This window comes from Paenibacillus sp. YIM B09110 (assembly GCF_037167145.1).
GTDB lineage: Bacteria > Bacillota > Bacilli > Paenibacillales > Paenibacillaceae > Pristimantibacillus.
Genome location: NZ_JBANSP010000014.1, coordinates 1 through 170,574, shown reverse-complemented (window position 1 = coordinate 170,574; position 170,574 = coordinate 1). Strand labels below are relative to the sequence as shown.

General features: G+C 48.5%; 116 protein-coding genes, 2 pseudogenes and 1 riboswitch. Of the genes and pseudogenes, 92 read left to right on the top strand and 26 right to left on the bottom strand.

Features of this window, described 5'->3' with window-relative positions; translation table 11 throughout:
- A partial coding sequence (locus V8F51_RS20230) for a glycosylhydrolase-like jelly roll fold domain-containing protein (RefSeq protein ID WP_337102227.1) occupies nucleotides 1-1,903 on the top strand: 1,903 nt, incomplete at its 5' end.
- 29 nt (nucleotides 1,904-1,932) lie between these two features.
- On the opposite strand, the gene V8F51_RS20225 is transcribed toward V8F51_RS20230, so the two are convergent.
- The gene (locus V8F51_RS20225) at nucleotides 1,933-2,790 is read right to left on the bottom strand and encodes an AraC family transcriptional regulator (protein ID WP_337102226.1); all 858 of its coding nucleotides are present in this window, start codon (nucleotides 2,788-2,790) and stop codon (nucleotides 1,933-1,935) included.
- Nucleotides 2,791-2,955: 165 nt separating this feature from the next.
- Here V8F51_RS20225 and V8F51_RS20220 point away from each other — a divergent pair, with 165 nt between their 5' ends.
- From V8F51_RS20220 to V8F51_RS20200, 5 genes are all read left to right on the top strand, one after another.
- On the top strand, nucleotides 2,956-5,658 hold the full coding sequence (locus V8F51_RS20220; RefSeq protein ID WP_337102225.1) for a glycosyl hydrolase family 95 catalytic domain-containing protein: 2,703 nt from the start codon (nucleotides 2,956-2,958) through the stop codon (nucleotides 5,656-5,658).
- Nucleotides 5,659-5,911: 253 nt separating this feature from the next.
- The gene (locus V8F51_RS20215) at nucleotides 5,912-6,811 is read left to right on the top strand and encodes an ABC transporter permease (RefSeq protein WP_337102224.1); all 900 of its coding nucleotides are present in this window, start codon (nucleotides 5,912-5,914) and stop codon (nucleotides 6,809-6,811) included.
- Nucleotides 6,812-6,823: 12 nt separating this feature from the next.
- The gene (locus V8F51_RS20210; protein ID WP_337102223.1) at nucleotides 6,824-7,732 is read left to right on the top strand and encodes a carbohydrate ABC transporter permease; all 909 of its coding nucleotides are present in this window, start codon (nucleotides 6,824-6,826) and stop codon (nucleotides 7,730-7,732) included.
- Between the two features lie 90 nt (nucleotides 7,733-7,822).
- Complete coding sequence (locus V8F51_RS20205) at nucleotides 7,823-9,376, top strand: extracellular solute-binding protein (RefSeq protein ID WP_337102235.1); 1,554 nt, start codon at nucleotides 7,823-7,825, stop codon at nucleotides 9,374-9,376.
- 93 nt (nucleotides 9,377-9,469) lie between these two features.
- Entirely contained in the window at nucleotides 9,470-10,522 is a 1,053-nt protein-coding gene (locus tag V8F51_RS20200) for a zinc-binding alcohol dehydrogenase (RefSeq protein ID WP_337102221.1), read from the top strand.
- A 67-nt stretch (nucleotides 10,523-10,589) separates the two neighbouring features.
- Here the strand turns inward: V8F51_RS20200 and V8F51_RS20195 are convergent, their stop codons facing one another.
- Complete coding sequence (locus tag V8F51_RS20195) at nucleotides 10,590-12,176, bottom strand: glycoside hydrolase family 3 protein (protein ID WP_337102219.1); 1,587 nt, start codon at nucleotides 12,174-12,176, stop codon at nucleotides 10,590-10,592.
- Nucleotides 12,177-12,193: 17 nt separating this feature from the next.
- Nucleotides 12,194-14,575 (bottom strand): AraC family transcriptional regulator, encoded by a 2,382-nt coding sequence (locus tag V8F51_RS20190; protein WP_337102234.1) that lies wholly within the window; start codon nucleotides 14,573-14,575, stop codon nucleotides 12,194-12,196.
- Nucleotides 14,576-14,866: 291 nt separating this feature from the next.
- Between V8F51_RS20190 and V8F51_RS20185 the strand changes: the two genes are divergently transcribed.
- From V8F51_RS20185 to V8F51_RS20170, 4 genes are read left to right on the top strand one after another with little or no spacing between them, the layout of a single operon-like run.
- Nucleotides 14,867-15,967 carry a GDSL-type esterase/lipase family protein gene (locus V8F51_RS20185; RefSeq protein ID WP_337102218.1) on the top strand — a complete coding sequence of 367 codons (1,101 nt, stop codon included), beginning with the start codon at nucleotides 14,867-14,869 and terminating at the stop codon, nucleotides 15,965-15,967.
- A gap of 26 nt (nucleotides 15,968-15,993) precedes the next feature.
- Nucleotides 15,994-17,436, top strand: coding sequence for an L-fucose/L-arabinose isomerase family protein (locus tag V8F51_RS20180; protein ID WP_337102217.1), 1,443 nt, complete (start codon nucleotides 15,994-15,996; stop codon nucleotides 17,434-17,436).
- Nucleotides 17,433-19,898: a hypothetical protein gene (locus V8F51_RS20175; RefSeq protein WP_337102216.1), complete on the top strand. Its 2,466-nt coding sequence runs from the start codon at nucleotides 17,433-17,435 to the stop codon at nucleotides 19,896-19,898. Before V8F51_RS20180 ends, V8F51_RS20175 begins: the two co-directional genes overlap by 4 nt.
- A gap of 14 nt (nucleotides 19,899-19,912) precedes the next feature.
- Nucleotides 19,913-20,953 carry an SGNH/GDSL hydrolase family protein gene (locus V8F51_RS20170; RefSeq protein ID WP_337102215.1) on the top strand — a complete coding sequence of 347 codons (1,041 nt, stop codon included), beginning with the start codon at nucleotides 19,913-19,915 and terminating at the stop codon, nucleotides 20,951-20,953.
- Here V8F51_RS20170 and V8F51_RS31615 read toward each other — a convergent pair.
- The 4 genes and pseudogenes from V8F51_RS31615 to V8F51_RS20155 all read right to left on the bottom strand — a co-directional run.
- A pseudogene (locus V8F51_RS31615) lies at nucleotides 20,928-21,143 on the bottom strand (AraC family transcriptional regulator); the annotation flags it as partial. The gene V8F51_RS20170 and the pseudogene V8F51_RS31615 overlap by 26 nt on opposite strands.
- 164 nt (nucleotides 21,144-21,307) lie before the next feature.
- A complete protein-coding gene (locus V8F51_RS20165) occupies nucleotides 21,308-22,126 on the bottom strand; it encodes an alkaline phosphatase family protein (RefSeq protein WP_337102214.1) in 819 nt (272 codons plus the stop codon).
- A gap of 26 nt (nucleotides 22,127-22,152) precedes the next feature.
- Nucleotides 22,153-23,013, bottom strand: a complete 861-nt coding sequence (locus tag V8F51_RS20160) for a DMT family transporter (RefSeq protein WP_337102213.1) — start codon at nucleotides 23,011-23,013, stop codon at nucleotides 22,153-22,155.
- Between the two features lie 24 nt (nucleotides 23,014-23,037).
- Nucleotides 23,038-23,991: a metallophosphoesterase family protein gene (locus V8F51_RS20155; protein ID WP_337102212.1), complete on the bottom strand. Its 954-nt coding sequence runs from the start codon at nucleotides 23,989-23,991 to the stop codon at nucleotides 23,038-23,040.
- Between the two features lie 206 nt (nucleotides 23,992-24,197).
- On the opposite strand from V8F51_RS20155, the gene V8F51_RS20150 reads away from it, so the two are divergent.
- Entirely contained in the window at nucleotides 24,198-24,968 is a 771-nt protein-coding gene (locus V8F51_RS20150; protein ID WP_337102211.1) for a DeoR/GlpR family DNA-binding transcription regulator, read from the top strand.
- A 77-nt stretch (nucleotides 24,969-25,045) separates the two neighbouring features.
- On the opposite strand, the gene V8F51_RS20145 is transcribed toward V8F51_RS20150, so the two are convergent.
- A complete protein-coding gene (locus V8F51_RS20145) occupies nucleotides 25,046-25,507 on the bottom strand; it encodes a VOC family protein (RefSeq protein WP_337102210.1) in 462 nt (153 codons plus the stop codon).
- Between the two features lie 118 nt (nucleotides 25,508-25,625).
- Here V8F51_RS20145 and V8F51_RS20140 point away from each other — a divergent pair, with 118 nt between their 5' ends.
- From V8F51_RS20140 to V8F51_RS20100, 9 genes are all read left to right on the top strand, one after another.
- Nucleotides 25,626-26,537 (top strand): helix-turn-helix transcriptional regulator, encoded by a 912-nt coding sequence (locus V8F51_RS20140; RefSeq protein ID WP_337102208.1) that lies wholly within the window; start codon nucleotides 25,626-25,628, stop codon nucleotides 26,535-26,537.
- Between the two features lie 287 nt (nucleotides 26,538-26,824).
- A complete protein-coding gene (locus V8F51_RS20135; protein ID WP_337102207.1) occupies nucleotides 26,825-31,501 on the top strand; it encodes a glycoside hydrolase family 3 C-terminal domain-containing protein in 4,677 nt (1,558 codons plus the stop codon).
- A gap of 129 nt (nucleotides 31,502-31,630) precedes the next feature.
- Nucleotides 31,631-32,902 carry an ABC transporter substrate-binding protein gene (locus V8F51_RS20130; RefSeq protein WP_337102206.1) on the top strand — a complete coding sequence of 424 codons (1,272 nt, stop codon included), beginning with the start codon at nucleotides 31,631-31,633 and terminating at the stop codon, nucleotides 32,900-32,902.
- A gap of 363 nt (nucleotides 32,903-33,265) precedes the next feature.
- On the top strand, nucleotides 33,266-34,882 hold the full coding sequence (locus V8F51_RS20125) for a sensor histidine kinase (RefSeq protein WP_337102205.1): 1,617 nt from the start codon (nucleotides 33,266-33,268) through the stop codon (nucleotides 34,880-34,882).
- Between the two features lie 3 nt (nucleotides 34,883-34,885).
- Nucleotides 34,886-36,364, top strand: a complete 1,479-nt coding sequence (locus V8F51_RS20120) for a response regulator transcription factor (protein ID WP_337102204.1) — start codon at nucleotides 34,886-34,888, stop codon at nucleotides 36,362-36,364.
- Nucleotides 36,361-37,668: an ABC transporter substrate-binding protein gene (locus V8F51_RS20115; RefSeq protein ID WP_337102203.1), complete on the top strand. Its 1,308-nt coding sequence runs from the start codon at nucleotides 36,361-36,363 to the stop codon at nucleotides 37,666-37,668. The genes V8F51_RS20120 and V8F51_RS20115 overlap by 4 nt, the downstream gene beginning before the upstream one ends.
- 161 nt (nucleotides 37,669-37,829) lie before the next feature.
- Entirely contained in the window at nucleotides 37,830-39,182 is a 1,353-nt protein-coding gene (locus V8F51_RS20110; protein WP_337102202.1) for an ABC transporter substrate-binding protein, read from the top strand.
- An 84-nt stretch (nucleotides 39,183-39,266) separates the two neighbouring features.
- Nucleotides 39,267-40,133 (top strand): carbohydrate ABC transporter permease, encoded by an 867-nt coding sequence (locus V8F51_RS20105; RefSeq protein ID WP_337102201.1) that lies wholly within the window; start codon nucleotides 39,267-39,269, stop codon nucleotides 40,131-40,133.
- Nucleotides 40,130-40,966, top strand: coding sequence for a carbohydrate ABC transporter permease (locus V8F51_RS20100; RefSeq protein WP_337102200.1), 837 nt, complete (start codon nucleotides 40,130-40,132; stop codon nucleotides 40,964-40,966). Before V8F51_RS20105 ends, V8F51_RS20100 begins: the two co-directional genes overlap by 4 nt.
- Before the next feature lie 371 nt (nucleotides 40,967-41,337).
- Here the strand turns inward: V8F51_RS20100 and V8F51_RS20095 are convergent, their stop codons facing one another.
- A complete protein-coding gene (locus V8F51_RS20095; RefSeq protein ID WP_337102199.1) occupies nucleotides 41,338-42,912 on the bottom strand; it encodes an alpha-L-rhamnosidase-related protein in 1,575 nt (524 codons plus the stop codon).
- A gap of 234 nt (nucleotides 42,913-43,146) precedes the next feature.
- On the opposite strand from V8F51_RS20095, the gene V8F51_RS20090 reads away from it, so the two are divergent.
- The 17 genes from V8F51_RS20090 (at nucleotide 43,147) to V8F51_RS20010 (ending at nucleotide 64,900) form a co-directional block, all read left to right on the top strand.
- On the top strand, nucleotides 43,147-44,106 hold the full coding sequence (locus V8F51_RS20090; RefSeq protein WP_442956465.1) for an ABC transporter permease: 960 nt from the start codon (nucleotides 43,147-43,149) through the stop codon (nucleotides 44,104-44,106).
- A 16-nt stretch (nucleotides 44,107-44,122) separates the two neighbouring features.
- Complete coding sequence (locus V8F51_RS20085) at nucleotides 44,123-45,007, top strand: carbohydrate ABC transporter permease (RefSeq protein ID WP_337102195.1); 885 nt, start codon at nucleotides 44,123-44,125, stop codon at nucleotides 45,005-45,007.
- 77 nt (nucleotides 45,008-45,084) lie between these two features.
- Nucleotides 45,085-46,746 carry an extracellular solute-binding protein gene (locus V8F51_RS20080; RefSeq protein ID WP_337102194.1) on the top strand — a complete coding sequence of 554 codons (1,662 nt, stop codon included), beginning with the start codon at nucleotides 45,085-45,087 and terminating at the stop codon, nucleotides 46,744-46,746.
- Nucleotides 46,747-46,830: 84 nt separating this feature from the next.
- On the top strand, nucleotides 46,831-48,693 hold the full coding sequence (locus V8F51_RS20075) for a sensor histidine kinase (protein WP_337102193.1): 1,863 nt from the start codon (nucleotides 46,831-46,833) through the stop codon (nucleotides 48,691-48,693).
- 25 nt (nucleotides 48,694-48,718) lie between these two features.
- Nucleotides 48,719-50,290, top strand: coding sequence for a response regulator transcription factor (locus V8F51_RS20070; protein ID WP_337102192.1), 1,572 nt, complete (start codon nucleotides 48,719-48,721; stop codon nucleotides 50,288-50,290).
- A gap of 22 nt (nucleotides 50,291-50,312) precedes the next feature.
- Complete coding sequence (locus V8F51_RS20065) at nucleotides 50,313-51,302, top strand: AraC family transcriptional regulator (RefSeq protein ID WP_337102191.1); 990 nt, start codon at nucleotides 50,313-50,315, stop codon at nucleotides 51,300-51,302.
- 165 nt (nucleotides 51,303-51,467) lie between these two features.
- Nucleotides 51,468-53,219: a sensor histidine kinase gene (locus tag V8F51_RS20060; protein ID WP_337102190.1), complete on the top strand. Its 1,752-nt coding sequence runs from the start codon at nucleotides 51,468-51,470 to the stop codon at nucleotides 53,217-53,219.
- A complete protein-coding gene (locus V8F51_RS20055) occupies nucleotides 53,216-54,826 on the top strand; it encodes a response regulator transcription factor (protein WP_337102189.1) in 1,611 nt (536 codons plus the stop codon). Before V8F51_RS20060 ends, V8F51_RS20055 begins: the two co-directional genes overlap by 4 nt.
- 35 nt (nucleotides 54,827-54,861) lie before the next feature.
- Nucleotides 54,862-56,571 carry an extracellular solute-binding protein gene (locus V8F51_RS20050; RefSeq protein WP_337102187.1) on the top strand — a complete coding sequence of 570 codons (1,710 nt, stop codon included), beginning with the start codon at nucleotides 54,862-54,864 and terminating at the stop codon, nucleotides 56,569-56,571.
- Nucleotides 56,572-56,854: 283 nt separating this feature from the next.
- Entirely contained in the window at nucleotides 56,855-58,543 is a 1,689-nt protein-coding gene (locus tag V8F51_RS20045) for an extracellular solute-binding protein (protein WP_337102185.1), read from the top strand.
- Between the two features lie 134 nt (nucleotides 58,544-58,677).
- Nucleotides 58,678-59,601, top strand: a complete 924-nt coding sequence (locus V8F51_RS20040; RefSeq protein ID WP_337102233.1) for an ABC transporter permease — start codon at nucleotides 58,678-58,680, stop codon at nucleotides 59,599-59,601.
- An 18-nt stretch (nucleotides 59,602-59,619) separates the two neighbouring features.
- Nucleotides 59,620-60,504, top strand: a complete 885-nt coding sequence (locus tag V8F51_RS20035) for a carbohydrate ABC transporter permease (protein ID WP_337102184.1) — start codon at nucleotides 59,620-59,622, stop codon at nucleotides 60,502-60,504.
- Between the two features lie 19 nt (nucleotides 60,505-60,523).
- On the top strand, nucleotides 60,524-61,633 hold the full coding sequence (locus V8F51_RS20030; protein WP_337102183.1) for a Gfo/Idh/MocA family protein: 1,110 nt from the start codon (nucleotides 60,524-60,526) through the stop codon (nucleotides 61,631-61,633).
- A 36-nt stretch (nucleotides 61,634-61,669) separates the two neighbouring features.
- Entirely contained in the window at nucleotides 61,670-62,425 is a 756-nt protein-coding gene (locus V8F51_RS20025; protein ID WP_337102182.1) for a sugar phosphate isomerase/epimerase family protein, read from the top strand.
- Nucleotides 62,422-63,480, top strand: a complete 1,059-nt coding sequence (locus tag V8F51_RS20020) for a Gfo/Idh/MocA family oxidoreductase (RefSeq protein ID WP_337102181.1) — start codon at nucleotides 62,422-62,424, stop codon at nucleotides 63,478-63,480. Before V8F51_RS20025 ends, V8F51_RS20020 begins: the two co-directional genes overlap by 4 nt.
- 27 nt (nucleotides 63,481-63,507) lie before the next feature.
- Nucleotides 63,508-64,371, top strand: a complete 864-nt coding sequence (locus V8F51_RS20015; protein WP_337102180.1) for a sugar phosphate isomerase/epimerase family protein — start codon at nucleotides 63,508-63,510, stop codon at nucleotides 64,369-64,371.
- 193 nt (nucleotides 64,372-64,564) lie between these two features.
- On the top strand, nucleotides 64,565-64,900 hold the full coding sequence (locus V8F51_RS20010; protein ID WP_337102179.1) for a DUF1801 domain-containing protein: 336 nt from the start codon (nucleotides 64,565-64,567) through the stop codon (nucleotides 64,898-64,900).
- 116 nt (nucleotides 64,901-65,016) lie between these two features.
- Here V8F51_RS20010 and V8F51_RS20005 read toward each other — a convergent pair whose 3' ends face one another.
- Complete coding sequence (locus V8F51_RS20005; protein WP_337102232.1) at nucleotides 65,017-66,177, bottom strand: ROK family protein; 1,161 nt, start codon at nucleotides 66,175-66,177, stop codon at nucleotides 65,017-65,019.
- 240 nt (nucleotides 66,178-66,417) lie between these two features.
- Between V8F51_RS20005 and V8F51_RS20000 the strand changes: the two genes are divergently transcribed.
- The 9 genes from V8F51_RS20000 to uxaC are packed head-to-tail and all read left to right on the top strand — an operon-like array spanning nucleotide 66,418 to nucleotide 75,119.
- On the top strand, nucleotides 66,418-67,686 hold the full coding sequence (locus V8F51_RS20000; protein WP_337102178.1) for a lactate racemase domain-containing protein: 1,269 nt from the start codon (nucleotides 66,418-66,420) through the stop codon (nucleotides 67,684-67,686).
- A 21-nt stretch (nucleotides 67,687-67,707) separates the two neighbouring features.
- Nucleotides 67,708-68,478 carry an SDR family oxidoreductase gene (locus V8F51_RS19995; protein ID WP_337102177.1) on the top strand — a complete coding sequence of 257 codons (771 nt, stop codon included), beginning with the start codon at nucleotides 67,708-67,710 and terminating at the stop codon, nucleotides 68,476-68,478.
- A gap of 18 nt (nucleotides 68,479-68,496) precedes the next feature.
- The gene (larE, locus tag V8F51_RS19990) at nucleotides 68,497-69,297 is read left to right on the top strand and encodes an ATP-dependent sacrificial sulfur transferase LarE (protein WP_337102175.1); all 801 of its coding nucleotides are present in this window, start codon (nucleotides 68,497-68,499) and stop codon (nucleotides 69,295-69,297) included.
- Between the two features lie 42 nt (nucleotides 69,298-69,339).
- A complete protein-coding gene (locus V8F51_RS19985; RefSeq protein WP_337102174.1) occupies nucleotides 69,340-70,809 on the top strand; it encodes a gluconokinase in 1,470 nt (489 codons plus the stop codon).
- 29 nt (nucleotides 70,810-70,838) lie between these two features.
- Nucleotides 70,839-71,597 (top strand): nickel pincer cofactor biosynthesis protein LarB, encoded by a 759-nt coding sequence (gene larB / locus V8F51_RS19980; RefSeq protein ID WP_337102173.1) that lies wholly within the window; start codon nucleotides 70,839-70,841, stop codon nucleotides 71,595-71,597.
- Nucleotides 71,594-72,484, top strand: coding sequence for a LarC family nickel insertion protein (locus tag V8F51_RS19975; RefSeq protein WP_337102172.1), 891 nt, complete (start codon nucleotides 71,594-71,596; stop codon nucleotides 72,482-72,484). Before larB ends, V8F51_RS19975 begins: the two co-directional genes overlap by 4 nt.
- Before the next feature lie 34 nt (nucleotides 72,485-72,518).
- On the top strand, nucleotides 72,519-72,986 hold the full coding sequence (gene larC, locus V8F51_RS19970) for a nickel insertion protein (protein ID WP_337102171.1): 468 nt from the start codon (nucleotides 72,519-72,521) through the stop codon (nucleotides 72,984-72,986).
- A 27-nt stretch (nucleotides 72,987-73,013) separates the two neighbouring features.
- On the top strand, nucleotides 73,014-73,661 hold the full coding sequence (locus tag V8F51_RS19965; RefSeq protein WP_337102170.1) for an urease accessory protein UreH: 648 nt from the start codon (nucleotides 73,014-73,016) through the stop codon (nucleotides 73,659-73,661).
- Between the two features lie 51 nt (nucleotides 73,662-73,712).
- Nucleotides 73,713-75,119, top strand: coding sequence for a glucuronate isomerase (gene uxaC / locus V8F51_RS19960; protein WP_337102169.1), 1,407 nt, complete (start codon nucleotides 73,713-73,715; stop codon nucleotides 75,117-75,119).
- Nucleotides 75,120-75,195: 76 nt separating this feature from the next.
- Here uxaC and spoVB read toward each other — a convergent pair whose 3' ends face one another.
- On the bottom strand, nucleotides 75,196-76,746 hold the full coding sequence (gene spoVB / locus V8F51_RS19955) for a stage V sporulation protein B (protein WP_337102168.1): 1,551 nt from the start codon (nucleotides 76,744-76,746) through the stop codon (nucleotides 75,196-75,198).
- Nucleotides 76,747-76,913: 167 nt separating this feature from the next.
- Here spoVB and V8F51_RS19950 point away from each other — a divergent pair, with 167 nt between their 5' ends.
- From V8F51_RS19950 to V8F51_RS19930, 5 genes are all read left to right on the top strand, one after another.
- Nucleotides 76,914-78,695, top strand: a complete 1,782-nt coding sequence (locus V8F51_RS19950) for a sensor histidine kinase (protein ID WP_337102231.1) — start codon at nucleotides 76,914-76,916, stop codon at nucleotides 78,693-78,695.
- A complete protein-coding gene (locus tag V8F51_RS19945) occupies nucleotides 78,685-80,310 on the top strand; it encodes a response regulator (protein WP_337102167.1) in 1,626 nt (541 codons plus the stop codon). The genes V8F51_RS19950 and V8F51_RS19945 overlap by 11 nt, the downstream gene beginning before the upstream one ends.
- 195 nt (nucleotides 80,311-80,505) lie before the next feature.
- Nucleotides 80,506-81,846 (top strand): ABC transporter substrate-binding protein, encoded by a 1,341-nt coding sequence (locus V8F51_RS19940; protein WP_337102165.1) that lies wholly within the window; start codon nucleotides 80,506-80,508, stop codon nucleotides 81,844-81,846.
- Between the two features lie 96 nt (nucleotides 81,847-81,942).
- Entirely contained in the window at nucleotides 81,943-82,839 is an 897-nt protein-coding gene (locus V8F51_RS19935) for a carbohydrate ABC transporter permease (RefSeq protein WP_337102164.1), read from the top strand.
- A gap of 50 nt (nucleotides 82,840-82,889) precedes the next feature.
- Nucleotides 82,890-83,675: a carbohydrate ABC transporter permease gene (locus V8F51_RS19930; RefSeq protein ID WP_337102163.1), complete on the top strand. Its 786-nt coding sequence runs from the start codon at nucleotides 82,890-82,892 to the stop codon at nucleotides 83,673-83,675.
- Nucleotides 83,676-83,725: 50 nt separating this feature from the next.
- Here the strand turns inward: V8F51_RS19930 and V8F51_RS19925 are convergent, their stop codons facing one another.
- Entirely contained in the window at nucleotides 83,726-84,586 is an 861-nt protein-coding gene (locus V8F51_RS19925; protein WP_337102162.1) for an AraC family transcriptional regulator, read from the bottom strand.
- Between the two features lie 133 nt (nucleotides 84,587-84,719).
- Between V8F51_RS19925 and V8F51_RS19920 the strand changes: the two genes are divergently transcribed.
- Nucleotides 84,720-86,621 carry a beta-L-arabinofuranosidase domain-containing protein gene (locus V8F51_RS19920; RefSeq protein WP_337102161.1) on the top strand — a complete coding sequence of 634 codons (1,902 nt, stop codon included), beginning with the start codon at nucleotides 84,720-84,722 and terminating at the stop codon, nucleotides 86,619-86,621.
- 126 nt (nucleotides 86,622-86,747) lie between these two features.
- Here V8F51_RS19920 and V8F51_RS19915 read toward each other — a convergent pair whose 3' ends face one another.
- Nucleotides 86,748-87,656: a MerR family transcriptional regulator gene (locus V8F51_RS19915; protein ID WP_337102160.1), complete on the bottom strand. Its 909-nt coding sequence runs from the start codon at nucleotides 87,654-87,656 to the stop codon at nucleotides 86,748-86,750.
- A 199-nt stretch (nucleotides 87,657-87,855) separates the two neighbouring features.
- Here V8F51_RS19915 and V8F51_RS19910 point away from each other — a divergent pair, with 199 nt between their 5' ends.
- The 23 genes from V8F51_RS19910 to V8F51_RS19800 all read left to right on the top strand — a co-directional run bounded on the left by V8F51_RS19910 (nucleotide 87,856) and on the right by V8F51_RS19800 (nucleotide 126,600).
- The gene (locus V8F51_RS19910; RefSeq protein ID WP_337102159.1) at nucleotides 87,856-89,403 is read left to right on the top strand and encodes a phytoene desaturase family protein; all 1,548 of its coding nucleotides are present in this window, start codon (nucleotides 87,856-87,858) and stop codon (nucleotides 89,401-89,403) included.
- Nucleotides 89,372-90,316 carry a phytoene/squalene synthase family protein gene (locus tag V8F51_RS19905; RefSeq protein ID WP_337102158.1) on the top strand — a complete coding sequence of 315 codons (945 nt, stop codon included), beginning with the start codon at nucleotides 89,372-89,374 and terminating at the stop codon, nucleotides 90,314-90,316. The genes V8F51_RS19910 and V8F51_RS19905 overlap by 32 nt, the downstream gene beginning before the upstream one ends.
- Complete coding sequence (locus V8F51_RS19900; RefSeq protein WP_337102157.1) at nucleotides 90,306-91,811, top strand: phytoene desaturase family protein; 1,506 nt, start codon at nucleotides 90,306-90,308, stop codon at nucleotides 91,809-91,811. Before V8F51_RS19905 ends, V8F51_RS19900 begins: the two co-directional genes overlap by 11 nt.
- An 86-nt stretch (nucleotides 91,812-91,897) precedes the next feature.
- A complete protein-coding gene (locus V8F51_RS19895) occupies nucleotides 91,898-92,953 on the top strand; it encodes a glycosyltransferase (RefSeq protein ID WP_337102156.1) in 1,056 nt (351 codons plus the stop codon).
- Nucleotides 92,954-92,967: 14 nt separating this feature from the next.
- Entirely contained in the window at nucleotides 92,968-93,459 is a 492-nt protein-coding gene (locus V8F51_RS19890) for a glycosyl-4,4'-diaponeurosporenoate acyltransferase (protein ID WP_337102155.1), read from the top strand.
- A 155-nt stretch (nucleotides 93,460-93,614) separates the two neighbouring features.
- Nucleotides 93,615-94,889, top strand: coding sequence for a methyl-accepting chemotaxis protein (locus V8F51_RS19885; RefSeq protein WP_337102154.1), 1,275 nt, complete (start codon nucleotides 93,615-93,617; stop codon nucleotides 94,887-94,889).
- 838 nt (nucleotides 94,890-95,727) lie between these two features.
- On the top strand, nucleotides 95,728-96,597 hold the full coding sequence (locus V8F51_RS19880) for an ABC transporter permease (RefSeq protein ID WP_337102230.1): 870 nt from the start codon (nucleotides 95,728-95,730) through the stop codon (nucleotides 96,595-96,597).
- 18 nt (nucleotides 96,598-96,615) lie between these two features.
- Nucleotides 96,616-97,506 (top strand): carbohydrate ABC transporter permease, encoded by an 891-nt coding sequence (locus V8F51_RS19875; RefSeq protein WP_337102153.1) that lies wholly within the window; start codon nucleotides 96,616-96,618, stop codon nucleotides 97,504-97,506.
- Nucleotides 97,507-97,600: 94 nt separating this feature from the next.
- On the top strand, nucleotides 97,601-99,346 hold the full coding sequence (locus tag V8F51_RS19870) for a sensor histidine kinase (RefSeq protein ID WP_337102152.1): 1,746 nt from the start codon (nucleotides 97,601-97,603) through the stop codon (nucleotides 99,344-99,346).
- A gap of 17 nt (nucleotides 99,347-99,363) precedes the next feature.
- Nucleotides 99,364-100,980 carry a response regulator gene (locus V8F51_RS19865; protein ID WP_337102151.1) on the top strand — a complete coding sequence of 539 codons (1,617 nt, stop codon included), beginning with the start codon at nucleotides 99,364-99,366 and terminating at the stop codon, nucleotides 100,978-100,980.
- A 92-nt stretch (nucleotides 100,981-101,072) separates the two neighbouring features.
- Nucleotides 101,073-102,629, top strand: a complete 1,557-nt coding sequence (locus V8F51_RS19860) for an ABC transporter substrate-binding protein (RefSeq protein WP_337102150.1) — start codon at nucleotides 101,073-101,075, stop codon at nucleotides 102,627-102,629.
- A 91-nt stretch (nucleotides 102,630-102,720) separates the two neighbouring features.
- On the top strand, nucleotides 102,721-104,271 hold the full coding sequence (locus V8F51_RS19855; protein WP_337102148.1) for a glycoside hydrolase family 43 protein: 1,551 nt from the start codon (nucleotides 102,721-102,723) through the stop codon (nucleotides 104,269-104,271).
- A 49-nt stretch (nucleotides 104,272-104,320) separates the two neighbouring features.
- Complete coding sequence (locus V8F51_RS19850; RefSeq protein WP_337102146.1) at nucleotides 104,321-106,459, top strand: glycoside hydrolase family 52 protein; 2,139 nt, start codon at nucleotides 104,321-104,323, stop codon at nucleotides 106,457-106,459.
- Nucleotides 106,456-108,747 (top strand): glycoside hydrolase family 3 C-terminal domain-containing protein, encoded by a 2,292-nt coding sequence (locus tag V8F51_RS19845; RefSeq protein ID WP_337102145.1) that lies wholly within the window; start codon nucleotides 106,456-106,458, stop codon nucleotides 108,745-108,747. The genes V8F51_RS19850 and V8F51_RS19845 overlap by 4 nt, the downstream gene beginning before the upstream one ends.
- A gap of 32 nt (nucleotides 108,748-108,779) precedes the next feature.
- Nucleotides 108,780-109,523 carry a hypothetical protein gene (locus V8F51_RS19840; protein ID WP_337102144.1) on the top strand — a complete coding sequence of 248 codons (744 nt, stop codon included), beginning with the start codon at nucleotides 108,780-108,782 and terminating at the stop codon, nucleotides 109,521-109,523.
- Nucleotides 109,507-110,946, top strand: a complete 1,440-nt coding sequence (locus V8F51_RS19835; RefSeq protein ID WP_337102143.1) for a family 43 glycosylhydrolase — start codon at nucleotides 109,507-109,509, stop codon at nucleotides 110,944-110,946. Before V8F51_RS19840 ends, V8F51_RS19835 begins: the two co-directional genes overlap by 17 nt.
- A 179-nt stretch (nucleotides 110,947-111,125) precedes the next feature.
- A complete protein-coding gene (locus V8F51_RS19830) occupies nucleotides 111,126-112,862 on the top strand; it encodes a sensor histidine kinase (RefSeq protein WP_337102142.1) in 1,737 nt (578 codons plus the stop codon).
- Nucleotides 112,859-113,932, top strand: coding sequence for a response regulator transcription factor (locus tag V8F51_RS19825; protein WP_337102141.1), 1,074 nt, complete (start codon nucleotides 112,859-112,861; stop codon nucleotides 113,930-113,932). Before V8F51_RS19830 ends, V8F51_RS19825 begins: the two co-directional genes overlap by 4 nt.
- Nucleotides 113,933-114,098: 166 nt before the next feature.
- The gene (locus V8F51_RS19820) at nucleotides 114,099-115,808 is read left to right on the top strand and encodes an extracellular solute-binding protein (protein ID WP_337102140.1); all 1,710 of its coding nucleotides are present in this window, start codon (nucleotides 114,099-114,101) and stop codon (nucleotides 115,806-115,808) included.
- An 86-nt stretch (nucleotides 115,809-115,894) separates the two neighbouring features.
- The gene (locus tag V8F51_RS19815; protein WP_442051666.1) at nucleotides 115,895-116,785 is read left to right on the top strand and encodes an ABC transporter permease; all 891 of its coding nucleotides are present in this window, start codon (nucleotides 115,895-115,897) and stop codon (nucleotides 116,783-116,785) included.
- 14 nt (nucleotides 116,786-116,799) lie between these two features.
- Nucleotides 116,800-117,687 carry a carbohydrate ABC transporter permease gene (locus V8F51_RS19810; protein WP_337102139.1) on the top strand — a complete coding sequence of 296 codons (888 nt, stop codon included), beginning with the start codon at nucleotides 116,800-116,802 and terminating at the stop codon, nucleotides 117,685-117,687.
- 268 nt (nucleotides 117,688-117,955) lie between these two features.
- Nucleotides 117,956-118,140, top strand: a riboswitch (cobalamin riboswitch).
- Between the two features lie 151 nt (nucleotides 118,141-118,291).
- On the top strand, nucleotides 118,292-124,087 hold the full coding sequence (locus tag V8F51_RS19805; RefSeq protein ID WP_337102137.1) for an S-layer homology domain-containing protein: 5,796 nt from the start codon (nucleotides 118,292-118,294) through the stop codon (nucleotides 124,085-124,087).
- Between the two features lie 455 nt (nucleotides 124,088-124,542).
- Nucleotides 124,543-126,600: an AraC family transcriptional regulator gene (locus tag V8F51_RS19800; protein WP_337102135.1), complete on the top strand. Its 2,058-nt coding sequence runs from the start codon at nucleotides 124,543-124,545 to the stop codon at nucleotides 126,598-126,600.
- A 64-nt stretch (nucleotides 126,601-126,664) separates the two neighbouring features.
- On the opposite strand, the gene V8F51_RS19795 is transcribed toward V8F51_RS19800, so the two are convergent.
- From V8F51_RS19795 to V8F51_RS19780, 4 genes are all read right to left on the bottom strand, one after another.
- A complete protein-coding gene (locus tag V8F51_RS19795; RefSeq protein WP_337102134.1) occupies nucleotides 126,665-127,030 on the bottom strand; it encodes a GntR family transcriptional regulator in 366 nt (121 codons plus the stop codon).
- Nucleotides 127,030-127,683: an ABC-2 transporter permease gene (locus V8F51_RS19790; protein ID WP_337102133.1), complete on the bottom strand. Its 654-nt coding sequence runs from the start codon at nucleotides 127,681-127,683 to the stop codon at nucleotides 127,030-127,032. Before V8F51_RS19790 ends, V8F51_RS19795 begins: the two co-directional genes overlap by 1 nt.
- On the bottom strand, nucleotides 127,676-128,530 hold the full coding sequence (locus V8F51_RS19785) for an ABC transporter ATP-binding protein (RefSeq protein WP_337102132.1): 855 nt from the start codon (nucleotides 128,528-128,530) through the stop codon (nucleotides 127,676-127,678). Before V8F51_RS19785 ends, V8F51_RS19790 begins: the two co-directional genes overlap by 8 nt.
- A 114-nt stretch (nucleotides 128,531-128,644) precedes the next feature.
- A complete protein-coding gene (locus V8F51_RS19780) occupies nucleotides 128,645-129,505 on the bottom strand; it encodes a helix-turn-helix transcriptional regulator (protein ID WP_337102131.1) in 861 nt (286 codons plus the stop codon).
- Between the two features lie 168 nt (nucleotides 129,506-129,673).
- On the opposite strand from V8F51_RS19780, the gene V8F51_RS19775 reads away from it, so the two are divergent.
- Complete coding sequence (locus tag V8F51_RS19775; protein WP_337102130.1) at nucleotides 129,674-130,711, top strand: glycoside hydrolase family 88/105 protein; 1,038 nt, start codon at nucleotides 129,674-129,676, stop codon at nucleotides 130,709-130,711.
- 66 nt (nucleotides 130,712-130,777) lie between these two features.
- Here the strand turns inward: V8F51_RS19775 and V8F51_RS19770 are convergent, their stop codons facing one another.
- Complete coding sequence (locus V8F51_RS19770; protein ID WP_337102128.1) at nucleotides 130,778-131,005, bottom strand: hypothetical protein; 228 nt, start codon at nucleotides 131,003-131,005, stop codon at nucleotides 130,778-130,780.
- Between the two features lie 189 nt (nucleotides 131,006-131,194).
- On the opposite strand from V8F51_RS19770, the gene V8F51_RS19765 reads away from it, so the two are divergent.
- From V8F51_RS19765 to V8F51_RS19735, 7 genes are all read left to right on the top strand, one after another.
- On the top strand, nucleotides 131,195-133,831 hold the full coding sequence (locus tag V8F51_RS19765) for a glycosylhydrolase-like jelly roll fold domain-containing protein (protein ID WP_337102127.1): 2,637 nt from the start codon (nucleotides 131,195-131,197) through the stop codon (nucleotides 133,829-133,831).
- A 209-nt stretch (nucleotides 133,832-134,040) separates the two neighbouring features.
- Nucleotides 134,041-135,594: an ABC transporter substrate-binding protein gene (locus V8F51_RS19760; RefSeq protein WP_337102126.1), complete on the top strand. Its 1,554-nt coding sequence runs from the start codon at nucleotides 134,041-134,043 to the stop codon at nucleotides 135,592-135,594.
- 200 nt (nucleotides 135,595-135,794) lie between these two features.
- A complete protein-coding gene (locus V8F51_RS19755; RefSeq protein WP_442956464.1) occupies nucleotides 135,795-136,757 on the top strand; it encodes an ABC transporter permease in 963 nt (320 codons plus the stop codon).
- 12 nt (nucleotides 136,758-136,769) lie between these two features.
- Nucleotides 136,770-137,654: a carbohydrate ABC transporter permease gene (locus tag V8F51_RS19750; RefSeq protein ID WP_337102125.1), complete on the top strand. Its 885-nt coding sequence runs from the start codon at nucleotides 136,770-136,772 to the stop codon at nucleotides 137,652-137,654.
- Between the two features lie 114 nt (nucleotides 137,655-137,768).
- Nucleotides 137,769-139,514: a sensor histidine kinase gene (locus V8F51_RS19745; protein ID WP_337102124.1), complete on the top strand. Its 1,746-nt coding sequence runs from the start codon at nucleotides 137,769-137,771 to the stop codon at nucleotides 139,512-139,514.
- A 23-nt stretch (nucleotides 139,515-139,537) separates the two neighbouring features.
- A complete protein-coding gene (locus tag V8F51_RS19740) occupies nucleotides 139,538-141,130 on the top strand; it encodes a response regulator (RefSeq protein ID WP_337102123.1) in 1,593 nt (530 codons plus the stop codon).
- Between the two features lie 132 nt (nucleotides 141,131-141,262).
- Complete coding sequence (locus V8F51_RS19735) at nucleotides 141,263-143,725, top strand: glycoside hydrolase family 2 TIM barrel-domain containing protein (protein ID WP_337102122.1); 2,463 nt, start codon at nucleotides 141,263-141,265, stop codon at nucleotides 143,723-143,725.
- A 278-nt stretch (nucleotides 143,726-144,003) separates the two neighbouring features.
- Here the strand turns inward: V8F51_RS19735 and V8F51_RS19730 are convergent, their stop codons facing one another.
- From V8F51_RS19730 to V8F51_RS19715, 4 genes are read right to left on the bottom strand one after another with little or no spacing between them, the layout of a single operon-like run.
- A complete protein-coding gene (locus V8F51_RS19730; RefSeq protein WP_337102121.1) occupies nucleotides 144,004-144,909 on the bottom strand; it encodes an RraA family protein in 906 nt (301 codons plus the stop codon).
- 46 nt (nucleotides 144,910-144,955) lie between these two features.
- Entirely contained in the window at nucleotides 144,956-146,341 is a 1,386-nt protein-coding gene (locus V8F51_RS19725; protein ID WP_337102120.1) for a mandelate racemase/muconate lactonizing enzyme family protein, read from the bottom strand.
- A gap of 47 nt (nucleotides 146,342-146,388) precedes the next feature.
- A complete protein-coding gene (locus V8F51_RS19720) occupies nucleotides 146,389-147,129 on the bottom strand; it encodes an SDR family NAD(P)-dependent oxidoreductase (protein WP_337102119.1) in 741 nt (246 codons plus the stop codon).
- On the bottom strand, nucleotides 147,126-147,923 hold the full coding sequence (locus tag V8F51_RS19715) for an SDR family NAD(P)-dependent oxidoreductase (RefSeq protein WP_337102118.1): 798 nt from the start codon (nucleotides 147,921-147,923) through the stop codon (nucleotides 147,126-147,128). Before V8F51_RS19715 ends, V8F51_RS19720 begins: the two co-directional genes overlap by 4 nt.
- A gap of 250 nt (nucleotides 147,924-148,173) precedes the next feature.
- Here V8F51_RS19715 and V8F51_RS19710 point away from each other — a divergent pair, with 250 nt between their 5' ends.
- The 7 genes from V8F51_RS19710 to V8F51_RS19680 all read left to right on the top strand — a co-directional run bounded on the left by V8F51_RS19710 (nucleotide 148,174) and on the right by V8F51_RS19680 (nucleotide 158,336).
- Nucleotides 148,174-148,827, top strand: coding sequence for a GntR family transcriptional regulator (locus V8F51_RS19710; protein WP_337102117.1), 654 nt, complete (start codon nucleotides 148,174-148,176; stop codon nucleotides 148,825-148,827).
- A 52-nt stretch (nucleotides 148,828-148,879) separates the two neighbouring features.
- Nucleotides 148,880-150,031 (top strand): helix-turn-helix domain-containing protein, encoded by a 1,152-nt coding sequence (locus V8F51_RS19705; protein ID WP_337102116.1) that lies wholly within the window; start codon nucleotides 148,880-148,882, stop codon nucleotides 150,029-150,031.
- A gap of 304 nt (nucleotides 150,032-150,335) precedes the next feature.
- Nucleotides 150,336-151,106: a hypothetical protein gene (locus tag V8F51_RS19700; protein ID WP_337102115.1), complete on the top strand. Its 771-nt coding sequence runs from the start codon at nucleotides 150,336-150,338 to the stop codon at nucleotides 151,104-151,106.
- The gene (locus V8F51_RS19695) at nucleotides 151,103-154,000 is read left to right on the top strand and encodes a hypothetical protein (RefSeq protein WP_337102114.1); all 2,898 of its coding nucleotides are present in this window, start codon (nucleotides 151,103-151,105) and stop codon (nucleotides 153,998-154,000) included. The genes V8F51_RS19700 and V8F51_RS19695 overlap by 4 nt, the downstream gene beginning before the upstream one ends.
- Before the next feature lie 38 nt (nucleotides 154,001-154,038).
- Nucleotides 154,039-157,059, top strand: a complete 3,021-nt coding sequence (locus tag V8F51_RS19690; RefSeq protein WP_337102113.1) for an ATP-binding protein — start codon at nucleotides 154,039-154,041, stop codon at nucleotides 157,057-157,059.
- Nucleotides 157,060-157,084: 25 nt separating this feature from the next.
- A complete protein-coding gene (locus V8F51_RS19685) occupies nucleotides 157,085-157,759 on the top strand; it encodes a hypothetical protein (protein WP_337102112.1) in 675 nt (224 codons plus the stop codon).
- Between the two features lie 7 nt (nucleotides 157,760-157,766).
- Nucleotides 157,767-158,336, top strand: a complete 570-nt coding sequence (locus V8F51_RS19680; RefSeq protein WP_337102111.1) for a hypothetical protein — start codon at nucleotides 157,767-157,769, stop codon at nucleotides 158,334-158,336.
- A 67-nt stretch (nucleotides 158,337-158,403) separates the two neighbouring features.
- Here the strand turns inward: V8F51_RS19680 and V8F51_RS19675 are convergent.
- From V8F51_RS19675 to V8F51_RS19660, 4 genes and pseudogenes are all read right to left on the bottom strand, one after another.
- Nucleotides 158,404-158,637: pseudogene (locus tag V8F51_RS19675) on the bottom strand (IS3 family transposase); the annotation flags it as partial.
- A 163-nt stretch (nucleotides 158,638-158,800) separates the two neighbouring features.
- Nucleotides 158,801-160,117 (bottom strand): DUF11 domain-containing protein, encoded by a 1,317-nt coding sequence (locus V8F51_RS19670; protein ID WP_337102110.1) that lies wholly within the window; start codon nucleotides 160,115-160,117, stop codon nucleotides 158,801-158,803.
- The gene (locus V8F51_RS19665) at nucleotides 160,114-166,815 is read right to left on the bottom strand and encodes a DUF7507 domain-containing protein (protein ID WP_337102109.1); all 6,702 of its coding nucleotides are present in this window, start codon (nucleotides 166,813-166,815) and stop codon (nucleotides 160,114-160,116) included. The genes V8F51_RS19670 and V8F51_RS19665 overlap by 4 nt, the downstream gene beginning before the upstream one ends.
- 123 nt (nucleotides 166,816-166,938) lie before the next feature.
- Nucleotides 166,939-167,727 carry a class I SAM-dependent methyltransferase gene (locus V8F51_RS19660; RefSeq protein ID WP_337102108.1) on the bottom strand — a complete coding sequence of 263 codons (789 nt, stop codon included), beginning with the start codon at nucleotides 167,725-167,727 and terminating at the stop codon, nucleotides 166,939-166,941.
- A gap of 524 nt (nucleotides 167,728-168,251) precedes the next feature.
- Between V8F51_RS19660 and V8F51_RS19655 the strand changes: the two genes are divergently transcribed.
- Together V8F51_RS19655 and V8F51_RS19650 are read left to right on the top strand one after the other, a co-directional pair.
- On the top strand, nucleotides 168,252-169,478 hold the full coding sequence (locus tag V8F51_RS19655; RefSeq protein WP_337102107.1) for a sensor domain-containing diguanylate cyclase: 1,227 nt from the start codon (nucleotides 168,252-168,254) through the stop codon (nucleotides 169,476-169,478).
- 121 nt (nucleotides 169,479-169,599) lie between these two features.
- The gene (locus V8F51_RS19650) at nucleotides 169,600-170,481 is read left to right on the top strand and encodes a nicotianamine synthase family protein (RefSeq protein ID WP_337102106.1); all 882 of its coding nucleotides are present in this window, start codon (nucleotides 169,600-169,602) and stop codon (nucleotides 170,479-170,481) included.
- The last annotated feature ends 93 nt before the right edge of the window (nucleotides 170,482-170,574 follow it).

Genomic DNA, 170,574 nt, shown 5'->3' with positions numbered 1-170,574 from the left:
GTCGGCAGCAGAGGCTGCCGACCAAGGGGGAAGCCTGACACAGTTGAGCCTGTCAGGCGGGATCGCCTATACGTTGCATTCATACGAGGAAGCGGAGGAGGCCATTAACCAAGCTTTCCCGCGTGATTTTGCTTGTCTCATGGAAGAGGATGAATCGCCAGTACCTTATGTAATGCATCGCAGAATCGGCTTTCGGGATATATATGCCGTATATGGAGGATCGAGTGGGATCGAATGCTTCTTCCGTTGTCACGGCGCAATTGAGCTGTGGAATCCGTGGGATGGATCGGCTTCTAGCCTTCAAGCGGAACGGGTTACGGCTGAGGGCACGTATATCAAGCTGCCGCTGGGCAGGACGGAAATCCAATTAATTGTGTTTGCAGACGACAAGCGGGTTCAAGCATCTGAGAGAAAGCATTCGGAGCAGGGGGGAATACGGTCCCGCGCAGTGCTGCAATCGCTGAGCATGGATGGAAAATGGGCGTTCGAACTAAGGCCGACGATGGACAATCGGTTCGGGGATTTCCGACAGCCGCCCGAGGAAAGGGTTATCGGAGCGGAAGCACGCCAGTTCCGGTTCGCTTATGAGATGGGTAGTGGATCGCCACATGAGAATGAGAGACATCAGCCTGAATTTGATGATTCCTCCTGGGAGAAGGCGACCTGCGGGTACGGACCTTTTATGTGGCAATTGGGACCGCTTCCTGTCGCTGCTTGCAGTGATGAATTAGAAAGCAGACTCGTTCATATGACGAAAGCGCCCGGAGAACATTTGGTTGAGGCGAGCGGTAAGGTTTACGAATGGAATTCATATGCGTATTCGACGCGGTACGGTATAGAAGGAGACCCGGGTCATCAGGGCTACCATGGACTGAAAGGCGAGATAACGGATCACTTTATCGCCATTGGCCGTTCAAGATTCGATTTAACGGGGACAAGGTATGAAATAGAAGAAGGCAGCCTTACTTACATGTGGACATCGTTTTATGGTGATGGCAGAACAGGCGTGCGAATGCGAGCCGGAGGCGTTACTCCTGAGAAAATATGGCTGAACGGCGAGTTGATCGAAGGAGCGCAAGAGCAGCTTAAGGTTAAGGAAGGCGTCAATACGGTGCTGCTTCGTTATGGTCGCGCCGGTCGAGGGGATGTCGTATTCGAGCGCGCGGATGCTCCCGGCGATTGGAAGCAGGAGCTGCCGCTTGCTATGTCCTGGCATAACAACCCTGCCGTCTTGGCTTATGACGCTTATCCCGGCGCAAGCAAGCCGGCTGCAGGCTGGTATCGCTTCACGGCTCCTCCCGGGCTTGAAGCGATGCAGATTGTCTCCGCGCATGGGGATATTCGCGTGTGGGTGAACGGGAAGGAATGGTCGGTTGACCGTGACCCCGCCCAAGTGGGCGGCTGCTGCTCGTTCCGAGCGTCATCCACAGTAAAAGAAAACGGGGTGAGTCTCGTGGCCGTTCGTATCGGGTACGATAATCCTTATTATGGAGGGGCGGCGTTGCCGGAGCCCATACGATTGCAGTGCGGAGCGGGATTCATCGAGCTTGGCGATTGGTCGGCAATCGACGGCCTAACCTGTTACTCCGGCGGAGCCGTGTATCGGCGCGACATCGAATGGCCGACTGGCGATGAACTGCAGGGCAGCATGGCCATGATCGATCTAGGGGCCGTGTCATCAACCGCCGAGATCCGCGTGAACGGTCAGCATGTCCGAACAATTGTACAGGCGCCATGGACCGCAAATATTGCCCCGTGGCTTAATCTCGGCGTCAACACGCTGGAAGTGCTGGTGTACAACACGCTCGCCAATCATTATGTGACGATTCCGACTCGCTATCGGGGCGATCTGACCTCGGGGCTGCTGGGTCCGGTCAGACTGGACATCCTTGGAAAGTTATAACGTCGAATGCGACTTTGCACGAAACCATGTTATTTTTTTCGGGACCTGTATTGGGTAGCCGTCATTCCATAATATTGTTTGAACGAATGACTGAATTGTTCCAAGGTTGCAAATCCGATTCTTGCAGCAATGGCACTAATAGACAAGTCGGTTTCTGCAAGTAACTGGACTGCAGCGCTCATTCGAGATTGCTGTTTTTTATCCTTAAAGGAAACGCCGTATTGCTTTTGTACGGTCCTCTCCGTCTGGCGGGTACTCAGACCCAGCTTGTCCGCAAGCTGCTTTAGCGTAATGGAAGAGTACTCATATAAGAAGCAGTTCTCGATGGTGAGCAGTCTGCTGTCATCCAACGTTTTCACCGGAACGTCCATGAGAGAGGAGCGGCGCTCCGTATACTGCCTAACCATTCGGGTAACGATCATTTCTAATATATTCGTTGCCATGTGATGAAAGCCGAGGCGCTTCGATGACAGCTCGTCTGCAAGCATTTGGAACAACGGCATCATATTTTCGTTGTCCGGACCGATCCAGAACGGCGTGTTGACCAGCAATTCCGACAGGAGATTATCCTTATGGGTGCTGTTTTTATTTGCGGTTAGCTGGGAATCACCGGAGAGAACCTCGAAGAAGATACAGTATTCAGCCATAGGATCGCTCTGATCCGGAATCTGCTCATGCGCGACATCAGGTCCGGTCATAAACAACGTTCCAGGCATTAGGGGATAACGCTCCCCATCCGCCACCAGTATACCTTGACCGCTAGGGATGTAATGAAGCTCATAGCTGCCGTGGCTATGACTGTGTTCGCGCATCGAGCTATGGAAATAGCCGAACTTCACATACAAGACATTGAGCGCAAATCCGCCAAGCGCAAGCTTAATATCCATATTTCCGATGTTAATGGGGGGGAGGTTCATATCCTTGTTCTCCTCTGCCAAAATGCGACACCTCGAGGATGCCTTTGGTCGTCTCAATCGATAACGTTTTCATGCTTGTATCGATATAATTATAGCGAAATGCTATGAGCTTAGGGAAGCGGGGAAAATAAGACGATGACAACTTCGACTGCGCGTTTGTTCAGAAAAGGAAATTATACTTGCACCTATACGGATGTGCCGGTTACCAACCCCGGATACGCTTGGCGGGACGGTATGGTTAGCGGCAACGGAGAGAACGGTTATATTACATCAGGTTCGCCTTACTCTGACAGTTTTATTTTTCAGTATATGTGGTTCAACTATCCGTCGAGAGATCCGAGATTCATTCCTAATGAATTAACGGAGCAGCTTGACGATGCGAGATGGAATGTGTTTAACCTAAACGATCAATGGAAGATTAAGGACGAGAGAGGTTCGACGCGAATCAGAACGTTCTTCTACAGCTATCATCCCGGGCATCAGCTTAGGTTGAATGCAACAAATAGAGGAAGCGTATCCGGCTATGAGCGCTGGACGAATTATGAGACGGCGGAGACGGGCGTGCGTTACACCGATGAGTTCGGCAGGTGGACGAGAGCCTCGTTCACTTCCAGAGCAGACAATGTTTCGATTACGAAGATCGAGCAATCCGTGAGCGGCACCAAAATTAATATGACGATCTCCATCGATGATATTTCGAATATGAGCCGTGCCCGAAACGGTACCTCTGAGGTAACGGCACTTCAGTATAAGAAGCTGGTAGATCCGCAGGCGGAATATATTGCACAAGTCGTGCATTACCCGTCTTATGCGGGCAGCGAGCTTAGTCATGCAGGGTATGCGGGGTTAACGCAGGTGCTCGTGGTGAACGGCACGAAGAAAAGAGTGCTGCTCGCTGAAACGAATGAAACGATGAACGTTGGCAGCGAACAGAATCCGGCGATTCAAATTATAGATGCCGATGCCGTGTATCTCATTACGCAATCCAATCGAACTTATGAGATGGGCGGTATCGAAGATTTTGCTGGACAGACGGAATACGCTCTCGTAGAGCAGTTGTTCCGGCATACGAACACCGTCGCGCAGAAGTATAGAGATGTTAAAGGCTGTTTTGAGTATTACGCTGCCCTTGCTCCCCATGCCGAGCAGCATGCTGCTGAATTTAATGCCGTCCGTTTCTCGTTAGCTGGCGATGAGATGGACAAGCATGCGGATAATCTAGCGTTGATTCATAACCAACAAGCAACGGTAACGAGAATCAACCATGCCTTTATGGAGCAGGTATACAACCAGGGGCGCTATGCGATGATATGCTGCGGCGGCTCAAGCGCGCCTCGCTTGTACGGCATGTGGACCGGCGAATGGAATCCGGGTTGGCGCGGCATCTACACCCTGGACGCAAATGTGAATTTGCAAGTTGCGGCCATGAATACGGGGCATCTGACGCAGGCGCAGTTGGGATATATCGCATTTTTCCTGCGAAACGTACCGGACTTCGCATACAATGCCCGCGTGGCTTACGGGATGCATGATGCGCTACAGGTATCCGTCAACTCTGACGGCGACCGCGGCATGCATGCGGAATACGACAACGATTATCCGTTTGAATATTGGAATGCCGGAGCAAGCTGGTGTCTGCTGCCGATCTATGAATACTGGCAATGCTACGGCAATAGGCAAATCCCGATTGTTGATGCGATGAGAATCCATGAGCTGCAGCCGCTGCTCAGCGTCCATGACGGGGGACTTTCCGCTGAGGAATTCGCTGATCTATTGCGAAAGGGATATCTGGAATTGGAGAAAGATATTTTGCTTCCTCTCCTGACGAAGCAGGCTAACTTCTGGGAACAGATATGTACGACGGAATATTACACGGATAAGAACGGCAATGCTTGCCATCAAAGCGGCAAAGAAACGTTAAATTCAGGCGAGAAGTATATGATTATCCCGACCTATTCGCCGGAAAATAATCCGATTGGCTATAACAGCACGATTACGGCTAATGCTACCATGGACATTTCGGCTGCTCGTGATGGATTGCTAATGGTAATAACGATGGAGAAAGCCGTCAAGCGCGAAGGCTATGAAGCCGCCGTTGCCAAATGGGAAGCGCTCTTGAATCTGTTGCCTGATTATAAATACGATGCGGACGGCGCTTTGCGTGAATGGGCGATGAATGAATACACGGAAAATAATAACCACCGCCATCTGAGCCATCTATACGTTGCTTGGCCTGCCTATGAAACGCAAAACAATAAAGCTCTCGCTACAGCAGCGAAGATCGCGCTTGCGAACAGAGACAAGTACAATACGAAGGACGCGACGGCGGGGCATGGCTGGATGCACAAGGCGCTAGTTAGCGCTCGGCTCAAACAAGGCGAAGGCGTATTATCTTCGCTGCTGCCCATGATGACGGAAGCCGGTTATTACCCGTCTTTAATGACAGACCATGATACGAATCGCAGAAATCATTGCTATTGCACCGATACGTCATTTGGCGTCGTTGCTTCAATAAACGAGACGTTGCTATTCTCGAACACGGGTGAAATCGAGCTGCTTCCGGCTTTGCCTTCTGATTGGCAATCGGGATCTATGGATGGACTTATGGCAAGGACTCAAGTAGAGGTGAAACAGCTATCTTGGGATCTATCGACCGGAACTGCCAAAGCTATATTGCATTCAAGTGTTGACGATAATACCATCCGCTTAAGCGCAGGCGTTCCTTGGACGAGAGTCATCGTTGAGGGAGAGGAAACTCAGGTGCATGAAGGGGAAATAAGCAAATATGTTAGGCTAACGTTGAGTAAAGGAAAAGACGTCACAGTTGAATTTAGTTAGAAGCCTCTCCTTATATAGAAGCAACCCGGCTGCCAAACGCAGCCGGGTTGTTTGTTTTAACGGGGATATATTTGTTATGAACGATTATCGAATAGAACGTCATGAATCGCAGTCCGTTCCCCGGCAAGTTAGTCATTTTTCCAAGTAAAATGCAATTTTCATAATATACATCGAGGGCTTAATTATCTACAGTTAGGTTATCGCAAAAGCAATCGCAATCGTTACAGGCATTCCAACAAGAAGGGGCAGGTACATGAGAACATTTAAAAAGAATTTCGGTTTAACCTTATTGGCACTTCCGGGCATTGCGCTTTTGTTCTTATTTGATTATGTACCGCTTTACGGGTTATTGCTTCCTTTCAAAGATTACAAATATGATCTTGGGATCTGGAACAGCCCCTGGATAGGCTTTGACAATTTTCAGTTTCTATTTAAAGGCGATGTCCTGCAACGCGTGCTGAGAAACACACTGCTCTACAATATGGCGTTCATTGCGTTAGGCACGATGATTTCAGTCGCCTTTGCGCTGATGCTTCGGGAGATTGGCAAGCGATTCGTAAAGGCCTACCAGACCGTGTTGTTCATTCCTTATTTCATCTCATGGGTAGTAGCGGGGTTTGCCTTCCGAGCGCTGCTGGATATGGAATACGGCGTTCTTAACAAGGGATTGGAGCTGCTGGGAATAGGGCCGGTCATGTGGTATAACGAGCCGAAATATTGGCCCTTTATTCTTATTATCGTAGCGGTATGGAAAGGACTTGGGTATGGCGCGGTCATCTATTATGCGGCGCTGATGAGCGTGGATGCAGAGTATTACGAAGCGGCCAAAATAGACGGCGCAGGCAAGCTGCGGCAGGCGATATCAATTTCGATTCCGATGATTAAACCGATTATCATTATGATGGTCATTCTTCAAATCGGTAAGATTTTCTATAGCGATTTCGGATTGTTTTATAATGTAACGCTGAATTCAACTTCACTGTATCCGACGACTGACGTCATCGACACCTTCGTTTATCGGTCGCTGGTCGATATGGGCGATATCGGCATGGCCGGGGCTGCTGGTTTCTTCCAATCTACGGTCGGTTTCACCTTGGTTATATTGACGAATTATATCGTAAGGAAAATCAATCGCGAAAATTCATTATTTTAAGGAGAATGCCACATGACGACACCGCGGATATCAAACTCCCGTTCACCCTTTATGCTCAGCAAATGGATTATTCATGCTATCTTCATTGTTGTATGTATCGCTTGCTTGTATCCCTTTCTAGTCATTATAGGAACCTCCTTCCAAAATGAAACGGATATCCTCATCTCGGGCTATTCCATTGTGCCGAAGCAGTTCGATTTATCGGCGTATCGCGTCATTCTCCATAATCCTGCCGTCTTGCTCAATTCGTATATGGTGACGATCTATACAACGCTAATTGGGACTGCGGCAGGGCTGTGGATTACGACAAGCTTCGCCTTCACGATTTCCAGGAAAGATTATGCCTATCGCAAGCAGCTCTCCTTTTATGTATTTTTTACGATGCTGTTTCAGGGCGGGTTGGTTCCTTCCTATATTTTGATGGTCAGCTGGCTGGATTTGAAAAATAACTTGTTGGTGCTTATTCTCCCTTTCCTCATCACAGGCTGGCATGTGTTGTTAATGAGAGGTTTCTTGCAAACGCTGCCTGACGCCTTATTCGAATCAGCCAAAATAGACGGCGCGGGCGAGTTTACCATTTTCACGCGAATCGTGCTTCCCCTTAGTAAACCGGCATTGGCGACACTCGGCTTATTTCTGGTGTTGCAATACTGGAATGATTGGTGGCTGACCTTGTTGTACATTGATCATGAAAATAAGATGAAGCTGCAATATTTGCTCATTCGAGTGCTGCGCAACATGGAGTTCTTGAATAGCGCGGAAGCGATTCAATACGGTCTGGTTAAGCCAGGGCAGCAAGTACCGAGCTTAAGCGCGCGGATGGCGATGTGTATTCTTGCCGCAGGACCGATGCTGGTCATCTTTCCTTTCTTTCAGCGGTATTTCGTGCAAGGCCTGACGGTCGGATCCGTAAAAGGGTAGCGAAAATGGGTTTTCCAGCGCATGGATCCTCTATCATGTGTCTGTTTTATAGATAACATTATAATATTTTAGGGAGGTATGTTTGTGAGAATGGGTAATAAAAAGACAAAGAAAACCGTAAGCAGCATGATTGCGATGGGAATGGTTGTTTCCGTGGTTCTTGGCGGATGCAGCTCGGGTAACAACAATGAAGCACCGAATGCCACGAATACGAGTACAGCAGCACCGGAGCCGACCGAGACAGCCGAGCCAACGAAAGAGTTTGTGGATATTAGTTGGTATATGCGGAAGCCGATCGATACGATGAACGATCAAGAAGCTATTGAAGCGGAAGCGAATAAAGCGATTAAAGAAGCCGTGAACGCGAATCTGCACTTTACCTTTATCGACGCGGCAAGCTGGGAAGACAAGATGAAATTGATGTCTGCCTCCGGCGAAAAATACGATCTTGTCTTTACTTCCAACTGGACGAATCCGATCGATACGAACGTGCAGAAAGGCGCATTCCTTCCGCTCGATGATCTCTTGAAGGAATATGGACAGGATATCCTCGCCAAGGTGGATGAACGCGCTTGGAAAGCGGTCACGTATAATGGGAAAATCATGGCGGTTCCCTCCCAGTCGCCGTTTACGACGCCGCAAGGCATTGTATTCAAAAAAGATTTGGTGGAGAAGTACAATGTGGATTACAAGCAAATAAAAAATCTCAAAGATCTTGAGCCTTATTTAGAGACGATCAAGAAGAATGAGCCTACGATAACGCCATTGCTGGTCACGAAAACCGTTTCGGCAGCGGGTGATTTTATTGCCGACCATACCATCGTAACGAAAGGGATTCGTTATGATGAAATTGGTAACAAACTCGTGTTCGAAACCGACATTCCTCAATACGTCGACAATTACCGCACGATGCATGACTATTATTTGAAAGGTTACGTAGCCAAAGATGCCGCCGTCAAAACGGACTTCACTGCTGAAGCTAAATCAGGCAAATATGCGGTCATGCGCGATTCGGGCGGTTATACGGAGGATGGCTCGAAATCGACGGCGCTGTTTGGTTTCCCGACCGTGGAATCGCTTGTCTATTATCCGATCATCTCAACAAGCAATATGGTCGGAGCGGCAACGGCCATCAGCAAGACGTCGAAAAATCCGGAAAGAGCTATGGAACTGCTCAATGCCGTCTGGAAGGATAAGCAGCTTTCCAACACGCTCGCATTCGGGCTGGAAGGAAAGAACTATACCGTCAAATCGGGTGCCGGGACGGACGCCATATCCATCGAGGCGAAAAGCGGAGCGGAACAAACTTGGGCGATATGGCATAACTGGCTCGGGCCTCTCTGGGATCAGTGGGATTCCAGCTGGAACTCCAAGGCATCTCTGGAGTTGATGCAAAAAAATAACGATGAAGCAAAAACATCGGCAATTCTCGGATTCTTGTTCAATGGCGAAAACGTCAAATCGGAAATCGTGCAAGTAAATGCGGTATACGCGGAATTGCTTCCGATTCTAATCACGGGCGCAATGACGGATTATGATGCATTCTTGGCAGACATGAAGAAACGTTTGGCAGATGCCGGCTTGGACAAAATTAAAGCCGAAGCTCAGACGCAGCTCGACGCGTGGAAATCGCAAAACCAGTAATTGAAAATGGGGTCGGGTTATTCGTTACTCGGCGGGACAACGAAACGAAGGTCTACGGATCTTCGTTTTGTTGCTAAAGGGAGGAAAACGGCTATGACGACTGTTCATGCAATCGTATTCGAAGGGATTAACAAGGTGGGCTTCGGTACCTTTACGCTGCCTGAGATGAATGACAATCAAATGCTTGTAAAAACGCGCTATACCTTTGTTTCAAGCGGAACGGAAACCCGCGTCCTAGGCGGTCATTATGGCGCTTCCGATAAATTTCCTTTAATCCCCGGGTATGCGGCTGTCGGCGAGGTGGTTCGAATAGGCGCGAATGTAAAGGGTTACCGCGTTGGCGACCTTCTGAGCTACAATCCGCAATCAGGTCCGAAGGACATTTATTCGTGGTGGGGAGGGCAGGCTAGTATGCATCTGGTTGGAGCGGATGATAAGCCCATTCTGTTGCCAAAAGGATCCGATCCCTTGGACTACGTCGTTAGTCAAGTGGCGGCTATCAGCTTGCGAGGCGTTACGGCGGCGCAGCCGCAGCGCGATGAATGTGCGGTGGTTATCGGGCAAGGGATAATTGGAGCTTTCTCCGCCGGTCTTCTCGTCAGTCAGGGTTGTCGGGTAATTGTTGTTGATTTATCGGAGTCTAGACTTACCCGTTCCTTGAGTTACGGCGTGCATGCTTGCGTTCAGGCCTCTGATCCGGATGCGTTGGAGCGTATACTCGCTTATTGTGACGGCGGTGCTAACCTTATTATTGAAGCTTCAGGCTCCGCGCAGGGCGTAACGCTTGCTCACAAGCTGATTCGCAAAACGCCAAATGTGTATCGGGATCCGAAAACGTATTATGTGAACCCGATTTCGGGTATTGTCGGTCATTGGCCGCGCATTGTGTATCAAGGCACTTACATAGAGAAACTAAGCCTTGATCCAAGGACAGATTTGAATTCGGAAGGGGTTCTTCTTCTCATGCCCGGCGACCGGGGGAACGAGGATCGGTTGAATGCCGTGGAGGCCATTCGGAGTAAATCGATTGATCCCCGGCTTTATATCGATCGCGTTGTCCCTTATACGGAAGCAGCATCCGCATACGAACAGTTGCGTTTAAATCCTAATGATATTTTCTCCGTCGTATTTGATTGGACTCTATAATTGTTAGAGGAAAAAGGCCGAACAGCTAACAGATTGATCTGTTAAGATGTTCGGCCTTTTAATTGGATTAATCGTGGGCAACCAGCTCTCTATTGATCGGTATTTTCCCTGTGATGGCCTGCAGAAGGTATTCGGCTGTGCAGTCGATGTCTCCGTAGGTGTTCACGATTGTGTCGATCGAAGCTTCGTATTCCTTATGAACGAAAGCATGGAAGTGGGAAACGAAAATAATCGGGGTATCGAACTTTGTCCAGCCGCCCATCATGTTTCTTGCTACTTCGTCGTGCAGCCGAACGACATTCAGCCCGTAGCTAAGGCGGCTGCCGATGGAGCAAATGATGACATCGTACGATTTGTCGGCAACGGCCTTGAACAAGGCGTCGGGACCCGGATCGATCCATTGATCCACCGAATCGGAATAGCGGCCGATCTCCCGTTTCATCCTTTCACATAGCTCCCCATAACGCTCGTGATTGTTCATAATGACGGCATGCAATACTTTCGTGTCCGGCAGCAGGGGGTAGGGGAGCAAGCTTGCCCGATCTCTAACGAGCGTAATGCTTTGTTTCGTGATGGTTTCTGCTAATGCCGCGTGCAATGCCTTATCCGGTGACAGCTTATTGGGAGCGGATCGCGAGTCTTGGAAAAGGCCGAATTGCTCCTTGAGCGACACGATCCGGGATGCCCGATCTCGGAGCGTCTCTAGAGACAAGCTGCCGCTAAGGAATCGATTCTCCATCTCGACGTAGAAACGCTCGTCCATTCTTGGAAACAGCAGCATGTCGCAGCCATTGGTAAGTGCCGCCGCGCAAGCATCATAGTAGTTCATGAAGCCGACAACGCCGCCCATTTCAATCGCGTCCGACACGACCAGCCCCTCAAAGCCCATCTCCTTTCTCAGCAAATCAATCAGCAGCTTTTTCGATACGGTAGCAGGCGGATACAGCCCGCGATCATCCGGTTCGTCAAAGGCGGGAAACGCAATATGCCCAGGCATTAGCGTCATCGCGCCTTGATTGATCAGGGTTTGGAATACGCGTCCTGGCCCGTTTCTCCACGCATCCGCGTCCAGCGGAAGGACAGGCGTCGTCAGATGTTGATCCCAGGAGGAGTAACCGTCGCCCGGGAAGTGCTTAATCGTAGCCATCATTCCATGATCCTGCAGTCCGGTCATATAAGCCCCGGCTATCTTGATCGCTTGTTCGGGGTTCTTGCCTGCGCTTCGTATGCTTACGACCGGACTGTCGGGATCTGCAGCCAAGTCGGCGACCGGCGAGAACGTCCAGTTGTAGCCAAGCTCTCCGGCTTCTATCGCGGTACTGCAGCCGACTTCATAAGCGAGCTCCGACGAATCGGTCTGGCTGAGCCCCATCATATAAGGGAATTTCGTCGCGCCTACGATCATATTGCCGGGACCGCATTCGAGATCGCTAACGATAAAAGGAGGGATGCTGCAGAAGTTTCGGAAACGCTCGATGATTTGCTGCAATTCTGCCCGTTCCATGGGATGAAAGAACATCGCCCCGAACTCTTCTAGCCGCTCCTTGCCGACCATGCCATAGGTCGGGCAGCATACTTGGTTCAATAATTGCCGGAATGAAAAGGTTTCTACCAAGCTCTTTGCGGTTTCCGATTGATTTATTTTGTACTTCATGGATAAGTCCCCTTTGTTTAGGATTCTAACTCGCCTTTTGGCATTTTTAATTGTTTGGCATTGTTTTTTAATGCGTATTCTTTGGGGGTTATGCCAAAATGCTTTTTAAACAAGCTGAAGAAATAGGTTTCGTTTAGAACCCCTACCTTTTCTACAATTTCACGGACGCTATTTTCATTTTCGGATAAGTACTCAGCTGCTTTGGCCAGCCTTGTTTCATTTATATAGTCAGCAATGGATACATGCATGGCGTCTTTAAAGAGATTTGCTAGACGTCTTTGGGATATTTTCATAATGGATGCAATGGATGCCAAACAGAGAGAAGGATCTTGGAAATGGGTCTCGATATACTCGGTTACCGTTACTACGACGTAATGATTGACTTTATTGGTTGTACCTTCCGGCTTCGAATGCAAAGATTGTTTAATCGCGCCAAAGATCGTTTCATGGATGCTGTTCAATGTCTCTTTCTCCATGATCTGAAGGGAAAAGCTCGATAAATCAATAAGAAGAGAGGACGTTGCCGCATCCGGGCTGGCTTCCAACGTCTTCTTGGTCGTTTCCAATAGCCGGAACGTCGATGCAAGCGCATTATAATAACTGAGCTTACTCATATCGTCGAACAGCCGTTTCATAGCGTCCTCTATGTCATCTAAGCTACGTTTGCGAAGAGCATCCTGTAAGTGGGTTTCAAGATTTTTGGCATATCCCGTTTTTGGATTGTTTTCATTGAGGAGCAATTGCTTGGTATCGAGAATGCAATTATGGCCATACATAAAGCGGTATACGGTTTGATCAAGCGCTTTAATATAGAGAGTCTGCAACGAGTCAATCGTATTCGATATCGGACTGATCGAAGCGGTAAACGTAATTTTATAGTACTGGTGAACAAATTGTTGGGCTTCTTGAATGAATGAAGTCACGTGGGTTTCGAAGTGCTCATGCTCTTGAGGAATACTAAGGATCAGAACGACGTGATCATCCTTTAAATCAAGCCCTTCATTAATATAGGCTCGTGAAATCCATTCCGATGCGATGTTGATCATCGCGTAGCGAATCGTTTCCTTATCTTTGGAAGAAAAGCTTCTCTGGAAGTCTTTATAGTTGTCTATTTTCAAAAGCAGAACCGCATAGGACTGGTCCAAGGGCAAGTTGATTTTCATTTCATGAAAAATACTTTCCAGCTCGGCGTGATCCCATTTCAAATTTTCTGTCAGTATGCGGTTCAACCAGTAGTGCTTCATCACATCCCCGTATTGGTAAATTTGTTTGTCATAAAGCTTCAATTTCTCCATGGACTGCTTATATACATCATCCAAATAGGATATTTCGTCGCCTTTTCCTCTTTGCTCGAATTTATGAAGGCGTCCGGATGATATGGTTTGCACTAAATTGCCAATAGGGCTATAAATTTTACGGGAAATACTGACGGAAATGACAACAGCCATTACAAGGAAAATGAGCGTAATAAAGATAATGCTCGTCTTAAATCCTTGGATATAGCCGTACACTTCCAGGGTCGGCTGAATCTTCAATAACGTCATGTCGATGCTCTCGAGATACAGGTAGGTGATTAAATACTGCGTGTCCATGTACTTGCTTTTAAACGAGCTTTCGGTTTCCGAAGATGAAGCTTTTTTGGCGTGACTTTCAACCTCGGCCTTCAACCAGTTTAACTTCTCCGTATGTTCTTGGCTTTCGTCCACATCGATATAGTCGCCCTGCTGATCCAGGAGATAGATATTGTTTCCTTGCTGCCGATCCACCATATTAATCTGCTTAATGTTGCCAAGCAGCCATTCCGGCCGGACATTGATAACGAGAGCGCCGTTCGGATTTTCATCGTTCGTTGAGGTTTCATACATGAAATAGGAAAGAACGCGTTCGCTCTTGTTCGTTTCATTTACGACTTTGTGAATATCGCGATAAATGGGCTTTAATTTCGGCAGCAGCTCATTGGATTGGAATAACGCCAACAATTGCGGATCATCGAAAAAAATGGGGGAACCTGCATTGTAAAATTGATCAAGGCTTCGATTATATACACTGATGGAATGAATGTAGGGATAAGAGGAAGTTAACGCGTTGACGACATTGTTAAGGCGTATGATGACGTCGACCATATTTTCCTGCTCCGCGTACATGATGGAAGTAATGTCGTTATTGATATAGAGAGACTGCGTAAGCCGACTCATCGTTTCATTCATCAAATTCGTATTGTATTTGACTTGAAGCAGCAGTTTTTTACTGTTGTCCGATTCCTTCTTAATCATTAAGTTTTGCGCATTCAAATAAATGATGACGGACAGAATCCCGACGATGAATAGAACGGATGCGCTGATCCACAAGACGATTTTCAAAAGAAAGCTTTTGGAGGCAAATAAGCGGTTTAGTTTCATCAAAGATCTTTGCTCCTTCCAGGTCTTGTAGAAGTGAGAATAGCTTATATAAAAGTAAATGTAAATATGAATGGCGAAACTCATAGTTACGAACATAAATCAAAGAGTTGCCGGGCGAATAGGATCATGATTTGAACCGGATCTACACGGTAGCATCGCTACATTTATTAGAGGTTTCGACGTATTTAGCAGTATACATTCCAGCGTGCGTTGGCTAATTTTAAACTAACGATTTGGCTGCCGGCACAGTGGGCTCGTCATAGTCGAAATTCACGCGGAGATGAATGCAAAATGGACACCATACAGCATCGAAAACGTTTAACGCAAGTAAGAAGCAAGCTGCAAGCGGGGCAATTGACGTTGGGTTTCATTGGCGGATCGATTACGGAAGACGGCAGTATGATGCCGAATTGGCCGGAGCCGGTCGCGCGTTGGTTTGTGGAATCGTTTCCTCGCGCACGCATCAAAGTAGAGAATGCGGCGATAGGCGCGACGGGCAGCGACTTGGCTGTGTTCCGCGCGGAGCGGGACTTGATCAATCATCGATGCGATCTGATTTTCATTGAGTTTGCCGTCAATGACTACATGACGCCATCCGAGCATCGAATGAGAGCGAGAGAGGGATTAATCCGCAAGCTGCTGGCGGACGGACGAAGCGAGCTCGTATTCGTCTATACCTACTGTCAGAAAATGTACGAGGACATGACTCGGGGGAAGGTTCCTGCCAGCATCGCCGAGTACGAAGAGTTAGCGGAGCATTATGGCATCAGCGCGGTTTGGGTCGGACAGCATGCCTGGCAGGAAGTGAGGCTGGGCCGGATGACTTGGGACGAGTGGCTGCCTGATGGACTTCATCCTAAACATCGAGGCAGTTTGAGTTATGGTCAGTGTGTCATTGCTTATCTGGAAGAGGAATTGCTAACGGATCTCGATATGGAGCGCGGCGCAATCGATAACACGCTCGGGGCTCCGCTTAACGTTAATCATTGGGGGCAAGCGGATACGCTCTCCTTCGACGAGGTTCAGCTGGAAGGACCATGGATGATTAGACGCGCCAGGGCTCACATGCCTTGGGTGGATCACCTTCTGAGCACTTCTGCGGTCGGCGCGAAGCTATCCTTTTCGTTTACTGGAAGCGGGCTTGCGTTAGCCTTCGATTTTGGCAAAAAGTCAGCGGAATTCACCTATAAGCTGGACGGCGGCCCAGCGGTCGCTTCTTGCCGCGATCGGCCTGATTGGTGCAAAGACGGAGGCTGGTTCCATATTTATTGGATCGCGAACGACCTGGAGGAAAAGCAGCATCATGTTGAACTGGAAGTCGTCCACGGCAATAGAGCGGACTGCACAGGGACGAATTTTCATTTGGCGCTAATCGGAATCGTGAGATCTTAAAATTCAAGTATGGGGGATGAAGGGGAATGAGTCATATATTCCAAAAGGCAAAAGCGCGCGTCGGCGTAATAACAGTGGGGCATGAGCCGTATTGGGCGCAATTCCCGGGATTAAAAGAGGAGCTCGAGGGCTACGGCCGCGATTTCGAGGAAATGCTTCGGGGGCAAGACGTCGAGGTGGTGTCGGCGGGCTTTGTCGATGGCGTAGACAAGTCTTTCGCTGCCTCGTCTTATTTGAAGAGCCAGAACGTTGATTTCCTGTTCTGCTTTCTTAGCACCTACGTGACGTCATCGACGGCGGCTACTCCGATCCTGAACTTGTCCGTTCCAACGGTGCTTGTCGCCTTGCAGCCGAGAAAGCGTCTCGATTATCGCAATACGACGACCTATATGCAGTTGGTTAACGATAATATTTGTTCCCTTCCCGAAATAGGCGGCGTGCTCGTGCGAGCGGGAAAACCAGCGGCGGGGATGATCGTAGGAACGCTCTATGACGATGAACGCGCGAAGAAGGAATTAAAGGACTGGTGCCTGGTCGCCAATGCGCAAAAAGCATTCAAATACGCAAAGATCGGCTATTTGGGCCATACCTACGAGGGTATGTATGATATGAACTCCGATCCGACGGCTTTTACGGCTTCCTTCGGTTCGCATGTGCAAATGCTCGAAATGTGCGATTTGGCCAAGCTGGTCAGCGGTGTGACGGCCAAAGAAACGGCTGATAAATTAGATGAAATCAAAAGCGTATTCAAAATATCCGATCCTTTCATCGATCCGGTGACAAGACCGATCAAGCAAGAGGATCTCGATTGGTCGGCTAAGGTTGCGGTCGGGCTGGATAAGCTGATCGTAGAATACGGGTTAACGGGCCTGGCCTATTATTACCGGGGGCTCGACAATAATGAATATGAACGGATCGGATCGAATATGGTGCTCGGCAACTCGCTGTTGACAGGCAAAGGCGTACCGCTTGCCGGCGAAGCCGATCTGAAGACATGCGCAGCGATGTTGATTATGGATCGTCTGGACGCAGGGGGTTCGTTCGCGGAGCTGCACCCTTGCGACTTCGTCGACGATATTGTACTCGTCGGGCATGACGGCCCTCATAATATCAAGATTAGCGACGGTCAGCCGATCATTCGCGGATTGGATTTGTTCCATGGCAAAAGCGGATCAGGCATCGGCGTAGAGTTCAGCATCAAATCAGGACCCGTTACGTTGCTCAGCATTTCGCAAACGGCTAACGGCAAATACAAAATGATCGCCGCGGAAGGCGAATCCATCAAAGGCGAAATTCCGCAAACCGGCAATACGAATACTCGCTGTAAATTTAATTACAGCGTTTCGGAATTCGTGGAAAAATGGTGCTCGGCAGGTCCTACGCATCACTTTGCGCTTGGCGTGGGGCATGTGAGCTCCAAGATCCGCAATGTTGCCAAGGTGCTCGGCATTGAGGTGGAAGTCATATGACAACGCCTGCCTTGCAAAGAGTCACGCTGGAAATGAGCCTGAAGCCTTTCAAGAGTATGGCGCCAGAAGCCATCGAAGCGGTATGTGCGGAGGCCATCCGTCAGTGGCTTCCTCTGATCGGCATGGCGGAGGGCTGCTCCATGCTGTTATGGGTCGCCGACGGAAGCGAGATTCTAGTCTGGGATGGCGACATGCAGCGCGAGATTGAATGGGCTCGCTATATCGGATACGCCAATGAGCAATTTTTCGCCCAGCTTAAGGAGGACACCGATCCGCGAATCGGCCAGCCATACCTCAGCGAAACAGCAATGATCACTTACGGCGATTTGCAATTCATAATCGCCTCTTTCAAAAGAATTGCAGCTGAGCGTTACGGCATTCGCATGGAGGTAGGAGCGACTTTTGACGCAGGACCTGAATTTGCCTACTCCGATTTCAAATATAAGCTGCATCCGGAAATCAACCTCGCTGAAGTGAACGGGCAATTCATCTCGTTGAAAGCGGATTATACGGTCGTATGCGGTTGGTCGAAACTGAAAGAAGATAACGTGGCTTACGCGGCTTATCCTGGCGGCATTCCCGAAGACACGCCCTTTGGCGAGTTTCTGGGGCGGCAGTGCGCAAGCTTTCTGCCGGCGCTAGGATTCGATTATATTTGGTTTTCCAACGGATTCGCGCTGTCGTACTTTCCCTGGACGTATCTGGGCGCTAATTACGATGGCAAGCAGCTTGCGAAGGTAGCGTACGGGGAGCTATCGTCCAAGATGCTGTCGTTCTGGGAAATATTCAAGCAAGAGTGCCCGGATTATCGGACGGAGATCAGAGGGACCAACTACGGTACAGGCATGGATCTGGCCAAAGACTGTATTCCTTTGCTGGATCTGTATGAGCGAAACTATGTTGAAATTCCGCCGCCAAACTCGCCTTGGGGAGCCCTTAACTATGATTTCGGATTGGAGCTCACGGGCTATATGTCGCGTATAGCCATGCTCCCGAGTCAGACCTACCTGTTCCGCTTTTACGCCAATGATCCATGGTTCTGGCAAAATCCGTGGTGGGATTTGTACGATCGGGAGCCGCATGATATTTATTGCCCTCTCACCGTTGCTCGGGTTAATAAGGAGGGGGGATTAGAGAGCCCAGGAATTGTACAAATATTGACCATCGACTCGGAAAAAGGCGAGCTGGATGAAGATATTCCGATGGAGGTTATTCCTCATATTAAGAGGGCTTTCAAATACGCACCCGATCAGCCGGGGATTTTAACGTGGTTGTACCCGTTTCGAGAGCTGCATGAAGCAATGGCCGAGACAGACGAGCATTCGAGCGACGCTTTCTTCCATGATTGGTTTGTGCGCAATGCGATTAATCAAGGCTTGCCGCTCAATACGGTTGTCAGCACGGATGACTTTTTCGCGATGAACGACGATGCCGTCCTTAAGCTTCAAGATACGATCTTATTTACGTCGGCTTTTTGGATCAAAGGGGAGAAGGCGCAGCGAATCATCGAGTATGTCCGTAACGGAGGAAAGATCGTTTTTTACGGTGCTGTCGAAGATCCGGAGCTGCGCAATCTGTTGAATCTCGGATACGAGCAGGAGCTTGAAGGTGCTTTTTCCGTTAGCCTTGCCTTGCCAAGAGATTCGATCAAGAACGAGGAGCATGCAAGCGGAGACGGTCAATATAAATTGTTCCATCACTCGCACATTTCAAGCGGTGGGTTAGGCGAAGTCGTGGACGATCTAGCGGATCGCAATACGCTCGTGCACGCAAGCGCGAATCAGTCGGGACTAGAGCGCGTATTTGCGCTAACTAGAGCTTTACCTGAATGGGACGGCGGCAAAGTCGGGTGGGTGCGCGGCTCGCTGCCGTTCCAAATCGCGGGTGTAACGCATTTACCGGTTCGACAGGAAAAGGAATTTGTGGATTCATCCCAATTCGTGCGCTATCTCCTGCAACAATTTGATTATTCTTTGTACCAGTCGAAGGAAGATGCGGCCTCCGAATCGGCATTGCTGTTCATCACAAGGCATGACAACGCGTTTATCCTAACCGGCTGCAAGCAGGATACGTCAGTCGGGCTTCGGCTTCAGTTTCCCGATGGCGCTCCGCTTATCGTCGGACAGACCGCTATGATCGGCGAAGGTACGGCTGCTTATGCACTGGATCGAACGTTTCATGATGAATGCCGCCTGTTTGTTCAGCAAAAGCAAACATCCCGCATCACATGCAGGGAAAATCAGCCTGTTCCAACACCAAAGAAGCGCAACCGCACATTCCGTACGATCAGCGTTTACAATCTGATCGAGGCCGATTTGACCATTTATCCGCCTCTTGCACAGCTGCAAGCGGGCAACGTGGAAGTGAAGCTCGGCGAACAAGATTTGGATTTAACCGGTAAAGTAATAGGAGATCGTATACGATTAACTCAAATTAGCGGGAACATTGATATTTCATGGTAGGGGTGAATATAGACGTGGATACGGGAAACGGCTGGAAATGGTACTCGCCTCGCAACGAACCCTTTAGGATAACGGGGCTACCTTGGCTTGAACAAGACGGGGTATATCGAAGATTGCCGGTCGAGCCAAGTCATCCGATTCGATCGGAGGTAGACCGGCTTGCGAATTATACGGCTGGCGTTCAAATTCGTTTCCAGACAGACTCGCCCAAGCTTTCCGTAAGGGTCGTTCTGGCTGACAGAGCCACCATGTACCAAATGCCCGCGACGGGTCAATGCGGCGTTGATTGCTACTTCGGCGCAACCGGCAATCAACAATATGTCAATACGACTCGCTTTGATCATTCGAAAGATGAATACGAATCTATTCTCTTTGAATCCTTACCTAGTGAAATGCGGGATATCACGCTTAATCTTCCGCTCTATCAAGGGGTGAAGGAGCTTTGGATAGGTCTTGATCCTTCTTCATCGATAACTGGATTTCCGGGGTTCTTAAGCGACAAGAAGGTGCTTATTTACGGAACCTCGATCACCCATGGAGCCTGTGCCTCTAGGCCGGGTATGGCCTATCCCAACATTTTAAGTCGGAAATTCCCGATTGAAATGGTGAATCTCGGTTTCTCCGGCAATGCGCAAGGAGAGCCGGAGCTTGCCCATTTGATCAGCCAGATCGAAGAACCGGCGTTGCTCGTTCTGGATTATGAAGTGAATACGCCTAGTACGGAACGGCTTAAGGAATCATTGCCCGAATTTATTCGAATATATCGTTCACGCCATCCCGAAGTACCCATTCTCGTCTTATCGCAGATCCGATTAGCGATCGAAACCTTTGACGATAACAGGCTTAGCGTTCGCGAAGAACGCAAACAGCTTCAAATGGCAATCATTGAGCAATTGCAGCAGGAAGGGGATGCGAATCTCCACTTCTTCGATGGTGCGGAGTTGTTGGGCGCGGATTATCAGGAATGCACCACGGATGGCATTCATCCTTCTGATTTAGGTTATTTCCGTATAGCGGAAACGCTTAGCCCTATTGTTGGTAAACTGATTTTATAACAGCGTTTGTTTTGTGAAGTCCATGCCTCTTGTTCAGGGGTGTGGGCTTTTTTTTTGACTCCAATTCTAATCTATATGCTGTTGGGGTAACGCCTACAAGCTTTTCGAACTTGCCGCTAAAATAGGCAGGATCGTTGTAGCCAACCTTTTTGGCGACTTGAGCTATTTTCAAATCGGTTCGGCTCAGAAGACGTTTAGCCTCAACGCTATTTCGTTAAAGGCTTGACCCTAGGCAGCGTGAAAGGATAGATTTCTTACTCGCATGAATAGGAATAAAGGAGGAGCAATAGAGAAATCCAAATAAACCCCGACTTTGTCTTGTAGACGAAGTCAGGGTTTCTTTGTTTGGCATGATTACAAGCTGTGGAACAATCCAACCGGCAGCTTGCCCTCCCAAGAAGCAGGGGCTTCCAGTCCGAGTGCATGCGCCGCAACTGCGGCCGTGTCGGCGATTTCGACATGTCCAAGCTTGGTTCCGGGTGCGATGCCAGGGCCCGTGCAGCCCCAGAAGATGGTTTTATCCATGGGATGATCACTTCCGTGATCAAAAGCATTCTCGCCACCGCCGCCGTGATCGGTGACAGCAATAATGAGGCTATCTTTTAGCAGATCAGCATCCTCAAGTGCTTCTAGAATGACGCCTGTGTGCTGGTCAGTCTCTTCGATAACTCGATGTTGCCCAGGCGTGTTGTACCCATGCTTATGACCTGCAGCGTCTGGCAAATCCAATTGCACATAAAGCAGCTTGAAATCAAGGTTTTCATTGATGTAAGCAGCTATGGCTTGCACAAGTTCGCCATCAGGCATCGATACTTTATGGACCCCGATCGATGGTTCAATGATGCCGGAATTAATGGGCTTCCAAGCACTATAAGCAGCTAGTTTGGCATAGGGGAAAGCTTCTCTAGCAACACGAAAAATAGATGGATAAGGTGAGTTGACAGGAAATTGTTCCTTATCGGCCTTCGTATTGGTGAGACCATGCTTTGCAGGTGAAACCCCATGAAGCAGTGATCCCCAACATTCGGCGCTGATGGTAGGCGATGCGGTTTGCGCTTCGAGCGTGGAAGCTCCTGAGGCAAACAAACGGTCTAAATTCGGTGTATATGCCTCGCGGACAAAATCGCCGGCGCCATCCCACCCAATGATAATGACACGGTTACAAGTAGTCATCGATGTACCTGCCTTTTAAAGTTGTTCTAGCCCCAAAAGCTAATCGTGAGAATTCCTATTAAAATGAGAACCGAACACCATATGCGTAAAGTGCCTTGCTTCTCCTTGAGGACGACAATGCCTAGAATCGTTGCAAATACGGTGCCAATTTCACGCACGGGGGAGATATGGGCAACGGGTGCGTACTTCATAGCGAATAGGAACAATAAATAAGAGCCTGGATTGAGAATCGCTCCGAGTAAAATGATTCTGCTGTTCAATTTCCATTCCATGCGCAGTTGTTTAGAGGCGATAACGGTAGGCGTCAAGGCCGCGACGAACCCGATATTGGTCACCTCAAGCAAAGAAATCGCTGAGATATGTTCAAGATTGAGCTTATCGACGAAGACGTAGCAAGTCGTGCATAAGCCAACGCTAAGCGCCATAAGGAAAGGTTTAACAGATCCGATGGAAGCTGATCTTGATCTTGCGCGGGTGAAAAAGCCGCTGAGTGTAACGAAACCAATCACCATGCAAAGCAGCCCCATCCATCCGTATATCGTTAAGGATTCACGAAGGAACAGGACTCCAATAATAGGAATGAATAAGGTACTGGCGCCTCTCATAATCGGATAGATTTGCGATAGATCCCCCATATTGTAGGTACGTGCTAATAAGAGCGCATAAACGGCCTGCAAGCAGGCGGATAACAGCAGGAGGCCGTAGGACGATAAGGATAAGGGATGAAGCCATAATTCTCTTATTAAGTAAGGAAAAAGGACGATGGTGGTTACCATGAGTATGGACCATAAAAAGACGCTTTTGTTATGACTGCGTTTCGTGAATAAACTCCAAACGGCATGCGCCAAGCCGGAAGCGATGACTAGCAGCGTTGCGACGATAATCAAACAATGACCCCCAAGCTTCCTGGATTAAGTACCGGGTTGGTGTTCAGGTTGCTGAGTAATGACGGTGCCGTCAGCAAGTCGCAGCCATGTCTCGAAGCTGCGCTCGCCTTCTATGAGTCGAATCATTCTTGCGCCACGTGGAAAGCCCTCTTTGCCATACGTGTTATAGCCGCTGGCTCTGCCGTAACATAGACGAATCCCGTGCAGCTCACCCCAATAATCGTTGATATGATCATGGCCAACGAAGGTTCCTACGATATCGCCCATCTCCAGCATGCCTGCAAATAGCCCGGAGTTCACGCGGCTGCTGCAGACGCTAGCCTCATAAAAGTTCCCGTAACAGGTCTTGCTGTCCCACACCTCTTGATATTCGGGTAAAGGGATATGGAAGAAAGCGAGAGCAGGCAAAGGCTGTTCGGCAAAAGGATCTCGAATCTGAAGGGATTCTTTCTTGTACCATTCGATTTGATCGCTGCGAATCCAATCATACCCATCAATATGGGGAACGGTTGAATAAGCGCCTGAATCAAAGAAGTAAAGGTTGAATCTGCTTTGCCCGGCAGCATCTCGAATAGACAATCGGTAATTCCCTTCTCCGTTAACTTCTACCGGACCGCGCTGGGCAACCGTATGCGGATACTCCAGCACCGCATGGATGAGGTCTTCTCTTGAAATGATCGATTCCGTGTCATGATTGCCGAACACGATCGCCCATGGAATCCCGCGACTTTCCACGGATTGAACAGCTTCTCGCAATGCTCCTGTTGGATCCTCGCAAGGGGGATCGCCTGGAGCTACCTCGCCGGTATAGATGACATCACCCGTGAAAACAACAAGATCCGGCTGTTCAGCGTCGAGGATATCTTCCATGAGACGGCGTGTCATCTGATCCAGAGCACCGTTATCTTTCCAATGTAAATCAGTGAATTGCGCGATCGTAAAGGTGTGATCCTCGCGAAAGACGAGTGAATGTGGCATGATAAGCCCTCCATTTTTGCATGAATGTTGTATTCTTGTGGTTTCATAACGTCATCGTGTTGTTTATTGACAATCTTAGCGTCGCTAGATCAGACTGTCAACCAGCAATTCTGATGAGTTGACATCATGTACCCCTAACCCTACAATGAAAAAAACAACATAAAACAACATCAATTAAATAAAATCAGTCATGTAGGAGGCTTCTGATGTCATTAACCTACGAAGATCGCAGGATGACGATTCTAAATCATTTGGAAATGGAAGGAAAAGTGCAGGTGCATCGCCTGTCTGAGCAACTTAGCGTTTCTACGGAAACGGTGCGGCGCGATTTGGATCGGCTGGAGAAGGAAGGCAAGCTTCGCAAGGTGTATGGAGGCGCGGTCAAAATGCGCATGGAGCTTGTCGAGCCGCCTTTTCTGAAGCGGACCCAAATGATGAAGGCAGAGAAAGCGTCCATTGGCAAGCTGGCGGCATCATTGGTTGAAGACGGTGAAACGATCATGGTGGATAACGGAACGACGACCATTGAAATTTTGCCGTATTTAAGGGATCGAACGAACATTACCTTGATCACCCACTCGATCCCGGTACTTAATTTAGCGATGGAAACGTTTCGCGGAACCATTATTTTTGCGGGCGGGGAAGTAAATCCAGAGTATCAGGCGACAACAGGCTCCCTTACCGATCGGATGCTCGACCAATTTAAAGTGAACAAAGCGTTTATTTCTCTTGGCGGCATTTCGCTTGCAGACGGCATTACCGATTACCATTTAGCTGAAGCGGCTATTTCCCGGAAAATGATGCAGCGGGCGGAGGAGTCTATTTTAGTCGCGGATCACTCCAAATTTGGAATGTCCACATTCGCCAGAGTAGCGAGGCTGGAGGAGATTTCTATGCTGATCACGGACGCGGGCTGCCCGAAAGAATGGATTGATACGATGGAAGCGCTTGGGATCGAGGTGCGAATTAGCGAGTAAGACGAGATCCCGTGGATTAATACCTAGGCTGCAAACGAGAAAAAGCGGCAACGATAAATATCCGTTGCCACTTTCCCTTAAGAGTTTGAAACTAAACGATCAAGGAACTTATCGGCGTCACTATTAAACTTCCATACAACACCGAATTGATCAACCAACATTCCGAAGCAGGAAGACCAAGGCATTTCTGATAAAGGCATGATAACATAGCCGCCTGCAGACAAATTAGTAAAGTAATTTTCTAGTAGCTGTTTATCTTCAATAACGATGCTAATCAGCATATGGTTGCCTTTAATCAACTCGCCCGTTACTTTCTTCATCGAAGGCAGAATATCCGACATCATGATTTTGCCGCCAGCGAATTCTAACGATGACTCCATAATCATATTCAATTCGTTTTCTGGCAAAGGGTAGTTTGGATCTTGCGGAAAATCCTTGAATTTCACCTTTTTTACTTTACTTGAATGTAGAGCTTCTGAATAGAACTCTATGACCTGTTCTGTGTTCCCGTCAAAGTTTAAATACGTAATAACGGACATGTTAAAACCTCCTTCTTGTAATACATGAAGTATAAGCTATAATAGGTGACAGCTTTGTTGTCACCTATTATAGCTTTTTTTAAATTTTTTTAGCTGCGTTTCAGGCTGGAGGGACACTATGAATAAAATAGAAAGATTAATATCTATAGTCATGGTCTTGCTGCAAAAGAATGTCGTTTCAGCAACCGAGTTCGCTCAATTATTCAACATGTCCAAAAGAACGATTCTACGTGATATGGAAACGCTCAGCATGTCTAATATCCCTATTTATTCGATAAATGGAGTTAACGGCGGCTACGCGATTATGGATGAATACAAATTAGACAAACGACTTTTAAGCAGTAAAGACTTGGAAAATATTTTAACCGCTCTGGGCGGATTAGGACAAATTCTATTTAGTGACGAAGTAGAACTAACGATTAAAAAAATGGAATCGATGATAGGCTCGGCAACTTCGAAAGGCTCCATAAGTCTGTCATTTTATGATTGGGACGGTCGTTCTGAAATAGTCCAAATCTTAAAGACATGTCAAGAAGCAATAGCGCAAGGAAGATTGCTTACTTTCGATTATATAGATCGAAACGGAGACATGACGATTAGAATGGTCGAGCCATACCATCTTCATTTTAGTGAGATGAGTTGGTATTTGAAGGGGTTTTGTTTGGATCGAATGGAATATCGAACGTTCAAATTGTCCAGAACAGATAATCTGAATATCGATAGCCAAACATTTGATGCCAGAGATTCTATGACTGAGCAAAAAGCGGAACAACAGTATCAACCGAAATTAATTACAATTAAAGCATTGATTTCCCATCAAATTAAAGATCACTTTATTGAAAGATACGGTCAAAAGAGGCTTGAAGCCTATAATTCTGAATGGTTAATCGCCCAAATCGATGTGCCGCAAAATCAGATTGGATTCCGGTTTTTAGCTAGCTTCGGACCGGATTTGGAAATCATAGAACCTAAAGCATATATTGAAGATTTTCGAGAGTTTCTAAATGTCATGTTAAAGAAATATGTCTAAAGAAGTCGGCGATGCCGGCTTTTTTTGTATTCGCTTTGGCTTATATTAGCGACAAATTGCGATTTTCGCCTCCGATTCCCGTCATTACGGACTCAGCGGACTCTATCAGGGACAATTCAAAAAAATGCGGAAACAAACAGAGAAATAGCTCGCTATTTCTATTTCAAAGCGACAAGTAAAATATGGTATGAAAGCGCTATCGGAACAGAGGGAGGTGCGTTGCAGTCGAATACCGATGCGCGTGGACAAGTGTTCATAAGAGTACAAGAGGGGAAGGTTGATCGGTTATGAAGGTTTTCGGTTATCGGACTTGGAGCAAGAAAGCAATGCCTGTTGTTCTTGCATGTTCGCTCTCGATTGGACTATTAACAGGAACCATGCCAACAGGTGTCGTCAACGCGGCCGAAGGTGAGCTAGTTGCCTTCAAGACGCAAGAAGGCGGCGTGTTCGACGGAATGCCGCTTTTCGATGGTGTGCCTGAGCATTTGGATGCATTTGTTGACGCCTATTTTCAATACACGGGGTTAGAAGGTCCAGCCGTCTATGCAACTGGATCTCGGAATCATTATACGCTTCAGCAGGGAGAGAACGCGGGAAATAAAATTCCTGGAGCACTGTCTGCCGCTGATAACGTACAAGGCATATCGACCGATTTTCCGGCATTGGTCGGTATGGGACAAACTTGGAACAAAGAGCTGCTTGCCGATATCGGACAAGTCATCGGTGCCGAGAAAATCAGCCAGCTGAAGGTTAAGCAAGGCCTTTCGAATATTCATGGCGGAAGCGAATCTTCGGCTTCGGTCGCTTTCACGGTCGTAAGCGATCTTAGAATTAATCCGCTCAGCGGCCGGTTTGACGAAGGGTTCGCGGAGGACGCGTATCTCTCCGGCACAATGATTGATGAAATGGCGGCAGGCCTAAGCGGTACGGATCAGGAGGCGAGCGAGGATGGATTTTGGATGCGGGCTGCCGTAGGCACGAAGCATTACTCCGTATATAACGCGCAATGGTTCCGACAGTCCGCAAGTAACAGTGCGGGAGCAAGAGCCATTTACGAGTATCAGACTCGCGCTCCGCTGCAAGCCTTTGAAAGCGGATCGGTAGCGGGAGTCATGACATCGTTCGGCCGTACTAACGGCATTCCGAACATTCTCTCGCCTATCCAGCTTCATGCGAACAATTTCTCCAAGTACGGTGTGTACAGCTCTCCCGATTTCAACGGAGATTCGCTCGTGTTCGGGGCTAACACGATGGGGAACGGCTATGACACGAAGTATGCGCAAGATCGCACGCTTGCCAATTTGCTTATGATTTTGGCCGAAGCGAATGCGGGACGGCCGTCCCCGAACGCAAATGACGCGCTAGCCGACGTGCTCGCTGTCGTAAGCGCTGTCGAGCAAGGGAAATACGACGTCACGGCCGAGGACTTGATCGAAGCGGCTCGTCCGCACGTTAATCAGATGGTCCGCATCGGCATTTTCAACGAAACGGACGAGAACGGCATTCCGAAATATTACCCGTTCGCACAAGACGCCAAGGACGTGCGTACGGAAGCGCCGGCTACTTATGCGCTGCAAGAGCATCAAGACGTTGCGCTGCGCGCGGCTCAGGAAAGCATTGTCCTGCTTAAGAACGATGGAGCTCTGCCTCTGGCAAAGGAACAGAAGGCGGCAGTATCCGGACCTTATGCGGATGCGAGGTTCAAGACTGTTTATTCCGTAGGGACGACTCCTAGTATTCCTAACTCCGGCGATTCGCCGTTGCTTGCCATTATTAAGCAGAATGGAAGCGACAACGTTAACTACGATGAAGGCGGCAAATTAATTGCGCTTCAATCCGTTCTTAACGGTCAGACCGTTACGGCAAGCACATACGGTGGAGAAGCTGGCGCAGGGCTAGTCACGACAGAAGATCAGCTGGATATTGAGAATAACGCACATTTGTTCAGAGTGTACGATTGGGGTCAGGAAGGCGTAAGCTTGCAGTCTCTGCTTAACGGCAAATGGATTACCTCGCCGTCCGCCGCCAATGCGGTCGTCGGAAATACCGACGCAACGCAGCTGAACCTTACGAACAATGACTGGAATTTGGCTGAGATGCTTGGAAGCACTAGCACCATTCCTGCAAGGCTTCGAATGGAAACGAACGGAGATGACACCGTCTCGATCGTGTCCAACGGCTATCGTACCGGATTCAGCGGCGATTTCTCGAACTGGTATTATACGAACGGCCGATTCATCCGCACCGCGGAGGACAACACGCTGAAGACGACAGCGACCACTCTTACGAACGCGACGGTTGCGGCAAGCCGAGGAGATGATGTGAAGTTCGAGCAGACGGTCGTCAAGGATGTTGGCGAAGAAGCAGCTGCCAGAGCGGCAACGGACGATTATGCAATCGTATTCGTAGGCGCGATTCCTCGTCACAGCGCCGGCGAGGGCAACGACCGATCCTCCCTCTATATGGGTAATGACGATTATAAGCTTGTCGAGAAGGTTTCGGCAGCGTTCGCGGCAGAAGGCAAGAAAACAGTTGTTGTCGTGAAATCCAGCTTCCCGGTTGTTATGGAAGACATTCAGAACAATCCGAACGTGTCCGCAATTGTGTACCAACCTTATGGCGGACAATACGATTCCCAGGCGCTTGCTCAAGTGCTTTATGGCGATTATTCGCCAACAGGCCGCCTGACATCTACATGGTACTCGGATATGTCGGCTTTCCCGGCGATTAACAATTACGCGATACCGGAGGGCAATACGACCCAGACGATCGAGGCCAACACAGATCCTAGATTCACGGTTGATATGACGAATGCCGATCCGATTGAATCCAAATTGACGTATATGTATACCGACGCCCCAGTCACATATAGCTTCGGTTACGGTTTATCTTACAGTGATTTCACGTATAGCGACTTGGCCGTTCCTTCTTCGGTCAGCGGCAGCGAACCGTTCACCGTATCCGTCACCGTAGAAAATACGGGCGCTGTGGACACCTCCGAGGTCGTCCAGCTCTATGCGAACAACAATGATGCTGCGTATGGCGAGTATGCGCCTGTTAAGCAGCTCGTATCTTATGAGAAAATCGAACTGGACGCAGGTGAATCGAAGACGGTCGAGTTGACCGTGAATCCGAAAGATTTTGCCGTGTGGGACGTCAATAAAGGCGACTTCCAGGTCGAGAGCGGCTCCTATTCATTCATGGCAGGATCTGCATCGGACGATATCCGTCTGGAAGCTTCGGTTGAAGTAGTCGGAACGCCGCTTGCTCAGCTCGATATCTACGAGCCGTTCAACGTCTTCGACCATTCATTCGCTTCGGACGAAGTCATTTATCATGAAGTATCGAAAGCTCGTACGGCCAGCAGTTTGAAGGAAAAGAAAGTCGTTGGCGAATATTATTCGGTCAGATCCAAGCAGAACGGCTCTTGGACAGCAATCCCGAAAGTGGATTTGACGGGAGCTAAGCGGGTAACTGCAAGCGTGGCGAGTGATTCGGAAGGCGGATTCATTACGCTTCATGCGGATTCTCCGTATAGCGCGCCGATCGCTTTGCTGGAGGTAGGTTACACGGGTCCGACTTCTTACACGATCGAAACCGCGGGTGTGGCCGTGAGCGAGCTAGGTTATACCGATGTAACGGTTGATTTGAGCAATACGGCGATTACGGGGATCCATGATCTTTACGTTGTATTCCGTTCACCGGATCTGCGTATCGACAGCTTGTCCTTCCAGACCGATGCTGTCATTAGCGTATCCGGTAAAATTAAAGGATCTGAGCGAAACCCATCCCTGAACGTACAAGCGGACCAGACTCCATTCGGTCTTAATGCGGTCAATACGGATAATTGGAGCTTCGACGGCGGAGACAGCGGCTTGACTCTATCTACTGTCACGTTGAACGAAGATCAAACGGTAGCGAAGCTTCAACTTGCGGGCACGGCAAAGGCCAAATCAACCTTGCAAATTTCGGCTCTTTCAGAAGCTTTCGCAGGAAGCACCACTGGCAGTAACATCGTTACGGTGACCGTCGGAAGCAACAGCGGTTCCGGCACCGTTACGCCATCTCCTGAGCCTGAACCGGGAACGGAACAACCGGAAGAGCCAGAAGTTGAATCCGTTAAAGTAAGTGCATTGACGGAGGCTGATCTTGCTCTTGTGAATGAGTTGAAAATACCGGGCGTCTCTGTGGCAGGAACACCTGTGAGGTTAAGCGTCATTTCCAAGAAAGGACTGTACGCTCATGGGAAACTTGCTGGCAGCACTGCCGCATTCACGGCATTGGCTCGATTGAATGATGACGGCACCTTAACTCCTGTGCCAACTCGCGTCATAACGAACGCGGACGGTACGAGAAGCATGGAGGCACTCGTGCTTTCGGACGGCATTTACGTCCCGATTAACGTCGAACGCCAATTCATCGACGTACCGGCCGATGCATGGTACGCCGAAGAGATCCGGCAAGCAAGCAGCTTACTGCTGCTGAACGGCGTGTCTGCTGATCGGATGCAGCCGACAGCCTTAACAACTTACTATCAAACGTTGATGGTTGCTCTTAACGTACTCGGAGTAACTCCATCCAAACAATCGCAGGATACGAAGTGGTACGATTCCGTCTTGAGAGAAGCTGCTCTTCTCCAACTGTCGGCGACAGCAGTGCCTTCCGCAGATTCTTCGATTAACCGTGAACAAACGGCAGCCATTCTGACAAAAGCATTAGCTGCTGCTGGTCTCGAGACCACGATGACCGAAGAAGAGGCAACCGAGCTTCTTAAATCATTTGTAGATGCATCTTCCATCACGTCAGAATACCGGTTGTCCTTGGCTGTCATGGTCAAATACGGCATCCTGAAAGGAACGGCTTCCGGAAAGTTGCTTCCTTCCGCAGGACTTACTAGAGCAGAGCTGGCTGCAGTTGCGCTTCGTGCGCGTACTGCCATCGAGAGCATCCTTTCAATAGAATAGTTGAAATTCTACCCGCTTGGTGGTACCTTTGCACAAGGAGCCGCCAGCGGGTCTCTTGACTTTTTTAAATGAAATGGACGTGCAGCTATGAAAGCTACTAAAGGGTGTTTTGGCTATATCCAATGGGTCATGTTACTGTTGCTTCCCGCATTGCTTGCCTCATGCGGGGTTCAGAGTACCCGTACACAAGAGCCTGAGCCGGATGAAATACCCATTTCCTACATAACCTCAGGCGGGAATGCCCAAAGCACCTCTATTATGGAGGAATTGACCGCCAAGTATGCGACTAATCAACCTCAGATTGTATTTGAATACGAAGAGCTTGGCAGTACCGAGCTCCCTTCTAAATTGCAGCTGCTGGCCGCCAGCAACGATCTTCCGGTCATGTTCAGCTATCCTTCGGGCAAGCCGCTGCTTCAATTCATCGAAAGCGGAGCGGTGCTTGATCTGTCCGATCTATTCGACGAGCTGGGCATTCGGAATAAGCTGCTGCCATCGGCCGTCGATTTGTTGACTGCATTGGTGGAGGGGAAGGGCTTATATGCGTTGCCTTTGGAAATGAATATAGAAGGATTTTGGTATAATAAAAAGCTTTTTGCCGAGCTGGATATTCCCGAGCCGTCCACATGGTCCGATATGACGAAAGCGGCTGACCGCTTTCTGGAAGCGGGCATCCAGCCGTTCGCTCTTGCCGGGAAAGAGAAATGGCCGATTACGCGGCTGATCAATGCTTATCTCATCCGGAAGATAGGGCCGGATGCTATGCAGAGGGTCGACCAGGGACAACTTAGGCTCACTTCTCCCGAATTTGTCGAGGCGGCCGAGGAGATTAAGCGCATGTCGTCCAAAGGTTACTTTGGGCTAGATGCGAACAAGGTTGATTTCAAGCAAGCGACGGACTTGTTTCTGAATGGACAAGCCGCAATGTTCTATTCCGGCAGCTGGTCGCTTCGAGACTTTGATAATGAGGAACGCAATAGGATCGGTGCGGACCAAATCGGATTTTTTAGCATACCGTTAGTTCAGGACGGCAAAGGAAAGAGTAGCGAATATCCAGTCAATGCGGGTCTAACGGCTTCTTTCTCTAAGGAAGCGTATAACGAGCAAGTCGGACAATGGATCAAATTCGTATTCGAGAATTATGGCGACTATGCAAGCGGCAAAGGCATGATTACGGGTTTCCGCGTAACGGAGGCTGACGAGGCTACGCCGCTTAACCGGATGATTCAGCAAAAGCTGGATTCGGTGACGAAAGGGGCGCTTTGGTTCGAAGCGCTGTTCACGACGAAGGAACAACGGACCGCGTGGGAAAACGCGCAATTGCTCGTCGCAGGCCCCGACTATACGTCCATGCAATATATGAGCGATTTGCAAGCGGCTATCGATGAGCAAAGCGAATAATTAGGGGACAATCCGATAAATGCGGAGTTGACCTGATAAATACGCCGAACCGCGGCGCGTGCTCCTCTGCTATACTGATGTTAAATACGGCCCTAGACAATAGGCCGATTCATTCCCTGTACTGCCGGAAGAACTTTTCTCTCGCAGGCGGGGAATGTTTTGTTTACGCAGGCATTACCAACCAAATTTGTTCAAAGGAAGATCATCGTGAAATCACGGATTCGCTTTGCATTGCAGCTGTTCCGCCAGCCGAGGATTAGAAGACGATTTTTTACGGCTATGATTCTGGTTTCGCTTCCCCCATTGTTTGTGCTTGGTTACGTTTCCTTTAATATTGCCAAGGAAACATTAATCCAGAACCATATGGAAACCAACCGAGGATATTTGAAGACGTCGAGCGAAGTGGCGGATTTGCTGCTGCGAAACATCATCAACATGAACCGGATCATTCTCTCCAACGACGAGCTCAGGAAGGAACTGCTGCTCAGCGGGGCCAGCAACGGCAACGATCAAGCCGTCATCGATGTTCGCACGGCAAATAAGCTGCAAAATATCGTCGTTTCCAATCTGTTCGATACGCAGTATATCGAGTCGATCTGCATCTTCGACCGCAATTATCGTTCGGTCTGCTATGGCAGGTCGGAGCAGGCCGGGCGTTACGGCACGGATGACACGCGCAGGCAGATTCCTTTGACGGATTGGTACGTGACGGCGCAAGAGGCCAGAGGTAAAGAAATTTTCTTCGGATACAACGTGTTGGAGGACGCGGAGGGAAGCTCCTTCTCGAGCGTAAAAGTACTGCGCGACCCAAATCAATTGACGGGCGGTCAGATCGGATTATTAGTCATTAATATTAAGAAAACGATCTTCGAGCAAACGCTGAACGAGAGCGGTAAAAGCGGCTTCCTCGTGCTGGATAAGGCGACAAGTCAACCGGCCATCGTCTACGATTACCGACCGGAGGAGACGGATAGCATAGGTCTGTCAGGCAGTTACGATGCCATGATGGACAGGCTTAGGCAAGCCGGCTATATCTTCAGCGTCTACAAAAATGCGACGAGCGGCTGGATGTTCATTCATTTCGTTGAGACGAAGTCGCTGCTTAGGCAGTCCGACCGGATCGGCGACATTACGATGCTGCTTGCTGCCTTCATGGCCGGCATTGCGCTGCTAGTGTCTTATTTTGTATCGGGAACGATTACAAAACCGCTGCTGCAGCTCAAAAAAATGATTGTGGATTGGGCGAAGGGCAGTCAGCCGATCGATGGGAATGAAACGTTCGCTGCCGACGAGGTAGGCGTCATTAACCAGACCTTCAGGCGGTTAGCCATAGTTAACCAGCAATTGAGCGAAAGCTTATTGCAATCTCAGCTTAAAGAGAGAGAAGCGGAGCTTCGCTCGCTTCAAGCGCAGATCAAGCCGCATTTCCTTTACAATACGCTGGATTCCATTTATTTCATGGCGCTGCTTGAGGAGAAGGCTGACATTGCGCAAATGGCGCTGTCGCTTTCCGAGAGCTTTAAGCTTAGCCTGAACAAGGGGCGGGAGCTCATACCGGTGTTCAAGGAAATTCAGCATATCCGCCATTATATGATTATTCAAAACATGCGCTACGACAATCGGTTCCACTATGAAGAAACGATCGAGGAAGAGATCAAGAGCTTCGAGATTATGAAGCTGCTGCTTCAGCCGCTTGTCGAAAACGCGATTTATCACGGCTTGGAGCCTAAAGTAGGCGAGGGTAGAATTCGGCTGACCGGACGGAAGGACGGCGAGTTTCTCGTCTTCACGGTCGAGGATGACGGCGTCGGGATGGAAGACCTGACGAAGACAGAGCAAGGTTACGGCATGCTGAACGTAAGGGAGAGATTGAGTCTATTTTATGGCGCAACAAGCACCTTTACGATAGACAGCAAAGTCGGTGAGGGTACCAAAGTGCAGCTGCGCTTTCCATATAGGCAAATGACGGGGGAGGCATAAACGATGCTGAAGGCTGTTTTGTTCGATGACGAGTTTATCGTTCTGAAGGGCTTGATTAAACTGATCAATTGGGCGGAATGCGGAGTCGAGCTGGTAGCGACCGCTAAGGACGGCCTATCTGCTCTGGAGGCATTCAGAACCCATCGGCCGGATATTGTCATTACGGACATACGGATGCCAGGCATGGATGGGCTGGAGCTGATCGAAACGATACGATCCGAAGCGCCCGAGACGATGTGTATCGTATTCAGCGGATACAATGAATTCGAGTACGTGAAGAAGGCGATCCATCTAGGTGTCATCGACTATCTGGAGAAGCCGATCACCTTGGAGAAAATAAAGGACGGCATTCGCAAGGCGGTCGCGCGAATCCAAGAGCATTCGGAAATGTCGGCGCTTAAGCATGAAAGCAAGCAACAGCTGCTTGTGCAGAGCACACTCGGGCTGATACAAAGAGGCAGTGAGGCGATCAAGGGCTGGGCGGAGCATTTCGGTCCGGATGCATCCGAGGTGAAAGGGGTAACTGTGCTGGCGCTTTCGGAAGAGCATGTACAATTGGCAAGCGGTTCCGGTTATAGGATCATACGAATTCGCAACGGATCCGAATTTCTCGCTGCCGTCTTTCACTTTGATCAAGCATTTGCCGGTTGGACGGACATTATGGAGAACATCGCAGATGCAACGGTAGGATCGGGCAATACGTACGAGACGCTTGACCTCGCCCCTAACAGCTATAAGGAAGCGCTAAGGGCGCTGCGATACGGCAAGTATTTAGAGGGAAAGGGCTGGATTCGCTTCAGCGAGCTTGGCGTTTCCGAGTCTGTCGACCCGCATCTTTCCGAAATCGAAGAAGAAGTGTTATTTGATATGCGGATCGGCGATAAAGACGCTTTGATGGCAAAGCTAGACAACTATTTGGCCGAATTTCGCAGAATGAAGCCGGACCCCGAGGTTGCAGAAATCGAGCTGATGCGTATGTTGTTCCACGGCCTCGAGGTAGCGAAGGAGACAGGCGAAAGCTTGACCGACCTGAAACCTCCGGGTCATTTGCCCGAGCGGAAGCTGCTAAGCATGCAGACTTTGGAAGAAATGGCCGCTTGGCTGCGCGAGGAAATGGAACGAATCATGGATTGGATCATCGACATTCGAACGAGGTCAAAACATGCTTCCGTCGAGAAGGCCGTGCGATATATGAACGATCATCTTGGACGAGATCTAACCCAGCAGGAGGTTGCCGATCATGTCGGGATGAATGTAACTTACTTCAGCCTTCTGTTCAAAGAGGAGATGGGCGTCTCCTACATTAAGCATCTGACGAAAGTCCGCATGGAGAAAGCGAAAAGGCTGCTGAACGAGGATTTGTCGATTCAGGATATCAGCGAGCGGGTAGGCTATTATCATGCCCGGCATTTCTCCGAGGTGTTCAAGAAACATACGGGTATGACACCCGGTCAATTCCGTTCGAAGGGGAAAGGGATATGAGAAGCAAACGGCTGTTCATCGCTTCGCGGCTAGCTCTTGCGATCTTGTCGCTCAGCGTGCTTCATGCCTGCAGTGGTCATAAGGAGCCCGAAGCCGAACCCGGTGCGAGTCCGACGACGATCCTTTATTTAAGCTCAAACAAGGAGAACGAAGGAAGCGCTCGCATTATCGGCGAATTAGCGCAGGAATATGCAGCGACGCATCCCGAGGTACGCTATAAATTCGAGAATGTGGCAGAGAGCGATCTGAACCAGCGCGTGCAGCTGCTCGCTGCCAGCAACGATCTTCCAACGATGTTCAGCTATCAATCGGGCAAGCCGTTGCAGGATCTCATTAACAGCGATGCTGCCCTTAACGTAGAGGAAGCGTTCACCGAGCTTGGCCTTATGTCTACTATGAATCCCGCCGCCGCAGAGTTGCTGAAATCGTACGCGGATGGCGGTTTGTTCGCAATCCCGCTAGAGCTTAATATCGAAGGCTTCTGGTATAACAAAAAAATCTTCTCTGAGCATGGGCTGAGCGAGCCGCAAACATGGAAGGAAATGCTGGACATCGCCGCTGACTTGAATGAGCATAACATTCAGCCTTTCTCTGTCGCTGGCAAGGATAAATGGCCGATAACAAGGCTTATTAACGCTTATGCCATTCGTATGTACGGAGCAGACGTCATGGAGAGGGTCGATAGAGGCGAAATAACGCTAACGAGTCCGGGCTTCGTGGAGGCAGCGCAAATCGTTCAGAACATGGGGCTCAGCGGTTACTTCGGACCGAGAGTGAACACCATTGATATGAGCACGTCAGTTGATATGTTCCTGCAGGGAAAAGCGGCCATGTTCTATATGGGAAGCTGGCAGCTGCGCGCCTTTAACGACGAGATGCGGAATCAGATAGGTGCGGATAATATCGGTTTCTTCAGCATACCGCTCGTTGAGGGCGGCAGCGGAACGTTGGATGAATATCCTGTCAATGCCGGGCTTACGACGTCGTTCTCCAAATCGGCATATACGCCGGAAGTCGGAGAATGGATCAAATATGTGTTCGAGCGGTATGGCGATCGAGCCATGAACGAGCTTGGTATGGTGACTGGCTTTAAGGTAAGCGACATGCCGGAGGATTTGCCTCCGCTGACCAAACAAATACAGCAAAAAATCGGCGAGGTCACGAAAGGAGCGCTTTGGTTCGAAGCTAGATTCGATACGAATGCGCAATTGATGGCATGGAACAACGCACAGCTGCTAGTCACTAACGATGATTACTCTCCGCTCGATTACATGACGGCATTACAAGAAGAAATATCCAATTAGTTTGCGGATGGTTGAGAGGACCCTGAGCGGTCCTCTTTTTTTTGTGTTCATTCCGAAAAATACGGAGCGATAACAAAAAATGGCGCGCTTATAAACAAAAGAAAAACATATTAAAATGACAAATGTAACAAGAAAACATTTCTGTACGGGGGGAATATCGGATGAAGTTTTGGAAGAAAAAAACGCTGGGCATTGCACTGGCGTCGATGATGGTTGTGGCTCTGAGCGCCTGCGGAAGCAGCAATTCGGACAATAACGGAGGCAATACTAATGTGCAGTCGACCAATGCGCCGGGGGAAAGCACAAGCGAGAAACCGGTAACGCTGACGATGCTCGTATCGGGCGCCAAAGCGGCGGAAGGCGCGGATTTTGAACTGGAGACGCTTCCTAAGCTCGTCAAAGAGAAGTTTCCTAACGTCACGTTAGAGGTTCAGAAACTTCCGGATGAGCAATATTACACGACTGTGAAAACGAAGCTGTCCGCGGGCGAAGGTCCTGACATTTTCCTCGTGTTTCCTAAACTGGCCAACATGGGCGCTATAGAGGTGGCGAAAGCAGGTTATGCCGCCGATCTGTCCGGCCTTTCCTTCTGGGATAATGTCAGTCAGGCTGCTAAGAACGATATGAGCTATGAAGAGAAACCTTATGCCGTAGCCAAGGGAATGGACATTCTTGGAACGTATTACAACAAGGCTTTGTTCGAACAGGCTGGGATTACAGAATTGCCGAAGGATTGGCCGAGCTTCCTCGCTGCAGCTGATAAGCTGAAAGCGGCCGGCATCACTCCGATCGTAATGGGGGATAAAGATCCTTGGGTCATTCAGTTCGGCATGTACCAGCTCGCAGCCAACACTGTCTATCCTTCAGATGCGGAGTTCGATACGAAGCTCCAATCCGGAGAAACGGCACTGACCGACGAGAAGTGGGTCAACACAGTGAACCAATACAAGGAGCTGTATGACAAAGGGTATGTCGCAACAGGCTCGCTTGGCATGGCTAGCTCGCAAGCCGTTCAACAGTTTGTCGACGGAAAAGCGGCTATGATCTTCACGGGCACATGGGATTTGCCGGGCGTTACGGCAAGCGGAGCAGCTCAGTTCGAGCGCGGTTTCTTCTCCCTTCCAGGCAACGAAGCGGGTCAGCCAGTCTATGCATCGGCTTCAACGGCGGCAGGTTATGCTTTGAATGCGGACTCCGCGAATCTGGAGGTTGGCAAGCAAATCTTCGAATACCTGTTCGACGGACAGTCGCCGCTATTCGAGGCATGGGTAGCTTCCAATCCTTCGATTAGCGTATTCAACGGAGTCGAGCTGACGAACGATATTTTCAAGGACGCATTGACGCATATTCAGACGACGGGCAACGCGTTCTATTTCTCGAACCAAATGTGGCCGGCAGGCGTGAGCGACGTGATGCAGTCCAAGTTCTCGGAAATTATCGGCGGCAAGAAAACGACCGCGGAAGATGTTACGAAAGCGATGCAGGACAAGTACAAAGAGCTGTTCAAAGGCTAATGCAGATTGTCAGCGGCAGGGGCTCCGCGCCCCTCGCCGCGATTTTGACCGGGAAAGGAAAGAAGCATCATGAATAGTGCCGTAATGAAAAAAACAATGTATTTCTTTGTTTTGCCGGCTCTGCTCTTTTACTGTATTTTTTGGATATTTCCGATTACTCGGCTGTTCCAGTACAGCCTGACGGATTATAACGGTTACGTTCAGAAGTTCGATTACGTCGGCTTCTCCAATTTCAAGACGCTCTTCAAGGAAGAGATCCTTGCTGAATCCATTAAGAACACGCTTCTATACACAGTCCTTACTGTCGTTTTGGGCAATTTAATTGCTTTATTAATCGCTCTCTTACTAAATGCGAACATAAGAGCCAAAGGGTTTTACCGTTCGGCTTTTTACATTCCTACGTTGTTCAGCGCGATCGTAGTAGGATTTATATGGAGCTACGTCTATATGCCGGAAGAGGGGCTGATCGCCGCCTTGCTTGATCGAATTGGCATTACGGGCTTAGACACCAATTTTCTTGGCAGTTATACGAAAGCTTTGTACGCCATCATTACTGTCGACATTTGGAAAAACCTGGGCGTAAGCACGATCATTTTTTTGGCTGGCCTTCAGTCTTTGCCGCATGATCTGCTGGAGGCGGGAAAAATCGACGGGGCGGGCAGATGGAAGTTGTTCCGCTTCATTACGCTTCCATTGCTGGCTACTTCCGTTACGATCAATATTACGCTAAGCGTCATTAACGGCTTGAAGGCGTTCGACTATCCGTTTGTCATGACGAACGGGGGTCCCGGCACATCGACCAACACACTGATCTACGCCATGTATAAGATGGCATTTACGGATCAATTGTTCGGCAAAGCCTCTGCGCTTGGCATTATTTCTTTCGCCATCATTATTCTCATTACAATGGTTTGCGTGCTTACGCTGAACAGACGGGAGGTTTCGGCATGAGAAGCGGTTCCCCTATTGGAAAGCTCTTAACGCATATAGCTATTCTGGTGCTCGTATTCATTAACTTGATTCCTTTGTTGATCGTTCTCTCCAGCTCATTGCGCTCGCCGCGGAACATGACGAATCCTTTGAACTGGTTTAACGAGTTTACTTTGGACAGCTTTCAATCGGCGTTCACCCGCATGCATTTCCCGACAGCGCTCTGGAACAGCGTCGTCCTTACTTCGGTTTCCGTATTTTTTGTCGTCGTGCTTGCAGCGATGGCGGCCTACCCGATAGCTAGAATTAGAAGCCGATTCAGCAAGTTTCTATATGTCTTCTTCTTATCGGGTCTGGTTATACCCGGGCAGATGGTATTGATTCCGATCATCCAGATGATCAAAGGCCTTGGCATTCCAATGAATCAATATACGCCTATCTTGATGTTCATTACATGCAGCCTTCCATTCTCTACCTTCCTGTATACCGGCTTCATCCGCAGCGGCGTGCCTGAGGAAATCGAGGAGGCAGCCCATATCGATGGAGCGGGGTTGTTCAGACGCTTTTGGCAAATTGTATTCCCGCTTATTATGCCGGTAACGGTATCCGTCATCATTACGCAGGGCGTCTGGATCTGGAACGACTATTTCTTTAACATGGTCTTTATTACAAAATCGCTTGATGCGCCGCTCCCCGTCGCCATGCTCGGTTTCCTTGGCGACCAGCAGAATCCGGCCCAATGGAATGTCCTATTCGCCGCATGTATTCTATGCGCGTTGCCGTTGCTGCTTGCCTTCCTGGCTTTGCAAAAATATTTTGTCGGCGGTTTAACAATGGGCTCGGTTAAAGGGTAAATCTTCATTCACTTGCCGCATCTCCTTACTTCGGAGATGCGGTTTTTTTTGAAGTTCTGGATCGGAGTGCGGACCATAAAGACCTTAATTGCGTGTTTCTCCCCTGATTGCGGTCTTAACGGACTCAACGGAATCTATCCGAGACCATTCGTACGATTTTGTTGAGATAGGGTCACCTTAAGGTTACCTCGGTCCGTAAGCTCGCATTGGGATCGAAATATGACCGATTAGTGTCGCTTGGGTCCCTAACGAACGAAATTATGAGTTGGAGCGCCTCCAATGGGCGGCGATAGCTGGTTACGCTGGTTAATAAAAAGGGGCCGATTCCTCTGTCAATATCGACGGATGAGAGAAATCGACCCCATTTTAAATTACAAATTATATTTCCGGATTAGATAAGTCGGCGTACAGCTCCAAGCGTGGCAATAGCTGTTGATCATCGGATTGCCATATGGCGAGAAGGATTTGTTGCTCGGATCGTACAGCTCCCAGAACGTATCGGCGCCGTCTTTGATCATTTCTCCCCAATAAGCCTTCATTTGAGCAATGGCCTGAGAGGTTTCGCCTACGACAATAAGCGCTTCAACTAGATGGTGGTACAGATAAGGTGTCGTTACTCCGACAACGGGCTTCACTTCCAATAAACGATTAAGCAGCTCTTTATTTTTCCGGTGATCCCACACTTCCGCATGAACCATCCAGATTTGGCTTGCCCAGGACACTTGACGGTCGGCACCGCTTACGAAGAAGCTGGCTACTTCATCCCATAGATGCTCTTTGGCCGCTTCAACGGTCAGATCAAGCTGATGCTTCAGCATGCCGAGGCTATCGCAGCTTACAATTTCGGCAATATGAATGGCTCTTCTGATCGCGTAGATCAGCACGCCTTGCGTCGGCGCCTGTTTATTCAAATCCTGATTCCAATCGATGAAGGAGTACCAGGAATTCGAATCGCGGATAAGATGTCTTTCGTCCAAGTGCTCCAAGGCAATCTCAATCTGCTTGAGAGCTAATGGCCATAGCTCCGTCAACGTATCCAAATCTTGCGACTCTAGATAATAGTCGTATAAGGTCGTAACGAAGAAGATCGAATAGTCGAGAAGATAAGTATCGTCGGCGATCAAATCTGCGAACGTAAACACATTGGCGGTAATCTGACCTTTGTCATTAGGAACGCCGGCAAACAAATACAAATTCCGTTTGACTAGATCGTAATTTTTGAAGGTTTCATAGTTCGCCAATGCTTGAAGCCGAAGATCTCCCAGCCATAGACGGCGGTCACGCTTCGGACCGTCCTCGAAGACGAGCTGCATGCAGTCCTGCAGCGTTTTGATGCTAACCTCATCGATTTTGTTGATGAGCTCGTCCGTGTGCTCCAAAGGCGTGACCTTGCTGACATCCGCGGAAGTAACGGTTCGGCATACGATCTCGTCGAAGGAGACGCTGTACTTTTGGGAAGCGGCGAGCACTTCGAACTTCACGTAACGGAAGCTGTACCGACGAGGAAGAGAAAGAACCCCCGGCAGAACATCGATATGGAATACTTCTTCCTGCAGCCAGGAGCTGCTGATCCAGCCCTCGTAAGAGCTGAACGGCTCTGCCATCTCGATCGGCATCTCGCCGAACGTAATTTTGAGATGAAGAGGCGCATCCGGCGGACTTCCGACTGGTTTGATATGAATATGATCCAGGTAGCCGACAAGATGCGTTCCGAAATCCAAAATAAACGAGTCGCCTTTTCCAAAGCTTTTATCGGCAAGCGCATCGGCCGGCTCTAGGACGTTCGCTCTCCAGCCATGGACTGCGGAGTCGTCGGATACGACATCAATAAGATGAACCGGATGGACCTCCGTACAGATAAGTTCAGGCTTCAGCTGCTCTGCTTTGGCGATGAAAGCTTCATTTCTAATAATAGTATGATCCTTAACGACTTGGATGTTGGCCACGTATATTTCCCCTTTCAGAAATGAGTATCGCTATCCTTATTTAAATATTTTCCGCCGCCCGCAGCAATGATGGCAGTACAGGAAAAACTATTCGTTTTACAGGTCATAAGAAACGCATCTAAAATTCTGTAACCCTGCCTGCAATTTGACTCCTTATGTTGCGGATAGCGATGAAATACAATGAAGTCATTCGATTAACGCGTCTAGAGGATCAACATAATGGAGGTGCAGCAGGTGGATTCAAATGCAAGCGTTCCCGTACAAAGCTCTCTTCCTGCGAAGAAGAGAAACAAGTGGTTAAGAAAACTTGTTAATCAACGGTATTTGCAAGTCATGGCGTTGCTAGGGGTAGCTTGGATGATCGTATTCAATTACATTCCGATCTATGGAATTATTATTGCGTTCAAAGAGTTTAATATCGTTAGGCCCATTTCGGACGCGCCTTGGGTTGGCTTGGATCATTTCAAGGCATTCATGGAAGACGACAATTTGCGGTATGTCATAAAGAACACGCTGGGGATGAGCTTCCTAAAGCTTGTCATTGGCTTTCCGCTTCCTATCATGTTCGCTTTGCTTCTCAATGAAATTCGCTCCATACGTTTCAAACGTTCGATTCAAACGATTTCCTATTTGCCGCATTTTTTATCTTGGGTTATTTTGGGCGGCATTATGACAACTTGGCTGGCCGATGTCGGAATTATTAACGATGTGCTAATGGCGCTTCAAATCATAAAAGAGCCAATCGTATTTTTGGCCGAGCCTAAATATTTCTGGGGCCTTTCGCTCATTTCGGATATTTGGAAAGAGCTTGGATGGTCGGCGATCATATACCTGGCTGCCATTGCCGGAATTTCTCCTGAGCTGTATGAGGCGGCAACGATCGACGGAGCCGGAAGATTTCAGAAAATGTACTATTTAACTTTGCCGTCCATTAAAGGAACGATCTCGATTCTGTTTGTTCTGGCCGTCAGCGGGATTTTGAATTCGAACTTTGACCAGATCATGGTGTTGAAAAACCAGCTAAACGAATCTGCCAGCAATGTCATTGATGTTTATGTGTATCAAGTCGGACTTCAGCAAGCGCGTTATTCCTATTCGACGGCAGTTGGATTGATTAAATCGATCATTGCGCTGATCTTGCTGCTGACTGCCAATTTTGTATCCAAACGGTTGAATCATTCATCCTTATTCTAGAGCAGGAGAGTGCAGTATGTTTTCTTTAAAGCGAAAAACCTATGGGGAACAAACCTTTGATTTTATTAATATTTTGCTGATGCTCCTCGTTTGTTTTGCGACGCTCTATCCCATCTGGTACGTGTTGGTCAATTCTTTCAATGAAGGTACCGATGCTATGCGAGGGGGCATCTATTGGTGGCCGCGGATATTCAGCTTTGGAAATTATGAAGCGGTATTCGATAACTCGGGCATTATGACGGCCATGTTCGTGACGGTAGCCAAAACGCTTATCGGAACCGTTACGCATGTATTATTTACCGCGATGGTTGCCTATGCCTTATCCAAAAAAGACTTGATTGGCGGTCGCATTTATCTTGTAATCGGCACCATTACTTTGTTTTTTAGCGGAGGTCTAATCCCTTCCTTTCTGCTCATTCGGGATTTGGGGCTTTTCGACACTTTCGGGGTTTATATTATTCCTGCGTTGTTCAGTTTCTTTAACTTAATCATATTCATGACCTTTTTCCGGGAAATTCCGGATTCTTTGGAGGAAGCGGCTAGAATAGACGGGGCTAATGATTTCACCATTTTCATTCGGGTAGTTCTGCCTGTATCGATGCCGGTGCTCGCCACCATCGCATTGTTCCAAGGCGTGTCCCAATGGAATGATTATTTTGCCGGCATGATTTATATTAACAACCCTGATTTGCAGCCTATTCAGACTTACTTATACCGAATTATTGCGCAATCGAGCTCCAATCAGATGGCGGCGGATGCGGGTATCGTCAATAAAACCGTTACCTCGCAATCGATCAAGCTCGCGACGATGGTCATTACGACGATGCCGATTGTTGTGGTGTATCCTTTCCTGCAAAAGTATTTCGTTCAAGGCATGATGATTGGTTCAGTGAAAGGCTAGCGGTTACAAGCGGTTACATGTCTTGCCAAGCGGCAAGATTGTGATATATAAAATACAATTGATAAGGGGACCGTAAGATGAGAAATGTTCGTAAAAAATGGTATGCCGCATTTGCTTTGCTGCTCTGCTTCACTATCGTTGCCTGTTCCTCCAACAACGGTAATAACGTCAATAACAATCTGGCGACTAACGAGGCTTCCGAGACACCGAAGTCAGATCCGAATTCACCCGGTTGGCAAAGCAACATCGATCCAATAACCTTCGACTGGTACATCAACTTCTCCTGGTTCGGCGCCAAATGGGGCGAGGACCTGACTAGCCAATACATTACGAAGAAAACGGGAGTCAGCGTCAACTTCATCGTTCCTCCGGGTAATGAAAACGAGAAGCTGAATACGATGATCGCCTCCGGCGACTTACCAGACTTCATTACGATCGACGTATCCAACGATGCGGTCAAGAAAATGATCGAAGGGGAGTTAGTGCTCCCGATTAACGAATTGGCAGATCAATACGATTCTTACTTCTATAAAGTTGCGGACCCGGCTAAGCTGGCATGGCTCAAGCAGAACGACGGTAAAGTATACGGCTATCCTAATGCATCATCATCCTCCGAGGATTTCAAGAAATACGGGGAGAACTTCACGTCTGCTCAAACCTTCCTCGTAAAGAAAGACATGTATGAAGCGATAGGAAGCCCTGATATGAGAACGCCGGAAGGGTTCTTGAATGCGCTGAAGGCAGCAAAGGAGAAGTTCCCGGAAGTAAATGGACAGCCTCTTATTCCGCTCGGGCTTCAAGAATTCACGGATTCAGGCAATAACGCATTGGGCGATCATCTGATGAACTTCCTGGCGTTGCCGAGAGAGAAGGACGGCAAAATCTATGATCGCACGACGGATCCGGATTATGTAGCATGGCTCAAAACGTTCAGACAAGCAAATGAATTAGGACTGATGGCCAAAGATATTTATATCGACAAACGCCCGCAAATGGAGGAGAAAATCGCGCAAGGACGCTACTTCTCTATGATGTACCAGCGGACAGACATGTCGGCGCAAAATGCAACCCTGTACCAGCAGGATCCTAACAGCGTATATATTGCTGTAGACGGACCGGCAAATACCAATCTAGATCAGCCAACGCTTTCCGGGCCTGGAATCGGCGGCTGGACGTTAACCTTGATCTCCAAGAAGGTTAAAGACAAAGAAAGAGCCATTCAATTTCTGACTTACTTGATCAGCGAGGAAGGTCAAAAAGACGCATCGCTAGGCGAAAAAGGCGTTACGTACGATACGATCGACGGCAAGGATCAATTGAAACCCGAAGTTGTGGAGTTGATGAACAAAGACGGAGCCGCTTCAGGGAAGAAGTATGGCGTTAGCTATCAATATTGGATGCTGATGGATACGAACATGAGAATGCAGTGGGATCCTCCGGCAGTCGAGCCTGGGAAACAAGTGGAGGATTGGACAAAGGGGAAAACGGTAAGCTTCAGTCTCTACGACAACATTAATCCGACGGGAACCTCCGAGGAAGGTATTATTTCGAATAAAATAAATCAACAGTGGGGTAAAACATTGCCGAAGCTGCTGTTTGCAAAAACAGACAGCGAGTTCGATAAAATCTTTAACGAGTATTTGAATTTCCGCAAGGATGCCGGTTATGAAAAAGTAGAAGTCTATCAAAATACGCAATTCGAGTTGAATAAGAAGAAGATGGAAGAGCTTGGTCAGTAATGATCTTGGAAGCGCCGGAAACCGCCAGGTTTCCGGCTGCTTCATGTTATAATTTGCATGGACCAAGAATGGAGGAGATATGTAATGAGGCGGGTGCATGACATCGTAGATAAGCTGAAACATTCGTTTGACAGCCTGTCTATACAGATAAAGCTGATTGGAGCCTATATTCTTATCATTCTCGTTCCGGTCATTATTCTTTCGAATTATTTGTTTAGCGAGTTCTATGGAAATACGATCAAAGACATCGTCAAAGAAAACAATTTCGTAATGGAGAGAGAGCTGCTTGACATAACGAATAAATTGGATCTGATGGAAAGAACGGCGCAACTAACGGTTTCCGACGACCAATTAATCGAATACGCGAGCAGCGATTCGGAGTTGTCCGTCCCTGAATTGATGGCATTCGAGTCGACCTCCTATTCCTACCTTCAAAGAGTTTTATATAACAATCCTATTCTGGCCAATATCCACTTCTTTGTACGGAACCAGTACGTAAGTGAAATATGGCCGATTATCTATAAAGAGTCGAGGGTTGCAGAGCGGCCTTGGTACAAAATGGCGATGGATGAAGAAGAAACAGTCGTGTGGGAAATACTGATGGACGAAAAAGACGTCTTGGACCGTAATCCTGTGGAGAGCAAGCAATCCAGCTCTTACGTATCGTTTATACGAAAAATTCATTATCCTACCTCGCGTTATTTGGGAATGATTAAAGTGGATATGAGGATTGAAGATTTTTTCAATAGAGCCTATAGCAATACGCAAGATCGACAATCAAGGTTTTTTATATTGGACGGGCAGAACCAGTTGTATACGAATATGACGGCATCGTTATTCGGCTTCGAACAGGACGATCAGCGTATTGCTGAATGGAGAAACAATCAAGAAGCGGGGCATTCTTCCTTCCTATTTTCGGACGAGGGATCTGATTATTTATGCGTAATCGGTCATATCGACAAACTGAATGTGGATCTGGTCAATGTGATCTCTCTGAAAACCACTTATTCAAAAATTGATCATACGAGAAACACGGTCATTTTGGTCGTTGTCGTATTGCTCGTTTTGCTTGCTATTACTACGTTTTTCATGCAGTCTATCGTTTTGAAAAAACTTCATATTTTGCGCGATTCGATGAAAAAGGTGAGGAAAGGCGACTTCAACGTCGATGTTCAGGTCGTTAGCGGCGATGAAGTCGGAGAACTCGCTCATCATTTCAGGCAGATGCTGAAGAAAATCAATGAACTGATTGTTGAAGCAGTAAGCAAGGGAGCTGCCACGAAGGAAGCAGAGTTGCAATCGCTGCGCAACCAAATAGATGCCCATTTTCTATACAACACGCTGGAGAACTTGAAGATGCTCGCGGAGATCGAGGAGCAGTATACGATATCGGATGCGTTGACCTCTCTTGGCAGCATCATGCGCTATAACCTGAAGTGGACCGATGACCGGGTTCAACTGCGACATGAAATTCAGCATATCCAGCACTATATCGCGATTATGAATATCCGTTATGACCACAAACTACGGCTTGAGGTTGATATACCGGACCGGTATATGGATCACGAATTATTGAAAATGTCCTTGCAGCCCATCGTTGAAAACGCGTTAAAACATGGCATGAATTCCGATCTCCTCAAACAAGGAGAGCTGCGTCTGCACATACGCGCGTTTGTTCTCGAGGAGTCGTTCTACGTGGAGGTGACCGATAACGGCAGCGGGATGTCGGAAGATAAGCTTCGCTCCCTTCATGAGAAGCTCTTCTTAGACGATGCCGTGTTTAAGTCGAGATTCAGCGAAGATCCCATGTTGAAACAGGGAAGCAACGGAATCGGTCTCCGGAACGTGAATCAGCGCATTCAAATGTATTACGGTTACGATTACGGGCTGCGAATCGAGAGCGAGCAGGGAAGTTATACGAAAGTAATCATCAAGATGCCTTTATGAAGAACAGGGGAGGGAACTTTAAGTCATGAGAAGGCTGCTTATCGTTGATGATGAAAAAAATATTCGTTTAGGCTTGAAGGCGATGATCCAGAGGGAGTATAGGGACGTTTACGAAATTTATTTGGCATCCGACGGCCTTGAGGCGCTTGAATGGATTCGAACGACTGACATCGATATGATGCTAACCGATATTAGCATGCCGGAGATGGACGGTATCCAGTTAATTAAGCAGCTTCAGGATGATCCGAGAAAACCCGTGATCGTCATTGTGAGCGGATACGACGATTTTTCGTATGCCAAGGCAGCCATCCACTATAATGTGAAGGAATATTTATTGAAGCCAGTCGTTCGCGAAGAGCTAAGCATGGCCATTAAACGATTGGAAGATGATTTGCTGCGCAGAGAAGGGGTTACGGAGGCTCTGTCTGCTTCCTTGCAGCAACGAGAAGCATACCTTGAAAGCCAGCTTCTTTTTTATAGTACAGAACCGGCCTTCGACGCTGAAGAAGTCAGGGGAAAGCTGTCACCGCTCGGACTCGATTGGCTCGATAACGGTTTCCGTGTTGTTATTGTTAAGTATGCGGGAGATATAAAGGCTATGGGGGCTCATGTGTTTCAAGCTCAAGTGGACGGGCTGTTGGGTAAAACGAAGCCGGACTTTGACTTCCGCTTTGCTCGTTTCTTCGACCGGAATGGACGCGCCGTTATCCTCACTGAGGGAATACATCCCTGCGAGAGTCTTATTCTTTCCATTTCTTTGACGGCCGAATTCGATTATATGCTTGCGATGAGCGGGCCCCATTCCAAGATAGAGAGCATTCAAGCCGCGTACGAAGAGGCGTCTCATTCCATGAAATACAGCTTGCTTCGTTCAACCCCCGGCATGGTGCTGTTCGAAGACATTCAACACAAAGAACGCCAATTTGAAGTTCCCGTCGATAAAATAAAAATGATCGCGAATATGCTTGGCGCGGGGCGGGAAAAGGAATTGTCCAAGCTCCTTCACGAGGTGCTCGATATTGATGTGATCGATGTGTATGATATTGTTTATCTGGAAGGCGTTAGCCGACAGCTGAACGAATTGGTATTCGACCACGTCTTCCATCTTTACGGCAAAGAATCCGTCGAGATATTGAAACGATACAAAGCGGTGGGGGATCTATATAACTTTGTTTATTTCCAAGATTACGTCCGCGAAGTGGAAGGACTGCTTATGCTGGTCAACGATTATATAAAAACGCTTAAATCCGCGAAAATCGATCACAAGGAAATGAAAGAAGCGCTGCAATATATCCATGACAACTATTATAAAAACATCAATATGACGATTATATCGAATATGGTTTCTTTCAATTACTATTATTTCAGCCAAGCTTTCCGAGAGTATACAGGCGAAAACTTCGTCAACTACCTCAAGAAATACCGTATCGGCAAAGCGAAGCAGCTGCTGGAAACGACGAACGACAAAATATATGAAATCGCTGCCCAAGTCGGCTTCGAGAATACTAAAAATTTCAATCGCGTATTTAAGGAAATAGAGGGCGTTAGCCCTTTGGAATATCGTAACCAGAAGAAGATATTGATGGATGGAAAGTAAGGATAAGAGGCGAGGTGAGAGCATGGATCATTTGCAATTGGATCACTACTTGAGGCAGCTCGATCCCATCGAGCAAATACAGTCGATTACCCGTGCCAATGTCAATGACTTCGATGGAAATGAGTTAAAGCCGGAAAACGGAGGTTCCGTCTTCCGCATGCAAGAGGACTATTTTTTTGACCAAGGATCGATTTTTATTAGCAAACATCATCGATTTGCTCCGATGCCATTGCATAATCATACGTTTATCGAACTCAATTACATGTACTCCGGAGAGTGCGAACAGGAGATTAACGGGACCTCGGTTCATATCAAGCAGGGTCAAGTATGCATGCTGGATAAGGATGTTCTTCATCGCATCTATCCCCTGGGTGAAGATGATATCCTTATCAATATTATCATGAAAAGGGATTCTCTAATGTCTGGCCTATTAAGCCGGTTGAATCGTACCGGAATTGTATCCAGTTTTCTATCCAACGCATTGTCCGAGGATCAGAGTCACGATCGCTTTGTTTTGTTCCACTCGGAAAATCAGCATCATTTGCATAATCTGATTCGGAATATGATGTGCGAATATTTTGATACCGATGAATTGTCCATGGACATGGTAGGTTACTATATTCCTTTGATTTTTACCGAGCTGATGCGAGTATACCGAACGGATAAAAATTTCGAGCTTCAGCTCACGAACGGCAAGGCTAGCATTATAGATATCCTGCGCTATATCGAACAGAACTATCGGGATTGCACATTAACGGGTTTAGCCGATGCCTTTGGATTTAATGCGAATTACTTAGGGAATATGTTGAAGGAACGGACGGGGCAAACCTTCCTATCTTTGGTACAAACCCAGCGTATGCTGCAGGCCGTCCATTTGTTAAAGCATTCCCGGAAAAGCATAGACGAGATTGCTTACGAAATCGGTTATGAAACGCCTGGTTTTTTTTATCGGAAATTCAAGGCGTATTATGGACAAACCCCAAGGAGTTATCGCAAATCCATGGAAGTCTGAGGATATCAATTACGTTATAATTTGAAAACGCATACATTAAAGCTGGGTATATCCACCTACTCCCCAAAGAAAAGAGAAGTAATCCAAAAAAAGTGATATGTACGGCAGAGCTGTTCCCGGTTATATTTGCCCTAAACATGAAGTCCTTTAGGAGGAAGCCTCATCGTGGAGCTCGCCAAGAAATTGAAATCGCTGCGAATCTATCCGAAGCTGGTCATAACATTTTTGCTAGTTCTGAGTCCGATCTATTATATCGGGCTTCAAATGAATGAGACCGGGACAGGTCATGTCAAGGATGAAATAACGAATTCGCTCAAATCCAGGGTGAACCTCTATATGGAAATTTTGGACACGGACTTTGAAAGCACGATCCGGCTGATGCAGGATTATGTCAATGACGATGACTTGCTCAAGCTGAGCACGTCGGCAACCATCATGTCGGATATCGAGCGTACCGAATCGATTCTTCGTCTTAAGAAACGGCTTGATCTGCTGAAGCAATCCAGCCGATTCGTGGAAAACGCCCAAGCGATGATACCTGCAATCGATCGGACGGTTGCTGCCAACGTCAATGCCGTGACGTCCTTTGACCATGCGGAATTCGAAGCATTACGGATAAATAAGAACCTTTACGGTTCGCCGTTCATTTTGATTGATAACCGCATATTCCTCAGTATCCCCTATCCTGATGTCAATACGGGACGCGAGCCCATGTTTGTTCTGGCTGTCCAAGTGTCTCGTTCTGAACTAACGTCCGCCCTTGGGCGGTTTACGAATACGGGCGGAGGTGCCGTGCTCTCGGGTACGGGAACGGAATGGGCGATTGCCGGCGCATTAGAGGCGAATAAGCGGGAGCTGTTCTTAGCTCATATGGATAGGATAAGCAAAGGAACGAACTCGGGTAATTCGGAGCAAACCGCACGGATCGGCAATGAGACCTATATGGTGGTCCAACAGAGTTCAGAACGGATGGGACTAATTATGAGTATGTTCGTTCCCTCCAAAGATATCGACAAGCCCCTGCAGGATTACCGGAAGTGGCTCGTGATATTGTCGGTTGTTTCCGCCATATTAGTATTGGTATTCTCTTACAGCATATATAGGATGATTCATCAGCCGCTAAAGACGTTGATTCAAGCCTTTCGCAAGCTTGAGCAAGGCAATTTCAACTTTACCGTTAAGTATTTCTTCAAGGATGAATTCGGCTATCTATATGACCAGCTCAATGCGACGATTCGGCAGCTTGACGTACTCGTCCATGAAGTGTACGAGCAGCAATACAGGGCGCGAACCTCGGAGCTTAAGCATCTTCAATCTCAGATCAATCCTCACTTCTTGTACAATACCTATTTCCTTCTGTATCGAATGGCCATGCTCAAGGATAACGAAAATATAATCCTGCTTTCCAAACATCTGGGCGAGTATTTCCAATACATTACGCGTGACGGAGCGGAAGAAGTGCCATATGAGCTGGAAGCGAGGCATGCGAAAACCTATATGGATATTCAGACGATCCGGTTCGCAGACCGGATTCAAGCAGAGTTCGGGGAGATGCCTGCGGAAGCCATTGGAATTCCGGTGCCGCGCCTGATCATACAGCCCATTATCGAGAATGCGTACAAGTATGCTCTTGAGCAAAAGAAGCGCAATGCATGGCTTCGGGTCACGACTGTCCTAAGCGCAAAGGAGTTAATGATCACCGTAGAAGACAACGGTGACGAACTTACTGAGGAAAAGCTTGGCATGCTTAAGACGATGCTGAACTCTGGTGCAGACATCGAGAATACTGGCTTACTGAACGTGCACAGGCGGCTTCGAATCCGATATGGGGAACGAGCTGGTCTCCGGATCAGCAGAGGCGGGCAAGGCGGCATGAAGGCAGAATTGATTATACCGCTTGGGGAGGAACGATCATGAAGAAGCTGCTCATTGTCGATGATGAGCCGTATACGGTAGACGGCCTGCAGGTGATGTTATCGGAGATGGAAGATTTGGAGCTTGAACTATACACGGCTTATTCGGCTGATGGAGCGATTGACCGGATGATTCGAACGAAGGTGGACATCGTTCTGAGCGATATCCGCATGCCCGGCATGGACGGTCTGGAGCTCCAGCGATGGGTATCGAAACGTTGGCCTCGCTGCAAAGTGATTTTTTTGACCGGACACGGTGATATCCAATATGCCCAGCAAGCGATCCGTGGCGGAAGCATGGATTATATTTTGAAAACGGAAGGCGACGAGGCTATCGTCAAGAGCATCAGAGGGGCAATGGCTATGCTCGAAGAAGAAGAGCAGAGTGACCAATTCCTGTTGAAGGCGAGACAGCAATTGAGCCAGACCATACCGGTGCTGCGTAAGGAATGGTTCATGGATTTGCTCGATATGAGAACCAGATCCTCCAATCTGAGCGAACGGAAATTCGAGGAGCTTAACGTACATTTAACGCTTCAGGAGAAGGTACTGCTTGTGGGCGGCCGAGTGGACCGGTGGGGGGAGGGAGACGGCCTCGCCAATCAGGCGCTATTGCTGTATGCCATCCAAAATATAGCGGAAGAGTATTTGGAGCGCTTACCGCTATTAACGATTATATTGGAAGGTTCCGAATTCGTATGGCTCCTCCAGCCGAACACGGAGCAGGGTATGGGGGAGGAACTTGATTTTTGGTCGGATACAACGGCTTATGTGCTAAGCGCGCTGGAGAGCATTCAGGCAACCTGTCGATCGCTTCTGAAGGTTACGATCTCGTTGGTATGCACAGGCAAGCCTTCTGCATGGGATGAGATCGGCACGTCTTATAGCAGGATCGGGCAAACGATGGTGCTAGGTATAGGCAGCGGGGAGGAGATGTTGATTGCGTCCTGTGAAGAGGAGCCTGCCGGTGCGAATTCTGATGTGTACAGACGTAATGCAGCTGAACTGGAACGATATCTGGAAGCGAATTCCGAAGCAGAGTTCAATCAGTATGTAACGGAACTGTTTCATAAGCTGCCGAACATATTCAACATCTATGCCCAAATCTACTACAGCATTGTTTCGCTGCTCCTCGGCCAGATTAACAAGCTAGAGCTTGGCGGGAGTCCGGTCTCCGCCGATTCAATCGACAGGCTGCTGTATCTGACTGGTCACAGGACGAAGGAGCAGGCTGTGCTTGTGCTCAAGGAAACGGCTGCGGAGCTGTTCGAGCAGAAGCGGAATGTGCTCGATGATCGGACGCATCGCGTCATAGGCAAGCTGAACGCTTATATTAGGGAGCATCTGTCCGAGGATCTGTCGCTCGACGTATTAGCCGATCAAGCCTATATGAATGCCTCATACTTATCTAGCTTGTATAAGCAATTTACGGGAATGAATATCTCCGACTACATCGCGGAACTCAGGGTAGGCAAGGCGAAGGAGCTGCTGACCCATTCGCCGCTCAAGATTCATGAAATCGCAGCAGCTGTAGGCTATGGAACGGCGGGTTATTTCACGCGTTACTTCAAGAAGCATGTCGGTATGACGCCGCAGGAATATAGGAATTAACTAGGACGTAACGCAGTGGGAGGAGGCCGGCTGTCATGCGCCATGAATTTGCTAGGTATATGTTGGTAATTGCTGTTGTAAGCATTCAGCTCGGCTTAGCTGCTTGTTCTGGAGTTAGTGGGGATAACGGCATCAATACCGGCAGTCCGAACGAGATGACGGAATTGAACCCGTATCTGGGCAAATACGATCCCCCGATCGAAATATCCACGTTCAGGATCATTGATGACAATGTCAAATTCGCTGGCGATGAGGATATGGACAACAATCAGTGGACGCGAACGTTAATGGAGAAGCTGGGCATTCGAGTACGCAATCAGTGGATTGTAAAGGGTGACTTGCCAGGTGGACCAGGCGAGCAGAAAATGAATGTAAGTATCGCAACCGGTGAATTGCCGGATTTTTTTCCCGTCACCGCCACCCAACTGAAACAGCTGGCAGATTCAGACCAATTGATGGACTTGACCGAACTGTACGAGCAATATGCTTCGCCGCAAGTAAAGGAAATGGTAGACAAAGCCATGAATGATAAGGCATCAGCGGTAATTGGCGGACGTCTGCTCGGCGTGCCGAGGCCTGTATCCACGATCGACGGGTCATCGATCCTATGGATTCGCAAGGATTGGTTAACTAAGCTTCAATTGCCTGAGCCGGAGTCGATGGATGACCTGCTTCGGATATCGGAAGCATTTACGAACAAGGATCCCGACGGCAACGGCATATCGGATACATACGGGCTTGCCGTAACGATGAACCTGTATGGATCCGCCTTCAGCAACGGGTACTTCGGCACGCTTGAAGGTTTTTTCAACGGCTATCATGCTTATCCCCAGCAATGGATTCGGGATATATCCGGACGGCTTGTGTTCGGGAGCATCCAACCGGAAATGAAAGCGGCGTTGACCAAGCTCCAAGAGTTGTACCGGAGCGGACAGCTCGACCCTGAATTTGCCGTAAAAGATGAGGTGCAGGAAGGGATAATGACCAGCACAGGGCGAATCGGCATCACCTACGGAGCCCATTGGGTCCCGCTCAGCAATTACCTTAAAGACAGGAAAAATGACGATTCGGGGGCTGCTGATTGGCATGCATACCCGATTGTATCGGCGGATAACGACCCTGCAAGGGTTCAAATCCCTGGTAGCGGCGTAGACCGGTTCTTCTATGCGGTCAACAAGGATGCCGAACATCCGGAAGCGCTCTTCAAGATGATAAACTTATTCGCGGAATTGCAATTCGGTTCCGAGACTTCGACTGCGGACTGGCAGAAACATTCCAAAATGAACGGCATTGAGATCTGGCGTTATTTTCCCTTCCCGGTAGGTCCAGTAGACAAGAACGTAAGCGTCCATGAGAACGTCGTTGCCGCTTTGGAAAGCGGTGATCCGTCATTATTGAATCCGGAGGAAGCCGATGCTTACAAGAGAAGCATAGCAGTGGAATCCGGCAACTATACGGTAGATGATTGGGCTTACGACAAAGTGTTCGGGCGTGGAGGGTCCCAGGCCGTTATTAACCATTACCTAGAACGGAAGCTGCTGAAGCCAGGGGAGTTCTATGGTATTGCCACGCCGACGATGTCGGAGAAGCTAGAGACCTTGAGAAAGATGGAGATAGAAATGGTTACAAAGGTTATAATGGGCAATCCGATTAGTGACTTTGACAAGTTCGTGGCGGACTGGAAGCAGATTGGCGGCGAACAAATCACAAGGGAAGTGAATGATTGGTTTGAATCAACACCATAGGTTAGTACTGTCCCAAGAGAAGGACCTCAGCCCCCGCTTTGCAGCGGAAGTGTTGAGGTCCTTTGTGTGTAAAACAGGATATTCCAATGTCGTTGGCTCGTTTTCGCCAATTTAGCCATATTAGCCTGTATGAAATCCATTCACGATCGGCTAGAACAAAGACTCGAAGGACTAGTTCACAAACAGAAGAGAAGGATTCCAAAGGAAGTGAAATATACGGCCATTTATAAGCAATCTATACTAAAGACGTACCAAGGAATTGGACAAAAGGGAGGACAAAATCATGTTCCAAAAGAGAAGAACATCACTGGCTATTGCGTTAGTATGTCTGAGCTTGGCTGTTGCCGCTTGCGGCAATACCGAGAACAATTCTAACAAAGGAGCTAATACGCCCGCTGAGAGCAACAAAGCGGCGAACGCGGGAGAGACGGCCGATACCGACCCTTACTTGGGTAAATACGATCCAGCCGTTGAGATTTCGACCGTGCGCGTCATCGGCGATTTGAAGTTCGCCGAGGGCGAAGACTTAGAGAACAACCAATGGACGCGCACGCTTGAGGAAAGACTTGGCATCAAGCTCAAAAACAATTGGATCGTGAAGACCGACCAAGGAAACGAGAAGATGAACGTCACGATCGCGTCGGGCGATCTGCCGGATATCTTCGCAGTCAATGCAACGCAATTGAAGCAATTGGTGGAAGCAGGAGAACTGATGGACTTGACGTCATTATACGACAAGCATACATCTCCGCTGTTGAAGGGCTTCATGGATGATGCAACGAACGCAATCGCCTCAGGAACGTTTGATGGCAAGCTTATGGCCTTTCCAAGTCCGGGCTCCACGATCGATGCGGCGCCGGTTGTATGGATCCGCAAGGATTGGCTCGATAAGCTTAGTATTCCTGAGCCCAAATCGGCGGCTGACATTCTGGCTATCTCGGAAGCATTTACGAAGAACGATCCGGACGGTAACGGCAAAAACGATACGTACGGACTTGCGCTTATGAAAAATTTATACGGAGCTTTTGGCTCTTTGGAAGGTTTCTTTAACAGCTATCACGCATACCCGCAGCAGTGGGTTAAGGCATCTGACGGAACGCTTGTGTTCGGCAGCGTACAACCGGAGATGAAGACAGCGCTTGCCGCGCTTCATGAGATGTACAAGAACGGTCAGATTGATAAAGAATTCGGAGTCAAGGACGAAGCGAAGGAAGGCGAGCTGGCGGTCTCAGGGAAACTTGGGATGACGTATGGTCCGATGTGGCTGTCGCTTTCTTCTCTTAAGGATAATCGCGCGAATGATCCGAATGCTGATTGGCAAGCTTATCCGCTGGCATCTGTGGATGGCAAAGCAGCGAATCCACAGGTTCCTGGTCTTGCCGTAGGTTCCTATTATGCGGTTAGCAAAGATGCGAAGAACCCGGAAGCGCTGTTCAAGATGGTCAACTTGTTTGCCGAGCTGCAATTCGGTCCGGACACGCCGACGGAAGATTGGGAGAAACATTCCAAGGTGGATGGCATTGAAGTATGGCCGTACTTCCCCTTCCCTGTGGGCCCTCCTAACAAAAATCTCGGCATTCATGAACGGATTGTCAGTGCTTTGGAGAAAAAGGATCCGGCCGGGCTCAATCCGGAGGAGATGGATGCCTATAAAAACAGTCTTGCGATGGCAGAGGGGACGGGCGATGCGAATGCTTGGGGTTACGATAAAGTATTCGGTCCGAAGGGTTCCTTTGAAGTTATAGCGCAGTATGTCCATGGCGATCTTATGAAGCCTAGTGAATTTTACGGCATCAACACGCCAACGATGTCAGAGCGGAGCGAAACGCTTAAGAAGATGGAACTGGAAGTATTTACGAAGATCATCATAGACGGCTCCATCGACAATTTCGACAAATTCGTAAGCGATTGGAAGAATCTTGGCGGAGATGCCATGACCCAGGAAGTGAACGAGTGGTCTAAGACGAAGTAATTCGTGGGCGGAAATCAGACGGGAAAGGAGCTGGGCATCCGCCTGACCTTTCCCGCTGTTCGTCCAGGAAATATCTCAGCAAGGTAAGGAGGAGGCTTTAAGTGAGTGAACGGGTGATAAATGGAAATAACAACATGCCTCTGAAGGGGAAAAAAGCGCTTTGGGGAAAAAATCGGGTGCCGCAGTTGCCTCTGCATCTAATGATTCTTCCTGCGCTGATTCTTATCATCATTTATAGCTATGGTCCGATGCTCGGCATCATGATCGCTTTTCAGAAGTTCATTCCAGCCCGCGGAATCGGCGGATCGGAGTGGATCGGCTGGGACAACTTTCGATATGTGATGGCAATGCCGGATTCGTACAGAGTGCTCAATAACACGATCATCATTTCTTTTATGAAAATCGTAAGCAACCTAGTGGTGCCGGTCACGATTGCGCTTCTTCTTAATGAAATTCGGAAGGAAGCGTTCAAGAGAAGCTTTCAAACGCTTATCTACTTACCGCATTTCCTCTCATGGATTCTGCTAGGCGGTATTCTAATCGATGTGCTATCACCATCTACTGGTATCGTAAATCAGTTTATATCGATGCTGGGGTTTGATCCTGTTTTTTTCCTTGGAGACAACAGCTGGTTCCGGTTCGTTCTGGTTTCCACGGATGTATGGAAGGAATTCGGCTACAACACAATCGTATATTTGGCTGCTCTCACCGGCATTAACCCATCCCTTTATGAGGCGGCAATCGTGGACGGCGCCGGTCGATGGAAGCAGACTTGGCATGTGACTCTTCCAGGCATCACGCCGATTATCGTATTGCTCTCGGTATTAAGTCTAGGTAACGTGCTGAATGCCGGCTTTGACCAGGTATTCAATCTTTATAGTCCGCAAGTCTATGAGTCAGGTGACATTATCGATACGTTCGTCTATCGGATCGGCCTCGTTGACGCGCAGTATTCAGTAGCTACTGCCGTAGGCTTATTCAAATCAATCGTTTCTCTCAGCTTTATTCTCATTTCTTATTTTCTTGCCTATCGGTTAGCTAACTATCGCATTTTTTAGAGAAAGGAGTGAAGGACGGTGGTAGAACAACGATCTTTAGGCCGATCAGCCTTTACCGCTTTTAATTATGTATTCTTGATTTTGATTTCCTTGCTGTGCTTATTTCCCCTGATCCATGTGCTGGCTGTCTCCTTCAGTTCAAGTGAAGCGGCCGCTGGCGGTTTAGTCAACTTGTGGCCTGTCGGTTTCACAACGGCATCTTATGAATATGTGCTCAGCAGAGGCGAATTTCTTGCTTCGATCCAGGTGACATTGAAGCGCGTAGGCATTGGGGTTATCGTCAATATGCTGCTGACGATTCTCGTGGCATACCCTCTCTCGAAGGAAGTTCGTTCCTTTCCATATCGAACGCTGTACGCTTGGTTGTTTGTCGTGACCATCTTGTTCAACGGCGGTCTGATTCCGATCTACATGACCGTCAAGTATACCGGGATCATGGATACGATCTGGGCGCTGGTTCTCCCGAGCGCGGTGCCTGTTTTTAATATTATTTTGCTATTGAACTTCTTTAGAAGCCTGCCGAAAGAGCTTGAAGAGGCGGCTTTCATCGACGGAGCGGGACAGTGGGCTACTCTGTGGAAAATCTTCGTGCCCTTGTCGATGCCGGCATTGGCCACCATTATGTTGTTTGCAACCGTCAATCATTGGAACTCATGGTTTGACGGTTTGATATTCATGAACAGGCCTGAGCATTATCCGCTTCAAAGCTATTTGCAGACAATCGTGGTTCAGCAAGATCTAAGCGATATCGCATCGCAGGATCTGGATATGCTGTCAGAGATCAATAATCGTACCTTCAAAGCGGCGCAGATTTTTTTGGGAGCGCTGCCTATCCTGCTGATCTATCCTTTCCTACAGCGGTTTTTCATCAAGGGGATAGTGCTCGGCAGCGTGAAGGAATAATCAGATGGGGATGAAGATAATGCGGAAAGTAAAAGTAGGGCTCATCGGCTGCGGCATGATCAGCGGCATTTATTTGGAGAATTGCACGAAAAGGTTCGATGTCCTCGAGATGACGGCAGTTGCCGATCTTGTGCCCGAACTCGCAAGTCGGCGGGCAGAGGAGTTCGGTATAAAAAAGGTATACACGGTCGATGAGCTGCTAGCCGATCCCGAGATCGAGATCGTTCTTAATCTAACCGCACCGCATGCGCATACCGAGGTGAATTTGAAGATTCTCGGTGCAGGCAAGCATGTCTATGCAGAGAAACCGTTCGCTTTAACGAGGGAAGATGCCGATCTTGTCCTGTCGACCGCTAAAGCGAACGGTTTGCGCGTAGGTTCGGCGCCTGACACCTTCCTAGGCGGCGGATTGCAGACTTGTCGGAAAATCATCGATGACGGCTGGATCGGAACGCCTTATGCCGCTAGCGGCTTAATTATGATGGGACATGTGTGGGACGGCAATCACCCCAATCTTCCGGCGCTGATGAGGCTGGGCTGGGATCCTTTATTTGACATGACACCTTATTATTTCACAGCGATGGTAGCTCTCCTCGGACCTGTCGCCAAAGTTTCCGGCTTCGCAACGAATGTCCGCAAGGAGCTTGTGGTTACGAATCCGAGGTCGCCGCATTACGGGACGACGGTTCCCGTTGAAGCGCCGATGAATACGACCTCCACGCTCCAATTCGAGAGTGGAGCGATAGCAACGATGCAGGCTGCCAAGGAGAGCTTCGGTTACACGCCAAGACTTGAGATATATGGTACGGAAGGCGTTCTGTACGTTCCGGATCCGAATAACTTTGATGGCGCGATACGCCTTTTACAACCAAATGGAGAAATCAGGGAAATTCCGTATTCGCATGGATTCGCCGACAACAGCCGCGGCCTAGGACTGGCGGATATGGCTCATGCGATTCAATCAGGCAGACCCCACAGAGCGAGTGGCGAATTGGCCCGTCATGTTCTAGATATTAAGCTTGGCATCATTGAATCATCTCTAACGGATAGGCATATCCCGATTATTGCCCAGTGCGAGCGGCCAGCGGCACTGCCGATGGGGTTAAAATACAATTTGCTGAATGACTGATTCTGGAATCACATCAAATGAGAAGGAAGTGAGAGGATGCGTTTTCACATAGCTCTACAAACTTGGACGATCAGAGAGCAGCTAAACGAGGATTATTTTGGTTCATTTACGAAAGTCGCCGAGATTGGATACGAAGCCGCTGAAGTCGGCATGCCGCCTGAAGGCGTTTCTTCTGCGGACATGAAGAAGCATTTTGACAGGATCGGTCTTCATGCATTAAGCTGCCACGCGAACCTGGAGCAATTGACGAACAGCCTGGAGGAATTGATTGATTTTGTGAAAGGGTTAGGCAGCCGGTATATCGTACTTTCTTATTATCGCTTCGGCTCGAGAGAGGAAGTGATGGAGATAGCTCGACAATTAAATCAGATTGGTCAAAGCTGCTTGGATCATGGCATCCGATTCCTCTATCATAACCACGACTGGGAATTTTTGCGTTTTGATGGCGAATACGCCTTGGATTTGCTGCTGGAAGCAACAGATCCGAAGCTGGTCGGCGTGGAACTGGATGTATATTGGGTGAAGAAGGCAGGGGTAGATCCTGTCGCCTATTTGAGAAAGCTCGATAGACGATGTCCTCTCCTTCATGTAAAGGATATGGAACCCGGCGAAGAGCAATGGTTCGCGGAAGTGGGGGAAGGAATTCTTCCAATGGAAGAAATTATAGCTGCTGCTTCTGAGGTAGGCACAGAGTGGTTGATCGTCGAACAGGACAGCTGTCGGAGATCGCCGTTTGACTGTATTGCCACCAGCTACGACAATCTGCAGAAGATGGGAGTCCTTCAGCCATGACAAAGGAACTGCGGGTCGGGCTGCTCGGTTACGGCTTCGCCGGCAGAACATTCCATGCGCCGGTCATTCGTTCTGTACCTGGTCTGAAGCTTGCTAAGGTGCTCGAGCGCAGAACTTCCCTATCGAAGGAACGGTATCCATGGGTAGAGGTTACGGATCAGGTCAGCGAATTATATGGGGACGATTCGATTGATATTATTGTAGTTGCCACGCCGAGCACGAATCACTTCGAATTTGTCCGAGACGCTCTTCTGGCTGGTAAACACGTTGTTGTCGAGAAGCCCTTTGTGCCAACTGCGGAGGAGGCTGACGAGCTGATCGCGCTTGCCGGGAGGAAAGGCAAGATGCTGAGCATTTTCCACAACCGCAGATGGGATGGGGATTTTCTAACGATCCAAAAACTGCTGCGGCAAGGATTATTAGGACAGATCATGGAATGCGAATTTCATTGGGATGGGTTTGATCCTGTCATGAATCCAGGTAATTGGCGCGAGACCGCTGGACAAGGAGCAGGGGTATTCTATGATTTGGGAGCGCATTTCATCGACCAGGCACTCTGCCTGTTCGGCGTTCCCGACACGATTGGGGCGGATGTCCGAGTCCAGCGGGAAGGCGCCTTGGCGCATGATTATTTCGATGTAACTCTCGGATACGCGAGCGGCTTAAAAGTGAATTTGAAATCTTCGCGATTCATTCGGGAGCAAGGCCCCCGGTATCTCGTGTTCGGTAAGAATGGAACTTTCGTCAAATACGGCACTGATCCGCAGGAATCTGCGTTGATTAACGGAGCGATGCCGGCTACCGCATCCGATTGGGGGAAGGAACCCGAATCGTGCTGGGGGAGGTTGAATACGTCGGCCTTCGGCTTGCATTTTAATGGTCTGGTCGAAACCTTGCCAGGATGTTATCATTCCTATTACCAGAACATTTACGATCATTTGACAAATGGAGCAGAGCTTGCGGTTAAACCGGAAGAAGCGCGTACGAATATTCGTTTAATCGAACTGGCTCTGCAAAGCCATACAGAAGGCAAGACGCTGCCAGTAACCTTGTAAAGCATACGAATGAAGAGCGGCTGCTGCATGCAGCCGTACACGCTTGTGATGGAGAGGATGATTCATTTGTTTCCGTTCAAAACAGCTTTAAATGCATCCACCTTATTCCCATTTCAGCTGAACGTGCTTGAGCAAATTCGAATAGCTGCCGGAGCGGGTTTTGAAGGTATTGAACTTTGGGTGAAAGATATTGAAGCTTATTTGCAAAATGGAGGCACTCCAGTTGAAATAAAGTCGTGTCTCGAAGAATCAGGGATCGCCTTCGTGAATGCAATCGCTTTTTTCAAGTGGAGCGATGCTAACCTGCATATAAGAGAAGCAGGTTTCTCCCAGGCGGAGAGAGAGATCGCCATGCTTTCCGAGTTAGGCTGTCAGGCTGTAGCTGCTCCGCCTTTCGGTGATGTTGAACACATATCGATAAAGGAAATGGCGGACAACTTCGCGCGGCTCGTATCATTGGGTCGTTCATATGGCGTCGAGCCCTATCTGGAGTTTTGGGGCAGGGCGAACAAATTGTCTGTTCTAGATGAGGCACTCTGCGTTGCGCTTGAAAGCGGTGTTCCGGATGCAAAGATTTTGCTCGATCCCTTCCACATGTATACGGGCGGCAGCGATATATCCGCTATGAAACGTTTGAATGGGACGCAGATCGGTATTTTTCATGTTAACGATTATCCTGGGTTTCCCGGCAAGGAAGCAATCACGGATGCAGAGCGTGTATTTCCGGGCGAAGGCATTGCGCCAAGTAGAGAGTTCGCAACCAATCTAATTGATGTTGGGTATAGGGGTTACTTATCGCTTGAGCTATTTATGGAAGACTACGGCGGAATGAACCCGCGGGAGGTCGCCGTAAAGAGTTTACTGACAATGAAGAATGCGTATACGATATAAGCAAGGCGAAGAAGAAAAAGTATGGCGCCACCTTGTAGAGGTGGCGTCTTTTCTATGAGAGCTTTGATCTTGTTGATGTTCAAGTTGAATTGGCATAAACAGGAAATACTACTAATATCCCTTGACTGGAATATTCTTGAAGTGTTATATAATTCATAAGAAATGAACGTTCCAAATAGGAGGGGAATACAAAGTGAATCAGGAAGTTACAGCCTACATCGAAAATCTGCCAAAATGGCAAGGAGGGATCAGTTCGACCCTGCGCGACATGATTCATAAGACGGTTTCGGAAGCCGAAGAACGCATTCAGTATAAGAAGCCGCATTTTCTAAAAAACGGACATTATGCAGCGGTTATTTCGCCTTCGAAGGACGCCATTGCGTTCATGATTATGAATGCAAACGGCATAGACTTTCCGAAAGGATTCGAAGGGCCATCCGAACGGAAGTGGATTAAATTACGGGAAGGCGACACGCCAGATATTGTCCTGCTGTCAGAGCTTCTGAAGAAAGCCTCAAGTACACTGTAGCTAATCATTGCGAGGACAGCCAAAAGCGGCAGTTGACTGAGCTGTAGACATAGGCTCGAGCAAATAGAAGAAGGCGCCCTAAGGCGCCTTCTTTTATTTGTCTCCACTTCAATATACTAATCTCGACGTAAATTCAGAGTGGAGACTTGAAGAAACTTTTGGATCGCGAGGGCACATGCGCCTAATACGCAAGACTGCTTGCCTATTGCGGATATTTTTATTTCGCGGTAATGGCTGATTCGGGAATGCATTTGCATACGGATCTTGTCCAAGGAGTCGGGGGAGAGGCGCAGAAGCTCGCTGTCTAGCACGATGACCTCGGGATTGTAGATGTTGATAATATTATTGAGCCCGATAGACAAGTAGTAAAAGTAAGAATGCATGATTCGATAAACCTCGGAATCCCCTTCGCGGAGCCAACAATGAATTTGTTCATACGTAACAGAGGCCCCTTGTTTAACCGCGCTCACCTGTTGAAAAACGCTCGCTTCGGAGGCATATTTCTCCCAGCAGCCCTTATTGCCGCAAGTGCAGGGGTGACCGTCAGGAACGACGATCATATGTCCGATCTCGCCGGCGAAACCGTCTTGTCCGCGGAAAAAAGAATGGTTAAACATCATGCCCAGGCCGATGCCGGAGTATAGGGTAACGCATAGCAAATTATCAGTTTCGTGATGGAAAAAGGTACGCTCCGCGAATGCGCTAAGATTAGCGTTGTTTTCCACATGCACCCGGGCCCCAAGCGTCTTCTCCAGGTCGGTCTTTAGCGTTACTTGATGCCAATCGTACGAAGGAATGTAATGAATGACCTCTTCGGTCGATACGAGACCGTGGATGCCGATAACGATTCCGACAATGCCATACCTGCAGGCTGCATACCGTTCTTGGTAGGTTTGAATCGACGTTAGGAGCAGAGTCAGTATATCCTCATACTTAGTTGTTTCAAGCGGGATCGTATCCGTTGCGACGATAGCGCCTTGAAGATTGGCTACCGCGAACGTGACCCGTCCGAACTCCAGATCGATGCCAAGCGCATATCCGGCCTCCGCATGGATGGAGAGCATGATGGGTTTGCGTCCGACAAGGTTGTACTCCATATTTGTCTCTATGACCAGCTCTTCATCCAGCAGATCGGACACCTGGGCCGATATGGTTGCCCGCGTTAAGGCGATTGCTTTGGACAGATCGGCGCGGGAGATCATTCCCTCTTGCAAAATATGTTTCATAATCAAGGAGCGGTTCATTTTTTTGATATAGGATGCATCGCCTGTAACCATCAATACGTAATCCTCCAAATCCGAACGAGTAGAAAAGCTATCCTCTATTATAGCATGGCGCGTGAAATACCTACGACTAAAGGCAAAAGATACAATTGACAACCATTTAGAGCCTTGATACATTTATACCATAATTAATTCGTTTACTAAACAAACTAATTATGAGGCTACAAAGGACAGTCGTCAATATCGGGAAAATGAATCGTAGGAAGACGATCTGAAAAGGAGCGAGTGTTAGCAATGGGAATTCTTCAGGAGCTTGTAAAAGATATTCCGATTCCGAAGATGGCGAAGGTTAAGGTGAATTTTGACGAGACCAGAATCGATGATTTGGCAGCGGAGCTGCTGCCAAAGCTGCAGCGCGAGGCTATCGCCGGAAAAGTAAAGCCAGGCATGGAAATCGCGATTGCAGTCGGAAGCAGAGGTCTCGACAGGCTTGTGGAGATAACGGCCGTTACCGTAAAGTTCCTGCAAGACGCCGGGGCGCAGCCTTTTATCGTGCCTAGCATGGGCAGCCATGGCGGAGCGACGGCGGAGGGGCAGCGCGAGGTGCTGGCGCATCTTGGTATTACAAAGGAGACGGTAGGCTGCGAGATCAGATCCTCGATGGAGGTCGTAAAGATTGGCGAGCTGCCTAATGGATTGCCCGTATATGTCGATCAATACGCCGCTGCCGCAGACGGAATGGTCGTCATTAACCGAATCAAGCCTCATACCGCGTTCCGAGGCGAGGTTGAGAGCGGCATGATGAAGATGATCAGCATTGGGCTTGGCAAGCAAAAGGGAGCGGAAGCTTGCCATCAGCTCGGATTTAAATATATGGCCGAGAACGTACCGGCAATGGCGAAGATGATTATGGCGCATAAACCGCTGTTGTTCGGCGTTGCCTCGGTAGAGAATGCGTTCGATAAAGTGGCGCTTATCGAGACGATGACGCCCGAGGAAATTGTGGATGACGAGCCAGCGTTGCTTGTTCGGGCCAAGGCGCTGCTGCCTAAGCTGTATTTTGACCAGTTGGATGTACTCATTATCGATCAGATCGGCAAAAACATTAGCGGGGACGGCATGGACCCGAACATTACCGGACGGTATCCGACGCCGTATGCGCATGGCGGACCTGACGTGAACAAAATGGCGGTACTGGATGTGACCCATCAAAGCGAAGGTAATGTCAACGGCGTTGGAACGGCCGATTTCACGACGCAACGGCTAGTGGACAAAATGGACCGCGAGAAAACGTATGCGAACGGCTTGACGTCCACCGTCGTCGCGCCGACGAAGATTGCAACGACATTGCCGAATGACAGGGAGACGATTCAGGCGTCCATCAAAACCTGCAATATTTTGCATTTTGAACAAGTCAGAATGGTACGCATCAAAAACACTCTGGAGCTTGGCGTGATCGAAGTATCGGAAGCGCTTCTGGAAGACGTGCGGCTTCATCCCAAGATGGAAATCATTCAGGATTTATACGAAATGCCTTTCGATAGCGAAGGCAACTTATTCTAAGGATAGCGGGGGAGATCGGAAATGGTTAATTTGTTTGATTTGGCAGGCAAAACGGCGGTCGTGGTGGGAGGAAACGGCGTGCTTGGCTCATCGATGGCGGAAGGCCTGGCCGCTCATGGGGCGAATGTCGCCATCGTTGGACGGAACTATGACAAAGCGAAATCGGTAGCGGATGGAATCGTCGCCGACGGAGGAAACGCACAAGCTTTTCAAGCCGATGTCGGTTCCAAGGAATCGCTTCGCCAATTGTCCGCCGAGATCGAAGCATGGTCGGGAGGCTGCGATATTTTGGTGAACGCGCCGGGCAAGAACAGTCCGACTCCGTTTTTTGAACTGGAAATGGAGGAGTGGGACGACATAATGGACGTGAACCTGAAGGGCATCGTCCTCACTTGCCAAATTTTCGCCAAGCGGATGATTGAGCAAGGACGGAGAGGCAGCATCATTAATATCTCGTCGGTATCGTCGACAACGCCATTATCCAAAGTATTTACTTATTCCGTGTCCAAAGCAGGCTTGAACAGCGTTACTCAGTTTCTTGCGCGCGAATTCGCGGAGCAGGGGATACGCGTGAACGCCATCATACCCGGATTTTTCCCGGCGGAGCAGAACCGGAAAATATTAAGCGAGGAACGCGTCGCCTCCATTATGAGGCACACGCCGATGAACCGGTTCGGAACGCCGGAGGAGCTGCAAGGAGCCACGGTTTGGCTCGCGTCCGACAAAGCTTCCGGCTTCGTAACCGGCACGCTCGTGCGCGTGGACGGCGGCTTCGGCAGCATGACGATTTAGAGAGGAGACTGTGTAGTGATGAAGGATAAGTATGCTGCCCTGCAGGAGATCCTGCGCGAGATGCGATCTGTCGTCGTTGCTTTCTCGGGCGGCGTCGACAGCACGTTCCTGCTGAAGGCTGCCGTGGAAACGTTGGGAGCGCAGCATGTTCTTGCCGTAACGGCCGATTCCGAGACGTATCCGACAAGCGAGCTGAAGGAAGCAGAGCAGCTGGCGGATCTTATTGGAGTCCGTCACGAGATTATATCAACCTCCGAGCTGGCTATACCCGGATATGCGGAAAATAACAAAAACCGCTGTTACTTCTGTAAAAGCAGTCTGTTCGATCATTTGCTTCCTTTGCTCGAGGAGAGGGGCTTCGCCAATATCGTCTACGGCGTCATTGCCGACGATATGAACGAGCACCGCCCGGGCATGCAGGCCGCCAAGGAAAGAGGCATTCGAGGACCGTTGCTGGAAGCCGGCTTATTCAAGCAGGAGATTCGGGAACTGTCTAGCGAGTTCGGGCTGCCGACATGGGATAAGCCTTCTTTCGCCTGCTTATCATCGCGGATCGCTTATGGCGAGACGATTACGAACGAGAAGCTGCAAAAGGTGGAGCGGGCCGAAGCGTATTTGAAATCGCTTCATATTCGTCAGGTCCGAGTGAGGACGCACGATGAAATTGCCCGGATTGAAGTAGAACCTGGCGATATGGCAGCGGTTATGTCCCATCACGAGGCGATCGTCGAGCGTTTGCAGGCTTTTGGCTATAAATTCGTTACTTTGGATCTGCTTGGCTATCGGAGCGGGAGCATGAACAAATCACTGAACCTGTAAGCCGAATCCATACTCGATCTGTAAATAAAGGAAGGTAAACGCATGACTACTTATGTTATGGGACTCGATATCGGAACGACGAGCGTGAAAGCATGCCTGTTCGACCGAATCGGCAATCTCGTCGCCGAAGCGGAGCGAATGATTGCTTCTGAATACCCGCAGCAGGGCTGGGTGCAGCAGGATGCCGCCGAGATTGAACGATTGGCGGTTCAAGCCGTAAGCGAAGCTGTCGGCAAGGCGGCGATTAGCAAGGAACAGCTTATCGCAATCGGCTTCTCGGCCGCCATGCACTCGCTAGTGCCCGTGAACGATCAAGGCCAGCCGCTATCGGCTGCATTCATTTGGGCGGACGGCCGAGGGACGGAGCAAGCCGATCGGATGACGGGGGAGGAACGAAGCCGTCTGTATGCGAAGAGCGGCACGCCGATCCATCCGATGACGCCTTTCATGAAGCTGCTATGGATGAAGGAGGAACAGAGCGAGGCGTACCGTCAAGCTTCTTTCTTCATGTCAATCAAGGAATATGTTATTTATCGCTGGTTCGGCAAACGCGTAATCGATTATTCGATGGCGTCGGCGACCGGCTTGTTCGATCCTTTCGCATTGAGATGGGATGAGGAATTGCTGGAGCTCGCAGGCATACGTGCGGATCAGCTGTCCGAGATCGTGCCGCCGACGGCTTTATTGGGAGAATTAAAGGCCGATCTGGCTGAGCAAATGGGGCTGTCGCCATCGACTCCCTTCGCCATCGGAGCCGCCGACGGCCAGTTGTCCAATCTGGGAACGGGCGCTCTCTTGGCCGGGGAGGTGGCTGTATCGGTCGGAACGAGCGGAGCGATCCGGCAAGTCACCCGCGAAGCGAAGGTCAGTCCGAACGGCGAGACGTTCTGTTATTCGTTCACGAATGATTCCTATATTATTGGCGGGCCGACGAATAACGGAGGCATCGCTCTGCAGTGGCTGAAGCAATTGTTGAACGATCCCGGAAGCTATGAGAGCTTTCTTGCCGAGGCGGACCAATGTCCTCCGGGAGCGGAGGGGCTGCTGTTCTTGCCTTACATTAACGGCGAACGGGCACCGCTTTGGAATCAAAGGGCGAGAGGCAACTTCTTCGGCATGACGATGACGCATGCGAAAGCTCATTATGTAAGGGCCGTCTTGGAAGGCATTACGTTCAACCTCTATCAAATCGGGCGTGCGCTGGAGAAGCTGGCCGGACCTCCGAAGCAAATCTACGCGAGCGGAGGATTGGCGAGATCGCCGATCTGGCTACAGATGATGGCGGACGTATTCGATACGGCGATTTGCGTCTCAGGAAACCATCACGCCGCAGCGTGGGGAGCAGCTTGGACGGCATTGATCGCGATCGGGGAAGAGAAGAGCTTCGAGGATATTAAAAGCAATATACCGATGGGCGATGCCGTTCTTCCCAATCCCGAGAACAGCAGGAAATACAAAGAGATCTACGGGCGTTACGAGGAGCTCGCAGCCCGACTTGCGCCTTTATTCTAGGCTACTCATAACGCTAAGAGGTGAACAGCGTGCTGGAAAACATTTTAAAGCAGGTACAGGACGGAAGCATGAGCATCGAGGACGCTTCTAAGCAATTGGCTCCGTTCGAGAATCTCGGCTTCGCGAAGGTCGACCATCACAGAAAAAAACGGCAAGGGTTCCCCGAGATCGTGTTCGGCGAGAACAAAACGGTGGAACAGATTATAGGCATCGCAACAGCGCTGCAATCGCAAAACAATGCAGTCCTTATTACTCGGATTACAGAGGAGAAAGCCGTCGCGATTCTGAACGTTTGCCCCGATTATGTCTATGACAGCACTTCGCGGCTTCTCTATTGGAAGAGCTCCGAACCATCTAGCAGCAAGCGCGAAGGATACATTGCCGTCATCGCGGCAGGGACATCCGATATTAGCGTCGCGGAAGAGGCGGCGGTTACCGCCGAGGTGCTTGGCAGCAACGTTCATCGTATTTACGACGTCGGCGTTGCCGGCATTCATCGACTGCTGCACCATGCCGAGGAAATTCAGCAAGCGACGGTTTCCGTCGTCGTAGCAGGAATGGAAGGGGCGCTTGCCAGCGTGGTAGGCGGATTAGTGTCTCATCCGGTTATTGCCGTTCCGACAAGCGTAGGCTACGGGGCTAACTTTGGCGGGCTGTCGGCGTTATTGACGATGCTTAATTCATGCGCTTCGGGCATTAGCGTCGTCAACATCGATAACGGCTTCGGAGGGGGATATAATGCAGCGCTTATCCATCAACTTATTCATAAAGGAGAGAACAAGCAGTGAAAACGTTATATATCGATTGTTTCTCCGGCATAAGCGGGGATATGTTCATCGGAGCGCTGCTCGACGCGGGCGGCGACCTTCGCTTGCTTCGGGAGGAACTGAATAAGCTTCATATCCACGACGAGTATGAGCTTACGCGGGAGAATGTCAACAAAAACGGCATTACGGCCGTGAAATTCGATGTGGTGCTCCAGCATCAGGCAGACAAGGATGCACATGTACATGAGCATACTCACGAACATGTTCATAGCCACGACCATTCCCATACTCACGAACATGATCATAGCCACGATCACAACCATGACCATGACCACGGACACGTACATCCTCACACGCATGACCATCATTCGGACCACGTTCATCATCATCACCATCATGAGCATCGGGCGTATAAGGACATCGTTCGCTTAATCGAGGATTCGGCTTTGGACGATAAGGTCAAGCAAACCGCTTTTGCGATTTTCCGGAAAATCGGGGAAGCCGAAGGCAAAATCCATGGCATTCCGTTAGAGTACGTTCATTTTCACGAGGTTGGTGCCGTCGACTCGATCGTGGATATCGTCGGGGCAGCCATCTTGATCCATCAATTGCAAATTACGAAGGTCGTCTGCTCCGCCATTCCGGTCGGCATTGGCAAGATCCGAATCGATCACGGCATCTATCCCGTGCCTGCGCCGGCTACGCTAGAGATGCTCAAAGGAATACCGATTGAACAGTCAATGATTAGAACCGAGCTAACGACGCCGACGGGCGCGGCGATTGCCGCGGTTCTCGCGGAAAGCTTCGGTCCGCTGCCCTCGCTGAGCGTCGAGGCCGTCGGTTACGGGGCCGGAACGAAGAATTTCCAAGAACAGCCTAACGTTCTGCGAGTCATGATCGGCCAATAGTCGAAATTACGAAAGTGGAGGAGGAGCATTCCCGATGGGTAAGCCATTGCCGCCGCCGAACGAGCATATGGATAACGAGATGGTAAAGATGGAAGTGAACTTGGACGACATGCAGGGCGAGTGGCTTGGCTACGTGATGGAGCTGCTTTTTGAAGAAGGAGCCAACGATGTTTATTACACGCCGATCTTCATGAAGAAGAACAGGCCAGGCACGCTGCTGCAGCTGCTTTGCTCCAATCGCAAAATCGACGAAATGAAAAACATCCTGTTTCGAGAAACAACGACACTGGGCATCCGTTATTACCCGTTGACTGTACATCGCCTGGAGCGCGTTTTCGTAACCGCACAGACGGAATGGGGACCGGTAACGGTGAAGAAAGGCATTTACGGCGGGGAAGTCGTCCAGTGGGCGCCTGAGTATGAAGAGTGCAAAAGAATTGCGAAGTCGAAAGGAATACCGCTTAAGATCGTATATGATGCCGTTCGCAAGGCAGAAGCTTAATTGGCAGAGGATTGGGGGTATGCAGTTTTGGTTATGAGTTTGTTTTCCGCATTAATGGTCGGTTTTATTTTGGGAATCAAGCATTCCATTGAACCTGACCATATTATTGCTGTATCCACAATGGTAGGAAAAAGCAAGAAGCTTTGGCGCTCTACCTTAACGGGCGTTTTTTGGGGAGTGGGCCATACTGCGACTTTATTCGTCGTCGGCATGGTTCTCGTGCTGCTGAAAGGTGACTTGCCGGAGAAGTGGGCGATGTCGCTAGAATTTTTAGTCGGGATTATGCTTGTTTATTTAGGCGTGAAAAGTCTAATTGTTAAGAAGGGCTTGGTCTCGAAATCTCCTAACGAAGTGAAAGGTTCCTTATGGAAGGTGACGATCATTGGCTTCATTCATGGCCTTGCTGGCAGCGCGGCGATGGTGATCCTAACCTTATCAACGGTATCGTCCGTATGGGAGTGCGCCTTATATATACTTATTTTCGGAATAGGAACCATTACGGGAATGCTCGTCTTTACGACGATTTTAGGCATCCCGTTCGTATACGGCAATTCTAATAAAACGTGGAATATCTCGTTAGCGCGAATAGCTGGAACCGTAAGTTTCCTATTCGGACTTTACTATATGTACAACCTGGGAGTAACAGAAGGCCTGTTTGAGACTTGGCTAGGTTGATGAGGCGCTTGGAAAAATTTCGAACCAGAAAACACGAGGAGCGGGATGACTGTGGAGAAAGGTTTTATGGATGATGATTTTATGTTGGAGACTCCGGTAGCAGCTGCTTTGTATCATGAATACGCCAAACAAATGCCGATCATTGATTACCACTGCCATTTGAGTCCAAAGGAGATTTATGAGAACAAGAAGTATCGCAATATTTCGGAAGTGTGGTTATCGGGGGACCATTACAAATGGAGATTAATGAGGGCTAATGGAATTGATGAGCAACTGATAACCGGGGATGCGAGCGATTATGATAAATTTTATGCCTTTGCGAGAACCGTACCATTGATGATCGGAAATCCGATGTACCATTGGACGCATTTGGAACTGAAGCGCTATTTTGGGATCAACGAAAACCTTAATGCCGATACGGCTCCGATGATCTGGGAGAGAGTGAATGCGATGCTCGCCGGGGGCAGTCTTGGTGCCAGAGATTTCATCCGAAAATCAAATGTACAAGTGATCTGCACGACGGATGATCCGGTCGATTCACTTGAATATCATATCCAATTAAAGCAGGATGCTGCATTTGACGTGAAGGTATTGCCAACCTTCCGCCCGGATAAGGGACTGGATATTAACGGCGATCATTTTTTGGAATGGATTAGCAAGCTGGAACGAACCTCAGGCATTGCTGTCTCGGACTATGAGGGATTATTGGCGGCCCTTGAAAATAGAGTGGATTTCTTTCATTCAGTCGGTTGCCGAGTGTCCGATCATGGTTTAAATGATGTTCACTTCGTCGGCGGGACAAAGGAAGAAGCAGCGGCGGTATTCGCAAAATCACTTGCAGGGGCAAAGGTAAATCCGAATGAAGAGAAGCTTTACAAAACAGCTCTTCTCGTCTTTCTAGGTAAGCAGTACGCTAAACGCGACTGGGCGATGCAATACCATATGAATGTGCTCCGCAACAATAATACACCTGCATTCGAGAGTCTAGGTCCCGATGCTGGATATGATTCGGTGAACGACGGCACCCTAGCCAGACCGTTGTCTTCGTTGTTGGATGCGATCGAATGCGGAGGAAGTCTTCCAAAGACGATCTTGTACTCGCTTAATCCAGCGCAAAATCACGTGATCGGGTCGATGATCGGCAATTTTCAAGGTGGCGGTATTGCCGGCAAAATGCAGTTTGGATCGGGATGGTGGTTTAATGATACGAAGGAGGGGATGATCGCCCAGCTGAAATCGCTCGCTGAACTCGGACTTCTCAGCCGATTCATTGGCATGCTGACCGATTCGCGCAGCTTTCTGTCTTTTACCCGCCATGAATATTTCCGGCGAATTTTGTGCAATCTGCTTGGCGAGTGGGTAGCAAAAGGCGAATATCCCCATGATATTGAGACAATCGGCATGATCGTTCAACGTATTTGTTATCACAATGCCCAAGAGTATTTCAGTTTCGAATAATAGTTGCATAGAAACCCGAGGCGGGCTGCCCCTAAAGTCTAGTTGACTTAGGGCGGCCCTTCTTTATTTTGTAAGTTTACCATGGAATCGAAAACCGCTGAAGCTTGCTTCTCCAATTCAATGCACCCGTCAATACGAGCGTAACGAAATAGAGGAGCAAGGAGCACAGGATGGAAGCAATGACGCTCCATACCATCGGCAGGCCTTGGTTGATAAGATAATCGTAGGTCCAGTGCCCGCCTACCGCCATCAGCAGCATGCAGATTCCAACCTTGATATAAGGACGAATGTTCAAATATAGTCCGATCGAGCCTGAGATTGAAAAGAAGTTTAACAGTGTTTGCATGATAATTCCGATGCCGATGCCGTATGCGACGCCGGTAATGCCGAATTGGCTGCCGAACACGAAGATCGAGACAGCCTTGAATATCGTTGCCGCTACGTAGTTCCACAGCGTAGCTTTTGCGCGGCCGAGCCCGAGCAGGATGGCATGCAGCGGTGCGTCGAAATAATGCAAGAAAAAGATCGGCGCCATTATTTTGAGCAGCAAGCCTGCTTCCGGTGCGTTGTAGACAAGCGTCGTAAGCGGAGTTGCCCACTCGAACAGAATGACCGTGGCCGGCGCGCCGATGAGTAGTCCCAAGTTAAGCGCCTGATTCATCCTTTCATGCATCAGCAGACTGTTCTTGTTCGCGGCTGCCTCGCCAATCGCAGGGATGAGAGCGGTGGACAGAGACTGCGTGATAAAGCTAGGCATGAACAGCAGTGGAAACACATAGCCGGCCAGCAGGCCGAATTGCTTCGTGGCCAACACCGTGCCGATGCCGGCCAGCGCCAGGCTGGAAGTAATTAGGAGCGGTTGAAAAGTGCTGTATAACGATTGTATTACGCCATGTCCGGTCGTTGGCAGACCGATCTGAAGCAGCTCTCCAAGCGTGCTTCTTCCTTGCTTCACGTTGCCCGCCCATGTTTCGCCCTGCACCTTCGATTCTCCGTACAGCTTGTAGCTTGCCACTAGAAATAAGAGGCTGATCGCTTCGCTGACGACGGATGCAGCCATTGCGCCCGCAGCTGCATACGCAATGCCGAAAGGCAGCAATAGGTGTACCAATGCAAGGACGCAAGCGATCTGCACCGTATGTTCAAGTACGTCAGAGGCGGCGATAGTCTTCATCTGCTGCATGCCGCGGAAGTATCCTTTCAACACCGCGGAGATGGCGATAATCGGCGCGATCGGCGTAATCGCGAGCATCGCATAATAGGCTCGTTGATCGCTCAGCAAGATGGATGCGATCCATTCGGATCCTAATAGTGAAATGGTCGTAAGCGCTATGCTTAAGACGCTGGTGACAGCTAGCGAGACGTGAAGGATACGTCTCACTTTCCCTCGTTCTCCACGAGCGTGGGCCTCTGCGACCAGCTTTGAGATGGCCACTGGCAATCCAAGCTCCGTAATCGTAATGACGAGCGGCAGGAGAGGAGCCGCCATCATCAAGAGGCCGATTCCCTCCGCGCCCAGTACGCGAGCAACATACATGCCGCTGATAAATCCGAGAATGCGGTTAATGAAAGCAGCGACAGATAACACTAGCGTGCCTCTCATGAACGATTGCCCGTGTTGCGCCATAGCTTGTTTCCTCCTGTTCATCGAATACTTAAATATGTATTCAACATTTGGAAAAGCATGCGAACGAGCTTGTGTTAGGCATTTATGAAGCTATTAAATTAAAATGGATTAGAGTAGAATCGAAGTATTGATGAGAAAGATGCGCGGGGGGCTTTGCTTTGAAAATCATGCAATTATTCAATGTGAAAAAAAGCATACAAAGTAAAGTGTTTGTTGCTTTCATATTCGCTTTGATGATACCGACCTTAATTATAAGCATAAGTTCTTATTATATATCCGTAAATGTGCTTCGGAATAAAGTAAGCTCCTCCTACAAAGAAACCGCCATGTACATCGGAAATAGCATTGAAAAAGATCTGTTTCAATTAGAGCAGCTAGGCGATCATCTATTCACGAATTCCAAAAACTACAGCTATTTGGTTAACCATTACAACAGCACCAACGAGTCGTTTCCGGACTTTACTCGGATGAATCAAAGCGTCGAAAGTTATTTTAACTATGTGAAAATATCTTCCTATGTTTCTAGCATCACGATATTGGGAACGAACGGCAAATTATATTTATATGGCAGCGATACGCTCCAGCTTGGGGCGGAAGAAATAAAGCAAGCGGAATGGTACGACCAAACGATTAAATTGAATGGCAAAATCAATTGGATCGGGGTTCAGGAGCTGCGTACGGTTACGGATTCGCCAAGAACGGTTACCTCGTTTTCGCGAGTGATCAAAGATGCCGATTACAAAAAAACGATTGGCATTGCTTATGTAGCGGTTAATAATGATGTATTTGCCCACTCTTTGAAAAATGCGAGCGTTCAATCGAATAATCAACTATTTCTGGTGGACAACAACGGCAATATCGTTGTTCATCCCGATGCCGAGCAAGTAAATAAACCGTTTGCGGACGTGAATAAATTAGACGGGAGCACAAGCGGAAGCTACATTTCTACGGAAAACGACCGCCAATATCTTGTCGCATATCAATACATGAGCCGTTATGGCTGGTGGGTTGTCGAGAAAATTCCATATAGTGAATTGATCAAGGATAACAAGCAAATTATTAATGCCACGTTATTCGCGTTTTTCATTTCGTTAATTTTATTCACCTTTATTTTCTTTTTTGTGTCTTCGGCCATCGTCAAACCGTTAAAAGGTCTTACGAAAGCTATGAAAAAAGCGAAAAACGGTAATTTCGAAATAAGGTCAACGTACACGGGGGAAGATGAAATCGGCATCTTAAGTCATAATTTCAACTATATGCTTGATAGAATCGGCATCCTGTTCGATACCGTCATGGAAGAACAAAAAATGAAACGAGATGCCGAATATGAAGCGCTTCAAGCCCAAATCAATCCTCATTTTTTATATAATACGTTAAATACGATTCGATGGATGGCCATTATTAAAAAAGAGGACAGCATTAAAGCCGTCGTTGATTCGCTGGGACGACTCCTGAAGAACACGACTAGCAAAATGGAGCCCTATATATTGGTGAAGGAAGAGTTAAGCAATTTGAAGGATTATGTATTTATTCAAATGCTAAGGTATAAAGATAAGTTCGATATTATTTACGATATCAAGGAAGACTGTCTGGAATGCAGATGCATTAAATTCATTTTGCAGCCAATTGTCGAAAATGCTATCTTTCACGGTATCGAACCCAAGGAAGGCAGAGGCACGATCTGGATTCATGCCGAAATTTCGGAGCATCAGCTCGTTTTTACAGTAAAAGATGACGGTGTAGGCATTTCGCCGCAGAAATTTAATGATTTGTTAAATGGGGATCGAAAAAAGTTTAACGGCATCGGCGTGAAAAATATCGACGACCGGATTAAATTGGAGTATGGGCAACAGTACGGCATTCAAATCGAAAGCGTGGAACATGAGTTTACGATATATAAAGTCGTCATGCCGGCCATATTTGAAGAGGTTGGCCACGATGAAAGTTGAAAGGGGTATTGATTTGTACAAGGTACTCATTGTGGACGACGAAGTGCTGGCAAGAGTCGGCATCAAATCATTTGTTCAGTGGAATGAAGCGGGCTTCGAAGTCGTAGGGGAGGCTGAAAATGGAGAAAAGGCGCTGGCCTTGATTCATAAATTGCAGCCTGATATCGTCATCACAGATATTCACATGCCCGTCATGAATGGAATCGAACTGATCAAAGCAGCGAAGGCTGAAAATCTATCGGTCAAATTCGTTGTCTTAAGCGCTTATAATGATTTCGAATACGTGAAAGAGGCGATGAAGTTGGGAGCCTCTGATTACATTTTGAAGCTTGAAATGGAATCCGATACGCTAACCGAGCTGTTAAATCATTTAAAGGAAAAAATCATGCTGGAAAACGCACTTCAATCGGAGAAAGAAAAGTTCTCCATGCGTTCTAAGGAAAATATATCTGCCATCAAAGAAAAGCTGTTCAAAGAAATGGTATTCGGGCATAAATACAGCAATGCGGAGTTCAAGGAACAATTGGAAAGACTTCACATCGAATTGCCGCAGCATCATTTGGGCTGCATGATCCTGCATCCGGATAATAAGGGCCGCTTCGACAAAAAGGATATCAAAGATGTGTATCTATTAGATTTTGCCATTATGAACATTATCAATGAAATTTTGATCGACTATCAGTATGGCGTCGTATTTTGTTCCCAACCCGAGGAATACGTCATTATTTTTTCGGCAGGAGAGGGACAAGGCAACAACCAGAGCTTTAAGATTTCAGACATGGATCGAATAATAAGGAGATTTCTGAAGGAATATTTGAACATTAGCGTTTCTATCGGCATTAGCAATGTATATCAGAAATATTCGAATTTGCAGTCGACGTATCAAGAAGCGCTGTATGCGGTTAACCAAAGTTTCAACTATCCGCCGGGCAGTACAATTGAATATAGGAACTGCATTCCTAATCCAGGGACGGAGGATATCTCGATTAAATTAGACTTGAAGGAGCTGGAAAAGCAGCTGGAAGCAACCGATCTTACGGGAATCGAAACCATATTCCTCAAGATTACGAACTATTTGCATGGCGCAGCCGCTCAAATCACACGGGAATATTTGAAAGCGACATGCGCGGCATTGCTTCTCATTATTACTTCCTATCTCGATGGACACAGCATTGGGAAAAGGGAAAGCTGGAACCTGGATCCTTACAAGCAGTTGGAAGAACTAAAAACGCATGCCGATTATATAGCTTGGATTGAACATTTAAAAGCTCTCCTTCTGGAAGCATTAGAGCAGACCGAGCAGCCAAAACGGATGATCGGTAAAGCGATGCAGTTCGTCAATCAATATTACATGGAGAACATTTCATTGGAGACTACCGCTGAACATATCCATATTTCCGCGAATTATTTAAGTGCGATGTTTAAGAAGGAAGCGGGCATAAATTTTATCGATTACGTGACGAATGTTCGGATCGAAGCGGCCAAAAAGCTCATTAAAGCTCAAAAGTATAAAATATACGAAGTGTCGCAGCTGGTAGGCTACGAGAATGAACATTACTTTAGCCGGGTGTTCAAAAAAGTGACAGGCATGTCGCCGATTAAGTTTAGGGGATAAATCATAAAAAAGTTCACTTTTTCATTAAAAAGTGAACTTTTTATATTTTATGAGTTGCTTAGGATCCGATGCAAACACTAACCATGATAAGAAAGGATAAGATCTTGTGAGTAATTGCATTAATAATGGAATTTGATTGATTTATACTGATGTAGCAATAGTAATCAAACATATGTCTAGGGGGTTTTTATAAAAATGAAAAGATCGTTGAAAAAAACGCTAACGTTAACCATGGCGGGCATTATGACTGTAAGTATGGTCTCCGCTTGCGGCAGCAAGTCGCCTTCCGAAACAAATACGAACGCTACCCCAGAGGAGAAGGCAGCAAATCTCACGATGTTTTTGGATTCTGGAAAGGCTAAGAGCAGCTTCTTCATAGACATTATCAAAGAATACAATGCGCTTGGCGGGGATCAGGTTGAGATCAACGTACTGCCTGGAGATGGTGTAGCAGCCGTTCAGAAGATGGATATTTTGATGGCATCCGGTGATTCGACAGACATCGTTCTGCTTGATAATCCGCTAATTCAGAAGAAATATGCGAGTGTAGGGTATCTTGCCCCGTTGGATGAGTTGGCTGCTAACACGGATGTTAATTTGGACGAACTTTATGGCCAGTTTCTCGTGAAAGAGAAGGATGATAAATCGTATTTTTTAAGAACGGATGTCGGCCAATGGTATGTGTTTTACAACAAGAAAATATTCGATGATGCTCAGGTTGCTTATCCTGCGGGAAAATGGACATGGAGTCAATACATTGAAACAGCAAAGAAATTAACGAATCCAGATAAAGAAATTTACGGATCTCTTATGCTGGACTATGACAACTATCTGTATTTCACGGCAAGGCAGAAGGATGTAACGCCATATAAGAATGACGGAACGTCCAATTATGACGATCCCGCTTATAAAGAGGCATTGCAATTCTTTTCGGATTTAGGCAACGTACACAAAATACAGCCAAGCTGGTCGGAGTTCAAAACGCAGAAGGTAGCTTGGGACGCCTTCATGACGGGTAAATACGGTATGCATCTCATTGGCGGTTGGTATATGGGGCTGCTAACGGATAAAAAAACGTATCCGATCGATTGGAAATGGGGCATCACGCAAGTACCAGTGCCGGATAGCGGCGATGGAGATCGTACACTGGCTGCTGGCGGCGCGTTCGGAGTAAACAGCAATTCCAAAAACAAAGAAGCGGCATTCAAATTCGTGAACTATCTGGCACAGAACCTTTATAAGAAAAGCAACAGCATTCCTCAGCTTCAAAACATTACCGATGCCGAGAAGACCGAGCTGCTTCAAGGCATAGCGGACTCCTCCGGCGGAAGCGTTACGGTTGATGAGCTGCGCAAAGTCATCTTTGATAGCGGCTTGGGCATTGCGGACGAAAAGATCTCGGGACCGGGAGCGACTATCATCAATCAGACCATTCTTCAAGAAGGCGAGCTTTACATGGTCGGACAGAAGTCTTTGGAAGATGCCGTCTCGGCTATTAAGAAAAGATCGGACGAAGCCATTAAGGATGAAGAGTAATCAAGCCGCAACATAAGTTAGAGTAATCAAGCGCGAATAGGATAGGACTCTTAACAGGGAGTCTTATCTTATTCGTACTAATAGTGAGGAATGAACATGAAAAATAATAAGTTATCTCTGAGAAGGTCTGAGGGACTATCCGCTTTTGTTTTTTTGTCGCCATTTTTGATTGGCTTTGTTTTGTTTAATCTTATTCCCATACTATTTTCCGTTGCATTAAGTTTTGTTGATTACAACAAAATCGGCCCATTGCAGATGGATTTCGCAGGGTTGAAAAATTATGCAAAAATCTTCTCGGATGAACAAGCTTTGAACGGCTATATGAAAAGCTTAACTTTCACGGCCATTTACGTTCCAGCGATGATCATACTATCCATGCTATTGGCCGTATTCATCAACAAAGCCTTTCATCTGAGAACGTTAACCAGAACGATGATCTTTATGCCGTATGTATCGAATATTACCGCGGTTGCGATGGTTTGGTCGTTATTGCTTGATCCTGGCAAGGGGCCAGTTAACCAACTGTTAAAGCTTATAGGGATTTCTGAGCCGCCTCTTTGGTTCGGGGGAATTGACACTTCATTATTATCCGTTGTTATTGTGAACGTATGGATTAGTTTGGCTTTCCAAACGATTGTGTTTTTGGCAGCGCTACAAGGAGTGCCTAAGGATCTTTATGAATCATCGTCTATCGATGGTGCTGGAAGGTGGAGAAGTTTTATAAGTATCACTGTTCCCTCCATATCTCCGATCACCTTTTTCTTGATTGTGACCACGATGATTGGATCTTTCCAGAACTACTCGATCGTTAAATTACTTACGAACGGAGGACCGGGCACATCTTCAAGAGTGGTAGCTATGAACATTTATGAAGAGGCGTTCAACTTCCATAGATACAGCTATGCTTCTGCGCAAGCGATGCTGCTGTTTGCCTGTATTCTCGTTATTACAATAATTCAATGGATGTGGCAAAAAAAATGGGTACAAAATTGATTTCAAAGCATAGGTTCGAAAAATACGAAAAAGCATTTTTTTCGATTATCATGCTTATCGTCGGACTGCTCATGATCATTCCCTTTATCATTATGATTTCGGCTTCGCTTAAGAACCAAGCGATGGTATTTGATAATCCGCTGACGAGCATTATTCCCGATCAAATCATATGGGACAATTATTTGAATGTTTTTCGCGATGAATATTATTTCGGTTGGTATTTTAATAGCTTTAGAGTCGTTGCTTTGACGATTTTACTAAGAGGTATATTAGTCACGATGGCGGCTTATGCTTTTGCGAAAATCGAGTTTAAGTTCAAAAATCTGATATTCATGATTTTTATATCCACGATGATGATTACTCCGGATACGACTATCGTATCTCGTTTCCTATTCTATAATACCATTCACTTGTCCAATTCGTTTTGGGCCTTGGTCATCCCGGCAGCATTCGACGTCTATTTCATTTTCATGCTGAGACAGTTCATGCAGAGCATTCCTAAGGAATTATCCGAGGCGGCAATTGTTGACGGATGCGGACATTTCAGAATCTACTACAGGATTATATTGCCGCTCATGAAGCCGCCTCTCGTGACAATGATCCTGTTCACGTTCATTTGGTTATGGAATGATTATGCGAACCCGTATGTGTTTATCAGCGATATCAAAAGCCAGACGTTAACCGTTGGTTTGACGACTTTCCAGGGGCTTGGGGGAGCAAACGTCGCTCTTCAAATGGCCGGAGCTACTTTGGCCATTCTTCCGAGTATATTCATTTTCACTATTTTCCAACGCTACTTTGTAGAAGGTATTGCTTCAAGCGGAATAAAGGGTTAGTCGCCCCAGGGGCTGAACAGATGATTCTGTTCAGCTTTTTTTTACATTAGTCATGGCTTATAAAACTGTTGGATGAAGGAGGAGGGCGGCTCGCCGAATGTTTTCTTGAACACTCTTGTGAAGTAGAACGGGTTCTGATACCCAAGCTGTTCACTGATTTCCGTAATCGTTCGCGAGCTTGTGCGAAGCAGTTCGACGGCCTTGTTCATTTTGAGCCGCGTATGCGTCTCTACAATGCTTTGGCCTGTCGTCTTGCGGAACGTTGCCGAGATGTGGCTGTAATTCATGTTCAAGTGCTTCCCAATTTCGCTGGCGTTGAAGGGCTCTTCCAAGTGAGCCGACAAATAGTTCAATACGCGATCTGCCAGTTCGGCCGCGGTCCCGCGTTTACTGGAGGATATGGCGTTCATCGAAGCTAGATCTAGAAGAAACCGGTAGGCGCTAATGCTGATCCGGGTCAGACGATAGCTGTCGCGCTGCTCGGATTCTTTAACAATCGCGGATAACCGCTCCTCCGTTCCTGGAGGTGCCAGCCCGTGCTTGGGGAGATAGATCCGGTGTTCGTAATGTTCGGGAGCGTAATAATCCGGTTCGGGAAGCGGAGCCTGATCTTTGTAATCGAGATGCCGATCATCAGCAGGATAGAAGTGAATCCAATACCAAGTCGTTCCGGCAGTCGTCTCCGGTCGCCCCCAATGATGCAACCCCTTCTCCAAAAACATAAATTCGCGTTCGCCCACGATGTAGGACACGCCATCCTCAATTAATTGCATGCTGCCTTTCGATACATAGAGAAAGACATGATAATCCAAAACCCTGTCTGGGTGGGTATAGGTCTGGTTGGTGACATTCCAGCCCATGTCCCGTACGAGCGGAAACCGGTCCGCTGTGATATGGAGCGAAGACTTCATGAAAGATGCCTCCTGAATGGTTAATGATAAAACACAAAAAAGTATAGGGATAACAAATTATTGTGCATGTTATTAGAATTAATCAGCAATTAGAATAAATAATAACACAAATATAATGAAGGTGGTAATAAGTGTGGAGAGCCGATTAAATGAGCTGCCATTGGGTAAGATCAAGCTTAGCGAAGGACCTATCAAGTCTAGATTTGAATTAAATAAAACCTATCTAATGAGCCTGACTAATGATAATTTGCTCCGTAATTTCTATTTGGAGGCTGGGCTTTGGAGCTACAGCGGGAACGGCGGGACCACAAGCGCGACGACGAACAAAATGGACGGTCCTGATCATTGGCACTGGGGCTGGGAGTCGCCTACCTGCGAGCTGCGCGGTCATATTATGGGGCACTGGCTATCGGCGGCGGCGAAAATTTACGCGCAAACGCAAGACTCGATTATTAAGGGGAAAGCCGACTATATCGTTAGTGAGCTTGCGCGTTGCCAAGAGGCGAACGGAGGCGAATGGCTGGCTGCTTTTCCGCAAACGTATATGCATCGGATTGCCAAAGGCAAATTCGTCTGGGCGCCGCACTATACGATCCATAAATTGCTCATGGGCCTTTACGATATGTATACGGCAGCCGGCAATGCGCAGTCTTTAAGGATCATGTCCGGAATCGCGGAATGGTTCTACCGATGGACCGGTCAATTTTCTGAAGAACAGATGGATGAGCTGCTTGATCTGGAAACAGGCGGCATGCTCGAGGTATGGGCGGATTTGTACGGAGAGACACGCGATGAGAAACATCTGGCGCTTATTCGGCGATATGATCGGAGACGTTTTTTTGATGCGCTTCTTGCAGGTGAGGATTGTCTGACGAACAAACATGCCAATACGCAAATTCCCGAGATATTGGGTGCCGCAAGAGTATGGGAAGTAACGGGTGAGGAGCGTTACCGTAACGTCGTGGAGGCGTTCTGGCGCTGCGCGGTAACCGAAAGGGGGCACGTTGCAACGGGTGCGGGCGATAACGGGGAGTTGTGGATGCCCAAGATGGATATGGCCGCACGACTTGGAGTCGGGCAGGAACATTGCTGCAATTACAATATGATGAGACTTGCTCATCTACTGCTGCGCTGGACAGGCGACGCTTCTTACGGGGATTACTGGGAACGTCGGTTTATCAATGGCGTTCTTGCTCATCAGCACGGTGGTACCGGGATGATCTCCTATTTTCTTGGTATGGGTCCTGGCAGCCAAAAAACATGGGGATCCGCGACACAGCATTTCTGGTGCTGTCATGGAACCTTGCTGCAGGCTAACGCATCGTATGAACCGCAAATATTCATGGGGGACAAGGATGGCATATCCATCTGCCAGTGGATTCCTTCCGAGCTTCATCATCGCCAAGCTGATTCTAAATTGACCATTCGGATCGAGCAGGATGGACAATACGGAATTTATCCTTTAAACAACTGGTCCGTAAGCGGGATGACAGCCATTACCAAAGTCGATATGCCGCCGATTCCGGTGCATCGTCCTGACCATTTCGTCTATAACGTCAAGATCAGTCTCGACAGCCCATCAACCTTTGATCTGAATCTTCGTCTTCCGTGGTGGATAAGCGGTATGCCGAGAATCAGTATTAACGGTGAAGGGCAACTGGATGTCCCTATGAAACCGTCTTCCTTCGTTCAAGTGAGAAGAGAATGGAAGGATGGCGACCTTGTAAAGGTTGAGCTTCCGAAGATGTTGAAAACCGAGCCGCTGCCAGGTAATTCGGGGATGTTCGCCTTCATGGATGGCCCGATCGTGCTTGCTGGTTTAACGGATGAGGAACGAATTTTGGTTGGAGAGCCATCGCAGCCGGAAGAGCTGCTCCAGCCGGATCGTGAACGAAATCACACTTGGTGGAACCCAGGGTATTACCGGACGAAGGGGATCGATCGCGGATTCCGATTCATCCCCTTATATGAGGTAAAGGACGAGATGTATGCCGTTTACTTCTCTCATAAAAGTGCAGGAGAGAGGACGGAGTAAAAACGCGTCGTAAAAAACAACGGCAGCTGGTCATACGACTCGCTGCCTGTTCGTTATGTTATCAGGCGACGACGTTTAAGTCCCTTTGTGCGCATCGAATGTCGGGCGGGGGAGATGCTTCCGTATTTATAGAACGATATCAGCGATAGAGTTTGCAATCTTAATTCGGTTTGGCATGTTGTTTTTCGTGTAGGCTAATGCTCCTTCGCCGCCCATATAGAAAGAAATGGCGGGCAGACTTTCAGCAAACCGGTCAAGCTTATCGAGCAGCTCGGGATCATGCTCGAACGGAATCGTCGTTGAGGCAGAGAGCAATACGATTTTCGGTTGAAGCCTCGTTACGAGCGCTTCAATGGAGCCGGGGGCAGGAGAAGCGCCAATCTGGAAAGACTTCCAGCCCTTGAGCAGAAATTGCAGCAGTAGATAATGGACAGGAATTTCATGCTGCTCCATGGGGAGGCAAGCGCCAACCACTAACGGAGCGTTTTCCGTATATTGAAAGTTGCGCCGAATTTGTACGAGCATGTCCCGTACAACAAGGCTCGATACGGATTCTTGATATTCATCCCATTCCCCGGCTTCCCACTTGTTCCCCACCTCCTGCAGAAAAGGTGAAACAACCTCCGTTAAAAAAGCGCTTAGTCCATAGAAGTGATACGCCTGCTTCAATATAATGGCTAGCTCCAATTCATTGCAGGCAATTCCGCGCTCCAGCAAAGAGATGACAAAGTTGTTTAGCTGCGGCTCTTTCTCAATCGGTGAGTACGCAAGTTCTTCAGCGTCACTATCATCCTCGTATTCCTTCGTGTTATCTGCAGCTAACGATAGGGCCTCCTTAATCGAAAAGCCTTTCTTCTGAAGCGCCTTGATCGTTAACAGCGTATTGACATGCTCCTCGTTATATATTCGATATCCATTAGGCATCCGGAGAGGCTGGATGAGCTGGTATCGTTCTTCCCACTTGCGGATCAACTGGGCCGATAGTCCAGTCACATTAGCAACCTGCTTGATGTAATATTGCTTGCCTTGCTTCATGGATACTCATCCTTTTAATGATGTCAAATCGTTTTGTACAACGTTACCAGTATAACATCATACAGAACTTTTTAGAATCGTGAATTTGTATAACGTTTTTGAATAAACGTTATACAAAAGGATTGACAAATATGTCTTCCGTACAGATAATTAACCTTATAGTATAATTAATGATCGCTTCCCAATGACTGGAGGATTTATGGATATCAAAAAGAAAGTAATCGTGATCGGAGCAGGTGTAGCGGGGTTGGCGAGTGCGATTCGTATGCAGCATGCAGGCTACGAAGTTGAACTGTTTGAGAAAGAATCCATTCCAGGCGGGAAGATGCATCGGTTTGAGAAAGACGGCTATCAATTCGATATGGGACCTAGCTTAGTCATGATGCCCGAGTTATATCGAGAAGTATTCGAGCTTGCGGGGCGCAACCCCGACGATTACATTCCGATGGAGAAGCTAGACCCTATTTATTCTGTCTTTTTCGGAGGCGGCGAACACGATAAACATGAAATATCGACTGATCTGGTAAAGCTGCTGGATACCTTGGAAGGGATTAGCGATAAGGATGCGCAAGGATTTCTTCAATATCTCCAAGTCATTTATAAAAGGTTTCTCGTAGCCAAAAATCATTTTCTTCAACGACCGTTTCGGAAGTGGTCGGACTTCTACAATCCGTATATGCTTTGGCAAGGATTGAAGCTAAGAACATTCGACACGGCTGATCGGTTTATTGGCAAATATATAAAGCATGAGCGGCTGAAGCAGATGCTCAGCTTCCAAACGCTATATATCGGTATTTCTCCTTACAACGGCCCATCTTTATATTCCATCATCCCGATGATTGAGATGCTCTACGGTGTTTGGTTCATTAAAGGCGGCATGCATACGATGGCCCGGTCGATGGAGCGTTTATTTGTAGAGTTGGGAGGCAAATTGCACTACAACGTTAACGTACAGGAGATTGTAGTCCGAGACGGAGCGGCAGTCGGAGTGAAGGCGGATAACCGGGAATGGGCTGCTGATTACGTGTTATGCAACGCCGATTTCCCTCATGCGATGAAGCATCTCGTTCAGGATAAGAAAGCGAAGGGCAAATATACGGATAAGAAAATAGACAGTCTTGACTATTCCTGTTCATGCTTTGTAATGTATCTCGGCATGAACCGCAAATATGATTCAATCAAAACGGTGCACAACTTTTTCTTCAAGGAAAAATTAGAAAAAAATATCGGCGATATATTTGAAGGCAGCCGTTTGGAGGATCCCTCCTTCTACGTATACATAGCCTCAAAGCTGGATGCCTCGATGGCGCCGGAAGGAAAAGACGGCTTATACATTCTTGTTCCCGTTTCCGACCTGTCAACGGCCAAGTACGAGTGGAATGAGGAAACGATTCACGATTACCGGAACCGCGTGCTGGAATCGCTGGAGCAGATTCCGGGATTTGAACGGGCTCGCGAGGATATCGTGTCCGAGACGTACATGACTCCGCTCGATTTTCAGCAGAAATATAATGCCTATAACGGTGCTTGCTTCGGTTTAAGACCGACGTTAACCCAAAGCAATCATTTGCGTCCGCAAAGCAAGTCGGGAAGTTGCCGCAATCTTTATTTCGCGGGAAGCTCGACCCATCCTGGTGCAGGTGTTCCTATCGTATTGTTATCAGCCAAAATCGCTGCGGAAGAATTGATGCTGGATGATCGGGGGATGAAAGCCAATGAAGCTGTCTCTTTCTCTGCAAGCCTATAAGCCGAATAGGCTGGAGATGGATTACCGTTATTGCGAGGACATTATTAAACAAAACTCGCGAAGTTTCTACTATGCTTTCTTGCAGCTACCGAAGGAGAAAGCGAATGCGGTATTTGCGCTTTACGCTTTTTGCAGATTGGCCGATGATGCCGTTGACCGGGAAGGCAACCGGGACGAACGTCTTGAAGCGCTTAATGCTTTGGAGCATGAGCTGATGCTGTTCGATGAAGGCAGAGAGGTCGATCATCCCATATGGAGAGCGCTGCGGGATGTGTTTAACCGTTACGATATGAGTGTCGAGCCCTTCTATGAACAGCTTAAGGGACAAAGAATGGACATTTCCTTCGCCGCCCCGAGAACGATGGGCGAGTTGGAGAAGTACAGCTATTATGTTGCGGGTACAGTCGGGCTTATGCTGCTGCCGATCGTTGCCTCCCAATCGAGACGCAATCTCCGCCAGGCGGCTATTCAATTAGGTACAGCCATGCAGATAACGAATATATTGCGCGATGTGGGTGAGGACGCTGCTAGAAACAGGATCTATCTTCCCTCCTCCTTTATGGATGCCGAAGCGTACGGAGAGTCTGATATTAGGCATGCGGTGATTAATGAAAGCTTCATTCGAATTTGGGAGAAGCTCGCCCTTCGCGCGGAAGAGCTGTACGACGGCTTTAAGTCGGATATCCATGAGTTTGATACAGACAGCCGATTCCAAGTGCTGCTGTCAGCGCAAATATACAAAGGTATTCTAAATGCGGTCCGGAATAAGGGGTACGATTGTTTTTCGACTAGAAATGCGGTATCCAAGCCGGAGATGAGAAACATCTACAATCAGACGAAACATCTCTTACAGCACGGATCAAGTATGGATAGTTATACTAACGCGAAAGTGAAGTGGAACGGTGGCGAATAAATCGGTTGCGGTTATCGGAGGAGGTCTTGGAGGACTTTCGGCGGCGATCTCATTGGCTCAGAGCGGGTATGAGGTAAGTCTTTTTGAGAAAAACGATCATTTAGGCGGAAAATTGAATCGGCTGGAGCAGGATGGATTCGGGTTTGATCTTGGGCCGTCTATTCTGACCATGCCGCATATTTTCGAGAAGCTGTTCACGTCCAGCAATCGCGAAATGGCTGATTATATTACCATCAGGCAGGTTGAGCATGAATGGCGCTCCTTCTTCCCCGATGGATCAGTCATCGACCTCTATGGCGATCTGCAGCGGATGGCCGAGAGCAACAGCAGCCTGGACGATAAGTCGATGGAAGAGTATAAGCTTTTTCTGGACTACTCCAGACGTATTTATCATATTACGGAGAAAGGGTATTTCGATAAAGGACTGGATACCTTTACGGACATATACAAGGAACATGGATTGATTGCGTCCATTCGGGATTTCGACTTCTTCTCGACGATGTACGGCGCTATTCAGAAAAGAATCAGCCATCCCAAGCTTCGGGACATGCTGGCCTATTTTATTAAGTATGTGGGCTCCTCGCCGTATGATGCGCCTGCTGTATTGAACATGATGATTTATATGCAGCATATGCAGGGCATTTGGTATGTGCCGGGAGGCATGCATCATATTGCTGCGGGAATGGTTAAGCTGGCAAAGGAAATTGGCGTTAAGCTTCATACCGGGCGAAAAGTTGAGAGACTTGTCGTAGGTGAGGACAAATGCATCGAAGGTTTGATTCTCGCTGACGGATCTTCGGTTCGCGCAGATTATTTCGTATCGAACATGGAGGTGATTCCTGCCTACGAGCAATTGCTCGACGAGGAGCCGGCATTTGTAAGCAAGCTGAAGAAGCGCTTCGAGCCCTCAAGCTCGGGTCTTGTGCTGCACTTGGGCGTTGCTAGGTCCTATCCGCAGCTGGCTCACCATAACTTCTTTTTCTCCGAGCGATTGAAGGAGCAGATGGACAAAGTATTCCATCGTTATGAGCTGCCTGATGATCCGACGATTTATGTCGTGAACGTTAACAAAACAGACAAAACGCAAGCGCCTATCGGTCATGAAAATATAAAAATACTGCCGCATATTCCATACATTCAGGATCGGCCCTTCTCTTCCGAGGACTATTCGAGGCTTCGGGAGCGGGTACTGATTAAGCTGGAAAATATGGGCTTGACTGACCTGCGGAAGCATATCGTTACGGAAGATATGTGGACTCCGCATGACATCGAGGCCGCCTATGGATCGCATCGCGGAGCTATCTACGGAACCGTATCCAATCGCAAAAAAAATTACGGCTTCAAGCATTCCAAGCAAAGCAGCCGTTACGACAATCTGTATTTTGTCGGTGGAACGGTTAATCCAGGAGCGGGCATGCCGATGGTTACGTTAAGCGGACAACAGGTTCGGGACAAGATTGTAAGAAGAGATGCTGCGCAATCAGCTCGCGTATAGCATTCTGATGGGGGATTAAAGTGGCGAATCTCATTTGGAACATTAGTTTTATAGTCATAGCTGCGGGGGTTGTTTGCGGGTTTCTTATGTTATGGAAAATTCCCCGTGCAGCGGAAGGCACTGCGGAGCTGAGAGACTCGCTTAGCATCTCGGTCATTATTCCGGCTCGCAATGAGGAGAGAAGAATTGCGCCTCTTCTGCAATCTTTGCAATACCAGAATTTGAGACCGTATGAAGTAATTGTCATTGATGATGACTCCAGTGATCAAACTGCGGCAGTCGCAATGAGCAATGGCGCACAGGTCATTCGCAATCCGAAGCTCGATACTGATTGGATAGGCAAGTCCTCCGCTTGCTGGGAGGGTGCTAAGGCGGCAAGGGGCGAATGGCTGTTATTTCTTGATGCAGATACGAGGCTAGTGCGAGAGGATAGTTTAAGAAGAATGGCCCTTACCTACTGTATTGCAGCACAAGAAAGCGGGATCCTCTCATTCCAGCCTTATCACACGGTACGGCATGGATATGAGCATTTGTCGGCAGTGTTCAACATCGTTGTTATGACGGGGATGAACGTGTTCTCCTTCCTCGGCGATCGAATAAGAGGAGCAGGCTCGTTCGGGCCTTGCATTCTGACGCGAAGAGATCACTACTTCGAAGCGGGCGGACATGAGGCTGTGAAGGATGCGGTCATGGACGACCTGGCGCTTGGCGAGCGCTATATGCAAGCGGGCTACCCGGTCCAATGCTTTGGCGGGCAGGGATGCATCGATTTTCGAATGTATCCCGAGGGATTGCGCCAGCTGACGGAGGGCTGGACGAAGAGCTTCGGGACGGCGTCCCAATCTACGCATCCTCTTATTATGGCGATGATCATCGGGTGGATCACCGCAGGATTACTGACGACTCCATTACTGGCGGCATGTCTTTTGATTTCGGGTCCCATTATTGCCGTGGCAGTTGCCTATGCTGCATATATGCTTCAGCTGTTCTGGCTTGCTAGACGAACGGGTGATTTTCGCTTCGTATATTTTTTGTTTTATCCGGTGCTGTTAATGTTCTTTTGCGCTTTGCACTTTTGGTCGCTCTACTTGGCAAGGGTGCTCCGAACTGTTCGTTGGCGCGGACGTAATATTAAAGTGTGACGGAGGCGATGCGTATGCGAATGATTGAGCTGTCGATTACAATGACCGTGCTCGTGGATTTTGCGGCGTGGTTCGTCATTCATCTTGCCGTTTCATGGTGCACCTTAAAGCTTCCGCAACGTTTTTTTGCAGTGGACAACTTTCTCTTTCGAATAAGAAATTGGGAAACTTCGGGGAAGCTTTGGCATGATGTTTTCCGAATTAAAGCGTGGAAACATCATATTCCCGACGGTACGCTGTTTTTGAAATACGGCTTTAATAAGAGTCGGCTGAGCGGCAGAGACAAGGCTTCAATGCTTACCTTCATTCGAGAATCTAGGCGTGCTGAATTGACGCATTGGCTGTCGATAGCCCCAGCTGTACTATTCTTTCTATGGAATCCTGCATGGGCAGGCTGGCTGATGGTGCTCTATGCCGTCGTATTTAATTTGCCGATTATTATCGCGCAGCGTTACAATCGCCCTCGCTTTCAGCGTATGGTTGATCGAAAGCGATCATTAGTGTGAATAAAGACGACCAAGTGCATTATGACCTGCGCTTGGTCGTCTTTAATTATGGTTTTATTTCAAGATTTTATGTGATGTTTATCACAGTTGCCCGTACCGTTTGATTGATATAATGCAAACGACGGAAGTTTAGGCAGCAACAGGGAGGCGAACCAATGAAATCAAGCCTGATTACTAAAATTGTGTTAGGCATTTCGATAGTAGCTACAACTACGTATGGAACGAGCGCCTTTTTTATTTTCGTGTTAAAGGATTATTTGGCTCCGAACATGGAGTCGTGGATTTTTATGCTGCTAACCTTCGCATTAGGCGTGTTTTGGACAGGGCTACTCGGATGGCTGACGGCAAGGTGGCTGGTGAAGCCGCTTAACGACCTGCACCGGGCAGCGGGATTAGCGGCAGGAGGGGACTTGAAGGCTGGCGTTGCCATTCCGAAATCCAAGGACGAGCTGAAGCAGCTTGCGACTTCGTTCAACCAGATGATTGCCAGCCTGCGCGGGATTGTTGTCGATATCGACGCGCATTCGAAAGCGACAGGCACGGAAGTGGAGCAGCTGCGAATGGCGGCTGAGCAAGCGGCTATGCTGCTGACAGCCATATCGGAACAGGTGGACGAAATATCGGGCAATACCGATACTCAGGCGCACCTGTCGCGAACGATGTACGCGTCCATCGGAGAGATAGCCGGCATTTCCGCCGATGCGGCGGCATATACGGTGGAGGCTCAGCAGGATGCTGAGCGGATGGAGAACTCGATGGCCAGCAGCAACGATGCTATCGATTCGTTATCGGCCGCGATGCAGCGACTTGCCGAAGAAGGCAATGAAACGTTCGGCATCGTCAATAAGCTAGAAAAGCATGCGGAGCAAATTCAAGGTATTATCCGCGTCGTGGAGGACATTTCGGACCGGACCCATCTGCTGGCGCTGAACGCTTCAATAGAAGCGGCCCATGCCGGCGAACATGGTCAAGGGTTTCAGGTGGTAGCGGTGGAAATAAGGAAGCTGGCCAACCATAGCTCGATGGAGGTCAAGCATATCGGCGGATTAATTGAAGCGATACAGACCGACCTGACGGTAGCCGTCGGCCGAATGGAGACGCAAGCGCAGCTCATCCATAATGAATCGTCCAAAACAACCGAAACGATCAGTCATTTGCATTTGATTGCGCAATCGGTGAACCGTACGGTTGAAGCCATCCATAAAATTGCCGCTTTAATGCAAATCCAGTCTGTAAAAATGGCTGCTATGCTGGAGGGGGCGCAGCAGGTTGCCGATGTGGCGGAGGAAAACGCGGACAAGCTCAGCACGATAGCGTCTTCCGTACAAGAGCAAAACGCGATGGTCCAGGAGGTGGCAGCAGCCTCCAACGAGCTGCAGAATATGACTCTCGCTTTACAAAGCGGGATTGGAAAGTTTCGTTTCAAGTAAATGAAATATAGTAGGACGTGGAAAAGTCTCCTGATTGAATCAGGAGACTTTTTCGCCGTTATAGGAATAATAGAGTTCCGAATAAAGAGAGCAATTAAGCGTTTACTTTGGCGAGTATACATCACATTTTCGCGGCATTACATACTTCTCTTCGCCAAGCAACTTCTCTAGTATGATAATAATAGGTCAGGTGTCTACTTTCAGTGGGGAGCGGGGGGAGCGAACGGTGAAAATATTGGTTGTGGACGATGAGCCGCGCGTAAGCGCCGGGATCAAACAGTTTTTGCTCGATTCCGATCACGCTGACGACGCTGCCCAAAGCGGTCGAGCTTTACCACCTTGCAAACGAGGTGACAGCGCCCATGTACATGCTAACCCGAGACACACAGGTCAGGCCCTCAAGCTAACCATGCCTCTTGGTCGGAATGGAGCACGAGGAGCATCCGTATTTTCCAGACTTGTCACGACCGGAGCTTATCGTTCGAGAAGCAGGCGGGAGTGTGCTGCTCGACGAGTAACACCCTGAGCTCAATTTTTGAAACCCTTGTGCATCAAGGGTTTTTCTGTTTTTAAAAAGCTGTATTTTGCCGGCAACCTCACCCTGCGGGTTCGCTGTGAATTGGAGCGGAGGACAAATGTGTCATTTCTAAAAAGTCAGCAAAGCGATAACGGAAAGTCAGTAAACCGTTAGAGACGATTTCAGCAATGCTTTATGATGAATACAGTTGGAACAGAAAGAAGGAACGAGGGGATTTATTTGACAGAAGCGACAGTCACCATTAAAAAGCCGGCAAAGTCCAAAACGAAGGGATTCAAAAAGTTTATTCCGCTTACGCTGATGGCGATCCCGGGCTTGCTATATCTCTTGCTTAATAATTACCTGCCTATGTTCGGAATTGTTATTGCTTTCAAGGATATCAATTTCTCGAAAGGGATATTGGGAAGCGATTGGTCGGGACTCAAAAATTTCGAATACTTGTTTAAGACTTCGGATGCTTACATCATTACGAGGAATACGATTTTGTACAATGTGGTGTTTATCATTCTAGGGATGCTGCTAGCTATCGGAGTCGCGATCCTGTTGAACGAAATCAAAAATCGGTTCATGTCCAGGCTGTATCAGAGCATTATATTGCTGCCATTTCTCGTATCTATGGTCATTGTCAGTTATTTGGCTTATGCGGGACTGAGCTTGGAAACCGGATTCTTCAACAAGACGCTGCTTCCGCTTCTGGGGCTGGAGGAAATCAATTGGTATCAGGAATCCAAGTATTGGCCGTACATTCTGACAATGGTCCATATTTGGAAAGGCATCGGCTTCAACAGCATTATTTTCTTCGCTGCCATCATTGGCATCGATGAAGAATATTATGAAGCGGCGAGATTGGACGGGGCCGGCAAATGGAAACAAATTCGGCATATTACCCTGCCATCGCTGACGCCAACGATTACCATGCTGACATTGCTTAGCATCGGAAGAATCTTCTACTCCGACTTCGGCCTGTTCTACCAGGTGACGATGAACTCAGGCGCCCTCTACTCGACGACTAACGTAATCGATACGTATGTGTATCGGGGATTGATGGGACTCGGAGATATCGGAATGTCCGCGGCGGCCGGTCTGTATCAATCGATCGTGGGTTTTGTGCTCGTGATTGCTTCCAATTATTTAGTACGCAAAATCAACAAAGACAACGCGTTGTTCTAACAAAGTGAGGTGACTTCCATGAAAAATGAAAATAAAGCGATGCAGTGGTTCGGACATATCTTCATGATTTTGCTTGCCTTGGCTTGCGTCATTCCTTTCGTGCTCTTGTTCCTTTCCTCCATTACGTCGGAGACCGAGATTATTCGCAGCGGATATTCCTTTTTCCCGCAGGAGTTCAGCATGCAGGCATACCGGTATTTGCTCGGGGAGGGCACGGACATATTTCGGTCTTACGGGATCACGATACTGATTACGGTCGTCGGAACGGCGGTGAGCCTTGTGATTACGTCTTTATTGGCTTATCCGATTTCCCGCAGCGATTATCCGCTTCGCAACCCGTTGGCATTTTTCGTTTTCTTCACGCTGCTGTTTAACGGAGGACTCGTACCGACTTACCTGGTTTATACGCAAATGCTGGATATCAAGAACACCATTTGGGCATTAATAATCCCGGGTCTGTTAATGAACGGCTTTAATATCATGCTTATGCGGACTTACTTTCAAACATCGATACCGATGGCTGTCATCGAATCTGCGAATATTGACGGAGCCGGGGAGCTTAGGACGTTCGCATCGATCGTGCTCCCGCTTTCCATGCCGATTCTGGCGACAGTCGGTCTTTTCCAAACGATTGCTTATTGGAACGACTGGATGAACGGGATGGTTTATATAACCGATCCGCAATATTACAGCATCCAGAACTTGTTGAACCGGATCATGCAGGATGCCCAGTTTTTGGCCAGCGGCCAGTTCAACAGCTCAGGCGCCAGCGCGTCAACGGATGCGCTTCCTACTTCAACCGTTAAGATGGCGATCGCGGTCATCGGCATTATTCCGATTCTTGTCGCTTACCCTTTCTTCCAGAAGTATTTCGTGAAGGGGATTACGATCGGAGCAGTAAAAGGATAGTCCATGCGCTATAATTTAATGAACAAGTCCATTATGATCAAGCTCGCGCGAGCTTGGTCATGATGGGCTTTCTTTCCATTGGGAGTGAGATACGATGAACACGGCGGAGCTAAAACGGAAATATTCCATGAATTCGATCCGAACAAAACTGATATTGGGTGTCGTCATATTGACGTTGCCGTTGATCACGATATTGATTTATTACAGCGAGTATTCGACGGATGTGGTTCGTAATCAGGTGGCGGATTCCTATAAAAACATGATGATTCTCTATATGAGCCAAGTGGATAATTCCCTGGAAGATATCGACAAGTATATGAATAATACGATGGCGGTCGATTCTGATTTTGTCGCGTACCAATTGGCTAATACCGATTATGACTTCTATTACCGCAAAATACTCATGTACAACAAATTATCGAATGATATCAGTATGTTCAAAACCATCAATTCCTTCTTTCTGTATGCGCCGGAGCGGGATGATCTGATGCGGGTTACGAGAGGGACAAGCACGATTGCGGAAGAAGAGGCGATCTTTGACGTCATCCGGCAGACGGTGAACGACAACGAGCAGTCCAATCGTTTCTATTCGGGAAGCTGGCAAGTTCAGAAGATCGACGATACGTATTATATGATGCACATTCTGAGATCCGGCGATGTCTATCTGGGCGTATGGATCAGTGCGGACAAGCTGATGATTCCGTTCAACACAACCGACTTCGGCATGGACGGCGGCGCTTTATTCGCTACGCAAGACGGCGAGCCGATGACGGGCAGCGAGCTTGTCAACCGCGACGAGGTTCAGTTGAGAGCAGGCATGGACAACTACTATTTGTCAGGTAATCACCGCAATTATTTGGTTGTCGGACAATCGTCCTCCAAGGGTCCGTTCAATCTGGTTGCTCTCGTACCCGACGAGAAGATACTCGAGAAGCTGCCCTATTTGCAAAAGATAGTTGGGTTGGTCGCACTGGCCTGCCTCGTCTCGCTGCCGTTAGGGATGTATACGCTGCGAAGAACGATCCTGCTGCCGCTTAACCAATTGATGGCTGCGATGAGACGTATTCGAAGCGGGAATTTGGAGGCCAGAATCGAAGCCAGTCGCACGTCCGATGAATTTGTGCTCGTGAATGAGACGTTCAACAATATGATGTCGCAGATCAAGGAGCTTCGCATTAACGTTTATGAAGAGCAGTTAAGCAAGCAAAAGGAAGAGCTTCTGAGGCTTCAGCTGCAGATCAACCCTCATTTTTTCATGAATGCATTGAATGTATTGTACAACCTGGCCAAGGTGGGCAATATCGAGTTGATGAGGACGATGACTCTATCTCTCATCCGGTACTTCAAGTATATGTTCAGAAGTAATCTAAGCTTCGTGAAGCTGAGGGAGGAGCTTGAGCATACGAGGAACTATTTCCGCATTCAGGAGCTGCGGTTTCCGGATAGTCTGACTTGCGACATCGGGGCGCCGGAATTTTTGGCAGATACCAATGTGCCGCCGCTCGTTATTCAGACCTTCGTGGAGAACGCGGTCAAGCATGCGGTTACGTTGGACGAGCCGACGCATATATCGATCCATATCGATGTCGTTGAGCATGATGGCGCGCCTTGCTTGACAATCGTTATTCGAGATACGGGCAAGGGCTTCCCTGAAGAAGTGTTGGCCGTGCTGCAGCGGGGCGAAAGTCTTTCTACGGAACAAGGGGAGCATATCGGCATATGGAACGTACAACGGAGACTGCGGCTGCTGTACGACGATGCAGCGCGAATCTCTTTTTCTAATGGCAATCCGAGCGGGGCGGTTATCGCGATCACGATGCCGATTCATTCCAAAATATAAACGGGGAGGCGCGGACGATGTACCGACTGCTAATCGTTGATGACGAGAAACACGTCATTGAAGGCATAAAGTTCGATTTGGACTTGGTTAGTAACGAAATATCAGAGCTATATACGGCAAACAACATGAGGCAAGCCATCGAAATATTCGCCGAGCACCCGATCGATATCATGCTTTGCGATATCGAAATGCCGCAGGGCAGCGGCTTGGAGCTGTTGACTTGGGTGCGGGAGAATCACCCGGAGACGGAGACGATCTTCTTAACCGCTCACGCCGATTTCAAATACGCCAAGCAGGCCATTCAATTGGGGAGCTTGGAATATTTAATCAAGCCAGCGCTGGTCGATGAGCTGGAAGCGGCGCTCTCGAAAGCTAGGATAAAGATCTCCGAGCAAAACAAGCTTCATCATGTTAATCAACTGTGGTCTCAGAATCATCCTTTGCTGGTGGAACGGTTCTGGATGGATTTGCTCGATCAAACGATACCTTCTCATAAGACGGTTATCCAGGAGGCGGCAGAACAACGAAATCTCGTGTATACCGAGACGATGACGTTCTTGCCCGTGCTTATTAGCGTACAACGCTGGCATAAGCCATTGAGTATTCGCGAAGAAAAGATTATGGAGTACGCCCTCAAGAATACGGCGCAGGAAATGATTGTGCAGCAAGCAACGAACGGTCAGATGATATCGATCGACCGGGGGAAGATTCTCGTTATCCTTTATTTCGATACGTACAAAGACGACACATTGGATCAACTGGCCAGAAGCGCCGAAGATTATATCGCGTCTTGCGTTCAATATTTCTATTGCGATCTATGCTGTTATATCGGAACGAACGGCTACATGCATGAGGTGCTGTCTATCGTACAGGGCCTGATCGCCCTGGATAACAATAATGTTGCATTTAATAATAAAGTGTTCTCCCTTAAGGGGAAGACCGTTTCGCCTGTGCAGATCAAATTGCCGAATATGGCCGTCTGGTCCGCTATGCTTAAGAAGGGAACGAAGGAGAAAATCATTTCCGAAGCGACGGAGTATCTAGAACATTTGGTCCGAACGGATGGATTGGACGCGAATCTGCTTCGTCAATTGTATGAGGATTTCCTGCAAATGACATACTTCGTATTGAATTTGAAGGGGATACAAGCCCATCAATTATTTTGCGACGAATTATCCTTGCAGCTGTCCCGGAACGCTACGCGATCGGTTACGGATCTAATAGCCTGGATGCGGCATACGGTTGAGAAGGCCAAAGATCAGGCGGAAGCAGTTGAAGAGGCCATCTCCGTAATCGATAGCGTCAAAAAATATATTGCCGTTCATTTGTCTCAATCCGAGTTGTCCCGTGACGAATTGGCCGAGCATGTCTATTTGCACCCCGACTATTTGTCCCGATTTTTCAAGAAAGAAACGGGCATATCCATTACCGATTATTTGCTGCAGGAAAGAGTCAATCTGGCCAAGGGGCTGCTAAGCAAGAGCGACATGCCGATCGGAAACGTGGCGTTATCCGTCGGTTTTTCGAATTTCTCGCACTTTTCCAAAATGTTTAAGAAGGCAACGAACATGAATCCAAATGATTATCGGCAGCAGAATGGCGTGCAGTCCGAAAAAAAGTCAGGAAAGCGTTAACAAGAAAGTCAGCAAACTGTTAGAACGCTTTCGATTGAGAGTCTATGCTTAATACAAGCAACGCCACTATCTTTCGAAAAGGGAGTCATATGATGAGAAAAAAGACAAAACTTATTACGATGCTACTGGTTGTGATGATGGCAACGACGCTTCTGATCACGGCATGCGGCAATAACAACAACGCATCCACGAACACGGATGCAGGCAAAGCGTCACCGAACGCGAATGCGAATACAGGGGAGAACGGGGCAACCGATTCAGCTACGAAAGAGCCGGCTGAGCTCACGCTTGCATTCCCGATATTCGGGGCTATGCCAAAGGATATGAATCTGATTCAAGAAGAAGTGAACAAAATCACCAAAGCGAAAATCAACGCAACGGTAAAGCTTATGCCAATCAGCTTCGGCAACTGGAATCAGCAAACGAATCTGATGATGAGCAGCAACGAGAAGCTGGATCTGATGCTGGTTCTCGGCACGTACAATACGCAAGTGGCTAAAGGCCAATTGCTCCCGATCGACGATCTTATCGAGAAGTATGGCGCAGGCATTAAGAGCGCCGTAGGGGAAGACTATCTCAAAGTTCCGAAGGTGGAAGGCAAGACGTACGGCGTTCCAACCGTCCGTGAATTCGCGCGAAACTTCGGATTTACGATGAGAAAGGACATCGCCGAGAAGCATAACATCGATGTCAGTGCGATCAAAACGTTGGACGATGTCGAGGCGGTATTGAAAGTGATTAAAGAAAAAGAGCCGAATATGACGCCAATCGCGCCAGGCGGCGCCAACTCGACTTTCATGCAAACGTACGCCCCGTACGATGGTCTGGGCGATGCTTACGGCGTATTGCCGAATTATGACAACGATCTGAAGATCGTCAACAACATTGAAACGCCGGAATATGCGGCTTTCATGAAAAAATTCAGAAGCTGGTACACATCCGGTTACGTGCTGAAGGATGCCGCGACGAATCAAACATCTTCGGTTGATCTTGTGAAAGCCGGCAAGCTTTTCGGCTACTTGACACCGATGAAGCCTGGTTTCGAAGGACAGGAATCAAGAGCTGCCGGTCACGAGATGGTATCTGCTGAGCTGATCGAGCCCGTTGCTACGACATTTACGATTACCGGCATTATGTGGGGTGTTCCGCATCATGCAACGAATCCTGATCGCTCGATGATGCTGCTCGACTTGCTCTACACGGATAAAGATCTGGTCAACCTGCTCATTTGGGGTATTGAAGGCAAACATTATGTGAAGGTAGCCGATAACGTTATCGACTTCCCGGAAGGTGTAGACGGAAGCACGAGCGGTTACTACATGGGTCTTGGCTGGATGTGGGGCAACCAATTCCTGTCGTACGTATTCAATGGTGATGACCCTGAAATTTGGACGAAGATGGCGGAATTCAATAAGAACGCCAAGAAGTCGAAGGCGCTCGGATTCAGCTTTAATGCCGATCCGGTCAAGACGGAAATTACTGCGGTAGCCAACGTCGTCAACCAGTATCAGAAGGGCATTGAAACCGGTACGCTGGATCCGGACAAGGCGCTTCCGGATTATATCTCCAAGATGAAATCGGCTGGCGTTGATAAAATCATTGCAGAAAAACAAAAGCAATTGGACGCTTGGGCACAGGCGAATAAATAAGATTGTCATAACGACCCCAATCAGCGGCACAACCGTTGATTGGGGCTTATTTTCAACATACAAGAATTACAATCCAAGGAGATAGCTATCAATGAAGTATACCAATCCTGTTATTCAAGGCTTCTACCCCGATCCTAGCATTTGCAGAGTGAACGAGGATTATTATTTGGTCAACAGCACTTTTGGATATTTGCCGGGAGTGCCGATTTTTCATAGTCGGGACTTAATCAACTGGAATCAAATCGGTCATTGCTTAACAAGGGAAAGTCAGCTGCATCTGACAAGCGGTACAGGTCACAAATTTACTTCCATCAGCTTTACGGGTATTTTTGCTCCTACTCTTCGCTATCATCAGGGCAGATTTTATATGATTACGACGCTCGTGACGCATGTGGAATCGAACAAAAACTTTATTGTATGGGCTGAGAAACCGGAAGGACCTTGGTCAGAGCCTGTTTATTTGGATTGGGATGGCATCGATCCGTCGCTGCTGTTCGATGAGGATGGCAAGGTGCATATAACAGGGACAGCCAAAGACAGCGAACCGACGGGCATCTATCAAGCTGAGATTGATCTGGAGACAGGAAGTCTGCTCTCGGAGCGCAGGAACATATGGGAGGGTACAGGCGGAAGATTTCCGGAAGGTCCTCATCTGTATCGGATAGACGGCAAGTACTATCTGTTGATCGCCGAAGGCGGCACGGAATACGGACATATGGTGACGATAGCGAGAAGCGACGATCCTTATGGGCCGTTCGAAAGCTGTCCGCATAACCCGATACTAACTCAACGCAGCACGGATAATAAGGTTCAAGCGACCGGACATGCCGATCTGGTACAAGCGCATGACGGCAGTTGGTGGGCGGTATTTCTGGGCATTCGGCCCGTCGGATACCCCTACCACCACCATTTGGGACGCGAGACGTTCCTGGCGCCGGTCGCATGGACGGAAGACGGCTGGCCGATCATTGGCCGGGGCGGTCGCGTAGACATGGAGATAGACGCTCCCGCATTTGCATCGACGCCGCAACCATCGGGAGAGACGGTGGATAGAGACGATTTCGATTCGCAGCAGTTAGGCAGGCAGTGGAATTTCATTCGAAGTCCGCGCGAGGGCTCGTGGTCGCTTGAAGAGCGACTAGGCTGGCTGACCTTATACGGGCAAGAAGTGACGCTGAACGAGCAGAATGCTCCTGCATTCATTGGACGAAGACAGCGGGATATGGATTGCGAGGTGTCCGTGTTCATGGAATTCGATCCTGCCCAGGACGGCGAGGAAGCTGGCCTTACCGTCATCATGAACGAATCGTCGCATTATGAGATAGCGGTCACGCGATCGAATGGCAGCAGAAAGCTAATCTTCCGCCGCCGGATCGGAACGCTATGGAAGGTGGAGTGCGAAGTCGATTATGCGCACTCCAGCATTCGTCTCGGCTTGAAGGCGGATAGACAGCAATACGTGTTTACGTACGAGCAACCGGGCGGGGAGACGGTCGAATTCGGCAGGGGCGAGTGCGGCTACCTTTCGACAGAGGTCGCTGGCGGATTTACCGGCGTATACATCGGCATGTATGCGACAGGCAACGGCGCTCCGTGCAAGACGCCGGCGCGCTTCGACTATTTTGAGTATCGTTCCTTCTAACCTTATAACCTATTAACAAGATAACGAATCTATGAAAGAGGGAGAGACTATGCCAGAAAATATGTTCTTTAACGCTCATCATTCTCCTATCGGCGCCTTTGCCAGCTTTACGCTCGGGTTTCCCGGGAGCGGGGGCGGACTTGACCTTGAACTTGGAAAATCACCTCGTCAGAACGTATTCATCGGCGTGGAGTCGCAGGAGCGGACCGGGATTTACGAGGCGCTTCCGTTCTACGCATCGGCTGAAGACGAGAGCAAGCGGTACGACGTCGAGAACCAAGCATCGAAGCTGAACATTCCGCGAATTGTTGTACCGTTCGCGCGAGAGTCGATTCGGCGCGATTTTCGATTGGGAACGGATACTTGGCAGGCTGGCGATCTGACGTTCACCGTCTATACGCAAGCCCAGTCCGTACCGGATCCCGCTGTTGCGACAGAAGAAGAGCTTAAGTCTACGCTGATGCCTGCGGTTCTCGCAGAGCTGACGATTGACAATTCACGTGGCGACAGAAGCCGCCGGGCGTTCTTCGGCTATCAGGGCAGCGACCCGTACAGCTCGATGCGACGTATGAACGATACTTGCGACGACGGGATCGTGGGCATCGGCCAAGGGCGGCATTCGGCTATCGTCTCGTCCGATCCGGGCGTTCGCTCAGGGCTGCATTTCACGCTGGAGCATATTCTGTCTGTTAAGCATGAGGAGAACTTGACGTTCGGATTGGGACCGGTCGGCGCAATGGTCATGGATGTTCCTGCCGGCGAACGCCGGACGTTCCGGTTCGCGGTATGCTTCCATCGCGCCGGCGTCGTGACGGCGGGAATGGACTCCTCCTACTGGTATACGCGTTACTTCCGGAATATCGAAGCGGTCGCCGCTTATGCGCTGTCCAGCTTCGAGACGGTTGTCAGCCGTTCCCGCGAGGCGAACCGAATGATTGATGAAGCTGTGCATCTGTCGGATGAGCAGAAGTTCATGATGGCGCATGCGATTCGCAGCTATTACGGCTCTACACAGCTGCTCGATGCGGAGGGCGAGCCATTCTGGGTCGTGAACGAAGGCGAGTACCGTATGATGAATACGTTCGACCTGACCGTCGATCAGCTATTCTACGAGATGAAGATGAATCCGTGGACGGTCAAGAACGAGCTGGACATGTTCGTCAAGCGGTTCAGCTACGAGGACCGGGTTCGGTTCCCCGATGATAAGACGGAGTATCCGGGCGGAATAAGCTTTACCCACGATATGGGAATGGGCAATACGGTGTCGAGGCCGCATTACTCTGCATATGAGCTATACGGGCTCAGCGGTTGCTTCTCGCATATGACCTATGAGCAACTGGTCAACTGGGTGCTCTGCGCGTCTGTATATGTGGAGCAGACCGGGGACAGGCATTGGGTCGAAGCGAACATGGACGTGTTCGTCCGCTGCTTCGAAAGCATGCTGAACCGCGATCATCCGGATCCGGCTCAGCGTAACGGCATCATGGGTCTCGATAGCACGCGAGTCATGGGCGGCGCAGAGATTACGACCTATGACAGCTTAGACGTATCGCTCGGTCAGGCGAGGAACAACATTTATTTGGCCGGCAAGAGCTGGGCTTCATACATCGCGCTGGAGAAGCTGTTCGCGAAGAACGGCAAGCCGGATCTGGCACGGGCGGCAGGCGGTCAGGCGGAGAAATGCGCGGAGACGATCGTCGGCCATATGACCCCGAACGGCTACATTCCGGCAGTTATCGGAGAAGGCAACGACTCCAAAATCATTCCGGCAATTGAGGGACTTATTTTCCCGTATATCATAAACAGCCAGGAGGCGCTTGACCCGAACGGCCGATTCGGCGCTTACATTCGAGCGCTCAAGCAGCACCTCGATACCGTGCTGCGGGAAGGCATCTGCCTGTTCCCGGATGGCGGCTGGAAAATATCATCGACAAGCAACAACTCTTGGCTTAGCAAAATTTATCTATGCCAATTCATTGCAAGGCAAATTCTCGGCATGCCATGGGACGAGAGCGGCGCAACGGCGGATGCCGCGCATGCGAAGTGGCTTACGCATCCGACTCTGTCGGTATGGAGTTGGAGCGACCAAATCATGTCCGGCGAAATCGTCGCAAGCCAATATTATCCGCGCGGCGTTACCAGTATTTTGTGGCTGGATGAGCACAGAGAAGGAGGAAATACGATATGACGCGAGACATTAAGGCAATCATTAGTCAAATGACGTTGGAGGAAAAGGCGGGCATGTGCTCCGGTCTGGATTTCTGGCGGTTGAAAGGGGTCGAGAGGCTGGGAGTCCCTTCGATCATGGTAGCGGACGGCCCTCACGGCCTTCGCAAGCAAAATCCGAAGCCGAACGCCGAGGGCGATCATCTTGGCCTGCTCGCAAGCGTACCGGCGACATGCTTTCCCTCCGCTTCCGGACTCGCCAGCTCATGGGACCGCGAGCTCGTCGGCAAAGTAGGCGTGGCGCTCGGCGAAGAATGCCAAGCAGAGGACGTCGCGGTGCTGCTCGGACCCGGAGCGAACATCAAGCGCTCACCGCTTTGCGGCCGCAACTTTGAATATTTCTCGGAGGATCCGCTTCTAAGCTCCGAGCTTGCCGCGGCTCATATTAATGGCGTCCAGAGCCAAGGCGTAGGCACTTCGCTCAAACATTTCGCCGCCAACAACCAAGAGCATCGCCGGATGACCGGCAATTCGGTTGTCGATGAGCGAACGCTGCGCGAGATTTACTTGACAAGCTTCGAAGGAGCGGTCAAGAAGGCGCAGCCATGGACCGTCATGTCTGCATATAATCAGGTGAACGGGACATTCGCATCGGAGAACCGTACACTGCTTACTGATATTCTGAAGGACGAATGGGGTCATGAGGGCTTCGTCGTCTCCGACTGGGGCGCCGTTAACGATCGGGTGAACGGTCTCGCCGCAGGTCTGGAGCTCGAGATGCCTTCGAGCCGCGGAATTGGCGAACGCAAAATCGCAGAGGCGGTGAAGAGCGGACGATTGGCGGAAGAAACGCTGGATCAAGCTGTCGAACGGCTGCTTCGCATCATCTTCAAGTCCGTCGACAACAAGAAGGCGGATGTCAGCTTCGACGCGGACGCCCATCATCGGTTAGCGCGCGAGGTCGCGCGCGAATGTATGGTCTTGCTGCGCAACGAAGACAGCTTGCTGCCGCTTCCGAAGTCGGGTCGCATCGCCGTCATCGGCGCTCTGGCGGAGGAGCCGCGGTATCAGGGTGGCGGCAGCTCTCATGTGAATCCGACGAAGGTCGACCGCACCCTCGATGAGCTTGCGAGCGTTGCCGGAGCGGAGGCTGCGTTCACGTACTCGAAAGGCTACGATCTGGCGAGCGACGCTTCCGATGAGGTGCTTGTTCGGCAGGCGGTTGACGCTGCCCGCGCGTCCGACGTCGCCATCGTGTTCGCCGGATTGCCCGAGCGTTACGAGTCGGAATCCTTCGACCGCACACATCTTCATATCCCGGACAATCAGACGAAGCTCATCGAAGCGATCGCCGAGGTTCAAGGCAACATCGTCGTCGTTCTGAGCAACGGCGCGCCGATTGAAATGCCATGGCTGAACAAAACGAAGGCAGTGCTGGAGGCTTACTTGGGAGGACAGGCCATCGGTGGCGCAATCGCGGACATTTTGTTCGGCGATGCCAGCCCTTCGGGCAAGCTGGCCGAGACGTTCCCTGTTCGAGTGGAGCATAACCCTTCGTATCTGAATTTCCCGGGCGAGGGGAATGCAGTCGAATATAAGGAAGGGCTGTTCGTCGGGTATCGGTATTACGATGCGAAGCGCATAGAGCCGCTTTTCCCGTTCGGACACGGGCTCAGCTACACGAGCTTCGCTTATTCGGACCTGCTGATCGACCGTAAGAGCATCACGGACGAAGAGACCGTTCGCGTCAGCGTCAAAGTGCGTAATACCGGCGCGCGCACGGGCAAGGAAATTGTACAGCTCTACGTTCGGGATATCGTCAGCGAAGTCATTCGGCCCGAGAAGGAGCTGAAGGGCTTTGCCAAGGTCGAATTGCAGCCCGGTGAAGAGAAGGAAGTAACGTTTGAGCTGGACAAACGCTCATTCGCCTTCTATGACGTAGAGTTGAAGGATTGGCGCGTCGAGACTGGCGAGTTCGCCGTCCTGATCGGCCGCTCTTCGGCGGATATCGTCTTGTCGGACACGCTTGTCGTGCAGTCGACGACGGTCATTACTCGCATATATACGCGCAATTCCACTATCGGGGATTTGATGGTCGATCCAAACGCTAGAGCGGCGGCAAGGGAGCTGTTGGCGAATACCCCGTTGCCGATGCCTGCTGAAGGGGAAGACGCTAAGAACGACATGTGGGCGGCATTTACCAAATACATGCCGTTAAGAACGCTGGTGGGCTTAAGCCGCGGCGTTCTTACGGAGGAAATATTGGATGGCTGGATAGACAAACTAAACGGTTCCCAAGCCGAAGGTTGAGGAGGTGCCAAGAGCCAAGTAGAGGTGAATGGTTGGATCGTATATCCGTCAGCTATCCCGGCTTCGCCTACGCGGCAGGCGCGGGCTGGCAGGTGGAGAACAACCTCGATCGCATGGAGCCGCTCGAGCATCATGTCTCGTACCGAATGCTGCAGGATCGAAGCGGCGGCGGCGCTCGGTTTCTGATGGACATGGGCCGATACTATCATCTGGAGCGCAGCACAATAGAAAACACAACGTATACGAGCTATCTTCTGAGCCGCGGATTATCCGAGCTGCAGCAGTTGGAGCGGGAGACTGCGGTCATGGTGGAGTTAATTAAGCTTCTAGGCGGCAGCGGAACGCCGTTTCAGATGGACTACCGCTACACGGAAATGGATGAATGGCTGCAGCGTCGACGCGGCGAGCTTGATCGTCTCGATCTCGCAGGCGCGGACGCCGACATTCTCCAAGCTGAGCTCGCTAACACGCTAAGCTTGATCGGTCAGGGCGCCGGTCTTCACCGCTACATTTACCGTCAGGATATACCCGATACAGCGACGGAAGTTGTTTGGCTGGAGCGGCTGCAAGAGCAGTTGAAGACGGCGTCCTCGGAGTTCAAGCGGCTGTGGCTCGCGCGCAATCGCGAGGGCGGACTGGCAGCAAGCTCGGCGGCATTCGATAAGCTGCTTGGGCAGTACGCGGAGCGACTGCGGGAGCTTAAGTCGACCGCAAGCCTGATTCATAATAACGACACTACTGATCTTGGAGGCAACGATGATGAAACAGGCATTTAATCCTTATTTGCCAAGCTATGAGTATGTACCAGATGGTGAACCTTACGTTTTCGGAGATCGCGTATATGTGTATGGTAGTCATGATAAGTTCAATGGCAAGCAGTATTGTGAAAATGACTATGTATGTTGGTCTGCCAAGGCGGATGATTTGAGCAATTGGAAATACGAAGGCGTCATTTACCGCAAAACGCAAGATCCGATGGGGCAAGAGGATAAGCGGATGTTATATGCACCAGATGTGCAGCAAGGCCCTGATGGAAGATTCTACTTATATTATGCATTTGATTTCCTGGGAGTCATGGCGGTTGCTGTCTGTGATTCTCCTGCTGGTAAGTATGAGTTTTACGGTCATGTTCATTATAAGGATGGTACATTACTTGGGGAGCGAGAAGCGGATGCATTCCAATTTGACCCAGGCGTACTCGTAGATGATGATGGCAGAGTGTACCTCTACTCCGGATTCTGCCCTGTAGCTTTCCCTTGGAAGTACTTGGGTTTCCCAGACCGAACGATTAAAGGCGGTATGGTAATCGAGCTCGAGCAAGATATGATCACGGTAAAGGAAGATCCGAAGGTTATCTTCCCGGACAAGGCTCGCGGCGCGGGGACAGATTTTGAAGGACATGAATTTTTTGAGGCGTCTTCCATTCGAAAAATAAACGATACGTATTACTTTATTTATTCTTCTTTTAACGGACATGAGCTATGTTATGCAACTTCGAAGAGTCCCACTGGCGGATTCAAATATGGCGGCACCATCATCTCGAACGGGGATATTTACCTAGACGGCAGAACAGAAGCTGACGCATTGAATTATACGGGAAATAATCATGGCAGCATTGTTGAGATCAATGGAAAATGGTATGTGTTCTATCATAGACAGACGAATAAACATCAATGTTCGCGCCAGGCATGCGCGGAGGAAATCACTATTGAAAGAGATGGTCGGATCCAACAGGTCGAGATGACAAGCTGTGGTCTGAATGGCGTTCCTTTACTCGGTAAAGGCGAATATCCAGCATATATTGCATGTAACTTAATGAGTAAAACAGGCGCCTTCCGCTATGAATTTGGACAAGCCGTTGACCCGTCACATCCATTCTTCACACAAGATGGAGAAGATAGAGAAGACCATCCGAATCAGCATATTGCTAATCTAACAGATGGGGCGCTTGCGGGCTTCAAGTATTTTGATATTGAAGAAGCTTCAAGGATTTCCGTAAAAGTAAGAGGTGCAGGGAACGGCATGCTTCAAGTAAGCACAGCCATTGGCGGCGATTCACTTGCAGAAATATCTATTTCTGCTGCCAGTGAATGGAGGGATTGGCATGCTCCGTTGACAGTGGAGCGCGGTGTCCATGCCTTATATTTCACCTACAGGGGCGAAGGGGCAATTGATTTGTTCTCATTTACATTAGAATAGAGAAATGTTTTGGGTGGCCGGGGAACTGGCCACTTTTTAAATATACTGAGAACCTTGCCTCAAAGAAGGATAAACACGCCAAGCGGCGAATATTGCTCCATACTCGTTGTGAGGTGGTGGAGTTGCTCAGCAATCGCCAGGTAAAGCCTGCTAGAACGGAACGTAGGAAGACAAGCTTCTTGAATATTCTTCGCAGCCGGTTTCAATTCTCCTCTCTTCGCAAACGAATTATGGTGTTTCTGACTGTCGGGTTTGTGGGATGCGCCGTCTTAATGGCGTCTGTTTCCTACAATGCGATCTACACGATGCAGCGCGATAAAATCAAGACCTCGATGGCTTTTGATCTGTACCAGCAAACGTCAAAGTTGAATCAGATGTACAATAACCTGCTTCAGGTTACGCAGCAGATGACGCCGGAAGGCACGGTGGGCAACCTGATGGAAACGTATATCTCTACCGCTGACCCATATAGTCAGCGTCTCCTCTCTCGCGATATTTCCTACAACATTGGATTGATTACGTTTTCGAATCCGGCTATGCAGCTGGTGATGTATTTTAACCCCGTAAGCGGTAAGCCCTTTTTTTCAAATTTGCCGTTGCGCGGCGACTTCAAGCTGCAATCTTTGCCTGATGTCGCCGGTATGGGCGAGCTCAGGTATCAGTCCCCGCATAAATCTTTATGCCGATTCAGCGATGATCTGGTTGTGTCGGTGACACGGGAGGTTACCTTTTCAGACGGAACGCAGCTAGTCGTTTACGTGGAAGCCAAGTCGGATATTACCACAGACATGAATTCGCTAGCAGAAAACTTGTACATGCCCTATACGCTTGTTTTCACCGATACCGCGGACTTGGTGACCTATAGCAGCAATCGGGCTGCTTTTGCGGCCGGCGGGCCTCTCAAGCTAAGCGGGCAATCAGGCGTGACGGGCGATTATGTATGGAATCGAATGACAGGCGATTATGGCTACGGTATCACGCTGCTTCTGCCCGTCTCCTACTACAATCACGAGCTCTATACGTGGAAAAATCATATGTATTGGATTCTCGCCGTTGCACTTCTGATGATGTTCATGCTTACTCTATTATTGCGGAGGCTCATTAACAGGCCATTTCGATTGATAGAGAAGGAAATGAGGACGTTTGGCAAGGGATATATGGGCACTAGCCAATACCATACGGGGATCGATGAATTTGACCGGATATTCGATCAGTTTAATATTATGAAGCGGCAAATCCAGCAGCTGATTGTGGATGTGGAGCAGAAGGAAAAGCGCCGTCATCAGCTAGAGATAGAGAAGCTAGCCTATCAAATCAACCCGCATTTTCTAATGAATACGCTCAATTCGGTACGATGGCTGGCAGTTATGCATAAGCAGGCGGAGATTGAGAAGTTTGTTTCCTCGTTAATTTTTTTGCTGAGCTATAACTTGGGCAAGTCGGAGGGAACGGCTACTTTCAGATCGGAAATAGACGTCATGCGAACGTATCTGGAACTGCAGCAGATGAGGCATGATTTCGAGGTGAAGCTGGATATTGCCGAAGGAACCTATCTCGATAGTCCTGTGGCAAGGTTCATCCTGCAGCCCATCGTGGAAAATGCCGTTTGTCATGGCCTTGACGATCACGGCAAACTGGAGATTTGCATTTCGCCTGACGAAACCGCGCAGATGGTGCGCATCATGATTCGCGATGACGGCAAAGGGCTGAGTCATGAGACGCTTGCCTTATTGCAGCGCGATACGCCGGATCAGCAGCAGACAGGCTGGGGGATTGGACTTCGTTATGTCCGATCGATGCTGGAATCCTTCTATGGCTATAAGGCTCGTATGGGTATAGAAAGCACTCCGAATCATGGCACAACCGTTACGTTAACCCTTCCTATTCAGCAGTATAGAAAGGAGAGAGCGATTTGATTCGTGTATTAATCGTTGACGATGACAAGCTTGCCCGCAAAGGCTTCATTTCGATTATGCCTTGGTCCAATCACGATATGATTGTAGTCGGCGAAGCGGCGAACGGCGCGAAGGCGCTGGAATTTATGGAAAGGCATGAGGTTGATCTCATGTTCGTCGATCTTTCGATGCCTGTCATGTCGGGAATGGAGCTGCTTCAAGTCACGCGGCAAAGATTTCCCGGGCTGCGCTCCGTTATTTTATCTTTTCATGAAGAGTTCGAGAACGTGCAAACGGCTTATCGCATGGGGGTGCTCGATTATATATCGAAGGTGCGTCTGGAATCGGAGGACGACGAGCAAATATTGAAACGAATCCAGCAGCAAATGACAGGAGAAAGGCCTCACCACTCAGCCAAGCCTCTCGTGGTATCCGCGCCTGCGCCTGCCCCCGATCAAAACGTCTGCTCGCAGGAGGAAGAAGAATGGAGCAGGCTGGAGCAGGAGTGGCGCTCGCACTACTGGCTTTATAATGAATCGGTCTTCCAGCGCTTATGCAAAAGGACCTTAGAATCCAAGGTTTCTTTTCGCCGTCTGGAAGGTCTGTTCATGCGGGTGTTGTCACATATGGAGACCGTTATCACAATGGATGCCGAGCTCCGGTCAGATGCCGACGACGTCAGCTCGGCGGTTGAATGGCTGCGCGATTACAGGAAACGCGTGTATGCGCACGTTGCGGGATCCTCCGATTTCACCAATACGTCGACCAGCATTCTAAGGGCTGTGCTGTATATTCGCGAGCAGGCTTCGAATACGCTGCATGCCGAGGACGTCGCCGATCATGTGCACATGAGCCGAAGCTATTTTAGCCAATGCTTTAAGAAGCTGACGGGCACGACGTTCAATGATTACTTAAGACAAGAGCGAATAAGAGCGGCCGAGCGTCTGTTATGCGAAACGAATCAGTCGATCGCGTGGGTTGCTCATGCTGTAGGCTACAACGACTCCAAGTATTTCTCCCACCTCTTCTATGAACAGACTCGCCTCTTGCCCTCCGAATTTCGGGCTCAGTTCCACAGGGGGGAAGAATGATTTCATCTTATCGAACAAACATCTACCTCGGTCCCTTATCCGTCGCAAAACACGGCACAACCGTCCGACTTTTTTTCTCCGCTTCCCATGTACAATGAGAAGGCAAGAAACGAAGCAATCGCTTACAAGCAAGAATTGCTTCGCCATTCTTCTAGGGAGGGATTAGATGAAAAAGAATATGGCAATGCTGCTTTCCGTCGTATTACTTGGTCTAAGCTTGACAGCATGTACTTCTTCCAATGATTCTTCGAATAATTTGAAAGCGTCTTCAAGCCCGGACTCAAGCTCAGAACTTTCGGGAGATGACCTGGCCTTCTCCAAATTTGCGAAGCCTGTCGATGTTCACATTGGCATGGTGGTAGATCCGACAGACAAAACGCTGCCGGAAGGCGACAGCGTAAGCAACAACCAATACACGCGCTATCTCAAGGAGAAGTACAACATCAACGTCATCGTGGATTGGACTGCGGCTACCGGCAACGATTTCAAGCAGAAGGTCAGCTTGACGATCGCATCGGGCAAGTTGCCGGACGGTATGGTCGTCGACGACCGCTCGTTCATGACCAAAGCGGCCAGCTCGGGATTGCTCTATGACATCACCGATATATTCCAGCAATATCAGTCCTCGCAGGTGAAGGACATTATGGCGAGCACCGAAGGCCGTGCATTGGAAAATGCGAGCTACAAGGGCAAGATGGTTGCCCTCCCGAACATTACGGTGGATACCGACGGCGTTCACGTCTTGTGGATTCGCAAGGATTGGCTTGATAAGCTGCAGCTGCCCGTGCCGAAGACGGTGTCGGATGTCGAAAAGGCGGCGAAAGCTTTTATAGATAATAAGCTTGGCGGGGACAAAACGATCGGTATTGCCGGTCCTTCCAAAAATACATTCCCGTATTCCACGTTCCTTGTTTCCTCTAACAATATGGGCGGATTCGATCCGATTTTTGGCGCGATGGATGCGTATCCGGGCTACTGGCTTGACAATGGCGACGGATCGGTATCGTACGGAACGATTTCGGACAATACAAGAAAATCATTGGCTTTGCTGGCTGATTGGTACAAAAAAGGGCTTATCGATCCCGAGGTAGGCACACGCGACAACGTAGGGGATCCGATCAATGCCAATCAGACGGGCATTTTCTTTGGTCCATGGTGGAATGGCGGCTATGGCAACGGGGACTCCTTCAAGAACGATCCGACGGCGAACTGGCAGGCCTATCCGGTCTATTCCGATGATAACAAGTGGAATGCGCATATGAAGACGACGGGCAGCACCTACACCATTATTAGCAAAAACGCCAAGCCGGATGTCGTCAAAGCGATCATGATCATGAATAACGCTCTTGTGCGCGATGAAGCGACCTTTGATTTATCCGTTGCCGTGGGCTGGTATCCGCTTCGCAACGTTATGGCTGCAGCTAATGAAACGGAATACGAATATGTCGAGCTTCTGAAAGTGCTGAAAGGCGAGACGGATCCAGAGGATTACAATAAGCCGAACAGCCTGTACAAATTAATGTATGCGGATGCGAAAAAGGTGAGAGACGTCATTAAGCCTCCGTACGACGATCTGAATGTGAGCAACTTCAGCACGGCTAACTTCGGCGATTTCCAACGTTTGTACTCCATCATGATCGGCGATCGTCCGTTCACGACGATTCCTATCGACAAGAAGGTATTTAGCGTCACCTACAACCAGACGCCGACGATGGAAACGAAATGGGCCAACCTGAAAAAGATGGAGGACGAAACCGTAATGAAAATCATCCTTGGCCAAGCGTCCATCGATTCCTTCGACAAATTCGTGAAGGACTGGAAGTCCCAAGGCGGAGACGAGATCACGGCGGAAGTCGCAGAGCTCTTGAAGAAGTAACCGGGCGGAAGCTTGCGGAAGGCACTGGCAGTTCAAGTGCTTTCCGCAATTTGCTATACGGATAGGGAGACGGGAGGTTAGCGCTAGTGAGGAAATTAGGCCATCAGAAACACTATTATTTGATGCTGCTGCCGGGCATGGTCTGGCTAGTGATGTTCAGTATTGTGCCTATGACAGGAATTGTGATGGCTTTTCAGAACTTTAACCCGGGAGCGGGGATGTTCAAATCCGAGTGGGTCGGACTCGAAAACTTCAAGTATATGTTTCAGCTAAATGATAGCAAGACGGTCATCATCAATACCTTTATTATCGCAGTCGGCAAAATCGCGCTCAATTTGCTTGTTCCGCTCGTCTTTGCCATTTTGCTGAACGAGCTTCGCAGCTTGCGCTACAAAAAGCTGGTTCAGACCGTCGTTTACCTGCCGCACTTTCTGTCGTGGGTTATTATGTCAACGATTGTCATCGGGATCTTCGGCTATTACGGCGTCGTCAATACGGTTATTGGAATGTTCGGCTTCGATCCTAAGCTATTTATGGCGGATGCGGGTATATTCCGGCAGCTCGTCATCGGCACCGATGTGTGGAAGGAGTTCGGCTTTAACGCCATTATTTATCTTGCGGCGCTAACGGGCATTAACCTGAATCTGTACGAGGCGGCCGCCATTGACGGGGCCAATCGCTGGCAGTTGATCCGGCACGTTACGCTGCCTGCGCTGTCGACCACGGTTGTGTTGCTGGGCGTCTTAAGCTTGGGCAACGTGCTGAACGCCGGATTCGACCAAGTGTACAACCTTTATAACCCGCTTGTGTATTCAACCGGTGATATTTTGGATACATGGGTTTACCGGCTGGGCTTGCAAAATCTGCAATACTCGCTCGCAACGGCTGCCGGATTGTTCAAGTCGGTCATTAGCTTTGTGCTAATTTTTATATCCTATCGTCTAGCGTATCGTTATGCCGATTATACGGTATTCTGAAGGAGGACACTGCATTGGTCAGAAATATAACGGTAGGCTCACGGACGTTTGAGATTGCCAATATCGTCGTCCTCGGTCTTCTGCTCGTCAGCTGCATATACCCGCTTTGGTACACCTTTTGTGTATCGATCTCCGAGAAAGCGGCCGCCAATGCGGGTTTGGTTACGATTTTTCCTATCGGCTTTTCCTTGGCGTCGTACAAGGAGATTATAAGCGACAGCCTATTCTTTAACGCGTTCTGGATTTCCATTCAGCGCACCGTGCTCGGTACGGGATTCGCCTTGCTGATGACGGTATTAATGGCTTATCCTCTGGCAAGGCCCAAGAAGGATTTCAAAATGCGCAATACGTTCATGTGGGTGCTTGTGTTCTGCATGCTGTTTAACGGGGGATTGATTCCTTGGTATCTCACGATTCAAAACTATCATTTGATCGATACGATCTGGGCGTTGGTGCTTGGCGGTGGAGTGCCCGTATTCGACGTCATTCTGATCATGAACTTCTTCCGCAATCTGCCGAAGGAGCTGCATGAGGCGGCCGTAGTCGACGGAGCCGGTCCTTGGTCAGTCCTGTTCCGGGTGTATATCCCATGCGCTATTCCCGTACTTGCCGCAGTTGCGTTGTTCCTTAGCGTATATCACTGGAACGAGTTCTTTAACGGATTGGTGCTCATGAACACTTCCGCTAAATATCCGCTCCAAACCTATATCCAGCAGCTTGTCGTCAACATTCCGGTTGGCACGAATCTAACCCCAGAACAATACAAGAAGCTGTCGGAGCTGTCTAACCGGACGCTGAATTCGGCGAAGGTGTTTATCGCTATGGTGCCGATGCTGATCGTATATCCATTCCTGCAAAAATACTTCGTATCCGGTATTATGCTAGGCGCAGTGAAGGAGTAAAGCGTGCGCCGTCAATGTGAAAAAAGCAAGGGAATGAGCCAGTGTAGTCCTGTGCTCATTCCCTTCTTTCTCAATTTAAGAGAGAAAGAAGCGGTTGCTTGCAAATGAACGCTCCTACTATCGTGTTATTGTGGCTAACTAACTAACGATTGCACTCCTTTCCTAAATGGGTTATTCTTCAATGAGCACAATCTTCGTAGAATCTAGCAAGTTGATGGCAATTACAAGGAGGAATAGTCAGTACGCACGCAGTATTCACCTACAACTTCATATACTTAGGTAAATTGGTGCTGTGTTTACACAGCTTAAAATGGAAGATCAGTGCAAATCTGACGCGGTCCCGCCACTGTAACGCTGAGCATGCTAACGTGTTTCCACTGTATTTGTATACGGGAAGGAGCTAGCCATGCGATGAAGCAAAGCCAGGATACATGCCATTTACTTTATTCTACGATTTCACGAGGATGAAAGGAGAGATGTTTAACTGTGCATTTATTCGGGCATTGGTATGCCCTTATGTCCGTTTGTCAAACACCTTTCACAATGACTAGTGAGAGGTGTTTTTTTGTTTCACAAAAATAAATCAAGTTGTAGGAGATGGATTATGTTGCTTCAAAAAGCAGGAAAGAAATGCATGGCCTTATGCTTAACCTTACTGATGGTGTTTTCGTTATTCGGCCCCGTAACTGCGATGGCGGCGGGAGAAAGTTCAAATACCGAGGGTATCGATGGATATGTGACGGTAGCTGTCGAGAAATTCACATTGGGACAAGGCTATATCGTTGAGCCGGTACGTGTTCCTTTTCAAGAAGGGGACAATGCGGCAGCCGTTATTTCAGAGCTATTGGGAGAAGGAGGCTACGATCATGGCGGCAGCGTAGAGGACAAATTCTATTTGTCCAGCGTATACGATCCGGGCGCCGGAGAAATCGATATTCCTTCTTATATCGTGCAAGCCATTGGTGGAGCGGCGAATATCGGCGAACGGGCGAATACGGATTGGTTAGGCGAATTTGATTACTTCAACCAATCGGGATGGATGTATGCGGTCAATGATGCCTTCCCGAATGTCGGGTCTTCTGAAACCCTTGTTGAAAACGGCGATGTCGTTCGTTGGCAATTTACCGTCTACGGATTGGGAGCGGACCTGGGAGCCGGCGGTAATCTTATTGATACTGCCGACAAGGATGCATTAACCGAAAAAGTAGCGGAGATTAACAGCAGCACGGAAAAAACAGAAATTCTTGAAGATGATGCAGTTCAATTAGCGTATGATAACGCTTATGACGCGCTCACGGATATGGAAAGCAGCCAATCCGTTGTAGACGATGCACTGAATCAATTGGTAGAAGCGTTAGGCGAGAGCGAAGAACTGAATACGGCTGAATTGACAGCTTCCATTGAAGCGGCAGAGTTGAACAAAGCATCCGTTAAGGTAAGTTTAGACGGATCCGATGTAAGCACATCGGAATATTGGGTTGTTCAAGCTGAGCTCGACTCATTGGTCGAAGTCATTGTATCGGCTCAACAGCTAGTCGTTGATTCCAATGCGTCGCAAGAAGAAGTGGATGCAAAGGTATTGGCGCTTGATCAAGCTCAAACGGCCTTCAATGAAGCCAAAAAACAAGGCTTATGGGAAGAAGTCTCGCAGCCTGCATTTAATGTTACGTTTACAGCAGCGCCAAAAACAACGAAGTTAGAGATTTATAATTCCAAAGATCAGCTTGTGGATATCGGCGAGGGCGTAGAGGGCACTTATAAAGTATATACTGCTTCCTTGCCTGCAGGCGACTATCGCTACAAAGGGATTGACGCTAGCGGAAACAGCATTGGCGGAGGCAAGTTGACGGTAACGACGCAGGCGGAACAGGCCTTTCAATTCCGTCAATTAAACCTTAAAGCCAATAATGCGGGATGGAATGTCGATGTCGATTATACGGTAAAGATCGGTCAGGACAGTCCAAGCGACACCTCTCTACATTTGGGGACGAAGACGGCTGCAGGCCAATATCCCGTACTTGTTATTACGGGAAATACGTATTTTTATTCTTTTGAGCCAAGCGAAGCCCGAGTGACTGCAGGTTACATGGCGCTTAGTAACAACGTCACGGTTACGATATCCACTTCAGCACAATCGGTTACCGGAGCGATTCCTCTAGCGCGAATCATTACTCTTACGGTACCGGAGGAAGCTACGCCTTTTGTGGGCCGAAAAATCAAGCATTTTGTATCGTTTGAACAGGTCGAGCCTTTGGAAACGATATATCAGGACGGCAATCGTGTGTCAAGCTACAAGCTGATGGACAACCAGGAGTATAATTACCGGGTCAGCCAGGAAGGCAAGCTGACGAATACGGGAACGTTTAAAGCGACCGCCGCGAATGCAGCCATGGCAATTACGGAACAACAATTAAATGTTTTGTCGCCGAATTCGATATTGAACCGGGGCACCTATTTCGAAGGGAATATTTATCTCAATATTAATGAACAAAATCACTTAAAGCTATCGGCGCCGGGAGACGAGTTCAAGCTATTAACCTTGCGGAGCTGGCAGGCCTTAATTGAAGGAATCAGCAACTACTTCTTTGAACCGGACTTCCATTATGAAATCATTTCTGGCAGCGACGTCATAGATATCGAAGAAGGCGAGCCGGGCAGCTATTCAACAATCACAGCGAAAGAAAGCGGAACGGCGATTGTTAAAGTGACTTATGATGCCCTTAAGGTAAACGGATCTTCTTATATTACGAAACCGGATGATGCTTTTAGCGCCATTTGGCCGGAAAATGTCGGCTTGTTCGTTGTCACGGTTGGTCAAGGCGAGACGGACATTGTCACTGGCATCGAGAGCAACAAGGCACTTAACCAGAAGGCTAATGAGGGCAAGACAGGCAATGCAGTCATGAACCTTCAAAACGGCGCATTCGATGCGGATATCGACAGCGTCTACTACATCGATACGGAGCCTGGAGCTATCTACTCATTTACTCCTTCCGAGGGAAGCGATGTCAGTGTTATTCGACCTGAAATCAATCATGATGCGGGAACCGTCTCCTATGGAGACGGTACATTCTCCTCTGAGGATGTGACCGAGAATCCTAACGGATCGTTCAGCGTGCTGCTGACGGAAGGCAGAAACATTGTCAAGATTGAAAGAGATGGTCAGGCCGAATATCAGGTTATGACGGCAAGACCGCTGGCAGTGACCATCGACAATATAACTCGTCCGGGGAAAGAAATTGGTCCCGGGGACCGAGTCAAAGTCGTATTGGGAGGGTTATCGTTCCCAGCTAACAAGCTATCTGGTATTTATAATTTTAACGCGCAGCTCAACTTTCTGGCAGGACCGAATCAGGCATTAGTCTCCGGTCTTGTGAGACAGTACAATATTACGACACAGGCTAATAGCGTGGAGTTCCAGGTACCGCAGGATTGGATAGGCGGCTACAGCCTTAATGATGGTTATATTAAATTGGGCTTCTTCGGCAGTCCTATCGGCGATCATCGCAATATTAATCCGGTAGTAGGGGCCAATCCTAATTTTACGGCGGGGACTAGAGAAGGATACTACAGTATTTTCCCTAAGATCGTCATAGTGAAAGAGGCGGATAAGTCTGCTTTGCAGCTTGCCGTTGATAATGCCAAGGAACAGCTTGGGGCCGTCTCCTCGAGCACAGACGGTAGCGATATTCTGCAAAGCGACTATTGGGTAACGGAAGAAGTGCACAGCCAACTGGCGCAGCTTATTGAGTCCGCCCAATCTTTAATTGCCGACGAAAATACCAACCAAGATCATGTCGATGCCAAGGTGCTCGCGCTTAATCAAGGGATCGACTCGTATAACAGCGCCAAGCAGCCGGGTTCGAAAAAAGTAGCCGTTCTTGTAAACGAACAGCTCGATAAGCATTTGGCATATTTGGCGAACGCTGTAAGCAATCCTACATTTGGTACGAGTGACGGAGAATGGAGCGTTCTTGCTCTTGCCCGCGCGAATTATGAGGTTCCGGAAGACTATTACGCCACTTACTACAACAATGTGGTTCGTGCAGTCCAAAGCTTAATGCCTTCAGGAAAGCTGCATGCCTCCAAGGGTACGGAGCATTCCAGACTGATTCTAGGTCTTACGGCAATCGGCAAAGACATCCATGCTGTGGCTGGTTATGATATCGGCGCTGCGTTAGCCGACTTTAATTACGTGACCAAGCAAGGAATTAACGGCCCAATCTTTGCGCTGATTGCGCTCGACAGCCATCAATATGACATCCCCGTACAAAATGGGATTGCGAATCCAACAACGCGCGACAAGCTGATTAACTATATTATCGATAATGAAATTGCCGGTGGGGGCTGGTCCTTGTCGGATACTGCCGATCCGGACATAACCGGAATGGCGATACAAGCTCTAGCCCCTTATTACGAGGAGCAAGAAGAGGTTAAAGCGGCTGTAGATCGCGCGCTCTTGTGGCTGTCTTCCGTTCAGAACGAGGTTGGCGGGTACTCGAGCAACGGCGAAGAAAATGTCCAAAGCGTAGCCCAAGTCATCGTTGCTTTAACGAGTCTGGGAATTGATCCGCATACGGATAAGAGGTTCAACAAAAACGGCCATTCCGCAGTCGAAAACATGCTGAGCTATGCGGCGCCGACCGGCGGGTTCGTTCATCCGAAAGGCGGCAACGTGGATGGAATGGCAACCGACCAGGCCGCTTATGCCCTTGTTGCCTATGCCCGTTATCTGAACGAAGACACCAGTCTGTATGATATGACGGATGTCGTCATTGAGGTTCCGGAACCGTCCGGTACGGTGCACCTTCCAGAAGACGGCCAGCCTATCGTTATTGCTAATGATGGCAAGGACTATACGATATACGTCAAAGAATCGGATCACGAGAAGCAGGTATCCATTGAACTGCCCGATTCCGTGCTGTCGAAAACATTCATCGATTTGCCCGCCAATGCGGCGCTGCCAAATCTGTCTATCTCGAGAGGTGGCGTCACGGCCGAATTCCCTCAAGGGATTACCATGAATGGCGATTCGAATCAAACGCTCGAACTGATTACGTCCAATAATAAAAACGATACAGCGCTTAAGTCGAGCTTGACCGGCGTAATGGATTCGAATAAACAATTAGACAGCGTTCACGAATTTTTTACGATCGGCGGAAACGGATCAATCCAGTTTACGAATGGATACGTGAAGTTCACGTTCGAAGGCATGAAGGGCAAAGAGGCCGCATTTATCGAAAATGGCCAGCTTACCCGGATTCAAAAATTCGCTAGCGACCAGGAAGGGCTGGCGAGCGGCAAGCATGAGTACGCGTATGAAATCGGAAGTGATCTCATTGTCAAAACGGATCACTTTACAGACTACGTCGTCTATTCGGTTAAGGATAAAACCGGTGGGGATGGCGGTCCAGAACCTGCAAAAGGAACGATCCGGTTATCGATCGACAAGCTAACGATTAATAAAGGGTATGTATTGTCGCCAACGACGGTTGAATTTACTCCGGGCGAATCGGTCTGGGATGTGTTGAAGAGAGAACTAGAGAGCCGCAGTATCGCTTATGAATACTCTTTCTCCGATAAATACAACAGCGTTTATGTCGAGTCTATAGCGGACGATGGAGAATTTGATCATGGCAGTGGCAGCGGTTGGATGTACAGCGTCAATAATGTTTGCCCGAATTACGGCGCAAGTTTGTATAAGTTGAAACAGGGCGATAAAGTACAGTGGCGCTATACGACCAATTTAGGTAAAGATTTGGGCAATTGTGGTTCAGGATGGGAAGAAGACCCGGATACGGACGAAGGCGAAGGCGAGGTTGAGCCAGGCACGGAAGAACCCGAGAAGGAGCCAAAGGTTTTGGCAGACTTCTATGCGGATAGCGCAAACGTATCCGCTTGGGCTTCCGATCTCGTTTTGGAAGCAACAGAGAAAGGTTTTATTCAAGGGTATAACGGCAAACTGAATCCAAAAGACGAGATTACCAGAGCTGAGTTCGCCAAGTTGATCGTCGAACTCTTTAATATTCAAACAGATGGGGAGACAGCCAATCCTTTCTCTGACGTAGAGTCGACAAAATGGTACTATCCGTACGTTAAGGCGGTCTTTGCAGCCGGAATAGTGACCGGTTACAAGGATCAATTTCTGCCGAATGAAACGATCACAAGAGAAGAAATGGCGGTCATGATTGCAAGAGCGTTGAAGCGGGAGCCGGTTCAATCCAGCGTTGTCTATCAAGACAGCGACCAAATTGCGTCATGGGCACAGGGATCGATTACGGATATCTCCGCGTTAAAAATTATGATTGGTAACGCTGATCAATTCAAACCGAAGGGCGTAGCAACCAGAGAGATGGCTATCGTTGTTGCGATGAGAGCGTATCTATACAGCAAGAGTTAAGGTGCGAAAGAGATTCGGAAATTTGTGAGAATCGAATGGTAAAAAACCCAGTACCGCACCGGTACTGGGTTTTTTGTATAATGCCAAGCACTTTATTCTATTTGCGGCGTTTTTTCATCATGCGGGTATAGATGATAAGTGCGACTGCAATCATGGCGACGAATCCCAAGTTGGACGCTATTTCCTGCTCTAAACTAAACAACATGCAAAGATTAGTAACCAGACTTTTCGTCAATAGCGCGGTTACTATCAAGATTAGCGGTCTTATAAAATTATATCTTCTCATCTCTTGCCCCCTGTTTCTGGACGAAATAGGCCTGTCTACTCCGGCAAGTATAACAATTGCCGGCCTTTTCGTCCAGTTACTCTGGATGAACGCAAAACATTCGCTCCAAATAAATACACTATAGTAGGTTTACTAGGTTGACAGTGAGAATGGTTATCGTTTACTATTTTTGAAAAAGCTTCTCCAAAAGTATATCGCGGCGGATCGTTGCGGTGATGAGAATCGAGTTGATTTTATGAACCTGGATGAGCATATACAATTATGGAACATTGCATCTATTAAAGTCCTTGATGTTCGCCATTCTCGTATTCGGCAAGGAGACGAGCTTCGGTTGTACTGTCTGCCTGCCAGTTGTTTCTTGTGTTCGATGCGAGGCGGTGCGCAAATCGTGCTCGACGGGGAGAAGTACGTACCGGAGGGCTTTCATGTGCTGCACGGCGGAAAGGGATTGTCGCTGGACATACTGCCGACGGGCGGGGAATTCGAGTACTATATGATCTTCTATAATGGGAAGATACCTGTGCCAAGCCGTATGGAAATCGTAAGCATGCTGGAGCGGAATCGTCCGTTCCATATCCATTACGGTTTTGCGCCTCAGCATCCGATTTCACTCATAAATAAGATTGCAGAGATGGACCAGGGCTGGAGGCAGCCGGGTTCTTTGGGCCGTTTTCAAGTAAAGGTGTCTTTCTATCAATTCGTGCATCAGTTGCTCAGCCAATTGCAGGTCCAAGGAGTGAGTACGCATAAACCAGAGCTGGTCGATCAGGCTGTGAGTTATATTCATGAATATTATGCAACGCCAGTTACCTTGGAATCGCTGTCTGAAGGCCTGAGCTATAGTGCTTCCCACTTATCGATTCAATTCAAGCGGAAGATGGGGCTTAGTCCGATCGCTTACTTGATTCAAGTTCGCATGACCAAGGCGACTCAGCTTCTATGGACAACCGATGCGGCGTTGCACGAAATCGCTGCCAGCGTGGGATATGCTGACGTTAATTATTTTAGCCGGCTTTTCAGAAAAGAAAAAGGAATGTCGCCGGGGAAATTCAGATCTTCGGCAACGGTTGGCATGACAGTAAAAGATAATGCTGTTGTATCCAAAAGATTGTCCATTGTTTCCCGCAGACAGAGAAGATATATTGATAACGATAATCGTTATCTATATTTGAGAGAAGGGAAATCCGTTATGTACAACAAAGCAAAATTTTCAACAGTTGCCATTCTGCTCGTATGCTTGACTCTATTGATGGGGGCATGCTCAACCGGTACATCCAATTCCAATAATGGAGCTTCGCTAGTAAGCCCAACCCAGGTGCCGGTTTCCACCGCTGTCGCCGCAGAGGCGGAGTCCAGAACGAAGGTCGTTACAACCGTATTGGGAGATGTGGAAATTCCCATGGAGCCTAAGAAAATCGTCAGCGTAGGACTCGAGGATATGCTCCTGTCGCTGGAAGCGCCTCTCGTGCAAGCGGGCGCAACGGAAGGAGACTATCTGTACGATACGCTTCAGGATAAGAACATTCCTGTCATATACTCTCCGGCTACTCCTAATTATGAAGCTATACTGGCCGCAGAACCGGATTTGATTTTTATCATTAATGGATACGTCGACCAGGCGGGATACGAGAAGCTATCCCAAATTGCTCCGACTCTTGCCTACGAGCGGGACGATTGGAGAACGTCAATCGTCGAAATAGCCAAGGCGATTAACCGCGAAGAGAAAGCGAACGAGATCATTCAAGCTTACGATGATAAGCTGAAGCAGGCCCGCGAGACGATTAGTCAAGCGGTCGGAACGGATAAAACGGTTGCCTTGCTCCGTCCATCCGAGAAAGAAGTCGATTTGTTTTTCCCTACGTTTGCTTACGGCGGCGTGTTATATAACGAGTTGGGGTTGAAAGCCTCCAGCAGCGTTGCCGGCTTCCAGGAGAAGACGGAAGAGGATTGGGGATTTACGTTATCCATGGAAATGCTTCCGGAGTTGAACCCCGATTATTTGTTCGTGACGGCGGGTTACTCCGGTTCCGTAGAGAGCGATTTTCAGAAACAGGTTGAGGCCGCCAAGCAGGTCGAACAGTTGCAAGTGTGGCAAGCAATTCCTGCCGTGAAACAAGGTCAGGTGCACTATGTATCGGCCAGACATTGGATGCTCAGCGGTCCTATCTCCGATAGCATGAAAATTGACGATGTTGTGCAAGCCCTGACAGGGAACGCAAAGGAATAATACATCAACATGATCGCAATCGTTAGCCAATCGGCTAACGATTTTTTTTTTTGAAGTTTTATAATCAATAAATTTTCTTCAAAAGCTCAAAAACTTCCTCAATAGTAAGCCCAAAGGATTTGTAATACGAGGTGTCGACGACCATTTGCTTAAGAATCATATCATTGCGTTTTTGGAGCATTTCATCGGGGGAGAGCTCGGTAACAAAACAACCTTTGCCGGTAACGGTGTATATCAAATCAAGCCGTTCGAGCTCCTCCCATGCTTTTTTGACGGTAATGATACTGACGCGAAGCTCCGTGGCCGCTTGGCGTATAGGAGGCAAGCTATATCCGTTTTCTAGTTCGCCCTTCAGGATTTGTGCGCTGATTTGTTCAAAAAGCTGCTGATAAATAGGCTTCTCAGAGGTGTTCGATATAGCTATGTTCATTAGATTTCCACTTTCTCAAACCGTTTAATGGCAATACGATAAGCGATAAACGTACAAATCGCGAATATGGCGATGCCCGTGATCAGGATTCCAAATTGAAGAGCGAGGTTATCGGCACCGGTTCCTTTGAAAAGCTCATGCACGAACGAATTTTGTATGCCGAGCCACTCCGCCCCTATGGCGAATAAAATGGCAGCCGTAATGGATACAATCGACGCAGCGCCGTATTTGTAGGCTGTTTTATAATACATGGATATAAAGATGATGTTGAAGATCGCAACCATGACGAAGCATAGTCCCCAGAATCCTAACGAGGGCTGGAAGAAATAGTAGATCAAATTCGGATATAAGCGGATACTGATGAAGCCAAATATCATGGCCACTACAATGTGCAGCAACTCCATAATGACAATAACGGATACCCTTGCTTTTACCATGTCATTTTTGGTTACAGGCAGTATGCTCGTAAAGATGAGATCGTTTTGCGTTTTGTAGCCTGCAAACATATTCGGTATCGTAATGAAGCAAAAGTAAAGGACGACTAGGAAATACAACCAAGCGGGAATTAACATTAAAGCGCCTGTCAAAAAAGGCATTACATAAAAGAACGGACTTACGCCTAACTTCATTTCTTTCATCAGTAAGTTATACATTATTATCCTCCTTTTTCGAGAAGTAGATCATGATCTCCTCGAGATTAGGCGCGGTTGATTTGATATCCGATGAGGAATCGAAATCGCTTGTATGGATTAAGCCAGTAAAGCCGAATGAATTTTTCTTATAGGAAATCAAGTTGTCCTTGATCGAATCCAATTGCTCTTTGCTCCCGTTCACCAGACGATAGGTGTCGATGAATTGCTCTTTCTCGGAGCTGTTAATAATTTGTCCGTTATGGATATAAGTAATATAATCCGCGCACTTTTCCAAGTCGGAAGTGATATGGGTGGAGAACAGGATAGTAATTTCTCCATCTTCGACCAGCTCCTGAAAAATATCCAGCAGATTATCTCTTGCAACCGGATCAAGTCCGCTCGTAGGCTCATCCAGGATAAGAATTTTGGCGCCGTGCGATAAAGCTAAGGCCAAGTTGTATTTCACTTTCATACCGGTGGATAGCTCGGCTATTTTTTTGTTTTCGTTCAAATTAAATTTTTTTAAATAGTTGTGATAAGCTTGATCGTCCCAATTGCGGTAGAACTTTTTGATTACGTTCGTTAACGTTTTGATTTTGCTGCGCGTATAGAAGTCGATATCCCCAAACGCCGAGCCGATATCTTGTTTTAGTTCGACTTCGTGTTTGATCAAATCTTTGCCCAAAATACGAATCTCGCCGCTATCCATGCGAGTCAAGTTCAGCATGGATTTGATAGTGGTTGTTTTTCCTGCGCCATTGGCTCCGATAAAGCCCATAATGTAACCCTTTTCCAGTTGAAAAGATACGTCTTTCAATTGAAAATGCTCATACTTTTTGTTTAAAGCTTTGATCTCTAAGGCCAGCATATCGTACCTCCGCTCCATAATTGTGTATGTTGTGTATGCACAATATAACATTGAGGCGTTGATGATGTCAAATAATTACTTTTAAAATGCCCATACTATATTTAGACCGACCGATCAGGGTCGTTCTTTCCTATACGTACGGGGAGACAGGCCAGACAGCTTTTTGAACACTCTGCCGAAGTGGGAGAAGTTCTCGAATCCGCAGTGTTCCGACACCTGAGTAATGCTCCAGTTTGTTTCGCGCAGCAAGTTTTCGGCTTCTTTGACCCTGGTAATGTTGATGTATTGGGTAAAGCCAAAGCCTGTGACTTCCTTGAAGACACGGCACAAGTGGCCTTTGCTAATATAAAAATGGTTGGCAATGTCGTCCAAATGGAGCGGTTCACGGTAGTGCAGATTAATGTGGCGGATAATATCCGTTACTTTCTGCTGGACGGGTGTAAGCTCAATATTAGGCAATGTCTTGCGCTTCCGAATGTGGCGAGTGGTGAACAGCATTAATTCAATAGCCATGTTCCGGATATGCAGTTGATAGCCTGGGGGGTGCTCGTTAAGTTCGGTCAACAGCGAACCAAGCAGCTCTTCCACGTGCATCCGTTCTTGCAGGTTCAGTCTGATTAGCGGATGACCATCATGGAATGGGGCCAAAAGCAGATCTATATCCTCCTGCGAAATGCCATTAAAGAAGGCTTCACCGAAATGAAGAACGACCCGTACGTGATTGGGCTCGCTAAGCCCTGACGTTTTGTGGACGACGTCGGAGTCGATGAGCACTATATCGCCAGGGTGAACATGGTGGACGGAGTCTCCGATAAAGAAGTTCCTTTCTCCGCTGTATAAATAATAAATTTCGTACGACTTATGGTAGTGGGTGTTCGTCATGGAATGATGGCCGAATCTCCGGTCGAATTCGATCCACAATGGTTCGTTTATTGAGCCGAGAAGCAGCGTGTCGGGAAGCGTTTGAACAGTCATATGGAAAGCTCCTTTCATTGGCGTTAGACTGTTTTAATTATATCAATATTTGCGGGGTTTGGAGAATAGATGTGTATAAATGCGGAGAAATCACTCCTATCTTCATGTTAATCTTAAAGCATGAGAATCCGTTTTCGACAAGAGAGAGGATATGGAGGAATAGATGATATGCGCAAATTCGAATGCAACGAAGCGGAAGTAAAAGAACTTATTGACCGTGTAGTTCGCCGAACCATGAACATGGATTTCACTTGGAATTGGTCATGCGGGGTAGCTTATTACGGGATATGCAAAGCATGGGAAGTAACGGGGAATCAAGAATACATCGATTTTCTAGTCAAATGGGTGGACGAATATTTGGAGCTTGGTCTGCCGCCAATGATGGTTAATGCTTGTGCCATGGGCCATACGATGCTGACCCTGCATGAAGCCACGGGAGACAAGAAGTATCTGGATCTGGCTTTGATGAAAGCCGAATATTTAAGCAAGGAAGCGATCCGATTCGGGAATGGCGTGTTCCAGCATACGGTATCGTCCAAAAATGATTTTCCGGAGCAGGCGTGGGCGGACACGCTGTTCATGGCTGCTTATTTCCTGCTTCGCCTAGGATTCAAACTAGACAAAAAGGAATACATTGACGATGCGCTTAATCAATTTTACTGGCATGAAGAATATTTGCAGGACTCGAAGACGAATTTATTCTATCACGCTTGGGATAACGTGAGGCAAGATCATCTGTCCGGCATTTACTGGGGCAGAGCTAATGCATGGGCCGCTTATACGATGGCACAGTCTTACAAAATGTTGAATCCCTTCATGCCGATGTGGATGCAGATCGGCGGTGCGCTTGGCGATCAATTAAGCTCGCTAGCCAGACTGCAATCACCAGACGGTCTGTGGCGTACGGTATTGAATGACGACACTTCCTACGAGGAAACTTCCGCTTCCGCCGGTATTGCTGCCGCGCTGGTATCGTATGCGCATCCTCTTCATCAAGACTATATGGCCAAAGCTTATAAAGGGATATTGGCCAACATTGATGAAGACGGTTCGGTCCGCAACGTATCTGCAGGCACGGCGGTCATGTATAGTTCAGAGGATTATAAAGTCATCTCCAAGAAGAGAGTGCAAGGCTGGGGCCAAGGATTGACTTTGGCTTACCTGGTAGCCTTGCTTCAGAATAGGGAAGTAGTCAGCAAGATTTAGTATTAGTATGATTTAACAACAAGAGGGTGTCTCAAAAGTCATAAATGACTTAGGGACGCCCCTTCTTCATTTTGTAAAACAAAAAGAAACCGTTTCTTGGTAAAATGGAAGTGCGACCAACCATTTTCGAAGGACGACATTACTCCCCATCACCTTGTTCGTGTTGTCAACGCGGCGGAAGTTCGTGAAGGGAAGATCGATTTGAAGCGACTGCGTCATAATGTAATTTACGATGCTGCGGATCGTCAAGAAAAGCACGGGACGCAAAATCGTGAAGAATAACCATTGATTCAAAACCTCTTGCCATGCTTTCGAATGAAAGCATGGCAGGAGGTTTTTTTGAAATTATAGGAGTGGGAGTATATGCTTTGCCAATGCCGGAAAAGCGCTATTAAATATGCCGCAATAGTGATAGAATGACTAAACTTCCAAGGGCTACAATGTATACAGGATATACTTGGCATACTAGGGAGTGATCTAACTATGACATCGAGGTTACATGACGTTTTGACAGGAAAAGAAGACAACTATATTTTGCCCTTCTTCTGGCAGCATGGGGAAGAAGAAAGCGTACTGCGAGAAGAAATAACCCGTATCCACGAGTCAGGTATTGGTGCAGTCTGCGTGGAGGCAAGGCCGCATCCGGATTATTTGGGCCCCAAGTGGTGGGCGGATATGGATGTCATTATGGAAGAGGCTCGAGCCCGCGGTATGCGAGTATGGATACTGGATGACGACCATTTTCCGACAGGTCATGCTGCGGGAAGATTGAAGGATGCTCCGAAAGAGCTTCGCAGGCTGTACTTAACAGAGAGCCATCTCGATGTTATAGGGCCGCGTACTCATTCTTCTTTTCTCGTTTCGCCGATGCCTTTTGTGCCCGGATATGGCGGCGGCGGGAAACTGGTCGCCGTTATCGCAGTGAAGCGCGATTCCGTAACAGGTGAGCTGACGGACGAAACCGTGGATGTGTCGAAGGAATTGGATAACGGCAGATTATACTGGGACATCCCCAAGGGGCACTGGCGGATCTTCTCGATTATCGAAACGGAGCATGGCGGTGATCCTGAAAAGCGCGATTACGTCAATTACCTCGTTGCGGATTCCGTACGCGTTCTGATCGATACGGTTTATGAAGCGTTCTACGACCGCTATCGTGATGATTTCGGCAAAACATTGGCCGGTTTCTTCTCGGACGAGCCTGGCTTTTATAACGATAAGGATACGTTCGACTTTAACTCTGGATTGGGTAAGCTGTATGTGGCGCTTCCGTGGAGTGAGGAAATGCACACGCTCATGGAACGAGATCTGGGCAGCGAATATCTTCAATACCTGCCCCTGTTATGGCACCAAGGTCAGGACAATATGTCAAAATTGCGTTACGCATACATGAACCTCGTGAGCAAGCTATACGCGGAAAACTTCACGAACCAACTCGGCAACTGGTGCAGGGAGCGGGGGGTTGAGTATATCGGGCATGTACTCGAAGACAATAACGTCCATGCCAGACTAGGATCCGGTGCAGGCCATTTTTTCCGCGCGCTTGGCGGGCAGGATATGTCGGGTGTAGATGTTGTGCTCTGGCAATTAAAGCCCGGATATGACGAAACGCCTGCGAAAGGAATCTTCGGGGAGCTCGATTCGGAGTTTTATAACTACGGCATGGCGAAAATGGCTGTTTCGTTGGCTCACATCGATCCCAAAAAGAAAGGACGCACAATGGCCGAGGTGTTCGGCGCTTATGGCTGGTCGGAAGGGCTGAAGCTAATGAAGTGGTTGACCGACCATATGCTGGTAAGGGGCGTCAACTACTTTGTTCCTCACGCCTTCTCGCCGAAAGATTATCCGGACAGGGATTGTCCTCCGCATCTGTATGCCCGAGGCAAAAATCCGCAGTTCCGTTACTATAAGCACTTGAATGCCTATACGAATCGAATGAGCCATCTCTTGTCTGGCGGAACACATGTTGCGACGGCTGCGGTATTGTATCACGCAGAAGCCGAATGGTCCGGTGAGGCTATGCTTTTCCAGAAACCGATGAAGGAACTGATGAGAAATCAGATCGACTGCGATGTGTTGCCATGCGATACGATTGTTGATGGAACTGCAATTCGGAACGGCAAGCTGATCCAGCAGGACGAGAGCTATGATTGCTTGATCGTGCCATATAGCGAGGCGCTTCCGGTGAACGTACTGTCCCGCCTCCTTGAGATGGCTGAACAGGAACTTCCGATCTTTTTCGTCGATGGTCTCCCAGTACGCAGCAGTGAAGGGGAAGCTGTCGAAGCGATTGCTCGCCTGACCGCGTCTGAACAGATCGAGACCGTGCCGCTCGAGTCGCTGGCAAACAGACTTATGCAGTCGAGGTTTTACGATATCCAGGTGAGAGACAGCCAGCCTTACCTGCGCTGCTACCACACGAAACACTCGGACATGGATGTGTTTATGTTCTTTAACGAACATCCATACCGTGAAATCGATACAGAGGTCGTTCTGCCGGCCACAGGAATGGTGCTCCTATACGACGCCTACGATAATAAGCTTCGACAATCCGGCAGCTTTACTGAGGAGAACGGCTCGGTGCTGAAGTTAAAATTGCTTCCTTTTGAAACGGTAGTTGTCATTACAGCAAATGAAATTGCGGGGATTGATGCGGGGATTGATGTTCATGAACCGACTGCCAGCAATAAATCGGTCATGTCTATTGATGGCCCATGGGCTGTCTCGACGGCAACCTCGGAACAATACCCTGGGTTTACGCCTTGGAGAGAGATCGATCAACTCGACGATTTAAGCCGATCTGAGCTGTTGCCGTCTTTCTCGGGAACGTTTAAGTATGAGAGGGGTCTCCTGTGGTCGCCGAGACCGGGCAAGCGACTTCTCATTGATATCGGTGAAGCATTTGAAACCGCAGAGGTATTCGTGAATGGCGCATCCGCCGGTGTACGCATCTCCGCTCCCTATCAGTTTGATATAACGGAACTAGTCAATAATGGTAACAATTCGTTAGCGATTGAAGTGACCAATACGCTTGTCAAGGAAACGCCGGATTACTTCTCCCGGCTTGCGTCGCTGGAGCCGAGCGGCTTGCTCGGGCCTGTCCGCTTAATTGAAGCGTAATGAAATATAGGAGTATATTGTTTCACTGATATTCTGACGCCTATATTTCTCCGGAATGAAACGCGCTGCACCGCCAAAGGACGGGACAGCCGTTTCACCTTGAAATGCCGTAATTATGCTACTCATGTTGCCGTAATAGTGTTAGTTGGGCATGGAAGCGCTTGCTATACTTTATTTGTAACCAAACAAACACATTGCAGGGGGAGAATATGAGAAAAAAATCGAAGGTAGTCACACTGCTGGCAGTCGTATCACTAACCACAGCATTGCTTGCTTCATGTTCTGGCAACAATGGCAATAATGCAGCTAACGAAACGAATGCAGGACAAGCCGCTGGCAATACCGAGCAATCATCAAACAATGCTGCAGATCAAGCAACGTTGGAGCCTTATGAGCTAACGATGTCTTTTCCGATTTTCAGTGCAGAACCGAAGGACTTGGCTGAAGTGGAAGCTGAGCTTAACAAAATTACGAAAGCAAAAATTAATACCACTATCGACATCCTGCCAATCAGCGTTGGTGCGTATGCTCAGCAAATGAACCTGATGTATTCCAGTGGCGAGAAGCTGGACCTTTCCTTTATCTTCGGAAGCGGTGGGATGTACAGCTCATCCGCGGCATCCGGGAAATTAATGCCAATCGATGATCTTCTGAAAGAGTATGGGCAAGGAATCGTTGAGGCTGTCGGCGATCAGTATGTAAATGTTCCTCAAATTAACGGGAAGCTCTACGGAACCCCGATTGTCGATACCTTTGCCAAAGGTGTAGACTACTTCATGCGTAAAGATCTTGTCGACAAATATCAAATCGATGTTGCCTCCATCAAAACGATAGACGATGTAGGAAACGTTCTAAAAACAATTAAGGAGAAGGAACCAAACCTTATTCCGCTTGGTGTAAGTCCAGGCCTCGGACCGGTGACATCGTTTATCGACTATGATGATTTAGGCGACAGAATCGGTGTCCTTCCAGGCTACGATAATGGATTGCAAATCGCTAACTTGTTCGAAGCTCCAGAATATGCCGCACAGTTGAAGCGAGTACACAATTGGTTCGAAGCGGGTTACATTAATAAAGATGCGGCAACGACAACCGTAGTTGTCAATGGACAGCTTAAGGCTGGCCGTACCTTCAGTGGATTCTATCCGAGTTCTCCAGGTCAAGAAGAGAGTCTCGAGCTTGAGACGGGCTTTGAGCTTGAAAAGGTTGAACTGGTTCCGCCTTATTCCAAGACAGGCAATGTCATGACTGGATTATGGACGATTGCCCAGCAATCCAAAAATCCGGAGCGGACCATGATGTTCCTCAATCTCATTTATTCGGATAAGGATATTGCTAACCTGCTCGTATGGGGCATCGAGGGCAAGCACTATGTTAAAGTCTCAGACACGCAAGCCGATTACCCGGAAGGTCTGGACGCAAGTACGGTTGGCTACAACTTAGTAAGTTTCGATTGGATGTTTAATCAGAGAATGACTTTCTTGTCGAAGACGGATAACCCGGATATAAGAAACTTAGAAGATGAGTTTGTCAAACGGACTACCCCTTCCAAAGCGCTTGGTTTCGTATTTGATGAAACACCTGTGAAGAATGAAGGGGTATCAATCCGGAACGTATTGGAGCAATATGCCAAAGTATTAGAAACGGGTTCGGTGAATCCAGATAAGAAGCTGAACGAATTCAACGATAAACTTAAGGCAGCAGGTCTAGAGAAATATATGGCAGAGAAACAGAAGCAGTTGGATGCATGGGCCGCTAAGTAATACTGCGTGACCTTAATCCAAAAAGGGTATAGCCCCCTGATCTTACCGGGGGTTATACCCTTTTTTCAATACACAGAGACCTCTAATAGAATGCCGGAAAAGGACAAGTAATGTTGCCGTTATACTGTTAGTTCCGCACAAACAGAGCTTTTATAATGAGAATAGGCACACAAGTTCAGGACATGGAAGGGAGTCGCTTTATGGCACAAGCTGCAATGCACGCCGAAGGGAATCACACACGAAAGACAAAAAAGAAGTCGGGATATCGTAAATATTTGCCGCTAGTAATTATGATGATTCCCGGTATTCTGTACATGCTGATCAATAACTATCTACCTATGGCGGGCATCGTCATCGCCTTTAAGGATGTGAATTTCGCCAAAGGCATCCTGCAAAGCGACTGGGTCGGACTCAAAAACTTCGAGTATCTATTCAAGACCTCAGACGCGTACATCATTACTCGAAATACGATTATGTATAATGTCGTGTTTATTATCGTGGGTACCGTGTTGTCACTGGCCACAGCGATCCTGCTCAACGAGATCAAGAATAAGGTGTTCTTAAAGGCCTTTCAAAGTCTTATTACGCTGCCGCATCTCATCTCCATGGTTATCGTCAGTTATCTGGTCTACGCCTTGCTCAGCGCAGATGTGGGCTTCTTGAACAAGACGATTCTTCCGATGTTCGGAATCGAAGACGGCATCCTATGGTATAACGAACAGAAATACTGGCCCGTCATTCTTACGTTGGTGCATTTCTGGAAAGCAGTCGGCTATTCCAGTATCGTATTCTTCGCCGCGCTCCTCGGCATTGACGAGGAGTACTATGAAGCCGCGAGGCTCGACGGAGCAAGCCGATTGAAGCAGATTCGCCATATTACGCTGCCGATTCTGGCACCGGTTATTATTATGCTGACGCTGCTCTCCGTAGGGCGTATCTTCTACTCCGACTTTGGATTATTCTATCAGGTACCAATGAACTCGGGATCGCTGTTCGAGACGACGGCGACAATCGATACCTACGTATTTAGGGGACTCACGGGCTCGGGCGATATCGGAATGTCCACTGCGGCTGGCGTCTACCAATCGATTGTCGGCTTAATTCTAGTCATGCTTGCTAACTATGTGGTAAGACGCTTTAGCAAAGACAACGCGCTGTTCTAAGGAGACATAATGATGAAGAATGAAAGCAGAGGCTTGACTTGGTTCAGTTATATCGCGATGTTCCTGTTCGCCGCGGTGTGTATCATCCCGTTTATATTGCTTATTTCCGCTTCTCTGACGGATCAGGATGCTATAATTGCGAGCGGGTACTCGTTCATCCCGCAACAATTCAGCACAGCAGCATACACCTATCTGTACGAGAGGGGATCGGATATTGCACGGGCTTATGGAGTCACGATATTTATTACGGTCATCGGTACAATAGTCGGTGTATCCATTACGACACTTCTTGCCTATCCGTTATCCAGGAAAGAAACGCCGAACCGCAATCTAATTATGTTTCTGGTCTTCTTTACGATGCTGTTCAATGGCGGTCTCGTGCCATCCTATCTGGTGTATACGCAGTTGTTTGACATTAAGAATACAATCTGGGCCTTGATTCTGCCTGGCCTGCTGACGAATGGATTCTATGTCATGCTGATGCGTACGTTCTTCCAGACGACTATTCCGCCGGCGCTTATTGAATCGTCTCAGTTGGACGGGGCGAACGAATACCGAGTATTATGGTCGGTGGTGCTCCCGCTCTCGACGCCTTTATTGGCGACAATCGGACTGTTCACGAGCATCATGTATTGGAATGATTGGCAGAACGGGATGATTTATATCACGAAGCCGGAATTCTATAGCATTCAGAATTTACTGAATCGTATCATGCAGGACGTTCAATTTATTCAGGGCAACCTGGCCGCTAACGCCGGTGACGCTATGCAGCAAATGCCGAGCGATTCGGTGAAAATGGCGATTGCGGTCATCGGGGTGCTTCCTATTCTGGTTGCATACCCGTTCTTCCAGAAGTATTTCATTAAAGGAATTATGATTGGGGCCGTAAAAGGCTAAACCGTAGCCTTTCCATACGTCCGTTTGCGCCATAACTGGAAGTTACAGTTATGGCGTTCGTGCTTTCTTTATGTGTATGATGGGATCAATGAGAAAAGCAAGGAGCGGAATGATATGAAGCTGTTGAAATGGCATTGGCTAAGCCATTCGTTGCGAAACAAATTAATATTAAGTGTGTCAATCATGACTTTGCCGATCGTCGGAATGCTGATCTACAACAACTTCTACTCGATTCAAGTTGTGCGCGAGCAAGTAGCCGTTTCCTACAATGACGCGATGAGTCTCTATATGAATCAAATCGACAGAGAGCTCAATGATGCGGATGCGTATATCAATACGATAGCGCTTGGCAGTGACTTGTTGTCGATGAGCCGAGCAGCGAACAATGACGATTACTATATCGCCAAAGTGTTCATGTTTAATAGTCTTAGTAATGATATTGGTTTGTATCGTTCCGTGAATTCGTTCTTCGTATACCATAAGCAAAGGCAAGATTACATGGATATCCCTCGTTCCACCGTCGTTTCAAATGAGGATAAAGAAACCATTCAGCAATATATCGTCAATTTGATTCATCAGCAAAAAAATGTACAAGGTGGATCGCCAGAGAGGTGGAAGTATTACCAGATTGGAGAACAGTATTACTTAATCGATATTGTCCTGGCCGGTGATACGTATCTGGGTGCATGGATCCAAGCGGATCAGATCATCACTCCCCTACGTGCTTTGAAGATGGGGAAAGTTGGAGAGATCTTGCTCGCCAACGATCAAGGCGAACCGATCACCGATTCAACCGTCGTACATGAGAACGGTATTGTGCTGCGCCAGCAGTCAGAGGCTTATTATTTATCCGGATCGGAGAGAAAGTTTCTGGTCGTTGGCACACCCTCCACGAAAGGAAACTTTAGCCTGATGACCATAATCCCAGATACGAACATTTTGGATAATCTTCCGTATCTTCAACGCATTATATGGATCATTACATTCGCATCGGTATTGTTAATTCCCGTTGGTCTCTATGCGATGAGACGGGCATTCCTGATACCGTTAAGCCGCATTTTGCTCGCTATGAAGAAGGTTCGCGGCGGCGATTGGAGTGCCCAGGTTGATATGCAGACGACATCGGAGGAGTTTGTTCTGTTGGGCGATTCATTTAACTCGATGATGAACGAGGTACAGACGCTTCGAGTGAATGTATTTGAAGAACAGCTGAATAAACAAAAAGAGGAATTGCATCGTTTGCAGTTGCAGGTTAACCCGCATTTTTTCCTTAACACACTAAATCTCATATGTAATCTGGCCAAGGTCAAAAACTACGAGCTGATTATTGAGATGACGGTGGCGCTGATCCGATATTTCCGCTTCCTGCTCCGCAGCAATGCGTCGTTCGTGAAGCTTAGGGATGAGCTTGATCATGCCCGAAATTATTTGAATATCCAGCAATTAAGGTTTCCGGAGCAGCTCGCTTGGACGATTGAATCGCCTGTTTACTTGAGCGAAGTCGCGGTGCCGCCCCTGATCATTCAATCTTTTGTCGAGAACTCGATCAAACACGCCGTCACTCTTGATAAGCCTATTGGAATTACGATTAGCATCGAGTTTTTGGAAGAAGAGAAAGGCTCTCGAATGAGAATTATCATCCAAGATACGGGATCGGGATTCAGTGACTCTGTATTGCAAGAGCTACAGGCAGGAAGAAGCGTGCAGAATGATCAGGGGGATCATACGGGAATTTGGAATGTTCAAAGACGGATGAATCTGTTGTACAACGGTAAAGCATTGCTACATTTCTATAATGATGAACTAACCGGCGGAGCAGTAGTGGAGATGATTTTGCCTACCGATCCAGTAACGCAGTAACGCGGAGTAACGGAGGAAATAAGATGACCTATCATTTGCTTCTTGTTGACGATGAAGTCCATGCGATTGAAGGAGTAAAAACGGATCTTGATCTAAGCAAATTGGATATTGCGAGATTGTATACGGCCTACAATATAAGACAGGCAAAGGAGATCATGGACAAAGAAGTGATCCATATTCTCCTGTGCGATATTGAAATGCCTCAAGGCAGCGGATTGGAATTGCTGGCATGGGTGCGAGAACACCATCCGCTTACGGAAACGATTATTCTCACAAGCCATGCCGATTTCAAATATGCCAAAGAAGCGTTGCAGCTCGGAAGTCTCGACTATCTATTGAAACCGGTATTTGCCGATGATTTGGAGCCGGCCATTAGGAAGGCGCAGGATGTGATCGTCAAGAATTCCGAAATGAGCAGGAACAGTCAGTCCTGGTTAAAGCATCATTCGCTTATTATTGAACACTTCTGGCTCAATCTGATCAACCATTCGACTCCAAGCCATCGGGATGCTGTTCGAGAGCAGATCGAGCTCCATCATATACCGATTACGGAACATATGATGTTTCTTCCCGTCTTAGTCCGAGTTCAAAAGTGGCATAAAGAGCTAAGACGCAGAGATGAGAAAATTCTCGAGTATGCGCTGAAAAATTCCGCCGAAGAAACCATCATCGGCAGCGAGAGAAACGGAAATTGCTTGCAGCTTGAACGAGACATGCTTCTCATAATACTGGCTGTAGAAGGTCAGGCGGGTTGGGATCTTGAATCTGTGCAGGATGCTTGCCGACACTATATTGCTGCGTGCAATCAGTATTTTTACTGTGATTTGTCCTGTTATCTTGGCCAGATCGTCGAGGCGCACGAGATGCTAGGCATCGTTACAGATCTGAGGAGCCAAGACCGGAACAATGTGTCCGTTGTAAACAAGGTTTTCACCGATCAGGATGCCAAGCCTAACGTACAGCTTATTGAAATGCCTGACTGGAGCGTATTGTCGTCCTTGCTCAAGACGGGTACGAAGGAGTCCGTTATACAGGAAATTAAAGCCTTCCTTACCGAACCCGTTCGGAATCGAGCCTTGGACGCCAATTTTCTGCATCAGTTCAACCAGAATTTTGTTCAATTGCTGTACACTTTCCTATACGCCAAGGAGATTCAGGCACATCAATTATTTGGGGAAGAAGAGTCGAGGCGTCTGTCCGAGAAAGCCGGACGCTCCGTCACGGATATGCTGGAGTGGGCTGACTATGCCATTAATAAAGCGCTGAATCAAGCACAGGCGGTTGAGGAGTCCGATACGATTGTCCAGACGATTAAGCGTTACATCAGCCTCAATATGGATAAGGAAATTTCTCGGGAAGAGATGGCCGAGCTCGTATTTTTGAGCGCCGATCACTTGACTAGGCTATTCAAGAAAGAAACGGGTCACTCCATATCCGATTATATGATGTTGGAAAAAACGAAGCTGGCGAAAGAGCTGCTAACCCAAACCGCTATCTCGATAAGTGCGATTGCAACGGCAGTAGGCTATTCGAATTTCTCCCATTTTACAAAAATATTCAAAAAATATGCCGGGGTGGGCCCAAAGGAATACCGAAAACAATTTGGCGGGAACTAAGGCTGATATATTATTGTCGGAAAAGTGCTATTCAACTTGCCGAAAAACTGTTAGTTTGCTCATCTATCGAAGGCTATACTGAATTTGATATCAATGAGAACGTAAAATTCAGGATGGATGGTGAAGAAAACAATGATTCGAATTTCATTCAATCACGATTGGACGGTAGGCAAGAAAAGCGGCTTCTTCTCAGAAATGACGAGTACGCCGGTGCAGCCTAAGCCTGTTACTTTGCCGCATGACGAAATGATCGAAAGAAAACGTCAGAAGCCTGATGATGGAAGCGATGCCGGCAAACATTTAAACGCCGTTGGCTATTTTCCTGAAGGTGAATACGACTACAAAAAGACGTTTTTTGTCCCTGCTGAATATAAGGAAAAAAGAGTAACGATCGAATTTGAAGGCGTTTACGCCAATGCGATGGTGTATGTTAACGGCGATTTTGCCGGACAGTGTCCGAACGGCTACACGAATTTCTATATTAAAGCGGACCGTTTTCTTAAATACGGTGAAGACAACGAAATCAAAGTCGTGGCGATGAACTATAAAGACTCGCGCTGGTATACAGGTGCAGGTATTTATCGCAATACGAAGCTTATTGTTGGGGATTTGGTCCATATCGCTCTAGATGGCTTGAAAGTATCCACCCCGGATATTACGAGCGATCGTGCGGCAATTGCCGTGGTAACTGTCATCGAGAACGAAGGGATTCATACCCGCACCGTGAACGTTCAGACGGAAATCGTGGATGCCGACGGGAAAATCGTGGCCAGTGATGTCGTGCCTATTACGCTGTTCGCAGGTGAAAGCGCAACGTTACGCCAACGAGTCTACGTGAGATCGCCTAAGCTGTGGAGCGTGGAGCAGCCGAATTTATACACTTGCAGCACTCGTCTTGTGGCCGATCAGGAACAGATCGACGAAGAGACGACTGCATTCGGCATTCGCTCGTTATCCATTGATCCCGACAAAGGACTTAGCATTAACGGCGAGGTAGTGAAGCTGCGCGGTGCTTGCATTCATCATGACAATGGCATAATCGGGGCTGCAACGATTGATCGAGCTGAAGAGCGCCGTGTCGAAATTTTGAAAGAAGCGGGTTTCAATGCACTGAGAAGCGCGCATAATCCGATAAGCAAGGCGATGCTGGACGCCTGTGACCGCCTTGGAATGTTGGTCATGGACGAGAGCTATGATATGTGGACTTCAACGAAGACTGATTACGATTATGCGCTTCATTTTCCACTCTGGTGGGAGAAAGATATCGAAGCGATGGTCAACAAAAATTACAATCATCCATCCGTCATCATGTACTCAATCGGTAATGAAATTCCAGAAACAGGACGTGCTATCGACTCGGTGTGGGGGCGGAAGCTGGCTGAGAAGGTTCGGTCTCTAGACAATACCCGCTATGTAACGAATTCCATTAACTTCATGGTTGCCATCATGGACGAATTCAAGAAGATGAGGCAAAGTGGCGGCGCACAGGGCAAAGATGAAGGCATTAACACAATGATGAACAATATGAAAGACATTATGGCGATGATCACCGCAAGCGATTTAGCCACTGCCAAAACGACTGAGTCGTTTGCGTATGTTGACATTGCTGCGTATAACTATGCTGACGCGCGCTACTTGAAGGATAAGGAGCTCTTCCCGAATCGTATCATTGTCGGCGGTGAGACTTATGCATCGAGCATTGATAAGAACTGGAAGCTGGTGAAGGAGAACAGCCACCTTATAGGTGACTTTACCTGGACGGGCTGGGACTATCTTGGGGAAGCTGGAATTGGCAAAGTTACCTATGATTCAGGTGAATTCGCAGGCGGCGTCTTTGGCGCATATCCTTGGCTAGCGGCTTGGGTAGGAGATATCGACATTACCGGTTACCGTCGTCCGGTTTCGTATTATCGCGAAATCGTCTTCGGACTTCGCAAGGAGCCGTACATTGCGGTGCAACGGCCGGAGTATTATGACAAACAGGCGATTCTATCGATGTGGAGCTGGAGCGATTCCGTATCTAGCTGGTCATGGAACGGTTATGAGGATAAGCCGATTAAAGTGGAAGTGTATGCCGACGCGGAGGAAGTCGAGCTTCTGGTGAACGGGAGTTCGGTGGGCAGAGCCGCCGTGGGCGAAGAGAACCGCTTCAAGGCGGAGTTCGACACGGTATACAAGGCTGGGGAAGTTGTAGCGGTAGCCTACGCGAAGGGAGAAGAAATCGGCCGGATGACGCTTCGTTCGGCGACCGGCGACGTTGAATTGAAAGTTGAGGCAGACCGGGCGGAAATTACCGCTTCGGACAGCGACCTCTCGTTCGTAACGATTCGTTTAGTGGACGAGCATGGACATGTATACAACACCGCTGACCGTAAAGTGGCGGTGCAAGTGGATGGGCCAGGTGTCTTGCAAGGCTTCGGCAGTGCCAATCCTAAGTCTGAAGAAAATTTCTTCGATAGTGAGCGCACAACGTTTGACGGCAGAGCGTTGGCGGTGATACGCCCAACGGGCGCAGGTCTGATCACTGTCACGGTATCGGCAGAAGGCTGCGCTTCACAATCAACGCAGATTCAAGCAATATTAAACGACAAATAAGATCCGATGGAGAAGACATTACTTCAGGCGATTACGCATACGGCAACGGTGATCTAGTTTTGCAGGTTTGTACAACTACAAGGGGCTGTCTCAAAAGTCATATATGACTTTTGAGACAGCCCCTTGTTCATTTTGCATAACAAAAAGAAACCGATTCTTTGACCGACACGCGTTGCCTTTAACCGCATTTGGAGAAGGTCAAAGCAGCTCTCGGAAATTTCCATAAAGCGAGCTGTCTCGTCAAGCATACCTACTTTTGAGACAGCCTCATGTTGTCGTTAAATCCGGACATCGCTGGAAGGACCGTTGCTTTCGTTGCGCCGCGCTTCATCCAGCTCATGCTCCCATGTCAAATGCTGATATGGAGCAGCGGCGGCGTCCGTATCAAACCATTGCATGAAATCTTGCCACATGGCAGTCGTCCAGGCTGCATCGATCTGCGCCGTCGTATAGGTATTGGCGTTAAGACGCGCAAAGCCGAATACGTCGCGAACCTGCGACTTTTCCGCATTTGCTGCGGTGAGCTCCGCCAAGTGGGCAGGGATGAAGATGACGCCAGCCGGCGTGCCGAGCACGACGTCGCCCGGAAGACAGACTGCGCGCCCGATGCGGGCCGGAACGTTCATGCCGACCATCGTGACGTCGGCGATCGCGGTCGGGTCGCTGCCTCGATAGTAGACATTGATATTTTCGATTTGCGTAATTTGCTGATTATCTCGAATGCCGCCCCAAATAACCGCGCCGCCCGTTTTTGTGCGGGTAGATATAGCCGTGGACAGGTTGCCTCCCACATAAGTACCTTGATAAATTTTGTCGAACATATCGATGACGACGACGTCCTCTTCCTCCAGCGAATCAATGACCCATTGGTTGAAAAAGCCTCTGCGGCCCTCTTGCTCGTGGCCGTAATTCATCAGCGTATCATGCAGGTCCGGTCGCTTAGGCACCATGACGGCTGTCACCGCGCGGCCGACCATTACTTTGTTCGGATGAATGATCTTGAATTCACCCTCGAATTGATAGTGATACCCTCGAGACCAAAGCGGTCCCCATGCTTCCTCGAGCGTAATGCGGCTTAAACGTTCCAGCACGTTAGACGGCACTTTGGGACGGCCGTCCGGGAAGCGTTCGCCTTGCCATAGCGGTGACAGCTGTATCGTATCTTCTGCGTTATTGAATTTCATAGTGGACACCTCGATTTATAATATTGTGCTCCTGATTAGTACCAAATTAACTCCAAAGCCGGTCATTGGACCAATAGCCGTTCCATTCGTCGGTAGGCAGCCATAGTCCGGGAATTTCCGGATGCAGATGCGCGGCGATGACCTCGTTGTTAAGCTCCTCGATGCCTAGACCAGGCGCATCGGGCACGTGGATGAATCCGTTCTGGACAAGCGGCTTCGGCAGCTTGCTGACAATGAGATCATCCCACCATTCGACATCAACGGAATGGTATTCCAGCGCGAGGAAATTTTCAGTGGCGGCTGCGACATGTACAGCCGCTAGGCAGGCGATCGGGCTTTCCGCCATATGGATGGCCATCGCGACGCCGTATTCCTGAGCCATATCGCCAATCTTTTTCGTTTCCAGGATGCCGCCGGTCGTCAGCACGTCAGGGTGAATGACGGACACGCCGCCGGCTTCCAGCAGAGGCCTAAAGTTTTCCTTCAAGTAAATGTCCTCGCCGGTACAGATGGGAGTCGTCACCGCGCTTGCGAGCTGCGCGTACTGATTCGTGTACTGCCAAGGAATCATGTCCTCCATCCAAGCCAGATTGTATTTGTCAATGCGGCGGCCCAGCTTGATGCAGTCCTGCAAGCCGATATGTCCGAAATGGTCGATGGCAAGAGGCACCTCATAACCGATGACCGCGCGTACTTCGGCAACGTATTGCTCCAGCATGTCGAGGCCTTTCTCGGTAACATGAATTCCTGTGAAGGGATGTGCGATGTTGTATATATCGTAGTGGCGGTTGCGCGCTTCCCGCAGCTCATGCTCCGGTAGATTAGAACCTTTGCGCGAATACCAAGCCTTGGACAACGCCTTCATTTCGTCCAGAAATCCAAGCGGCGCGCTCAGCGTTCCTGGCTCATGAATAATTTGATTAATGCCGAGATCCATTTTGAGGAACGTGTAGCCTTTTTCCATCCTTTTTTGCAGTGCCAAGCCCATTGCCGTGCCGGTAGCTTTGCCGTCTACGTCGGTATCGCAGTACATGCGGATCCGATCCCGGAATTTGCCGCCCAGCATTTGATAGATTGGCATGCCATAGGCTTTGCCGGCGATATCCCAAAGGGCGATCTCGATGCCGCTTACGCCGCCGCCTTGCCTTGAATGCCCGCCGAATTGCTTGATTCTGCGGAATAGCTTGTCGATATTGCACGGATTTTCGCCGAGAAGTCTGCTCTTGAGCTGCAGGGCAAACTGTTTATCGGCTCCGTCCCGCACTTCGCCGAAACCGACGATGCCTTGGTTCGTGAACACTTTGATCAGGCTGCAGTGCATAGGTGCGCCGGCAATATCGGCAAAACGAATGTCGGTAATACGAAGCTCCGACGGCCCCGAGTAGGTGTTGACGTAGGACAATGTGCTTTCATAGGTTTCCTGTTGAGTCATGGAAATAGCTCCTTTGCGGATTATAGGTATTTGGCATAATCATGCGATTACATCAACATGCCGGCACCGTCCAAGCGAACGGTGGCGCCTGTCATAAACGAGGTTTCGTCCGAAGCGATATAACAGGCGAGCGAAGCGACATCCTCGGGCAGTCCGACGCGTCCGAGCGGGAATTTTTTGCGGCTCGGCTCCTTGTGCGATTTGAACTTGCCGACGTCGATCGCGCCGGGCGCAATTGTATTGACTGTAATGCCATAACGCGCTAGCTCTATGGCGCTTTCCCTGCCGAGCATCTTGATGCCGCCTTTCGACATACAGTAAACGGCGTCGAAATCGGTCGGTCGTTTGCCATGAACAGAGGAGATGTTAATGATACGGCCAAAATTTCTTTGTTTCATATCAGGAATAACCGCCTGCATGCATTGCCAGTATCCTTTCAGATTGACGTTCATCACTCGGTCGTACAGCTCTTCCGTATATTCGAACCAGTTGATATTAAGCTGCAGCGCGGCATTGTTGACCAATATGTCGATGCCGCCAAGCGCAGCCGCAGCCGTATCGACCATTCGGACGATCTGCTCCCGATCGGCGATGTCGGCTTGCACGATCATGCACTGGCCGCCGAGCTCCTCGATGCGCTGCTGCGTATCCTTGGCTCCGGTATCGCTGGAGTTGTAGTGGATGGCAACCTTCGCACCGCGCCGCGCAAGCTCGCACGCTATGCCTTTGCCGATGCCCGTTCCCGCGCCGGTGACGAGTGCCGATTTTCCTATCAAGCTTTGGCTCATTGCGATCTCGTACCCCCCTCGGCAGGCTTATTCATTCGAATATCCATGTAATGCAGGAGGAAGCCTCCGTCCAGCCTAATATCGGCTCCGTTCAAATAACCCGAATCATCCCCCGCAAGGAAGAAGGCCAGTTCGGCTAAGTCGCCTTCGGTGACGAGCCTGGTCCCAGGAACCTTGTACCGGTAATCGTCGTAAAGCCCTGAACTGTCGCTTTGAAAAGTGATATCAGCACCTTCGACGGGGCCCATCTCGATTACATTGACGCGAATGCCGTGCCGTCCAAGAAACAGCGCCGCCTCATGGGCCAGCATCTTCACCGCGCCTTGCGAGGCGCTATAAGCGAAGGAGGCACCGGTCGGCTTCTCGCTATGAATAGAGCTGACGAAGATGATGCTGCCGCTCCCTCTGGCCGCCATCCGCTTGCCGATCGCCTGCGTACAGAAGAAGGCCGATTTCGCATTCGCCTCCATCATTTCGGCGAATATCGATTCTTCGCCGCTTTCGACACCGACTGGCTTTATGACGCTGCAATTGTGAATCATGACGTCAACCGGGCCAAGCAGCGTATCGGCCTCGTCCAGCATTGCCGTCAGCTTGCGGCTGCTGCATAGGTCGGCGTGGGTCACGAGTACTCGGGAGCCGGCGGCTTCGCAGGAAACGAGTACATTGTCCCATTCCTTATCGTCTTGAACACTGTTCAGAATAAGATCAGCGCCGCCTTGGCCGAACCGCTCGATTAGCGCCTTGCCGGACAGGCTGTCGGCATCCGCTATGAAGACCACTTTCCTTGGCACCCGTGTATACCTCCTTAAAAATCATGGATTCCGTTTTCGCTTCGATTCTCGTTACATGACCATCTTACCGATGTGCCCAAGCGAAAATCGATGCTGTAAAATTATCATTTTGTTTGTTTTTTTACGGTTAATGTGTGGGAATACAGGCTTATAATTATGATCTTGACTTTCTTGTTGTAAGCGCTTAGCATCATATTATCGATTATCGATAATTTACGAAATATACCAACTTTTAAGGTGGTGGAAGCCTGTGTCCATCGAAACAGCCAGTTCGTCGCAAAGTCCAATCTCTCTTAGCGAGCATGTCTATAACACGTTAAAGAGGCAGATTATGAAGGGTGAGCTGCTACCCGGACACCGAATGATCGTAATGGATATCGCCAAGCAATTCAGCGTCAGCCAAGCGCCCGTCAGAGAAGCGCTGGAGCGGCTGAAGCAGGAAGGGCTCATTGTCGGCAAAGCGAACAAAGGGTCATCCGTATCTGAGATTACGGCCCAGGAAATCCGCGACATTTACGAGCTCCGGCTGCTGGTTGAGGGACACGCGCTTCGCGCCACGATGAAGGTGCTGGAGCCGAAGGATATTGCTTATCTGGAGGACGTAATAGCGGGTATGCGGGAAGCGATCGATAAAGGGGATCCGTATCGGCTGGTCGAATTGGATATGGGCTTTCACGGCTATTTTTATTTGCGGAGCGGAAACGCGCTGCTATACGACATTTGGAACAGCATCAAATCAAAGATTATGCGTTTTATTACGGTAACGAACAAGGATCATCAAGGCTACTCGATTCCTGACTCGCATAGCCAAATTTTGCAACTCATCAAGTCGGGCGACGTCGAGCTTACGGAAAAGAAGCTGATTAGGGGATTAGGTTTCTACAAAAATTACACCGGAGACTAGCAAGGAAGCACAATCGATTCATTATCCTTTCTCAGAGAGAGGAGTGCCGAATATGAAGCAAGGGACAATCGTTTCCGACTTTGCCCGAACGCTGAACGACCTGCTTCCCAGTAAAGGCTTTGCTGCCGGAGATGTGAAGAGGATACTTGCGGAGAGCGGGCTCCACGCTTATTACGCATACCCGGCTCTGGCTCTGTTCGGCGTCAGCACAGCGGAAACGGATTTATGGTCTCGTAGATATGCCTCAGATGAATTGTATGCCGTCATCAAGCGGCAAGGACCCGGCAACATTGCTGTCGTTCCGGATGACAAGGGGCATATCGGAGTCGTATTCTCTTGGGACGACCGCGAATCCATAGCTGAGCTGTACGACCGCATTTGCAACCAAGAGCATAATTTCAACCTTCAATCCATTTCGCTTGGTATTAGTAATCCGTATCCGAATCTATCGGATTTACATGATTGTTACGAGCAAGCTCTCTTCGCAATGAAACACCGATTTTACCAAACCCATTCACAGCCTATCTACTATAGCAATATCTACGAATATGCAAACGATGCGGAATATCCGTTAGTCAAGGAGGATGAGCTTTTACAGCTACTGACTAGAGACTCCATATCTGAGTCAGCAATGAGGCAAGCCATAGATGACTTCTACAGTACGTTGACTCGAAACGGTCCGCTTCAGGTCAACAAAGTCGTAGACGCGACGCTTCAACTTTTGATCAGCTTACAGCTTCGGGCCAAATCCGCACTCGGGCAGCCGCATCTATGCAGCACGCCGAATATTTCGGCGCTCATGCAGTTGCAGACGCTGGAGGAAATGAAAGAAGCGGTTCGCGAGGCAATTAAAGGGATGAAGGGGACATCTAGCGCCGCCGGCAGCATCGATCGCACGCTTATCAAGAAAGCGATTACGCTGATGGAGGAGGAATACGGCCAAGCATCGCTGCATTACGTCGCCGATAAGGTGTTCATTACTCCCGCCTATTTAAGCGCCTTGTTCAAATCCAAAATGGGTGTCACCTTTATCGAGTATCTGACCCGGATTCGCATTTCCAACGCCAAAAAACTGCTTAAGCAAACGCATATGAAAAACTATGAGGTAGCCGAACGGGTCGGCTATCACGACTCCCGTTACTTCAGCCAAATTTTCAAAAAGAAGGTAGGCTTGTCGCCAAGCGAATTTCGGGATGCCAAGTAGTGCGAAGCGTTAAAATGAGTACATGATGGAGCATATTTTCAGCTCGTTTGATGGAAAATCGGCAAAAATAAAGAATGGCGGTGCTAAGGGAGGTTATCCCTGCATCGCCATTTTTGGCTTTCGGTCTATCACCACCGGAGAGAGGGCTCACTTTCACTGCGTAACTTTCCTCAAGTTTACAATCGAGAAATTTTGTTCCAAGTCACATATAAAAACATCGAAAAATGTTGTAAAATAGCACCATGTAATGGTACTGCAGTTATTGCATATTGCATTTTAAAAGAGCTTGAGGTGAATATTTCATTTGAAGAAGCAGATCGCAAAAGTGTTGGAGTTATTGGAAGTGCCTGAAGTTCAACAACGAATTATAGAGATTGTTAATCAAGGAACTTCTCAAGTTGAGATTGAAGCCGTAACGGTGTTGGCCAGTCATTCGTTGCACCCGCATATTGAACAGCTGCAACAACAACTTCTTACGAAAGAAAACGAACTGGAACAGCTGAAAAGCGAAATGCGAGCAAAGGACACGGAGCAGTTACGTCTAAAATCAGAAATTATTCAAATGAAAAAACAAGAGGAAAGCGACCGAGAAGCGCGTCGGCGGTTGGAGGAGAACAATATAGAGCTAGGACAACCGTTTAATAAGCTTCGACTTATATATAAACAGTGGCTAAATGATTCTCCATCTTTACAGAACAGGGTAGGCAACATCATTAAGAGCGGCAGCTTTGAGCATTTTGTTGTAAGCAGCGTTCAATATGATTCGCTCCTTGGCTTGTGGGATTTCGCTCAAGGCGAAATTCAGAGCGCTAAAATGACGGAAGCAGATAGGGCTCTGTTAACTCGTATCATAGAAGAGGGGATGAACGCCTATAACATCATCTATGAACAACCGCTCTTTCAGATCTATCACGTTGCGGTTGGCAATTCGTTCGATGAGGACACCATGAGTAGAGCAGGCGGAAGTAAACCTTCCGGAGCTGTTAACGCTCTTCTATTGCCAGGCATTCTTAATGTGAGAACAGGCAAGTGGATACGTAAATCATTCGTCACAGTAGGAGGAACTGGCAAGTGAATCGAACACAATTGATTGAGCAAACGGAAATATATGTGAATTACGATCAAGCCATAGCAGTGTATGCAGATCGTCAGGGCGCACTATTGCTAGAAAGAGTGAAGATTGCGTTTAAGGAACTGCATCAAACGTTAAACGATTTGTTTGTAAATCAAAGATTTATGACGATGAAAAATGTGCCGGTTTACTATCATAAATCGGTGCATGCTCTATTGCCTTTGGAACCGAAATACGGATACGTTAGCGATAAATCGATCAAAAATTTCGACACAAACATGTTGTTAATTGCCCATAAATATTGGGGTGATTTTATGACTCTGGATGAAAGTAGAAAGATATTTTCGGCAAAGTGGAGTTTTCCAAATCAGGTTGATGAGGATCAAATCCGATATGATAAAGGGGATAATTTCCGAGTTGCTTATATGAAAACATCGGCTGAATTAGGCGGAAGAGACCTTGATGATGAGATGCTGCGAGAGGAGCCTGGTGTCGTTGTTCCGATCTATCGCCTGGGAGAGGTTATGCCGCGTCCGGACTCCCCGACTCAACTGCTGCTTTGCTGGGTGAAAGAAGATTTGATTCCGGAAGCCTTCTCAGAACAAGAAGAGTATCAGATCAAACAATTGATGAAGATAAAATCGTTCTTGAAGTTCGGTGAAAATAAAGATGTGATCTTCGAAACTCTTAGTTTTGTTAAAGCTATCATGGAGAACGAGTTTCATACAGATGCATTTGGCCAGAACTGGGGCATTTCTGATATTGAATACGACGACATTCAAGAACAGTTGAATGATAGCGACTTTTCGGAAGCTATTTCTCTTCTGCTTGATCGCGATACCGTACGCGCGGACATTGAACCGTACGTCGAGCAAATGGTTTACGATCCAAATCGCGGATTATGGGAACTGTGGCCGACCAGCACGGCGGAAGATCTAGATACTTTATTTAAGGTGAAAGCGTCTTTCGAAAATGGCGCCATAGCGCGTCATCCCGTATCGGACATTCGTTATGACGGCGTGGTCGGCATTGATTTCGGTACGAAAAGTACGGTTGTCGTATTTCAGCGAGACGGAGAGCATACGCTTCCGATGCGGATCGGTATGGGCCGATACAGCAAGGAAGTACAGCTGGAGCATTATGAAAATCCGACGGTAATGGAATTTATCGATCTGGATAAATTTCTAACAGACTATCATGAGCTTAGAGCGCGTCCATTTACTTCATGGGAAGACGTAACCGTATCGCATACAGCTATCGGCAGTTTAATGAGCAGCGACAGCGATATGTTTTATAGCCATCTCAGCGAATTGAAGCAATGGGCCGGTGAAAGCAACCGGACGCTTCGATTGCGCGATAAACAAAATGTCGACCGCATATTACCGGCTTTCAAAGAAGTGACGGACGATTTTAATCCGATTGAAATTTACGCGTATTACTTAGGATTGTTCATCAATAATCAGCATCAAGGCATTTATTTGGATTACATGCTTTCGTTCCCCGTGACTTACGAGAAAGAAATACAAGATAAAATTATTTCCAGCTTCCGTAAAGGTTTGTTGAAATCGTTGCCGCTTCCGCTGCATGAGGATGAAGAGGTAATGGAGCGTTTTCGCGTTTCCTCCGGCGTAAGCGAGCCGGCCGCATATGCGGTATGCGCATTGCAACAGTACGGTTTTGAGCCGACAGGAAATGAAAAAGTGTTTTACAGTATTTTCGATTTTGGCGGAGGGACGACAGATTTCGATTTCGGCATATGGCGCGAAGCAGGAGCTAAGGAGCGCCGCTACGATTATGTGATCGAGCATTTCGGTGCCGGCGGAGATCGTTATTTAGGCGGAGAAAATCTATTGGAATTGCTCGCGTTTGAAGTTTTTAAGTCGAACCAGCAAAAGCTGCGAGAAGAAGAAATAACGTTTATGCTTCCGCCGGAATGCGAACCGTTTGTCGGCAGCGAGGTTATGCTGACCGATTCCCAAGAATCGAAGATTAATATGAGGCAATTGGTAGAAGCGTTGCGTCCGTTATGGGAACGACATGAAGGGTATGAACAGCAGTTCGACAAAGGCGTTCTTAAAGTAAATCTGTTCGATAAGCACGGAAATGCTTGCCCTGGCACTGAATTGACTGCCGATCGGGAACGGTTGGAATCCATCATTTATACCCGTATAGAGAAAGGAGTTCGCAATTTCTTTGAATCGTTGCGTAGAGCCTTTAGCAATCCGAACATTGCCGATGTCGAAGTGGTCCATATCTTCTTAGGCGGAAATTCCAGTCGTTCGCCTGTTGTTCAGCAACTGTTCGAGACGTATATAGCCAAAGAAACCGATCAAATTTCCTCATCCGTCCATACGAATGGAAAAGCGTACTTTGAAATTTATCCACCGCTTGGAACGGAAGAAGCATGGGAGATACAGAGGGAACGAAGAGCAGGACAAGCTGTAGATATAGGTATTGAAGCTCCTACCGGAAAAACAGGGGTTGCTTTCGGATTAATACAATGCCGCAAAGGCGGAGTAATTAAAGTGGTCGATCATAACGTGACCCAGGACGAAGCGAAATTTAACTATTTCTTGGGCGTATCCAAAAAAGGAAAGTTTCACGTTGTTGTAGACCGCGAAACGTCATATGGCGCTTGGCACCTGTTCATAGACGCGGCGGAAGAAGATTTTGAACTATACTTTACGACGATGCCGGAAGCAAGCACAAACGAAATGCCCATTCAGCAAACAGAAAGACGAAAGTGCAGAATAACGCATACAAATGAAAACGCGTATGTATTCATCCGCGCTAAAGGTCCCAATACGATCGAATATGTTGTGGCAGAAGAAGAAGAGATCGCTGCTAGCCAAACATTCGATCATATCGAAACTTTAACTTTAACAGCAAGCAGGTGATCCCATTGCAGGACCAACAACAACGTCCATTCGATTTATTGTTTGAACCTGAAGCTCGATATATGTTCCAGCATTCAGGCTGCGAAGAGCGTGTAAGCGGGGAACTCGAGCTGATGGATTATACGCTTTATCATATTGAGGAGTTAACGTTTGAAGACAAGGCGCCTCGAAAGGAAGCTTTTGAAAATGTCATCAGCTCCATCCGTGTTCCCGGCATCAGTTTCATTTATTTGATTGTAGGGAATCAAAGCGGCGTATCTTTTTACTTTGGCATTGCCCGTGATTTAGCTTCTAAGACTCATTCGCCGTTGAACATTAGAGATATCGGGGAACAAATACTAGCGCCCAGCTTGAAGGGGAATTTTCGCGGAAGCACAGTGCGTTCGCTATCTCCGAGAGAGAAGGTGGATCTTAAAGCCTTTTTGAACGATTTGCCGGCTTATGGGCTTATGGAAGGCGTGCCAGGCGTTGATGAGGACAATGAACAATTTCAAGGGATAGACCGTTTAATCGATGTAATGATAGGCGATGTGTTTGCGCTAACAGTCATTGCCAAGCCCGTTGCCGAAGCTGCAATCACAGAGATGGAGCATCAATTGTATCAAATGTACTCCAAGCTGACACCGTTTGTGAAAAAAAATGTACAGGACAGCTTTTCCGAAAGCAGTGGTAAGAGTGATACTTTTGGCACCTCTCTTACAGATACGACGGGCAGTAACGCTTCAAAAGCGGAATCGCAATCGTCAGGCAGCTCGACCACAGAAACAACAGGAACGAACAAGAGTACAAGTCAAAGCACGAACCGCAATAATACGAATAATTCAGGAAGCAGCAGTTCCAGTCAAACGGGTGACTCGAAGGGAGGACAACAAGGCTCAAGCGAATCGAGGGCGGTTGCGACAAATAAGGGGACGAACGTAAGCGAAACGAATGGAACGTCCGAATCTAGATCTGACGGCACGACAAAGTCGGAAACGTTATCCACAACCGACTCCAAAAGCAATGCGGTTACGCTTGAATATATCGACAAAAAAGTTCAAGACTGGATTCAATATATGGATGACATCTTGTTTCCGCGAGTGGACTACGGCAAAAGCAAAGGGTTGTATATTACGGCTGTATCATTAGGTACAGTGTACGAAGGAAGTCTGTGGAAGCTTGGACATATTATGCAATCGTTGTTCGCGGCCAAAGCCGGCAATAAAATTCCGTTAAAGCTTCATAGGCTGCCTAAGGGACACATAAGGAAGTCTTTGCTTGAGTTTCAAATTCCCGAGGTTACATTGCATCAATTGACACAAAATGAGATGGAAGCCCGAATCGCATTATCTCAATCGGTCAGTCCCGAAAGAAGTTATTTGGGCAATTGGTACTCCAGCAACGAGCTAAGCGTATTGGCCGGATTACCTCACAAGGAAGTGGTCGGACTTACGCTCAAGGAAGAAGTCGAATTCGGTCTAAATGTACCCAAACATGCAAGGCAGCCTTTGCCGTTAGGACATTTGGTCCAAAGCGGCAGAGTGCTGGAGCACATAAGTGTGCCCATCGACAAAGAAGTCATGAACAAACATATATTCGTAACGGGCGTGACCGGAAGCGGAAAAACGACAACTTGCCAGAAGCTGCTGCTTGAAAGCGAAATGCCCTTTCTTGTCATAGAGCCAGCCAAGACGGAATATCGGATTATGAGACGAGCAGTCGATAGTTTGTACATTTTCACGTTAGGCCATAATACAGTCGCGCCGTTTCGTTTAAATCCGTTTGAGTTTTTCCCGCATGAAAGCATAACTTCACGCGTTGATATGATTAAAGCGGCGATAGAAGCATCTTTCGATATGGAGGCGGCGATTCCTCAAATTATCGAAACGGCGATTTATGAATGTTATAAGGATTATGGCTGGAATATTGCTTTAAACAAAAATACGCGTTTTTCGGATCCGTTTGCGGACGGCGTGTACGCATTTCCGACACTATCGGATTTAATCGAAAAAGTCGAAAGCGTGGTTCGCGATCAAGGCTTTGACGAGCGGCTAAAAAACGATTATATCGGTTCTATCCGCGCCCGGCTTCAGGGCTTGCTGGTCGGCGCCAAAGGCTTGATGCTGAACACGAAGCGTTCGATCGATTTCAATTGGCTGTCCGAACAGCGTGTCATTCTCGAATTGGAAGAGATCAAAAGCGGCAGCGAAAAGTCGCTTATTATGGGCTTTGTCTTAATGAATTTGGTAGAGGTATTAAAAGGGAAGCATAAAAAAGGCGAACGGCCTAGGCATATCACTTTATTAGAAGAAGCTCATCGTTTGCTTAGCAAATATTCACCCGGTGACAGCATGAATAAAAAACAGGGCGTTGAAGTGTTTACGGATATGTTGGCGGAGGTTCGCAAATACGGAGAGTCTCTTATTATTGTCGATCAAATTCCAAGCAAATTAACGCCGGAAGTGTTAAAAAACACAAATACAAAAATTGTCCATAAGTTGTTTGCCCAGGACGATAAGGAAGTCATTGGCAATACGATGGCGCTTCAAGAAGAACAACGCAACTTCTTATCGCACTTGGATGTAGGGCGGGCAATCGTGTTCACACAAGGATGGAGCAAAGCGGTCCAAGTGGCAATCGAACCGGCGACCGATACGACATCGGAAACGAACATAGCGGAAGCGGAACTGCGCGAGCAAGCGCTGCTGGTGTATCAGTCTCAATGCAAGCGAGGCGTTTTACCGGGATTAGAATTGTATGCAGACAAGCCTTCCGTATCGCTGATTGAATCGTATTTGTCTTTTATCCAGGGCCATTCGATCATTGAAGCTGTAAAAGATTTATTGAATAATCGGCCAGAGAGTGCGAATTATCCGTTTCAAACGGAGCTTAAGCGGGTTTGGATGGAGGAAATCCCGTACGATCTGTTCGTTTCGTTCTTTATGATTGAGCTATTTGCCGGTATGAGGCAGGAGCAAGTCGATCAAAAACATGAAGTCTTTGAAAAGTTGCTGAAAGCTTTGGCGGCTGGCGAATCTATTCAAAGCTTACAGCTTGTCATTGTTAGGTTGAAAAAATAATTATTTACGAATTGGGGTCATTTGTATGAGTTTAGGAGCTATTATCACAGGTATTAGTGCAGTGATAAGTACGATCGCATCGGTTGGCAGTATGGTTGCAACTTACGGTAAATCGATCTTTAGCGCCTTAAACGGGCTCGATTTATTGCGTATCGCGCAAGTAGTCGACATTATTTGTACGACTGTTGATCTCATATCGAAGCTGCTAGGGTTGGAAAATAAAGATACTGTGGATGAGCTTGGCGCCAAGGCGTTGCAAAGCGATAAACAATTGGAAGATTTTGATTCGGTGCAACAATATATCGATTACTTAAATAAGGAAATCCAAATCGATCAAACTAAGATGAAGGAAATGTCGCTGATGGACAAAATCGCTTGCCAAACCGTCGGCACTGCGATTTTGTCGAAAGGCATCGAAGAGAAAAAGGATATATTAATTCCAGGCGACTTCTGGACGACAATCGGCAAGCAAGCGATATCGCCGGAATTTGCAATGTCTGTTATTGAGGGCTTCAAGGAGGCCGGATTCCAGCAAGTTCAGATGACGAGCTACTTGAAGGGCGATTTGAAAATGGAAGAGATGGATAAATCGGAATCGATTATGATGAATAGTCTTAAAAAACTGAATCCCGAGCTTTCAGATGACCAAATGAAAGAACGATTGGGAGATATGATTCGTTCTGCGAATACGGAAGGTTGAGGTTGAAATGCGGCGTCATCAATATCTATTTGTTGTAACTTCTGCAGGAATAAAGACGATGCGTCAGAGAAAAGACTCTGAACATTTGGAATTGGTGCCTGTCAACGGCGAGATGTACTACACAGACTCCTTAGACTCGTATTGGGATTGGTGGAAAAACGCCAGCTCCTATCTCGATAAGGAGGATGAGATAGATTTTTGCTTAATTGTGGAAGAAACGGTTGACGGTTTATTTCATCCTCCTTTTGATGAAGCGGAAGAGAGTATATGGGGAATTTCGCAATTAAATCGCCTATTTCAACGAATGGACCTTGGAGCTATTGCTCATATGGAGAGAACGACTTGGGGACGATACTCCATTCGTGACCAACATGCACGGAAATGGCGGGTTCGTTTTCAGGAATCAAAGGATAAGGCGGCCGACGATGCGGAACCGTTAAGGAATGAAGACCCCTCTGAAATTATAGTGAGGAAACTTGACGATGAACATACGGATAATCATGATAAAATCGTAGTTGAAAGCGATATGGCTTATTATTACCGCAACAAAACGCAGAAATATTCCCAGTCGGATTAAAGTAGAGACCGCTACTTGAAACGATTAAACTGGATCCTCTATCAAGGACATTTTGAAAAAAAGAGTATTAGTCCGTGTTTAAGAGATGATTTCTGTACTGTACAGGAGTCATCTTTTTTAGTCCCCATTGATATCGATGATGGTTGTAATAACGGATATAGCGATTTATTTCTCGTTTTACTTCGGCATATGTCGTACAGTTTTGGATCTTTCATATGACCGTAATAGGATCCTGCGGAGCATTGTCCCAGCTGTTCCCACGACGTGGCATCGACTGTCTAAGTCCTTTTTGCTTCAATAAATCCTAAGTAGTTGTAATACCCCGAACGAGACACGTTTAGCAATTGACAAAGGTGACGGATCATCCATCCCGAGCCCTGCAGTATACAAAAAGGTACCCATACTCTAAACACTTTTTTCGAAGTGTCCAGTGCATGGGTACCTTTTTACGAGGGGCACCTTTCTTATTCATCCGAGTTTTCAATGTAAATGACGTAACCGCCCGAGTTAACCTCTCCATGGTGATAGGTTTCGTTCAGCTCATACGAATAGTTTGCTGTGACAGTCCCTCGCAGGACATGACTCGTTACAAGCGGGCTCACCAAAATCTGATAGCTGATTTGAACGGCGTTTCCCGGCGATACGTACCCTAAAAAAATGGAGCCTGAGGCATCCGGATCTGCGGCAGGCACCCCATTTATGCGAATCGATCCGCGTATTAGGGAGGTTTGCCTGATCGTAAGGCGATTTAAGGTAACATCCGCTGCCCAATTCCCGGTATTCGTCAGCACGACGTTATAATGGACAACTGCCTCTGGTTCTACGACGAGAGGATTCGTCGTTACTTCAATTTGAAAGTGCGGATAACAGACCTCTGTTGAAACGGCTCCAGACACCGAAGGATCCAGTCGTGTTACGGTCCCGCCTGTACTTCTGTAAGTGCCTTCCGTGCTGGCCTGGTTGACTAAAACTTGAGCCGGCGACACAATATTGCTGCCTGTAATCATTACCTCGAAGGTGACGACAGACTGCTTTCTAGGGGCAACCGTTCCTAGCGCGATACCTGTCGTCACCAATTCCCCGCTTTGCATAACGCCGTTCATGGTAATGCTGTTACGAACGAATAGCGTACCATTCGGGATGACGGCGAACAGAATAACATCGGCGGCGACGTCCCCATTGTTCGATACACGAGCGGTATACCGAAGGGATTCCCCCGGACTTGCGAGGGTTTTGTTCACCGTAAGGGTAATCGTTACATCCGGCTTATCGATTCGGATGACTGGAAGCGTGACGGTATTGGAATAGACGCTGTCCTCGACCAATCGCCCTCCAGCCGCCTCGAACGTATAATCTGCCCGCACTTGGTTACTAAGCTGAGCGCTAGTTATCTGCATGGAGGTCACAAGCTGGAAAGTAATTTGTACGGTCTGATTCAGTCCGAGTCTGCCAAGGTACAGACCGGACACGGGATTGGCGCCTGGAAGAGGAACACCATCCCGGTGTACGCTGTTAGGGACAAATTCCGTTCCCTCCTGCAGCAGATCATAGATGGTTATATCGGCGTCACGGTTGCCCGTATTAGTGATGTTGACGGCGAATATGACCGGCAAACCGGGAAATGCCTGAGACGATTCCGAGCTTTTGACCAAGGTTATAACAGGGCCGACAACAGGTGTGATCACCGTATTGGAATACGTAACGAATGAAGTGCCGCCTGCGTTATAGACAATCCGAGATTGGTTCAACAGGACTTCTTCCTTGGCCGAATCCGGAGTCATGACACAAGCACCTTGAAGGTTACTGTTGAAGTGGCTCCTGCTAATATGGAGCCGACAGCGATGCCGACCGAAGGATTTGCTGTCAAGAACGAATCACCATTCACGGTGACGCTGCCATCGACAAAGGTGCTGCCGACGGGAATCGGGTCGATGACCACGACATTATTGACGGTGGTAATACCGTTGTTGGTAACAAGAATCATGTAAGTGATCGTATCACCGGAAACGGCGTCAATGGCAACCGTACTCTTGACCACGCTGACATCCGGAGAGGATACCGGAATGACGACCGTATTGGACGGCGATGAACCGGTACCCGTTCTTCCGTCGGGAAGCAAGAAGGAGAAGTTAGCCACGGCCGAGTTGACCAGCTGCTGCGGTGACGGCAGCGTTTCAATGACGACTTGAAGCGTTACCGTAACGGTAATCCTTCCTCCAGGCTGTACTATACCGACTACGATGCCCATGTCGGGATTGACGCCTGGTTGCGGCTCACCATTAATAATGATGCTGTTGGGGACAAATTCAGCCCCGGCGGGTACTGGGTCTGTAAGCGTCACCGTTGCTGCCGCATTTCCCGTATTGGTAAGGTCCAAATAGTAGATAACGGTATCGCCAACCGTAGCGACGGTTACACTGGAGCTCTTGACAACACTGATAATCGCCTGCGCTACTTGCAGCGTGACAGCGTTGGACAGAGAAGTTCCCGAGAACGCGCCGGAGGTGAAGCTGACGGTAGCCTGGTTGCTGATGGTGCCGGATGCTGGCAAAGCTGTAGTCGTAAAGCTGAATCTGACTTCAACGCTGCCGCCAGGTACGATTGTTCCTAGTTGGATGCCGGATGACGGGTTGCTGCCGGGACGTGGATCGCCGTTAACCGTGACACTGCCCGCAACAAATGAGGCATTAGCAGGAATCGGGTCAACTAGAATAGCGTCTGTCACGTTTTGAATTCCGGCGTTGGTTACGGTAACGAGATAAGGAACAATGTCGCCAATCGTCGTCGCGGTAAAAGTAGTGCTTTTGACGGCAGTCACACTAGGCGACGATACATTGGAGGTCACTGTGTTCGACTGGACGGATCCTGTAAAGGTGCGCGTATCCGGCAAGGTATAGCTGAAGCCTGCTGTGGATTGGTTCACTAGCTGCTGGGTTGGCGGCAGTGAAGTGATCACCACAGAGAAGGTTAAGGTTACAGGGAAGCCCGGAGAAATGACGCCTAGCGGAATGCCGGCAGAAGGGTCGGCGCCTGGCAAGCTGGCGCCGTTCAGCAGTACGCTGTTCGTTACCAAGGTCGTACCGGACGGGATCGGATCGGTCAGCGTAGTCGTTGCTCCGATATTTCCGGAGTTCGTAATCGTGGAAGAGTATACGATGGTCTCTCCCACAGAGGTATTCGTGCTGCTGACCGTTTTGACAACGGACAGCGTGGGCTGGAACACAGGTGTGGCTACATTTTCCGAAAAGGCCGTTGCCGAGAGAGAGCCGGAAGTAAAGCTGACAAACGACTGATTGTTGACGAATGCAGGATTCGGAATCGAAGTAACCGTGACGCGGAAAGTGACCGGGACGGATGCTCCCGGTGCAATATCACCGAGCGCTATGCCGGCAGCCGGGTTTGCCGCAGGCTGGGATACAGTGTTTACCGTAACGCTTCCCGGAACAAATGCGGTTCCAACGGGAATCGGGTCGGTCAGCAGTGTATTGATGATCGCAGTAATTCCGTTATTCCTCACGTTGATGCTGTATTCTATTATATCGCCAACGGTGGAGGCGGTAGTGAGCGTTGTCTTGACTACAGAAACATTAGGCGCAGTTACGCCTACCGTAACTGTATTGGACGCTATCAAGCCGTTGAACGGACGTCCGTCAGGCAGCGTGTACGCGAAGCTGACCGAGGCCTGATTGAGAAGCTGCTGCGGCGTAGGCAGGTATTCGATTAGGACAGAGAAGGTGACATCAATGGGTGATCCCGGCGCAACGGCGCCGATAGCAATGCCCGTTACGGGAGACTCGGCGGCATGAGGCGCACCATTCACGATAACGCTGTTCGGAATGAAGGAGGTTCCCGTCGGTATACTGTCTGTTACCGTTGCCGAAGCACTGTAGTTACCGGAATTCGCTACGGTAATGGTGTAATTCAGCGTATCGCCTACCGTTGCAGTCGCAACGCCTGCCTTTTTCACGGCTGTCAGTATCGGCTGGTTAACTGCTATGACGGAAGTATTGGAAAAAGCCGTTCCTGAGAAGGCTCCGGAAGTAAATGTTGCAGACGATTGGTTGATCAATGAACCGGAGGTTGGAAGAGATTCCACCTGGACGTTGAAGGTAACGGTGATTGTTGCTCCCGGCGCAATCGGTCCTAGCGGAATTCCGCTGGATGGGATGGAGGCAGGACTGGACACCATGTTGATCTTAACCGAACCAGGCACAAAGGATGAGCCAGGAGCAATCGGGTCTGTAAAGACAGTATTAGTAATCGGTGCAATACCTGTATTGGTCACGCTAACGGAATAGGGAACGATGTCTCCGATTGTTGTATTGGTCGTTGTAGAGCTCTTAACAATAGATATATTGGGGGCGGACACTGAAATAGTCAGTGTATTGGACTGAGCAATGCCAGACAGCGGACGTCCGTCCGGCGGTACAAAGGTATAGTCTGCTTCAGCCTGATTGGCAAGCTGCTGCGGGCTCGGCAAGGAAACGACAAGTACGCTAAAGGTCACACGTACCGTTGCCCCGGCTGCCACGGACCCAACTGGAATACCCGTTGCCGGATCAGCTCCGGCCACAGGCAAACCTCTAACTACCACGCTGTTCGGAATAAACGTTGTGCTGTTAGGAATAGCATCGGTCAATATAACCTGTGCTGGCAGATTGCCTGTGTTGGATACATCGACCGTGTATGTAACCGAGCTTCCAACCGAGGCATTGGACGTATCCGAAGATTTCACCAGCGTGATGACAGGTTGCGTGACGGGCACATTCACATTGTTGGACTGGGACGCCGACGAGAAAGCGCCTGATGTAAAACTGACCGTAGATTGGTTCGAAATTACGGATGGAGTGGGCATGTTAACCATCACCTCGAAGGTTACGGTAGCAGAAGCGCTGGGGGCTAATGTACCGATTGGAATGCCGATAGCTGGATTTGCAAGCGGTACGGATGCACCATTCACAAATACGCTCCCGGTGATAAAGCTGGTGCCCTGCGGCATCATGTCGCTTACGACTGCATTGTTGATCGGAGTTGCCCCGTTGTTCGAGACCAATACGGTATATGTGACCGTGTCTCCGCTGGCTACCGATGTGCTGCCAGTGCTTTTGAGCATAGAGACATTAGGAGCGGATACCGATACTAAGACCGTGTTGGACATCGAATTTTTGGTAAACATTCTTCCGTCTGGCAAGGTATAGCTGTATAAAGCATTGGATTGGTTAGAGAGCTGCTGTGGATTGGGCAGGGACACGACTGTAACCGAGAAGCTAACAACATTGATTTCGCCTGCGGATACCGTGTCCAGCGGGATGCCTGTAGTCGGATCGACACCTGGATTCGGGAAGCCGTTAATAATTACGCTATTCGGCACGAAGACAACTTCAGGCGGTAAAATATCCTCCAATTGAACTTCAGCCGGGTAATTGCCGGTATTACTGACAGTCAGTGAATACGTAAAGGTATCGCCTACGGTCAATGTGCTGACACTGCTGCTCTTGACAATGTCAATGACAGGTAAGTAAGCGGCCGTTGTGATCACTGCTGAAGAGGAGGAGCCGGTAAAACTTCCCGAAGTAAAGCTCACATTGGCCCGATTACTTAATTGTGCCGGGATGGTCGGCGCAACGGCTGCTACACGGACGTTGAAGGTAATCGGCACGGTAGTCCCTGCGGTTATGGTTCCAAGCGAGATGCCTCCGCTAGGGTCAGCGTTTGGCAAAGATATGCCGTTCACGACGGTACTGCCGGTTACAAAAATCGTATCGGCTGGAAGGTTATCTGAGAACACGGCATTCGTAACGGCTGATACGCCGTTGTTGGTGACGGCGATCGAATATGTCAAAATGTCGTTAATCGTAGCAATCGTGCTGTTAACCGCTTTGGTGACGGTCAGATTAGGCGAAGTAGCCGGAATGTCGACCACATTAGATGGCGACGTAAAACCTGTAAATGGACGCCCGCTCGGCAATTGATACGAATATGCCGTCGTTGCTTGATTCACGAGCCTCGGCGGAGAGGGCAGCGTGTTCAGGACGAATTGAAACGTGACAGGAACAGAGCTTCCTGGCGCAATGGATCCGAGAGATATGCCTGCAATCGGCGAAGCGCCCGGGACGGAAACCGTATTGACCGTCACACTTCCAGGTACAAAGGAGGTACCTGCCGGAAGTGTATCCGATAAGGTTGCTTGCGCGGCCAAATTGCCGGTATTCGAGACGAATATCGTATAGCTCAATGTATCTCCGACGGTGGCGACGCTTTGGTTCACCGATTTCACTGTAGCGATAATAGGTTGATAGACCGGGACGGTGACGGTATTGGACAACGATACGCCGCTGAACACTCCGGAGCTGTATGCCACGGAAGCGCGGTTGACAAATTGCGCGGGCGTGGGGAGCGATGAAGACGTTACTTGGAAAGCGACGGTTGCAGAACTACCCGCAGTTAATGTGCCGATAGTTATGCCGCTTGCAGGATTGGCTGACGGCTGGGGCGTTCCGTTCAGGGTCACGCTGCCCGCAACAAGAACAGAACCGCTTGGCATGGCATCTGTAAGAGTCACATTCGTGACGGCAACGGTGCCGTTGTTGGCTATCAGGGCGGTATAGGTGTAAGCCTCCCCGACAGAAGCGTCCGGTACGCTGGAGCTTTTGACGACAGTTACATTCGGAAGGGCAACAGGTAAGGTCACGGTGTTCGAGGCTGCCGAGCCGGATGAGGTTCGGGCGTCGGGAACCGTGAACGTATACGCGGCCTTAGCTTGGTTCACCAGTTGAGGAGGGGAGGGCAGACTTTGAACCAATACCTGAAAAGTAACGGTAGCCGAGCCGCCTGCCGGAATGGACCCTGCCGAAACGCCGGTAGCAATATTGGCTCCCGGCACGGTCACGCCGCCTACGGTTACACTGTTCGGCACGAAGGAAGTACCGGCAGGAATTGGATCCGTCACGGTCGTCGTGCCGGCAATATTGCCGGAATTGGTCACAACAATGGTGTAGGTGACCGTGCTTCCTACAGTCGCATTAGCCGTGCTTGCCGTTTTGTTCATGGACAGAATCGGCGAATACACCGGCACGGTTACTCCGTTGGATGGAATGACGGCAGGGGTGATCGGACCTCCGGCAACGCTCTGGAAGTTGAAGGAGGCATTAGCTGTATTGACGAGCAGCTGCGATCCGGGCATGGACGTTACCCGCGTGCTGTAGGCCACTGCGATGGAAGCACCCGGCACCAGCGTGCCGACTGGAACGCCAGCCGTAATATCGCCCGTCGGTCTGGCAACACCTGCAACCGAGACGCTTCCCGCAACAAAAGTTAATCCGGCTGGAAGGCTGTCGGTCACAATCATGTCGGTCGCATTGGCCGTTCCGGTATTGGTGACGGTAACCGTATATCGGATCGTATCCCCGGTCAGGGAGCCGGAGACATTAGCTGATTTGGTCACACCGACCCTAGGTGCGTTAATATCGATTTGCAAGGCGTTGGCATTAAGCACATAGGCATCGCCCGATGTTGTTAACCTAAGTACGGCGGAGGTCTGATTATTGACCAATCGGGCTGATACATCCACATTGGTAATATCCCAGCCTTGCCTTCCCCCCACAATATTGCTTCCTGGTGCGCCGTTCGTCTGGTTGCGGCTCCCGAAGGTGCCTGAAGTATCCAACGCTCCGGTATCGTTGTTAATCTGGGAGGCAAAGAAGTTGTTGGCAAAATTGTTCGTACCCGATATAGCGACCAAGGTTGATGTGGTAGGACCGAACAACGCTTGATCGCCGGTACGGTTGGCATCTCCCTCTTGACCGCTGAACAAGGCGCGGCCTCCCAGCGCCCCCGATACAGGCGTAGAAAAACCGGTAAGCGTAGTCGTAACAGCCGACGAGGTGCTCTGAACCAGAACCGCTCCTGCCCGCAAAGACATATTGCGGAAAGGAAGCGAGGCATTCTGATAGATGACGCCGAGCGTCCATCCGGCATTGTTGGCGGTTGGATCATTGCTGATGATCAGTGTGCCTACAACCCGTCCTGTCGTATAGGTTCCGCCGCCTCCCTGCTGCACCAGCGAGGTCACATTTGCCGTTCGCACATAACCAAGGGCCCCTCCGCCCAGGTCAAAGATGTTGCTCGTAGCCGAGTCTGGCGTTACATCGGACGTCCCGGCGGGTGTCGTGAAGGATACCGGATTATTAATGGCTGCTGTCAGATTGGTCGTGCCATTGACATAGGTGCCGCCCCAGATCAGCTCTGCGTAAAGCACCGAGCTGCCACCGGGAAGATTCAAAACGGCCGACGAGCTGTTGAGCAAGTAGTTATCCGTGGTGCCAAAAGGATAGGTGCCGTATCGCAAGGCGGTATTGGTTGTAACGAATGCGCCGATGCTGTCGGAAGTTCCGGGAACGCCGGACACCTCGGAACGACTGAGACCCAAAGTGTTTCCCGTAAAGGTAATGGCGCCTGTTGCATTAACAGTTGCCCGCACGATGAGTGGAATGTGGATTCACCTCCATTTCCGAAAAACAACTCCATAAAAGTTTCTACCAACTCATAACTATGAGCCTAAACTTTTGAATTTGTCTGTCCAAATGGGGGGAAGGCAATTAAATTATCGAGAATAGCGGAATCGTTTCTTAGGGCTGCTTGAAATTCGCGGCGCTTTTTTGTTGTGGCGTCTTTGCGGCGGCAAGGAACGTTTCGGGGGCATTGGCGGTTCGATTTCGCTCTCTTTGGGAAGGTGCGGCTCTTGTTCTTCCATCAATTCCGGTGGATCTTCGATTTTGCGCAGTGATTGTACGCAGGAGGGTTCCATATGGGTTTGGCGTGATAATTGGTCAAGCTCGAATGGGGAGATGTACTCCTTTACAACGACAAAATGATACATGATTTCATCCACGATATTGTTCTGAAGCCGCCCAAGTTCGTCCAGTTCTTCGGATTCATAAATAGGCGAGTGAAAGATATCGTTGTAAAAGCATTCCATCCGAATCAAACGGAAATCGAATGGAAGACCGCCTAGGTCGAGATAATGCGGGACGGCCGGAGATTCGGGTCCGTGCGGCGGCTGATAAAAATGCTTTGTGAAATAACGCGGGGTGTGCTCGTCGAAACGATGCCGGAGCATGGGGTTGGTCACGTTCTTGAAGCTGTGGGCATAAGGAGCCAGTATGCATACGATGGATTTATGAATGGAAATGCGATAGGTTTCGGACAACACTGCAAATAAATCTTGTACGTAAGGTAGACTGCGGCAGGCCATAACCCATTCTACCGAATCATCGGGCAGAGGAATGCCGTTGTTCATATCCCATACTAAATCCACGCCATCCAGCGGATAGCGGTCAATTCCGTAAAAATCAGGGTGCTTGTTCGTGCCGCAGCCCAAATCCAGCTTCATCATCGATCCCTCCTGGGTAGGTGTGAATGTATTGATTTTCATCCTATAAAGTATCCCATAGATGGTCAAGATGTGACTGAAAGCAACCTGTGCCAACATTTTAATAGTTTTTTGTTAGGTGAAAACCAGTTATAATTGTGGTTAGACTATAGACAACGATAGGACACTTAACGATGAGCGCACAATTCATGGACTTCTTAACCATTTTGCTGCCTACCTATTTTTTCTTTTATATGGCCATTACATTGATTCATCGCAACAGAAGGAGTATGTTGAATCGAATTGCGGCTTTTCTTATGTTTGCTTTTTTGTTTTATTTCCTTGGCGAATATGTGAAAACGTCCTTGCTGACCGAATATCAAATGCAGATTGTTCTATATGGGAACGCCCCGATGCTTTTGTTTGTCATTTGTTTCTTAGTCCATCTTAGTATACTCATTGGAAGCTCAATAACAGCTTCGTTGAAACGATGGCTGCCATTGATTTATTCGGCACCATTTTTATTATGGGCAGTTTTCTTAATAATGAAGGATCATCGGGAGCTTTATAATGCCGCTGTTACGGAGGGACGAAGCCCGCTCGATCCGTTGTTTTTGCTCCTTACCCTTATTTTTGTCGCGGGGTACATCCTAATTTCAGTCATTATTTTGGCCGTTTGCCGATATCGTGCGCGGGAAGCCAAACTAAAAATAATCTCACAGTCTCTGCTGCTTAGTTTATTTTCGCTGTTTGCTTGGTTTGTCATCGTCACTATTCTTCTGCAAACGGAGATATTAACGTCGCGCAACGCAATGATTTATTATTTCATAGGTTATTTGCTCTGGTCTGTCGTTCTTCGTCATTTGATTGGAAAACATAACATCATGCCGGATTACCGCAAGCTGTTTCATATCCTCTTCAAGTCCGCGCCGACGGCCATTTTTTTATTGGACCGGAAGGGATCCATTATAGAAATGAACCCCCGGGCCAATCAGTGGTTCGAGGGTATTCCCGTTCAGCAGATTACGAGCCATTTTCAATGTGATGACGGGCCAGGTTTTAACGAAATTTTGGCTTTATATGTACAAGGAAAAGATAAGGCAGCCAACATGGAGATTCGAATGAACAATCCTGATCCGAATCAGGGACATATGGATTTAATGATGGGCTTTGAATTAATCGATGGCGTTAACGAGCAATTATTCGTGATGCATCTTACTGACGTAACCTCCTTAAAGGATACGGAACGCAAATTATTGGAATCCGAAAGAGGTTATAAGCATCTCGCGCATCACGATTTGTTGACCGATCTTTATAATCGGACTGCGATTCGGGAGCATTTGGAGCTAAAGACGGCAGGCAACGATTGGTTTGCTCTTGCATTAATTGATTTGGATAATTTCAAGCAGGTTAACGATACGTATGGCCATCATGTTGGCGATCTGTATCTCAGGCATATAGCGGATACCATTAAATTTGGTGCAAAACCTGGCGATCTATTAGGCCGGATCGGAGGAGACGAGTTCGTCCTAATCGTTCCATGCTCCGAGCAAAGCGAGGTTAACGCTTTGATTAACGATCGGCTGAGCTTATTATCCGAAACCTCGTTCCCGCATGAGGCAACTGAAATTCCGATCTCGTTTTCAGTAGGGGTCAGTGTGTATCCTAGAGATACGACGGACGTTACGAAGTTAATAAAATACGCGGATGAAGCCATGTATAAGGTTAAACGATCGGGGAAAAATGGGAGCTTGATTTATTCAAGAATATAACTTTTTAAGAGCGCTGTCCCAATCTGGGGCGGCGCTTTTTACGATCCTTCTATATCTTGGACCCAATGAATATATTTTGTTGTAGGAATTCGGATGCAGATTGAAGGAGGAAGCGGGCAAAATGGACGTTTATTCTAACGGTTCTATTATACATACAGGCACGGAGCCAAGGGTGCAAATGATTAACAGCTTTATTACCTTAATACGTGAAGCGAATGAACTTTTACAGGAGGAAACCGATCTGTCGCCTGCTAATCAATTGGTTACGAATCTGATTAGTCAGTTCTCGCTTCAGTTGCGATACCCTTATTATCCGGAAGAGGTACAAGCTGTTTTAAGCAATGAATACGTTCGAATGAACCAACGAAAACTGCAGGATAAGTTGTCGGAAGCCGAGTTTTTAGTAGAGCTGAGCGACTCTCGCCACATTTCCAGTTTGGAGGGCACTGTCTTGGATATCGTGACGAGGCTGCCTAATTGGAATATTTACATGGCCTTGGTTAGTCAGGAGCTGTCGACGCTTCGTCAGTTCACCCCGCAGGATAGTCAGAGAGAGAAGTCGCCGATTGTTTTTGTTGGCAGCGGACCGTTGCCGCTAAGTCCTCTTATTTTGCACTTGTTCGGTGATGTGGAGGTTATCTGCGTGGAAATGGATGCAGTGGCCTATGAGGTATCCAGCACATTGATAGAGCACTTGGGCTTGAGGGATAAATTGACTGTCGTGTTGGGTAATGGATCAGAGTTTGACTATAGCTCTTACAGCCGGATCTTTGTTGCTAGTCTAGTGAGGAATAAGCAAGCGGTGCTTGAACAAATCCGTCATACTTCCCCGGATTCTCTTGTAGCTGTTCGCACAGCGGAGGGAATAAGGCAAATGATGTACGAAGCGATTGATGAATCGAAATTGAGTCAGGAGGGATGGAACATTCTGGGGCGAACTCGTCCTGATCAAAATCTTGTTATTAATTCGACTTTGTTTCTTGCCTCTAAAGCCGCCCTGTAATGGGGCAATGTCATTAAGATAACCTCTAAGACAAGATCAGGAATATGAATGTAATCCGAAACGGCATGGGGAACCTCCTTTGCCGTTTGTTTT

What these genes read in the sequence shown, in the direction of transcription:
- V8F51_RS19780 (WP_337102131.1), bottom strand. Translation starts at nt 129,505, where the DNA reads ATGACTGTTCAAACGCTTCCCGACACGCTGCTTCTCGGCTCAATAAAC.
- V8F51_RS20025 (WP_337102182.1), top strand. Translation starts at nt 61,670, where the DNA reads ATGCGTTTTCACATAGCTCTACAAACTTGGACGATCAGAGAGCAGCTA.
- V8F51_RS19875 (WP_337102153.1), top strand. Translation starts at nt 96,616, where the DNA reads ATGAAAAATGAAAATAAAGCGATGCAGTGGTTCGGACATATCTTCATG.
- V8F51_RS20185 (WP_337102218.1), top strand. Translation starts at nt 14,867, where the DNA reads ATGGACACCATACAGCATCGAAAACGTTTAACGCAAGTAAGAAGCAAG.
- V8F51_RS20140 (WP_337102208.1), top strand. Translation starts at nt 25,626, where the DNA reads ATGAATAAAATAGAAAGATTAATATCTATAGTCATGGTCTTGCTGCAA.
- V8F51_RS20055 (WP_337102189.1), top strand. Translation starts at nt 53,216, where the DNA reads ATGAAGAAGCTGCTCATTGTCGATGATGAGCCGTATACGGTAGACGGC.
- V8F51_RS20220 (WP_337102225.1), top strand. Translation starts at nt 2,956, where the DNA reads ATGACAACTTCGACTGCGCGTTTGTTCAGAAAAGGAAATTATACTTGC.
- V8F51_RS20100 (WP_337102200.1), top strand. Translation starts at nt 40,130, where the DNA reads ATGAGAAGCGGTTCCCCTATTGGAAAGCTCTTAACGCATATAGCTATT.
- V8F51_RS20045 (WP_337102185.1), top strand. Translation starts at nt 56,855, where the DNA reads ATGTTCCAAAAGAGAAGAACATCACTGGCTATTGCGTTAGTATGTCTG.
- V8F51_RS19930 (WP_337102163.1), top strand. Translation starts at nt 82,890, where the DNA reads ATGCTTATCGTCGGACTGCTCATGATCATTCCCTTTATCATTATGATT.
- V8F51_RS19845 (WP_337102145.1), top strand. Translation starts at nt 106,456, where the DNA reads ATGACGCGAGACATTAAGGCAATCATTAGTCAAATGACGTTGGAGGAA.
- V8F51_RS20130 (WP_337102206.1), top strand. Translation starts at nt 31,631, where the DNA reads ATGTTACTGTTGCTTCCCGCATTGCTTGCCTCATGCGGGGTTCAGAGT.
- V8F51_RS20145 (WP_337102210.1), bottom strand. Translation starts at nt 25,507, where the DNA reads ATGTCCGTTATTACGTATTTAAACTTTGACGGGAACACAGAACAGGTC.
- V8F51_RS19860 (WP_337102150.1), top strand. Translation starts at nt 101,073, where the DNA reads ATGAGAAAAAAGACAAAACTTATTACGATGCTACTGGTTGTGATGATG.
- V8F51_RS20135 (WP_337102207.1), top strand. Translation starts at nt 26,825, where the DNA reads ATGAAGGTTTTCGGTTATCGGACTTGGAGCAAGAAAGCAATGCCTGTT.
- V8F51_RS19730 (WP_337102121.1), bottom strand. Translation starts at nt 144,909, where the DNA reads ATGAAATTCAATAACGCAGAAGATACGATACAGCTGTCACCGCTATGG.
- V8F51_RS19890 (WP_337102155.1), top strand. Translation starts at nt 92,968, where the DNA reads ATGCGAATGATTGAGCTGTCGATTACAATGACCGTGCTCGTGGATTTT.
- V8F51_RS20050 (WP_337102187.1), top strand. Translation starts at nt 54,862, where the DNA reads ATGCGCCATGAATTTGCTAGGTATATGTTGGTAATTGCTGTTGTAAGC.
- V8F51_RS20115 (WP_337102203.1), top strand. Translation starts at nt 36,361, where the DNA reads ATGAGAAGCAAACGGCTGTTCATCGCTTCGCGGCTAGCTCTTGCGATC.
- V8F51_RS19790 (WP_337102133.1), bottom strand. Translation starts at nt 127,683, where the DNA reads ATGTATAACTTACTGATGAAAGAAATGAAGTTAGGCGTAAGTCCGTTC.
- V8F51_RS19680 (WP_337102111.1), top strand. Translation starts at nt 157,767, where the DNA reads ATGCGGCGTCATCAATATCTATTTGTTGTAACTTCTGCAGGAATAAAG.
- V8F51_RS19755 (WP_442956464.1), top strand. Translation starts at nt 135,795, where the DNA reads ATGGCACAAGCTGCAATGCACGCCGAAGGGAATCACACACGAAAGACA.
- V8F51_RS20000 (WP_337102178.1), top strand. Translation starts at nt 66,418, where the DNA reads ATGGGAATTCTTCAGGAGCTTGTAAAAGATATTCCGATTCCGAAGATG.
- V8F51_RS19865 (WP_337102151.1), top strand. Translation starts at nt 99,364, where the DNA reads ATGTACCGACTGCTAATCGTTGATGACGAGAAACACGTCATTGAAGGC.
- larE (WP_337102175.1), top strand. Translation starts at nt 68,497, where the DNA reads ATGAAGGATAAGTATGCTGCCCTGCAGGAGATCCTGCGCGAGATGCGA.
- V8F51_RS19720 (WP_337102119.1), bottom strand. Translation starts at nt 147,129, where the DNA reads ATGAGCCAAAGCTTGATAGGAAAATCGGCACTCGTCACCGGCGCGGGA.
- V8F51_RS19785 (WP_337102132.1), bottom strand. Translation starts at nt 128,530, where the DNA reads ATGCTGGCCTTAGAGATCAAAGCTTTAAACAAAAAGTATGAGCATTTT.
- V8F51_RS19985 (WP_337102174.1), top strand. Translation starts at nt 69,340, where the DNA reads ATGACTACTTATGTTATGGGACTCGATATCGGAACGACGAGCGTGAAA.
- V8F51_RS19895 (WP_337102156.1), top strand. Translation starts at nt 91,898, where the DNA reads ATGTTATGGAAAATTCCCCGTGCAGCGGAAGGCACTGCGGAGCTGAGA.
- V8F51_RS19905 (WP_337102158.1), top strand. Translation starts at nt 89,372, where the DNA reads ATGAAGCTGTCTCTTTCTCTGCAAGCCTATAAGCCGAATAGGCTGGAG.
- V8F51_RS19660 (WP_337102108.1), bottom strand. Translation starts at nt 167,727, where the DNA reads ATGAAGCTGGATTTGGGCTGCGGCACGAACAAGCACCCTGATTTTTAC.
- V8F51_RS19705 (WP_337102116.1), top strand. Translation starts at nt 148,880, where the DNA reads ATGAAGCAAGGGACAATCGTTTCCGACTTTGCCCGAACGCTGAACGAC.
- V8F51_RS20150 (WP_337102211.1), top strand. Translation starts at nt 24,198, where the DNA reads ATGTCATTAACCTACGAAGATCGCAGGATGACGATTCTAAATCATTTG.
- V8F51_RS20120 (WP_337102204.1), top strand. Translation starts at nt 34,886, where the DNA reads ATGCTGAAGGCTGTTTTGTTCGATGACGAGTTTATCGTTCTGAAGGGC.
- V8F51_RS19750 (WP_337102125.1), top strand. Translation starts at nt 136,770, where the DNA reads ATGAAGAATGAAAGCAGAGGCTTGACTTGGTTCAGTTATATCGCGATG.
- V8F51_RS20075 (WP_337102193.1), top strand. Translation starts at nt 46,831, where the DNA reads ATGAGGCGGGTGCATGACATCGTAGATAAGCTGAAACATTCGTTTGAC.
- V8F51_RS19735 (WP_337102122.1), top strand. Translation starts at nt 141,263, where the DNA reads ATGATTCGAATTTCATTCAATCACGATTGGACGGTAGGCAAGAAAAGC.
- spoVB (WP_337102168.1), bottom strand. Translation starts at nt 76,746, where the DNA reads ATGGCGCAACACGGGCAATCGTTCATGAGAGGCACGCTAGTGTTATCT.
- V8F51_RS20030 (WP_337102183.1), top strand. Translation starts at nt 60,524, where the DNA reads ATGCGGAAAGTAAAAGTAGGGCTCATCGGCTGCGGCATGATCAGCGGC.
- V8F51_RS19670 (WP_337102110.1), bottom strand. Translation starts at nt 160,117, where the DNA reads ATGACTCCGGATTCGGCCAAGGAAGAAGTCCTGTTGAACCAATCTCGG.
- V8F51_RS19995 (WP_337102177.1), top strand. Translation starts at nt 67,708, where the DNA reads ATGGTTAATTTGTTTGATTTGGCAGGCAAAACGGCGGTCGTGGTGGGA.
- V8F51_RS20040 (WP_337102233.1), top strand. Translation starts at nt 58,678, where the DNA reads ATGCCTCTGAAGGGGAAAAAAGCGCTTTGGGGAAAAAATCGGGTGCCG.
- V8F51_RS19945 (WP_337102167.1), top strand. Translation starts at nt 78,685, where the DNA reads ATGAAAGTTGAAAGGGGTATTGATTTGTACAAGGTACTCATTGTGGAC.
- V8F51_RS19760 (WP_337102126.1), top strand. Translation starts at nt 134,041, where the DNA reads ATGAGAAAAAAATCGAAGGTAGTCACACTGCTGGCAGTCGTATCACTA.
- V8F51_RS20200 (WP_337102221.1), top strand. Translation starts at nt 9,470, where the DNA reads ATGACGACTGTTCATGCAATCGTATTCGAAGGGATTAACAAGGTGGGC.
- V8F51_RS19655 (WP_337102107.1), top strand. Translation starts at nt 168,252, where the DNA reads ATGAAGGATCATCGGGAGCTTTATAATGCCGCTGTTACGGAGGGACGA.
- V8F51_RS19855 (WP_337102148.1), top strand. Translation starts at nt 102,721, where the DNA reads ATGAAGTATACCAATCCTGTTATTCAAGGCTTCTACCCCGATCCTAGC.
- larC (WP_337102171.1), top strand. Translation starts at nt 72,519, where the DNA reads ATGGGTAAGCCATTGCCGCCGCCGAACGAGCATATGGATAACGAGATG.
- V8F51_RS19925 (WP_337102162.1), bottom strand. Translation starts at nt 84,586, where the DNA reads ATGAAGTCTTCGCTCCATATCACAGCGGACCGGTTTCCGCTCGTACGG.
- V8F51_RS19650 (WP_337102106.1), top strand. Translation starts at nt 169,600, where the DNA reads ATGGACGTTTATTCTAACGGTTCTATTATACATACAGGCACGGAGCCA.
- V8F51_RS20070 (WP_337102192.1), top strand. Translation starts at nt 48,719, where the DNA reads ATGAGAAGGCTGCTTATCGTTGATGATGAAAAAAATATTCGTTTAGGC.
- V8F51_RS19745 (WP_337102124.1), top strand. Translation starts at nt 137,769, where the DNA reads ATGAAGCTGTTGAAATGGCATTGGCTAAGCCATTCGTTGCGAAACAAA.
- V8F51_RS19820 (WP_337102140.1), top strand. Translation starts at nt 114,099, where the DNA reads ATGAAAAAGAATATGGCAATGCTGCTTTCCGTCGTATTACTTGGTCTA.
- V8F51_RS19795 (WP_337102134.1), bottom strand. Translation starts at nt 127,030, where the DNA reads ATGAACATAGCTATATCGAACACCTCTGAGAAGCCTATTTATCAGCAG.
- V8F51_RS19935 (WP_337102164.1), top strand. Translation starts at nt 81,943, where the DNA reads ATGAAAAATAATAAGTTATCTCTGAGAAGGTCTGAGGGACTATCCGCT.
- V8F51_RS20190 (WP_337102234.1), bottom strand. Translation starts at nt 14,575, where the DNA reads ATGAAACTAAACCGCTTATTTGCCTCCAAAAGCTTTCTTTTGAAAATC.
- V8F51_RS20215 (WP_337102224.1), top strand. Translation starts at nt 5,912, where the DNA reads ATGAGAACATTTAAAAAGAATTTCGGTTTAACCTTATTGGCACTTCCG.
- V8F51_RS20020 (WP_337102181.1), top strand. Translation starts at nt 62,422, where the DNA reads ATGACAAAGGAACTGCGGGTCGGGCTGCTCGGTTACGGCTTCGCCGGC.
- V8F51_RS20175 (WP_337102216.1), top strand. Translation starts at nt 17,433, where the DNA reads ATGACAACGCCTGCCTTGCAAAGAGTCACGCTGGAAATGAGCCTGAAG.
- V8F51_RS19885 (WP_337102154.1), top strand. Translation starts at nt 93,615, where the DNA reads ATGAAATCAAGCCTGATTACTAAAATTGTGTTAGGCATTTCGATAGTA.
- V8F51_RS20210 (WP_337102223.1), top strand. Translation starts at nt 6,824, where the DNA reads ATGACGACACCGCGGATATCAAACTCCCGTTCACCCTTTATGCTCAGC.
- V8F51_RS20225 (WP_337102226.1), bottom strand. Translation starts at nt 2,790, where the DNA reads ATGGATATTAAGCTTGCGCTTGGCGGATTTGCGCTCAATGTCTTGTAT.
- V8F51_RS19740 (WP_337102123.1), top strand. Translation starts at nt 139,538, where the DNA reads ATGACCTATCATTTGCTTCTTGTTGACGATGAAGTCCATGCGATTGAA.
- V8F51_RS20015 (WP_337102180.1), top strand. Translation starts at nt 63,508, where the DNA reads ATGCAGCCGTACACGCTTGTGATGGAGAGGATGATTCATTTGTTTCCG.
- V8F51_RS20065 (WP_337102191.1), top strand. Translation starts at nt 50,313, where the DNA reads ATGGATCATTTGCAATTGGATCACTACTTGAGGCAGCTCGATCCCATC.
- V8F51_RS19805 (WP_337102137.1), top strand. Translation starts at nt 118,292, where the DNA reads ATGTTGCTTCAAAAAGCAGGAAAGAAATGCATGGCCTTATGCTTAACC.
- V8F51_RS20005 (WP_337102232.1), bottom strand. Translation starts at nt 66,177, where the DNA reads ATGGTTACAGGCGATGCATCCTATATCAAAAAAATGAACCGCTCCTTG.
- V8F51_RS19685 (WP_337102112.1), top strand. Translation starts at nt 157,085, where the DNA reads ATGAGTTTAGGAGCTATTATCACAGGTATTAGTGCAGTGATAAGTACG.
- V8F51_RS19835 (WP_337102143.1), top strand. Translation starts at nt 109,507, where the DNA reads ATGAAACAGGCATTTAATCCTTATTTGCCAAGCTATGAGTATGTACCA.
- V8F51_RS20110 (WP_337102202.1), top strand. Translation starts at nt 37,830, where the DNA reads ATGAAGTTTTGGAAGAAAAAAACGCTGGGCATTGCACTGGCGTCGATG.
- V8F51_RS20165 (WP_337102214.1), bottom strand. Translation starts at nt 22,126, where the DNA reads ATGACTACTTGTAACCGTGTCATTATCATTGGGTGGGATGGCGCCGGC.
- V8F51_RS20085 (WP_337102195.1), top strand. Translation starts at nt 44,123, where the DNA reads ATGTTTTCTTTAAAGCGAAAAACCTATGGGGAACAAACCTTTGATTTT.
- V8F51_RS19940 (WP_337102165.1), top strand. Translation starts at nt 80,506, where the DNA reads ATGAAAAGATCGTTGAAAAAAACGCTAACGTTAACCATGGCGGGCATT.
- V8F51_RS19870 (WP_337102152.1), top strand. Translation starts at nt 97,601, where the DNA reads ATGAACACGGCGGAGCTAAAACGGAAATATTCCATGAATTCGATCCGA.
- V8F51_RS20105 (WP_337102201.1), top strand. Translation starts at nt 39,267, where the DNA reads ATGAAAAAAACAATGTATTTCTTTGTTTTGCCGGCTCTGCTCTTTTAC.
- V8F51_RS19725 (WP_337102120.1), bottom strand. Translation starts at nt 146,341, where the DNA reads ATGACTCAACAGGAAACCTATGAAAGCACATTGTCCTACGTCAACACC.
- V8F51_RS19850 (WP_337102146.1), top strand. Translation starts at nt 104,321, where the DNA reads ATGCCAGAAAATATGTTCTTTAACGCTCATCATTCTCCTATCGGCGCC.
- V8F51_RS19915 (WP_337102160.1), bottom strand. Translation starts at nt 87,656, where the DNA reads ATGAAGCAAGGCAAGCAATATTACATCAAGCAGGTTGCTAATGTGACT.
- V8F51_RS19880 (WP_337102230.1), top strand. Translation starts at nt 95,728, where the DNA reads ATGGCGATCCCGGGCTTGCTATATCTCTTGCTTAATAATTACCTGCCT.
- V8F51_RS20125 (WP_337102205.1), top strand. Translation starts at nt 33,266, where the DNA reads ATGGAAACCAACCGAGGATATTTGAAGACGTCGAGCGAAGTGGCGGAT.
- V8F51_RS19950 (WP_337102231.1), top strand. Translation starts at nt 76,914, where the DNA reads ATGCAATTATTCAATGTGAAAAAAAGCATACAAAGTAAAGTGTTTGTT.
- V8F51_RS19765 (WP_337102127.1), top strand. Translation starts at nt 131,195, where the DNA reads ATGACATCGAGGTTACATGACGTTTTGACAGGAAAAGAAGACAACTAT.
- V8F51_RS20195 (WP_337102219.1), bottom strand. Translation starts at nt 12,176, where the DNA reads ATGAAGTACAAAATAAATCAATCGGAAACCGCAAAGAGCTTGGTAGAA.
- V8F51_RS20155 (WP_337102212.1), bottom strand. Translation starts at nt 23,991, where the DNA reads ATGCCACATTCACTCGTCTTTCGCGAGGATCACACCTTTACGATCGCG.
- V8F51_RS20205 (WP_337102235.1), top strand. Translation starts at nt 7,823, where the DNA reads ATGGGTAATAAAAAGACAAAGAAAACCGTAAGCAGCATGATTGCGATG.
- V8F51_RS19910 (WP_337102159.1), top strand. Translation starts at nt 87,856, where the DNA reads ATGGATATCAAAAAGAAAGTAATCGTGATCGGAGCAGGTGTAGCGGGG.
- V8F51_RS20080 (WP_337102194.1), top strand. Translation starts at nt 45,085, where the DNA reads ATGAGAAATGTTCGTAAAAAATGGTATGCCGCATTTGCTTTGCTGCTC.
- V8F51_RS20180 (WP_337102217.1), top strand. Translation starts at nt 15,994, where the DNA reads ATGAGTCATATATTCCAAAAGGCAAAAGCGCGCGTCGGCGTAATAACA.
- V8F51_RS19775 (WP_337102130.1), top strand. Translation starts at nt 129,674, where the DNA reads ATGCGCAAATTCGAATGCAACGAAGCGGAAGTAAAAGAACTTATTGAC.